General features: G+C 54.9%; 211 protein-coding genes, 3 tRNA genes, 1 other RNA gene and 1 pseudogene (2 of these 216 only partly in view). 92 read left to right on the top strand and 124 right to left on the bottom strand.

Annotation, left to right across the window (positions count from 1 at the left end; translation table 11 throughout):
• Both K7B04_RS06665 and K7B04_RS06660 read left to right on the top strand, forming a co-directional pair.
• Positions 1 to 109, top strand: partial view of a hypothetical protein gene (locus tag K7B04_RS06665; RefSeq protein WP_163446818.1) — the 3' portion only. It extends 311 nt beyond the left edge of the window; the window shows 109 of its 420 coding nt (coding positions 312–420); its start codon lies beyond the left edge, outside the window; its stop codon occupies positions 107 to 109.
• A 3-nt stretch (positions 110 to 112) separates the two neighbouring features.
• The gene (locus K7B04_RS06660; RefSeq protein WP_163446820.1) at positions 113 to 1,000 is read left to right on the top strand and encodes a bestrophin family ion channel; all 888 of its coding nucleotides are present in this window, start codon (positions 113 to 115) and stop codon (positions 998 to 1,000) included.
• 74 nt (positions 1,001 to 1,074) lie between these two features.
• Here K7B04_RS06660 and K7B04_RS06655 read toward each other — a convergent pair whose 3' ends face one another.
• Entirely contained in the window at positions 1,075 to 2,667 is a 1,593-nt protein-coding gene (locus tag K7B04_RS06655) for an STY4199 family HEPN domain-containing protein (protein WP_223803732.1), read from the bottom strand.
• Positions 2,668 to 2,803: 136 nt separating this feature from the next.
• Here K7B04_RS06655 and K7B04_RS06650 point away from each other — a divergent pair, with 136 nt between their 5' ends.
• Together K7B04_RS06650 and K7B04_RS06645 are read left to right on the top strand one after the other, a co-directional pair.
• Positions 2,804 to 3,349, top strand: coding sequence for a GNAT family protein (locus K7B04_RS06650; protein WP_223803731.1), 546 nt, complete (start codon positions 2,804 to 2,806; stop codon positions 3,347 to 3,349).
• A 53-nt stretch (positions 3,350 to 3,402) separates the two neighbouring features.
• Entirely contained in the window at positions 3,403 to 3,846 is a 444-nt protein-coding gene (locus tag K7B04_RS06645; RefSeq protein ID WP_223803730.1) for a lysozyme, read from the top strand.
• Here K7B04_RS06645 and K7B04_RS06640 read toward each other — a convergent pair.
• Together K7B04_RS06640 and K7B04_RS06635 are read right to left on the bottom strand one after the other, a co-directional pair.
• Positions 3,823 to 4,449 (bottom strand): response regulator transcription factor, encoded by a 627-nt coding sequence (locus tag K7B04_RS06640; RefSeq protein ID WP_163446828.1) that lies wholly within the window; start codon positions 4,447 to 4,449, stop codon positions 3,823 to 3,825. The two genes, K7B04_RS06645 and K7B04_RS06640, sit on opposite strands and share 24 nt — an antisense overlap.
• Positions 4,450 to 4,779: 330 nt before the next feature.
• Complete coding sequence (locus K7B04_RS06635) at positions 4,780 to 5,538, bottom strand: SDR family oxidoreductase (RefSeq protein WP_065356390.1); 759 nt, start codon at positions 5,536 to 5,538, stop codon at positions 4,780 to 4,782.
• A 119-nt stretch (positions 5,539 to 5,657) separates the two neighbouring features.
• On the opposite strand from K7B04_RS06635, the gene K7B04_RS06630 reads away from it, so the two are divergent.
• The 3 genes and pseudogenes from K7B04_RS06630 (at position 5,658) to K7B04_RS06620 (ending at position 9,191) form a co-directional block, all read left to right on the top strand.
• A complete protein-coding gene (locus K7B04_RS06630) occupies positions 5,658 to 6,557 on the top strand; it encodes a LysR family transcriptional regulator (RefSeq protein ID WP_065356389.1) in 900 nt (299 codons plus the stop codon).
• 124 nt (positions 6,558 to 6,681) lie between these two features.
• Positions 6,682 to 7,611: pseudogene (gene yhjD / locus K7B04_RS06625) on the top strand (inner membrane protein YhjD); the annotation flags it as partial.
• 263 nt (positions 7,612 to 7,874) lie between these two features.
• Entirely contained in the window at positions 7,875 to 9,191 is a 1,317-nt protein-coding gene (locus K7B04_RS06620; RefSeq protein WP_163446830.1) for an MFS transporter, read from the top strand.
• A gap of 50 nt (positions 9,192 to 9,241) precedes the next feature.
• Here the strand turns inward: K7B04_RS06620 and K7B04_RS06615 are convergent, their stop codons facing one another.
• Positions 9,242 to 11,302, bottom strand: coding sequence for an AsmA family protein (locus K7B04_RS06615; protein WP_163446832.1), 2,061 nt, complete (start codon positions 11,300 to 11,302; stop codon positions 9,242 to 9,244).
• Between the two features lie 76 nt (positions 11,303 to 11,378).
• Complete coding sequence (pdeH, locus tag K7B04_RS06610) at positions 11,379 to 12,149, bottom strand: cyclic-guanylate-specific phosphodiesterase (protein ID WP_223803728.1); 771 nt, start codon at positions 12,147 to 12,149, stop codon at positions 11,379 to 11,381.
• A 227-nt stretch (positions 12,150 to 12,376) separates the two neighbouring features.
• On the opposite strand from pdeH, the gene K7B04_RS06605 reads away from it, so the two are divergent.
• The gene (locus K7B04_RS06605; protein ID WP_223803727.1) at positions 12,377 to 13,306 is read left to right on the top strand and encodes a sugar kinase; all 930 of its coding nucleotides are present in this window, start codon (positions 12,377 to 12,379) and stop codon (positions 13,304 to 13,306) included.
• A 217-nt stretch (positions 13,307 to 13,523) separates the two neighbouring features.
• On the opposite strand, the gene K7B04_RS06600 is transcribed toward K7B04_RS06605, so the two are convergent.
• The 9 genes from K7B04_RS06600 to bcsR all read right to left on the bottom strand — a co-directional run bounded on the left by K7B04_RS06600 (position 13,524) and on the right by bcsR (position 29,115).
• Positions 13,524 to 15,014, bottom strand: coding sequence for a pitrilysin family protein (locus K7B04_RS06600; protein ID WP_163446838.1), 1,491 nt, complete (start codon positions 15,012 to 15,014; stop codon positions 13,524 to 13,526).
• A 228-nt stretch (positions 15,015 to 15,242) separates the two neighbouring features.
• Complete coding sequence (locus K7B04_RS06595; protein WP_163446840.1) at positions 15,243 to 16,529, bottom strand: dicarboxylate/amino acid:cation symporter; 1,287 nt, start codon at positions 16,527 to 16,529, stop codon at positions 15,243 to 15,245.
• Between the two features lie 151 nt (positions 16,530 to 16,680).
• A complete protein-coding gene (hmsP, locus tag K7B04_RS06590; RefSeq protein WP_223803726.1) occupies positions 16,681 to 18,690 on the bottom strand; it encodes a biofilm formation regulator HmsP in 2,010 nt (669 codons plus the stop codon).
• Between the two features lie 148 nt (positions 18,691 to 18,838).
• On the bottom strand, positions 18,839 to 22,135 hold the full coding sequence (gene bcsC, locus K7B04_RS06585) for a cellulose synthase complex outer membrane protein BcsC (RefSeq protein ID WP_223803725.1): 3,297 nt from the start codon (positions 22,133 to 22,135) through the stop codon (positions 18,839 to 18,841).
• Positions 22,117 to 23,214, bottom strand: a complete 1,098-nt coding sequence (gene bcsZ / locus K7B04_RS06580; RefSeq protein WP_223803724.1) for a cellulose synthase complex periplasmic endoglucanase BcsZ — start codon at positions 23,212 to 23,214, stop codon at positions 22,117 to 22,119. Before bcsZ ends, bcsC begins: the two co-directional genes overlap by 19 nt.
• Before the next feature lie 6 nt (positions 23,215 to 23,220).
• Positions 23,221 to 25,524 (bottom strand): cellulose biosynthesis cyclic di-GMP-binding regulatory protein BcsB, encoded by a 2,304-nt coding sequence (gene bcsB / locus K7B04_RS06575; protein ID WP_223803723.1) that lies wholly within the window; start codon positions 25,522 to 25,524, stop codon positions 23,221 to 23,223.
• A gap of 13 nt (positions 25,525 to 25,537) precedes the next feature.
• Complete coding sequence (bcsA, locus tag K7B04_RS06570) at positions 25,538 to 28,156, bottom strand: UDP-forming cellulose synthase catalytic subunit (RefSeq protein ID WP_163446849.1); 2,619 nt, start codon at positions 28,154 to 28,156, stop codon at positions 25,538 to 25,540.
• A complete protein-coding gene (bcsQ, locus tag K7B04_RS06565) occupies positions 28,153 to 28,905 on the bottom strand; it encodes a cellulose biosynthesis protein BcsQ (RefSeq protein WP_163446851.1) in 753 nt (250 codons plus the stop codon). The genes bcsA and bcsQ overlap by 4 nt, the downstream gene beginning before the upstream one ends.
• Positions 28,906 to 28,914: 9 nt before the next feature.
• A complete protein-coding gene (gene bcsR, locus K7B04_RS06560; protein ID WP_064541198.1) occupies positions 28,915 to 29,115 on the bottom strand; it encodes a cellulose biosynthesis protein BcsR in 201 nt (66 codons plus the stop codon).
• Positions 29,116 to 29,415: 300 nt separating this feature from the next.
• Here bcsR and bcsE point away from each other — a divergent pair, with 300 nt between their 5' ends.
• Genes bcsE through bcsG form a run of 3 tightly spaced genes read left to right on the top strand, consistent with a single transcriptional unit; the run spans position 29,416 to position 32,838 of the window.
• The gene (gene bcsE, locus K7B04_RS06555; RefSeq protein WP_167574857.1) at positions 29,416 to 30,975 is read left to right on the top strand and encodes a cellulose biosynthesis protein BcsE; all 1,560 of its coding nucleotides are present in this window, start codon (positions 29,416 to 29,418) and stop codon (positions 30,973 to 30,975) included.
• A complete protein-coding gene (gene bcsF, locus K7B04_RS06550; protein ID WP_163446853.1) occupies positions 30,972 to 31,169 on the top strand; it encodes a cellulose biosynthesis protein BcsF in 198 nt (65 codons plus the stop codon). The genes bcsE and bcsF overlap by 4 nt, the downstream gene beginning before the upstream one ends.
• Positions 31,162 to 32,838 (top strand): cellulose biosynthesis protein BcsG, encoded by a 1,677-nt coding sequence (gene bcsG / locus K7B04_RS06545; protein ID WP_223803722.1) that lies wholly within the window; start codon positions 31,162 to 31,164, stop codon positions 32,836 to 32,838. Before bcsF ends, bcsG begins: the two co-directional genes overlap by 8 nt.
• A 491-nt stretch (positions 32,839 to 33,329) precedes the next feature.
• On the opposite strand, the gene dppF is transcribed toward bcsG, so the two are convergent.
• The 7 genes from dppF to K7B04_RS06505 form a co-directional block, all read right to left on the bottom strand.
• Positions 33,330 to 34,340: a dipeptide ABC transporter ATP-binding subunit DppF gene (gene dppF, locus K7B04_RS06535; protein WP_163446857.1), complete on the bottom strand. Its 1,011-nt coding sequence runs from the start codon at positions 34,338 to 34,340 to the stop codon at positions 33,330 to 33,332.
• Positions 34,337 to 35,320 carry a dipeptide ABC transporter ATP-binding protein gene (gene dppD, locus K7B04_RS06530; RefSeq protein ID WP_167574856.1) on the bottom strand — a complete coding sequence of 328 codons (984 nt, stop codon included), beginning with the start codon at positions 35,318 to 35,320 and terminating at the stop codon, positions 34,337 to 34,339. Before dppD ends, dppF begins: the two co-directional genes overlap by 4 nt.
• A 10-nt stretch (positions 35,321 to 35,330) precedes the next feature.
• Entirely contained in the window at positions 35,331 to 36,224 is an 894-nt protein-coding gene (gene dppC / locus K7B04_RS06525; protein WP_064541183.1) for a dipeptide ABC transporter permease DppC, read from the bottom strand.
• Positions 36,225 to 36,233: 9 nt separating this feature from the next.
• Positions 36,234 to 37,253 (bottom strand): dipeptide ABC transporter permease DppB, encoded by a 1,020-nt coding sequence (gene dppB / locus K7B04_RS06520; protein ID WP_064541180.1) that lies wholly within the window; start codon positions 37,251 to 37,253, stop codon positions 36,234 to 36,236.
• A gap of 159 nt (positions 37,254 to 37,412) precedes the next feature.
• Complete coding sequence (gene dppA, locus K7B04_RS06515) at positions 37,413 to 39,020, bottom strand: dipeptide ABC transporter periplasmic-binding protein DppA (protein ID WP_163446861.1); 1,608 nt, start codon at positions 39,018 to 39,020, stop codon at positions 37,413 to 37,415.
• Between the two features lie 582 nt (positions 39,021 to 39,602).
• Positions 39,603 to 40,928 carry a uracil-xanthine permease family protein gene (locus K7B04_RS06510; protein WP_163446863.1) on the bottom strand — a complete coding sequence of 442 codons (1,326 nt, stop codon included), beginning with the start codon at positions 40,926 to 40,928 and terminating at the stop codon, positions 39,603 to 39,605.
• Between the two features lie 56 nt (positions 40,929 to 40,984).
• Positions 40,985 to 42,109 carry an aryl-sulfate sulfotransferase gene (locus tag K7B04_RS06505; RefSeq protein WP_223803721.1) on the bottom strand — a complete coding sequence of 375 codons (1,125 nt, stop codon included), beginning with the start codon at positions 42,107 to 42,109 and terminating at the stop codon, positions 40,985 to 40,987.
• A 162-nt stretch (positions 42,110 to 42,271) separates the two neighbouring features.
• Between K7B04_RS06505 and K7B04_RS06500 the strand changes: the two genes are divergently transcribed.
• Positions 42,272 to 43,279: a substrate-binding domain-containing protein gene (locus K7B04_RS06500; RefSeq protein ID WP_223803720.1), complete on the top strand. Its 1,008-nt coding sequence runs from the start codon at positions 42,272 to 42,274 to the stop codon at positions 43,277 to 43,279.
• A gap of 54 nt (positions 43,280 to 43,333) precedes the next feature.
• Here K7B04_RS06500 and K7B04_RS06495 read toward each other — a convergent pair.
• The 5 genes from K7B04_RS06495 to K7B04_RS06475 form a co-directional block, all read right to left on the bottom strand.
• Positions 43,334 to 43,467: non-coding RNA, RtT sRNA (locus tag K7B04_RS06495), on the bottom strand.
• Between the two features lie 35 nt (positions 43,468 to 43,502).
• Positions 43,503 to 43,579, bottom strand: a tRNA-Pro gene (locus K7B04_RS06490).
• A gap of 80 nt (positions 43,580 to 43,659) precedes the next feature.
• Entirely contained in the window at positions 43,660 to 45,351 is a 1,692-nt protein-coding gene (eptB, locus tag K7B04_RS06485) for a kdo(2)-lipid A phosphoethanolamine 7''-transferase (protein ID WP_167574854.1), read from the bottom strand.
• Between the two features lie 214 nt (positions 45,352 to 45,565).
• Positions 45,566 to 46,768: an MFS transporter gene (locus K7B04_RS06480; protein WP_167574853.1), complete on the bottom strand. Its 1,203-nt coding sequence runs from the start codon at positions 46,766 to 46,768 to the stop codon at positions 45,566 to 45,568.
• A gap of 162 nt (positions 46,769 to 46,930) precedes the next feature.
• Positions 46,931 to 47,638 carry an autotransporter domain-containing protein gene (locus K7B04_RS06475; RefSeq protein WP_167574852.1) on the bottom strand — a complete coding sequence of 236 codons (708 nt, stop codon included), beginning with the start codon at positions 47,636 to 47,638 and terminating at the stop codon, positions 46,931 to 46,933.
• Positions 47,639 to 47,783: 145 nt separating this feature from the next.
• On the opposite strand from K7B04_RS06475, the gene tag reads away from it, so the two are divergent.
• Complete coding sequence (gene tag, locus K7B04_RS06470; RefSeq protein ID WP_163446875.1) at positions 47,784 to 48,365, top strand: DNA-3-methyladenine glycosylase I; 582 nt, start codon at positions 47,784 to 47,786, stop codon at positions 48,363 to 48,365.
• Entirely contained in the window at positions 48,343 to 48,792 is a 450-nt protein-coding gene (locus K7B04_RS06465) for an N-acetyltransferase (RefSeq protein WP_163446876.1), read from the top strand. The genes tag and K7B04_RS06465 overlap by 23 nt, the downstream gene beginning before the upstream one ends.
• On the opposite strand, the gene K7B04_RS06460 is transcribed toward K7B04_RS06465, so the two are convergent.
• Positions 48,755 to 51,088, bottom strand: coding sequence for a molybdopterin guanine dinucleotide-containing S/N-oxide reductase (locus K7B04_RS06460; RefSeq protein WP_223803719.1), 2,334 nt, complete (start codon positions 51,086 to 51,088; stop codon positions 48,755 to 48,757). The genes K7B04_RS06465 and K7B04_RS06460 overlap by 38 nt on opposite strands.
• Positions 51,089 to 51,245: 157 nt before the next feature.
• On the opposite strand from K7B04_RS06460, the gene K7B04_RS06455 reads away from it, so the two are divergent.
• The 6 genes from K7B04_RS06455 (at position 51,246) to ghrB (ending at position 57,158) form a co-directional block, all read left to right on the top strand.
• Positions 51,246 to 51,908 carry an OmpA family lipoprotein gene (locus tag K7B04_RS06455; protein WP_064541153.1) on the top strand — a complete coding sequence of 221 codons (663 nt, stop codon included), beginning with the start codon at positions 51,246 to 51,248 and terminating at the stop codon, positions 51,906 to 51,908.
• Positions 51,909 to 52,002: 94 nt separating this feature from the next.
• Entirely contained in the window at positions 52,003 to 53,019 is a 1,017-nt protein-coding gene (locus K7B04_RS06450) for a LacI family DNA-binding transcriptional regulator (protein WP_223803718.1), read from the top strand.
• A gap of 100 nt (positions 53,020 to 53,119) precedes the next feature.
• Positions 53,120 to 53,869, top strand: a complete 750-nt coding sequence (locus K7B04_RS06445) for a sugar phosphate isomerase/epimerase (RefSeq protein WP_223803717.1) — start codon at positions 53,120 to 53,122, stop codon at positions 53,867 to 53,869.
• A gap of 3 nt (positions 53,870 to 53,872) precedes the next feature.
• Positions 53,873 to 54,811 carry a sugar kinase gene (locus K7B04_RS06440; protein WP_167574848.1) on the top strand — a complete coding sequence of 313 codons (939 nt, stop codon included), beginning with the start codon at positions 53,873 to 53,875 and terminating at the stop codon, positions 54,809 to 54,811.
• Positions 54,812 to 54,881: 70 nt separating this feature from the next.
• Positions 54,882 to 56,162: an MFS transporter gene (locus K7B04_RS06435; protein ID WP_163446880.1), complete on the top strand. Its 1,281-nt coding sequence runs from the start codon at positions 54,882 to 54,884 to the stop codon at positions 56,160 to 56,162.
• Between the two features lie 21 nt (positions 56,163 to 56,183).
• Entirely contained in the window at positions 56,184 to 57,158 is a 975-nt protein-coding gene (gene ghrB, locus K7B04_RS06430) for a glyoxylate/hydroxypyruvate reductase GhrB (RefSeq protein WP_163446881.1), read from the top strand.
• Positions 57,159 to 57,196: 38 nt separating this feature from the next.
• On the opposite strand, the gene K7B04_RS06425 is transcribed toward ghrB, so the two are convergent.
• Complete coding sequence (locus K7B04_RS06425) at positions 57,197 to 57,907, bottom strand: DUF3053 domain-containing protein (RefSeq protein ID WP_064541137.1); 711 nt, start codon at positions 57,905 to 57,907, stop codon at positions 57,197 to 57,199.
• Positions 57,908 to 58,324: 417 nt separating this feature from the next.
• Here K7B04_RS06425 and K7B04_RS06420 point away from each other — a divergent pair, with 417 nt between their 5' ends.
• Both K7B04_RS06420 and cspA read left to right on the top strand, forming a co-directional pair.
• On the top strand, positions 58,325 to 59,698 hold the full coding sequence (locus K7B04_RS06420; RefSeq protein ID WP_223803716.1) for an MFS transporter: 1,374 nt from the start codon (positions 58,325 to 58,327) through the stop codon (positions 59,696 to 59,698).
• A 341-nt stretch (positions 59,699 to 60,039) separates the two neighbouring features.
• A complete protein-coding gene (gene cspA, locus K7B04_RS06415; protein WP_035893107.1) occupies positions 60,040 to 60,252 on the top strand; it encodes an RNA chaperone/antiterminator CspA in 213 nt (70 codons plus the stop codon).
• 53 nt (positions 60,253 to 60,305) lie between these two features.
• On the opposite strand, the gene K7B04_RS06410 is transcribed toward cspA, so the two are convergent.
• From K7B04_RS06410 to K7B04_RS06390, 5 genes are all read right to left on the bottom strand, one after another.
• Positions 60,306 to 61,925: an ABC-F family ATP-binding cassette domain-containing protein gene (locus K7B04_RS06410; RefSeq protein WP_223803715.1), complete on the bottom strand. Its 1,620-nt coding sequence runs from the start codon at positions 61,923 to 61,925 to the stop codon at positions 60,306 to 60,308.
• Positions 61,926 to 62,226: 301 nt separating this feature from the next.
• Positions 62,227 to 62,379: a type I toxin-antitoxin system toxin HokA gene (gene hokA, locus K7B04_RS06405; RefSeq protein WP_122983161.1), complete on the bottom strand. Its 153-nt coding sequence runs from the start codon at positions 62,377 to 62,379 to the stop codon at positions 62,227 to 62,229.
• A 327-nt stretch (positions 62,380 to 62,706) separates the two neighbouring features.
• Entirely contained in the window at positions 62,707 to 64,776 is a 2,070-nt protein-coding gene (gene glyS, locus K7B04_RS06400) for a glycine--tRNA ligase subunit beta (protein ID WP_223803714.1), read from the bottom strand.
• A 9-nt stretch (positions 64,777 to 64,785) separates the two neighbouring features.
• Positions 64,786 to 65,697: a glycine--tRNA ligase subunit alpha gene (gene glyQ, locus K7B04_RS06395; protein WP_004106786.1), complete on the bottom strand. Its 912-nt coding sequence runs from the start codon at positions 65,695 to 65,697 to the stop codon at positions 64,786 to 64,788.
• 138 nt (positions 65,698 to 65,835) lie between these two features.
• Positions 65,836 to 66,141: a YsaB family lipoprotein gene (locus tag K7B04_RS06390; RefSeq protein WP_223803713.1), complete on the bottom strand. Its 306-nt coding sequence runs from the start codon at positions 66,139 to 66,141 to the stop codon at positions 65,836 to 65,838.
• Between the two features lie 170 nt (positions 66,142 to 66,311).
• Here K7B04_RS06390 and K7B04_RS06385 point away from each other — a divergent pair, with 170 nt between their 5' ends.
• Positions 66,312 to 67,307 (top strand): acyltransferase, encoded by a 996-nt coding sequence (locus K7B04_RS06385; protein ID WP_223803712.1) that lies wholly within the window; start codon positions 66,312 to 66,314, stop codon positions 67,305 to 67,307.
• Here K7B04_RS06385 and K7B04_RS06380 read toward each other — a convergent pair.
• From K7B04_RS06380 to xylA, 3 genes are all read right to left on the bottom strand, one after another.
• Positions 67,300 to 67,635 (bottom strand): hypothetical protein, encoded by a 336-nt coding sequence (locus K7B04_RS06380; protein WP_223803711.1) that lies wholly within the window; start codon positions 67,633 to 67,635, stop codon positions 67,300 to 67,302. The genes K7B04_RS06385 and K7B04_RS06380 overlap by 8 nt on opposite strands.
• Before the next feature lie 163 nt (positions 67,636 to 67,798).
• Positions 67,799 to 69,253: a xylulokinase gene (xylB, locus tag K7B04_RS06375; protein ID WP_163446894.1), complete on the bottom strand. Its 1,455-nt coding sequence runs from the start codon at positions 69,251 to 69,253 to the stop codon at positions 67,799 to 67,801.
• Between the two features lie 73 nt (positions 69,254 to 69,326).
• Positions 69,327 to 70,649, bottom strand: a complete 1,323-nt coding sequence (xylA, locus tag K7B04_RS06370) for a xylose isomerase (RefSeq protein ID WP_163446896.1) — start codon at positions 70,647 to 70,649, stop codon at positions 69,327 to 69,329.
• 359 nt (positions 70,650 to 71,008) lie between these two features.
• Here xylA and xylF point away from each other — a divergent pair, with 359 nt between their 5' ends.
• The 5 genes from xylF to K7B04_RS06345 all read left to right on the top strand — a co-directional run bounded on the left by xylF (position 71,009) and on the right by K7B04_RS06345 (position 77,047).
• Positions 71,009 to 72,001, top strand: a complete 993-nt coding sequence (gene xylF, locus K7B04_RS06365; RefSeq protein WP_065357200.1) for a D-xylose ABC transporter substrate-binding protein — start codon at positions 71,009 to 71,011, stop codon at positions 71,999 to 72,001.
• Between the two features lie 83 nt (positions 72,002 to 72,084).
• Entirely contained in the window at positions 72,085 to 73,626 is a 1,542-nt protein-coding gene (locus tag K7B04_RS06360) for a xylose ABC transporter ATP-binding protein (protein WP_167574836.1), read from the top strand.
• Complete coding sequence (gene xylH / locus K7B04_RS06355) at positions 73,604 to 74,785, top strand: xylose ABC transporter permease XylH (protein WP_163446900.1); 1,182 nt, start codon at positions 73,604 to 73,606, stop codon at positions 74,783 to 74,785. Before K7B04_RS06360 ends, xylH begins: the two co-directional genes overlap by 23 nt.
• A gap of 70 nt (positions 74,786 to 74,855) precedes the next feature.
• Positions 74,856 to 76,040 carry a D-xylose utilization transcriptional activator XylR gene (gene xylR, locus K7B04_RS06350; protein WP_064541101.1) on the top strand — a complete coding sequence of 395 codons (1,185 nt, stop codon included), beginning with the start codon at positions 74,856 to 74,858 and terminating at the stop codon, positions 76,038 to 76,040.
• A 227-nt stretch (positions 76,041 to 76,267) separates the two neighbouring features.
• On the top strand, positions 76,268 to 77,047 hold the full coding sequence (locus K7B04_RS06345) for a DNA/RNA non-specific endonuclease (protein ID WP_223803710.1): 780 nt from the start codon (positions 76,268 to 76,270) through the stop codon (positions 77,045 to 77,047).
• Between the two features lie 58 nt (positions 77,048 to 77,105).
• On the opposite strand, the gene K7B04_RS06340 is transcribed toward K7B04_RS06345, so the two are convergent.
• A complete protein-coding gene (locus K7B04_RS06340) occupies positions 77,106 to 77,927 on the bottom strand; it encodes a protein bax (RefSeq protein WP_223803709.1) in 822 nt (273 codons plus the stop codon).
• A 308-nt stretch (positions 77,928 to 78,235) separates the two neighbouring features.
• Here K7B04_RS06340 and K7B04_RS06335 point away from each other — a divergent pair, with 308 nt between their 5' ends.
• The 4 genes from K7B04_RS06335 to K7B04_RS06320 all read left to right on the top strand — a co-directional run bounded on the left by K7B04_RS06335 (position 78,236) and on the right by K7B04_RS06320 (position 85,045).
• Positions 78,236 to 80,272, top strand: a complete 2,037-nt coding sequence (locus K7B04_RS06335) for an alpha-amylase (protein ID WP_223803708.1) — start codon at positions 78,236 to 78,238, stop codon at positions 80,270 to 80,272.
• A gap of 173 nt (positions 80,273 to 80,445) precedes the next feature.
• Positions 80,446 to 81,699 carry a valine--pyruvate transaminase gene (gene avtA / locus K7B04_RS06330; protein ID WP_223803707.1) on the top strand — a complete coding sequence of 418 codons (1,254 nt, stop codon included), beginning with the start codon at positions 80,446 to 80,448 and terminating at the stop codon, positions 81,697 to 81,699.
• A gap of 362 nt (positions 81,700 to 82,061) precedes the next feature.
• Positions 82,062 to 83,225, top strand: coding sequence for a collagen-like triple helix repeat-containing protein (locus K7B04_RS06325; protein ID WP_223803706.1), 1,164 nt, complete (start codon positions 82,062 to 82,064; stop codon positions 83,223 to 83,225).
• Between the two features lie 104 nt (positions 83,226 to 83,329).
• Complete coding sequence (locus K7B04_RS06320) at positions 83,330 to 85,045, top strand: POTRA domain-containing protein (protein ID WP_223803705.1); 1,716 nt, start codon at positions 83,330 to 83,332, stop codon at positions 85,043 to 85,045.
• On the opposite strand, the gene K7B04_RS06315 is transcribed toward K7B04_RS06320, so the two are convergent.
• Positions 85,037 to 85,498: a 4Fe-4S binding protein gene (locus tag K7B04_RS06315; protein WP_163448387.1), complete on the bottom strand. Its 462-nt coding sequence runs from the start codon at positions 85,496 to 85,498 to the stop codon at positions 85,037 to 85,039. The two genes, K7B04_RS06320 and K7B04_RS06315, sit on opposite strands and share 9 nt — an antisense overlap.
• Before the next feature lie 121 nt (positions 85,499 to 85,619).
• A complete protein-coding gene (locus K7B04_RS06310) occupies positions 85,620 to 86,438 on the bottom strand; it encodes a helix-turn-helix domain-containing protein (protein WP_223803704.1) in 819 nt (272 codons plus the stop codon).
• Between the two features lie 238 nt (positions 86,439 to 86,676).
• On the opposite strand from K7B04_RS06310, the gene K7B04_RS06305 reads away from it, so the two are divergent.
• The 3 genes from K7B04_RS06305 (at position 86,677) to K7B04_RS06295 (ending at position 90,490) form a co-directional block, all read left to right on the top strand.
• Positions 86,677 to 88,077 (top strand): MFS transporter, encoded by a 1,401-nt coding sequence (locus K7B04_RS06305; protein ID WP_167574830.1) that lies wholly within the window; start codon positions 86,677 to 86,679, stop codon positions 88,075 to 88,077.
• A 10-nt stretch (positions 88,078 to 88,087) separates the two neighbouring features.
• Positions 88,088 to 90,046 carry a glycoside hydrolase family 127 protein gene (locus K7B04_RS06300; RefSeq protein ID WP_223803703.1) on the top strand — a complete coding sequence of 653 codons (1,959 nt, stop codon included), beginning with the start codon at positions 88,088 to 88,090 and terminating at the stop codon, positions 90,044 to 90,046.
• 111 nt (positions 90,047 to 90,157) lie between these two features.
• On the top strand, positions 90,158 to 90,490 hold the full coding sequence (locus K7B04_RS06295; protein WP_223803702.1) for a hypothetical protein: 333 nt from the start codon (positions 90,158 to 90,160) through the stop codon (positions 90,488 to 90,490).
• A gap of 52 nt (positions 90,491 to 90,542) precedes the next feature.
• On the opposite strand, the gene K7B04_RS06290 is transcribed toward K7B04_RS06295, so the two are convergent.
• From K7B04_RS06290 to K7B04_RS06255, 8 genes are all read right to left on the bottom strand, one after another.
• Positions 90,543 to 92,165 carry a family 43 glycosylhydrolase gene (locus K7B04_RS06290; protein WP_223803701.1) on the bottom strand — a complete coding sequence of 541 codons (1,623 nt, stop codon included), beginning with the start codon at positions 92,163 to 92,165 and terminating at the stop codon, positions 90,543 to 90,545.
• 167 nt (positions 92,166 to 92,332) lie between these two features.
• Positions 92,333 to 93,484 (bottom strand): L-threonine dehydrogenase, encoded by a 1,152-nt coding sequence (gene yiaY, locus K7B04_RS06285; protein WP_163448396.1) that lies wholly within the window; start codon positions 93,482 to 93,484, stop codon positions 92,333 to 92,335.
• A 184-nt stretch (positions 93,485 to 93,668) separates the two neighbouring features.
• Positions 93,669 to 95,519, bottom strand: a complete 1,851-nt coding sequence (gene selB, locus K7B04_RS06280) for a selenocysteine-specific translation elongation factor (protein ID WP_223803700.1) — start codon at positions 95,517 to 95,519, stop codon at positions 93,669 to 93,671.
• A complete protein-coding gene (gene selA, locus K7B04_RS06275) occupies positions 95,516 to 96,907 on the bottom strand; it encodes an L-seryl-tRNA(Sec) selenium transferase (protein WP_223803699.1) in 1,392 nt (463 codons plus the stop codon). The genes selB and selA overlap by 4 nt, the downstream gene beginning before the upstream one ends.
• 98 nt (positions 96,908 to 97,005) lie before the next feature.
• On the bottom strand, positions 97,006 to 97,614 hold the full coding sequence (locus tag K7B04_RS06270; RefSeq protein WP_065357210.1) for a glutathione S-transferase: 609 nt from the start codon (positions 97,612 to 97,614) through the stop codon (positions 97,006 to 97,008).
• A 74-nt stretch (positions 97,615 to 97,688) separates the two neighbouring features.
• On the bottom strand, positions 97,689 to 98,825 hold the full coding sequence (locus tag K7B04_RS06265; RefSeq protein ID WP_223803698.1) for an HlyD family secretion protein: 1,137 nt from the start codon (positions 98,823 to 98,825) through the stop codon (positions 97,689 to 97,691).
• Between the two features lie 2 nt (positions 98,826 to 98,827).
• On the bottom strand, positions 98,828 to 99,196 hold the full coding sequence (locus tag K7B04_RS06260) for a DUF3302 domain-containing protein (RefSeq protein WP_223804132.1): 369 nt from the start codon (positions 99,194 to 99,196) through the stop codon (positions 98,828 to 98,830).
• 216 nt (positions 99,197 to 99,412) lie between these two features.
• Complete coding sequence (locus K7B04_RS06255; RefSeq protein WP_065357211.1) at positions 99,413 to 99,622, bottom strand: hypothetical protein; 210 nt, start codon at positions 99,620 to 99,622, stop codon at positions 99,413 to 99,415.
• Positions 99,623 to 99,895: 273 nt separating this feature from the next.
• On the opposite strand from K7B04_RS06255, the gene K7B04_RS06250 reads away from it, so the two are divergent.
• The 5 genes from K7B04_RS06250 to trmL all read left to right on the top strand — a co-directional run bounded on the left by K7B04_RS06250 (position 99,896) and on the right by trmL (position 104,788).
• On the top strand, positions 99,896 to 100,258 hold the full coding sequence (locus K7B04_RS06250; protein WP_223803697.1) for a YibL family ribosome-associated protein: 363 nt from the start codon (positions 99,896 to 99,898) through the stop codon (positions 100,256 to 100,258).
• A gap of 272 nt (positions 100,259 to 100,530) precedes the next feature.
• Complete coding sequence (lldP, locus tag K7B04_RS06245) at positions 100,531 to 102,186, top strand: L-lactate permease (protein WP_223803696.1); 1,656 nt, start codon at positions 100,531 to 100,533, stop codon at positions 102,184 to 102,186.
• Positions 102,183 to 102,959, top strand: coding sequence for a transcriptional regulator LldR (gene lldR, locus K7B04_RS06240; RefSeq protein WP_064541052.1), 777 nt, complete (start codon positions 102,183 to 102,185; stop codon positions 102,957 to 102,959). The genes lldP and lldR overlap by 4 nt, the downstream gene beginning before the upstream one ends.
• On the top strand, positions 102,956 to 104,140 hold the full coding sequence (lldD, locus tag K7B04_RS06235) for an FMN-dependent L-lactate dehydrogenase LldD (RefSeq protein ID WP_167574819.1): 1,185 nt from the start codon (positions 102,956 to 102,958) through the stop codon (positions 104,138 to 104,140). The genes lldR and lldD overlap by 4 nt, the downstream gene beginning before the upstream one ends.
• A 174-nt stretch (positions 104,141 to 104,314) precedes the next feature.
• Entirely contained in the window at positions 104,315 to 104,788 is a 474-nt protein-coding gene (gene trmL / locus K7B04_RS06230) for a tRNA (uridine(34)/cytosine(34)/5-carboxymethylaminomethyluridine(34)-2'-O)-methyltransferase TrmL (protein WP_064541047.1), read from the top strand.
• 63 nt (positions 104,789 to 104,851) lie between these two features.
• Here the strand turns inward: trmL and cysE are convergent, their stop codons facing one another.
• The 5 genes from cysE to K7B04_RS06205 all read right to left on the bottom strand — a co-directional run bounded on the left by cysE (position 104,852) and on the right by K7B04_RS06205 (position 108,039).
• Positions 104,852 to 105,673, bottom strand: a complete 822-nt coding sequence (gene cysE, locus K7B04_RS06225) for a serine O-acetyltransferase (protein WP_035894708.1) — start codon at positions 105,671 to 105,673, stop codon at positions 104,852 to 104,854.
• Positions 105,674 to 105,750: 77 nt separating this feature from the next.
• Positions 105,751 to 106,770: an NAD(P)H-dependent glycerol-3-phosphate dehydrogenase gene (gene gpsA, locus K7B04_RS06220; protein WP_223803695.1), complete on the bottom strand. Its 1,020-nt coding sequence runs from the start codon at positions 106,768 to 106,770 to the stop codon at positions 105,751 to 105,753.
• Entirely contained in the window at positions 106,770 to 107,237 is a 468-nt protein-coding gene (secB, locus tag K7B04_RS06215) for a protein-export chaperone SecB (RefSeq protein WP_064541041.1), read from the bottom strand. Before secB ends, gpsA begins: the two co-directional genes overlap by 1 nt.
• 79 nt (positions 107,238 to 107,316) lie before the next feature.
• Positions 107,317 to 107,568, bottom strand: a complete 252-nt coding sequence (gene grxC, locus K7B04_RS06210) for a glutaredoxin 3 (RefSeq protein WP_163448417.1) — start codon at positions 107,566 to 107,568, stop codon at positions 107,317 to 107,319.
• Positions 107,569 to 107,607: 39 nt separating this feature from the next.
• Complete coding sequence (locus tag K7B04_RS06205; protein WP_163448418.1) at positions 107,608 to 108,039, bottom strand: rhodanese-like domain-containing protein; 432 nt, start codon at positions 108,037 to 108,039, stop codon at positions 107,608 to 107,610.
• A gap of 248 nt (positions 108,040 to 108,287) precedes the next feature.
• Here K7B04_RS06205 and gpmM point away from each other — a divergent pair, with 248 nt between their 5' ends.
• The 3 genes from gpmM to K7B04_RS06190 are packed head-to-tail and all read left to right on the top strand — an operon-like array spanning position 108,288 to position 112,058.
• A complete protein-coding gene (gene gpmM, locus K7B04_RS06200; RefSeq protein ID WP_167574817.1) occupies positions 108,288 to 109,835 on the top strand; it encodes a 2,3-bisphosphoglycerate-independent phosphoglycerate mutase in 1,548 nt (515 codons plus the stop codon).
• A gap of 9 nt (positions 109,836 to 109,844) precedes the next feature.
• Entirely contained in the window at positions 109,845 to 111,116 is a 1,272-nt protein-coding gene (envC, locus tag K7B04_RS06195) for a murein hydrolase activator EnvC (protein WP_163448422.1), read from the top strand.
• A 3-nt stretch (positions 111,117 to 111,119) separates the two neighbouring features.
• Positions 111,120 to 112,058, top strand: coding sequence for a divergent polysaccharide deacetylase family protein (locus K7B04_RS06190; protein ID WP_163448424.1), 939 nt, complete (start codon positions 111,120 to 111,122; stop codon positions 112,056 to 112,058).
• On the opposite strand, the gene K7B04_RS06185 is transcribed toward K7B04_RS06190, so the two are convergent.
• From K7B04_RS06185 to kbl, 3 genes are all read right to left on the bottom strand, one after another.
• Positions 112,059 to 113,009 carry a glycosyltransferase gene (locus tag K7B04_RS06185; RefSeq protein ID WP_163448425.1) on the bottom strand — a complete coding sequence of 317 codons (951 nt, stop codon included), beginning with the start codon at positions 113,007 to 113,009 and terminating at the stop codon, positions 112,059 to 112,061.
• Between the two features lie 93 nt (positions 113,010 to 113,102).
• The gene (gene tdh / locus K7B04_RS06180) at positions 113,103 to 114,128 is read right to left on the bottom strand and encodes an L-threonine 3-dehydrogenase (RefSeq protein WP_163448426.1); all 1,026 of its coding nucleotides are present in this window, start codon (positions 114,126 to 114,128) and stop codon (positions 113,103 to 113,105) included.
• A gap of 9 nt (positions 114,129 to 114,137) precedes the next feature.
• The gene (gene kbl / locus K7B04_RS06175) at positions 114,138 to 115,334 is read right to left on the bottom strand and encodes a glycine C-acetyltransferase (RefSeq protein ID WP_163448428.1); all 1,197 of its coding nucleotides are present in this window, start codon (positions 115,332 to 115,334) and stop codon (positions 114,138 to 114,140) included.
• A gap of 217 nt (positions 115,335 to 115,551) precedes the next feature.
• Between kbl and rfaD the strand changes: the two genes are divergently transcribed.
• The 3 genes from rfaD to rfaC are packed head-to-tail and all read left to right on the top strand — an operon-like array spanning position 115,552 to position 118,506.
• Positions 115,552 to 116,484, top strand: a complete 933-nt coding sequence (rfaD, locus tag K7B04_RS06170) for an ADP-glyceromanno-heptose 6-epimerase (protein WP_064541014.1) — start codon at positions 115,552 to 115,554, stop codon at positions 116,482 to 116,484.
• Positions 116,485 to 116,493: 9 nt separating this feature from the next.
• Positions 116,494 to 117,540 (top strand): ADP-heptose--LPS heptosyltransferase RfaF, encoded by a 1,047-nt coding sequence (rfaF, locus tag K7B04_RS06165; RefSeq protein ID WP_167574815.1) that lies wholly within the window; start codon positions 116,494 to 116,496, stop codon positions 117,538 to 117,540.
• A 3-nt stretch (positions 117,541 to 117,543) separates the two neighbouring features.
• Positions 117,544 to 118,506 (top strand): lipopolysaccharide heptosyltransferase RfaC, encoded by a 963-nt coding sequence (gene rfaC, locus K7B04_RS06160; RefSeq protein ID WP_223803694.1) that lies wholly within the window; start codon positions 117,544 to 117,546, stop codon positions 118,504 to 118,506.
• Between the two features lie 25 nt (positions 118,507 to 118,531).
• On the opposite strand, the gene K7B04_RS06155 is transcribed toward rfaC, so the two are convergent.
• The 7 genes from K7B04_RS06155 to K7B04_RS06125 all read right to left on the bottom strand — a co-directional run bounded on the left by K7B04_RS06155 (position 118,532) and on the right by K7B04_RS06125 (position 126,110).
• A complete protein-coding gene (locus tag K7B04_RS06155) occupies positions 118,532 to 119,491 on the bottom strand; it encodes a glycosyltransferase family 52 (RefSeq protein WP_223803693.1) in 960 nt (319 codons plus the stop codon).
• Positions 119,492 to 119,561: 70 nt separating this feature from the next.
• Positions 119,562 to 120,602: a glycosyltransferase family 9 protein gene (locus K7B04_RS06150; RefSeq protein WP_223803692.1), complete on the bottom strand. Its 1,041-nt coding sequence runs from the start codon at positions 120,600 to 120,602 to the stop codon at positions 119,562 to 119,564.
• A 23-nt stretch (positions 120,603 to 120,625) separates the two neighbouring features.
• Positions 120,626 to 121,642, bottom strand: coding sequence for a lipopolysaccharide 3-alpha-galactosyltransferase (gene waaO / locus K7B04_RS06145; RefSeq protein ID WP_167574811.1), 1,017 nt, complete (start codon positions 121,640 to 121,642; stop codon positions 120,626 to 120,628).
• 17 nt (positions 121,643 to 121,659) lie between these two features.
• Entirely contained in the window at positions 121,660 to 122,457 is a 798-nt protein-coding gene (gene rfaP / locus K7B04_RS06140; protein WP_223803691.1) for a lipopolysaccharide core heptose(I) kinase RfaP, read from the bottom strand.
• The gene (locus tag K7B04_RS06135; RefSeq protein ID WP_167574809.1) at positions 122,444 to 123,574 is read right to left on the bottom strand and encodes a glycosyltransferase family 4 protein; all 1,131 of its coding nucleotides are present in this window, start codon (positions 123,572 to 123,574) and stop codon (positions 122,444 to 122,446) included. Before K7B04_RS06135 ends, rfaP begins: the two co-directional genes overlap by 14 nt.
• On the bottom strand, positions 123,571 to 124,641 hold the full coding sequence (gene rfaQ, locus K7B04_RS06130; protein WP_167577231.1) for a lipopolysaccharide core heptosyltransferase RfaQ: 1,071 nt from the start codon (positions 124,639 to 124,641) through the stop codon (positions 123,571 to 123,573). Before rfaQ ends, K7B04_RS06135 begins: the two co-directional genes overlap by 4 nt.
• A gap of 182 nt (positions 124,642 to 124,823) precedes the next feature.
• The gene (locus K7B04_RS06125) at positions 124,824 to 126,110 is read right to left on the bottom strand and encodes an O-antigen ligase family protein (protein ID WP_163449248.1); all 1,287 of its coding nucleotides are present in this window, start codon (positions 126,108 to 126,110) and stop codon (positions 124,824 to 124,826) included.
• 136 nt (positions 126,111 to 126,246) lie between these two features.
• Here K7B04_RS06125 and K7B04_RS06120 point away from each other — a divergent pair, with 136 nt between their 5' ends.
• The 3 genes from K7B04_RS06120 to coaD all read left to right on the top strand — a co-directional run bounded on the left by K7B04_RS06120 (position 126,247) and on the right by coaD (position 129,166).
• Positions 126,247 to 127,233, top strand: coding sequence for a glycosyltransferase (locus tag K7B04_RS06120; RefSeq protein WP_163449247.1), 987 nt, complete (start codon positions 126,247 to 126,249; stop codon positions 127,231 to 127,233).
• Positions 127,234 to 127,400: 167 nt separating this feature from the next.
• Positions 127,401 to 128,678: a lipid IV(A) 3-deoxy-D-manno-octulosonic acid transferase gene (gene waaA / locus K7B04_RS06115; RefSeq protein WP_163449246.1), complete on the top strand. Its 1,278-nt coding sequence runs from the start codon at positions 127,401 to 127,403 to the stop codon at positions 128,676 to 128,678.
• A gap of 8 nt (positions 128,679 to 128,686) precedes the next feature.
• Entirely contained in the window at positions 128,687 to 129,166 is a 480-nt protein-coding gene (gene coaD, locus K7B04_RS06110) for a pantetheine-phosphate adenylyltransferase (protein WP_223803690.1), read from the top strand.
• Positions 129,167 to 129,206: 40 nt separating this feature from the next.
• Here the strand turns inward: coaD and mutM are convergent, their stop codons facing one another.
• From mutM to radC, 4 genes are all read right to left on the bottom strand, one after another.
• Complete coding sequence (gene mutM / locus K7B04_RS06105; RefSeq protein ID WP_223803689.1) at positions 129,207 to 130,016, bottom strand: bifunctional DNA-formamidopyrimidine glycosylase/DNA-(apurinic or apyrimidinic site) lyase; 810 nt, start codon at positions 130,014 to 130,016, stop codon at positions 129,207 to 129,209.
• Between the two features lie 98 nt (positions 130,017 to 130,114).
• Entirely contained in the window at positions 130,115 to 130,282 is a 168-nt protein-coding gene (gene rpmG, locus K7B04_RS06100) for a 50S ribosomal protein L33 (RefSeq protein ID WP_003024094.1), read from the bottom strand.
• Positions 130,283 to 130,302: 20 nt separating this feature from the next.
• Positions 130,303 to 130,539 carry a 50S ribosomal protein L28 gene (gene rpmB, locus K7B04_RS06095; RefSeq protein ID WP_106924954.1) on the bottom strand — a complete coding sequence of 79 codons (237 nt, stop codon included), beginning with the start codon at positions 130,537 to 130,539 and terminating at the stop codon, positions 130,303 to 130,305.
• 219 nt (positions 130,540 to 130,758) lie between these two features.
• On the bottom strand, positions 130,759 to 131,424 hold the full coding sequence (gene radC / locus K7B04_RS06090; protein ID WP_223803688.1) for a DNA repair protein RadC: 666 nt from the start codon (positions 131,422 to 131,424) through the stop codon (positions 130,759 to 130,761).
• Positions 131,425 to 131,598: 174 nt separating this feature from the next.
• Between radC and coaBC the strand changes: the two genes are divergently transcribed.
• The 3 genes from coaBC (at position 131,599) to slmA (ending at position 134,005) form a co-directional block, all read left to right on the top strand.
• Positions 131,599 to 132,819 (top strand): bifunctional phosphopantothenoylcysteine decarboxylase/phosphopantothenate--cysteine ligase CoaBC, encoded by a 1,221-nt coding sequence (gene coaBC, locus K7B04_RS06085; RefSeq protein WP_223804131.1) that lies wholly within the window; start codon positions 131,599 to 131,601, stop codon positions 132,817 to 132,819.
• A complete protein-coding gene (dut, locus tag K7B04_RS06080) occupies positions 132,797 to 133,255 on the top strand; it encodes a dUTP diphosphatase (RefSeq protein ID WP_035895829.1) in 459 nt (152 codons plus the stop codon). Before coaBC ends, dut begins: the two co-directional genes overlap by 23 nt.
• A 153-nt stretch (positions 133,256 to 133,408) precedes the next feature.
• On the top strand, positions 133,409 to 134,005 hold the full coding sequence (gene slmA / locus K7B04_RS06075) for a nucleoid occlusion factor SlmA (RefSeq protein WP_064540962.1): 597 nt from the start codon (positions 133,409 to 133,411) through the stop codon (positions 134,003 to 134,005).
• 35 nt (positions 134,006 to 134,040) lie between these two features.
• On the opposite strand, the gene pyrE is transcribed toward slmA, so the two are convergent.
• The gene (pyrE, locus tag K7B04_RS06070; RefSeq protein ID WP_223803687.1) at positions 134,041 to 134,682 is read right to left on the bottom strand and encodes an orotate phosphoribosyltransferase; all 642 of its coding nucleotides are present in this window, start codon (positions 134,680 to 134,682) and stop codon (positions 134,041 to 134,043) included.
• Between the two features lie 64 nt (positions 134,683 to 134,746).
• Positions 134,747 to 135,463: a ribonuclease PH gene (gene rph / locus K7B04_RS06065; RefSeq protein ID WP_163449241.1), complete on the bottom strand. Its 717-nt coding sequence runs from the start codon at positions 135,461 to 135,463 to the stop codon at positions 134,747 to 134,749.
• 250 nt (positions 135,464 to 135,713) lie between these two features.
• On the opposite strand from rph, the gene K7B04_RS06060 reads away from it, so the two are divergent.
• The 3 genes from K7B04_RS06060 (at position 135,714) to K7B04_RS06050 (ending at position 139,449) form a co-directional block, all read left to right on the top strand.
• Positions 135,714 to 136,577, top strand: coding sequence for a YicC/YloC family endoribonuclease (locus K7B04_RS06060; RefSeq protein ID WP_223803686.1), 864 nt, complete (start codon positions 135,714 to 135,716; stop codon positions 136,575 to 136,577).
• A gap of 285 nt (positions 136,578 to 136,862) precedes the next feature.
• Positions 136,863 to 138,596, top strand: a complete 1,734-nt coding sequence (locus K7B04_RS06055; RefSeq protein ID WP_223803685.1) for a phosphoethanolamine transferase CptA — start codon at positions 136,863 to 136,865, stop codon at positions 138,594 to 138,596.
• 235 nt (positions 138,597 to 138,831) lie between these two features.
• Positions 138,832 to 139,449, top strand: coding sequence for a trimeric intracellular cation channel family protein (locus K7B04_RS06050; protein WP_163446949.1), 618 nt, complete (start codon positions 138,832 to 138,834; stop codon positions 139,447 to 139,449).
• Here K7B04_RS06050 and ligB read toward each other — a convergent pair.
• On the bottom strand, positions 139,446 to 141,122 hold the full coding sequence (ligB, locus tag K7B04_RS06045; RefSeq protein ID WP_223803684.1) for an NAD-dependent DNA ligase LigB: 1,677 nt from the start codon (positions 141,120 to 141,122) through the stop codon (positions 139,446 to 139,448). The genes K7B04_RS06050 and ligB overlap by 4 nt on opposite strands.
• 257 nt (positions 141,123 to 141,379) lie before the next feature.
• Here ligB and gmk point away from each other — a divergent pair, with 257 nt between their 5' ends.
• From gmk to fpr, 7 genes are all read left to right on the top strand, one after another.
• Entirely contained in the window at positions 141,380 to 142,003 is a 624-nt protein-coding gene (gmk, locus tag K7B04_RS06040) for a guanylate kinase (RefSeq protein ID WP_163446945.1), read from the top strand.
• 53 nt (positions 142,004 to 142,056) lie between these two features.
• Complete coding sequence (gene rpoZ, locus K7B04_RS06035; RefSeq protein WP_000135058.1) at positions 142,057 to 142,332, top strand: DNA-directed RNA polymerase subunit omega; 276 nt, start codon at positions 142,057 to 142,059, stop codon at positions 142,330 to 142,332.
• 18 nt (positions 142,333 to 142,350) lie between these two features.
• On the top strand, positions 142,351 to 144,465 hold the full coding sequence (spoT, locus tag K7B04_RS06030; RefSeq protein ID WP_064540943.1) for a bifunctional GTP diphosphokinase/guanosine-3',5'-bis pyrophosphate 3'-pyrophosphohydrolase: 2,115 nt from the start codon (positions 142,351 to 142,353) through the stop codon (positions 144,463 to 144,465).
• Positions 144,466 to 144,469: 4 nt separating this feature from the next.
• Positions 144,470 to 145,159, top strand: a complete 690-nt coding sequence (gene trmH / locus K7B04_RS06025; RefSeq protein WP_167574793.1) for a tRNA (guanosine(18)-2'-O)-methyltransferase TrmH — start codon at positions 144,470 to 144,472, stop codon at positions 145,157 to 145,159.
• Between the two features lie 5 nt (positions 145,160 to 145,164).
• Positions 145,165 to 147,246 (top strand): ATP-dependent DNA helicase RecG, encoded by a 2,082-nt coding sequence (gene recG, locus K7B04_RS06020; protein WP_223803683.1) that lies wholly within the window; start codon positions 145,165 to 145,167, stop codon positions 147,244 to 147,246.
• Positions 147,247 to 147,314: 68 nt separating this feature from the next.
• A complete protein-coding gene (glpX, locus tag K7B04_RS06015; protein WP_163446939.1) occupies positions 147,315 to 148,325 on the top strand; it encodes a class II fructose-bisphosphatase in 1,011 nt (336 codons plus the stop codon).
• Positions 148,326 to 148,420: 95 nt separating this feature from the next.
• Positions 148,421 to 149,167 carry a ferredoxin--NADP(+) reductase gene (fpr, locus tag K7B04_RS06010; RefSeq protein WP_064540931.1) on the top strand — a complete coding sequence of 249 codons (747 nt, stop codon included), beginning with the start codon at positions 148,421 to 148,423 and terminating at the stop codon, positions 149,165 to 149,167.
• Here fpr and K7B04_RS06005 read toward each other — a convergent pair.
• Positions 149,158 to 149,589 (bottom strand): DUF805 domain-containing protein, encoded by a 432-nt coding sequence (locus K7B04_RS06005; RefSeq protein WP_106924941.1) that lies wholly within the window; start codon positions 149,587 to 149,589, stop codon positions 149,158 to 149,160. The two genes, fpr and K7B04_RS06005, sit on opposite strands and share 10 nt — an antisense overlap.
• A gap of 111 nt (positions 149,590 to 149,700) precedes the next feature.
• Here K7B04_RS06005 and K7B04_RS06000 point away from each other — a divergent pair, with 111 nt between their 5' ends.
• A complete protein-coding gene (locus tag K7B04_RS06000) occupies positions 149,701 to 150,297 on the top strand; it encodes a DUF1454 family protein (protein WP_163446937.1) in 597 nt (198 codons plus the stop codon).
• A 108-nt stretch (positions 150,298 to 150,405) separates the two neighbouring features.
• Positions 150,406 to 151,173, top strand: coding sequence for a triose-phosphate isomerase (gene tpiA, locus K7B04_RS05995; protein WP_064540923.1), 768 nt, complete (start codon positions 150,406 to 150,408; stop codon positions 151,171 to 151,173).
• A gap of 94 nt (positions 151,174 to 151,267) precedes the next feature.
• Here the strand turns inward: tpiA and K7B04_RS05990 are convergent, their stop codons facing one another.
• The 4 genes from K7B04_RS05990 to zapB all read right to left on the bottom strand — a co-directional run bounded on the left by K7B04_RS05990 (position 151,268) and on the right by zapB (position 154,935).
• Positions 151,268 to 152,572: an SLC13 family permease gene (locus K7B04_RS05990; RefSeq protein WP_223803682.1), complete on the bottom strand. Its 1,305-nt coding sequence runs from the start codon at positions 152,570 to 152,572 to the stop codon at positions 151,268 to 151,270.
• A gap of 73 nt (positions 152,573 to 152,645) precedes the next feature.
• Positions 152,646 to 153,401, bottom strand: coding sequence for a CDP-diacylglycerol diphosphatase (locus tag K7B04_RS05985; protein ID WP_163446933.1), 756 nt, complete (start codon positions 153,399 to 153,401; stop codon positions 152,646 to 152,648).
• A gap of 92 nt (positions 153,402 to 153,493) precedes the next feature.
• The gene (gene sbp, locus K7B04_RS05980) at positions 153,494 to 154,483 is read right to left on the bottom strand and encodes a sulfate/thiosulfate ABC transporter substrate-binding protein Sbp (RefSeq protein ID WP_064540914.1); all 990 of its coding nucleotides are present in this window, start codon (positions 154,481 to 154,483) and stop codon (positions 153,494 to 153,496) included.
• 206 nt (positions 154,484 to 154,689) lie between these two features.
• Positions 154,690 to 154,935, bottom strand: a complete 246-nt coding sequence (gene zapB, locus K7B04_RS05975; protein WP_100249963.1) for a septal ring assembly protein ZapB — start codon at positions 154,933 to 154,935, stop codon at positions 154,690 to 154,692.
• A 420-nt stretch (positions 154,936 to 155,355) separates the two neighbouring features.
• Between zapB and K7B04_RS05970 the strand changes: the two genes are divergently transcribed.
• Together K7B04_RS05970 and glpK are read left to right on the top strand one after the other, a co-directional pair.
• A complete protein-coding gene (locus K7B04_RS05970) occupies positions 155,356 to 156,204 on the top strand; it encodes an MIP/aquaporin family protein (protein ID WP_223803681.1) in 849 nt (282 codons plus the stop codon).
• A gap of 21 nt (positions 156,205 to 156,225) precedes the next feature.
• Positions 156,226 to 157,734, top strand: coding sequence for a glycerol kinase GlpK (glpK, locus tag K7B04_RS05965; protein ID WP_064540909.1), 1,509 nt, complete (start codon positions 156,226 to 156,228; stop codon positions 157,732 to 157,734).
• Positions 157,735 to 157,822: 88 nt separating this feature from the next.
• Here the strand turns inward: glpK and gltS are convergent, their stop codons facing one another.
• The gene (gltS, locus tag K7B04_RS05960; RefSeq protein WP_167574788.1) at positions 157,823 to 159,025 is read right to left on the bottom strand and encodes a sodium/glutamate symporter; all 1,203 of its coding nucleotides are present in this window, start codon (positions 159,023 to 159,025) and stop codon (positions 157,823 to 157,825) included.
• Positions 159,026 to 159,308: 283 nt separating this feature from the next.
• On the opposite strand from gltS, the gene K7B04_RS05950 reads away from it, so the two are divergent.
• Positions 159,309 to 160,700: a uracil-xanthine permease family protein gene (locus K7B04_RS05950; protein ID WP_167574787.1), complete on the top strand. Its 1,392-nt coding sequence runs from the start codon at positions 159,309 to 159,311 to the stop codon at positions 160,698 to 160,700.
• 123 nt (positions 160,701 to 160,823) lie between these two features.
• Positions 160,824 to 162,500, top strand: coding sequence for an AsmA family protein (locus K7B04_RS05945; RefSeq protein ID WP_223803679.1), 1,677 nt, complete (start codon positions 160,824 to 160,826; stop codon positions 162,498 to 162,500).
• A 178-nt stretch (positions 162,501 to 162,678) separates the two neighbouring features.
• On the opposite strand, the gene yicI is transcribed toward K7B04_RS05945, so the two are convergent.
• Entirely contained in the window at positions 162,679 to 164,997 is a 2,319-nt protein-coding gene (gene yicI / locus K7B04_RS05940) for an alpha-xylosidase (RefSeq protein WP_223803678.1), read from the bottom strand.
• 11 nt (positions 164,998 to 165,008) lie between these two features.
• Positions 165,009 to 166,403 (bottom strand): glycoside-pentoside-hexuronide family transporter, encoded by a 1,395-nt coding sequence (locus K7B04_RS05935; RefSeq protein WP_223803677.1) that lies wholly within the window; start codon positions 166,401 to 166,403, stop codon positions 165,009 to 165,011.
• A gap of 290 nt (positions 166,404 to 166,693) precedes the next feature.
• Here K7B04_RS05935 and K7B04_RS05930 point away from each other — a divergent pair.
• The 3 genes from K7B04_RS05930 to K7B04_RS05920 all read left to right on the top strand — a co-directional run bounded on the left by K7B04_RS05930 (position 166,694) and on the right by K7B04_RS05920 (position 167,613).
• Positions 166,694 to 166,787 (top strand) — tRNA-Sec (locus K7B04_RS05930).
• A 385-nt stretch (positions 166,788 to 167,172) separates the two neighbouring features.
• Positions 167,173 to 167,267: transfer RNA gene (locus K7B04_RS05925), tRNA-Sec, on the top strand.
• A 118-nt stretch (positions 167,268 to 167,385) separates the two neighbouring features.
• Positions 167,386 to 167,613, top strand: coding sequence for a hypothetical protein (locus K7B04_RS05920; protein WP_167574784.1), 228 nt, complete (start codon positions 167,386 to 167,388; stop codon positions 167,611 to 167,613).
• A gap of 23 nt (positions 167,614 to 167,636) precedes the next feature.
• On the opposite strand, the gene K7B04_RS05915 is transcribed toward K7B04_RS05920, so the two are convergent.
• Positions 167,637 to 167,828, bottom strand: coding sequence for a toxin-antitoxin system HicB family antitoxin (locus tag K7B04_RS05915; RefSeq protein WP_046888943.1), 192 nt, complete (start codon positions 167,826 to 167,828; stop codon positions 167,637 to 167,639).
• A 126-nt stretch (positions 167,829 to 167,954) separates the two neighbouring features.
• Here K7B04_RS05915 and K7B04_RS05910 point away from each other — a divergent pair, with 126 nt between their 5' ends.
• From K7B04_RS05910 to K7B04_RS05890, 5 genes are all read left to right on the top strand, one after another.
• Entirely contained in the window at positions 167,955 to 168,245 is a 291-nt protein-coding gene (locus K7B04_RS05910; protein WP_167574783.1) for a SymE family type I addiction module toxin, read from the top strand.
• A gap of 478 nt (positions 168,246 to 168,723) precedes the next feature.
• The gene (locus K7B04_RS05905) at positions 168,724 to 169,221 is read left to right on the top strand and encodes a spore coat protein U domain-containing protein (protein WP_167574782.1); all 498 of its coding nucleotides are present in this window, start codon (positions 168,724 to 168,726) and stop codon (positions 169,219 to 169,221) included.
• A 14-nt stretch (positions 169,222 to 169,235) separates the two neighbouring features.
• On the top strand, positions 169,236 to 169,922 hold the full coding sequence (locus K7B04_RS05900; RefSeq protein WP_167574781.1) for a molecular chaperone: 687 nt from the start codon (positions 169,236 to 169,238) through the stop codon (positions 169,920 to 169,922).
• A 70-nt stretch (positions 169,923 to 169,992) separates the two neighbouring features.
• Positions 169,993 to 172,266 (top strand): fimbria/pilus outer membrane usher protein, encoded by a 2,274-nt coding sequence (locus tag K7B04_RS05895; protein WP_223803676.1) that lies wholly within the window; start codon positions 169,993 to 169,995, stop codon positions 172,264 to 172,266.
• 11 nt (positions 172,267 to 172,277) lie between these two features.
• Positions 172,278 to 173,225 carry a spore coat protein U domain-containing protein gene (locus K7B04_RS05890; RefSeq protein WP_167574779.1) on the top strand — a complete coding sequence of 316 codons (948 nt, stop codon included), beginning with the start codon at positions 172,278 to 172,280 and terminating at the stop codon, positions 173,223 to 173,225.
• Positions 173,226 to 173,243: 18 nt separating this feature from the next.
• Here K7B04_RS05890 and K7B04_RS05885 read toward each other — a convergent pair whose 3' ends face one another.
• The 17 genes from K7B04_RS05885 to K7B04_RS05805 form a co-directional block, all read right to left on the bottom strand.
• On the bottom strand, positions 173,244 to 174,344 hold the full coding sequence (locus tag K7B04_RS05885; RefSeq protein ID WP_223803675.1) for an alkene reductase: 1,101 nt from the start codon (positions 174,342 to 174,344) through the stop codon (positions 173,244 to 173,246).
• Positions 174,345 to 174,359: 15 nt separating this feature from the next.
• The gene (locus K7B04_RS05880) at positions 174,360 to 174,572 is read right to left on the bottom strand and encodes a DUF1471 domain-containing protein (RefSeq protein ID WP_167574777.1); all 213 of its coding nucleotides are present in this window, start codon (positions 174,570 to 174,572) and stop codon (positions 174,360 to 174,362) included.
• 134 nt (positions 174,573 to 174,706) lie between these two features.
• Positions 174,707 to 175,222 carry a protein disulfide oxidoreductase gene (locus tag K7B04_RS05875; RefSeq protein WP_223803674.1) on the bottom strand — a complete coding sequence of 172 codons (516 nt, stop codon included), beginning with the start codon at positions 175,220 to 175,222 and terminating at the stop codon, positions 174,707 to 174,709.
• Between the two features lie 46 nt (positions 175,223 to 175,268).
• The gene (locus K7B04_RS05870) at positions 175,269 to 176,852 is read right to left on the bottom strand and encodes an EAL domain-containing protein (protein WP_223803673.1); all 1,584 of its coding nucleotides are present in this window, start codon (positions 176,850 to 176,852) and stop codon (positions 175,269 to 175,271) included.
• A gap of 30 nt (positions 176,853 to 176,882) precedes the next feature.
• Positions 176,883 to 177,674, bottom strand: coding sequence for an EAL domain-containing protein (locus K7B04_RS05865; protein WP_223803672.1), 792 nt, complete (start codon positions 177,672 to 177,674; stop codon positions 176,883 to 176,885).
• A gap of 70 nt (positions 177,675 to 177,744) precedes the next feature.
• On the bottom strand, positions 177,745 to 178,410 hold the full coding sequence (locus K7B04_RS05860) for a hypothetical protein (protein WP_223803671.1): 666 nt from the start codon (positions 178,408 to 178,410) through the stop codon (positions 177,745 to 177,747).
• Positions 178,403 to 179,437: a plasmid segregation protein ParM domain-containing protein gene (gene parM / locus K7B04_RS05855; protein ID WP_223804130.1), complete on the bottom strand. Its 1,035-nt coding sequence runs from the start codon at positions 179,435 to 179,437 to the stop codon at positions 178,403 to 178,405. Before parM ends, K7B04_RS05860 begins: the two co-directional genes overlap by 8 nt.
• A gap of 55 nt (positions 179,438 to 179,492) precedes the next feature.
• Complete coding sequence (locus tag K7B04_RS05850; RefSeq protein ID WP_223803670.1) at positions 179,493 to 180,287, bottom strand: C40 family peptidase; 795 nt, start codon at positions 180,285 to 180,287, stop codon at positions 179,493 to 179,495.
• A gap of 13 nt (positions 180,288 to 180,300) precedes the next feature.
• On the bottom strand, positions 180,301 to 181,230 hold the full coding sequence (gene lafU / locus K7B04_RS05845) for a putative lateral flagellar export/assembly protein LafU (protein WP_167574771.1): 930 nt from the start codon (positions 181,228 to 181,230) through the stop codon (positions 180,301 to 180,303).
• Positions 181,230 to 182,093: a flagellar motor stator protein MotA gene (motA, locus tag K7B04_RS05840; protein ID WP_167574770.1), complete on the bottom strand. Its 864-nt coding sequence runs from the start codon at positions 182,091 to 182,093 to the stop codon at positions 181,230 to 181,232. The genes lafU and motA overlap by 1 nt, the downstream gene beginning before the upstream one ends.
• 7 nt (positions 182,094 to 182,100) lie before the next feature.
• Complete coding sequence (locus K7B04_RS05835; RefSeq protein ID WP_191091017.1) at positions 182,101 to 182,802, bottom strand: FliA/WhiG family RNA polymerase sigma factor; 702 nt, start codon at positions 182,800 to 182,802, stop codon at positions 182,101 to 182,103.
• Between the two features lie 13 nt (positions 182,803 to 182,815).
• Positions 182,816 to 183,286 carry a flagellar basal body-associated FliL family protein gene (locus K7B04_RS05830; protein WP_167574768.1) on the bottom strand — a complete coding sequence of 157 codons (471 nt, stop codon included), beginning with the start codon at positions 183,284 to 183,286 and terminating at the stop codon, positions 182,816 to 182,818.
• A 13-nt stretch (positions 183,287 to 183,299) separates the two neighbouring features.
• Positions 183,300 to 184,352: a flagellar hook-length control protein FliK gene (locus K7B04_RS05825; protein WP_223803669.1), complete on the bottom strand. Its 1,053-nt coding sequence runs from the start codon at positions 184,350 to 184,352 to the stop codon at positions 183,300 to 183,302.
• Positions 184,352 to 184,657: a hypothetical protein gene (locus K7B04_RS05820; protein WP_223803668.1), complete on the bottom strand. Its 306-nt coding sequence runs from the start codon at positions 184,655 to 184,657 to the stop codon at positions 184,352 to 184,354. Before K7B04_RS05820 ends, K7B04_RS05825 begins: the two co-directional genes overlap by 1 nt.
• Complete coding sequence (gene fliS, locus K7B04_RS05815; RefSeq protein WP_167574765.1) at positions 184,654 to 185,046, bottom strand: flagellar export chaperone FliS; 393 nt, start codon at positions 185,044 to 185,046, stop codon at positions 184,654 to 184,656. Before fliS ends, K7B04_RS05820 begins: the two co-directional genes overlap by 4 nt.
• A gap of 23 nt (positions 185,047 to 185,069) precedes the next feature.
• Positions 185,070 to 186,398 (bottom strand): flagellar filament capping protein FliD, encoded by a 1,329-nt coding sequence (fliD, locus tag K7B04_RS05810; protein WP_167574764.1) that lies wholly within the window; start codon positions 186,396 to 186,398, stop codon positions 185,070 to 185,072.
• Between the two features lie 203 nt (positions 186,399 to 186,601).
• Complete coding sequence (locus K7B04_RS05805) at positions 186,602 to 187,435, bottom strand: flagellin (protein ID WP_223803667.1); 834 nt, start codon at positions 187,433 to 187,435, stop codon at positions 186,602 to 186,604.
• An 868-nt stretch (positions 187,436 to 188,303) separates the two neighbouring features.
• Here K7B04_RS05805 and K7B04_RS05800 point away from each other — a divergent pair.
• Both K7B04_RS05800 and K7B04_RS05795 read left to right on the top strand, forming a co-directional pair.
• Positions 188,304 to 189,242 (top strand): transcriptional regulator, encoded by a 939-nt coding sequence (locus tag K7B04_RS05800; RefSeq protein ID WP_223803666.1) that lies wholly within the window; start codon positions 188,304 to 188,306, stop codon positions 189,240 to 189,242.
• A complete protein-coding gene (locus K7B04_RS05795) occupies positions 189,214 to 189,687 on the top strand; it encodes a hypothetical protein (RefSeq protein WP_223803665.1) in 474 nt (157 codons plus the stop codon). The genes K7B04_RS05800 and K7B04_RS05795 overlap by 29 nt, the downstream gene beginning before the upstream one ends.
• 68 nt (positions 189,688 to 189,755) lie before the next feature.
• Here K7B04_RS05795 and K7B04_RS05790 read toward each other — a convergent pair whose 3' ends face one another.
• The 12 genes from K7B04_RS05790 to flgB are packed head-to-tail and all read right to left on the bottom strand — an operon-like array spanning position 189,756 to position 199,516.
• Entirely contained in the window at positions 189,756 to 190,766 is a 1,011-nt protein-coding gene (locus K7B04_RS05790; protein WP_223803664.1) for a hypothetical protein, read from the bottom strand.
• Between the two features lie 6 nt (positions 190,767 to 190,772).
• Positions 190,773 to 191,684, bottom strand: coding sequence for a flagellar hook-associated protein FlgL (gene flgL / locus K7B04_RS05785; RefSeq protein WP_167574759.1), 912 nt, complete (start codon positions 191,682 to 191,684; stop codon positions 190,773 to 190,775).
• Between the two features lie 22 nt (positions 191,685 to 191,706).
• Complete coding sequence (gene flgK / locus K7B04_RS05780; protein ID WP_223803663.1) at positions 191,707 to 193,074, bottom strand: flagellar hook-associated protein FlgK; 1,368 nt, start codon at positions 193,072 to 193,074, stop codon at positions 191,707 to 191,709.
• A complete protein-coding gene (locus K7B04_RS05775) occupies positions 193,061 to 193,468 on the bottom strand; it encodes a rod-binding protein (protein ID WP_167574757.1) in 408 nt (135 codons plus the stop codon). Before K7B04_RS05775 ends, flgK begins: the two co-directional genes overlap by 14 nt.
• On the bottom strand, positions 193,468 to 194,562 hold the full coding sequence (locus K7B04_RS05770; protein ID WP_191091016.1) for a flagellar basal body P-ring protein FlgI: 1,095 nt from the start codon (positions 194,560 to 194,562) through the stop codon (positions 193,468 to 193,470). Before K7B04_RS05770 ends, K7B04_RS05775 begins: the two co-directional genes overlap by 1 nt.
• 8 nt (positions 194,563 to 194,570) lie before the next feature.
• Positions 194,571 to 195,236 carry a flagellar basal body L-ring protein FlgH gene (flgH, locus tag K7B04_RS05765; protein ID WP_167574756.1) on the bottom strand — a complete coding sequence of 222 codons (666 nt, stop codon included), beginning with the start codon at positions 195,234 to 195,236 and terminating at the stop codon, positions 194,571 to 194,573.
• Between the two features lie 24 nt (positions 195,237 to 195,260).
• The gene (flgG, locus tag K7B04_RS05760; RefSeq protein WP_167574755.1) at positions 195,261 to 196,046 is read right to left on the bottom strand and encodes a flagellar basal-body rod protein FlgG; all 786 of its coding nucleotides are present in this window, start codon (positions 196,044 to 196,046) and stop codon (positions 195,261 to 195,263) included.
• Between the two features lie 21 nt (positions 196,047 to 196,067).
• Positions 196,068 to 196,799, bottom strand: coding sequence for a flagellar basal body rod protein FlgF (locus K7B04_RS05755; protein WP_167574754.1), 732 nt, complete (start codon positions 196,797 to 196,799; stop codon positions 196,068 to 196,070).
• Between the two features lie 3 nt (positions 196,800 to 196,802).
• Positions 196,803 to 198,005: a flagellar hook protein FlgE gene (gene flgE, locus K7B04_RS05750; RefSeq protein ID WP_223803662.1), complete on the bottom strand. Its 1,203-nt coding sequence runs from the start codon at positions 198,003 to 198,005 to the stop codon at positions 196,803 to 196,805.
• Between the two features lie 34 nt (positions 198,006 to 198,039).
• Positions 198,040 to 198,714: a flagellar hook assembly protein FlgD gene (gene flgD, locus K7B04_RS05745; RefSeq protein ID WP_167574752.1), complete on the bottom strand. Its 675-nt coding sequence runs from the start codon at positions 198,712 to 198,714 to the stop codon at positions 198,040 to 198,042.
• A 2-nt stretch (positions 198,715 to 198,716) separates the two neighbouring features.
• Entirely contained in the window at positions 198,717 to 199,142 is a 426-nt protein-coding gene (gene flgC / locus K7B04_RS05740; RefSeq protein WP_167574751.1) for a flagellar basal body rod protein FlgC, read from the bottom strand.
• Positions 199,143 to 199,165: 23 nt separating this feature from the next.
• Positions 199,166 to 199,516, bottom strand: a complete 351-nt coding sequence (gene flgB, locus K7B04_RS05735) for a flagellar basal body rod protein FlgB (protein ID WP_167574750.1) — start codon at positions 199,514 to 199,516, stop codon at positions 199,166 to 199,168.
• Between the two features lie 78 nt (positions 199,517 to 199,594).
• Here flgB and flgA point away from each other — a divergent pair, with 78 nt between their 5' ends.
• From flgA to K7B04_RS05720, 3 genes are read left to right on the top strand one after another with little or no spacing between them, the layout of a single operon-like run.
• On the top strand, positions 199,595 to 200,383 hold the full coding sequence (gene flgA, locus K7B04_RS05730) for a flagellar basal body P-ring formation chaperone FlgA (RefSeq protein WP_223803661.1): 789 nt from the start codon (positions 199,595 to 199,597) through the stop codon (positions 200,381 to 200,383).
• Between the two features lie 35 nt (positions 200,384 to 200,418).
• Positions 200,419 to 200,787: a flagellar biosynthesis anti-sigma factor FlgM gene (gene flgM / locus K7B04_RS05725; protein WP_317983360.1), complete on the top strand. Its 369-nt coding sequence runs from the start codon at positions 200,419 to 200,421 to the stop codon at positions 200,785 to 200,787.
• Between the two features lie 3 nt (positions 200,788 to 200,790).
• A complete protein-coding gene (locus K7B04_RS05720) occupies positions 200,791 to 201,228 on the top strand; it encodes a flagellar protein FlgN (RefSeq protein WP_223803660.1) in 438 nt (145 codons plus the stop codon).
• A 377-nt stretch (positions 201,229 to 201,605) separates the two neighbouring features.
• Here the strand turns inward: K7B04_RS05720 and K7B04_RS05715 are convergent, their stop codons facing one another.
• The 12 genes from K7B04_RS05715 to K7B04_RS05660 form a co-directional block, all read right to left on the bottom strand.
• Positions 201,606 to 202,055 carry a hypothetical protein gene (locus tag K7B04_RS05715; protein WP_223803659.1) on the bottom strand — a complete coding sequence of 150 codons (450 nt, stop codon included), beginning with the start codon at positions 202,053 to 202,055 and terminating at the stop codon, positions 201,606 to 201,608.
• Between the two features lie 4 nt (positions 202,056 to 202,059).
• Positions 202,060 to 203,439 carry a bifunctional cytidylyltransferase/SDR family oxidoreductase gene (locus tag K7B04_RS05710; protein ID WP_167574745.1) on the bottom strand — a complete coding sequence of 460 codons (1,380 nt, stop codon included), beginning with the start codon at positions 203,437 to 203,439 and terminating at the stop codon, positions 202,060 to 202,062.
• Between the two features lie 45 nt (positions 203,440 to 203,484).
• Positions 203,485 to 205,314, bottom strand: coding sequence for a glycosyltransferase family 25 protein (locus K7B04_RS05705; protein ID WP_167574744.1), 1,830 nt, complete (start codon positions 205,312 to 205,314; stop codon positions 203,485 to 203,487).
• A gap of 88 nt (positions 205,315 to 205,402) precedes the next feature.
• On the bottom strand, positions 205,403 to 206,344 hold the full coding sequence (locus K7B04_RS05700; RefSeq protein WP_223803658.1) for a hypothetical protein: 942 nt from the start codon (positions 206,342 to 206,344) through the stop codon (positions 205,403 to 205,405).
• Positions 206,331 to 207,770: a glycosyltransferase family 2 protein gene (locus tag K7B04_RS05695; RefSeq protein ID WP_223803657.1), complete on the bottom strand. Its 1,440-nt coding sequence runs from the start codon at positions 207,768 to 207,770 to the stop codon at positions 206,331 to 206,333. Before K7B04_RS05695 ends, K7B04_RS05700 begins: the two co-directional genes overlap by 14 nt.
• Positions 207,771 to 207,775: 5 nt before the next feature.
• Complete coding sequence (fliJ, locus tag K7B04_RS05690) at positions 207,776 to 208,222, bottom strand: flagellar export protein FliJ (protein WP_167574741.1); 447 nt, start codon at positions 208,220 to 208,222, stop codon at positions 207,776 to 207,778.
• 6 nt (positions 208,223 to 208,228) lie between these two features.
• Positions 208,229 to 209,548: a flagellar protein export ATPase FliI gene (gene fliI, locus K7B04_RS05685; protein WP_223803656.1), complete on the bottom strand. Its 1,320-nt coding sequence runs from the start codon at positions 209,546 to 209,548 to the stop codon at positions 208,229 to 208,231.
• Entirely contained in the window at positions 209,535 to 210,284 is a 750-nt protein-coding gene (gene fliH / locus K7B04_RS05680) for a flagellar assembly protein FliH (RefSeq protein WP_223803655.1), read from the bottom strand. Before fliH ends, fliI begins: the two co-directional genes overlap by 14 nt.
• Before the next feature lie 3 nt (positions 210,285 to 210,287).
• Positions 210,288 to 211,313, bottom strand: coding sequence for a flagellar motor switch protein FliG (locus K7B04_RS05675; protein ID WP_167574738.1), 1,026 nt, complete (start codon positions 211,311 to 211,313; stop codon positions 210,288 to 210,290).
• Complete coding sequence (gene fliF / locus K7B04_RS05670; RefSeq protein WP_167574737.1) at positions 211,285 to 212,970, bottom strand: flagellar basal-body MS-ring/collar protein FliF; 1,686 nt, start codon at positions 212,968 to 212,970, stop codon at positions 211,285 to 211,287. The genes K7B04_RS05675 and fliF overlap by 29 nt, the downstream gene beginning before the upstream one ends.
• Before the next feature lie 10 nt (positions 212,971 to 212,980).
• Entirely contained in the window at positions 212,981 to 213,349 is a 369-nt protein-coding gene (gene fliE / locus K7B04_RS05665) for a flagellar hook-basal body complex protein FliE (protein ID WP_167574736.1), read from the bottom strand.
• A gap of 19 nt (positions 213,350 to 213,368) precedes the next feature.
• Positions 213,369 to 214,400 (bottom strand): sigma-54 dependent transcriptional regulator, encoded by a 1,032-nt coding sequence (locus K7B04_RS05660; RefSeq protein WP_167574735.1) that lies wholly within the window; start codon positions 214,398 to 214,400, stop codon positions 213,369 to 213,371.
• Between the two features lie 517 nt (positions 214,401 to 214,917).
• Here K7B04_RS05660 and K7B04_RS05655 point away from each other — a divergent pair.
• From K7B04_RS05655 to K7B04_RS05625, 7 genes are read left to right on the top strand one after another with little or no spacing between them, the layout of a single operon-like run.
• Complete coding sequence (locus tag K7B04_RS05655; RefSeq protein ID WP_223803654.1) at positions 214,918 to 215,802, top strand: flagellar motor switch protein FliM; 885 nt, start codon at positions 214,918 to 214,920, stop codon at positions 215,800 to 215,802.
• On the top strand, positions 215,795 to 216,193 hold the full coding sequence (gene fliN, locus K7B04_RS05650) for a flagellar motor switch protein FliN (protein WP_167574733.1): 399 nt from the start codon (positions 215,795 to 215,797) through the stop codon (positions 216,191 to 216,193). Before K7B04_RS05655 ends, fliN begins: the two co-directional genes overlap by 8 nt.
• Entirely contained in the window at positions 216,190 to 216,945 is a 756-nt protein-coding gene (gene fliP / locus K7B04_RS05645) for a flagellar type III secretion system pore protein FliP (protein WP_223803653.1), read from the top strand. The genes fliN and fliP overlap by 4 nt, the downstream gene beginning before the upstream one ends.
• A 2-nt stretch (positions 216,946 to 216,947) precedes the next feature.
• Positions 216,948 to 217,220, top strand: coding sequence for a flagellar biosynthesis protein FliQ (gene fliQ / locus K7B04_RS05640; RefSeq protein WP_275957284.1), 273 nt, complete (start codon positions 216,948 to 216,950; stop codon positions 217,218 to 217,220).
• Positions 217,221 to 217,226: 6 nt separating this feature from the next.
• A complete protein-coding gene (fliR, locus tag K7B04_RS05635; RefSeq protein ID WP_223803652.1) occupies positions 217,227 to 218,000 on the top strand; it encodes a flagellar biosynthetic protein FliR in 774 nt (257 codons plus the stop codon).
• Complete coding sequence (gene flhB / locus K7B04_RS05630) at positions 218,000 to 219,133, top strand: flagellar biosynthesis protein FlhB (RefSeq protein ID WP_167574729.1); 1,134 nt, start codon at positions 218,000 to 218,002, stop codon at positions 219,131 to 219,133. Before fliR ends, flhB begins: the two co-directional genes overlap by 1 nt.
• Positions 219,120 to 221,216, top strand: coding sequence for a flagellar biosynthesis protein FlhA (locus K7B04_RS05625; protein WP_223803651.1), 2,097 nt, complete (start codon positions 219,120 to 219,122; stop codon positions 221,214 to 221,216). Before flhB ends, K7B04_RS05625 begins: the two co-directional genes overlap by 14 nt.
• 55 nt (positions 221,217 to 221,271) lie before the next feature.
• Here K7B04_RS05625 and K7B04_RS05620 read toward each other — a convergent pair whose 3' ends face one another.
• A complete protein-coding gene (locus tag K7B04_RS05620; protein ID WP_167574727.1) occupies positions 221,272 to 222,261 on the bottom strand; it encodes a hypothetical protein in 990 nt (329 codons plus the stop codon).
• Between the two features lie 167 nt (positions 222,262 to 222,428).
• Between K7B04_RS05620 and K7B04_RS05615 the strand changes: the two genes are divergently transcribed.
• Positions 222,429 to 222,686 carry a hypothetical protein gene (locus K7B04_RS05615; RefSeq protein WP_223803650.1) on the top strand — a complete coding sequence of 86 codons (258 nt, stop codon included), beginning with the start codon at positions 222,429 to 222,431 and terminating at the stop codon, positions 222,684 to 222,686.
• A 101-nt stretch (positions 222,687 to 222,787) separates the two neighbouring features.
• Here K7B04_RS05615 and K7B04_RS05610 read toward each other — a convergent pair whose 3' ends face one another.
• From K7B04_RS05610 to K7B04_RS05595, 4 genes are all read right to left on the bottom strand, one after another.
• Positions 222,788 to 223,750 carry a LacI family DNA-binding transcriptional regulator gene (locus K7B04_RS05610; protein WP_167574725.1) on the bottom strand — a complete coding sequence of 321 codons (963 nt, stop codon included), beginning with the start codon at positions 223,748 to 223,750 and terminating at the stop codon, positions 222,788 to 222,790.
• A 96-nt stretch (positions 223,751 to 223,846) separates the two neighbouring features.
• Complete coding sequence (chbA, locus tag K7B04_RS05605; protein ID WP_064540875.1) at positions 223,847 to 224,152, bottom strand: PTS N,N'-diacetylchitobiose transporter subunit IIA; 306 nt, start codon at positions 224,150 to 224,152, stop codon at positions 223,847 to 223,849.
• A 22-nt stretch (positions 224,153 to 224,174) separates the two neighbouring features.
• On the bottom strand, positions 224,175 to 225,500 hold the full coding sequence (locus K7B04_RS05600; protein ID WP_223803649.1) for a PTS sugar transporter subunit IIC: 1,326 nt from the start codon (positions 225,498 to 225,500) through the stop codon (positions 224,175 to 224,177).
• 10 nt (positions 225,501 to 225,510) lie between these two features.
• The gene (locus K7B04_RS05595) at positions 225,511 to 225,825 is read right to left on the bottom strand and encodes a PTS sugar transporter subunit IIB (RefSeq protein WP_167574723.1); all 315 of its coding nucleotides are present in this window, start codon (positions 225,823 to 225,825) and stop codon (positions 225,511 to 225,513) included.
• A gap of 176 nt (positions 225,826 to 226,001) precedes the next feature.
• Here K7B04_RS05595 and K7B04_RS05590 point away from each other — a divergent pair, with 176 nt between their 5' ends.
• The 3 genes from K7B04_RS05590 to K7B04_RS05580 all read left to right on the top strand — a co-directional run.
• On the top strand, positions 226,002 to 227,261 hold the full coding sequence (locus K7B04_RS05590; RefSeq protein ID WP_223804127.1) for a PTS transporter subunit EIIC: 1,260 nt from the start codon (positions 226,002 to 226,004) through the stop codon (positions 227,259 to 227,261).
• Positions 227,262 to 227,507: 246 nt separating this feature from the next.
• On the top strand, positions 227,508 to 228,842 hold the full coding sequence (locus tag K7B04_RS05585) for a carbohydrate porin (protein WP_223803648.1): 1,335 nt from the start codon (positions 227,508 to 227,510) through the stop codon (positions 228,840 to 228,842).
• Positions 228,843 to 228,853: 11 nt separating this feature from the next.
• Positions 228,854 to 229,060, top strand: the start of a protein-coding gene (locus tag K7B04_RS05580) for a CBM35 domain-containing protein (protein ID WP_223803647.1). 1,986 nt of this gene lie beyond the right edge of the window; the window shows 207 of its 2,193 coding nt (coding positions 1–207); it begins with the start codon at positions 228,854 to 228,856; the stop codon falls past the right edge of the window.

The raw sequence follows: 229,060 nt of genomic DNA, 5'->3' as shown, positions 1-229,060 counted from the left end.
TGATCGCTGCATTCCCGTTCAGGATAAAACCGGGGTCTTTACGCACTATCTCGAACGCCTGCAGGTGGTCTACGACACTCTTTTAGCGCTGTCAGCAGAAAAGGCGTAAACCATGATCGTCAGGCCAGAGCAAAGCTGGCTGCGTAAATTATTCTCATGGCGCGGCTCCATCATGCGAAAAATCTCGCCTCAGCTTTGCTTCTTTATCATGCTCAACATCGCCTATCTGTTTGTGCTGCCGCTATTGCATCTGCACGGCATTATTGCGAAGGAAAGCTCGTTCTATTTCATCGGCATCTCTATTTCGATTTCGGTGTTTCTCGGCTTTCGCAACAACACGGCGTGGCTTCGCTACTGGGAAGCTCGCAAGCTGTGGGGAGATTTGCTGATTGTCAGCCGCTCGTTAATGCGTGAAGTTATTAACACCACCAATACCAGCGCAGAAGAGAAAAAAGTGGTGCTGGATTTGATCGTCACCTACTGCACCACGCTGAAAGCCAAGCTGCGCCACGGACCGGTGCCGATTTCCCGGGCGCTGGACTACCAGCACCTTACTACGCCCTGCAACGCGCTGTTGCAAAACGTGGGGCAGTGGCTGTATCAGCATCGACCAAATGATTTTGTGTACCGCAATTTCAACCACTATCTGAATCAGATGAGTACCATTCAGGGCGGCTGCGAGCGCATCAGCAACACGCCAATCCCTTATGCCTATTCGCTGCTGCTGCATCGTACGGTAGGGATTTTTTGCGCCGTGTATCCGCTGCTGCTGATTCACGACTTTGGCGTTTTGACGCTGCTATTTTCCATTTTCACCACCTACGCGCTGCTGGCTCTCGACGCGATTGCCACTGAGCTGGAAGACCCTTTTGGTACGGAAGATAACGACTTGCCGCTCAATGCCATTTGCAACGCGATAGAGATAGATCTGCGGGAGATGGTCAAAGACAGCCTCATCCCGCCAAAACTGAAACCGGACGCGCACTATCGTCTGCTGTAATCGCATTGCGTGACGCGAGATGCGTGGAGGTTACGGGGTGTACCATCCGTCCCATCGCGCGTCACGCATCCTTCTTAACGAATCACCTCATAGATAGATCGCTGTATCAGCAGCCATTTTTTACTTTCCGCATTACCCGTAGCCTGATTGCGCCGCTGCGCGTTATCCACCGCCTGCCGCTGGCGGGCCACGACCGCCGGGGTCGTACAGAAGGTCTGAAGATAGGATTTCCGCACCGTATTAAGCGGCGCGCCCTGTGACATCTCGTGCGTAAGGGTATTGATAAACCGTCGGCAGGGCTTCGGCTCGTCCATCTGCAGGCGGTAGCGTAAGAGCAGATTGAGCACCGTTTGATGACCAGCGGACATCGCCAGATCGGTCCAGGCCAGTTGCCAGTTCATCCCGCCGCGTAAAAAGAGTTCGGCCACCTCAATATTATTGCTGTCGATCGCCGAACGCAGCGCATTACTGTCCCAAAGAATCCCGCGCCGAGCCAGAATTTCACGGGGCGAAGGCGTCGCACGCGCCTCCGCAGCGGTCGCCTGTTCTTCAATCGGCGAGACCGCAGACGGCACCACCTCTGGCGTCGCGGTGAGAAGCCAGATACCGCCCAGCGCCATCACCAGCACGGTTACGCCGACCGCGCCCCACAGCACGGCTGCAATAATGCGTTCTCGCGTATCGGCACGCTGTCGCGTTTTCTGCGACAGCCGCTCGATGCTGTCGGGAATGGGCCGACCATCCAGACCGTAGGCACGCGCATAGTCATGCACCCGCTCCCAGAACTGCTGGACCTCAGCGCCGTCTGCGGCCATCAGGCTGGCGGGATTAACGCGGGTGCGCCCCTGCTCATAGGCGCGCTGAACCGGCGCGGCAATCTGCTGCGCGTATAGGTCCAGCAGCAGGCACTCCATTTCCCCCAACGTCCGATGGGCCAGTACCGAATTTCGCATCCGCCGGATGTCATCAAGAAACAGATGCAGCGTTAAGCGCTGCTCAACCAGAAACGTCAGCGCGGTCGCATAGTTGAAGAACGAAGTAAAATGGCGGGAGAATGTTTTCTTATCGACAAGCAACAGCGCCATCTCGCTGAAGGTCATGCCGTCAAGCATCTCGCCCGACGGGCTTCGCGAGTGCCAACGGGTGCACGCTTGCGGCCCGAACTGCGACTTCAGAAAATGATGCAAATGCGGTTCATCAGGCCAGGCCTCGCCGATCAGGCCGCGGATAGTCAGCTCAACGGCCCGAAGCTGGCGCAGCGCTGGCTCCTGAAGCTGTTCGCCGTCACTGGCATAGCCGGTGTTGAACATGAGCAGAGGCTGCTGCTGTTTGATTTGTTCCAGCGTTACGACAAAGCGCAGCGCCGCAATCAACTGGTTCTCCGTCGCCCCTTGCCCGTGTTCATACGAGGGGATCCCCTGCTGAAGGTGGCGCAGTTGCAGCATAAATTCACTTAGCTGGCTGTCGTTGATGCCGAGGCGTTGGGCGACGGCGCCCCAGCCACCGAGATTCAGCCGGGCCTGATCCAACTGCTCCAGAAACCAGCGGGGATCTTTACCCTCCGTCACACGGAGCTTAAGCAGGGTGAGTATTTCAATGGAGGCCTGGCGAATAATGCTCAGGCAATGCTCAAAGTGCTGACCAACCTGACGCGACGACGTCGACATCTTCACGTTCCTTCACCAACAGCAAGGCCGTTTCGCCTTAGGGTTAATATGTTATTTTTCTGTTATTTTTGTCGTTACACCATAGACGAAATCAGGCAAATTAACAGTCCTGTGCCCCCACTCAGAATGTGAAATTATGATCGCGCTCACCACCGAACGTTTAGTCTGCACACAGCTTGTCGACCGCGACTGGCCCTTCTTTCTCGCCCTTCAGCAGCACCCGCAGGTGATGCGCTTTGTGGCGGACAAACGCAGTGAGAGCGAGATCCGCGCCGCCTTTGATTCCCGACTGCCTCACTGGTCGCCCGGTGAGGCGCACTGGCTCTGTTTGCTGGTTCGCGACAGGCAGAACGCGGCGCTTGGCATCACCGGCTATATTCATCGCGACCATGACTGTGCGGAAGTGGGATTTTTATTCGCCCCTGAGTCGCAGGGCAGAGGCTACGGCACTGAATCACTGCGTGCGGTGTGCGACTATGCCTTTAGCACCGGCGGTATTCGTCGGCTCACCGCGACGGTCACGGCGGGCAATATGGCCTCACGCCGCACCCTGGAAAAACTCGGATTCCGTCTTGAAGGCGAGCTGCGCGAGAGCTATTTCCTCGCCGGGCAGTGGCACAATGACTGGCTATTTGGCCTACTCAGCCACGAGTATGATAATTCACCGTCATCCGGCCAATAGGCGGGTGAGCCCCGCTCTTTTACACTTCTCGCGTTACCGGGAGAGAGAGCATCATGAGCACAGACATCACCATGCCGAGCCGACAGGGTTTGGCATTTATTAAGCGTTTTCAGGGACTTTCGCTGGAGAAATACCGCGATGCGGAGGGGTTTTGGGTGATTGGCTATGGGCATCTTATTCATGACCGGGAACGCTTTGATACGCTGTTAACCCACCCGCAGGCAGAGGCGCTGTTTGAACGGGACGTGGAATATTATCGGCAGGTGCTTCTTCAGTGCATCAACGTACCGCTGGAACAGCATCAGTTTGACGCGCTGCTGTCGCTGGCCTTTAGCCTCGGGCCTGAGGGCGTTCAGCTATCACCGATAACACAAGAGATTAACCGCCAGGATTTTAACGCCGCGCTGGCCGAGTGGCTTCGCGCAGGAGAGCAGGAGAGCAGCCTGGCGCGCCAACGCCAGGCTGAAGCCGCGTTATTCCAGACCGCCTGGCTGTAAATCCTGGCGATGATTAAGCAGCATCGCCGCCTGGGTACGATTCTTCACATCCAGGCGGCGATACAAAGACTCCAGGTGGGCTTTCACCGTTCCGGCGCTAATATTCAACGTCCGGCTAATCTCTTTATTGGTTTCTCCGTTCGCCAGCAGGGTTAATATTTCTCGCTGACGCTGGCTTAAGTTATCCAGCCCATGTCTCGTTTGCTCATACTCCATCCGCCAGTCGCCCGGCAGGCAAATTAGCCCACGCATCACGCTTTTGATGGTTTGTACAAATACCTCTACGCTGGCATCGCGCGGAATAATCGCCTGCACATTAAATGCCATCATATTGCTGAGCCAGGCCTGGTTATATTCATTGACGATGATGATACATTTAGACTCCGGAAACTGCTGAAACTTCTCCTGCAACAACCACTGGCAAAATCCGGGATCCATTCCCCCATCCAGAATGAGCAGCGCATCCGGATGCTGTAACAACTGCCGCCACAGGTCATCGGCCTGGTTGACGGCACAAACATCAATCCCTGGAATGTGTTCCTGTAAGCTAATTTTCATTCCATGAATAAATATTGACTGCCTGTCAAACATGACTACCTGCATAACGGTTTCCCCATTAAAAAAATAAACTGTTCTTAATGACCGGAAGAGTAATCCTCGCGGCATGAAATAAGAACTCGCCGTTTGGCCAGGGGCATTTTACGTAGATAATCGGCGATCTAAACATCATAATTATGAATAATTACAACCCTGAGAGTGCCATTACGCATTCACATAACTCATCACATCATGATTAAGGAAAAACTGAGAGGAAGGGCTAATGATAAATATTATTTGGCGAAATGTAGATTACCGAAGGAAAAATAGAAAGCGCAAAATGAAATAAGCCCGAATTCGGACTTATTTCAGCACAATATGAAAAGTGCGTAGCGATTACAGGAACATCCCACCCGAAACTTCAATACGCTGCGCGGTCATCCAGCGCAGATTGTCGCTGAGCAGGGCGGCGATAGCGTCGCCGATATCGTCCGGCAGGCCGACACGGCCTAGCGCGGTTTGCGAGGCCACGTATTTATTCAGCTCTTCGTTGTCACGCACGCGCCCACCGCCAAAGTCGGTTTCAATGGCCCCTGGCGCGATACTGTTGACGGAGATTCCCCGCGCGCCGAGTTCTTTTGCCTGGTAGCGCGTGAGGACCTCCATCGCCCCTTTCATGGACGCGTAAGCCGCGTAGCCCGGCAGTGCAAAGCGCGCCAGCCCGGTCGAAACGTTAAGAATGCGCCCACCGTCAGCCATCAATGGCAGAAGCTGCTGGGTGAGGAAGAACGGCCCCTTAAAATGAATGTTCATCAGCTCATCGAACAACGCTTCCGATGTCTCGGCAAACGGGGCATAAAGACCAATACCGGCGTTGTTCACTAAATAATCAAATGTCTCCCGACCCCACACCTGCTTAAGCTGCGTTTTCACCTGCCCGGCAAATGCGGTAAAGCTCGCAGTTTCGCTGACGTTCAGCTGCAATGCCACCGCTTTCGCCCCTGTTTGTTCCACTTCGGCGACAACCTGCAGGGCAGCATCACGTTGGCTGTTGTAGGTAAAAATAATATCCGTTCCCTGTGCGGCGAGCTTCAGCACTGCATTTTTTCCCAATCCACGGCTGCCGCCGGTCACAATCGCAATACGCTGGTTCATAGGAAACCTCATTTCAGGTGGTGTGTACGTTGAGAACAAGCTTATTAGGTGATAAAAGAACAATAAATACTGCTAATTACGCTTCACTGTCTCACTTACGACAACAATAGGTCATTCTGATGGATAAAATTCACGCAATGCAGCTATTCATCCGCGTGGCCGAACTGGAGAGTTTTTCCCGTGCGGCCGACACGCTGGGCCTTCCTAAAGGTAGCGTATCGCGACAGATTCAGGCGCTGGAGAATCACCTTGGCTGCCGCCTGCTGCACCGCACTACCCGCCGCGTGCTGCTGACGCAGGACGGGATGGTCTACTTTGAGCGTGCTAAAGATCTCCTGAGCAATCTTGATGAGCTGGACGGCATGTTCCAGAACGATCCCAGCAGCATCAGTGGTCGATTGCGGGTGGATATGCCGGTCGCTGTCGCCCGGAATGTGGTCATTCCCCGCCTGCCCGACTTTTTGCAACACTATCCCGGTATCGAACTGGAACTCAGCAGCAGCGATCGCCTGGTGGATGTGATTCGCGAAGGGTTTGACTGCGTGGTACGCGTCGGTACGCTGAAGGATTCGGGACTGATTGCACGCCCGCTCGGTAAGCTCACCATTATCAACTGCGCCAGCCCGGCGTATCTCGCCCGCTTCGGCTATCCGGAATCACTGGAAGATCTCAGCAGCCATGCGCTGGTACACTATGCGGTAAACCTCGGCGTGCGTCCGCAAGGCTTTGAAGTGGCAAGGGATACCGGAACGCAATGGGTGAAAACCGGCGGAGTGCTGACGGTGAACAGTACCGAAACCTACCATGCGGCCTGTCTGGCAGGGCTGGGCATCATTCAGGTTCCGCGAGTTGGCGTCCGCGATGCGCTCCGCGACGGCACCCTGGTGGAAATTCTGCCGCAGTATCGGGCGGAACCAATGCCGGTATCGCTGATTTATCCTCACCGCCGCAACCTGTCGCGCCGGGTGCATGTGTTGATGGAGTGGTTAACCGAGGTGCTGCGCGACTATGTCGATTGAATCTGGCACCGGGTCCGGTTGGGGCAAACAGCACCGACTCCGCAGAACCCTCTATACTTAAGTAAAAGCAATAAAAAGGAAATTTCCCCTGATGACGTCGGAAAACAACGACAAACGTCTACAGCAAAAGGCCAGCAAAGCGCTGGATACCGTCACCAGCACGGCGCAGAAGATTCAGCGCCGCCCGGTCATCGCCCACCTGATTCGCGCCGCCGAGCGCTTCAATGACCGAATGGGTAACCAGTTCGGTGCGGCGATTACCTACTTCTCATTTTTATCGATGATTCCGATCCTGATGGTGTCGTTTGCCGCCGCCGGTTTTATCCTCGCCTCACATCCCACGCTACTTCAGGATATTTTCAATAAAATCCTCAACAACGTCAGCGACCCGACGCTGGCCGCGACCTTAAAAAGCACCATTAATACCGCCGTCCAGCAGCGTACCACCGTCGGCCTGGTGGGTCTGGGGATTGCCCTCTACTCTGGCGTGAACTGGATGGGTAACCTGCGCGAAGCGATTCGCGCGCAGTCGCGTGACGTCTGGGAACGCACGCCGCAGGACCAGGAGGCCATCTGGGTAAAATACCTGCGTGACTTCGTGTCGCTGATTGGCCTGTTGGTTGCGCTGATTGTCACGCTGTCCATCACCTCGGTGGCCGGTTCCGCCCAGCAGATGATTATCTCCGCGCTGTACCTCGACAGCATCGAGTGGCTGAAACCCGCCTGGCGACTGATTGGCCTGGCGATCTCTATCTTCGCCAACTACCTGCTGTTCTTCTGGATTTTCTGGCGTCTGCCTCGCCATCGTCCGCGTAAGAAGGCATTGATTCGCGGCACCTTTATTGCCGCCATCGGTTTTGAAGTGATTAAAATTATCATGACCTGGACGCTGCCAACGCTGGTGAAATCGCCTTCCGGCGCGGCGTTTGGTTCAGTGCTTGGCCTGATGGCGTTCTTCTACTTCTTCGCCCGCCTGACCCTGTTCTGCGCCGCGTGGATCGCCACCGCAGAATACAAAGATGACCCGCGCATGCCGGGCAAAACCCACCGTTAAGCCTACCGCTGGGCTGAAAATTTCAGCCCAGACCATCGTTTCAGCATATAAATCCAGTCCGTAACTTTTATTTAACCAAAAACCAGTTTTATCCTCTAAGCTTTAAAAAATGTGAAGCATTTCATGGATGCCAATTTCCTGGTATAAAAATTATCCACTTTTTCACCTTCTTTGCCTCATTTTACAATCCTGTTACAGATTGAAATGTCGCTTTTGCTATGTCTAATATGGCCTTTCGTTCGCTATACATATTAGAAAACACTATGACCAGCACAACACTCGACAACGAACAGGCAACCGCTCCGGTTAACTCGCGTAACAAAGTCGTCGTGGCTTCGCTTATCGGCACCGCCATTGAGTTTTTCGACTTCTATATTTACGCCACCGCGGCGGTGATCGTCTTCCCGCACATCTTCTTCCCGCAGGGCGATCCGACGGCGGCCACGCTGCAATCGCTGGCAACCTTCGCCATTGCCTTCGTCGCCCGCCCTATCGGTTCCGCGCTATTTGGTCACTTCGGCGACCGCGTTGGCCGTAAGGTGACGCTGGTTGCTTCACTGCTTACCATGGGGATCTCCACCGTGGTGATCGGCCTGCTGCCGAGTTACGAATCCATTGGCATTCTGGCGCCGATGCTGCTGGCGCTGGCGCGCTTTGGCCAGGGTCTGGGGCTGGGCGGCGAATGGGGCGGCGCGGCGCTGCTGGCGACCGAGAACGCCCCGCCGCGTAAGCGTGCGCTGTACGGCTCGTTCCCGCAGCTGGGCGCGCCGATTGGCTTCTTCTTTGCGAACGGCACTTTCCTGCTGCTCTCCTGGCTGCTGACCGACGAGCAGTTCATGACCTGGGGCTGGCGCGTGCCGTTTATCTTCTCGGCAGTGCTGGTGATCATTGGCTTGTACGTTCGCGTGTCGCTGCATGAAACGCCGGTATTCGCCAAAGTGGCCGCCGCGAAGAAACAGGTGAAAGTGCCGATGGGCACGCTGCTCAGCAAACACGTGCGCGTGACGGTCCTCGGTACCTTTATCATGCTGGCAACCTATACGCTGTTCTATATCATGACCGTCTACTCGATGACCTACAGTACCGCCGCCGTGCCACACGGTCTGGGTTTGCCGCGTAACGAAGTGCTGTGGATGCTGATGCTGGCGGTGATTGGCTTTGGCGTAATGGTGCCAATCGCGGGCCTGCTGGCGGACCGTTTTGGTCGCCGCCCTAGCATGATCGTCATTACCAGCCTGATTATTATTTTCGCGCTGTTCTTCTTCCAGCCGCTGCTGGGCTCCGGGAACCCGGCGCTGATTATGCTGTATCTGTTGGTGGGCCTGAGCCTGATGGGCCTGACCTTTGGCCCGATGGGAGCGCTGCTGCCGGAGCTGTTCCCGACGGAAGTCCGTTATACCGGAGCCTCCTTCTCCTACAACGTGTCGTCGATTCTGGGCGCATCGGTCGCGCCGTATATCGCGGCATGGCTGCAGTCGAACTATGGGCTGGCCGCCGTTGGCATCTATCTGGCCTGCATGGCCGCGCTAACGCTGATTGCGCTGCTGTTAACTCATGAGACGCGCCATCAGTCGCTGTAATTGATTTGCCGGATAGCGGTGCCACAGCGCCCTATCCGGCCTGCTCCTTCTTACTTCTTCATCTGGGTCAGAATAGTCCGGCACTGGTTTGCCTCGCCTTCGGAGGGGGAAATCAGCGCCAGCAGCGCGGCGGCCGGCGTGACCAGCGTCGCCAGCGCCGCAGCGACTGCGCCGCGGGCGATAAGCGGCCCCGCTTTCACCCCAGCCTGCGGATTCTTAAAGGTGCCGCGCACGTACAGCGGCGAGCGCAAGGTAATAATGCGTATGCCTTTACTTTCCGGGTCGATGGTTAAATCCAGCTGCTCAGAGGCAAAGCTCGCCGTTCCGCTAATGCTGATGAGCGCGTTTTCAGTATCGAAGGCGAAAATCTGCGGGCGCGCCACGCCGTTGACGATGTCGAGATTGGCCGCCGCACAGTTCACCCGCACTTCATCGTCGCCAAAAATCTGCCCGACAATGTAGTTACCGACGTTCAGCCCGACGATCTCCATCAAGTTGCGGCTGATTAAGCCGTCGTTCATCAGCAGCTTCAGGTTGCCGTTGCTGTTGCCGAGCAACGCCGCCACAGAGTTACCGGTTCCCCGAAGCTCGGCATCGCCGTTCATCTCACCGAGCGTTTTCTGCATCAGTTCAACGTCCGGCATCAGTTCTTTCAGCTTCAGGCGGCGGGCCTGAATATCCGCCCGCCCCTGCATCGGCTTTTTATCCCCTTCCAGATGAACGTTGGCGTTGATGCTGCCGCCCGCCAGGCCAAGCTTCAGCGGCTGCAGACGCAGGTCGGCGTTCTTCAGCACAATATGGGTGGAGAGATCGCTAATCGGCAGGCTGCTGCCGTGCTCAATACGTCGGCCCTTGAAGCGCACGTCGGCATCCATCACGTTCCATTTGTCGGTTTCAAAGCGGTCATACGGCAGCACTTTGTCGGCGGGCTGAATGCTTTTCTCGCCCTTTTTCTGCTCCGCACGCTTCGACTGTTCCGCGCCTTTGCCGGAATCAACGCCAATCAGCGGGCCTAAATCCGCCAGCCGCAGCTGGCGCGACTCCAGATCGCCCTCCAGCTTCGGACGCGGCTTACCGGTGGTGTAGCTGAGCGAGCCGTGAATATCGCTATCACCAATCCGCCCGTTAAAGCCACGGTAATCAAAGACCGAAGACTTCTGCGTATCGATTTTCGCCACCAGCCGACCGTCGGTCTCAAACGGCGGCGTATCGGGCAACAGCACGCCGGTCAGGTCATACAGATCCGCCAGCGAATCGCCGGAAAATTTCAGCTGCAGGTCGACGCCGCCCATTTTCATCGGGTCATTCACTACCCCGGCAAACGCCACCCGGGTATTACCGGAACGGAAATCGGCCTGCACCGGGAACGAGGCATCCGCGCCGCGCAACGCCAGCATGCCGCCAATTTTCCCCGTGCCGCTCAGCGGTTCGCCGTTATAGCGCCCTTTCGCCTTCAGTCCAAAAACGTAATCTTCCACATTGGATTTTTCGTTTTTACCTTTAGTGCCCGTCACCTCACTAAACGGCAGCGGCTTGCCCAGCGGATCGACGAGGATCTCGATATCCGCCTTGCTAACCTTGTCATCAATCGCGATCCGCCCCTGGTCGAAGAGAATATTGTCGAGGCGGAAAGACCAACTGGAGGGCTGTGCGTTGGAATCCGGCTGTTTGTCCCCGGCGAGATTAAAGGTCCAGTTATTGTTTTTTTCTGACAGGCGAATCAGCCGCGCATCGGGTTTCACCAGTTTAACCCACGGCAGCCAGACGGTTTTGGTCAGCAGCGCCAGCGGCGCGAGGGTGGCTTCCACGCGGGGGAGATGGACCATCGTTTTATCGGGGATGTCTGGCGGATTGCCGAGCGTAATATCTTCCGCATGGACGTGCGGCCACGGTATCCAGCTTCGCCAGCCGGTTTCCTGTTTCTGGCGCTCCCACACCACGCCTAAATCACCGTGGATAGCGAACGGACGGTTAAGTTCTGTAGAGACTTTCTGGTTGATGGTCGGTTTGAGTCGGTTCCAGTCAAAGGTCGCTATCACCACGATGAGTACGACGATCAACAACAAGAAAGTCCCTGCTACTGTGGCGGTAATTTTGCCTGCTCTGGTCATATTCTGCTTCCTCGCTTCTTCCCTTGCCTGTCCTAAAGATAGACCAGACAGATGGAATTACCGGAAACAGCCTGATTCAAAGGGACAAAAACACGTCTTCAAGATGAGCAAAAGGTATTGGACGAGAAAGAAAATAGCCCTGCGCCGCATGTGCTGGCGACTGCTGCACTTCACGCCACTCTTCCAGCGTCTCCACGCCTTCCACGATCACCCCTTCACAGTAGCGGTTCATCAGCTCCAGAAGCAGGATGAACAGCTTGCGGCCTTCCGGGGTTTTGCGCAGCATGATGAACAGATCGCGCGCCACCTTGATGTAGTCATAGCGCACTTCGTTCAGCGCCGAGAAGTTGGCCATGCCGGTGCCAAAATCATCCAGCCACAGCGGGCCGAATTCACACAGCGAGGCCACCGAAGAGTCCTGCGGCAGCGGCATATGTTCTACCAGCTCGAAGCGCAGCCACGGCAGCGTTTCAATCATCGTTCTCAGTATCCGGTCCTGGCGCATTTCCAGCAGCGTCGGCGCATCGACGTTAACCGAAGCCAGCACCTTATTCTGTTCAAAAAATGATTTCTTTTTTGCCAGCATCGCCACCTGTTCTTTGATGACGTGGATCCGCTGACCGATAGAGACTGCGGCGAAGTAACGATCCGGGGCAATACGTTTTTGCGGTTGAGAGGGATGGGTCACTATCGTTAGCACTTCGATCGCCATCAAGCGGCCTTGCGTGGTGTAGATAGGCTGGTAGGTATAGACGCGCTCACACTCTTGCCAATAACGCAGCTGCTGTAGGCTTTCTGGCTCCGTATCAGGAACTCTCGCCCGCTGGCTCACCTGCTTTAACGTCATTTAAGCTTCCTGTGAATAGAGGGTCTGAGGGTCTGGTGTTTAGGTTATCGGCGTCGCCATTGAGAACTTTATGTCCATCGTGGGCATTTTATTTTTCCGTATTGCTGACAAATACGTCGTAACACGCGCTAGCTCAAAAAAAATAATGGAACGTTGTTTTAATATAGTTGACCATCGAATAGCCACAGCGCACACTACGAAAAATTTACCGAATCAGGTTGATGACTATGTCCAAAAAAATTGCCGTGATTGGCGAATGCATGATTGAACTGTCCGAGAAGGGCGCACAAGTTAACCGCGGCTTTGGCGGCGACACCTTAAATACGTCCGTCTATATCGCGCGTCAGGTCTCCCCTGCAGAACTCAGCGTCAACTACGTGACCGCGCTGGGTACCGACACATTCAGCCAGCAGATGATGGACGCCTGGCAGGCAGAGAACGTCAAAACTGACCTGATTCAACGCATGAGCGACCGCATGCCGGGCCTGTACTACATCGAAACCGATGATACCGGCGAGCGCACCTTCTACTACTGGCGTAACGAAGCTGCCGCTAAATTCTGGCTGGAGAGCGAGCAGTCTGCCGCCATCTGCGAACAGCTGGCGAGCTTTGACTATCTCTACCTGAGCGGCATCAGCCTGGCGATTTTAAGCCCGGCCAGCCGTGAAAAACTGCTGGCGCTGCTGAAGCAGTGTCGCGCGAACGGCGGTAAGGTCATCTTTGACAACAACTACCGTCCGCGCCTGTGGGCAAGCAAAGAAGAGACGCAGCAGGTTTACCAGCAGATGCTGCAATGCACCGATATCGCATTCCTCACGCTCGATGATGAAGACGCGCTGTGGGGCGAGAAGCCGGTTGAAGAAGTCATTGCCCGTACTCAGGCCGCTGGCGTGAACGAAGTGGTGGTGAAACGCGGCGCAGACTCCTGCCTGGTAGCCATCGCAGGTGAAGCGCTGGTAGACGTGCCGGCGGTTAAACTGCCGAAAGAGAAAGTGGTGGATACCACGGCGGCAGGTGACTCGTTCAGCGCAGGCTACCTGTCCGTGCGCCTGACCGGCGGCGATGCAACGGCGGCAGCAAAACGCGGCCACCTGACGGCGAGCACCGTGATTCAGCATCGTGGGGCGATTATTCCGCGCGACGCAATGCCTGCGTAAAGTTTCGGGTATGAAAAAACCTCTTCCGGTTGGGAGAGGTTTTTTTTCGTCTGGAGGATGGGAGAGGAAGTTTCCCCTCACCCCGGCCCTCTCCCCAAAGGGGCGAGGGAGAAAAGCAGAATGTGCGTGGGAGAAAATCGGACGTCAGCATTTGCACGATCGGTCCCCTCTCCCCGTTGGGGAGAGGGTTAGGGTGAGGGGGCATGCACCGGGCAAATTACTGCGCCGGTGGAATATCCGTCACATCCTGATGACTTTCATCCACTGCCGCCGCCGACTCCGTCTTCTCCGCCAGCATGATCTTGCCCCAGGTATCCTGGAGATCCTTCATATTGAACTCAGGCTCGCCGGTTGGCTGCTGTAAAATCAGCGCCATATCCTGCGAAAGCTGCTGACGCAGATCCTGATTCAGCATCTCCACCGTCAGCGAGTCGAGAAAACTCTGGCGCAGCTTCTGGTACTGCTCCGGCGCGATATCCACCACCTGATTTTGCAGCGAACGCATACGCTGGCTAATCAGCACGTCGGTATCCATGCGCGCGTAGGTCGCAAACAGCTTTTGCAGCTCCAGCTTTTTCTGCGCCACCAGCGCATCAAACTCATCCTGCGGCAGGCCATTATCACGAACGTTAGCCAACTCACGCGCCACCAGCCCCAGGTTGTTTTCCAGCTTTTCACCCGGTGAGTCCAGATTGATGCCGCACTGCGCGCGCAGGTACAACACGCGGCAGTCGAAGCCCAGCCCGATATCCTTGGTGTTGGTACGGCTCAGCTTCTGCTGAACATGCCAGAACAGCGCCTCACGGGAGAGATCGGCGCGCCAGTAGCGCAGGAGCGCTGCCGATTCACGGATTGGCGTCCACGGCGCGTCCCACATGATGGATAAACGATCCTGACGCACCGCGTTGGTCATAATGCTGACCGCTTCCGGACGCAGCGGCGACAGCGTCGGCAGCGCTGCTGGCGTTTCACGTTTGCCCTTCAGCTCGCCAAAGGCTTTGCTAATCTGTTCAATTGTTGCGCGACTGTCGACGTTGCCTACCACAATCAGCGTCATGGCGTCCGGGGTGTACCATTTCTGATAGAACTCGGCGACCTGCTTCGCATCCACCGGCATTTTCAGTGGTTCAGCCGGGTCGTGACCCAGCATCGTCGACCCCTTCAGGCGATAACGCCACCAACCTTCTTTGGTATCCTGCGGCCAGGTCGCGACCATATCCTGCACGCTCAGCGCGTAATTCACGCTTTCCTGGGTGATGTTTGGTTTGCCCAACGAGCTGGCCAGCCAGTTCAGCGCCTCTTTTTGCAGATCGCTGCGGTTGTTTGGCAGGCTCAGATTAAAGCGGGTGTAGTCATACGAGACGACCGCAGGAGGCTGCGGGCGTTTTGGGTCAATACCCTGCTGCCACATCGAGCGCGCCTGCATGGTTGGCAGACTGCCGCTTTGGGTCAGCGCAATACGAGGAATAAGGTGGCTAAAGCCGGTTTGCTGAGCGCTTTCATTCAGCGAACCAATATCAATAGAGAGCCGGATTTCTACACGGTCACTCGGGCGCTGCGGTGTGGCAAGCACCTGCCACTGGAAGCCATTAGACAACGTACCTTGTTGCCAGGCCGGGTCCGGCTGGAGCGCTTCTGCCTGCACATAGCTGGCCGCTGCCATCATCAGCAAACCACCGGCTAAAAGTCGAATTGTTGTGCCCTGCATGTGAACCCCTGATGAACGTTCCTGGTTACAAAGACAACCGCCATAGAGCGATTGCCTAAAATAATGAAGTAAATACGTCAGTTAGACCACACGATCGCAAAAACGTCACATGGCTCAGAAAAATAAAATGCACGACAGCCATAGGCTAGCACGGCCCATTCATGACGCCGCCTAATTATGCGCAGGAGCCCGCACTCCAGCAAGGGAGTACGGGCGTAAGTGGGAGGATTAAGAGGATAATTCGTGCGGTTTTTTCGCAGTCGGACGGTTATTGAGCACGTCGTCCATCTGCTGAGCGTCCAGCTGTTTCACACGTTTCGCGACCACGATAGTCGCCACGCCGTTACCAATCAGGTTGGTCAGCGCGCGCGCTTCGGACATAAAGCGGTCAATACCCAGAATTAAAGCCAGACCGGCTACCGGTAAATGACCCACCGCAGAGATAGTCGCCGCCAGCACGATAAAGCCGCTCCCGGTGACACCGGCCGCCCCTTTCGACGAAAGCAGCAACACCACCAGCAACGTCACCTGATGGAAAATATCCATATGGCTGTTGGTCGCCTGGGCGATAAAGACCGCCGCCATCGTCAGGTAAATCGAGGTGCCGTCGAGGTTAAATGAATAACCGGTAGGAATAACCAGCCCCACCACCGATTTACGGCAACCCAGTTTCTCCATTTTATCGAGCATACGCGGCAGCGCGGACTCCGATGAGGAGGTGCCCAGCACAATCAGCAGTTCTTCTTTGATATAGCGGATAAATTTGAAAATGCTGAAGCCGGTCGCGCGGGCGATAGAACCCAGCACCACCACCACAAACAGAATACAGGTGATATAGAAGCAGATGATGAGCTGGCCGAGCTGCACCAGCGTGCCTACGCCGTATTTACCAATGGTGAAGGCCATGGCACCGAAAGCGCCGATAGGCGCAAGGCGCATGATCATGTTGATGATGCCGAAGATGACCTGCGAGAAGCTTTCAATGACGTTGAAAATCAGCTGGCCCTTGTTACCCAGGCGGTGCAGCGCAAAGCCAAACATCACCGCAAACAGCAGCACCTGCAGGATGTTACCGCTCGCAAAGGCGCCAATGACGCTCGACGGAATAATATCCATCAGGAAGGGGATAATCCCTTGATCTTTCGCCTGTTCGGCATACATGGCGACCGCTTTGGCATCCAGCGTCGCCGGGTCAACGTTCATCCCGGCGCCGGGTTGAACCACGTTCACAATGATCAAGCCAATAATCAGGGCGAGAGTACTGACCACTTCAAAGTACAGCAACGCCACTGCGCCAGTGCGGCCAACCGCTTTCATGCTTTCCATGCCAGCGATCCCTGTTACTACGGTACAAAAGATAACCGGCGCGATAATCATTTTAATCAGTTTGACGAAGGCATCGCCGAGCGGTTTCATTTGCGCGCCCAATTCCGGGTAATAGTGACCGAGCAACACGCCGATCACTATCGCCGTTAACACCTGGAAATAGAGGCTTTTGAAGAAAGAGGTTTTCATAGGATGTCCTTAAGCTATAGCCACAGGAAAAGTAGGGTTTATTTTCACCTGTGAGCACAAAATAACATCCAAGAAACATAATCGAAATATTTGTACGTTGATTTGATATTTAATTGTTAAATCTTTGAGCTGACACGCACAATTGCTATGTTCAGTAACTCGGTAACAGCGATTTCTCCTGGCCAAGATAATCCTGCTCGAACACCTCCGGCGGTACCGCACGAGCGAACAGAAAGCCCTGCAACACATCCACACTCGCCGCACGCAGCCAGGCATATTGTTCTTCATTTTCAACGCCTTCAGCCACCATCTTCAGATTGAGGCTACGCCCCAGCTGGATGATGGCCGATACCATACTGGCGTCTTCCGGCAGCGTGTCGATAAAGATTTTATCAATCTTCAGGATGTCGACCGGTACCGACTTCATATGTTGCAACTGGCGCAGCCCGGCGTAGCCCATGCCGAAGTCATCCAGCGCAATCCTTACCCCGGCGTTACGCAACGGACGCAGGATCGCCACCGCGGCTTTCGGGTCGTCGATACGGCGGCTTTCGGTCACTTCCAGCACCAGCGTGCCGGGCGCGATGCGGTAGCGGTTAAGCAACGCCAGCATGTCGGAGACCATATCGTGGTGTAGCAACTGCAACGCGGAGATATTTACCGACAGCGGCAGCATAATGCCGCGCGATTGCCACACCGCCAGCTGGCGGCAGGCCTCTTCCAGCACCCAATGGCCGACGGTGACCATCAGGCCACAGGACTCAATGCTATCGATCAAATCGTTGGGTAACGCCCAGCTACCGTCCGGCTGACGCTGGCGCAGCAGCACCTCGGCGCTACACACCTTGCCGGTGGCAGTATCCACCTGCGGCTGAAGCCAGATAGAAAACTGTTGCGTATCGAGCGCCGTCAGGATATCGCTCTCTTCAGTCAGCCGTTTCTGCGCCTTGATCATCTGTTCAGGGTCAAAGAACTCGATCTGGTTTTTGCCCTTACGGCGTGCGGTAAAGGCGGCGGAGAGTGAACGTCGGTAGAGCTGCTCCGCCGTCAGACCATCGTTAGACATGGCGATACCAATGCTGGCGCTCGGGCGGAGCTGAATCCCCTGCAACGGTAAACGCTCATTCATGATAGTAAGTACTTGCTGACTTAATGTAATGGCGTGCCACGGCTCTTTAACGCCGTAAGCCAGAATAGCGAAGTCATAGCCGCTGACCTGCGCCAGCACCATACGCGGCGAGATCACCTGTTTAATCTTCTCGGCGAGCGTCAGCAGCAGCATTTCGCGCTGCGCCTCTTTCAGTACGCCTGCGGTGTCCTGCAGGGTTTCGCAGGCAATCGCCAGCAGCGCCACCGGCGTTTTGCGCGCCAGACTTTGCTCCAGTAGCCCCAGCAAGAACGCTTTGTTCGGCAGGTCAGAAACCGGGAATCGGGTCGATTGGCTGCTCAGTTCGTCGTACTGGCGTAACAGGGCCTGCTGGTTACGGTTATAGCTGCGGACCAACGTGCCAATTTCATCATCATGGTGCAGGCGCGGCAGCGTCAGCTGATGCCCGATGCGGTCCGCCCCCGGTAAGTCGTGAATCTCATAGGCGATACTGCGCAGCGGCCTGACGATAAGCCGGTTAATACACCAGGTCAGGGCAACGGTCAGAATCAACACCAGAAGAAAGTAAGCGGTCACTATCGTTGCCAGCGCGCTCATCACAAACTTATACATACGCCAGGAGTCGGCCTGGAGCACCAGATAGGCCAGCGGCTGCGGGTTTGCCGGCCGTTCAAGCGAATAGAGCGGCAGCGATATCTGCACCGGCAGTTCGAAAATACGGGTAATGCTCACCGGAACGGGGCGTTCCGGGATAAAGCTCATGCGCAGCGCCTGAAACTGGTTTGGCAATACCACGTCCGCCCGGCTAACAATACCTGACGGCTGAATACGTCCAAGAATGGACTCTGCTTCCGGGATATCGGCCTTAAGGATGGCGGCGGAAAGGGGTTGGCGCACCGAGCGCGCGATACTCTCTAATTGCGTAGCCGTGTTATAGCGATCCTGCTGCACAAAATGGAACAGCAAAATAAAGCAAAAGATGAACAAAAACAACATGGTAACAACAGCAACCATAGCCATTTGTTTTATAGTAAGTGAACGGCTGACGCGCAAAAGAGCTCTCCACAGGTACGAACGTATTGCTCAGGCATTGAGAATAACGAGGCTGGCGGCAAAGTCAAAACGGACTCTGGCGCGATAATTATAACCCGGCGTCAAGCCGGGTTATATAAGACGAATACCTATATCAGGATAGATGAGGTTACCAGTCAGCGTACGGCACCAGCGGCTGCGGCGGCATGTCGAGGTCACCCTGCCACCCGGCGGCGGAGTAACGCACGTACAACAGCGCATGGCTTGGGGTGTAATCTTTGGCCTGCTGAATATCCACACCCGCGCCGATAAACCAGTTGGACGTGACCCGACGTTCGACGAGGGCCCGCGCCGTGTAGCCGAAGCCCTGGCTACTGCCGCCGCCGTTGGTATCATCGCTCGCGTCCTGCTTCCATTGCGACGGAATCAGATTCATCAGCGGATAACGTGGCTCGGTTTTCGTACGTGAATGCGACCAGGAGACAGATCCCCCCAGTTCCCACGACCAGTTTTCCGTGCGTTGGCGCCAGTTCACCGGCACGGCGAAGGAAACGTACTCCTGCGGGCTGTAATAGCCGCCCTGACCTAACGTATAGCCGCTCAAATCCTTCTGGTAGTGCCAGATCATGTTGTTCAGCCCGACGGTTACCCGACGGTTGTTCTCGTTGATGACCTTGTAGTAGTAGCCGGTCATCCAGCGCACGCGCCAGTTGTCGGCGACGTTTTTGCCGGTCAACTGATCGCCGCTCAGCGAGGCCCATACGCCGTTGGCCTCACCTTTATCGTAACTCAGGCTCAGACCGCCGCCGTTAGCACGCACGCCACCCCAGGTCGTACCGGGATGTGCGCCGCTGCTATTGTCTTTCTGTCCGCCGAAGGCCAGCAGCGAACTGGAAATCGGTCGACGGTGCGCGTTGAGCGTGTAGCCCAGCGGGCCGAGATCGTTGCTGTAGCTCAGGCTACCGACCACATCGACAACGTTAAAGCCAATCGGCGTGGTACCGATATCGGCGTTCCAGGTATCATTTTTCCAGCCCACAGCCACGCTGGCACCGCTATCGCTCTGATTCGCAGAGCCATTACAACGGGCTAAATCACAGGTTCCCCACTGCTCTTTATGGTAGCCATTTTTGTCGGTGGAGAAACTCCCGGCATCCATATTGACCAGATCGGATCGGAAGAACATCCGCCCATCGGCGAGCGGCGCATCCACCTGTAACATGGTGGTGTGAGCTTTCAGATCCGAATAACCGCCCGTGCCGCTGGAACCCCAGAAATCATGCTCCAGCGTGACGTTCAAATCCTGCTGACGATACAGGTCGGCCGCATCGCTGCGCACGCCGCGCTTGAGCCAGTCATCTTTTTCATCGTTACGCGTGAGGCGGGTAAAGGTGTCATTATCCTGCGGCCGCGCCGGGGTAACCTGCGCCGCCACCATGGCATCTTTGTAGGTTTCCAGCGCCTGCTGTGGGTTGCCGTCCTGCGCCTGATAACGCGCCGCGTCACGCAGCACCATCGCGCTTTCCATTGATGGCGGCTGCGCTTTTGCCTGCGGCACCAGCGCGGTCAACATTTTCTGGGCCGCACCCGTGTCGCCCAGTTGCGCACTCACCAACGCAATACGGCGCTGGGTACCGAGCGAACGCTCACCTTCTGCCGGCAGTTCGGCCAGTTGCTGACGCGCCGCCAATGCGTTGCCGTCAGCCGCGTAGACCTCCGCTAACCCCAGGTGGGCATCCTCATCATGAGGGTCTTTCGCCAGCACCGCGTTGTATTCGGTCAACGCTGCGGCGCTGTCACCCCTCTGCTGGGCCCAGTCGGCAAGGGTTGAATGAATGCGTGCAGACTCCGGCTGCTGTTTCAGCAACGCGATGGCCTGCGCCTCTTGTCCACCGTCGCGCAGACGGTTTGCCTGAGCAATCAGTTGGTCGCTGCGCAGACGCTGATCCAGCTCGCGAATGTTGTCCGTCCACTGCGACGACGGCAGCGCGGCCAGATGCGTCAGCGCCGCCTGATCCTGACCGTTACCGGAGAGATACAGACCGTAGGCGTAAACCTGATCGGCGTCGGTCGGTTTCTTATGCGCCAGGTTGAGCATCAGACGGTCGGCTTCGCCGCGTTGCCCCGCGCTCACCAGGTCGCGGGAAAGGCGATAGGTGATCCACACATCGTCCGGCGACAGCGCCAGGCGCTGACGCTGAAGCGTCGCCGCCTGCGCCCACTCACCGCGGTTTTCCAGCGCTTCCGCCTGCTGTGAAAGCCGGTCGTTGGTCAGGCTGCGTTCGATATCATCAATACTGCGACGCTGGCTGGCCGAGAGACCATTAATAAACGCGGTCGCTTTTTCCGGCGACTCGGCGCGATAGATATTGGCCAGCCCGCGCACCGCGCCGCTGTTGCCACGGTCAAGGCGCAGCGCCTGTTGGTAATAGCGCTCAGCCGCAGCGGTATCTTTACGGGCTATCGCCACGTCGCCCAGGCCTTGTACCGCATAGCTGTCGGTGGCATCCAGCTTACGCGCCTGCTGGTAGAAGCTCTCCGCCTGCGCCAGATTATTGGCTTTCAGCGCCGCGTCGCCTTTGCGGATCAACGGCCAGTACAGTTCCCAGGTTTGCGGTTTGTTCGCTTCCGCTTCGGCCTCTTTGGCCTTCGCAAGGAACACCGGATCCGCCAGCTGTTTTTGCTGCTCGGCCAGCAGCGCACGGGCGCTGTCCGCCGATTCACCGCTGGTGAAAATTAACAGGTAACGCTGTAGCGCCTGCACGCTGGACGGGCTGGCAGGCTGGTTTTTAATGGCCTTAAACCAGAGATCGGCTGCCGGTCCGCGACCGCCCGCCGATTTCGCCATCTGTTCGAGTACCGCAAATGCCGCATCGCGCTGGTTGTCGGCCAGGAGCGTATTCGCCAGCGTCATTTGCAGGCCAACGTTGCCGGGGTTTTTCTGGTTCAGCGACTGCAGTTGTTTGAGCGCTTCATTGTGCCGGGCGGGCAGTTTCGCCACCGCTGTCCAGTACTCCACGGCGTAATCGCCGTCCGGCGGCGGGCCGTTAAACGCTTTTTCATATTCCGCCAGCGCTTCCGGCACATGGCCGGTGGTGGCGAGTAAACGCGCCTGCTGTAGCGACTGACGCCCGGCATCGGTGTTCAAACCAATTTCCGCGCGCGAGGCGTTGTACTCCGTGGAATTGGGCGCGACCTGCGCCAGTTTTTTCAACTGCGCCTGCGCACCCGCGGTATCCCCCTGACGCAGCATGTAGCGCAGGCGAGCCGCCAGCACCTTCGGGTTATTGGGGTTAATCAGTTCTAACCGATACAGCGATTGCTGCACCAGATCTTCACGTTTGCTGGCCTCGCCAAGACGCACCTGGTTGAGCAACTGCTCTTCCGCCGAGGTGTCCGCGAAGACCGGCTGTACCAACGACAGCCCCAGAGAGAGGGTGAGTAAACTTAGTGTGAACTTGCGCATTCCTGGCCCCAGTCAGGTAGTAATTCGCCGCGGGCGCTGAAGCGAAAACGGTGTTGATCCCAGCCCTGACCAAAGAGGGTCAGAACATAACTATAATAAGCATCCGCGCCGGGAAAATGGTCGGTAACACGCTGGCGCTGAACGGCCTGAGCATCACGATCCTGTAAGAACGGCAGCAGTGAAGCCGAAAAACCAACCGGGCCATCACCGGTCACTTTCCCCGTGGCGATCGCCACTTTCTCCGGGGGAAGCCCCTGCCGGGCGGTCTGCGCCGCCATTGGGTTGAAGCGTTTAAGCAGACGCGCTTTTTGCGGGTCTGCGTCGTTCATCATTCCCACCCACAAATAGACGCGAATCGCATCATAGCCGCCGATCACATTCGCCTCTTTTAGCTGCCAGCCCTTCGCTTTTTCGTAGCTCACCCAGTCCGGCGAAAAGCCTTTCGGGGCGGTATCAAGCAGCAGTTTGAGGTTGGTATCGCGCAGCGTAGTCCACGGTGCGCCGAAGCGGCTGAAATACTGCGCCACCTGCGGAGGGAAGTAGCTGGGGTTAAAGCGCCAGCGCATCTCTTCGGCAAAACCGACGCGTCCCGGCAGAAGCATTAGCCCCAGACCCGGTACATTCACCACTTCCTCGGCAGCAATCTTCGCCAGCAGCGCTTTGCCGGTGTCGGTATAGTCGTCGTTTTTCCACAGTCGACCGGCCTCCAGCAACGTCCAGGCAATCCAGATATCGGAGTCAGACGCGGAATTGCTGTCCAGCACCGTCCACGCCTCTTCGCTCTTTTTACCCCATAACCACGCCGGAAGATGCTCGCGCAGTGAACCTTGCGCCAGATTGTTCTGCGTCCAGTTAAACAGAGTGGCGAACATCTGACGATCGTTGGCCGCGAGGGCAAAGAACAACCCATAGCTTTGCCCCTCTGAGGTGGTGATTTTGCGAGAATCACTGGGATCGATCACCCGCCCTTCTGCACTCACGTAATCCTTTTTAAACTGCTCCCAGGCCGGCCAGTCACAGGCAGCCTGTACCTGACCTCCAAGGGCGCACAGCAGAACGATCCAGCTCAGCATCTTCATCGCGGGTTACTCGTCTTCCGGATCCAGACGACGACGGCTGATGATACGCAGCAGACGCCACAGTACCCAGGCCAGCAGCACGATGCTGATCGCCGCGAAGATAGCCAGCAGCACCGGATGGTTGGAAAGCGCAAACCAAACGCGTTCAAACCACGGCAGGTGGCCGACGTAGTAGATATCCCCTACCCGCAGGCTGCTGACGCCGGATTCACGAATCACCGATACCGAACCAAACATCGCCGCGCGTTTACCGCTGTCGTTCAGCGCGCCATTCAGCAAGTTATAGCCGCTGGCGCTGTCCGCCAACAGGGCGATCACGCTACGTTGTTTGTAATAAGGCGATTCAAAACCCACCACCGCGGCCATCGGCCCTGAGGAGGTAATACCGGTTTGCACGCTGGCCTGGCGGTCATCCTCATCCATATAGATGCTCGGCAGGTCGTGGTGGCGCACCGGCGTTTTCACCCAGCTTTGCGTCGCATTGACCAGCAGGTCGATATGCTTGTCGTCTTTGAGCTGCTGCGGAATAGAGCCAATCAGCAGCAGGTCGGCATCTTTATTCTTAATCTGGCTACCCTCATCGACAATGGTCATGCTGGTGCCTGCCAGACCGGTTTGTCCACCCACCACGCCCACGGTATTCAGCAGCGTGCTGACCTGTGCTTCAGACGGCGTCTTCGGCATCACGATGACCGTATCGGACAGGTCCGCCATACGGGTGAACGGGAAGCCCGCGTTAGCAAAGGTGCGCAGATCCGGCATCGGCAAGAAGTGGTAATAGTCGGAGAAGTCGATCGTCGAGTCATCGCCAATCACCACGTGGTTTTGTACCGGCTGGAAGGTAATACAGTTCTCCAGCGTACCGCCTGGCATCGGGTTCATATACTGGAAGTCAAAGCGCAGCTGGTTCATCGCCCCCAGGCGCAGCGCCGGGATGCTAATGTCATTCTTGCCATCGAGCAGGCCCTGCAGCACCGGCAGGCGCAGCATCAGCTTGTTAACGTCCTGAGTACTATCCAGGTTAAATGACTGCAGGAACTGGTTGTTGAGGCTGATGTCCATCCGCGAGCTGTCTTTGACGGGCGGCATGGTGTAGCGATATTTCAGGTCCATATCGATGCCGGTACTGCGCATCAAGTACAGATCCGGCGGCAGATTCAGCGACAGGTTGATGGAGGCAGGCTCCAACCCGGTAGACTGTAGCTGCTGTTCGTAGGTTTTCAGCTCGCCGAAGGTGACCGGGCGGTCGGTACGTACCCAGTTCGGCGCGTCGTACGGCACGCGTGGCCGCAGCGGCTTCACTTCATCAACGGTGACGCTATCACCACGGAACAGAATGTTGCCCGAGGCAATGCCCTGCGCCGCTTTCAGCAAATCTTTATCGTCACGGCCAAACACCACCAGCAGCTTCATATACGGGTTGCCCGGATGGTCGATCATCTCGATCGTCGGCGCGTTGACCGCAGGATGATCGCGCAGGAAGTCCGGACGACGATCGTTGGTGGCAAAGACGATCGCGTTACGCTCCGGCAGCGTGTTAAACAGCACCGGGAAACTCTGTCCACGCCAGCCCGCTTTCGCGCCAAACCACGAGGCGATAATGCCCGCCGCCTGCTGCTGTTGCAGATCGGGCGACGCGGCAAAGACCATCGGCAGCTCCAGCGCGCGGTTGTCGCGCGTGTCAAAGAACGGCACCGGGAAGTGGGAAAGATCGTTACGCACTTTCAGCGAGCGGTAGGTCAAATCCAACGAGCTATTACGCGCCACGTCCAGCCAGACGGTATTGTTGGCCGGGTTTTCGCACACATCGCGGTAGTGGCCGATAAACTCAAGGCGAACGCGGTTAAAATCGGTGATGTACAGCGGATCGACGGCGATCTGCGCGGTCACTTTTTTACCTAACTGCTCTTTGGTCACCGGCAGGACGTCCATCAGTTCATCGTTCAGATAAACCTTCAGCTGCGAGGTAATCGGCAGCAGGGACGGCGACGGGGTGTAGGTCAGGTTAAGCAGCGCCTTCGACACCACTTCGTCGCTGCGCATGCCAAACTCCACGCCACCGTCCGGATTCGAACCGCGCAGCACCATGCTGCCCGGCGGTGGCGCAATCTGGGCGAAAGAAAGCTTTACGTCACGGCTTGGCGCATCTTCCACCACCACCGGCGCGGCGTCAGGCGTAGGCGCCGTCGCGTCCTGCTGAACGGTGGGCGTCACCGACACCTCTGGCGTCGTTTCTGAATGCGTCGTGAGCGGCAGTAAACTGCCCATACCCACTGCCACTGCACAAATCCAGGAAAGGTTTCTTTTCATCGCATAATCATCATTATTGTTGAGCCAAAGCCGATAGCGGATGCTCGACCACCGCGTCACGTTCCGGACGACGCGGTACAAACGAGGCCACCCACGCCACCAACAAGGTGAGCGACCGGAAAATTTCCTTTGCCACCGGCGGCGCAAACTCGGCCAGGTGACGATAACCACGGAACCCTAACTTCAGAATATCGAACAGACTTTCCAGCGGTTTATCTTCCGGGAAGCTGTCCTGCCACAGCGCCCACGTATCCGCGCGCGCAAAGGTACACTGTACAAAGTCGATATGCTGACGCGTGCTCATCGGCAGCAGCTTGAGGCCGACTTCGCTGCCCAGCACGCGCACCACCTGCGTAGGGAAGACATATTCCTGCTGGCCGCGTTTTAGCAGCAAATTCACCTTCTGCTCTTCCAGCACCTGAGCGTCGCCGTTGATACGAATGCCGACGCCACCGTCGGAGAAGTCGTGTACCGTACAGGAGAACAGGTGACCGTCTTCACGGGAAATTGCCCCCGGCATTTTGATTTCGACACGATGCGAGCGGCGCACCTGCTTGCTCTCAACCGACACGGCAACCGCGCCGCCGAGAATAATCAGGTTATAGAACACCCAAATCAGACTGATCCATACGGTGAGAATTTCGTTCTCCGGGCCGTACATATAGCGCCAGATGCCGAACGCCACGCCAACCAGGTTTAACAGCACAAGGAAGATATACGGTCTTGAGATCACCCAATCGACGTACTCTTCCTCCACCAGGCCGCCCTTAGCGGTCACGTTGAATTTGCCTTTATGCGGGTTAAACAGCGCTACCATGGTCGGCGGCGCGATGTACCAGGCCAGCACCGTTTCATAGATTTCACTCCAGAAGGAGTGGCGATATTTACCCTGAATCTTCGAGTTGGTGAGGCTGGCGTGAATCATGTGCGGCAGCACGAACAGCGCAATCATCAACGCCGGGGCGTAGATGATGTAAGCGTGTAGCAACAGGAAAGCCAGCGGCGCGGTCAGAAAGATCAACCGCGGCACACCCGATAAGAAGTGGAACATGGCGTTGAGGTAGCAGAGCCGCTGCGGCAACTTCAACCCTTTGCCTAACAACGGGTTATCCATGCGGAAAATCTGCACCATCCCACGCGCCCAGCGAATACGCTGGCCGATGTGCGCCGACAGGCTTTCCGTCGCCAGCCCCGCCGCCTGCGGCAGACGCATATAGGCTGAGGTGTAGCCACGACGGTGCAAACGCAGCGAGGTGTGCGCATCTTCGGTTACCGTTTCCACGGCGATACCGCCAATTTCATCCAACGGCTTACGACGGATGACCGCACACGAGCCGCAGAAGAAGGTCGCGTCCCACATGTCGTTGCCATCCTGCACCAGGCCGTAGAACAGCGTGCCTTCGTTCGGTGTTTTACGAAAACGCCCCAGGTTACGTTCGAACGGGTCCGGAGAGAAGAAGTGGTGCGGCGTCTGCATCATCGCCAGCTTTTTATCCTTCAGGAACCAGCCCATGGTCATTTGCAGGAACGAGCGCGTCGGCACGTGGTCGCAGTCGAAGATGGAGACGAACTCGCCTTTCGCCAGCTTCAGCGCGTTGTTGATGTTCCCCGCTTTTGCATGTTCATGCGTGGTACGCGCGACATACTCAACGCCGACGTCTTTCGCAAACTGGCGAAATTCTTCACGGGCGCCGTCATCAAGGATCCACACTTTCACCTTGTCTTTCGGCCAGTCGATGCCGAGTGAGGCATAAACGGTATTTTTCACCACGTTCAGATCTTCGTTGTAAGTCGGCACAAAGATATCGACCGTCGGCCATTCGTTCATGTCTTTCGGCAGCGGCACCGGATGACGATTCAGCGGCCAGACGACCTGGAAGTAGCCCAGTACCAGCACTATCCAGGCATAGGTTTCTGCAAACAGCAGAATCAGCCCGCATACCAGGCTGACGGGGTCGTTCCAGTTCAACGTCGAGGTATAGCGCCACCAGATGTAGCGGCAGGAGACCGTCAGCGACAGAACGATCAGCATCAGCGCGGAGAAACGACCGGGAATACGGCGCACCAGCAGGGCCACGCCCCACAACAGCATCAGGAAAATAAACTGTGAAATCGGGTTAAACGGCTGCGTGATACAAACCAGCGCCAGCAGCAGCGATAGCACCACGGCAACGCCAAGCACAAACCGTCGCAGTTTTGGGTTCAGGTGCGCCAGCTCTTTTTTATGGTCGAGATGGCCGGTTTGCGCGTTCACACGGCCCGGCAGCGACTCCGCCCACTGGTTATAGCGTTCACGCAGGCGATCGACGCCGGCGAAAGGGCGCCAGGCCACGGCACGCCGGGTTTCCGGCGGTTTGCTGATGATGAGCCACAGTGCCTGCAGCAGGTAACGCAGCGGATCTAATGGCCGGGGACGCGCAAAACGAATATGCGGAAACAGCTCATCCTGACGTGCTTGCAGCGCCTGCCAGCGCGGGTTTTCTAGCGGCAAAAACATCCACGCCAGCCCGACCCACAGGCAAGCTAGCGTTGCGGCGAGCCAGGAAGAGCCAGCACGCCGATAGCCGATATAGCGCGCACGTAGCTGCGCATACACCGACGGGACGAATATCCAGCTGCTAAGGCGAATCATGATTCGCGCTCCTCCGCCGGGTGATGTCCGGCATAGTGCATCAGGCACCAGTTGGCGAGGGTGATCATCTCTTCAGCGGCCAGCGAATCATGACGATACTCGCCCAACGGCTGCTTGCTGGCCAGGCTTTCGGCCATCGCCTCATCGCGATGGACCACCACCGGCACCAGATGGCGCTGTGTTTGCAGCCAGACCTGATACAGGTCTTCCTGCAGCGGGCTGCTCATGCGCAGGCCGTTAAGCAGAATATGGGTATTGGCAGGCAGCGGCTGCTGGTGCAAACGAATGTGGCAGTTGGCGTCCGGCTTCACGATGGTCAATGTATAGTGGCAAGCCTCAATAAGCGCAGGCGTCCACGGATAGAAGCCGTGCGGCACGTCGATAAGTATCCACTGATAGCGTCCCTCACGCTCCAGCGTCTGGACAATTTCGGTGATGATCGACAGCGTGTCGCTGAGTACGGCCACATTTTGTCGATCGCCGGGTTGCAGTTTGCCGAACGGCAGCAGGTCAATTTGCGCGGTATAGCGGAGCGCGGTATCGCGCCAGTCATTACCGTCCCGCACTGCGCGCGCCCAGCCGCTTTCACGAGCGATATCATCGTTAAATGACAGGCGCAGCATATTGTCGGGGCTGGCATCGATAACCAATACCGACTCCCCGAGCAGTTGCAATGACCACGCGAGGGCCGCCGTGATTGACGTTGTGCCCACGCCACCGCGCACGCCCTGTAATCCCAGAATAGCCATTCGGCTTCCTTATTTTTGTTCGGCTTTTTGTTCTGCAAACTCTGATAGCAGCGGCCAGCGCTTAAACGCCGCAGCTAATTTTTCACGCTGGGAAATATCAGTGTAATCTATATTGGGTAGAGAGAAAGCTCGGCTCAATGCGAGAAAATCATTCTGGAAAGTGTAACCGAGTTGCGAATCAACTGATGTCATAGGTTCGTTATCTGGCATTTCTTTACTCCCTCTGAAATCAAAGTACGAATGCGCCACCTCTTTCGAATGGCAACCTTTCCATGAAATTCGTTTATACTCATCATACTTCAGATGGCAATGAGCACATCCACTTCTACTCATTCCAGCCACATAGTTATGCAATTTCCAGGGGATTTACACACTTATCGCCTGACGATAACTCGAATTATTTAGAGTATACATGCTAAATCTGATGCTATTTAATTTCAATATTAGGTTTATTCTGGCGATGACACTAGTAAACTTATACGCAGGATTTTCGTCGATAAGAGGGACCCGATGAACCCCATATTTTCGCTAGGTATTCAGTCGCTGTGGGATGAAGTGAGCCATATGCCCACAGGCGGCGTCTGGTGGATCAATACTGACCGCCATGAGGATGCCGTTAGCCTGCTGAATCAGACGCTTTCCGCGCAGCCAGATTCGGCCCATGTCGCCGTCGTCGGTATGGGAGGAAATCCCAATGACCTCATAGAGTTAAGGGATAATTCCGGGCCAAAAAAAATTGCGCTATTTACCATGCAGGATAGCCAGAATGGTCTACACTTTATGCGCCGCGATTTACTCTGCACGCTGGAGCCCAAAGATTATTTCGTTATCCTTTTATGTTCCCACAACGCCTGGGAAAATATATCGGGAAAAAAACTTCTCGATTGGGTAAACAAGTCTCAACAATGGGCGAAATACTACCATTGCACTCTTTTAGTTCTTAGCCCTGGCAACAATGCCGATGCCTTAACATCACATCTTCTGGGTGAATATCGTTCACTTTCCGGCCTCGCAAATTTACGTTACCAGGGTGATAGTCAACTCCTGGATATATCTTACTGGGCGAATGAAAAAGGCGTTAGCGCCCGTCAGCAGCTTTTAATTAAACAAAATGACAACGGCTGGCATTTAGCACAGGAAGAGGTTGCCAACGTGCAACCACGCAGTGATGAAAAAGAAGTTCTGAGTAATATCAATATTCTTGAAGGCGCACCGCCGCTGTCAGAACACTGGACGTTATTCGAAACCAACGACGCCGTATTTAATGCCGCGCGCACCGCCCAGGCCGCAACGGTCATATTCTCACTCAACCAGAACAGCCAGGTCGAACAACTGGCCCACTATATCCATACCTTGCGTCGCCAGCGCGGAAGCGCATTAAAAATCATCGTTCGCGAGACCACGGCAAGCCTGCGCGCCACCGATGAGCGCCTGCTGCTCAGCTGTGGCGCTAACCTGGTGATTTCGGCAAACGCGCCGCTGTCTCGCAGCCTGACGTTGATTGAAAGCGTGCAAACGCAGCAGTTCAATCGCCACGTACCGGAAGACCTGAGCACTCTGCTGGCCAACACGGAACCGTTGAAGCTGAAGGGTTATCAGAAGTGGGATGTATTCTGCGACTCGGTGCAAAAAGTGATCAACAACACCTTACTCCCCGCCGACAGCAAAGGGGTGATGGTCGCTTTGCGCCCGGCGCCGGGACTGCGCGTTGAGCAGGCGCTCACGCTATGTCGCCCTCACCGTATGGGCGACATCGTCACCATTGCCGACCAACGTCTGGTGTTGTTCCTGCCATTCTGCCGGGTCAATGACCTGGACAAAGCGCTGAACCATATTTTTCCGCTACCTACCGGCGATATTTTCTCTAACCGCATGATTTGGTTCGAAGATAAGCAAATTGCCTCCGAACTGCTGATCATGCGCGACGTGAAGCCAGAACTGTGGACCAAACCACTGCAGATGGCGCCAAAACCGACCAACGTCATCAACGCCACTTACGAGGGCAACGGCTGGCGTCGTTATCCCGAACCACTGCGTTTGTCCGCCGATACCGAAGAGAAATCGTCATGATGTCAATAAGCGATATTATTCAACTCGTGGTACTGTGCGCGTTTATTTTTTTCCCGTTGGGATATCTGACGCGCCACCATCAACGTCGGATTGAAAACGCCTTCCGCTTGATGTTTCTTAAACCCCGTTATGTTAAGCCAGTAGGCGTATTGCGCCGGGATCTGGCCGTCAGGGCAAAATCAAAAAATGACTAATTCGACGCAAAACGCCACCGCGACGCCTTCTTCCTCCTGGCATTACTGGCGGGGCCTATCCGGCTGGAACTTCTATTTTCTGGTCAAATTTGGCCTACTGTGGGCCGGATACCTGAATTTTCACGCCATGCAGAACCTGGTATTTATGGCCTTCCTGCTGTTCCCGTTGCCCAACAGCCGGCTGCACCGTTGGCGACACTGGATTGCGATACCTATCGGCTTTGCGCTGTTCTGGCACGATACCTGGCTGCCGGGACCGGAAAGCATTATGAGCCAGGGCTCGCAAATTGCAGGTTTTAGCGCCGATTACATTTGGGACCTGATCACGCGTTTCATCAACTGGCAGATGGTTGGCGTCTTCTTCGTACTGCTGGTCGCCTGGCTGTTCCTGAACCAATGGATTCGTATTACGGTATTTGTTGTCATCGCCATGGTGTGGATTAACCTGAACGCGCTCCTTGGTCCCTCCTTTAGCCTGTGGCCTACCGGGCAAAATGCGACGGCGACAACCGCCAACACGGCAGCGCCAACGGCAACAACAGGCACAAGTGCGGCTGCAAACAGCGATATTCCGGCACAAACCGCCGCGCCGACATCAGATAACCTGAACGCCTGGCTGAACAGCTTCTACACTGCGGAAAGTAAGCGCGTCACGACTTTCCCAGCGGAGTTGCCGGCTGACGCTCAGCCATTTGACCTGCTGGTTATCAACATCTGCTCGCTGGCAAATTCCGATCTCGAAGCTGCCGCGCTGATGCAACATCCGCTGTGGTCGCACTTTGATATTCGCTTTAGCAACTTCAACTCAGCCACCTCTTACAGTGGCCCGGCGGCGATTCGCCTGTTGCGCGCCAGTTGCGGTCAGCCATCACACACCAGCCTGTATCAGCCCGCGGGCAACCAATGCTATCTGTTCGATAATCTTTCAAAACTGGGCTTTAAGCAGAACCTGATGCTCGACCACAACGGTGTTTTCGGCGACTTCCTTAAAGAAGTACGTGAAAACGGCGGCATGCAGAGCCCGCTGATGGATCAGAGTAAACTGCCGGTCAACCTGCTGTCATTCGACGGTTCACCGGTGTATGACGACCTCGCCACGCTGAATCGCTGGATGCAGTCTCCGGATATTCCTGCGGGTGGCCGTTCGGCGACCTTCTACAATATTCTGCCGCTGCACGACGGTAACCATTATCCGGGTCAGAGTAAGACCGCAGACTATAAAGCCCGTGGACAGAAGCTATTCGATGAACTGGATGCCTTCTTTACCGAGCTGGAAAAATCAGGTCGTAAGGTGATGGTGGTGGTCGTTCCTGAGCATGGCGCGGCATTGCAAGGCGATAAGATGCAGGTTTCCGGCCTGCGCGATATCCCAAGCCCGTCGATTACCCACGTTCCGGCCGCCATCAAATTCTTTGGTATGAAGGCGCCGCATCAGGGTCCGGCAATCGACATCACCCAGCCAAGCAGCTATCTCGCCATTTCCGAGCTGGTTGCCCGCGCGGTGGACGGCAAGCTGTTCACCGAAGACAGCGTTGATTGGTCCGCGCTGACCAGCAACCTGCCGCAGACTGCCGCCGTGTCGGAAAACTCCAACGCTGTGGTAGTGCAATATCAGGGCAAACCATACGTTCGCCTGAACGGCGGTGCCTGGGTGCCGTATCCGCAATAACCGTTCATTGGGGTTAACGAAAAAGGCCGCAGAGCTTCCTCTGCGGCCCGGTTCGGGCGCATGTGCCATTGCGGCAGCCACAACGCCCCGTCAGCTTAGAACCTGAAGAAGTGACGTACCAGCGCGACCACCAATGGGCCGACGATGGAGGTCACAACCGCAAGCACTAATGCCTCGTTGAGCGTCATACAACCGCCTGTATTGCAATGGCAACGGTTCGCGGCTATCCTCTTGTTGTCTAGCAAGTGAATGGCCCTCGTTATGTTGCCGGTTGATACCAAACAACGTGCGGGGGCTTTCTCTTTTCAGCAACTCATGCCGCCGGGGATCAAGCCCCCGCAACATTGCGCCTCACCGGGAAACCCGGCTTGCCGTCAATAATACGGCAATCGACCTTTCAACTCGCCGGAAGAGACGCCTTTTCAGAATTGCGCCCGAAAACAAAAAGGCCGCAAAGTTTAACCTCTGCGGCCTTTAAGATAGTCAGTACGTTACACGCTCTTTTCTGGATTCTCATCCTGGTCAACGGCAAAGCATGCCACCAGCTGACCGCCATAATCTTTAAGCTGCGGCTGAAGCTGCGTGCACGGCCCGAAGCGTCGACGGCAACGCGCGTTGAAGGCGCAACCCGGCGGCGGATTCAGCGGGCTTGGCAGCTCACCAGTCAGTTTGATGCGCTCGCGGCGATCGTCCGGATTCAGACGCGGCGTTGCGGAGAGCAGCGCCTGGGTGTACGGGTGACGCGGGTTGTTGAAGATCTGGTCTTTCGTGCCCTTCTCCACGCAACGGCCTAAGTACATCACCATCACTTCGTCGGCGATGTGCTCCACCACCGACAGGTCGTGGGAGATAAAGACGTAAGACAGCCCCAACTCCTGCTGCAAATCCATCATCAGGTTCAGCACCTGCGCGCGAACGGAAACGTCGAGCGCGGAGACCGGTTCGTCGGCAATCACCACGTCCGGGTCGAGCATCAGACCACGAGCGATAGCGATACGCTGGCGCTGACCGCCAGAGAACATGTGCGGATAACGGTCGTAGTGCTCCGTTTTGAGACCCACTTTCGCCATCATCGCCAACGCTTTTTCACGGCGCTGCTCTTTGCTGAGCGAGGTGTTAATCAGCAGCGGCTCTTCCAGAATCTGCCCCACCTTCTTACGCGGGTTCAGAGAACCATACGGGTTCTGGAACACAATCTGGATTTTCTGCCGACGCAATTTTTGCGCGTGTGGATCGTGCTTGAGCAGATCCTGCCCCTGGTAGTACAGCTCGCCGCCGGTTGGCACTTCAATCATCGTCAGCAGGCGACCCAGGGTCGATTTGCCGCAGCCGGACTCGCCTACCACAGCAAGCGTTTTGCCGCGTTCAAGAGTAAAAGAAACGCCGTCCAGCGCCTTCACCAGGCGCTCAGGGGCAAACATCCCCTTCTTCACCGGGTAATGTTTTTTCAGGTCAATTGCCTGCAGCAGCGGCTGCTGCGAGGTGGCCTCGTGCGTACTCATAGTGTGGGCCTCCCGGCATCATCGAGTGGGTAGTGACATTTCGACTGGCGAGCACCGTCAACGGTATTTAGCTCAGGCTCTACGCTGCGGCATTTATCCGTCGCATAGGGGCAACGCGGGTTCAACAGACAGCCGTTCGGGCGGTCGTATTTACCCGGCACGACTCCCGGCAGCGAAGCCAGACGCGCTTTATCCTGAGCAAATTCGGGTAACGCGCGCAGCAGCGCCTGAGTATAGGGATGGCGCGGCGCGCGGAAAATGTCGCTGGCCGCCCCCGTCTCTACCACCTGACCGGCGTACATCACGATGATTTTGTGCGCGGCTTCAGCCACCAGCGCCAAATCGTGAGTAATCAGGATCAGCGCCATGTTCTCTTTCTGCTGTAATTCCAGCAGCAGCTCGATAATCTGCGCCTGAATGGTCACGTCGAGCGCGGTGGTCGGCTCATCGGCAATCAGCAGCTTCGGACGGCAGGCAATCGCCATGGCGATCATCACGCGCTGGCTCATCCCACCGGACAGCTGGTGCGGGTAAACATCCAGACGTGATGCCGGATCCGGAATCCCGACCTGATTCAACAGGTCGATTGCCCGCTGACGGCGCGTCTGTTTGTTGCCGCCCTGGTGCACTTTAATCGCTTCCATAATCTGGAAGCCGACGGTGTAGCACGGGTTCAGGCTGGTCATCGGATCCTGGAAGATCATCGCCACTTCTGCACCCACCAGATTGCGACGCTCTTTCTCGGAAATACGCTTCAGATCCTGACCGTTAAACATCAGGCTTTCAGCCATAACGCGGCCGGGATAATCAATCAGCCCCATGATCGCCAATGAGCTAACAGATTTACCCGAGCCGGACTCGCCGACAATACCAACGACTTCGCCCTGACTGACGCTATAGCTCACGCGGTCTACGGCTTTAAACGGTGTGCCTTCGTCGCCGAAGTGCACCGATAATTTATCTACATTTAATAACGCCATCTCGAACCTCTTACTGCTTCAGTTTGGGATCGAGCGCGTCACGCAGACCGTCACCCATCAGGTTAAATGCCAGCACCGTCAGCAGAATCGCCAGCCCCGGGAAGGTCACCACCCACCAGGCACTTTGGGCAAACTGCAGAACGTCAGAGAGCATGGTGCCCCATTCCGGCGTAGGCGGCTGTGCGCCCATCCCCAGGAAGCCGAGGGCAGCCATATCGAGAATGGCGTTAGAGAAACCGAGCGATGCCTGAACAATCAGCGGCGCAAGGCAGTTTGGGAAAATATTGACGAACATCTGGCGCATCGCCCCGGCGCCCGCGACGCGGGAAGCGGTTACGTAGTCGCGGTTGACCTCCACCAGCACGGCGGCACGGGTTAGGCGGACGTAGTGCGGCAAGGCGACAAAGGTTAATGCCAGCGCGGCGTTGCCGATCGACGGGCCGAAGATAGCCACCAGCACCAGCGCCAACAGCAGGCTAGGCAGTGCCAGCATAATATCGACGACACGCATGATGATGTTGTCGACGAGGCCGCCAAAGTAGCCCGCCACCAGGCCAAGGATGATCCCCAGCACCAGCGACAGCACTACCACCAGACAGCCAACCAGCAGCGACAGACGCGCACCGTACATCAGGCGCGACAGCACGTCACGACCAACGTCATCGGTGCCCAGCAGATGCGCCAGACTACCGCCGTCCTGCCACGCAGGCGGAGCCAGCAGCGAATCGCGGAACTGATCCGCCGGGTTATACGGTGCAATCCAGTTGGCGAAGATGGCAATAAACAGCACGATAACCACGTACACCAGGCCAACCACCGCGCCTTTATTGCGCTTAAAATAGTGCCAGAATTCCTGTAATGGGGTCATCGGCACCGGTGCTTTATTCTCAGTAACTTGTGACATGACGGCCCCTTACTTCTTATGACGAATGCGCGGGTTCACCACGCCGTACAGCAGGTCTACCAGCAGGTTGACGAGGATAATCATCGTCGCCACCAGCAGCACCCCACCCTGCACCACCGGATAGTCACGGCGTTGCAGCGCGTCAATCAACCAGCGCCCCAGCCCCGGCCAGGAGAAGATGGTTTCCGTCAGAATCGCACCAGCCAGCAGCGTACCAACCTGCAGGCCGATAACCGTCACCACCGGCAGCATCGCGTTACGCAGCGCGTGCACGATGATGACGCGCATGCGGGTTAACCCCTTGGCACGCGCGGTACGGATATAGTCTTCACCCAGCACTTCCAGCATGGATGAGCGGGTCATACGCACAATTACCGCCAGCGGAATGGTCCCCAGCACGATAGCCGGCAGAATCATATGCGCCAGCGCATCGATAAAGTTGCCTTCTTCGCCCCAGATAGCGGTATCAATCAGCATAAAGCCGGTAAGTGGGTTGGAGTCGTCAAGGAACACCATGTCGCTGACGCGCCCGGAAACGGGGGTCAGGTTCCAGTGCACCGACACCAGCATGATCAGCATCATGCCCCACCAGAAAATCGGCATGGAGTAGCCAGTCAGCGCGAGGCCAACGGCGGTGTGATCGAAGATAGAACCGCGCTTCACCGCGGCCAGCACGCCCACCGGAATCCCCACGGCGACGGCAAAAATCATGGCGCAGATACCGAGTTCCAGTGTCGCTTTAAAGCGCGGCACAAACTCATCCCACACCGGGAGACGACTCTTTAATGAAATCCCTAAGTCACCGTGCAGCACGCCCCAGATATAGTGGAGATACTGCTGCCACATTGGCTTATCCAGGCCGAGTTCAGCCAGCAGCTGGGCATGGCGCTCAGGGGAAATACCACGCTCGCCCGCCATAATCATTACCGGATCGCCGGGAATCATATGCACGAAGGCAAACGTGAGGAGGGTGATACCGATAAACGTCGGGATCACCAGACCCAACCGTTTGAGGATGAACTGCAACATAACCCTGATTCTCTCTAATGACGTCCCGCCTGGTCACAGGCCGTCTGTATTGCTCACAAATCTGCCGCCAGTTCTCAACACGAGAGGCGCAGATACGGCGCGGCTTCCCGCCCCAAAGGGGGCAGGAAGCATGCGCGGCCTGTTAAGGCGTCGTCTTTATTATTCGATCGATACGTTGTCGAAGTGGTGTTTGCCTAATGGGTCAACCACGTAGCCTTTGACTTCTTTACGCACTGGCTCGTATACGGTGGAGTGAGCGATGATCAGCGCCGGAGCCTGGTCATGCATCACTACCTGAGCCTGTTTGTACAGTTCAATACGCTTGTTGTGGTCGTCGGTCGCACGCGCCGGCTGAATCAGGTCTTCAAACGGCTTGTAGCACCAGCGAGAGTAGTTGGAGCCGTCTTTCGCCGCTGCGCAGCTGAACAGGGTCGCGAAGAAGTTATCCGGATCCCCGTTGTCGCCGGTCCAGCCCATCATCACGGCCTGGTGTTCGCCCGCTTTCGCACGCTTGAGGTACTCGCCCCATTCGTAGGTCACGATCTTGGCCTGTACGCCAATCTTCGCCCAGTCAGCCTGAATCATCTCAGCCATACGGCGAGCGTTCGGGTTGTACGGACGCTGTACCGGCATCGCCCACAGCTCAACGGTGAAGCCTTTATCCTGGCCCGCTTCTTTCAGCAGCGCCTTGGCTTTTTCCGGATCGTAGCTGTAGTCTTTGACGTCGTCGTTATAGCCCCACATGGTTGGCGGGATCAGGTTTTTCGCGGCTACGCCAGCGCCCTGATAAACGGCTTTGATGATCGCTTCTTTGTTAACTGCGTAGGTCAGCGCCTGGCGCACTTTCACGTCATCAAACGGTTTTTTCTCGGTGTTGAAGGAGAGATAGCCCACGTTCAGGCCAGCCTGTTCCATCAGGTTGATGCTCTTGTCTTCTTTCATGCGCGCGATGTCTGCCGGGTTCGGGTACGGCATCACCTGGCACTCGTTTTTCTGCAGCTTGGCATAACGCACGGAAGCGTCAGGCGTGATGGAGAAGACCAGACGGTCGATCTGCGGCTTGGTGCCCCAGTAGCCCGGGAAGGCTTTGTACAGAATACGGGAGTCTTTCTGGTACTGCACCAGCTGGAATGGACCGGTACCGATTGGGTTCAGGTCCACTTTCTCCGGCGTACCGGCTTTCAGCATGTTGTCAGCATATTCTTTAGACAGAATAGAGGCGAAGTCCATTGCCAGGTCGGCCAGGAACGGCGCTTCCGGGCGAGTCAGCACGAACTGTACGGTATGATCGTCGACTTTTTTCACTTCGCTAATCAGGTCTTGCAGGCCCATGCCTTCAAAGTATTCATAGCTGCCGCCAGAAACTTTGTGGTACGGGTTCTGTGGGTTCTTCTGACGGTCGAAGGAGAAGACGATATCGTCGGCATTCACGTCGCGAGTTGGTTTGAACTCTTTGTTATCCTGCCACTTCACACCCTGACGCAGGTGGAAGGTATAGGTTTTGCCGTCCGGGCTGATGTCCCATTTCTCGGCCAGACCCGGAATCACTTCCGTGGTGCCGGTTTTGAATTCAACCAGACGGTTATAGATAGGTACGGAGCTGGCATCATAGGTGGTACCAGACGTAAAGAGCTGTGGGTTAAAGCCTTCCGGCGAGCCTTCTGAACAATAAACCAGGGTTTTGGCCTGTACGCTGGCAGCAACGGTCATCGCGACCAGGCTGAGGCCCAGCTTCAGCATCCCTGACTTCTTCAAGGAAATACTCATTATTCTGCTCCAATGTGATATGTGTTGTTTTTACCCTTTGCATTGGGTTACACCGCCTGACCTTATTTTTTATTTAACCGGCTGGGTCGATGCATATAGAGGCGAGGGATTCCTTTCACTGGAACATCTGAGTTGCAGTGCGGATTCTCCATGAAATGCCCCTCATGCCGTACAATCTGTCAATAGAATGTGAAAACGTCAATACAGTTAACCGGGATTTGTACTGAAGGTGAGAATGGATGGGCAAAGATTAAAAAAACCCCGAAGCACTATTTTCAGCAGAGAAATTTATGCTATGGGCATGAAGGCAGAGTTATTCACTTAATACTTTGCAACATTCAGTGATTAACAATTAGTCATTATGTGAAAAATTTCTTTCGATATGCTGATTATCTGAGCGATTAATGCCGCGAACGTTAAAACGCACAGGTGAAAATGCTGAGGTTACCCATAAGTAGCGTGAAAAAAGATTCGTCTATGCATATAAAAATACAATGGAATATGTCACATAATTGTGAACAAACAGTGAGAAAATAGTTCTTTGGATGGATAAGAGCAGGCCAACGGCCCGCTCTCATAAACTTATGGTTTTACACGCGCCTGACTTCGCTTTTCACTCCAGTTAAACAACGAGTTGACCAGAATCGCCGTCAACGTCCCCGCCGCCATGCCGTTACCAAACACCATCTGCACGCCTGACGGGAAATTTTGATAAAGACCCGGCACCAGAATAGGCAGCATGCCCATCGCCAGCCCCATTGCCAGTGCGTAAGTTTTTCCCGGTGTGTGCAACGGTTCACGAGCGATCATATCGATACCAATCACCCCGATAATGCTGAACACAATCACCGCCGTACCACACACCACCGGCCCTGGCAGGCAAGTCGCAAGACGTACCAACGGTGAGAACAGCGCAATCAGAATCAACAGCAGCCCTGCTGCGGCGGTGACATAGCGTGATTTGACATTGGTGGTGCGCACCACACCGATATTTTCGCCGGAGGTAATAATTAGCGATGTCCCGAAAATCCCCCCCAGCAGCGACATAATGGCATCGCCGCGAATCGTACGCGGAATCGCTTCACGGACGTTCTGCGTAGAATTAACAATCTCCGCCGTCGCAATCGTTTGCCCAGTTGCTTCAGCCATAGAAATTACCGCGTAAATCAGCAACGGCAACGAAGCGGAAAGGTTGAAAATGGGCCAACCGAAGGGGAACAATTGCGGAACGCTGAACAGCGGGCCGTGGCTCACGCCGCTAAAGTCGGCACTGCCCAGCATCATGCCCAACAGCGTACCGGCAAGCAGACCAAACATCACAGCAAGCTGGCGCAGAATACCGGTAAAGACCAGCGCGAAAACCAGCGTAATCAGGATCGTTCCCAGCGATAAAATAATACTGGTCGGGTGAGCAAAATCCGTGCTTCCCGGCTGGCCAATAATCAATCCGCCGTAGAGACGAATCAGGTTTATCGACACCATCAGCAGCATAATGCCGATAATAAAGGGCGGGAAATGGTGCAGGCAGCGGCGGAAAATGGGCAGCGCCAGAAAGTAGAACAACGACGTTAAGATAACCGCGCCAACGGCCGTCTGGATATTAGTTTGCAGAGCGATAGCGACAAAAATCGCGATCGGCGCGCCGCCGGGCACCATGATAAACGGCAGGCGCGCGCCTACCCCTTTCACGCCCAGGCTTTGCAGAATCGCGCCCAGCCCGCACATCAGAAACGTGGCGCTCAGCACCGAAGCGGTCACCGCGTCGGTAAAGTGCAGCGCTTTGGCGATCAGAAAAACGGAAGTGATGGGGGTCGCGGCGACGACCAGCACATGCTGAAGCGCCAGAAGAAAGGTCGTTTGCCAGGGTAATGCATCGTTGTCCGGCGTGGTAAGGCCAGGTTGCGGCATGATTGCCTCCCGTTAAACATCAAAAAATGACCGCCAGCGCGAGCTGGCGGCAGAGATTATTTCAACCAGGCAATCGCGTCGGCGGCATAACGATGCGCGCGGAATGCACTGTTCTGTTTTCCGGGAATAATGCCTTTGCTCAGGTGCTCCGGATATTCATTGAAGAACGGAATGATATATTCCCAAACCGTTTCCCCTTCCGGCGTCACTTCAAACAGACGACCAAATGCGGATTCACAGATAAAGGTGTTGCCGTTCGCCAGACGCTGCGCGCTGCCCATATAGGGGGAGAAGAAGGCCGGCGGGAAGATATCGCGATATTGCCAGGTAATGGCGTGGGTTTGCGGATTGAACTCCAGCACCGTGGAATGCGGCGAGGTCACGCCCGGACGCAGGTTGCCATTGTCAAAAACAAGAATCGACCCGTTCTCCATTTCAACCGGCGTATGCTGCTGCGCCACCACTTCCGGCCCCGCGTGCCAGACAACTTTGCCGCTCTCTTTAGATACGGCAATCACGCCAGACGTCGTGCGCAGGCTCATCAGCACCAGGCCATCGCGAGTCACCGACAGGCCGTTAATCATTGGCCAGTGGCGACGGTCAAAGATCTCATGAATCGGGAAATCTTCCGGATTCAAATGCTCCCAGGCGCGCCATTCCCAGACCACTTCACCGTCGCGATTGACCTCTTTGACGACGTCGCTCTGAATCACGCCGTCCGGCGCATCACGTCGCGGGTCGCCGCCGGTCACACGGGCAGCGATATCGGCAGGCAGCGGCGACGCGGCGGTATACAGCAGATTACCGTTCGGCAACCACTGCGCATCATGGTGATGGAAGATGTCTTCATAGTGCCAGACAATTTCGTTATCCGGCGTCACTTCGTAGAAATCACCGCCATGCCAGAGATCCCACGCGGGATAGAGATTTGCGGAGGTACGGTGGCTACCGTTATATCCCAGGTTACCGTTAGGCAGCAGCACCGCATCGCGCCCTGCACGTACCGGCAGCTGCCACTGATGCGCGACCTCACCCTGTTCATCAACCAGATAAACCCGCCCTTCTGCGGTTTGCGGGGCAAAGAGGGTATACCCGCCAAAACTCTTCTCTTTGTCGATAAAGGTGAGCCCGGATAGACGGCGTCCAAGCGTAAAAGTCGGATCCTGAGTTAAGTGTGCCACGTAGCCTCCAGATGGATAAATTTGCGTAAAAATACCCCATTAAAACGTTTTAATGAAGAATTTTTTCTGAAAATGCTTATTCATCAGCTGGCATAGCAACGTAAAAGGTCAGCACAAAAAAGTGTGTTAATCTGTGCAAAAGATTTTGGAGGCTGCAAGCAAATGCCTGCTCAAGAAAAAAAACGCGCAAAGTTGATTGATGTCGCCCGCCATGCCGGCGTGTCGCCAGGGACGGTATCCAACGCGTTGCATAACACGCGCTTTGTTGAACCGGAGACCCGTCGGCGTATTGAAGAGGCGATTGTCGCGCTGAATTACACGCCCAATATCCGTGCCCGACAGCTGCGTACCGGCAAAACCAATACCATCGCACTGCTCTCATCGGTGCCGTTGACCATTGCCTCCGGCGCCTCCCGGCTGGGATTTATGATGGAGGTTGCGCTCACTTCCGCCATGATGGCGCTGGAAAAACAGCATGCCTTGATTCTGGTGCCACCGGGCGCAAATCCGCTGGATGCGGTCGGCTTCGATGCGGCGATTCTGATTGAGCCAGCGGAAAACGATCCCCAGCTACAGGCGCTGGCGCAGGCCGGCATTCCTTGTGTCACCATTGGCCGCACGCCGGGGACCGACACGCCTGTGCCGTGGGTTGAACTGCATTCAGCGGCAACGGCGCAAATTCTGCTCGCGCATCTGGAGTCCTCCGGCACACGTAAATGTGCGTTATTTGTCGGCAACATGCGGCGCACATCAATGCTGGAGAGCGAAGCGGCTTACCGGCGCTGGTGTGAAGGGCGGCAGTCCCCCGTCATCTACTCGCTCAATGAAAGCGACGGTGAAAATGCCGGCTACCGCGCGGCACATCAGCTATTACAGGAACATCCCGACGTTGATGGCGTGCTGGTGCTGATCGATACCTTTGCCAGCGGCTCGGTACGGGCTTTCCAGGAGCAAGATATCGCCATACCTGAACAAATGCGGGTGGTTACTCGCTATGACGGTATTCGCGCGCGCGAATCCACACCGCCACTGACGGCAGTGAATATGCATCTTGATGAAGTGGCGCGCCAGGCCATCACGCTATTGTTTGCCGCTATGGCGGGTGAGAAGGTCAGCTACAGCAAGGGTAAAACACCGGATCTGGTCGTGCGGGCGTCCACTTCGCGATAAGAGAGCTGAGCTACAGATGCAAAAAAGCCGCTCAGAGAGCGGCTTTTTTAAATTTGGTCGGTGATAGAGGATAACTCGCCACTACGTGGCTCGCCCTGCGGGCCGTTGCTAACGCAACGTTCTCTCGCTACGCTCGGGTCGAACCTCTTACCCCCGGAGGTTCTCATCCTCTTTGCGGGCTACAGACGCAAAAAAGCCGCTCAGAGAGCGGCTTTTTTTAATTTGGTCGGTGATAGAGGATTCGAACCTCCGACCCCTTCGTCCCGAACGAAGTGCGCTACCAGGCTGCGCCAATCACCGAATGCGGCGCATCTTACTGCTGTGCCCCGCCCTCGTCAATCCCTTATTTAACAAAAGCCCCTTGTTCGGCCAGAAAGCCATCACTGCGCCGATTTTTTCGCCTCGGGGATGTGGCACCAGTTGTTGTACTCGTTGATTCCACCGTCCGGAGAAGTGTAACCCAAACAGCCCATAATGGTGTCATAAAGCTCCACGTGGCGTTTCGGCTGCTTCATCGCCGCCTGCTGTTGCAGGTATGCGAATGACCTGGCGTGGTCCGGATTTTCCAGATACTTATCCGACATCCAGACCATCATCGGCACGCGGAACTGCTCCGGCGGCGCCATCTTGCGCGGCGTACCATGCAGACGTTCGTGATCGTTGATCGACTCGCCGTGGTCCGCGGCATAGAAGACGATGGCCTTCTTATCGCGTAACTGATCAAAGATGTTCACCAGGAAATGGTCAACGTAGGTGATCGAGTTATCGTACGAGTTAATCAGCTCCGCTTTGCTGCATTTATCATCCACGTTCACGCATTCCGGGGTCCACTTTGCAAAGCTGCGCGGGTAGCGCTGCGTGTAGTTAAAGTGCGAGCCTTTGGTGTGAATGATGATCAGGTGCTTACCGTCAACGCCGTTACGCGCCAACACGTTTTTCATTTCATCCGCCAGCAGCATATCGTCCACGCTCTTGCCGCGGTTACGCGGCTCGGCGCCAATCTGCTCGCGGTAGGCAATGTTGTTGGCCATGGTGTTGCTGTAGAACCACAGTTCGCTCTGCATCGCCAGCAGGTCACCGGTAAAGCCGAGCTGATGCAGCACCGCAAACACGTTTTGTTCTTTCAGCGTGCGCTGCGGGTTATCACTCGCCCCGCCCTGACGGACAAACATGCAGCGTAACGAAAGCTTGGTCGCGGTATCGCAGGAGTAGCCGCGGAACGCCACCAGATTTTTCTCCTTCTCCAGCTCCGGCGTGGTGTTACGCGCGTAGCCGAACAGGCCCATGTGATCCCAGCGGGTCGTTTCGCCAATGATAAACACCAGATAGGTATCATCAATATCTTTAGGCGCAACGTAGGTAAACTTCTTTGCCGGATCGATAAGATCGCTGGTATCCAGCGATTCATCAACCTGGGTCCAACCGTACAGACTTAGCGCAGAGACCCAGTTGCTCGGCAGGTAAGAGTTGGCCAGTACGCCGCCATAGCTTGGCAGATCGACCTGTGAAAGGCGCTCGCTGTCTTTCAGGTGGGCTTCCATCAAGCGAATAGGCCCCCACACCAACAGCGCACAGAGCAGCACAATGCCAATACCCCGTAGGCGCTGCCCTGACGTAAGCAGTTGATTAAGTAGCGTATCCCGCGCCTGGTTAAACCAGATAAAGACCAGCGGGATGATGCTGGTGAGGACCAGCCAGGAAATAAAGTGCCAGCCCACCACCTCTTTGGAGAGATCGACATCGGTCGTCATCACCGATGCAATAATCCCGTAGCCAATGACCACATTCAGATTGGTCATGTAGTAACTTGCGCCGGCGGAAATCAGCACGACAGCCGTCGCCAGCACTTTCCACAACCTACGTCCCCCCAGCGACAGCAGACGGAACAGGAAGAACGTCACCAGCAGCGAACTCACCAGCTCAATGCCGATAAACATCCCTTTCTCGACGCTGAAGTCCGATAAATACCCCCCGAACCGACGAACCAACACGGAATAATTCATAAACCAGCCGATGTATACCGCCAGCAAAAGACTGAGCTTTTGCTGGGACATCGCTTTGATGTATCTCATTCGAAAAACCCTGGAAAAAGGGAAAATAAAAAACAAGTCACAAATCAAATAATTAGTAGACTAGTTAATTTATGCGATTTGCCCAAAGGGCCGCATTTGCAAGCGCGGTAAGTAGACAACAAGAAAGGGGAAAAGTATTCGCTGCGGATGTGATCAGGCCAAATATTTACAAAAATATTTGGCCTGAATCATCTTATTGAAAGGAGTAATAATGTTAAGCGTGCGCTTCGTGCAGAATTTCCGTTTTCGGCTGGCGAATGGTGGTCGACAGCGCCAGCGAGATAATCAGCAGGGCAAAGATAACGCAGAAGGTGACGTAGAAGCCGCCAAACAGAGAGGCGATCAACGAACCGCAGATGCTGCCGATACCAAATCCTAAGTAAATCACGCCGTAGTTTTTCGCCAGATTGTTCAGGCCGAAGAATTCACTTACCAGCGATGGGAACACGGTGATGGTACCGCCGAAGTTAAAGGCTACACAGGCAATCGCCGCGAAGAAGGTCATTTCGTTCAGCGGTGCAAACAGCAGCGCGGCCATACCCACCAGCGAGATAATCTGACCAATGGTAATCACACGGATACGAGCGATTTTGTCAGACAGGATACCCAGCACCAGACGACCGCTCAGGTTGGCAATAGAGATAACGGTAACGGCGTTGGCTGCGGTGGCCAGATCCAGATGCACCATCCCCTGTGCGATGTCTTTAGCAACACCAATCACATACAGGCCGCTCATACAGGCGGTCAGGAACATCACCGCCAGCATCCAGTACTGCGGTTTACGCATCGATTCCGCCAGCGTGAAGTCGTTTTCCATCACGCCGTTATGTTTCTGGACTTCCTGATTCGGCGCGTCTTTCATCAGCATCGCGCCGAAGACGATCATCACCAGCACGATCGCGCCCCAAATCATAAAGGTTTTTTCCAGCCCGACGGTCGCCAGCAGCTGGCTGTCGATAAATTTGAAGCCGAGGCTACCTAAGCCGTAAGAACCGATGGCAAAGGCGGAAATCAGCCCCTTACGTTCCGGGAACCATTTCACACAGTTGGAGAGCGTCAGCAGATAGCCCGCGCCGTCTGCCAGGCCGACGATGATACCGGCGCTCAGCCACAGCATCATCAGGCTGTTCGCATGTGCCGTCAGCAGGAAGCCGAGCCCCAACAGCACGCCGGAAGCGATGGTGACGCGTTTCACGCCAAAGCGTTCCTGCAGTTTACCGGCCACGGAAGAGGAGAGCGCCAGACCCAGGCTGAGTAAACCAAAGGAGAACGCTACCTGGCTGACCGACGCGTCCAGTTTGCTGGACAGCGCGCTGTTGAACAGGCTCCAGGTATAGACAGAACCTAAGGCGAACTGGGTAATAATGGTGCCGAACAATGTCAGCCAGCGAGTGTGATTTTTAGTTGCAGCGTTCATGATGAAGATGCCTTCTTGAATTAACTGCTGCCAACGATAACGAAGTTAACATTTTCGCTGGTTCAAAAAGGCATGAAATGCATTCAGGACGGAATGAAATGCATCAGCGGCGGAATGAATGACATTGAAAAAAATGATTCCGCCACTGAATATATTGCGTGATTAAAAGCGCGCGCTGACGCCCATGGTATACAGATAGTTTGCACCCGCCGCCATATTATCCGCCTGCGAGAGCGCGGCATAGGCTGCCAGATGTGAATTCAGTAACATATCTGCCCCCACGGTCACATCCACCCAGTTGCCGTCCTGCGTCGTGGTCGGCATTCGGTTCAGGCCAGACTGCGCCTTCCACTGATTCTCGCCAAACTGCTGGTTATAGCTCACCTGCGCCCACGGGCGAATGCCCAGCCACGGGTGCGAATCCAGGCGCCAACCGAGGGTGCTTACGCTTGCGTGCCAGAGCGGGTCGGTCTGCGCACCGGCGCTGGCGGTATCGCCAAATTCATTCCACATAAAGCCCGGAGAGCCATCATAATGCCACGTCGCGACTGGCCCAGTGGTTATGCCCTCCGTCAGCGGGAAATTCCAGCCAACGCTCATCGTTTTGGTTGCATCAAGCGGCGTCGAGTCCGGCACATTCATATTCAGCCCCGAGCCAGTTTGCATGGCATCAATACGTTCCGCCAGAATGTCGTTGTACCGCGGTTGGTGATCGCTATCCCATGTATAGCGCTCGGCAGTATTACTTTGTGAGTCAGTCACGATATATTCCTGTTGCCAGGCATTCGCGTGTGGCGATACTAACATCCACACAAAAACCGACGCTGGCGCAGCACATCGCCAAAGGCCATTGCATTTCTTATTATTCATTAAGTGACTCCAGAAAGAGCCAATTTTGGCAGTTATTGTTATGTTTTCAGGGATAAAGTTCCCCTGTATTAACTATTGTCTCTTTATGACAGGCGTCAAGCGAAGTGCAGGGTTTTATTATTTCGACAAAAGCAGGGAGAAGAAAATGCAGCGCTGTGGTTGGGTAAGCCAGGATCCGCTTTACATCGAGTATCACGATACCGAATGGGGCGTACCCCAAAGAGATAACCAGAAACTGTTCGAGATGATCTGCCTGGAAGGCCAGCAGGCCGGACTTTCCTGGATAACCGTGCTGAAAAAGCGTGAAAACTATCGTCGTGCCTTCCACCATTTCGACCCGGCAAAGGTCGCCGCCATGACTGAAGAAGACGTCGAGCGGCTGGTGCTGGACGCCGGCATCATTCGCCACCGGGGTAAAATTCAGGCGATTATCGGCAACGCCCGCGCCTTCCTGGCGATGGAGGCCAGCGGTGAATCATTCAATGACTTCGTCTGGTCGTTTGTCGATAACACCCCGGTCGTCACTCAGGCCGCAACGCTGGGCGAAATCGCGACGTCGACGCCCGCCTCCGACGCGCTGTCAAAAGCGCTGAAAAAACGTGGTTTTAAATTCGTGGGCACCACCATCTGTTATTCCTTCATGCAAGCCTGCGGGCTGGTCAACGACCATGTGACCACCTGCTTCTGCCATCCTGGAGTTCAGCATGATCAGAAAATGGAACACTAAGCAGCTCGACCCTTTACTTGAGCTGTGGTTAGAAAGCACTACCTTTGCGCACCCGTTTATTAACGCCCAGTACTGGCAGGAGAGCTTAAGCATTGTGCGCGATACCTACCTTCCCGCCGCGGAAACCTGGGTGTGGGAAGATGAGCAACAGCGTTTACAGGGATTCATCAGCGTTATTGAATCGCGCTTTGTCGGCGCACTGTTTGTTGCCCCGGAAGCCATCCGTCAAGGCATCGGCCATGCGCTGCTCAACGTCGTTAAACAGCACTTTGCCGATCTCAGCCTGGAGGTCTATCAAAAAAACAGCCGGGCGGTAAATTTCTACCACGCGCAGGGTTTTCGTATTGAAGACAGCGCGTGGCAGGAGGAAACCCGGCATCCCACGTGGATTATGCGTTGGCAGGCGGATCAAACGCCGTTAGCGTAAGCGCCGGTCCATCATATTTCTCGACCCATGCCAGCGCCGTGTTGCCGGCGCAGCCATTCCCCAGCCGCGAGCTGGGGATATCTTTGGTCAGAACGTTGACCGCACCGTTTTTGCAAATTCCGCCTTCCTCGTGCGCGAAATCAGGCCACGCCCCTTCGTGCAGGCACATCACGCCGGGCTTAATACCGTCACTGATTACCGCGCCAGCCAGCACCTGTCCCCGGTGGTTCCAGACGCGGACCAGATCGCCATCGGCAATCTGCCGTATCTTCGCATCCTGCGGATGGAGGGTAATCGGCTCACGCCCCGCCACCGCATAACGTTCACGCAGAGATGTATGGTTAAGCTGGCTATGAAGACGGTGCGCCGGATGCGCCGACAGCAACTGCAGCTGCCCGGGATGCGCGTTGCCATGCCATTCGTCCGGCTCCAGCCACATCGGATGCGGCGGACAATCGGCATACTGGAAGCTGGCAATACGCTCGGAGTAAATTTCGATTTTACCGCTCGGCGTTTTCAACGGATTGGCCTGCGGATCGGCGCGAAAGGCAGCAAAGCGAACAAAATCCGCGTTCTGCTCGCTTTCCGGCATTTCAATCAGCGCGTTATCCTGCCAGAAACGCGCAAATGGCGGCAGCGTCACCTGCTGGCTCGCGCCGCGTTGAGCGGCGATTCGGTAGAAGGTCTCCAGCCACTCCAGCTCGCTTTTCCCTTCGGTAAAGCGCGCCCGACCGCCCGACTCCCAGAGCTCAGACAGGTCGGCAAACACCGTAAAGTCGTCACGGGCTTCATCGCGGGGCGGCACAACCTGCTTCATCGGCACCAGGTGCTGGTTGCTGTAGTCGCCGGTCATGGTCAGGTCGTTGCGCTCAAAGGAGGTGGTGGCGGGCAGGACGATATCCGCGTGCCGCGCCGCCGCCGTCCAGTTGCATTCAGAAATCACCACCAGTTCAGGCTTCTGCCAGGCGCGAATCAGCCGGTTGGTATCCTGATGATGGGTAAAGTTGGCGCCGCCCGCCCACCAGACAAAGCGAATATCCGGGAAGTGGCGGTCCATGCCGTTGTGCTGATACGGCGCGCCGGGGTTTTCCAGCGCTTCGACAATGCGTGCGACCGGGATTTTATCGACCGCATCGACGCCGCCCGGCACCGTGCCCTGCATTGAGCCCAGCACCGCCGCGCGCCGCGTCGGGTTGCCGCCGTTGGCGAAATGATACGACAGCCCAAAGCCGCCGCCCGGCGTACCAATCTGCCCTAGCATTGCCGCCAGCGTAACCAGCATCCAGTGCTTTTGCTCGCCGTACTGCTGGCGCTGCATTCCCCAGCCGGACATCAGCATGGTGGTATTTTTATGGAAAATTTCTGCGAGTTCGCGAATTTTATCTGCATGAACACCACAAATAGCGGCTGCCCACTCGGCGGTTTTGGCTTCGCCATCGCCTTCACCCAACAGATATTGAGCAAATATCGGGAAACCTGCGGTATAACGCGTTAAAAAGTCGCTATCGTGCCAGTTATTGATCAGTAGCGTGTGGGCAATGCCGAGCATCAACGCCACGTCGGTGCCCATGTGCGGAGCGATCCACTCCATCGACTCGCCAAAGAAGTCGACGGTTTCCGAACGCATCGGATCGATACAGATCAGTCTCTTACCGCTCTGGCGCAGTTGTTCAAAATAAGGCAACCCCTGCTCGTCGGAAGCATTCCAGGCGATTTTCAGCGTATTCAGCGGGTTAGCACTCCATAACACCACCACGTCGGTATGTTCCAGCACCATGGGCCAGCTGGTTTGCTGCTGATACACCTCATTACCGCCCACCACGTGCGGCATGATTGCCTGCGCGGCCCCGGTCGAGTAATCCCCCAGATGGCCGGTGTAGCCGCCCGCCAGGCTCATATAGCGCTGTAGCAGCGTCGCCGCCTTGTGCAATACGCCGTTAGAACGCCAGCCGTACGAGCCGGCAAAAATCGACGCCGGGCCATAGGTTTCACGAATACGGCGATGCTGGCTATCGATCAGCGCGAGCGCGTCATCCCAGCTTACCCGCACAAACTCGTCCTGCCCGCGTATACCTTGAGGGCTATCCGGCGAGGCCAGGAAGCCTTTTCGCACCATGGGATAACGCACACGGGTTTTACTGTGCACCTGATCGCGCACCACGCTTTGCAGCGAATTGGTAAACGACGTTTGTAGCGCCCCGCGTGAGGAGAACACCTGCTCGCCGTCTGTCTCGACAAGCATAGGGCCCCAGTGGGCTGCGGTTAAAACGGTATAGGGAGAAGATGACGTAGACAAATGGGCGCTCCTGCAGGTGGTGTCGGTTATGTTTTGCGCCATTCAATGTTACTTACAAATTTCAGAGAGTTCCCAAGAATTTTCAGCAATTTCGCCAGTCATAATGACGCGCCACCGTCGCTGTGGCGAAAAATAAGAATGTCATTAAGGAATTAAGATGAAAAAACGTGTATTTGCGATTGCTGCCATCGTGAGCGGCGCGCTGGCAATATCAGGCTGCACCACAAACCCTTACACCGGCGAGCGCGAAGTGGGTAAATCCGGTATCGGCGCGGGCATTGGCTCGTTGGTGGGCGCGGGCGTTGGCGCGCTCTCGTCTTCAAAGAAAGATCGCGGTAAAGGCGCGCTGATCGGCGCAGCCGCGGGGGCAGCGCTCGGCGGCGGCGTCGGTTACTACATGGATGTGCAGGAAGCGAAACTGCGCCAAAAAATGCAGGGAACCGGCGTCAGCGTCACCCGTAACGGTGACAATATCGTGCTGAATATGCCAAATAACGTCACTTTCGACAGCTCCTCCGCCACTCTGAAACCAGCAGGCGCCAACACCTTAACCGGCGTCGCTATGGTACTGAAAGAGTATGAAAAAACGGCGGTGAATGTTGTCGGCTATACCGACAGCACCGGTAGCCAGCAGCTCAACATGAAACTGTCTCAGCAGCGCGCCGACTCGGTGGCCAGCTCGCTGATCACCCAGGGCGTCGCCGCTGCACGCGTGCGTACCACCGGTATGGGGCCAGCGAATCCTATCGCCAGCAACAGCACCGAAGAAGGCAAAGCGCAGAACCGTCGCGTAGAAATTACCTTAAGCCCGATGCAGTAATCTCATCGCCGGGTGGCCTCTCCACCCGGCAAAATACTTGATTAGACAGATTTTCGCGCTAAGGTGTTGTCACTTTCAGGCGAGAGACCTTCCCATGGCAAAATCAGCGCGCCCCACCATCAGCGATGTGGCAAAAGCGGCGAAAACCGGCAAAACCAGCATTTCCCGTTACCTTAACGGCGAGAAGCATCTGCTCTCCGACGCGCTGCTGGCCCGCATTGAAGCCGCTATTGCCGAGCTCGACTATCGCCCAAGCCTGATGGCCCGCAGCCTGAAGCGCGGGCGCACCCGTCTGATAGGCCTGATCATTGCCGATATCACCAACCCTTACTCCGTCAATGTGCTCAGCGGCATTGAAGCCGCCTGCCGCGAAAAAGGCTTCACCCCGCTGGTGTGTAACACCAATAACGAGGTGGACCAGGAGCTGCACTATCTTGATCTGCTGCGCAGCTATCAGGTCGAAGGGATTGTCGTCAACGCCGTCGGCATGCGTGAAGAGGGGCTGCAACGTTTGCAGCAGTCCGCGCTACCGATGGTGCTAATCGACCGTAAAATTCCGGACTTCGCCTGCGACGTGGTCGGGCTGGATAACACTCAGGCCGCTACCACCGCCACTGAACACCTGATTGAGCAAGGATTTGAGGCGCTGCTGTTCCTCAGCGAACCGCTAGGCACCGTTAACACCCGGCGCGAACGCCTGAGCGCTTTCCGCGCCACGCTGGCCCGCTATCCCGGCGTCGTCGCCGAAAATGCCGAAGTGCCGCTGGCAGAGAACACTCAGCTTGATAACACGCTGCGTCAGTTCCACCAGCAACACCGCGGAATGCGTAAAGCGGTGATCTCCGCCAACGGCGCGCTGACCCTTCAGGTTGCACGTTCGCTCAAGCGCATCGGCCTGAACTGGGGCAGCGACATCGGCCTGCTGGGGTTTGACGAACTGGAATGGGCCGAACTGGCGGGCGTGGGCATTACCACCCTCAAGCAGCCGACCTGGCAGATTGGCTACGCCGCCGTAGAGCAGGTGGTGCGGCGCATTGAAGGGGCGGCGGATGCCATTCATGAGCAGGTCTTTTCCGGCGAGCTGATCGTGCGCGGTTCCACGGCCCGTTAATCTTCCTTCGTGATGGCGATCATAAATTCAACACAGTGAGATTTTCTTTGGAACCGATTCCATCTAGCGTATTAGACATAGCGTTAGATTCGGAGTCCCTATGCAAAGAAAAATTATGGTGGTCACCGCCGCTTATGGCCACGACGCGGTACGCAGCGCAGGCGGGCAAGCGGCCATGCTGCCCATCATCGCCGCAGCCGGAGCTGACGGCGTAGAAATCCGCCGCGAGATGTTTACCTCCGCAGAGCTTCAGACGCTGCCCGCGCTGGCATCGGCGATTCAATCATCCGGCCTGCAGGCCTGTTACTCCGCGCCCGAAGCGCTGTTTATGGCCGATGGTTCCCTTAATCCTCTGCTCCCCGCTCTGCTTCAGGAAGCCACCACGCTGCGTGCGCTATGGCTGAAAGTGTCGCTGGGCCACTTTCGCCATACCGAGTCGTTCAATACGCTACGCGACTGGCTGGCAAGCAGCGGCATGAAACTGGTGGTCGAGAACGATCAAACGTCCTGTGGACGCCTGCCGCCAATGCAACGTTTCAACGCCGCCTGCCATATGCAGAAACTTCCCGTACAGCTCACGTTCGATATGGGCAACTGGCTGTGGGTCGGCGATACGCCAGAAGCGGCGGCGGAGCAGCTGGCGCCGTCCGTTGGTTATATCCACGTCAAAGCCACCGTGCCACATCACGACAGCTACCGCGCGGTTCCGCCCGATGAGGCCGACGCCCGCTGGCTGGCGCTGCTAAACCAGCTCCCGATCGATGTGCCGCGTGGCATTGAGTTTCCGCTGGAAGGGGCCGACCTGGCTGCGGTTACCCGCCGCTATGTCGAACTATTACGTAAGGAGTAAGCGATGAAACATTCCCTGGATGTCATCACCATCGGCGAAGCGATGGCGATGTTTGTGGCGACGCAAACCGGCGACGTGGCCGACGTGGAGCATTTTATCAAGCGCGTGGCGGGAGCGGAGCTGAACGTGGCCACCGGTCTGGCGCGCCTGGGGCTGAAGGTGGGTTGGGTCAGTCGCGTGGGCAACGATAGCTTTGGACGCTTTGTCCTTAACTCGCTGAAAAAAGAAGGTATTGATGCTTGCGGCGTCACCATCGACCCGCAGCATGCAACCGGCTTTCAGTTAAAATCTAAAGTCGAAAATGGAACCGATCCCATTGTGGAGTACTTCCGCAAAGGCTCCGCTGCCAGCCATCTCTCCGTTGCCGATTATCACGATGAATACTTCGCCAGCGCCCGCCACCTGCACTTAAGCGGCGTGGCGGCGGCGCTCTCCGCCAGCTCTTATGCGCTGCTGGACCACACGGCCCGCACGATGAAAGCGCAGGGCAAAACCCTCTCCTTCGACCCGAACCTGCGTCCGGTGCTGTGGAAAAGCGAAGCGGAAATGGTGGAGAAACTCAACCAGCTTGCGTTCCAGGCTGACTGGGTTTTACCCGGTTTGAAAGAAGGCATGATTTTAACCGGACAGCAGACGCCGGAAGGCATCGCCGATTTCTATCTCAATCAGGGGGTGAAAGCGGTGGTGCTGAAAACGGGCGCTGACGGCGCCTGGTACAAAACAGCCTCCGGTGAACAAGGCAACGTTGCCCCGGTAAAAGTGGATAACGTGGTCGACACCGTCGGTGCCGGGGACGGTTTTGCCGTCGGCGTCATCAGCGCGCTGCTGGAAGGCCGCTCGCTGCATCAGGCCGTCACCCGAGGCAATAAAATTGGCGCGCTGGCCATTCAGGTTCAGGGCGACAGTGAAGGTTTACCCACGCGTGAAGCGTTAGGCGAATAACGTCACGTTACGATAGTGCCACCCTGTACCCTACATACAGCGGCGGCGAAGCGACAATAGAGGCAGGCCTATGAACAGCTCAACAAACGCAGCAAAACGTTGGTGGTACATCATGCCGATCGTGTTTATCACGTACAGCCTGGCGTACCTTGACCGCGCGAACTTTAGTTTCGCCTCCGCCGCCGGGATCACCGAAGATCTGGGCATTACCAAAGGGATCTCCTCCCTGCTGGGCGCCCTGTTCTTCCTCGGCTATTTCTTCTTCCAGATTCCCGGCGCCATCTACGCCGAACGCCGCAGCGTACGTAAGCTGATCTTTACCTGCCTGGTGCTGTGGGGCGTCTGTGCCTCACTGACCGGGATGGTCACCAATATTCCGGCGCTGGCGGCAATTCGCTTTATTCTCGGCGTCGTCGAGGCCGCCGTCATGCCTGCCATGCTGATTTACATCAGCAACTGGTTTACGAAGTCGGAACGCTCACGTGCCAACACGTTTCTCATCCTTGGCAACCCGGTCACGGTACTGTGGATGTCGGTGGTTTCTGGCTATCTGATTCAGGCGCTCGGCTGGCGCGAGATGTTTATTATCGAAGGCTTCCCGGCGGTCATCTGGGCCTTCTGTTGGTGGGTGCTGGTAAAAGATAAGCCATCACAGGTCGGCTGGTTGAACGAATCGGAAAAAGCCGCGCTTCAGGCGCAGCTGGAACGCGAACAGCAGGGAATTAAGGCCGTTCGCAACTACGGCGAAGCTTTCCGTTCACGGAATGTGATTCTGCTGTGCATGCAGTATTTTGCCTGGAGCATCGGGGTCTACGGTTTCGTACTGTGGCTGCCATCCATCATCCGCAGCGGCGGCGCGAACTTAGGGATGGTCGAAGTGGGCTGGCTCTCTTCCGTGCCGTATCTGGCCGCTACGGTGGCGATGATCGTGGTGTCCTGGGCCTCTGATAAATTGCAGAACCGCCGCCTGTTCGTCTGGCCGCTGCTGCTGCTTGCCGGTTTTGCCTTTATCGGCTCCTGGGCCGTCGGCGCCGATCACTTCTGGCTTTCTTATATTCTGCTGGTGATTGCCGGTGCCGCAATGTACGCCCCGTACGGCCCGTTCTTCGCCATCATTCCTGAGATGCTGCCGCGCAACGTCGCAGGCGGTGCAATGGCGCTGATTAACAGCATGGGCGCACTGGGTTCATTCTTCGGCTCTTGGTTCGTCGGCTATCTCAACGGCGCTACCGGCAGCCCGTCGGCATCTTACATTTTTATGGGGATAGCGCTTTTTGCCTCAGTATGGCTAACTTTGATTGTTAAGCCTGCTCATAATCAATCGCTACCCGTTGGCGCACGCCACGCTTAAATTTAACTCACGGAGATTCGCATGAAGCCGTCCATTATTCTCTACAAAGCGTTACCTGACGATTTGCTACGTCGCCTGGAAGAACATTTTTCCGTTACCCAGGTACCTAACCTACGCCCGGAGACGGTGGCGCAACACGCTCAGGCATTCGCCAACGCGGAAGGTCTGCTGGGCTCAAGCGAAACCGTCAATACCGCCCTGCTGGAGAAGATGCCGAAGCTTCGCGCGACGTCCACCATCTCCGTGGGCTACGATAATTTTGACGTCGAGGCGCTCAACGCCCGTCGCGTACTGCTGATGCACACGCCGACGGTACTGACCGAAACGGTCGCCGACACGGTGATGGCGCTGGTACTCAGCTCCGCCCGTCGAGTGGTCGAAGTGGCCGAGCGGGTGAAGGGCGGTGAGTGGACGAAGAGCATCGGGCCGGACTGGTTTGGTATCGATGTACACCATAAGACGCTGGGGATTGTCGGCATGGGCCGCATCGGGATGGCGCTGGCACAGCGTGCCCATTTCGGCTTCAATATGCCGATTCTCTACAACGCACGCCGTCGCCATGAGCAAGCAGAGGAGCGTTTCAACGCTCGCTACTGCGACCTCAACACGCTGCTGGATGAAGCCGATTTTGTCTGCCTGATCCTGCCGCTGACCGATGAAACATACCATCTGTTCGGCGCCGAGCAGTTTGCCCGCATGAAGTCCTCCGCCATCTTTATCAACGCGGGCCGTGGCCCAGTGGTTGATGAGAAAGCGCTGATCTCCGCGCTGCGTAACGGCGATATCCACGCCGCAGGGCTGGACGTCTTCGAGCAGGAACCGCTGCCGGCCAGCTCCCCGCTGTTGAAGATGCCCAACGTCGTCGCCCTGCCGCATATTGGCTCCGCAACGCACGAAACCCGCTACAACATGGCGGCCTGCGCGGTCGATAACCTGATTGATGCGCTGCAAGGGAAGGTAGAGAAGAACTGCGTGAACCCGCAGGTTGCGGGATAAAACGACACAGCCCGGCGGGTGCCGGGCTGTCATTATGCTTATTTAGTGGCGTTCACTGCCGCCGTCCACGCCTGGCTAAAGGCCTGGTGCTGTGCCGCAAGCGGGCCAATCAGCGCGTTATACTGGCTTGCCTGCTGTGACGTCGGGAACTGAATACCGTTTGCCACGAAGCTCACCTGCGTGCCCTGCTGAGCAACAAAGTCGCCAACCTGCACCAACTGCTGAGTGAAGACCTGCGCGGCAGGGATCAGCGGCTCCAGCGCCTGCGACGGGGCGGTAACCACTTTGCTATAAACCTGATCGAAGACCGGCTTCAGATCGTCCGCCTGCTTCAGCGCAGCGTGCGCGGCATCAGCCTGCATTTTGGCGTTTTGCAGCTGCTGGCTCAGTACGCCCAGCGAACCATTTGCCTGACGCAGCGGCTCACGCTGGGTCATGTAATCCTGCGGTACGCGAATAGCGTTCACGCTATCAACAACTGGACGCAGACCCGCGTCCATCGCCTGACTCACCTGCTGTGAATAGCCATAAATGACGGCGTAGTCGGACACAAACGGACCGAATTGTTTTTTCTGGTCAGCGGTCAGCGTTGGCAGGCGTTCACCGCCACGCATTACTGTATTCTGCAGGAAATCGACGAATGCTTTACGCTGATCGCCTTCCTTATCAAAACACCCACTCAGGCTAACAACCATCAACAACGCCGCAACAGGCGCAAACCAGCGAGAGCAGGACTTTCCTGTCGCCATTTTCTTACTCCTTCAGCCAAAAAAAGCGCAAACCGGCACACGCGTGCCTGACGGTGACAAGGATAGTCCAGAGCCGCGCCGCAAGATACCTTTTTCATGCGTTCCCCTGTCGTTCGGTAGAAATGTTAATAAGCTGTTGCATTCATCACATTTATGGCAATGAAATCAGATAAGAAAAAGCACTCTAATATATTGATATTCTATAACTTTTAGTTAAATCAGCGTTTCCTCGTGGGCACAGGGAACGATAATCGCACACTTCCGCCGGGCGGCACGTTGTGGGAAGGCCGGGTAAGTGATTTGATTAAATGAACGATTAACGACAATACGTTCGATAATCGCCCAAACACCTCATTACCCGTGAGAGAGACAAGAGGATAAACCCGCTCTCTGACAACGCTTAGCAGGAATTACCGCATGACAACACAGACAACAACGGATATTCAGGCTTTTATCAACCGCCATCCTTTCTCAAAGTACCAGTGGATGATACTGGTGCTGTGCTTTGTGACCGTCGCTATGGATGGATTTGATACCGCCATTATCGGCTTTATTGCCTCTGACCTGGTACAAGAATGGGGCGTGCAGAAGTCCGATCTCGGCCCTGTAATGAGCGCCGCGCTGGTTGGTCTCGCCGTGGGCGCATTAACCGCAGGCCCAATGGCTGACCGTATCGGCCGTAAAAAAGTGCTGGTCCTGTCCATTCTGGTCTTTGGCGGCTTCAGTTTGATTACCGCGTTCGCCACCTCGCTGACGCAACTGACCGCCCTGCGTTTCTTAACCGGCCTGGGGCTGGGGGCTGCAATGCCTAACGCCGCCACACTGATGAGCGAATACGCACCGGAGCGCCGCCGCGCGCTGCTGGTCAACCTGATGTTCGTCGGCTTCCCGATTGGCTCCTCAATGGGCGGTTTTATCTCCGCATGGCTGATCCCACACTATGGCTGGCAGAGCGTGCTGATTCTCGGTGGCGTGATGCCGCTGGCGCTGGCTGTAGCGCTCATCTTCTTGCTGCCGGAGTCCGCGCGTTATCTGGCGGTAAAAAATCAGCCTCAACAACAGATAGCCCGTATTTTGCGGCGTATCGCGCCGTTACCTGACAACACCCACTTTGTGTTGCAGGAGGCCGGCCAGGTGAAGGAACAATCCGCGCTGGGCGTGATTTTCTCCCCACGCTACCTTGTGGGCACCATCATGCTGTGCCTGACCTACTTCATGGGGCTGCTGATTTTCTATCTGCTGACCAGTTGGCTGCCGCTTCTCATCCGCGAAACCGGCGCGACCCTGAGCCAGGCTTCGGTGATTACCGCTCTGTTCCCACTGGGTGGCGGTATTGGCGTGCTGGTACTGGGCGCGCTGATGGACAAAATTAACCCGAATAAGGTGGTGGCAGTAGGATATCTGCTGACCGGCGTCTTTGTCTGCCTGGTAGGTTTCTCAACCAGCAGCCTGGTGCTGATGGGCGTGATGGTGTTTATCGCCGGCACCATCATGAACGGCGCGCAGTCTTCAATGCCCGCGCTGGCCGCTGGATTCTACCCAACGCAGGGGCGCGCCACCGGCGTCGCCTGGATGCTGGGGCTGGGTCGCTTCGGGGGGATTCTTGGCGCTTTCAGCGGCGCATTCCTGATGCAGGCCGAACTGTCCTTTAAAACCATTTTCGCTCTGCTGGCTATCCCGGCTGTGCTGTCCGCGATTGCGCTGATGATCAAACACGTGGCCAGTAAACGTCAGCAGAATCAAGGTGCCAGTGGCCCGGCATCGCTGCCGGAGTCGGCGCAAAAAGTCTAATTTTTACCCCGGCAGCCAGTCTGCCGGGGTTTCATGACGCTTTTTTACAAACGCCCATCTAAGCCTAAGTCTACCTATTTATCAGTATATTAGCGTGATTTTGATCGCCGAATGTTCCCGGTCCGTTGAAAAATATGGGCAGATAACGTTTGCTTTTAAGACCTGAAGTATGCGTTAATGCCTCCACGGTTTGACATACAGACCACAAAGCAGTTGAGTAAAGCAGTTCCCTTCAAGGTTATCCATTGGTACCCCTCGTAGCGACATTTCCTTTACGCTTTAAATTCTGTAAAGCATGCCATATCGCCGTAAGGCTCACTTAATTTTTAAAGGTAATTTCTATGTCCGGTAAAATGACTGGTATCGTAAAATGGTTCAACGCTGACAAAGGTTTCGGCTTCATCACTCCTGACGATGGTTCTAAAGACGTGTTCGTACACTTCTCTGCTATCCAGAACGATGGCTACAAATCTCTGGACGAAGGTCAGAAAGTTTCCTTCACCATCGAAAACGGCGCTAAAGGCCCGGCAGCTGGCAACGTAACTTCTCTGTAAGTTCACGCCGCTAAGAATTATAAATCCCTGCCTTATGGCGGGGATTTTTTTATTTATAACGCCGTAAAAATCCAGCCGCTCTCTTGCCACGTCAGGCTGTGTGTCAGCCGCAACCCCTGTAAAAACGCCTCATCGTGCGACGCCACAATCATCGCGCCGGGAAACCCCGCTAACGCCGCCTCAATCGCCTGCACCGATGCCAGATCGAGATGGTTGGTGGGCTCATCCAACAGCAAAAGCTGCGTCGATGCCCGACGCCACAACACACAAGCCAGCGCCGCCTTTAAGCGTTCGCCGCCGCTCAGCGCCGCCAGCGGCAGATTAACCTTATCAGCGCCCAGTTGAAGCTGTGCCAGCCGGGTCCGCAACGCGCCCTCCTCCAATGGCGTTTCTCCCGCCCGCAGATGCGCCATGACGGAGAGTGAAAGATCCAGTTGGGTAAGATGTTGATCCAGCCAGGCCGTATTCACCGATAGCTGACAACACCCGCTCAGCGGTGGCGCCAGTCCCATTAGCGTTTTCAGCAACGTCGTTTTTCCACAACCGTTGGGGCCGCGAAGCGCCACACGCATCGGGCCGTCCAGCCGCCAGTTGAGAGGCGGCGTCGACGAATGAGCCAATTGCAACGACTCCAGCACCAACACCTGCTTGCCCGCCGCCACCTGGCTTCCGGGTAGGGTAAACATGACCGGAGCGTCGTCTTCCACACGCTCTCGCGCCTGTGTCACCGCATCATTAAGCGCCACATGTTGCTGCCGATGCTGATTGAGCAACGTGCCAGGCCTCTCGCGTGCCGCGCCTTTGTACTTTACGCGTTCAAAAGAAGCGATATTCAGGCTATCTACGGTACGCAGGGTTTTCGCCGAACGCCGCTGGCAATCATCATGCTCCTTTTGCAAACGCGCCAGAACGCGACGGCGTTCGGTTCGGGCATGATCCAGCGCCGCACTCGCCGCCGCCTGTTCAGTATCACGCTGCTGCTGATAATCCGCATAGTTGCCGCCGTAGCTGCGTAGAGCCGAAGCCGTCAGTTCAAGGATACGCGGCATTCGTGCCAGAAGTTCGCGATCGTGGCTGGCGATAAGCGCACCGCCTCGCCACTCATCAAGCTGGCGGTAAAACCACTCGCGCCCGGAGCGATCGAGGTGGTTGGTCGGTTCATCGAGGAGTAAATAGTCCGCACCCGAGGTAAACGCCGCGCAGAGCAGCGCTTTCACCCGTTCGCCGCCGCTTAGCGAAATCGCAGGACGCATCGGGTCAAAGCCGCCCAGCCCCGCCGCCTGAAACGCGGTGTTCAGGCGTTCGGGCAGATCCCAATAGCCATCGAGTAGCTCAACATCTTCGGCCTGCCCGTTGCCGCTCGCCATACGTTGCAACGCGGCAAAGTGCATGTCATAGCCGAGCAGCATAGACAGCGTCGTCTCAGCGGTTATGGCATGTTGCTGCGCCACATATGCCCATGAAGAGAGTGACTCAATATGTCCCTCAGAAGGGAGATCTTTACCCGCTAGCAGGCGCAGTAAACGGGTTTTACCCACGCCGTTACGCCCGACCAAGCCGCACCGCGACCGCTCCAGCGACAGATTCAGCGGGCCAAAAAGAGTATCGCCCGTCGCAAACTGACAGGTGACTTGATGCAAAATAAAAGAAGGGGATTGCGCACAATGGGCCATAAGCACTCCTGAGTGAAATCAATAACTCCCCTGCCCGTGGCGTGTGCCCGGCAAGGATTCGAATTCAGCAGGTGTGTTTGTCCATTTTCAGTGTGCCTCAGTGAGACGAGGGATTCGTCGCGGCAAAGGATAAACGTATTGCCCGGTGGATTTCAAGACTATTTTTTATTCAGCATGCGATACGTAAAGAAAAAGCCTCCCGCATGCAGGAGGCTTTTATATTATTTAGCTCAATCTAATCGGGTGCATTGAGAATGCATCACACCGTCAGAATGGCGGGGATAATCCCCGCCATAAGCCCTTACTGTTTAATATCACAGGCTAAAGATGCCGCTAATTCAGTATGGCCTTGCTTAATATGCAATTCACATAATGAATCACGAACCATCCAGGTAAATAATAGAATAGTGAGACATATCACTATTAAACTATACAACATAGATTTTTGCGGCATCCCTCGCCCCCTGTATTGATTTTCAACAAGTAAGAGGCTACCCTTATGGTGTTCAGGCATAGAGGCGGCCTCATTCTGATTTAGAGTCAGGTGGGGCTTTTCTCTGTTTGCCTTTCGATGAATACCTGAGACAAACAGTCTCAAGCACCCACCGGCATTCTACCTTAAAATAAGCACAGACTTATTTTGATGTATTCCTAAAATTTTTCTCACTTATCAATGCAACAATATTTAATATAGCCCAGACAATTATTAATGGTTCACATAATAAAAAAATAGATATAAAAAAACCTGCCATCTGGCAGGTTTTTATTTAACGCTTTCGTGTTACTGGAGCAGCGAAATATCCGCTACACGCAGGAACAGTTCGCGCAGTTTTTCGAGCATAGAGAGACGGTTAATACGCAGGTCTTTATCCTCGACGTTTACCATCACTTTCTCAAAGAAGGCATCAACCGGCTCACGCAGTTCCGCCAGCTCTACCAGCGCTTCCTGGTAACGCCCTGCGGCGAAGACCGGCTCCAGCTTATCGCGCAGCACCACAACCTGCATCGCCAGCGCAATCTCTTCCGGCTCTTTCAACGTCGCAGCGTTCACGCGCTCGTTCAGCGTCTCGTCGGACTTCGCCAGGATGTTGGATACACGTTTGTTGGCTGCTGCCAGCGCTGATGCAGCCTCTAAAGTGCGGAAGTGAGACACCGCCTTCATACGCGCATCAAAGTCTGCCGGACGAGTCGGACGACGCGCCAGCACGGCCTGAATGGTGTCGACGGTGTAGCCCTGATCCTGATACCAGGCGCGGAAGCGGCCGAGCATGAAGTCGATAACATCATCAACAACTTTGCCGTTGGTCAGCTTGTCGCCATACAGACGCACCGCTTCTTCGGTGAGGGTCTGCAGATCCAGATTGAGGTTCTTCTCAACGATGATACGCAGCACGCCCAGCGCGGCACGACGCAGCGCAAACGGGTCTTTGTCGCCTTTCGGATGCTGGCCGATACCGAAGATACCCGCGAGGGTGTCCATCTTATCGGCGATCGCCAGCGCGCAGGCTACCGGGTTAGACGGCAGGTCATCACCGGCAAATCGCGGCTGATACTGCTCGTTAAGCGCCACAGCTACATCTTCCGCTTCACCATCGTGACGCGCGTAGTGCATCCCCATCACGCCCTGAGTGTCGGTGAACTCGAAGACCATGTTGGTCATCAGGTCACACTTAGACAGCAGGCCCGCACGAGTGGCGTGGTTCACGTCAGCGCCAATCTGGCCGGCAATCCAGCCTGCCAGCGCCTGAATGCGGTCAGTCTTGTCGCGCAGAGTGCCCAGCTGTTGCTGGAACAGCACGGTTTGCAGACGCGGCAGGTTATCTTCCAGACGCTTTTTACGGTCGGTATTGAAGAAGAACTCGGCATCCGCCAGACGCGGACGAACGACCTTCTCGTTACCGGAGATAATCTGGGTCGGATCTTTCGATTCGATGTTCGCGACGAAGATGAAGTTTGGCAGCAGCTTGCCCGCGTTGTCGTAAACCGGGAAATACTTCTGGTCGCCCTTCATGGTGTACACCAGCGCTTCCGCCGGTACCGCGAGGAATTTCTCTTCAAACTTCGCCGTCAGCACCACCGGCCATTCCACCAGCGAGGTGACTTCTTCCAGCAGGCTTTCACTCAGGTCAGCAACACCGCCAATCTTACGAGCCGCTTCTTCCGCGTCCGCTTTGATTTTGGCTTTACGCGCCTCGTAATCAGCCATCACCTTACCGCGTTCCAGCAGAATTTGCGGATACTGGTCAGCATTGTCGATAGTGAACTCAGGCTCGCCCATAAAGCGGTGGCCGCGAATAACGCGATCGGACTGAATGCCCAGGATAGTCGCCGGAATCACTTTATCGCCCAGCAGCAGGGTCACGGTGTGCACCGGACGCACGAAGTGTACGTCATTTGCGCCCCAGCGCATCAGCTTAGGAATGGGCAGCTTAGCCAGTGAGTTGGCAATCATGTTCGGCAGCAGCGCTTCGGTGCTTTCACCTTTAACGTGTGCGCGATACAGCAGCCATTCGCCTTTGTCAGTGGTCAGACGCTCGGCCTGATCGACGGTGATACCGCAGCCGCGCGCCCAACCTTCAGCCGCTTTGCTCGGTTTACCTTCGGCGTCGAACGCCTGGGCAATTGCCGGACCGCGTTTTTCGACTTCGCGATCCGCTTGCGCAGCCGCCAGATTTGCCACTTTCAGCGCCAGACGGCGCGGCGCAGCAAACCATTCAACTTTACCGTGCGCGAGGCCAGCGTTATCCAGCTCTGCGGTCACGTTTGCCGCAAAAGATTCCGCCAGGTTGCGCAGTGCTTTCGGTGGCAGCTCTTCAGTGCCGATTTCCACCAGAAAAGTATTCTCAGACATGGCCGCCTCTTATTTATTCTTGTTGCACATCGGGAAGCCAAGGGCTTCACGGGAAGCGTAGTAAGCTTCTGCCACTGCTTTGGTCAGGGTGCGAATGCGCAGGATATAGCGCTGACGCTCGGTGACGGAGATGGCTTTACGCGCATCCAGCAGGTTAAAGCTATGGGCAGCCTTCAGAATACGCTCGTAGGCAGGGAGCGGCAGCGGGTTTTCCAGCGCCAGCAGCTGCTGGGCTTCTTTCTCATACTGCTCAAAGCAGGAGAACAGGAAGTCGACGTCGGCGTATTCGAAGTTATAGGTGGATTGCTCCACTTCGTTCTGATGGAACACGTCGCCATAGGTAGTTTTACCCAGCGGGCCATCGCTCCAGACCAGATCGTAAACGCTGTCTACGCCCTGAATGTACATGGCCAGGCGTTCCAGACCGTAGGTGATTTCACCGGTCACCGGCTTACACTCCAGGCCGCCGACCTGCTGGAAGTAGGTGAACTGCGTCACTTCCATGCCGTTCAGCCACACTTCCCAACCCAGACCCCAGGCACCCAGCGTCGGGTTTTCCCAGTTGTCTTCCACGAAGCGAATGTCGTGGATGGTCGGATCCATACCCAGCTCTTTCAGCGATCCGAGGTACAGCTCCTGAATATTTTCCGGAGACGGCTTAATCACCACCTGGAACTGGTAGTAGTGCTGTAAGCGGTTCGGGTTTTCGCCATAGCGGCCATCGGTTGGACGACGGGACGGCTGCACGTAGGCAGTTGCCATCGGTTCTGGCCCCAACGCACGCAGGCAGGTCATGGGGTGAGAGGTGCCCGCGCCAACTTCCATGTCCAGTGGTTGAACAATGGTGCAGCCCTGACGAGCCCAGTAATCCTGTAAGGTCAGGATCAGGCCCTGGAAGGTCCTGGTATCAAACTTTTGCATATGATTTCGTGCTGGATACGTGTGGATTTAAAGGAAGGAGTCAGTATACCCGCTGGCTGCGAGATATACAGTATGAAACGGGGTTGTTTAGGGAAAATTGGGAAAAACAGGCCGGATTTTGCTGCTACCAGGCCTGTTTTAACGCATTGAGAGGTGTAAAAAGCCGCCGTCCGAGTCGAATGAACAGACAAAACTCTCATTACGTGCCGTATAGCCACGCAGCTCATAGCTGCCCTGGAAACGTTCAAATCCAGTCACGTCTATCTTTTGCGCCGCCGTATTATAACGTGCCGCCGCGTTGTCTTTGCAGAGCTGCTCCATGCTCAGCGAGCGCGCTGGATTGATTTTCGCGCTTTGCGTTTTTTGCGCCACCGGCGGTTCAGCCGACGAGCATCCCGCCAGCAGAATTAGCACCAACAAAGCAGAGAGAGACTTCATCATCATTATTTATCTTACCGGGCTGTTATTTTAGGCTGTACCCTTTCACACTTCCGCATTGTGCGAATCTCACCAAAACTCCACAAGCACAGAGTGCAAAACTCAGAATTATCCAGTGAAATAGCGGCTGCGGCAGTGTGGTCTGAATATATTTATAGCGGAGATTAGGGCATCTGATGCAAGAAAAAATTAGCTGGATTGATAACTTACGCGGTATTGCCTGCCTGATGGTGGTAATGATCCATACCACGACCTGGTTTGTGACTCACCCACACGACATCAGCCCGCTCAGCTGGAATCTGGCTAACGTTCTGAACTCTGCCTCGCGCGTTAGCGTACCGCTGTTTTTTATGATCTCCGGCTACCTGTTTTTTGGCCCGCGCAGCGCACAGCCGCGACATTTCCTGCGCATTGCGCTCTGCCTGGTGTTCTACAGCGCGCTCGCGCTACTCTTCATTGCCGCCTTTACCCATATCAACCTTGAGACATCGCTGAAGAACCTGCTGCAAAAGCCGGTTTTCTACCATCTGTGGTTTTTCTTCGCCATCATGGTGATTTATCTGGTTTCACCGCTGATTGAGGTCAAAGCCGTCAGCGGCAAAATGCTGTTAGCGCTGATGGTAGTCATCGGTATTGTCGCGAACCCAAACACGCCGCCACTCAAAACCGACGGCGCAACCTGGCTGCCGGTGAACCTGTACATCAACGGCGATACCTTTTACTACGTGCTTTATGGCCTGCTTGGCCGAGCGCTTGGCATGATGGAGACCAGCCGCAAGGGGCTGACGTGGATCTGCGGCCTGCTGTTTGCCGCCGGAGTCGGCATTATTTCACGCGGCACGCTGCATGAGTTGCAATGGCGCGGTAACTTTGGCGACACCTGGTACGTCTACTGCGGTCCCATGGTGTTTCTCTGTGCGACATCACTATTCATTGTGATTAAAAACACGCTCAATCAACGTGTTCTGCCGGGATTAGGCTTCATTTCTCGCCATTCTCTGGGCATCTATGGGTTTCACGCCTTTATCATTTACCTTCTGCGCAGCTGGAATATCGATCTCAAAAACTGGCCCGCGCTGGATATTCTATGGGTGTTTGCGATCACCCTGACGGGCAGCCTCTTACTCTCCATCGCGCTCCAGCGCGTGGATAAGCGTAAGCTGGTCAGCTAGCGCATGCCCGCGACGGCCACAGCGCCGCGCCGTACATACAGGCAAACCATGCCGCCACGACGAGGCATTCATAGGTCAACGCCAGCGGCATATTCCAGACGCCAACCAGCAGTAGACCAGATGCCAGCAGCAACACCAAACGACACAAGCCGGCAAACCGGGCATCCGCCGCCTGGCGATGGGCCGCAATAGCAAAAACGCCCATAACCAGCATCGCCAGAAAATAGGCTTTATCTTCTAACTGCGGACAGCCCAGCCAGATGCATAACAGATATAGCAGTATCCCCATGCTTAGGGCCAGACGCGGCAATGTGATGATGTTTTCCATAACGTAGCTCCTTTATCCATAGCACCACCATTATCACTGCTGATTTATTTTTAACATCAGAGCAACACAGCAAAAGCGCTAGTTTCGGAATATATAAAGAGGCGCGGCCAGTGGAAATCGAAGGGAAACACCCGCGCCGAAATGGCGCGGGAGGGGAGCACGATCAGGACATTAATGGCAGCAGATGCTGATAAATCTGGCGGAACGTCTCGCGCTGCGGCGCATAATGCGCAACGCGTTCAGTGTCCGGGTGATGTTCCTGCTCCAGCGCCAGCTGCGGCAGAAGGTCAGCATAAGGACGATCTTTATGGATGGCCAGCTGTGCCAGACGCGCTGCACCCAGCGCCGGACCGACGTCGCCACCGGTGCGATAATCCAGTTGCTTGCCGCAAATATCCGCCAGCATTTGCCGCCACCAGGCGCTACGCGCGCCACCGCCGATGAGCGTAATCCTTTTCGGCTCCACGCCGCAGGCGTGTACCACATCCATGCCGTCAGCCAGCGCAAAGCCTACGCCCTCCAGCACCGCACGAGCCAGCTCGGCCGGACCATGTTGATGGGTTAGCCCGAAGAACACGCCCTTTGCCTGCGGGTTATTGTGCGGCGTACGCTCGCCGGAGAGATAGGGCAGGAACCACACCGGCCCTGCGTTAACATCGGCCTTTTCCGCCGCCGCAATCAGCGCGGGAACTGTCCCCAGACCGGTTAACTTCGCCGCCCAGTCCAGACAAGATGCGGCACTAAGCATCACCGACATCAGGTGCCAGCGACCTGGCAGCGCATGGCAGAAACTGTGCACCGCGCTTTCCGGTTTACTCAGGAAACCTTCACTAACCGCGAAGTAAACGCCTGAAGTCCCTAATGAAAGCATCGCCTGGCCCGCATCCGCCATACCGACGCCCACGGCCCCAGCCGCATTATCGCCACCGCCAGCCACTACCGGCACAGCAGGCATATTCCACGCACTGGCGACTGACGCCAGCAAGTGCCCGGTCACGTCGCAGCCTTCAAACAGTGCGGGCATGTTATCGCGGGTTAATTGGCAAGCAGCGAGCATCTCATCGCTCCAGTCTCGCTTCGCCACGTCCATCCACATCGTACCCGCCGCATCCGACATATCGCTGGCGAAATCGCCGGTCATACGCAGACGCAGATAATCTTTCGGCAGCAGCACTTTATCTACCTGGCGGAAAATCTCCGCTTCGTGACGCTGAACCCACAGCAGCTTCGGCGCGGTGAAGCCAGGCATCATCAGGTTGCCGGTAATTTTACGTGAGGCTTTTACCTGCTCTTCCAGCAGTTGGCACTCCTGCGCGCAGCGGCCATCGTTCCACAAAATCGCCGGGCGCAATACGCGCTGTTGCTTATCCAGCAGCGTCGCGCCGTGCATCTGCCCGGCAATCCCGAGGGCTTTCACCCCTTGCAGGCTATGCTGCTGACCAAGCCCTTTCATTGCGCGATCCGTCGCCTGCCACCAGTGCTCCGGATCCTGCTCAGACCACAGTGGATGAGGACGGGAAACCGTCAGTTTTTCCGTTTGCGAGGCCAACACGGCACCCTGCTCATCAAGCAGAATTGCCTTAACGCCAGACGTGCCTAGATCTATGCCGATATACATCGCAACTGCTCCTTTAGGTGGTACGATGCCCGGAAGCTTGCGCCCCGGGCATGGTGTACGGCATTAACCGGAATTACTTGTCGAACAGGTAGTGATTGACCAGCCCTTCCAGCAGCTCCTGATGCCCACTCTGGTGCTGCGGCGCCAGCTGATTCTGCTCAGCATATTTCGCCAGATCCTGCAGCGACATTTGCCCTTTGAGAATCTGCTGACCCAGCTCGCCGTTCCAGCCGGCATAGCGTTTCGCGACGCGTTTATCCAGCTCGCCGCCTTCAATCATGCGTGCCGCGACTTTCAGCGACAGCGCCATGGTATCCATCGCGCCAATATGGCCATAGAACAGGTCATATTTGTCGGTGCTCTGACGACGGACTTTGGCGTCGAAGTTCAGACCGCCGGTGGTGAATCCACCCGCTTTCAGAATTTCATACATCACCAGCGCGTTTTCTTCCACGCTGTTCGGGAACTGGTCGGTATCCCAGCCCAGCTGCGGGTCGCCGCGGTTGGCATCGACAGAGCCAAACAGGCCCAGCGCGATAGCGGTGGCGATTTCGTGATGGAACGAGTGGCCCGCCAGCGTGGCGTGGTTCGCTTCGATGTTCAGCTTGATCTCTTTCTCCAGACCGAACTGTTTCAGGAAGCCATACACGGTTGACGCATCGTAATCGTACTGGTGCTTGGTCGGTTCCTGCGGTTTTGGCTCAATCAACAGCGTACCCTGGAAGCCGATTTTGTGTTTGTGCTCAACAACCATCTGCATAAAGCGACCAATCTGCTCGCGCTCCTGACGCAGGTCGGTATTCAGCAGGGTTTCATAGCCTTCACGGCCGCCCCACAGCACGTAGTTTTCGCCGCCCAGTTTATGCGTTGCGTTCATCGCGGTGAACACCTGCGTCGCCGCCCAGCTAAACACTTCCGGATCCGGGTTCGTCGCCGCGCCTGCGCCGTAGCGCGGGTTGGTAAAGCAGTTCGCGGTGCCCCACAGCAGCTTCACGCCGCTCTGCTGCTGTTTCTCCGCCAGCACATCGACCATCTGCGCAAAGTTGTTCAGATATTCTTTCAGGCTCGCGCCTTCCGGGGAGACGTCCACGTCATGGAAGCAGTAGTAAGGCACGTTCAGCTTGTGGAAGAATTCAAAAGCGACATCTGCCTTGCGTTTTGCAAGCTCGATGGCTTCGCCAGGTTGCTGCCATGGACGATTAAAGGAGCCGACACCAAACATGTCCGCGCCGTTCCAGCAGAAGGTATGCCAGTAGCAGGCGGCGAAGCGCAGGTGATCTTCCATACGTTTGCCCAGCACCAGTTCGTCCGGGTTGTAGTGGCGGAACGCCAGCGGGTTTTCGGTTTTTGGGCCTTCGAAACGAACGCGATCCAGTTGGTCGAAATATGCTTGCATAATGAACTCCATAATCTGACAGGCGGCGAGGAATAATTCGTCTGGTCATAGTGAATTCTGAATGGCGGTCGCTCAATTACGTTATTTCACACTGCTATTAAGAGAATCCACAAATGTGCGCTAGCTCGCAAAATAAAATGGAATCAACCTCATTTCATGTACGCAATTTTTTCAGTCTCTATTTTGAAAATCAGATCGCGGTCATAAATCAGCAATTAAACGAAATATCGTAATAGGAAGATAAAAATCTGTAATTGCCAGCCGCCGCCTCCATGTTAAAAAATTGCTGCGAGTTAAGTCATCTCTGTTTCTTTTATCGCCAATCTCATCACCTTATCCCTACAAAAGGCATTACGATTATGAAGATAAAGAACCTTTGCCTCACTCTCTGCGCCTCATTGCTGCTCACCAGCATGGCGAGCAGCGCCAAAGAAGTTAAGATCGGTATGGCCATTGATGACCTGCGCCTCGAACGCTGGCAAAAAGACCGCGATATTTTTGTTAACAAAGCCGAGCAGCTTGGCGCACAGGTTTTTGTGCAGTCAGCCAACGGCAATGAAGAAACGCAAATGTCGCAGATCGAAAATATGATCAACCGTGGCGTAGACGTCCTTGTTATTATTCCTTATAACGGCCAGGTACTTAGCAACGTCATTAAAGAAGCGAAACAGGAAGGCATTAAAGTATTAGCTTATGATCGTATGATAAATAATGCTGATATCGATTTTTATATTTCCTTCGATAACGAAAAAGTCGGCGAAATGCAGGCACAGAGCCTGGTCAACCAGGTGCCCCAGGGGAATTATTTCCTGATGGGCGGCTCGCCGGTTGATAATAATGCCAAGCTGTTCCGCGCCGGTCAGATGAAAGTATTAAAACCATATATTGATGATGGCAAAATTAAAGTCGTCGGCGATCAATGGGTTGACGGTTGGCTGCCGGAAAACGCCCTCAAGATTATGGAAAATGCCCTCACCGCCAATAACAACAAAATTGACGCGGTTGTCGCGTCTAACGATGCGACGGCAGGCGGCGCAATTCAGGCGTTAAGCGCGCAAGGCCTGGCGGGTAAGGTGGCCATTTCCGGCCAGGATGCGGACCTGGCGGGGGTGAAACGTATCCTCAATGGCACCCAGACCATGACCGTGTATAAACCCATTACCCTGCTGGCGAACAGTGCCGCTGAGATTGCCGTCGAGTTAGGTAATGGTCAGCAGCCCAAATCGGATGCCACGCTCAATAACGGGCTGAAAGATGTTCCGTCGCGCCTGTTAACCCCTATCGAAGTCAATAAAACCAACATTGACGATACCGTTGTGAAAGACGGTTTCCATAAAAAGAGTGAACTCTGAATAGTATGCCCCGGCCATCAGGCCGGGGCAGCGTAGCCACCGGATATATCCGGTAGCCAGGCTTACGTGGAGCACAAGTACTTATGTCGTATTTACTTGAAATGAAGAGCATTACCAAAACCTTCGGGGTGGTTAAGGCTATCGATAATGTCAGCCTGAGATTAAACCCAGGCGAAGTTGTTTCGCTGTGTGGCGAAAATGGCTCCGGCAAATCGACCTTAATGAAGGTACTTTGCGGTATTTATCCGCATGGTAGCTATGACGGGGAGATTATTTTCGCCGGCGAGACGCTACAGCCGACGCACATTCGCGACACCGAACGTAAAGGTATTGCCATTATTCACCAGGAACTGGCGCTGGTTAAACATCTGACCGTGCTGGAAAATATTTTTCTTGGTGCGGAAATCAGCCGCCATGGCGTGCTCGATTACGACACCATGACTCTGCGCTGCGAAAAGCTGCTGGCGCAGGTCAATCTCGCGATTTCGCCCGATACCCGCGTCGGTGATTTGGGCCTTGGACAGCAGCAGTTGGTCGAAATAGCCAAAGCGCTCAACAAACAGGTACGCCTGCTGATCCTCGATGAACCCACCGCTTCGCTGACCGAGCAGGAGACTGCCGTCCTGCTGGATATCATCCGCGATCTACAAAACCATGGCATCGCCTGTATCTATATTTCGCACAAGCTGAATGAAGTCAAAGCCATATCTGACACAATCTGCGTGATCCGCGACGGTCAGCATATCGGCACCCGCGACGCCAGCAACATGACGGAAGACGACATCATCACCATGATGGTTGGCCGCGAGCTGACGGCGCTCTACCCCAGCGAACCGCATACCGCGGGCGAGGAGATCCTGCGCGTCGAACACCTGACCGCATGGCATCCGGTTAACCGTCATATTAAACGGGTAAACGATATTTCCTTCAGCCTCAAACGCGGCGAGATCCTCGGCATTGCCGGGTTAGTCGGCGCAGGTCGCACCGAGGCGGTACAGTGTCTGTTTGGCGTCTGGCGGGGCCGCTGGGAGGGGCGTGTTTTTATCGACGGTAAGCAGGTTGATATCCGTAACTGCCAGCAGGCGATCGGCCACGGCATTGCGATGGTGCCGGAAGACCGCAAAAAAGACGGCATCGTGCCGGTCATGGCGGTAGGCAAGAATATCACGCTGGCCGCGCTCAACAACTTCAGCGGAGCATTGAGCAGCCTCGACGATGCCAAAGAACAGCAGTGTATCCTGCAATCAATACAACGGCTGAAGGTGAAAACCTCTTCGCCAGAGCTGGCCATTGGGCGCCTGAGCGGCGGCAACCAGCAGAAGGCGATACTGGCCCGCTGTCTGTTATTAAACCCACGCATCCTGATTCTTGATGAACCCACGCGCGGCATCGACATCGGCGCGAAATATGAAATCTACAAGCTTATCAATCAACTGGTGCAGCAAGGCATTGCCGTCATCGTTATCTCGTCGGAGCTACCGGAAGTGCTGGGGCTCAGCGACCGGGTGCTGGTCATGCACGAAGGGAAACTCAAAGCTAACCTGGTGAACCATAACCTGACTCAGGAAAATGTGATGGAAGCCGCCTTAAGGAGCGAACGCCATGTCGAAAAACAATCCGTCTGAAATGAAACTGGCCGCCCCAGCGACATCCCCGGCGCTGCGGCTAAAATCCCTGAACTTACAGGTTTTCGTCATGATCGCGGCCATTATTGTGATCATGCTGTTTTTCACCTGGACCACCGATGGCGCTTACCTGAGCGCGCGTAACGTCTCCAACCTGCTGCGCCAGACCGCCATTACCGGCATCCTGGCTGTGGGTATGGTATTTGTGATTATCTCGGCTGAAATAGACCTTTCCGTCGGCTCGATGATGGGTCTGTTGGGGGGAGCGGCGGCGATTTTCGACGTCTGGCTCGGCTGGCCGCTACCGCTCACCATTATCGTGACGCTGGCGATGGGGCTGGTACTTGGCGCATGGAACGGATGGTGGGTGGCCTATCGTAAGGTGCCCTCCTTTATCGTCACCCTCGCCGGGATGCTGGCGTTTCGTGGCATCTTGATTGGCATCACCAACGGCACCACCGTGTCGCCCACCAGCGCAGCGATGTCGCAAATTGGTCAGAGCTATCTACCAGACGGCATCGGTTTTACCTTTGGCGCCGTCGGGCTGATGGCGTTCATCGCCTGGCAATGGCGTGGCAGAGTGCGCCGCCAGTCGATGGGGCTGTCAACGCCTGCCTCCACCGGCGTGGTGGGTCGTCAGGCTCTGACGGCAGTGATCGTACTGGGGGCTATCTGGCTGTTGAATGATTATCGCGGCGTCCCGACACCGGTGCTGCTGCTGACGCTGCTGCTGCTCGGCGGCATGTTTATGGCTACCCGCACCGCCTTTGGTCGCCGTATCTACGCCATCGGCGGCAACATTGAAGCCGCACGCCTCTCCGGTATTAACGTTGAGCGTAACAAACTGGCAGTATTCGCCATTAATGGTCTGATGGTGGCCATTGCAGGTCTGATTCTGAGCTCACGTCTTGGCGCTGGCTCACCGTCGGCGGGGAACATCGCCGAGCTGGATGCCATCGCCGCCTGCGTGATCGGTGGAACCAGCCTGGCGGGCGGCGTGGGCAGCGTTGCCGGTGCAGTGATGGGGGCATTTATTATGGCGTCGCTCGACAACGGAATGAGCATGATGGACGTGCCCACTTTCTGGCAATATATCGTGAAAGGTGCGATTTTATTGCTTGCCGTATGGATGGACTCAGCGACCAAACGGCGTGCGTAATTGCCTGTCCGTGGTGTTGCCGAATCAGTAGCCGGCAACACCTCTCATGATTCGCGAGGAACCCTGAACCATGTTTGGAAAACGTCACCGCGTGACGCTGTTATTCAACGCCAACAAAGCCTTCGACCGTCAGGTGGTTGAAGGCGTCGGCGAATATTTGCAGGCGTCGCAGTCCGAGTGGGATATCTTCATTGAGGAAGATTTCCGCGCACGAATCGAAAACATCAAAGAGTGGCTGGGAGACGGCGTCATCGCCGACTATGACGACCCCACCATTGAAGCGCTGCTTACCGATGTGGACGTCCCCATCGTTGGCGTTGGCGGCTCCTATCACCGCCAGGAACAGTATCCACCCGTTCACTACATCGCGACCGACAACTACGCGCTGGTTGAAAGCGCTTTTTTGCATCTGAAAGAAAAAGGCGTCCACCGTTTCGCTTTCTACGGCCTGCCCACCGCCAGCGGCAAGCGCTGGGCCGAGGAGCGCGAATACGCGTTCAGCCAGATTGTCGCCAAAGAAAAATACCGCGGCGTTATCTATCAGGGCCAGGAAACCGCGCCGGAGAACTGGCAGCACGCACAAAATCGTTTGGCCGATTGGCTGCAAACCCTGCCGCCGCAAACCGGCATTATTGCCGTTACCGATGCCCGCGCCCGTCATGTTCTACAGGCTTGCGAGCATTTACATATTCCGGTGCCAGAAAAACTGTGCGTCATCGGTATTGATAACGAAGAATTAACCCGCTACCTCTCCCGCGTGGCGCTCTCGTCAGTCGCCCAAGGGGCAAGGCAGATGGGATACCAGGCTGCCAAACTCATGCAGCGACTGCTCGACAATGAAGTCCTGCCGCTACAGCGGGTGCTGGTGCCGCCAATGCGAGTGATGGAACGACGTTCAACCGACTACCGTTCACTGAACGATCCTGCCGTCATTCAGGCCATGCACTACATCCGTAATAACGCCTGCAAGGGGATTAAAGTTGAACAGGTGCTGGATGCCGTCGGCATCTCGCGATCGAATCTGGAGAAGCGCTTTAAAGAGGAAGTCGGTGAGACCATTCACGCCGTGATCCACAGCGAAAAGCTGGAAAAGGCGCGCAGCCTGCTGGTTTCTACATCATTGTCGATTAACGAAATTTCGCAGATGTGCGGCTATCCGTCGCTGCAGTATTTCTATTCGGTGTTCAAAAAAGAGTACGACACTACGCCTAAAGAGTATCGTGAGCAGCACAGCGAGGCGCTGATTCAAGCTTGAATCCTTCCCCATCAGAAGAGCTCACCGGTTCGCTCTGATGGGGTACCTGAATGGGTAACTCGTACGTCACCTCCCTCATTTTTACCGTCACAAAAGCCCATCTTATATCAGCGTTAATCACAGGTTGATACGCACCAGTACTGCCACTGCCAGTCTCTTCTTACGCTCTCATTTCATCTATTCGACCTCTCTGTCGGACACCTTTGATTTATCACGGTATAAATGAAATGAAGATCGCTGGATTCACCTGTTTTTTACTACTGACTGTGGCCGCCTGCGCGGCGGCGGCTGATCATTGCGGTGCCGGTTGCCCCGTCGGTGGCAGCGCGCAAACGCTGGAACGCGAGGCCTACACGCTGAATAATAATTGCCAGCGTAAATTCGCAAACTGGGTGGCGTATAAAATGACAAAGGCCAGCCAGGCCAGCAACCGCCCGCGTCACTGGCAGCGCGATCCGGCTTTAGCGGCAACGGAGACGCTGGCTCCTGCAGCATACAAAGGCGCAAGCCAAGCGTTGCAGGTGGATCGCGGACATCTGGCGCCGCTTGCCGGACTGGGGGGCCTGGCAGACTGGCGAACACTAAACTACCTTTCGAACATCACCCCCCAGGCATCCGGACTGAACCAGGGAGCATGGGCCAGGCTGGAGGATGGCGAGCGCGCGTTGGTCGAGCGCAAGGGCGTGGCGGCGGTCTATTCCGTCACCGGGCCGCTTTTCGAGCGCCATATTGCCACGCTGCCTGCGGCGCCTGACGTGGAAATTCCTAGCGGTTACTGGAAGATAATATTTATTGGCTCCAGACCCGATAAAGGCGAGTATGCCGCGTTTTTAATGGACCAGACGACGCCCAAAAACGCCCGTTTTTGCGATTACCAGGTCACGGTCGCCAACATTGAACGCCGAACCCATCCGCGGCTTTCCTTCTGGTCTGCCTTACCCGTGGATGTCGCCCAACGCGTAAAAACGCACAAAGGGACGCTGGCACGAGCCCTGGGTTGTTCTTAAGCCATAAAAAAAGCACCAACGAGAGAACTCGAGGTGCTTTTTCGACGACAATTACCGCTTACATATGTGCCGCAATCAGACGCTGGTTATCCTGATACATCGCGAACAGGTAATCGTTATAGCTCGAACCTTTGGTCGAATACCCTTTCAGCTTATGGATCATCGCGGTTGCGGTGACTTCCTGATCCGTTTTACGCAGTTGAGCGCGTGACTTCCGGAACGAGGCATAGGCTGGATGCGTATTCAGGTTGGTGGCATATGCCTGTACCGACTCTTTAACAGAGCCGAACTTGGTGTAGCCGTTAACGGAACCTGCGCCATTTTTACAGCCCCTGCCGCACTTCATGCCAAACAGGTTGTTATTGGCGCGGGCCAGCTTAGACGTACCCCAGCCGCTTTCGGCTGCGGCCATAGTAGCCACCATGCTGCCCGGGATAATATCGACACGCTCAAGCAGCGAATTCCACGGCACCTTACGGGTATTACCGTTCCAGCTGACTTTGTAGCGTGCGGCGATATCTTTCAGGCGCGCACGTTCAGACGGCGACCAACGGCCTTCGTACTGTTTGGAAATCAACCAGTTACGATCCGCCGTAATGGCAGCATTTTGACTTGTGATATAAGGCATTACCGTCCGGAGAAACGCTCTTTTCCTTGGGGTTCCGGAAGGGTATTTTCGCAAATCAGGAAGTGAACTACTCTTTACACTATTGCGAGAATACTCTTGTTTACTGCTGGCCTTATTAAAACTTGTCTTTGTTACCGAGGCTTTTTGATGCTTTGTTACCGTGTGTGTTTTTGCGAACACCCCACCTGAAAATGTGCAGACGAGTAACATTAGTATCGCGGCCCCATATCGTCGAATGGGAGTCGATATCATTAGGTCTCCTGGTCGGATGCAATCATTCCAACGCCTTCTTATTTCATAAAATTGAGAGCTTAATCTCAAATTATAGCAAAAATAGCCCGCCAACGCACGCTTAAGAAATAGTCCGATTCCTAAACGAGCAAACGGACGCGATTCAGCATAAGACAAATTGCGCAGACAAAATGCCGGGGATATCTCATTTTAGCTCATTTTTTGACCGTCATCACTCAGCCCTTTTTCTCCTCCTTCGCGAAGGATGAGTACAGCAGGGTAACCTGCTGGCACACTGGGGAAAACACGTTCTGGCACAGGATAAAACCATGAAGCTTGCCGCCCTTGTACCGCTACTGATTCCCGCTTTTGCCAGTGCCGCCAGCTGGACCGCGCAAGATTTTCCCACCTTTTCCGCCGATGGGACGGGGAAGTTTACCAGTCAAAAAACGCTCACAAAGGGTACCCGTCCTCTGAGGGTGAATCTTGATCAACAGTGCTGGCAGCCCTCTGGCGCCATTCGTCTTAACCAGATGCTGTCGCTCGAACCATGCCAGGGCGATGTGCCACAGTGGCGGCTGTTCCGCGACGGCAGCTATACGCTGGAGATTGATACCCGCTCCGGCACGCCCACGCTGACTATCTCCGTGCAAAGCGCGGCCGAAAGCCACAGTGCGCAAGTTAACGTTCGCCAGTGCCCACGCTGGGACGGTAAGCCGTTGACGCTGGATGTCAGTCAGACCTTTGCTGAAGGCAGTCGGGTGCGCGACTTTTATAGCGGGAAGACCGCCGTCGTCACGCAGGGCAAAATTACGCTACAGCCCGCAGAAAACAGCAATGGCCTGCTGCTGCTGGAAAGCGCCGACGTCATCGCCACGTCACCGTTCAGCTGGCATAACGCGACCGTTTACTTCGTGCTTACCGACCGCTTTGTCAACGGCGACCCCAGCAATGACAACAGCTATGGGCGCCATAAAGACGGCATGCAGGAGATCGGCACCTTCCACGGTGGCGATCTTAAGGGTCTGACCAGCAAGCTCGACTATCTGCAAAAGCTGGGCGTCAACGCGCTGTGGATTAGCTCACCGCTGGAACAAATTCACGGCTGGGTGGGCGGCGGCACCAAAGGGGATTTCCCGCACTACGCCTACCACGGCTACTACACTCAGGACTGGACACGGCTCGACGCCAATATGGGGACCGAAGATGACTTGCGCGCCCTGGTGGATGGCGCGCACCAGCGCGGCATCCGTATCCTCTTTGACGTGGTCATGAACCATACTGGCTATGCCACGCTGGCGGATATGCAGGAGTATCAGTTCGGGGCGCTATACCTGAAAGGCGATGAGATAACGAAAACGCTGGGCCAGCGCTGGACAGACTGGAAGCCCGGCGCGGGGCAAAGCTGGCACAGCTTTAACGACTACATCAACTTCAGCGACAAAGCCGCATGGGAGAAATGGTGGGGCAAGGCGTGGATCCGCACCGATATTGGCGACTACGACAACCCTGGTTTCGATGACTTGACCATGTCGCTGGCGTTTCTGCCCGATCTGAAAACGGAATCGACGACGCCGAGCGGGCTGCCAAATTTCTACCAACACAAAACGGATACCCACGCCCGTGCCGTCGACGGTTTTACACCGCGTGACTACCTCACCCACTGGCTCAGCCAATGGGTACGCGACTACGGCATTGACGGCTTCCGCGTCGATACCGCCAAGCACGTTGAGCTGGCGGCCTGGCAGCAGCTCAAATCGCAGTCGGTTGATGCACTGGCTGCCTGGAAAAAGGCTAATCCGCAAAAAGCGATGGACGATGCGCCATTCTGGATGACAGGTGAAGCCTGGGGCCATGGCGTGATGCAAAGTGATTACTACCGACACGGCTTTGACGCGATGATCAACTTTGATTATCAGGATCAGGCCGCAAAGGCCAGCGACTGCCTGGCCAACATCGACCCGATCTGGCAGCAAATGGCCGATAAGCTGCAAAGCTTTAACGTTCTGAGCTACCTTTCATCGCATGATACGCGCCTGTTCCGCGAGCAAGGCGACAACGCCGCCGAACTCCTGCTGCTCGCACCGGGCGCAGTGCAAATCTTTTACGGCGACGAGTCTAATCGCCCGTTTGGCCCAACGGGTTCTGACCCGCTGCAAGGCACGCGTTCAGCAATGAACTGGCAGGATGTCGCCGGAAAATCCGCCGCCACGCTGGCGCACTGGCAAAAACTGGGGCAGTTCCGCGCACGTCATCCGGCGATTGGTGAAGGAAAACAAGCCACGCTGTCGCTCTCTCAGGGCTACGGGTTTGTACGGGAACACGGCGAAGACAAAGTCATGGTGGTCTGGGCCGGTAAGCACTAATTTATACTCCTCCAGGCCCGCGGTTTAATTGCGGGCCCTGGCAGAATAAATAACTACTAATTACACTATTTTTCACTTTATCCACTAAAGCCCCTGCATTAGCGCCATTTGCACCACATCGTGAGTGGCGTTATCGTTACCCACTTCACAGAACAAGCAATAGAAATCCGGCTATGACATTTTCACTTTTCGGCGACAAATTCACCCGTCATTCAGGCATTACCCGCCTGATGGAAGACCTCAACGACGGTTTACGCACCCCTGGCGCCATCATGCTTGGCGGCGGTAATCCGGCTCAGATCCCAGAAATGAATGATTATTTTAATCATCTACTGGCGGAGATGCTGGAAAGCGGCAAAGTTTCAGAAGCGCTGTGCAATTACGACGGTCCGCAGGGGAAAAACGAACTGCTGGTCGCGTTAGCCGATATGCTGCGTAATGAATTAGGTTGGGATATTGGACCACAGAATATTGCACTAACAAATGGCAGCCAAAGCGCGTTTTTCTACTTGTTCAACCTGTTTGCTGGTCGTTGTGCCGACGGTACCACTCGTAAGGTCCTGTTCCCACTCACGCCGGAGTATATTGGCTATGCCGACTCGGGTTTAGAAGATGATCTTTTCGTCTCGACTCGCCCACACATTGAGCTGCTGCCAGAAGGTCAGTTTAAGTATCACGTCGATTTCGAAAATCTGCCCATTGGCAAAGATACCGGGATGATCTGCGTTTCACGCCCGACCAACCCGACGGGTAACGTCATCACCGATGATGAACTGAAACAGCTGGATGCGCTCGCACATCAGCACAGCGTGCCGCTGGTTATCGATAATGCTTACGGGGTACCTTTCCCGGGCATTATTTTCAGCGAAGCGACGCCGCTGTGGAACCCAAATATCGTGCTGTGTATGAGCCTGTCTAAACTTGGCCTGCCGGGTAGCCGCTGCGGCATCATCATCGCAGATGAAAAAATTATCACCGCCATCAGCAACATGAACGGCATTATCAGCCTCGCCCCCGGCGGGATTGGCCCAGCCATCATGTGCGAAATGATCAAACGCCACGATTTACTGCGTCTGTCGGATACGGTTATCAAGCCGTTTTACTATCAGCGCGTGCAGGAAACCATTACCACTATCCGCCGCTATTTGCCGGAAGAGCGTTGCCTGATCCACAAACCCGAAGGCGCGATTTTCCTGTGGCTATGGTTTAAAGACCTGCCGATTACCACCGAGACACTCTACCAGCGTCTGAAAAAACGCGGCGTATTGATGGTGCCTGGCGATTTCTTCTTCCCGGGTCTGGATAAACCCTGGGAACACACTCACCAGTGCATGCGAATGAACTACGTGCCGGCCCCAGATAAAATTGAAGCTGGTGTGAAAATTCTTGCGGAAGAAATTGAGTTAGCCTGGCGCGAACATCAATAATATACAATATATCGGCCTCAAATATCAGAGGCCGATATTTTCCGTGATCTCCGCTGTTATTTTAAAAACTCACACCAAAAAAGTCTCACGCACCTTTCCGCTCGGATTACTCCCAATTTATAGCGCCATTTCATTAGCGCTACACATTTAAAACCATTATTCATTCCGGCTTAATATGTTAAAAATGAAGTAACAGCATGTTTCCTATGCGCATATTAATTTACATAGCAGACTTTGTTTATCCTTAAATAAAATCAGATTTATTCAGCCTTTCGTATGAAAAGAAACGCAGCATGCAAGGCTTAATTTTCTACTTACACTGATTAATACGCACTCGGCGTTTTAACTGGTGGAGTATGGTTATGAACTCTAAAAACGTTAGCCATTTAAGCATTATTGCTATGGCGGTTCTTATTGCATTCTCACTCTCCGCCTGTAGCGGTAGCGGCGGGGGCTCTCATTCAACGGCTAAAAACGGCAGCACTCAGGGCAGCGGCTCTGGCGGCAGCGATGGTAGTGGTTCTGGTGGCAGTGGTTCCGACGGTAGTGGTTCCGGTGGCAGTGGTTCCGGTGGCAGCGGCTCTGGCGGTAGTGGTTCCGGAGGCAGCGGTTCTGGTGGCAATGGATCTGGCGGCGGCACTGGAACAACGGCCAATAATTCAGTGAGCAGTATCATCGGCGAAACCGGTAAAGCAGTTTCGGGGGTCGGTGATACGCTGGGTGGGCTGGGAAGCCAGTTAACCACCACCACTGGCAACAACCCAGTCACCTCGACCATCTCCACTACGGTAAGTGGCGTAGGTAACGCTGTCGATACACTCGGGACCGGCGTCACCAACGGGATTGGCAACTCGTCAAACACTAACGGCGTAGGAACCACTTTGCAGGGTACGACCAACACGGTCACCGTGCTGGGTAACACGGTATCCAGCGTAGGGACCGGGTTATCGAGCGGCACTTCCAGTACACCCGTCGCGGGGGTAACCGGCGTGGTCGGAAGCGTCGTTAACAGCACAGGCCAAATCGTCAGCGGGACAGGTACTGGATTGACCAGCACCCTGCAAAGCCCTGGCGTAACGGCGGCAACAACCGGCGTCACTTCCGTGGTTAATAATACCCTGTCCGGCGTACAGGGCGTCACTCAAGGCGTGGGGACCACGACAGGATTAGGCACCCCGGTTAACGGTCTGCTGACTCAGGTCGGGACTACAGTGAGCGGTGTGGGTAGCCAGGTTGGCACCACCTCTCCGGCGCTGAGTGGTGTAGGCCAGGTCGTCTCCAGCGTTGGCAACATCGTCACTGATGCTGGAGGCCTGGTGAAACCAACCGCTACCAGTACCGGAGGCTCTTCCGGCGGCACTACCGGAACCAGCGGCGGCCTGCTGGCTAACGTCACGGGAAGCCTGAACGTAAGCACAACTACCAATACCAGCACCAGCAGTACAGGAACAACCAGCGCAGGAACCAGCGGTGGCGCCTTAGGGGGTTTAAGCGGTCTACTCGGCGGGTTAACAACACAAAGATAAGCTATATATTTATTAATGCCTTCCGTGCCCCCGCAATGGGGGCACGTTTTTCAGCAGAATAACAATAATTATCCTTGCACAAGAAAACACACAAGGAACGCGCCATGAAAACGACCCTGGTTTATGCGCTATCGGGGGTTTTTCTGCTTAATATTGCCCGAGCAGACACATTACCCGCATTGATTGACCCTAATAACCCAGCCAAAGCAGAAAATAGTAACACACCACAAGCCCCTGCGGCGGCGGCCCCAAGTTTAAGCGTAAGCGTGCCCAAAAATAAACTAACACCCGAAACGTTGATTAAAGTAGACCATATTCAATTTATTGGTGGAACTGTATATCCATTAAAAGAGTTATTACGCCCTTTTGTTCCCTATGCGCATAAACAAGTGCCGCTAAAAACGCTGATTGGTCTGGTTAATGATATTACGTTGCGCTATCGCGCCGACGGTTATCCACTCTCTTATGCCTGGCTTCCGGATAACAACTTTCAGGATGGTATGCTGAAGATTGTTCTGGTGGAGGGCTATGTCGCGCACAGCGATATTAAAAGTAACAACCCCAATATTGCCGAACGCCTCAAGCGTCTGGCGGCAAAAATCATGGCGGAGAAACCGCTCACTCAGAACACCTTCGACCGCTATACCCAACTGATGACACGCACGCCCGGCGTGCGCGTTGATGCCAACGCGCAGCTGCCGCAGAATATCTACGGCGCCGCCGCGATGCAGGCCGTGGGTATGCAGCCGCATATCTGGGATATCTCTTCAACCATTGACACCCGTCGCAGCCAGAATATGGCGTTCGTCAATGGTTCACTCAGTAACTTAACCAGCTACGGCGATCAACTTGGGGTCGCCACATTGATCCCACTCGATAATTCGACGCGCAAATCTTACCTCGGGTTGAACTACCAGCAGTTCCTGACGGATGAAGGGCTGATGATGCAGCTCAAGGGCAGCTTTTATCGCGAGGATCCGCGCGACTATTCGCGTCTGCTGAACTTCCCCGGCGGGTATTTAGACTCACGCCAGAAAACCACCCAATACAACGGCGGCGCGATGTTCAGCTATCCGGTGATTTTAACCGGTAAGCGGCAGTTCAATATCAACGGTGGGATGGATTACACCGACCGCCGTAACGACAACCACATTCGCGCCATCGTTAATGAGCAGGAAGTCCTGGGCGTGACGCAAAAATCACATGTCCGCTACCCTGCCCTCGAACTCGGAATGAACGGCTTTCAGGCCTTCGACCGTGCCAGCATTAACGGTAAGCTGACGCTGCGTCAGGGGATTAACGCCTCTTCGCTGGCCGACGCCGCGCCGGTACAGGGCAACGATCTCTCGTTTACGCTGTGGAAAAGCAATATTGATGCGGCGTGGATGATCACGGATACCTGGCGTCTCTCTACCTCGCTGGAAGGGGATTGGTCAGATAACGATTTGCCCGAGCCAGAGCGTGTCAGCTTCGGCGCCCAGCGCTTTGGACGTGGCTACCAGGATGGCGAAGCCAGCGGTGACTACGGTTATGGAGGGCAGCTTGAGTTGCGCTATCTGCATCAGCGTAAAGAGAGCACGTGGATTGCCACGGTACAGCCTTACGTGCTGGCCGATACCGCGCAAACGTGGTTCAACACGCCGGGGTTACCGCATCAGCGGCTGGCATCGGTGGCAACCGGGGTGATGGTTGGCGACAACAAGCATTACAGCGTTACGGTCGAGGCAGCGCGCCCGGTCGGTGATATGCCAACCGACACGAACAGCCGTGAATGGCGCTATAGCCTGACCTTCAGTTGGAACTTCAATAATCTACATTAATCTTGATGCGGCAAGCTGGCCAACATCAATACAGGCCAGCGCCCCCGTCGGGCAGGCGGCCACACAGGCTGGCCCCGCTTCGCGATGGCGGCACAAATCGCACTTCATCGCCTGTGGCCGTGCCTGCTGGACGGCCACGGTCATTGCCCCAAACGGACACGCCAGCATACAGCTCTTGCAACCAATACAGCGCGCCTGATCGACACGAATCATATCCTTTTCACGGGTTATCGCTCCCGTTGGGCAAACATTACCGCACGGCGCATCTTCGCACTGATGACACGCCACCGCCGTTGAGAAAGCGTCGCCCTTCACCACGCGGATACGAGGAAAAAAGGCCTCACGCGAAACGGTCGCACAGGCCTGCTGTTCCTGATGCGCCACCACGCAGGCCACTTCGCAGGTCCGGCAGCCAATACACTTTAAGGAATCAGCGACAATAAACGGGTTCATACCCCTCTCCGTGACGGTTAGTAAACCCTAAGAGTGCCAGAGCGGCATACTGTTACGCTTTGATCAGACAAGGGAGATGTACCGTTTTTGTCATCTGCCCGAGGCAATTTAGCCGTTTGCCTCAGGCAGAATTAATGTGTTCCTTACAGTACCGCCGCTTCCAGGCCGCTGGAGTTAAGCCGGTGTGTTTGCGAAAAATTTGCCTGAAATACCCGACATCGGCAAACCCGCACTGTTCGGCAACCTCTTTCAATGAACGCGCATGGTTGCTCAATAGCTTTTCTGCCGCTCGCACGCGCTGACGGTGGATCGCTTCGGTAATGGTTAGATGGAAGACCCGGCGATATACGCGCCCCAGATAGTCGGCATTGCAGTGTAACTCTTTTGCCAATGCCGACGTGGAGAGCGGCAGGTGATAGCGGGTATGAATCACCTGCTGCGCCTTCCACGCCAGCGCCGTACCGCCTTCATCTTTTGGCTCTTCATTTTGCGCCGACAGCGAAATATGCTGCAAAATCAGCAGCAAAATAAACTCCAGCGAGGCATTGCGCTGAATTTTTTCCTGCTCGTTCAGGAACTGGCGGAACAGCGAAATCAGGTATTGCGGGTCGTGCGAAGTGGTCTGCTGCGGAATGGCCAACTGGGTTAATAGCGGATGCGGCTGCACGGGCATATTCACCTCAAAATGCAGCCAGTAAAATTTCAGATCGGCAGGAAAATCCTCAACACCGATATGGCGGCGGCCTGGCCATAATAAAAGGCTATCCCCCGCCGGGACGTGGAAAATATGCTCCTCTTCCTGAATCGTTAATGTCCCTTTCTCCACGAAGATCACTTCCCATGAGCGCAGTCTGCGCGCCGGATGGCGTCCCACACCACGCGAGATAAATAACCCGCCATTCTGGACTTTAATCGGAAGCGCTATGGATAGATTGAGCATAAATATTAAAAATTCCGCTTATTAACCGCAGGAAGATAGTCTTTCACTCTGATTATTAACAACTAAATGGATTAATGCCCGATCGCCTTCACACTTTTCTCACCAGGTCGGAATTACCCACTTTTTATACTTCTTTGTGAGCTTGTTGGTCCTCGCTTTCCAGGCAAAATTAAACGGGTCATGACATTACAACAATACCCCTACTGAAAAAGACCTCTCCACATTGCGAGGAGCATCCATGACCGCTACACCTATTTCTACCAGTGAGGTTGTGCCCGGTTCACAGGACGATAAATTATCTGTCCGCGAGAAAATCGGCTACGGTCTCGGCGATGCAGGCGGCACCGTCATTACCTGCCTGATCATGAATTTCCTGACCTTCTTTTACACCGATGTCTTTGGCCTGACGCCCGCGCTGGTCGGTACCCTATTCCTGGCGCTCCGCGTTTTTGACGCGATTTCCGATCCCATTATGGGCGTGCTGGCCGACCGCACGCAGAGCCGCTGGGGGCGTTTCCGTCCGTGGCAAATGTGGATTGCGCTCCCCATCGCCATTATCGGCGTACTCACCTTTACCGTCCCCGATGCCAGCATGGGCGTGAAGATCGCGTGGGCCTTTGGCACCTATCTGCTGCTGTCCATCAGCTATACCGCGATCAACGTGCCTTACTGTGCGCTGATCAACACGATGACCACGCGTCATAGCGAGGTCATCTCCTGTCAGGCCTGGCGTTTCGTACTGTGCGGCGTGGCGGGTTTTCTGGTCTCGGTAGGCCTGCCATGGCTGGTGAAAGTCCTTGGGCAGGGCAATACGGCGCAGGGATATCAATACGGCGTCGGCGCCCTGTGTGCACTCGCTGCCGTGATGTTCCTGTGCTGCTTCTTCTGGGTACGCGAGCGCGTGTCGTTGGACATGATGGGCAAATTCACCCTGCGTGAACACATTGCGGGGCTGCGTAAAAACGATCAGTTGCTGTTGATGCTGGTGATGTCGTTCCTGCTGATCAACGTTTTTAATATACGCGGCGGCGGCTATATGTATTTCATCACCTACGTACTGGGCGGCTCCACCGGCTACACCTCGCTGTTCTTCACCATGGTGACTTTCGCCTCTATTTTCGGTTCCGTGATAATTAACCTGCTGTCGCGCCGCTTCGATACCGTCAAGCTCTACTATTACACCAACCTGGTGCTGGCGGCGATCGCACTGGGAATGTGGTTCTTACCCACCGGCCCGGCCCACCAGACCCTATGGCTGGTCGTTATTCTCGGCAACGGCATCATTCTCGGCTTCACGCTGCCGCTGCACTTTTCGCTCATGGCGTTCTCCGACGACTACGGTGAATGGAAAACTGGCGTACGTTCTTCCGGTATGAATTTCGCCTTTAACCTGTTTTTCATCAAGCTGGCCTGGGCCTCCAGCGCGGGCATTATTAGCCTTGTCTTTATCTATGTGGCTTATCAGCCAGGGGCCGGAAACCAAACGGCATCATCGCTGGCGGGCATCACATCGATGGAAACCCTGCTGCCCGCCCTGTTCCACCTGCTGCTGGCGTTCTCTATCCGCGCCTGCAAGCTCAATAATCCAATGATGTCGCGCATCGCCACCGATCTTCGCGCCCGTCACATTCAGTCCTGAGGAGTTCGCCATGTCTGTTATGGAAGTCAATCTGCATACCTTGAAAGTTAATGACCCGTTTTTCGCCCAATACCAGCAGCTGGTTCGCGATGTGGTAATCCCTTATCAATGGGATGCATTAAACGATCGCATTGACGATGCCGAACCCAGCCACGCGATAGAGAACTTCCGCATTGCCGCCGGTCAGCAGGAAGGGGAGTTTTACGGCATGGTCTTTCAGGACAGCGACGTCGCAAAATGGCTGGAGGCTGTCGCCTGGTCGCTGTGCCAGAAGCCGGATGCCGAGCTGGAAAAAACCGCCGATGCGGTGATTGAACTGGTCGCCGCCGCCCAGTGCGACGACGGTTATCTGAACACCTATTTCACCGTTAAAGCCCCGGAAGAGCGCTGGACCAATCTCGCCGAGTGCCACGAGTTGTACTGCGCAGGGCATATGATTGAAGCGGGCGTCGCCTTCTTCCAGGCCACCGGCAAACGGCGCTTGCTGGAGGTAGTATGCCGCCTCGCCGACCATATCGATCGGGTTTTCGGCACCGGAGAAGACCAGATTCATGGCTACCCCGGCCACCCGGAAATTGAGCTGGCGCTGATGCGCCTGTATGAGGTCACAGGAGAACCGCGCTATATGGCGCTGGTGAATTACTTCGTCGAAGAACGCGGCAAACAGCCGCACTTCTACGACGACGAATACGAAAAACGCGGCAAAACCTCCTACTGGCACACCTATGGCCCGGCGTGGATGGTGAAAGACAAGCCATACAGCCAGGCGCATCAGTCGATTGCCGAGCAGCCTACGGCTATCGGCCACGCGGTGCGTTTTGTCTACCTGATGACCGGCGTGGCGCATCTCGCTCGTCTGAGCCAGGACGAAAGCAAGCGCCAGGACTGCCTGCGCTTGTGGAACAACATGGCGCAGCGCCAGCTGTACATCACCGGCGGCATTGGCTCACAAAGCAGCGGCGAAGCCTTCAGCAGCGACTACGATCTGCCGAACGACACCGTCTACGCCGAAAGCTGCGCCTCTATTGGCCTGATGATGTTTGCCCGCCGCATGCTGGAGATGGAGGCAGACAGCCAGTACGCCGATGTCATGGAGCGCGCGCTGTACAACACGGTGCTGGGCGGCATGGCGCTTGATGGCAAACACTTCTTCTACGTTAACCCGCTGGAAGTGCACCCGAAAACGCTGCAGTTCAACCACATCTACGACCACGTGAAGCCCGTTCGCCAGCGCTGGTTCGGCTGCGCCTGCTGCCCGCCGAATATCGCCCGCGTACTCACTTCAATCGGCCACTATATCTACACGCCGAGAGAAGATGCGCTGTATGTGAACCTGTATATCGGCAACAGCGTGGAGGTGCCGGTGGGCGAGCAAACGCTGCGCTTGCGCATCAGCGGTAACTATCCATGGCAGGATCAGGTCAAGATCGCCGTTGATTCTCCGGATCCGGTTAACCACACACTGGCGCTGCGCTTGCCGGACTGGTGCCGCGATCCTCAGGTGACGCTAAACGGTCACGATGTGGCGGGAACGCTGAAGAAAGGCTATCTGCATATCTCACGCACCTGGGTGGAAGGCGATACCTTAACGCTGACGTTACCAATGCCGGTGCGTCGAATCTACGGAAATCCGCTGGTCCGCCACGTCGCTGGCAAGGTCGCCGTGCAGCGCGGGCCGCTGGTTTACTGCCTCGAGCAGGCCGATAACGGTGAGGAGCTGCATAATCTGTGGCTGCCAGCAGACGCGCCGTTTACCGAGCTGGAAGGCAAAGGCATTTTCGCCCACAAGGTGCTGCTGCAGGCGCAGGGCGTTAAGCATACGGCAAGCCAGCCGGAGCAGCAGCCGCTGTGGCATTACGATACGCCGCCGGCACAGCGCCAGCCGCAGACGTTAACCTTTATTCCGTGGTTTAGCTGGGCCAACCGTGGCGAAGGCGAGATGCGGATCTGGGTTAACGAAGGCGAGTAACCTCCCCGCCGTCGCTGCGCCCGCCCGGGTCTGAAATCAGACCTGCCGAGCGTAGCGACGCCAAATCCCCTATAATCGCCTGACAATAAAATCCGCAAGTAACTCACCCCCATGGACGAATTTCACTCTCTGACGTTAAAGAAAATTAGCGCAGGCAGCCTCTATAGAATTCACCTGCTCGGCCTGCTGTGCTCACTGGTCCCCTTCGGCGTGTTCAACGGTATTCTCGGCGCGATAGATATTACGTTGATTACCATTCGCTGGAACGGAGAAATCGTTCATGGCTTCCCTGCGCTCATTTTCAGCCCGCTGCTGTTTCTACTGCTGGCATTAATTCTGACCGCCGTTATCGGCAGCCTGGGCTGGCTTGGGCTGTGGATTTATGGGCAGTTTCGCGAGCTAACGCTACGCGTTGTGCCCGGAAATAATAAGCCGCAAAAATGAAAAGACTGTACGCCAGCGTTCTGTCTTTTCATCACCGACGTAGCCGAAAAATTCACTCAGCCTCTGGCAGAGCCTGATAGCGAAAATCGCTAAACGTCACACTGCCTTCGCCCGCGCTATACAATGCCGGGCGCAGGCTGAGGAAATCATAGCCAACGTTCTGGTTGTAGCCTGATACCTCCATCTGCACCGAATACTTTATCCATTTCTCGCTACCGGCAGCACGCGTCCAGAAGGTCACAATGTTCTCGCGATTAATCATACGGAAATCGACGGTATTCACCTTCTGCAGATGCGCCGGGGCCTTCTCGTTTCGCTCCATGCCATAACGGTGCATCACCACGCCCTGCGCGTTAACCCCAAGCCCGACGTACAGCTTCTGGTTATAAAACAGCAGCAGTCCGGCCTGCGCCTGCGGGGTGAAATGGGCGGTTACCTCTACCTGATAAGCGCGATCGCCCGCAATCATCGTCAACGGCGAGGTATCTTTTGGCGACGAGCCTTTGGCCTGCAACACCAGCTCGCCGTTATTGAGCCGAACGCGCTGTAGCTCATTATTCTGTGCATGATAGAAATGCCAGCGTAGCGGAAACACATCGGCCGTAAAGCTATTGGACCACGCCATGCCGTGCACGACGGCCTCGCCGCCCTTCGGCATCGGCAGCGGTTTGCCGGTATCGCCCCCGGAGGCGGTGAACCAGCCGTCGTCTCCCCAGACGATAGGTTCCAGCATCGCCTGCCGCCCCAGCGTCATAAAGCCATTTTCATAGCCGTGATACACCATGTACCACTGCTTATCGGGTCCTTCAATCAGCGTCGCATGGCCGCGCGACCACCATTTTTCCTGCTTATTCTGGGTGCGGATAATCGGGTTATGCGGCGAGTTTTCCCACGGCCCGTTGATGGATCGCGATCTGGCCGCAATCACCATGTGCCCGGTTGGTGGCCCGGCCGTTCCGCCTTCTGCCAGCACCATGTAGTAATAATCGCCATGGTGCAGAATCTTCGGGCCTTCCTGGGAAAAGCTTTCGACCTCCCACTCTTCAGGATATTGCCAGCCGGTGTAAACTACGGACATCGGCCCTACCGTACTCAGCCCATCATCGCTAAGCTGCACACGGTTTCCGCCGGACATAAACAAATAGCGTTTTCCATCTTCACCCACCGCATGCCCCGGGTCACTGGCCGGATTTTGTAGCCCCATATCTTTCGGCGCACTCCACGGGCCGCGGATATCCTTCGCCGTTACCACGTACAGCGTTTTCTTTTTGGTGCCTTTTTCATCAATGATGCGGTTAGTGGTGAAGTAGATATAGTACTGGTCACCGTATTTCACTAAGTCTGGTGCCCACACCGCATCAGTTGGCTGCGCCAGAGCGGGCCCAACCGGCTGCCAGTTCACCAGATCGCGGGAGTGCCAGATAATCAGGCCTGGAGAATCTTCAAATGACGAGAAGGTCATGTAGTAATCCTGACCATCTTTAATAATGGAAGGATCGGGGTGATCACCAGAGAGAATGGGATTCAGGTAGCAGCCATTGCCCAGATCGGCCTGCCGCTGGCCCTCAACGCCCGCCTTCCAGCGATCGCCGGGCAGCTTCTGGCAATCTATCGCCGCGAGCGATACTGCGGGTAGAGCGGAGAGCATGACAATTAATGAATATATCTTCCGCATGCATTATTCCTTTTTATGTTAAACGAATAAAAATGAAACAATGTTTTATAGAGTTATTTGCCGGAAGATAATGTGTTCAGCATCACCGAACAGGGGTTACAGTGCAAAACAGCAGCCATAAAAAAGCAGAACGTGAACGTTCTGCTTTTTTGTTACTTTGCGCGCAATTACATGGCTGCGCGGAAGATCGCCATAATCTCTTCGTGCGTTGCCTGGATAGGGTTGGTGAAACCGCACGCGTCCTTCAGCGCATTAGTCGCCAGAACCGGGATATCCTCTTCTTTCACATTCAGGTCGCGCAGACCCGCCGGAATATTGACCTGACGCGCCAGTTTACGAATCGCGTCGATACACGCCTTCGCACCCTGCTCGTCGCTCATCGCGCTCACGTCAATATGCATAGCCTGGGCACAGTCGCGCAGACGTGCCGCGGCAACCTTGCTGTTAAACTCCTGCACGTGCGGCAGCAGCACCGCGTTACACACGCCGTGCGGCAGATCGTAGAAACCGCCCAGCTGGTGCGCCATCGCGTGGACATATCCCAGTGAAGCGTTGTTGAACGCCATACCCGCCAGGAACTGAGCGTAGGCCATTGCTTCACGCGCTTCGCTGTTGCTGCCGTTTTCAACCGCCGTCGGCAGGTTGTCGATAATCATGGTGATCGCTTTTAGCGCACAAGCGTCGGTAATCGGTGTGGCCGCAATAGACACATAGGCTTCAATCGCGTGGGTCAGCGCATCCATACCGGTGGCGGCGGTCAGCCCTTTCGGCATGCCTTCCATCAGGGAAGAGTCGTTGACGGAGAGAACCGGCGTCACGTGCTTGTCGACGATCGCCATTTTAATATGACGCGTAACGTCGGTGATGATGCAGAAACGGGTCATTTCAGACGCCGTGCCCGCGGTGGTGTTGATCGCGATCATCGGCAGCTGCGGCTTAGCAGAACGGTCAACGCCTTCATAATCACGAATATCGCCGCCGTTAGAAGCGACCAGCGCAATCCCTTTCGCGCAGTCGTGCGGGGAGCCGCCGCCCAGAGAAATAACGCAGTCGCAATCATTGGCGCGCAGCATTTCCAGGCCTTCTTCCACGTTAACGGTCGTCGGGTTCGGATGCGTACCGTCGAATACCACGCTCAGAATGTCATATTCCTGCAGGCGTTTCTGGATATCCGCCGCCACGCCCAGCTTGTTCAGAACTGCATCAGTGACAATCAGAGCACGGCGATAGCCGTAGTCTTTCATGGTATTCATCGCGTCTTTTAAGGCGCCGTTACCGATGACGTTCACTGAAGGGATGAAGAAAGTTGATGCAGTCATGATAGTTCCTTTATTTAATAAGCAGGCTCCCGAGGCTATAGCATTACCCACCCTTAAAACTCGATCTGGCTAGCACTTTTCTCTGCATGAAAAATAAAAATCGCGTCATTTTGTTGTCAATGTCGCGATTTATAGTGATAAATATATTCAAATGTTGGATTTAATAAGTTTTCTCAATCAATTGTTAATTTTTGTTGTCAGGAAACAGCAACGCATCGCGCAATAAGTGGTCATTGCCGCGACGACGCGTGAAGCCTATGCGATTGAAATACTCCAGAATTTGAATCGCCAGCTTGCGGCCAACGTTCAATTTATCGCGGAAATCGGCCGCACAGGTGGAACCTTTTTCCAGATCGAGTTCGCGGATCATGCTGGCAAACGCCACGATGCGGTCATTGCGATAATAGCGGTCCTTCACAATCGCGGTGATCATCCCCTGCTGCGCCGCCAGCCGTAAAACGCCGCGCATCATGTTCTCATCCGTCCCGGTTTGCGTCGCCAGATCGCGCACCCACCACGGTTCATCACCAAACAACGGCGCGACCTTCTGCCAAATGGCCTGCTGTTCGTCGGTGAACCCGGCTTTGTGCTCTGGCAGATGCAGCCAGCCGTGATGGCTGGCGATAACGCCGCTTTCACGCATTTGCTCAATTAAGGTGAGCACCAGCGCTTCATCTTCCATTGGCAGCGCAATACGACGCAGGCGTTCACGCCCCGGTCCAGGCTCATCTTTATGTTGCTCGTGATAAAGCGCCAGCGCGTCGAGCAGCTTACGCTGCCAGCGGGCCGCAAGAGGCGCATCCAGCAGGCAGTCGCCAGCGAGGATAAAGCCCGGTTGGGCAATCAGCTGCTCCAGCCCCTGTGTGCTCAGTTGACGCGCCCAAGCAAAGTCTCGTAGCTTCACCGCATCGCGGGAGAGGTGTACCGCCAACGCCTGAGCATCCGCTTTCGCCAGCGCCAGCGCGGCAATCCACGCCAGATACTCCGGCTTACGCTTACCGCGACGCGGCGAGTTCAGCGTCACCACGCGCGCGCCGGCCAGAGTGATTTTCGCCGAGATATCGCGCAGCACCAGCCGATCGTTATCCGCCAGCCACAGCGGCGTGTCGAGCACCAGTTCCGCAAGATTATTTTCCAGCAACGATACGCGGCCAGTGATATGGCTGGCAGCATGGTGTATATGCAACGGCTGCCACTGGGTGAGCGGAATATGGCTATGCAGCTCAACAATAACTCGTTCAACGGCCTCCGGCGGCGCTTCCGTCAGCAGCCAGTCGCCGCGGCTGATATCGCCCTTTTCCGCTGCGCCAACGATATTTAACGCAATACGCTGCCCGCCGTGCGCATGCTCAACCGGCTGATTCTGCGCATGCAATCCACGCACGCGCATGGGTGTGCCCATCCCCGTCAACCACAGGGTATCGCCCACCCGCACGTCGCCCGACAGCGCCGTTCCGGTCACCACCAGGCCCGCGCCCTTGACGGTAAAGGCGCGGTCGATAGCCAGACGAAAGCGCTGATGCTCCGGATGCTCGCGAGCGGCAAGCTGACGTAAATGGTCGCGCAGCGCTTCAATGCCGATATTCGCCGTCGCCGCCGTTTCGAATAATGTGGCCTGTTCAAAACCGTATTCACGCAGAACCTGCGTGATTTCGCGGCGAACGTCGTCGATTCGCGCCCCATCGACGCGATCGGTTTTGGTTAATGCCACCGTCAGCGTTGGGTTACCCGTTAACTGAAGAATCGCCAGATGCTCGCGGGTCTGCGCCATCACGCCATCATCGCACGCCACCACCAGCAGCGCATGGTCGATGCCACCGATGCCCGCCAGCATATTGGAGAGGAATTTTTCATGCCCCGGCACGTCGATAAAGCCCAGTACGCGGCCATCCGGCTGCGGCCAGTAGGCGTAGCCAAGATCGATAGTCATGCCGCGGGATTTCTCTTCCGGCAGGCGGTCGGCATTGATGCCGGTAATCGCCTGTAGCAGCGTGGTTTTGCCGTGGTCAACGTGACCGGCGGTGGCAATAATCATTTCAGCAACATCTCCAGGAAACGGGATTCATCTTCAAGGCAGCGCAGATCGAGCCACAAACGCCCATCATAAATTCGGCCAATGACCGGTACGGGCAGGCTGCGCCAGCGATTAGCCAGCGCATCAAGTCGGCTGCCGCGACCATCGAGCGGCGTGAGCGCAATGGCCGCGCTGGGCAGGCTTTCCGAAGGCAGCGACCCGCTGCCGATTTGCGATGCGCATGGCATGACCTGAACAGCAAACTCGTCGCCGTAGCGCGCGGCCAGCGGTTCGCGCAGACGCAGCGCCTGCTGGTTAATGTCTTGCGCGCTGCGGCTCAGCAGGCGCAGTGTGGGCAGCTCTGCCGCCAATTTTTCCGGGTGCAGATACAGCCGCAGCGTTGCTTCCAACGCCGCCAGCGTCATTTTATCGGCGCGCAGCGCGCGCTTCAGCGGATGCTGCTGCAGCTGGGCGATTAGCGCTTTCGTACCGACAATGATCCCGGCCTGCGGGCCGCCCAGCAGCTTATCGCCGGAGAAGCTCACCAGGCTAACGCCCGCGGCGATCATCTCCTGCGGCATCGGCTCTTTCGGCAGGCCGTAGCGGCTGAGATCCACCAGCGAGCCGCTGCCGAGATCCGCCACCACCGGTACACCCAGCTCGCGGCCAATTTCCGCCAGCTCGGCTTCCTCTACCGATTTGGTAAACCCTTCAATACTGTAATTGCTGGTGTGCACCTTCATCAGCAGCGCGGTATTGTCGTTCACCGCCTGACGATAGTCTTTGGCATGCGTACGGTTGGTGGTGCCGACTTCATGCAGCACGCAGCCCGCCTGTCGCATCACGTCGGGAATGCGGAAGGCGCCGCCAATCTCCACCAGCTCGCCCCGCGATACCACCACTTCTTTGCCCGCCGCCGTCGCCGCCAGCATCAGCAGCACCGCCGCAGCATTGTTATTCACGATACAGGCGTCTTCCGCGCCGGTTAAGCGACACAGCAGGTCGGCCAGCGCCCGGTCACGATGACCTCGCCCGGCACCATCCAGATCGTATTCCAGCGTCACCGGGTCGCGCATCGCCTGGCTCACCGCGTCAATCGCCGACTGCGCCTGCTGCGCGCGTCCGAGGTTGGTATGCAGCACGGTACCCGTCAGGTTAATCACCGGGCGCAGCGCGCTCTGCGCATCATGACTCAGGCGTCGCGCCGTCTCCTGTGCCCAGTTTTCACTCCAGGCAGGTAGCGCCTGCCGATCACGAATATTCAGCCGCGCCTCATCCTGCATTTGGCGGAGCTGTTCCACCACCTGCGAGTGGCCATGGGCATCAAGTAAACGGGCAAAAGCAGGATCGCGAAGCAGGCGGTCGGTTGCGGGTAGCTGGCTGTAGAGCGAACGGGTATCGGTAGTCATGAATAGGCCTGACGGTTAAATGTTACCCCTCCCGACGGGAGAGGGAGTCATAAGGAGGGATTGTACAATGGACTGCGCCCCAGCGTTATAGCGTTCAATCAAGCCTTTGGCGGTTCGGTACGGGCAAAACTTTCGCGCAGGAACAACGTTTCGGCCAGTTTCACCAGCTGCGGACGATCAACGCACCAGCCCGGCGCAATACGGCGGAAGTTCAGGTAGCCGATAGCGCAGGCGATGGCGATAGTCGCCAGGTTGAGTTCATCCGTCTTCAGCGTACCGTCGTTGAGGTAGCCTTCCAGCGCGTCGAGACTGCGGCTGATTTTTTCACGCTGACGCAGCACTTCCTCTTCCGACTGCTGCGCCGCCGGACGCGCCTGTTCACGCACCGAAGCCAGCCCGGCGTCCATAATGCCGTCGGCCAGCGCTTCCAGCTGACGGATTCTCAACGCCTGCTGCGGGTCGGACGGCACCATCTGCGGCGCAACGCCCAGCAGCTCAATGTACTGCGCGATAATCGGCGAGTCGTACCAGCATTCGCCGTCATCGGTGACCAGCGCCGGTACTTTCCCCAACGGCGTGTACTGCGCCACGCCGGTGTCGGCGCTATAAGGCTGCTCGTTGATAAAGTCGAAGGCGATCCCCTTTTCCAGTAACAGGACCGATATCTTGCGGACAAATGGGCTCGTGTAGCTGCCGACCAGTTTCATTCTCATCTCCTTTACGCCAACAAAACTATCAGTATGGCTCAGGCAGCGGCATTCGCCTTCTGGATTTTGTCATCCTAGTGATCCAGATAGAGATAATGCATCCAGCTGGTCATCCGCAGCAGCACTTTACGCATCACCGACACGTGAGCGAAATGGTCGGAATAGACCGCCACCTGGGCATAAATACCGTCGGGCAGGGAATCCACATCAGCGTTCGGGTCCAGGTCAATCAACGCCATGACGCCGTCGGTTCCCGGCACCACACTCAGCGACTGTAGCGCGCCCTGCGCCTGATATGAGCCGCCGGGCACTACGGGTAAAATGCTCGCCAGCTTGCCGTGGAACACCTGCCCCGGCAGTGCGTTAAATACCACTTCCGCGTCATCGCCCGCCTCCAGGCGCAGCAGCGAGTTCTGGCGGAACTGGGCAACAATCTGCCGTTTCTGTTCCGGAATAAACACCATCACCGGACGCAGCGGCAGCGCGGCAGCGTACGTGCCAGGGCGAATGAGCACCTGCGTGGCGTATCCGTCGCTTGGCGCGCGGATGATGGTCTGATCGAGGTTATATTTGGCTTCCGACAGCTGTGCGCGCAGGCTGACAATCTGCGACTGTTCGCCGTTAACCATGCTGTCTAACTGACTTTGAATCTGCGACTGTTCGGCAATCGACCCTTTGACCATCGCGTCCTGCGCGAGGTAGTTCTGTCTGGCGTTATCGATATCGCTCTCTGAGAATGGGTTTACCCGCGCCTGGCTGCCTTTCAGATAGCGCTGATAATCTTTGTACAAGCGATCGCGCTCGGCGGAAACGCGGGTGGTGTTCGCCTGCGCTTCGGACAGCTGAGCTTTCAGCGTCTGGACGCTATGTGTGGCAGTCACCAGGTCGGCCTGTAATCGGTCGACTCGCGCCTGATAACGCGTCGGGTCAATCTTAAACAGCACCTCACCTTTTTTAATCAGTTGGTTATTTTTATCCGTCACCTCACTGACTATGCCGGTGACCTGTGGCGTAATCGGAATAGAGATCACCGCTTTTTGCGCGGTATAGGTATACGGGTGGTTATAGTTCATTAATAAAATAAGCCCGCTAACCAAAAATATACCGCCCAGCGCGGCGGTGGCTAACGTCCATTGGTTAACAGGAATACGGAATATTTTAAATACCGCCCACGCAAGCGCCACATAAGTTAATACGATCAGCAGATCCATAATTATTGCTCCGGCGTTGTCGCGTCGGCTGAAGGGGGTATTTCCGCCAACTTTTGCTCCAGCTCAGCCACGCGGCGGGAAAGCTGTGCAAGTGCGTCATCCGCTGCTGGTACGGGTTCTGAAGGTTTTATATGTGACTGCATGCCCCAGCCGCGTTCAGGCTGGTAGAGGGTGGCCCAGATCCATAAAAACGGCCAGATAACATGCAGCGTAAACAGACTGACCCAGCCGGCAGTATGAATAGCATCGGCGTGGGGATGATTACGCTTTTTCGCAATGGTATAAGGAATATCATGAATCATGATGATCCCGTAAAACAGGACCAGGAAAACGAAGATCAGCACGCCCAACGCAAAATAGTTTAGAAACATATCTGCCCCAGATTTACGCTTATTTGGTTTTTTTAATTGCAGGCAGCCGAGATGCTGATGGCTGATAATATGAAAATAATGCGCAATGACCGTTTTCGCCATTCCGCGGCGGGGAATTTTTACCAGAAGAGACGGACAGCAAAAAACGCTGGTTGTACACAATGTGTCACCAGCAGGAGAAGTCATTAAATCGGCGCCAATACGCCGATTTTTATGCTACTTTTTTGGCGTTTCCACAGGGCGATAAAGGTTACGATAATGGGCTAATCGCACCAGGAACATCTCGGCTTTGTCCTCGGGAATATCGGCGGGAACCCGGTCTGAATACGGACGTTTTTGCAGATACTCCATAAACGCCTGGCTGGAGGCCATAAAGTCTACCGCCTTATCAATGATTTGCGGTACGTTCTCTCCCATTTTGCTCATCGTCGCACTCCCTCTTTAAGACCGTTCCCTAAGCATGGATAATCCTGGCGCGAAGGGTTGAGGAAAATGTGCGGTTCTTCGCCACTCATTTTCAAAAAAGCGATCAACTTAACTATTTTATGAAATAACAATATTATTCATACTGTTACATTAATAAACGGCTTATTATCGCCCGAAGAAACTCCCTTATTTTGTATAATTAACTACCAGAAATGAGCGGCAACGCGCATACTAAGCGCTATTACGTCTATTTTGTTATCAGATATCAGCAAGATGAAAGAAATCGAGAAAAATGAAATCAAACGTCTGAGCGATCTGCTCGACGCCATCCGCCACCAGCAGGCAGGTCTGTCTCTGGTTGAGAGCGCAGAAAAATATGCCGAGCTGGAAGAAGAAAAAACCAAGCTCGAAACCGAAATCGCTCGCCTGCGTGAAGTGCATACGCAGAAGCTGAGCAAAGAGGCCCAGAAACTGACCAAAATGGGCTTCAGCCGTCCAATCACCAAAAAAGAACAGGCCGACATGGGCAAGCTGAAGAAAAGCGTCCGTGGCCTGGTGGTGGTTCACCCGATGACTGCGCTTGGCCGTGAAATGGGCCTGCAGGTGATGACCGGGTTCGCGAAGAGCGAGTTCTGATTCCTCCTTGAACCTTCTCCCGCCCGGGGGAAGGTTTTTTTATTCTCTCCCCCTCAAATTGGCCCAACCAATTTCACAACCAAATCTCTGGTAATTCACAATTCCACCATTTGACGTCACAAACACATTGCCACATAGCAACATTTGATTAACCATTCATTGTCATTATCCCTACACCACCCTATTGGCAGGGCCAATTTTACACAAACTGTGACGCAGAGATGAGCACAGACTCACCGCCGACCGGTACGTGTGGCCCCCTGGAGACCTGCATGAGCCTCTGGCAACAAAACTATGATCCGGCCGGGAATATCTGGCTTTCAAGCCTGATTGCCTCACTCCCTATCCTGTTCTTCTTCTTCGCGCTGATTAAGCTCAAGTTGAAGGGCTACGTCGCAGCCAGTTGGACGGTATTCATCGCCCTTGCCGTCGCGTTGCTGTTCTACAAAATGCCGGTCGACCGCGCGCTGGCGTCGGTGGTGTACGGCTTCTTCTACGGTCTGTGGCCCATTGCCTGGATTATTATCGCCGCCGTTTTTGTCTACAAAATTTCGGTGAAGACCGGGCAATTCGACATTATTCGTTCGTCGATTCTTTCCATTACGCCGGACCAACGTTTGCAGATGCTGATCGTCGGCTTCTCCTTCGGTGCCTTCCTCGAAGGCGCGGCAGGCTTCGGCGCGCCGGTAGCGATTACCGCCGCGCTGCTGGTTGGCCTGGGCTTTAACCCTCTGTATGCAGCGGGTCTTTGTCTGATCGTCAATACCGCGCCGGTGGCGTTTGGCGCGATGGGGATTCCGATTCTGGTCGCCGGACAGGTGACCGGGCTGGACAGCTTTGAAATCGGCCAGATGGTAGGCCGTCAGTTGCCCTTCCTGACCATCATCGTGCTGTTCTGGATCATGGCGATTATGGACGGCTGGCGCGGTATCAAGGAGACCTGGCCCGCGGTGATGGTAGCAGGCGGCTCATTTGCTATCGCCCAGTACCTCAGCTCTAACTTCCTGGGGCCGGAACTGCCGGACATCATCTCTTCGCTGGTTTCTCTGGTGTGTCTGACGCTGTTCCTCAAGCGCTGGCAGCCGGTACGTATTTTCCGCTTTGCCGATATGGGCGCCTCCCAGGTCGATATGAACCTGGCGCGCACCGGCTACACCGCCGGGCAGATCGTTCGCGCCTGGTCGCCGTTCCTGTTCCTGACCGCCACGGTGACGCTGTGGAGTATCCCGCCGTTTAAAGCGTTGTTCGCTCCAGGCGGCGCGCTGTACGATCTGGTGATTAACGTTTCGGTTCCGTATCTCGACAAACTGGTTGCCCGTATGCCACCGGTCGTGAGTCAGGCCACGGCCTACGCGGCGGTCTATAAGTTCGACTGGTTGTCGGCAACCGGCACCGCGATTCTGTTTGCCGCCCTGCTCTCTATCGTCTGGCTGCGCATGAAGCCGAAAGATGCCATCAACACCTTCGGCTCTACGCTGAAAGAGCTGGCGTTACCGATTTACTCTATCGGCATGGTGCTGGCTTTCGCCTTTATCTCGAACTATTCAGGTCTGTCATCAACGCTGGCACTGGCGCTGGCGCATACCGGCCACGCCTTTACCTTCTTCTCGCCGTTCCTTGGTTGGCTTGGCGTATTCCTGACCGGTTCGGACACCTCTTCCAACGCGCTGTTCGCCGCGCTTCAGGCTACTGCTGCACAGCAGATTGGCGTGTCGGACGTGCTGCTGGTTGCGGCTAACACCACCGGCGGCGTCACCGGCAAGATGATTTCGCCGCAGTCCATCGCCATTGCCTGCGCGGCGGTTGGCCTGGTAGGTAAAGAGTCCGACCTGTTCCGCTTTACCGTGAGACATAGCCTGATTTTCACCTGCATGGTGGGCGTAATCACCACGCTGCAGGCTTACGTCTTAACCTGGATGATTCCGTGATAACACTGCCCAAACGTCTGTCAGACGATGTCGCCTGCCGCGTGCGGGCACTGATTGAAGAACAACAACTGGAGGCGGGCATGCGTTTGCCCGCCGAAAGAAAGCTGGCAGCCCAGCTTGGCGTCTCGCGCAACTCGCTGCGCGAAGCGCTGGCGAAGCTGGTGAGCGAAGGGTTGCTGCTCAGCCGTCGCGGCGGCGGCACCTTCGTGCGCTGGCAGCATGAAGGCTGGTCTGAGCAAAATATTGTGCAGCCGCTGAAAACGCTGCTGGCCGACGATCCGGACTACAGCTTTGATATCCTCGAAGCGCGCCACGCCATTGAAGCCAGCACCGCCTGGTATGCCGCGATGCGCGCGACCGATGCCGATAAAGAAAAAATCCGCCTTTGCTTTGAAGCCACCCAGAGCGACGACCCGGACCTCGCCTCTCAGGCCGACGTTCGCTTCCATCTCGCCATTGCCGAGGCATCCCACAACGTGGTGCTGCTGCAAACCATGCGCGGTTTTTTTGACCTGTTGCAATCGTCGGTGATCCAAAGCCGCGAACGTATGTATCTGGTGCCGCCGGTGTTTGCGAAGCTGACCGAGCAGCATCTGGCCATTCTCAATGCCATTACCGCCGGTGATGCCGAAGGCGCGCGTCAGGCGATGATGGCGCACCTCGGTTTCGTCCACACCACCATTAAACGTTTTGATGAAGACCTGGCTCGCCAGGCGCGGATCACCCGACTGCCCGACGACCACACTGATATTTCCAGGGAGAAAAAAGCATGATTATTTCCGCTGCGAGTGACTATCGCGCTGCCGCCCAGCGCATTCTGCCGCCGTTCCTGTTCCACTATATTGACGGTGGCGCGTATGCGGAACACACCCTGCGCCGCAATGTGGAAGATCTCTCCGACGTCGCACTGCGCCAGCGTGTGCTGAAAAATATGTCCGACCTGAGCCTGGAAACCACGCTGTTTAAAGAGCAGCTTTCTATGCCGGTCGCGCTGGCGCCGGTTGGTCTGTGCGGCATGTACGCCCGTCGCGGCGAAGTGCAGGCCGCCGCCGCCGCGGATGCCAAAGGCATCCCGTTTACCCTCTCCACCGTGTCGGTCTGCCCGATAGAAGAGGTCGCCCCGACCATCAAGCGCCCGATGTGGTTCCAGCTGTACGTGCTGCGCGATCGCGGCTTTATGCGCAACGCGCTGGAGCGCGCTAAAGCGGCAGGCTGTTCAACGCTGGTCTTTACCGTCGATATGCCAACCCCTGGCGCGCGCTACCGCGATGCCCACTCCGGCATGAGCGGTCCCAACGCCGCCCTGCGCCGCTACTGGCAGGCGGTGACTCATCCGCAATGGTCCTGGGACGTTGGCCTCAACGGGCGTCCGCACGACCTGGGCAATATCTCGACCTATCTCGGCAAACCCACCGGGCTGGAAGATTACATCGGCTGGCTGGCGAATAACTTCGATCCGTCTATCTCGTGGAAAGACCTCGAGTGGATCCGCGAATTCTGGGACGGCCCGATGGTGATCAAAGGGATCCTCGACCCGGAAGATGCCCGCGACGCGGTGCGCTTCGGCGCGGATGGTATCGTGGTTTCTAACCACGGCGGCCGCCAACTCGACGGTGTACTCTCCTCCGCCCGCGCGCTGCCGGCGATTGCCGATGCGGTAAAAGGGGATATCACGATTCTGGCTGATAGCGGCATCCGTAACGGTCTCGACGTGGTGCGCATGATTGCGCTGGGCGCGGACAGCGTGCTGTTAGGCCGCGCGTACCTCTACGCGCTGGCAACACACGGGCAGGCGGGGGTGGCTAACCTGCTGAATCTGGTTGAGAAAGAGATGAAGGTGGCGATGACGCTGACCGGGGCGAAATCGATTAAAGAGATTAGCCGCGATTCGCTGGTGCAGAGTGCGGAAGTGGCGCAGGTGTTTAATGCCATTAAGCAGGGGAATGCGGCGTAGTTTTGTGCCGTTTGTTCCCCTCACCCTGGCCTTCTCCCCAGAGGGGCGAGGGGACTGCTCAGTTTCGTTTGCTCACCCGCAGATCCGCTCTGCTCCCTCTCCCTTTCAGGGAGAGGGCCGGGGTGAGGGTTTCCGCAAATTCTGCTATCCTGCCCCGCAATCCAAGGGGGCAGTATGCTTAACATCGTTTTATTCGAACCTGAAATCCCGCCCAATACCGGGAACATCATCCGTCTGTGCGCCAACACCGGCTTCCGTCTGCATATCATCGAACCGATGGGCTTTGCCTGGGACGATAAACGCCTGCGCCGCGCCGGGCTGGACTACCACGAGTTCACCGCCGTCACGCGCCATGCCAATTATGCCGCCTTTGTTGAGAGCGAAAACCCGCAGCGCCTGTTTGCCCTGACCACCAAAGGTACGCCCGCCCACAGCGCGGTGAGCTATCAGGACGGCGACTATCTGATGTTTGGCCCGGAAACCCGTGGGCTGCCCGCGACCATTCTGGACGCGCTGCCGCCTGAGCAAAAAATTCGGATTCCGATGATGCCGGACAGCCGCAGCATGAACCTGTCGAACGCGGTGTCGGTGGTGGTGTATGAGGCATGGCGCCAGCTGGGGTATCCGGGCGCCGTATTGCGTAGCTGATATTGGCCGGATGACGGCTACGGTTTGGTAGGCCCGGTAAGCGCTGCGCCACCGGGCAAGGTCTTAAATCCCGTCGCCGTACTCAAACCCGTGATTAATGCCGTTGAAGTGCTGATCCATATCCATCGCCGGTTTATCCGACTCCGGCTTGCCGACGATACGCGCCGGGACGCCTGCGGCGGTAGTGTGCGGCGGCACCGGCTGCAAGACCACTGAGCCCGCGCCGATTTTCGCACCGCGACCCACTTCGATATTGCCGAGGATCTTCGCCCCGGCACCAATCATCACGCCTTCGCGAATTTTCGGGTGACGGTCGCCGCTGGTTTTCCCGGTACCGCCAAGGGTGACGGACTGGAGGATCGAGACGTCGTTTTCAATCACCGCCGTTTCCCCAACCACTATGCCGGTCGCGTGGTCGAGCATGATGCCGCGGCCAATTTTAGCCGCCGGGTGAATATCCACCTGGAAAGATACGGAGACCTGATTTTGCAGGAAAATCGCCAATGCGCGACGCCCCTGCCCCCACAGCCAGTGGCCAATGCGATAAGCCTGCAGAGCGTGGAAACCCTTCAGATACAGCAGCGGGGTAGAATATTTGTCGACCGCCGGGTCACGCGTACGCACGGCCTGAATATCGCAGGCGGCGGAGGCGATCATCTCCGGGTCGGCGGCGTAGGCCTCTTCCACCACTTCGCGAATCGCGATAGCAGGCATAATCGGAGAAGCCAGCTTGTTGGCAAGCATGTAGCTTAAGGCACTGCCGAGGTTTTCGTGTTTGAGTAAGGTCGCATGATAAAAACTGGCGAGCATAGGCTCACAGTCCGCCAGAGCCCTGGCTTCCGCTTTAATATTGTTCCAGACAATTTCCAGTTCTTCACACGACATTGCTTACTCCAGACATATTGGAACGATCGGCAAGTCTGCGCTTGCCGGATCGTCGGGATGACAAAGGTTTCCTGCGATTAATTGCCGCTATGCTCATCCTTGCGTGCACGACCTAATAAAGTCAATGCTGCCTCGCGCGCGTTTTTTCCGCAATATAATACCTGATAAATTTCCTCGGTTATTGGCATTTCGACACCTACACGGTGCGCCAACTCGCGGACTTCTTTGGTATTACGGTAACCTTCGACCACCTGGCCAATACTGTCCTGCGCTTCCTGAACCTGCGCCCCTTTGCCCAGCGCCATGCCGAAACGACGGTTTCGCGACTGGTTGTCGGTACAGGTCAGCACTAAATCGCCGAGCCCCGCCATGCCCATAAAGGTCACCGGGTCTGCGCCCAGCGCCACGCCCAGACGCGACATTTCGGTCAGGCCACGGGTGATCAGCGCCGTACGCGCGTTGGCGCCAAAGCCAATGCCGTCGGAGATGCCCGCGCCAATCGCAATCACGTTTTTCACCGCACCGCCCAGCTGGACGCCGATGAAGTCCGGGTTGCTGTAGACGCGGAAGCTTTTGCCGCAGTGCAACAACTGCTGCAAATCGTCGGCAAAGACCGGGTCCGTCGCCGCCAGCGAAATCGCCGTCGGCAAACCCGCCGCCAGCTCTTTGGCAAAGGTTGGGCCAGAAATCACCGCCAGCGGGATCTCGTCACCCAGCGCTTCACGCGCCACATCCTGCAACAGACGACCGGTTTCCGCTTCCAGGCCTTTCGTCGCCCATAAAAGGCGCGCATCGGGACGCAGCAGCGGTTTCATCTGACGCAGTACGTCGCCGAATACGTGGCTTGGCACCACCACCAGAATATCGCGGCTGGTGGCCAGAGCGGTCGCTAAGTCGCTTTCCAGGTGGAGCGTCTCGGGAAACGGAACGTCGGGAAGGAATGCCGCGTTGCAGCGATCGTGCTGTAGCGTCGCGACATGTTTGGGATCGTGGCCCCAGAGTACGACCTGGTGGCCATTTCTTGCCACGGTGATGGCAAGAGCGGTGCCGTAAGATCCGGCACCGATCACAGTCATTGAAGCATTAAGTGCGTTCATCAGGCATCCTGATGTTGTTCTGCACCTTCGCCAGCCTGCTGCTGCAGATAGTTCATGAACAGCGCATCAAAGTTAACCGGCGCAAGGTTCAGCTGTGGGAAAGTCCCACGGGAAACCAGGCTGGTGATGCATTCACGCGCATACGGGAACAGGATGTTCGGGCAGTATGCACCCAGGCAATGAGCCATTTGAGTCCCTTCGATACCTTCGATGGAGAAGATACCCGCCTGCTGAGTTTCGCACAGGAATGCGGTTTCTTCGCCCAGCGTCGCCGTTACGGTGACACGCAGCACCACTTCATACACGCCTTCAGCCAGCTGGTTGGAAGCGGTATCCAGATCAAGTTTAACCTCTGGTTGCCAATCTTTCTGGAAAACATGCGGTGCATTCGGCGCTTCAAAGGAAACGTCTTTGGTGTAGATGCGCTGAATCTGGAAAGCCATTTCTGCGTTGTTTTGTTCTGACATGTGTAAAAAACCCTTTCGTGTTGTCCTTAAAAAAAGCGGTACGCCTCACGCCTGCTTCTGCAGGCGCGAACGCGAAGCATTAGCGCAGCAGGGGATCAAGTCCACCACGCGCATCAAGCGCATACAAGTCGTCGCAGCCGCCAATGTGCTGTGCATCAATAAAAATCTGCGGAACCGTCGTGCGGCCGCTGCGCTGAATCATCTCTTCGCGCTTTTCAGCGTTACCGTCGATAGGCAGTTCCTCAAAGGTGACGCCTTTTTCAGACAGCAGCGCTTTTGCTCGGTGGCAATAAGGGCATGTTGCTTTGGTATAGATTTCAATCTTCGCCATGACAGCTCTCCTGACTTCACCCGATGAACGAGCAGGGAATTATTTGCCGCGAACCAGAGGCAGGTTTTCACCGCTCCAGCCAGCAATACCTTCTTTCAGTACGAATACTTTTTCAAAACCGGCTTTCAGCAGTGCGGTAGCGGACTCAGTTGCCTGCATACCCGTGCCGTCGGTCACGATCACCGGTTTGTCTTTGTGTTTTTCCAGCTCGCCGACGTTGTTGGCTTTGATTTCGTTCGGCAGCAGGTTCAGGGAACCGGCAATGTGGCCCTTACGGAAATCATCACGCTGGCGCAGGTCAACGACAATCGCGTCTTCTTTGTTGATCAGGCGCGTCGCTTCGCCGCGGTTGATGACCTTAACTTTAGACATCAGCCCTTTAAAAGTGGTGAACAGCACGGCCGCCAGCAGCGCGATCCACGCGATGCTCAGGACAGGGTGACGACCTACAAATTGCATAATTTCTTGCATGGGGGGTAACAGCTCCCGACGTGTAATGTTTAAAAACCAGGGAAGGAGTATACCTGCGGCGTGGCGCAAATACAGCCAGCGCGCGCGATGTAATGCGTTTTCTGCGGAGTGCTACGGAAAAAAGGGGGAAAATGTGCGTTTTTCCTCGTGCATCTCCCCGCTTTCTTTGATCTCTCATTGTTATTTTATCGATTCAGCTGTAGTAAAATTACGCAAATTTTCTGTCTTTAGAGCATGAGGTTGTCGCAATGTCGGTTTCTAAAAAACCTATGGTACTGGTGATTCTGGATGGCTACGGCTACCGCGAAGAGCATCAGGATAACGCTATTTACAGCGCAAAAACGCCAGTAATGGACGCGCTGTGGGCCAAACGTCCGCATACCCTGATCCACGCTTCCGGCCTGGAAGTGGGTCTGCCAGACGGTCAGATGGGTAACTCTGAAGTCGGTCACGTGAACCTGGGCGCAGGCCGTATCGTCTATCAGGATCTGACCCGTCTTGACGTTGAAATCAAAGATCGCCAGTTCTTCGCTAACCCGGTGCTGTGCGGCGCGGTAGACAAAGCGGTTGCCGCCGGTAAAGCGGTACACATCATGGGCCTGCTGTCCGCCGGTGGCGTACACAGCCATGAAGACCACATTATGGCGATGGTAGAGCTGGCCGCTGAACGTGGCGCAGAAAAAATCTACCTGCACGCCTTCCTCGACGGTCGTGATACCCCGCCACGCAGCGCTAACGGCTCCCTGCAGAAGTTTGAAGAGAAATTTGCCGCACTGGGCAAAGGCCGCGTCGCCTCCATCATCGGTCGTTACTACGCGATGGACCGTGACAACCGTTGGGATCGCGTTGAACAAGCTTACAACCTGCTGGTTGAAGCCAAGGGCGAATTCCAGGCTGACACCGCGGTTGCCGCGCTGGAAGCCGCTTACGCTCGCGACGAAAACGACGAATTCGTGAAAGCAACCGTCATCCGTGCAGCCGGCCAAGCCGATGCCGCAATGGAAGATGGCGATGCGCTGGTCTTCATGAACTTCCGTGCTGACCGCGCGCGTGAAATCACCCGTGCTTTTGTTAACGCTGACTTCGACGGCTTCAAGCGCCACAAAGAAGTGAAGCTGGGCGATTTCATCATGCTGACTGAATATGCGGCAGACATCAAAGCACCGTGCGCCTACCCACCAGCGTCTCTGGAAAATACCTTTGGCGAGTGGATGGCGAAGCATGACAAAACCCAGCTGCGCATCTCCGAAACCGAGAAATACGCGCACGTGACTTTCTTCTTCAACGGCGGCGTTGAAGAGCCGTTCAAAGGCGAAGATCGCATCCTGATCAACTCCCCGAAAGTGGCCACCTACGACCTGCAGCCGGAAATGAGCTCTGCCGAGCTGACCGAGAAGCTGGTTGCGGCCATCGAAAGCGGCAAGTACGACACCATCATCTGTAACTACCCGAACGGCGATATGGTTGGCCATACCGGCGTCATGGAAGCCGCAGTGAAGGCCGTTGAAGCGCTGGATCACTGCCTGGATGAAGTCACTCATGCGGTCGAGAAAGTGGGCGGCCAACTGCTGGTCACCGCTGACCACGGCAACGCCGAGCAGATGCGTGATCCGGCTACCGGCCAGGCGCACACTGCCCACACCAGCCTGCCGGTTCCGCTGATTTATGTTGGCGACAAAACCGTCAAAGCGGTGGAAGGCGGCAAGCTCTCCGACATCGCGCCGACCATGCTGGCGCTGATGGGGATGGAAATCCCGCAACAGATGACTGGTAAGCCGCTGTTCATCGTGGAATAATCCTTCCCCATGAGGGGAAAGGCGATCTATTCCATTAAATGGGCCGAAGCGACGCTTCGGTCTACGTTTTACGCCAGCGTGCTCAGCGCTGGCGTATTGCTGTGCGCCACGCCCGCCCACGCGGACGACCGCTCACAGCTCCAGTCTATTCAGGCCGATATCGCCGCCAAAGAGCGCGCGGTACGCCAACAACAGCAACAACGCGCCACCCTTCTCGCCCAGCTTAAAGCGCAGGAACAGGCCATCGCCGCCGCCGCGCGTCAGCTACGTGAAACGCAAAACTCGCTGGCGCAGCTCAATGCGCAAATCGCCGAGATGAACGCCAACATTGCGAAGCTGGAAAAACAGCGCGCGATGCAGGAGCGCAACCTCGCCGCACAGCTTGATGCCGCGTTCCGTCAGGGCGAACATACCGGTATTCAGCTGATTCTCAGCGGTGAAGAGAGCCAGCGTGGGCAGCGTCTACAGGCCTATTTCGGCTACCTGAACCAGGCGCGGCAGGAAACCATCGCCGAGCTCAAGCAAACCCGCGAAGACGTGGCGGCGCAAAAAACCGAGCTGGAAGAGAAACAGAGCGAACAGCAAACGCTGCTGTACGAACAGAAGGCCCAGCAGGCCAAACTCGAAGCGGCGCGTAACGAGCGCCAGAAAACGATTTCCGGGCTGGAATCCTCCATTCAGCAGGGCCAGCAACAGCTTGGCGAGCTACGGGCGAACGAATCCCGCCTGCGCAATAGCATTGCGCGTGCCGAAGCGGCAGCAAAAGCTCGCGCCGAGCGCGAAGCCAAAGAGGCCGAGGCGGTGCGTAACCGTCAGCAAGAGGCCACCCGCAAAGGCACTACCTACAAACCTTCCGAAAGTGAACGCTCACTTATGGCACGAACCGGCGGTCTGGGCGCCCCTCGCGGTCAGGCTTACTGGCCGGTTCGCGGCACGACGCTGCATCGCTATGGCGAACAGCTACAAGGTGAGCTACGTTGGAAGGGGATGGTCATCAGCGCATCGGAAGGCACCGAAGTCAAAGCCATTGCCGATGGGCGCGTCATCCTTGCCGACTGGCTACAGGGCTATGGCCTTGTTGTGGTGGTCGAGCACGGTAAAGGCGATATGAGCCTCTACGGGTATAACCAGAGCGCGCTGGTCAGCGTTGGCACACAGGTCCGCGCCGGGCAGCCGATCGCCCTGGTGGGCAACAGCGGCGGACAGGGTCGACCGTCGCTCTATTTCGAAATTCGCCGCCAGGGTCAGGCGGTCAATCCACTGCCGTGGTTGGGAAGATAAGTTTTGCTTCAATTTCGTCGAGTCGTACTTCTTAGTGCGCTGGCATTCGCCGCGCCGAGCTATGCCGGTAAGCTCTCTATCGTTATCGATGACTTTGGTTATCGTCCGCAGCAGGAAAATCAGGTGCTGGCGATGCCGTCCACCATTTCCGTTGCGGTACTCCCTAACGCCCCTCATGCGCGTGAAATGGCCACTAAAGCCCATAACGCCGGGCATGAAGTGTTGATTCACCTGCCGATGGCGCCGCTCAGTAAGCAGCCGCTGGAAAAAGACACCCTGCGCCCGGACATGAGCAGCGATGAGATCGAACGGATTATTCGCGAAGCGGTCGATAAAGTGCCGTATGCCGTAGGCCTGAACAACCATATGGGCAGCGCTATGACCTCCAGCCTGTTTGGCATGCAAAAAGTGATGCAGGCGCTCAGCCGCTACAATCTTTACTTCCTCGACAGCATGACCATCGGCAATAGCCAGGCCATGCGCGCCGCTAACGGTACCGGGGTGAAGGTGATTAAGCGCAGAGTGTTCCTCGACGACACCCAGAACGAAGCGGATATTCGTCGCCAGTTTAACCGGGCAGTCGACCTCGCGCGCCGCAACGGTTCGGCGATCGCTATTGGTCACCCGCATCCAACGACCGTGCGCGTATTGCAGCAAATGGTCTATAACCTGCCGTCAGATATCACCCTGGTGCGCCCGAGCAGCCTGCTCAACGAGCCGCAGGTTGACACCTCGACGCCGAATCGCGGTTTGCCGCCGTCCGTTCAACCGTCACAGCCACGCAACCCGTTCCATGGCGTGAAGCTTTGCAAGCCGAAGAAACCGCTGGAGCCGGTCTACGCCAGCCGCTTCTTCAACGTATTGAGCGAAAGCATCACCCACAGCACGCTGGTGCAGTATATGCAGCTGCAATGGCAGGGCTGGAGCAGCAGCGGGGCTTAATTAACCGCGCATCTTTGACCACAGGCGAATGAGGAACCATACGCTGTGTATGTCGGTAAGCCCTTTCGCCAGGTCGGAGAGTGCGATCTGCTCGTTGAATTTTTGTCGTACGGCCGTTTTGTCTTTTATCTTACGGCGATAGAGCCCCAGAAAATGCCCGCTTTCTTTTAACGCGTGAATCAGCAGCGAACGGCGAACGGCTGCATATTCCGGACGTTTCGCGTAGGCGATCAGTTTGCTGATAATATCAATGTAGCTATAGGCTCGTGGATCGTAGTAGCGAGTGTGATTAGTGATCGACTCAGTATTCTTGACGTAGTAGTAATCCGGCGTCTCTGAGAGATAAAACACACCATTGGCCAGCGCCAGTTCCGTCGTCCACAGAATATCTTTATGGCTGCTGCCAATATGAAAATCGATATTATTTTTTTTGATGTACTCTGAACGGATAATTTGCAGCCAGATATAATGCGGCCATTCCCGCACTTTCACCGCATGGTTAATCCATGCAAAACCACTCTGCGTTTGGTTATAAATCTGTCGGGAGTGAACAGCGTGCCCATGCTGATGGCCACGTGCCGAAGTGAACATACCGTTGGAAATTAGCACATCGCAATTATTTTTCTCGGCCAGTTGCAGCCGTGAATAAATCATATCCGGATGAATATCATCATCGGCATCAAGTAAAATCAGCCATTTGCCCCGGTGGGCTGCCAGCCCTGCGTTTCGCGCAACGTAGACGCCGCTGTTAGGTTGAGAAATGATTTTCAGACGGCTGTCAGAAATCGACGAAAGAATATTCAGCGTATTATCCGTTGAACCATCGTCAATAACGATAAGCTCCAGCGATACCCTTTGTTCAGCCAGAACGTCTTCAACGATCTGCTGGATACTCTTTTCACCGTTATAAACCGGAATAATAACGCTAACATCGATTGTCTGGCTGGTCATACTCGCTCTTTACTATGAAGTGAAACTGGCGCTAGCGTACTAGAGATGAAGCCGAAAATAAAAGGCCAGGAGAGCGATCCTGGCCTTTTATGATTAATCCCAGCTCAGCACAACTTTACCGGACTGACCGGAACGCATCGCGTCAAAGCCTTTCTGGAAGTCATCAATGCCGAAGCGGTGGGTGATGATCGGCGACAGATCGAGGCCAGACTGGATAAGCGCCGCCATCTTGTACCAGGTTTCGAACATTTCACGGCCATAGATACCTTTAATAAACAGCCCCTTAAAGATAACTTTGGTCCAGTCGATGGACATATCGGACGGTGGAATACCCAGCATCGCAATGCGTCCGCCGTGGTTCATGGTGTCCAGCATGGAGCGGAACGCCGGCGGCGCGCCGGACATTTCCAGACCGACATCAAAACCTTCAGTCATGCCCAGCTCAGCCATGACGTCGTTGAGGTTCTCTTTGGCGACGTTGACCGCGCGGGTCACGCCCATTTTGCGCGCCAGCTCCAGGCGGTATTCGTTCACGTCAGTAATCACCACGTTACGCGCGCCAACGTGTTTAGCGACCGCAGCCGCCATCACGCCAATCGGGCCCGCGCCGGAGACCAGCACATCTTCACCCACCAGGTCGAAAGAGAGCGCGGTGTGGACCGCGTTGCCGAACGGGTCAAAAATTGAGGCCAGGTCGTCGGAGATATTGTCCGGAATTTTGAAGGCGTTAAACGCCGGGATCACCAGATATTCCGCAAAACAGCCCGGACGGTTAACGCCAACGCCAATGGTGTTGCGGCACAGGTGCGTACGTCCAGCGCGGCAGTTACGGCAGTGACCACAGGTGATATGGCCTTCACCGGAGACGCGGTCGCCGATTTTAAAGCCGCGCACTTCCTGGCCGATACCGACCACTTCGCCCACGTATTCATGCCCCACAACCATCGGTACCGGGATCGTCTTCTGCGACCATTCATCCCAGTTGTAGATATGCACGTCGGTGCCACAAATCGCGGTTTTGCGAATTTTAATCAGCAGGTCATTGTGGCCGAGTTCCGGTTCCGGAACGTCGGTCATCCAGATCCCTTCTTCCGCTTTCAGTTTAGATAACGCTTTCATCTGACACCCTCAGGCAATCACGCCCAGTTGTTTACCGATGCGGGTAAAGGCTTCCACCGCACGTTCAATTTGTGCCGTCGTATGCGCCGCTGACATCTGGGTGCGGATACGCGCCTGGCCTTTTGGTACCACCGGGAAGAAGAATCCGGTGACGTAAATTCCTTCTTTTTGCAGCTCACGCGCGAAATTCTGCGCCACCACCGCATCACCCAGCATTACCGGGATAATCGCGTGGTCCGCGCCCGCAAGCGTAAAGCCAGCGGCGGTCATTTTTTCGCGGAACAGACGGGCATTGGCCCACAGCTGGTCGCGCAGCTCAGCGCCATTCTCCACCATCTCCAGCACTTTAATCGATGCGGCAACGATAGCCGGCGCCAGCGAGTTGGAGAACAGATACGGACGCGAACGCTGGCGCAGCCACTCCACCACTTCCTTACGCGCTGCGGTATAGCCGCCGGACGCGCCGCCAAGCGCTTTGCCCAGCGTGCCGGTGATGATGTCGACACGGCCCATCACATCACAGTATTCATGCGAACCACGGCCATTTTCGCCGACGAAGCCAACCGCGTGGGAATCATCGACCATCACCAGCGCATCGTATTTGTCCGCCAGGTCGCAGACGCCTTTCAGGTTGGCAATCACACCGTCCATCGAGAACACGCCGTCGGTGGCAATCAGCACGTGGCGTGCACCGGCTGCACGCGCTTCCTTCAGGCGCTCTTCCAGCTCAACCATATCGTTGTTGGCATAGCGGAAACGCTTCGCTTTACACAGGCGCACGCCGTCGATGATCGAGGCGTGGTTCAGGGCGTCGGAGATAATGGCGTCTTCTGCGCCCAGCAGCGTTTCAAACAGGCCGCCGTTGGCATCAAAGCAGGAGGAATACAGAATGGCGTCTTCCATACCGAGGAAGCTTGCCAGCTTCTGCTCCAGCGCTTTGTGGCTGTCCTGGGTGCCGCAAATGAAACGCACCGAGGCCATACCGAAACCATGGCTGTCCATACCGGCTTTGGCGGCGTTGATCAGCTCAGGGTGGTTGGCCAGGCCAAGGTAGTTGTTGGCGCAGAAGTTAATGACGTGGCTGCCGTCGCCCACGGTGATATCCGCTTGCTGAGCGGAGGTGATAATACGTTCTTCTTTAAACAACCCTTCCGCACGGGCGGTATCGAGGTCCTGAGTTAACTGTTTGTAAAAATCACCACGCATTGCAACTCTCCAGATTCGGTAAAATTTGGCACATATTACCCAAAGCTATACGCTGATACGAGATGATGCATGTCTGAATGAATTATTTGCAGCATAAATCACGCGTCCCACATCCAGCCGAACGGTGAAAGGCTGAAGGCGGGCTAATGTGATGGTATGATTAGAAGCATTCGTGCCTGGGATACGCCCTGGCCCACCAATATCAAAGGTTACAGTTATGATTATCGTTACCGGCGGCGCTGGCTTCATTGGCAGCAACATCGTGAAAGCGCTGAATGACAAAGGCATTACCGACATCCTGGTAGTGGACAACCTGAAGGACGGCACCAAGTTCGTAAACCTGGTGGACCTGGATATCACCGACTACATGGATAAAGAAGATTTTCTGATCCAGATTATGGCCGGTGAAGAATTCGGCGACATCGAAGCCGTATTCCACGAAGGCGCTTGCTCTTCCACCACCGAGTGGGACGGTAAGTACGTGATGGATAACAACTATCAGTACTCCAAAGAGCTGCTGCACTACTGCCTCGAGCGTGAAATTCCGTTCCTGTACGCCTCTTCCGCAGCCACCTACGGCGGCCGCACCAGCGACTTTATCGAGTCCCGCGAATTTGAAAAACCGCTGAACGTGTACGGTTACTCTAAATTCCTGTTCGACGAGTACGTACGCCGCATCATGCCGGAAGCGAATTCGCCGATCGTGGGCTTCCGCTACTTTAACGTCTACGGGCCGCGTGAAGGCCACAAAGGCAGCATGGCGAGCGTCGCGTTCCACCTGAATACCCAATTGAACAACGGCGAAAGCCCGAAACTGTTCGAAGGCAGCGATGGCTTCAAACGTGACTTCGTTTACGTCGGCGACGTGGCGGCGGTAAACCTGTGGTTCTGGGAAAACGGTAAATCCGGCATCTTCAACCTCGGTACCGGCCGCGCGGAATCCTTCCAGGCCGTGGCTGACGCCACCCTGGCGTTCCACAAAAAAGGCAGCATTGAATACATTCCGTTCCCGGACAAACTGAAAGGCCGCTATCAGGCGTTCACGCAGGCCGATCTGACCAACCTGCGCGCTGCTGGCTACGATAAGCCGTTCAAGACCGTCGCCGAAGGCGTAACGGAATACATGGCCTGGTTGAACCGCGACGCGTAAGAAGTCAGCATGAAAATACTGGTGATCGGCCCGTCATGGGTGGGCGACATGATGATGTCGCAAAGTCTCTATCGCACGCTCAAGGCGCGCTATCCCCAGGCGATAATCGACGTGATGGCACCCGCGTGGTGCCGTCCGCTGTTATCGCGGATGCCGGAAGTCAATGAAGCGATCGCCATGCCTTTAGGGCACGGCGCGCTGGAAATTGGCGAACGGCGCAAGCTCGGCCATAGCCTGCGCGAGCGGCGCTATGATCGCGCTTATGTCCTGCCTAATTCCTTTAAATCTGCGTTGGTGCCCTTCTTTGCCGGTATCCCACTGCGCACCGGCTGGCGCGGCGAGATGCGCTACGGCCTGCTGAACGATGCGCGAGTGCTGGATAAAGAGGCCTGGCCGCTGATGGTCGAGCGCTACGTGGCGCTGGCCTACGACAAAGGCGTGATGCGCTGCGCGAAAGATCTGCCGCAGCCGCTGCTGTGGCCGCAGTTGCAGGTGAACGAAGGCGAGAAATCGCTGGCCTGTAACGCGTTTTCGCTCTCCAGCGACCGCCCAATGATTGGCTTTTGCCCCGGTGCGGAGTTTGGTCCGGCAAAACGCTGGCCGCACTACCACTACGCCGCACTCGCGAAGCAGCTGATCGACCAGGGTAATCAGATTGTTCTTTTCGGTTCCGCGAAGGACAACGAGGCAGGTAATGAAATTATCGCCGCACTCAGCGACGAGCAAAAAGGCTGGTGCCGTAATCTGGCTGGCGAGACCCAGTTGGAGCAGGCAGTGGTGCTGATTGCCGCTTGTAAGGCTATCGTCACCAACGATTCCGGCCTGATGCACGTGGCTGCCGCGCTAAACCGCCCGCTGGTTGCACTCTACGGGCCAAGCAGCCCAGACTTCACGCCGCCGCTGTCAAACAAAGCGCGGGTGATTCGGCTGATTACCGGTTACCACAAGGTCCGCAAAGGCGACTCTGCGCAGGGCTATCATCAGAGCCTGATCGATATCACCCCAGCGCGCGTCCAGGAAGAGCTCAACGCGCTGCTGTCGAGCGAGGAAGCCTGACGCATGCGAGTGTTGATCGTCAAAACCTCCTCCATGGGCGACGTCCTGCACACGCTGCCGGCATTAACCGATGCGATGCGTGCCATCCCCGATATTCGCTTTGACTGGGTCGTGGAAGAGGGTTTCGCGCAAATTCCTTCATGGCATGAAGCGGTAGACCGCGTGATTCCGGTGGCCATCCGCCGCTGGCGTAAAGCGTGGTTCTCCGCCCCCATCAAAGCCGAACGCAAAGCCTTTCGCGATGCCATTCAGGCGGTAAAATATGATGCGATCATCGATGCACAGGGGCTGGTAAAAAGCGCCGCGCTGGTCACCCGACTGGCACACGGCATCAAGCATGGCATGGACTGGAATAGCGCCCGCGAGCCGCTGGCCAGCCTATTCTATAACCGCCGCCATCATATTGCCAAACAGCAGCATGCCGTAGAGCGCACCCGCGAGCTGTTTGCGAAGAGCCTCGGCTACACCAAACCTGAAACGCAGGGCGACTACGCCATAGCGCAACATTTTGTGGGGGCGCTTACGCCTGCAGAAGCCCCCTACTGCGTCTTTCTGCATGCCACGACGCGCGATGATAAGCATTGGCCGGAAGAAAACTGGCGTGAGCTGATTCGCCTGCTGGGCGAGCGCGGTCTACGCATCAAATTACCATGGGGTGCGCCGCATGAAGAAGCCCGCGCGAAGCGCCTGGCTGAAGGGTTTGATTACGTGGAAGTTCTGCCGCGTCTGAGCCTCGGGAAGGTGGCGCACGTGCTGGCAGGTGCGGAATTTGTCGTTTCAGTGGATACCGGATTGAGCCACTTAACCGCGGCTCTGGATCGCCCCAATATCACGCTGTATGGCCCGACCGACCCTGGATTGATTGGGGGATATGGGAAGAATCAGGTCGCGTGCAACGCTGATTTGGCAAGCCTGAATAACTTACAGGCGGATAAAGTTTTAGAGCTAATTAACTCATTAAAATAATAAAATGCCCTTTTAGGGCATTTTATTACGCATCAAGATCGTAAATTGACACGACTTCTTTCTTGTTAAACAGTGAGAAAGAATCAAGAATATCATTTCTGATAAGATTAGTTTTTAGTAAGATAATTCTAACATTTGGTAGATTCATTGTATTTAACTGGCACGTACTCGCGAAACCAATCACATTTACAATAACCCCTTTTCTTACAAGATCATAGATATAATCTTCAGAAATTGACTCCACATTAACTTCATTCATTGAGAACACTTCACTCGACATCTCTCGTGGGTGCCGTAAATATAAAATGTTATCAAAACTCTGATGGAGTTGGCGAATTTTATGGATAAGAGCATCTAATTGTTGCTCCCCCTTATTAGCCAGTATATCTTTAAATTTCGAACCGACAAAGACATTGACTATTTCAACATCAGCGGATTTGTCGTTATCTATTATAATTTCATTGCATTCTAATATATTAAGCTTAACGATATCCGTCTTAACATTAAGCGTCCTATTTTTATCAAGAATAGTAAAGTGCAATGAGCTGTTCTCAATAATCTTTCTAATACTCATTGTGTTTTTATAACAAAGACGAGTAAGAAGATATCTTAACTTTTTCTTTTCCTTTATTTTATGATTAATATCAGAAATAGTATTTATGTTTAAGATACCATCATCAAATGTTCTCAACTTCATCGTTGATGGAATCTGCGACAGGATATATTGAACAGTAAGATCGTTGGCATTAGCAATATAGGCATACCCCTCATCACCTACATTTTCCTTTAAGTATGAAACAATCCGATAAATATTAAAAAAAGCATAATCCATATCAGCAATATGATATGTATTAAAATCACATTTTAATGATTTTCTGACATATTCTTTTAAGCCAGATTTGGTCTGAAGATAAATGATATGGAAAATGTCACCATCATAATTTTTTTGATGGCAAGTGCGACCCTTAACTGTAAAGGAGAGCAAACAATAAAAAGATGATTATTCACAGTGGGCCACCATCATTACGTTACCAAATTGATACAGGTAAATATGTTCAATCATTTTTCAGGTTATTTAATGAATGAACAACCTCATCATAAATGTATTGCGAAGGTATCAATGAAATCCCCTTCTTCTCTATAATTTGTTTAGCTTTCGGATAGTTTGGCCCGCAAAGGTTATCGGTATTATAACCATCATTGTACACTGAACTATAAAACACTAGTGCAGGCTTGTTTCCACTGTTCGCGACATGAACAAATGAGGTATCAACCGAGACAACAAAGTCACACTGACAGAGCACAGCAGCTGCGCTCATAAAATCTGGCGCATCGAAGAAATACGAATTATCATGAAGTGAAATAGAAGACAATTTACTTTTCTCCATCAGGAGAACAATAGAGATATCTTCCCTTGCGCTCAAAAGTGCTAACGTTTCATTGATTTGCCTGTCACTGAAACTTCGCTTCGGAGTGGATGCGAAAGGACAAATTGCCACTTTAACTGTATGGTCAGGCAACGAGGCTATAAAACTTTCCGCAGAAGACTGTGCAACGACAGAAAAGGGTAAAATATAATTACTCGGCAATACACAAGAATCAGAAATGAACTGATTTACAACATGTTTATAATAGTCTGTTATATGAATAACTTTATCACCCGGAATATAATTATCATTATATTTGCTGCCTAAGTTAACATCAAAACCAGAAAGTACCTTATACTTCATAAGTGATAGTAATTTCAGATACTTATAGGTTGCATACCAACTACAATGGCTGTAAGGATCAATCACTAAATCATAATACTTTTTCTGACAGGCGGTTGTATCACCAAGTGAAATCACATTGCTGATATCGTGATTATCAGAAAATAAAGGTATCGTTTTCTTCGCTACAATAAGATCAACTTCAATTCCTGACTCTTTCAGGAATCGAATGAATGATGTTGCCATAATTGCATCACCCAGCCCAATATTGATGAGGATGATGCAAACATTTTTTATCGTTAATGAACCATCTTCAATACGAGGCTTTGACAATCTCATTGAAGCTAATAATGATTTTACTTTATAGATAAGGCCATTTATTTGCATATGCTATTTTTTATATTTTGAAACTAACCCATTAGTTTCAGATAAAAATAAGATAGATAGGCCTTAATGCCTCCTATCACTCGCCCCTGTTTAAAATAGTGCTTAGCACAGTAACGTGCATAATTAGCATTAGTTGCCTGTATTAACTCTGAGTTTTTCCAGGGTGACTGTTCCTTCGCTAAAATAAAGGCCTGAGCTCGCGGATATTGAGCCCATGCATGCCAGGGTTTTGTTGGTCCAATATAATGAATAAATATAGTGTTATCATTTATTGAACTCACAACATTATCTTTTAATTCATAATTCAAACTAAACTGAGTGTTGTACTTGATATCAAGAAACTCAACTTTACCTGCTAAAATGATATTCAAGATATCCTGATCTAAGTAAGATAATTTCTTAACCATAAGATCATCTGACAATATGGCTAACGCTTTAGCTGATACGTTTTCCTTGGCCCAGGCAGAAATATTTAACAATAAAAAACCAGCGTTAAAATAACCTTTTTCAAGTGCGCTGCAACCTAAGCTATCCGCCCGTTTTTTCCACCACGTGGTATCTCTCTCAGGAACAACAGCGGCAACCTTATCATCAATATTCAGGGAGAAGAGTTCACGGATACTCCCCTGGCACATGATATCCGCATCCATATAGATAATGCGTTCTTCACGGCCAATGAAGGAATCGCCAATAATAAAACGAAAATAAGTTGCGATAGACCAATTTTTTGTTGTTGGAAATGATAATAATCTATCACAATTAATAGTATGGATCTCAATACGTGAATAATAGCGCTCAGCCAATTCACGAATTTTTACTATCTGCTCATCATTTATTACGTCGATATAAATATGGAAAACAAAGTTTGAGTCAGTGTTATTTAGCAAAATTGAGGCGATAGAAATACCGCAACCAAAGAGAAAATTCTGATCAATGCCATAACAAATATGCAAGGGTTTTTCAGCATATCGGGCGTCAGAGAAATCAAAAGCTACTGTTTTAGTAATAAAATCAGTAGCTTTCAGAAATTGAGCATCCATATAAATAACCTTTAAAATTACAGAGATTTACGAATTGTTCTTTCTTTTATTTTTTCAGCCTTTTCTTGAGCATGTGCGATTAATGCTTGTTCATCTTTCAGGATTTTCTTTAGTGGCTTATTGAAATAAATATTTAAGAACCTATAAATATCTCGTTGAGTCAGCCCAATATCTAATGAGGAAAAATAAAGGCCAATGAGATCTTTATCTCTCCAACGTAATGGTACGCGGTTGCGGATTTGTGCACGATGTAAATCAATAACAGATAATTTTAAATTGTTCTCTTTACCATCAAATGGGAGATGCAGAAGAAAATGGCAAATATAGCAATCACGGTGATTAATCCCTCCCTGATGCATCTTTCTAACCATCGTTGCTACGCGTGCAATAAGCATACGTTTAACCTTTGGCTCCGGTGCATTGACCGCCCAATCAGCACAATAGTCTTCCAGACTTACTGTAGGAGTGAGATCTTCGGTGATAATAAACGAGACTCGCGTTAACGGATTAAAACCTTTTTCACCAAAACCAATGCCCTGCATCGTATCCACCCCGAGTTCCCGGAGCCGGTGAATCGCATTCCATTCGCGATCCGCACCCAAAACAGGCATACGGAATGAGAAAAGATTTTTGACTATCTCTTTTAGAGATGTGCCACGATGCCATTTGAGGAAGAAACTTTTTCCAGAAAGTTCGAAACGCAGAGTTCGGCGAGTTTCAAGTTCTCTGAATACTTCGCCTTGTAAGGTTTTCACTTCTTCAAATGCATCTTTACCGCGCCATGCCGTAGCTAGCGGTTCTCTAAGTTCGACCATCTAAACCACCTATAATGATATCGGCTGCTTTCTCAGGCAGGCTGTATAAATCTTGAGTATCGGCATAATACCTTGCATTTTCGGACCATGCTTCACGTAATGAGGGATGCTGTAATGCATTACGTAAGCATGCATTCAAGTCTGCCTGACGGTAAGGTTCCGCGATAACCTCACCGCAGTTTGCTTCAGCAATATAGTGCGCATATCCGCAAATGGCAGTGGTTAATACCGGTAAGCCTGCCGTGATGGCTTCCAACAACACAATCCCCGCGGCTTCCTGATAAGCAGGATGTAGCAATAGATCCGCAGAGGCCATCAATTCAGCAACATCGTTACGCCCCGAGAAAAATCGAACATTATCTTGTACGCCCAACTTCTCCGCTAACGCCTCAAACTTACGAGATTTATCCTGTCCGACGACAAACAGCAAAGTTTGGCTGCGTAACTCATCCGGTAACGTAGAAAGCGCAGTAATGGTTCGATCAACCCCTTTTCGCGTAAAGTCAGAACCAATCTGAAGCAATAAGAACTGGTTATCTGTAATGCCATTATTCTGCCGAAAACGTTGTCTGCTGCCTGCTGGTTGCGCGCTGTACTTACGCTCCGGATAAATTCCAGGAGGAAGGATATGGAATCGTTCAGCCTCGGTATGGTAATGCTTTTGAAAATCAGCAATCTGCTTATTCGTTAACATGAGTAGTTGTGTCGCCTTACCCTGCTCGAATGTAGCGCGCTCAAAAGCAGAATAATGGCGATATCGTGATGTCAGGCGATACAAAAAGCCCTTTTCTTGTGCAACCTTTTCGGCATAACAAACATCGGCTGCATAGTAGACATCTAACCCCGGCATCTTATTAAAACCAACAATGCGGTCGGCTGGACTATCGCGTAGATGATTTTGCACCCAGGAATAGTATTCCGCGTTACGCCCATGGTTTGTGTGACTTTTTACAGGTACCAGAATAAGCTCAAAGGCAGCAGGACATTCGCCTTCCCAGGATTGGGTATAAACCCGTACATGGTGTCCACGCTGTGCGACCGTCTGCGCGATACGCATGAAGTCACGTTGCAAACCACCAAACGGAAAATATTTATACAAACAAAAGGCAACTATCATTTCTCTACGCCTGTAGTCGATAAGCCATTATTCTTAAGGAGCATCGTGTCAACCGCAGCAATCACATCTTCAGCAGGAATGACTGAGAGGTACATTTTACCACGATCCAACTTATCGCGCGAAGGCATAGCCTGGTAGTCGCCAGCCCAAAACTGGATCATATTGTTCGACCATGGTCGCCAGAAAATGTGGTTTGTTGCGCCAAAAAGACAGATCATCGGCGTGTTTAGCGCAGCAGCAATATGCCCTGGCGCGGAATCAACCCCTAAAAAGAGTACTGCATGATCTATTAATGCAGCGAGCTCCGGGAATGTCATTTTTCCTGCCAATGCGGTAACAGGAGGAACCTGGCATCTTTGAGCAATAGCGGCAATGCAGGCCAGGTCATCCCGACCCGGACCAGATGTTAAAACGACATCGAGTCCTCTCTCGTGTAGCGCATCGATAACTTGTGAGAATTTATCATTCTCCCAGCATTTAAATAGCTGCCGAGCCGTAGGCTGGATAACAACAAATCGCTCTCCTACGTGAGCCTCATCCAACATTGTCCGCACTTTTTCCCAACTGGATTGCGGATAACTCATGGTCGTTTTAGAGACATAGGAGTCCAGGCTAAGAGGCTTGAGTATTGAAAGGTTACTTTCAACAACATTATTGCCCTCTGGCGGCACCAGATGGGTGAAGCTTTTTCGCCAGAAGCGATTCTGACGATGCCCGAAATCGTGGGAGATGCAAACCGGCACCTTCAACATTCTCACCAACAGAGCAACGATCCATTGATCGGCCATGTTGATAACGAGATCATAATGATTAGCTCGTAACGCTTTGATTACTGATGCGAAATTTTTAATTTTCTCACACGACGTGCTTTTCTTGTTTTTTAAGCCATAAAGTCTGTGGATTTCAGGATTCTCGGAGAGGATAGGGATCGTATCCTCATAAAGTAGAACATCAATTAAAGCATCCGGATAATGATGCTTTAATGTGCTAATCACCGGGGTGGTCAGCAACATGTCTCCATGAAAACGCATTTTGATAACAAGAATTCTTCTAAATGGCTTTTCCACAAGCAGCCCTTCGTTAAGATAACTCAGTGAGAAGTGAACCAAAAGCACGCTACCGCCCCAGGCTTTACAGCTACCCGAATGCTGAGCCACATACTCTGCATAATTACTCCCACGGAGTATATCACTTACCATCACATCATTCGATATGCAAAATTTACCTTAAAAAACAATAAATAAGGTTATTATCGTTTACATTCAGACTTATTATTAGCAAGATAAAACGCTAACAAAGTGTAGATAAGGTATATTTCCATAAACATTTTCTCGAACATGCAATACACCAGGAAATACCCAACAAAAGACGCAAAAATAGATACACTAAATACATCTTTGTTAATCTTAATAGATCTTATCTGCGCTTGTATGTTGACAAATATTGATGCAATGAAAAGAATCAACCCACCGAAACCTACATTATATAAAACGGTAATAAACAATGGCTCATCAAGATTATATTTATTGGTTTCGCTGTTAAAAACCCCATCTTCTCTTGGCGCGTTGTGATCCCAAAGATATTGATCATAGGTTGAATTACCGTACCCAATACCAAATAGGTTGTTTTTCACACTATCCATTACTAAAGGGTAGCGTTGCGTCAAGATTTTATCTCGGCTACTTGTAACATTAGTAAGCTTCGTTGTTTGTTCAATCTTCCCTTTTACTTGAGGGAATATATTGTAGGCAGCAGCTAATCCAACACCAGCGATTACAGCAATCACGAACATTGAAAATATAAATTTCTTTATATCTTTAGAGAGGATGAGCATAACAATAATTGTTTCAATAATTAATGAAACAATCCCTCCTCGACTACCGGTATACAACAAAAAGACAAAGGACAGGAACGCAACCGCAAGTAGTGGTATCTTCAGATATCGCTGTTTTAGTATTACGGCACTCGTCAATACAAATGGAAACAACATCACGACATAAAATGCAAAACCGTAACGTAATTGAAGATAGAGTTCCTGAGGATTGTTTTTTAAAAAGCGAATGATAGGTACTGCTAAAACTATATAGGACAATGTCAGGATTGCACTGAACACATATGTTTTTTTGATCATATGCAAGTGCTCTTTAAAGGCAATCAACATTAACCACATAACGAGTGGATATCGCCAATCTTTAAATAATAATTCTAATGCTGCAAGATATTCATTTTCGTATGTAAAAAAAGCGATACTAAATAAACACCATAGTGAAAAAAATAACAGGCTTTTTCTTTCTTTTAAGAATTCACCTATAGAAGATAAGGGATTCACCTTTTCTTTACAGAACAAATATACTGATAGCAACAACGCCAATGCAGTGCTAATATTCAATATTGCTCGATTGTCAATCGTAAATAACCCAAATACCATTAAGAATAGAAGCATGTTCATTAATGACAGTCGATTCACACACCCAGGATTAATCTTGATTATCATACTTTTCGCACACCCGCCTTCTGTATTATCTTGGAGACGCATTGACAAATACATTCATTTAAATTATAATAAAAGATGATTTTAGAGCATTACAATAATAAATAACAACCTTTTTTTATATGGCTTACCTATTTAAGCAAAAAACAATGACATTTTTGTATTGCACAAGGGTTTCAAATTGAAAAGAAACATCATTCAGCACGTAAAAAATGCTCATATCGATGGTGATAGCGGAACCGAGCAATGTGTTAATATTACCTACGGCGCTGATAATGATTTTTTATACGGAACAGGCGTATCTATTACTTCTGTGTTATTGAATAATGAGGATTTGAAGTTTCATTTTCATATATTCTCAAATAACGTTTCTATAGAGAATCATCGTCTTTTCGAAGAACTTGCTCGCCAGTACAATACAAAAATTACATTCTATTTATTAAATGATGACTTATTAAAAAGTTTACCTACTGCGTCAAAGTCCTGGAACCATTCAATCTATTTCCGCCTTATTGCTATCGATTACTTTGCGGATAAACTGGATTCAATAATTTATCTTGATTCAGATATAATATGTAAAAAAAGCATTCACTCATTGCTAGATGAATCATTTGACGGGAAAAAGCTTATTGCTGTTCACGATAAGTTTGTCGATACATCAAATATAAAAAATATTCATCCAGAACACTATTTCAACTCAGGTTTTTTATATTTCAATCTAGACAAAAACCAGAGTGAAAGCCTCACAGACAAAGTAATATCCATTGTTAAAAATGGTAAATTCACACATCCAGATCAAGATGCATTAAATATCATATTCAATGATGATGTTAAAATCATAGAGCATTGCTTTAATTCTTTCTTTAACATTGATAGCCTAATACGAAATAAAAAAAGAAAATTTGAAATAACATCAGAAACTATTTTCATTCACTATGTTGGTGTATCAAAACCCTGGCATGACTGGACTCAGTATTATACGGATGTTAACTACTTCAAAGTGGCAAGAGATAACTCCCCATGGAGAAATCGCCCATTACTGTGCCCATCTACATATAAACAGCTGGCGAGAAAAAGTGCGCACTTAAAAAACAATGGAAAATACCTCAGTGCAGCTGTCTATTACATGAAGTATATTTCAAAAAAATTCCTCTCGCGGATCGTATGATCATAAAACTCATCGTTCTGAATACTGGCAGTTTGCATTTAGCCAATCGATACGCAAAAATGGCATCGCCCCTAAGCCAGATAACGAAACCAGAACTGCAAAAGTAATGGTAATATCATAGATAAATACATAGAATCCCCAGCACATCCATTAGCCAGCTAACGCCCATGCTTGAGTTGCTTTACACCACATTGCTATACCTTATCCAGCCCCTGATCTGGATACGGCTTTGGGTGCGCGGACGTAAGGCTCCAGCCTACCGAAAACGCTGGGGTGAACGTTACGGTTTTTATCGCCAGCCGCTGAAGCCCGGCGGGATTATGCTGCACTCGGTGTCCGTTGGCGAAACGCTGGCGGCGATCCCGTTAGTTCGCGCACTGCGTCACCGCTACCCCGATTTGCCGATTACTGTCACCACGATGACCCCAACCGGGTCCGAGCGCGTGCAGTCGGCGTTTGGCAAAGACGTTCAGCACGTCTATCTGCCGTATGATTTACCCGATGCCCTTAACCGCTTCCTCGATAAAATCGACCCGAAACTGGTGTTGATTATGGAAACAGAGCTGTGGCCAAACCTGATTGCCGCGTTGCATCGTCGCCATATTCCGCTGGTGATTGCCAACGCACGCTTGTCTGAGCGTTCAGCCGCCGGATACGCCAAACTGGGCTCATTTGTTCGCACGCTACTCCAGCGTATTACGTTGATTGCCGCGCAGAATGAAGAAGACGGTCAACGTTTTGTCGCCTTAGGGGCTAAAAATAATCAGGTGACCATTACCGGCAGCCTGAAATTCGATATTTCTGTTACGCCGCAGCTGGCAGCCAAAGCGGTCACGCTTCGTCGCCAATGGGCACCACGCCGCCCGGTATGGATAGCCACCAGTACCCACGAGGGCGAAGAGAGTATCGTGATTGCCGCCCACAAGGCGCTGCTGCAGCACTACCCGGATTTACTGCTGATACTGGTGCCGCGTCACCCGGAACGTTTCCCGGACGCCATCAACCTCACGCGTCAGGCTGGTTTGAGCTTTATCACACGTTCCTCCGGTGAAGTCCCCTCCGCGACAACGCAGGTGGTCATTGGCGACACCATGGGTGAGCTGATGCTGCTGTATGGCATTGCCGACCTGGCGTTTGTTGGCGGCTCATTGGTTGAACGTGGTGGCCATAACCCGCTGGAAGCCGCAGCGCATGCCATTCCCGTGTTGATGGGCCCGCATACCTTTAACTTCAAGGATATCTGCGCCCGTCTGGAACAGGCGAGTGGGCTTATCACCGTGACCGATGCCGCCAGTCTCGAAAAAGAGGTATCCTCACTGTTAGGCGATGCCGATTACCGTAGTTTCTACGGTCGTCACGCCGTTGAGGTCTTGTACCAGAACCAGGGCGCGCTACAACGCCTGTTACAACTCCTGGAACCGTACCTGCCACCGAAAACGCATTGAGGATTATTATGCAAAAACGGGCGATTTATCCGGGCACTTTCGATCCCATCACCAACGGTCACCTTGATATCGTGACCCGCGCGGCCTGCATGTTCGATCAGGTTATCCTCGCTATTGCGGCCAGCCCAAGCAAAAAACCGATGTTTGACCTTAGCGAGCGCGTGGCGCTGGCCCAGCAGGCAACGGCACACCTTGGTAACGTGGAAGTGATGGGTTTTAGCGATCTGATGGCTAACTTTGCCCGCACCCAGCAGGCCAATATTCTGATTCGTGGCCTGCGCGCGGTGGCGGATTTCGAGTATGAAATGCAGTTGGCGCACATGAATCGCCACCTGATGCCGGAGCTGGAAAGCGTCTTTCTGATGCCGTCGAAAGAGTGGTCGTTTATTTCGTCATCGCTGGTGAAAGAGGTGGCGCGTCACGATGGCGATGTGACCCATTTCCTGCCGACGAATGTACATCAGGCGCTGATGGAGAAGCTGAAGTAGGCTTCAGTGCATTTCCCGGCGGTTCGTCGCCGGGCAATCCTTACTTTTGGCACTGCCGGCAGTAAAACGTCGCCCGCTGCGCATGTTTGCTGGCGATAATCGGCGTCCCGCATACCCGACAGGCCTCCCCTTTTCGCCCGTATACCTGTAGCTCTTGTGCAAAGTAGCCTGGCTTGCCGTCGCTTTGCAGGAAGTCTTTTAGCGTCGTACCACCCTGCTCAATCGATCGTTGCAGTACTGCTTTGATCGCCGCCACCAGCCGTTCGCACTCTTCTGCCGATAACGATGATGCCAGCCGATCCGGATGGATCCGCGCGGAAAACAGCGATTCACTGGCGTAGATATTACCGACGCCCACCACCAGCTTGTTATCCATCAGCCAGGGTTTAATCGCCGTTTTCTTCTTTGCACATTTTGCCTGCAGATACTCCGCGCTAAATTCCGCGCTGAGCGGCTCAGGGCCGAGATGAGCGAGCACGCTGTGCCCTTCCAGCACCGGCGTCCACAGCCAGGCGCCAAAGCGCCGTGGGTCGGTGTAGCGCAGCACTTTACCGTTACTCATCACCAGATCGACGTGATCGTGTTTTTCCGCCGGCAGTTCTTCCGCAAGAATGCGTAAACTTCCCGACATCCCCAGATGAATGATGATCCAGCCGTCTGGTAGTTCAAGCAGCAGGTATTTAGCGCGGCGCTGAACGCTGATAACCGGTTTATCGCTCAGGCGGTAGATTTCATCAGAGACGGGCCAGCGCAGGCGTCCGTTGCGAATCACGGCGTACTGGATGGTTGCGCCAACCAGATGGGGTTCAATACCGCGGCGGCTGGTCTCAACTTCGGGTAATTCAGGCATAACGTCTCCGGCTCGAATACAGATGTCTCTATTATGGGGACGCGCAGAAAACAAAAAACCCCGCCGAGGCGAGGTTTTTTGTGACATCGAAACTAAAATTATTTGATTTTAGCTTCTTTGTACAGAACGTGCTGACGGACAACTGGATCGAACTTTTTCAGTTCCAGTTTTTCCGGCTTAGTACGTTTGTTCTTCGTGGTGGTATAGAAGTGACCAGTACCAGCAGAAGAAACCAGCTTGATTTTCTCACGAATACCTTTAGCCATGATTTATTTCCTCTAAGTACTTAGTACTTTTCGCCACGGGCACGCAGTTCAGCCAGAACTGAATCGATGCCTTTCTTATCGATTACACGCATACCTTTAGCAGATACGCGCAGGGTGACAAAACGCTTCTCGCTCTCAACCCAGAAACGGTGAGAGTGCAGGTTCGGCAGGAAACGGCGTTTAGTCGCGTTCAGTGCGTGGGAACGGTTGTTACCGGTCACCGGACGCTTGCCAGTAACTTGGCAGACTCGGGACATGTCTATTCTCCAAAAATCAAATTAGCTCGAGCTTCGTATGGGGTATCGGCGCCTCGTCAGGCTTTACAGCCCGGTCATCGCATAGTTCTAAGTGAACTCTCGATTGCCAGGCCCAAATGCCAAACCCGAGATTCTCAAAGGTGGCGTAGTATACGCTGACCCGGCGTTATGCTCAAGTCCCGAACAGACAAAGATCCCGGTGGATCGCGTAATAAACCGCTAAATCCAGCCTCGTTCGGCAAAAGAAACGTACTCACCGCGGCCAATAACCAGATGATCAAGCACCCGTATATCCATGAATTGGCAACACTTTACCACCCTTTCAGTAATAAGTCTGTCTGATTTACTCGGCTCCGCATGACCCGATGGATGATTATGTGCCAGGATCACCGCAGCGGCGTTAACTTTGATGGCTTCTCGTACAATTTCGCTCGGATGCACTTCAACGTGACTCAGGGTGCCGGAAAAAAGGCGGCTATGTTTGAGCACCCGGTGTTGATTATCGAGAAAAATCACCACAAAGATTTCCCGCTCTTCGTCGGCGAGCTGGCTTTGCAGAAACTCACGCGTCATCTCTGGGCTTAGCAGAGAATCCTCGGAAAGCACCCGCAGGCTAAAGTAGCGGCGCGCCAGCTCGGCAATCCCTTTGAGCTGGGCATATTTAGCAATGCCCATACCGTCGATCTGCGTTATCGCTTTCTCGGTAGCCGAAAGCAGGCCGTACAGCGAGCCGAAATGGCGCAGCAGGTCCTGAGAGTAACGTAGAACGTTTTTTTCCCGCGTACCGGTGCGCAAAAATAGCGCCAGCAGCTCAACATCCGTGAGCGATTCAATTCCGTACCGCTGCATCTTCTCGCGCGGCAGGAGGGCTTCTGTACTCTCCATGACGGCCTCCTCTTATGGCTGCCGCCAAAATGCCACAGTACACGCCCTCCTGCACGGTGTGGATTTCGCTCTTGCGTAGCGGCTCGCAAAGTGTCTCTGTCGTAAGCACACGACCCCGCCAGGATTGTGATAAAATGCGCGAATTCTGGTGTCCCCCTAACAGGAAAAATCATGATGAGCCTGGCCGGTAAGAAAATTGTTCTTGGCGTCAGCGGCGGTATCGCTGCCTACAAAACGCCGGAGCTGGTGCGTCGCCTGCGTGAGCGCGGCGCGGACGTGCGCGTCGCGATGACCGACGCAGCAAAAGCCTTCATCACCCCGCTGAGCCTGCAAGCCGTATCCGGTTATCCGGTCTCCGACAGCCTGCTCGATACCGCCGCCGAAGCCGCGATGGGCCACATTGAGCTGGGCAAATGGGCTGACCTCGTTATCCTTGCGCCGGCCACCGCCGACTTAATTGCCCGCGTGGCCGCCGGGATGGCAAACGACCTGGTGTCGACCATCTGCCTCGCAACCCCATCGCCGGTCGCCGTTGTCCCCGCCATGAACCAACAGATGTATCGTGCCGCCGCCACGCAGCACAACCTGGAAGTACTGGCTTCACGCAATATGCTGATCTGGGGCCCGGACAGCGGCAGCCAGGCCTGTGGCGACGTTGGCCCGGGTCGGATGCTTGATCCATTGGTGATTGTCGACATGGCCGCAGCGCACTTTTCCGCCGTCAACGATCTGCAACATCTGCACATCATGATTACCGCAGGCCCGACCCGTGAACCGCTGGACCCGGTGCGTTACATTACCAACCACAGCTCAGGCAAAATGGGCTTTGCGATTGCCGAAGCCGCCGCGCGTCGTGGGGCAAACGTCACGCTGGTTAGCGGCCCGGTGTCGCTGCCAACGCCCGCCTTTGTGCAACGCATTGATGTCACCACCGCTGAAGAGATGAACGCCGCGGTTCAGGCCGGCATCGCACAACAGCAGATTTTTATCGGCTGCGCCGCAGTTGCCGACTATCGCGCCGCGGTTATCGCTGAAGAAAAAATTAAGAAGCAGGACACCCAGGGTGATGAATTCACAATAAAAATGGTGAAAAACCCGGATATCGTCGCTGGCGTTGCCGCACTGAAAGAGCATCGTCCCTACGTCGTAGGGTTTGCCGCCGAAACGAATAATGTGGAAGAATATGCGCGGCAAAAGCGTAGCCGCAAGAACCTTGATCTGATTTGTGCCAATGATGTATCGCAATCAAATCAAGGCTTTAACAGCGATAACAATGCCTTGCATCTTTTCTGGCAGGACGGCGAGAAGCGTTTACCGCTCGCCAGTAAGTCACTCCTGGGCCAACTATTATTGGACGAGATCGTTACCCGTTATGATGAAAAAAATCGACGTTAAGATTCTGGACTCGCGTATTGGCCAGCAGTTTCCGCTGCCGACCTATGCCACCGCTGGCTCTGCAGGCCTTGACCTGCGCGCCTGTCTTGATGACGCCGTAGAACTGGCGCCAGGTGAAACCACCTTACTGCCGACCGGCCTGGCGATTCACATTGCCGATCCGTCTCTGGCGGCGGTGATGCTGCCGCGCTCTGGCCTCGGCCACAAGCACGGTATCGTGCTGGGTAACCTGGTGGGGCTTATCGACTCTGACTATCAGGGTCAACTGATGGTCTCCATCTGGAACCGCGGGCAAACCACCTTCACTATCGAGCCAGGCGAACGCGTCGCGCAGATGGTGTTTGTTCCTGTCGTACAGGCCGAGTTTAATCTGGTCGAATCGTTTGAAGCCACCGATCGTGGCGAAGGTGGCTTCGGCCACTCCGGGCGTCAATAACTCGCCCTCAGGCACATCATGCAGGATGTGATGTGCCCGTTTTTTACGCATCTCACGGCGTCATAATGCAAAAAGATCACTGCAATTTATGGTTGCGGTCACCGTGTGGATGCTCGCCTGACAAGTGTTTTATTTTCAGGGGTATTTTAGAACATGGCAGAAAAGCAAACTGCGAAAAGGAATCGTCGCGAGGAAATACTTCAATCCCTGGCGTTGATGCTTGAATCCAGCGATGGCAGCCAGCGGATCACGACGGCAAAGCTAGCCGCGTCCGTTGGTGTGTCCGAAGCGGCGCTGTACCGGCATTTCCCAAGCAAGACCCGCATGTTCGATAGCCTTATCGAGTTTATCGAAGATAGCCTGATTACCCGTATCAACCTGATTCTGAAAGACGAAAAAGATACGACCGCACGTTTGCGTCTGATTGTGCTGCTGATTCTGGGCTTTGGCGAGCGCAATCCGGGCCTGACCCGTATCCTCACCGGTCATGCGCTGATGTTTGAGCAAGACCGTCTGCAGGGCCGCATTAACCAGCTGTTTGAGCGCATTGAGGCTCAACTGCGACAGGTGCTGCGCGAGCGCAAAATGCGTGAAGGGGAAGGCTACGAAACCGATGAGACGTTACTGGCAAGCCAGCTGCTGGCGTTCTGCGAAGGGATGCTCTCGCGCTTTGTCCGCAGCGAATTCAAGTATCGCCCGACAGACGATTTCGACGCTCGCTGGCCGCTGATCGTCGCTCAACTGCAATAATCGTCAAACAGCCCGGCCTGTGCCGGGCTGTTTTCTTAGACGCCGTACGCTTCGCGATACGCGCGAACCGAGGCCAGATGCTCAGCCATCTCCGGTTTTTCTTCCAGATAAGTGATCAACTCTTTCAGGGTAATGATCGAGATAACTTCACAGCCATAATCACGTTCCACTTCCTGAATGGCCGAGATTTCACCGCGACCACGCTCCTGACGATCTAAAGAGATCAGCACGCCAGCCAGCTGCGCGCCGTTGGCCTGGATGATCTCCATCGATTCACGAATCGCCGTTCCCGCAGTGATAACGTCATCCACCAGCATCACGCGCCCGGTCAGCGCGCTGCCAACCAGATTACCGCCCTCGCCGTGATCTTTGGCTTCTTTACGGTTGAAGCAGTACGGGTAGTCTTTGTCGTGATGTTCCGCCAGCGCCACCGCGGTGGTGGTCGCAATTGGAATACCTTTGTACGCAGGGCCAAACAGCAGATCGAACTCGATGCCGGAATCCACCAGCGCTTCGGCATAAAAACGGCCTAACAGTGCCAGATCGCGCCCGGTATTAAACAGGCCGGCGTTGAAGAAATAGGGGCTTTTGCGCCCGGATTTCAGCGTAAACTCGCCAAACTTAAGTACCTGCTTGTTAAGCGCAAACTCAATAAACTGGCGCTGATACGGTTTCATGGATTCGCTCCTCATCTCACTTTATTACGGACAAAAAAAAGGGCGACCACGTCGCCCTTAAAAATCAATTTTCTAACGCCGCCTTCTGCGCCGCTACAATGGATTCGATTCCCCCTCGGGCTAGCGCCAGTAGGGTGAGTAACTCTTCGTGGGTGAACGGTTCGCCTTCCGCCGTCCCCTGGACCTCAATGATGCGGCCATCTTCGGTCATCACCACGTTCATGTCGGTTTCCGCCGCGGAGTCTTCAACATATTCCAGGTCACACAGCGCTTCACCGTTCACAATACCAACGGAAACCGCGGCAACCATCCCTTTCATCGGGTTGGTTTTCAGTTTGCCAGCAGCAACCAGTTTGCCCAGCGCATCAGCCAGCGCCACGCAGGCACCGGTAATGGACGCGGTACGCGTGCCGCCATCAGCCTGGATAACGTCACAGTCCAGCGTGATAGTGAACTCGCCGAGCGCTTTCAGATCGACCGCGGCACGCAGCGCGCGGGCAATCAGACGCTGAATCTCCATGGTGCGGCCGCCCTGTTTGCCCTTCGCCGCTTCACGCGCGTTACGGGTATGGGTAGCGCGCGGCAGCATGCCGTACTCGGCGGTGATCCAGCCCTGGCCCTGACCTTTCAGAAAACGCGGCACGCCTTCATCAATAGAGGCGGTGCACAGCACTTTAGTATCGCCAAATTCGACCAGCACGGAGCCTTCTGCGTGTTTTGTATAATTACGGGTCAGGGTGACGGGACGCACCTGGTTGGCACTACGACCTGCTGGACGCATGATAGAAATCTCCGGCTTGAAACGAATGTGGCTGCGCATTATACACAAAATCATTCGAGCTGTATCAAGGCGGCAAAGGAGCGCATCCCCAGGAGCGTACATAAGTACGTGACTGGGGTAAGCGACGGCAGCCAACGCAGAGACAGCTTGAAGGATGAAGTGTTATACGGATTAACGGTGCTTATTCCTATCCTCATAAGCCCCCGAGGGCTATAATCCCCCCATCTCTCCTTTAAAAACAGGAACGTCTATGATCCGCAGCATGACCGCCTATGCCCGCCGCGAAATTAAGGGCACTTGGGGCAGCGCCGCCTGGGAACTGCGCTCTGTTAACCAGCGTTATCTCGAAACCTATTTCCGTCTGCCGGAGCAGTTCCGCAGCCTCGAACCCGTTGTTCGTGAACGTCTGCGTACCCGCTTAACGCGCGGGAAAGTAGAGTGCACTCTGCGTTTTGAGCCAGATGCCAGTGCGCAAGGCGAACTTATTCTCAATGAAAACCTGGCAAAGCAGCTGGTTAACGCGGCCAACTGGGTCAAAATGCAGAGCGACGAAGGGGAAATTAACCCGGTCGATATTCTGCGCTGGCCGGGCGTTATGGCCGCACAAGAGCAGGATCTGGACGCTATCGCCGCCGAGATCCTGAATGCGCTGGACGGTACGCTGGACGACTTCATCGTCGCTCGCGAAACCGAAGGCCAAGCGCTGAAAGCGCTGATTGAACAACGCCTGGAAGGTGTTAGCGGCGAAGTGGCCAAAGTACGTGCTCATATGCCGGAAATTCTGCAGTGGCAGCGCGATCGCCTGGTGGCGAAGCTGGAAGATGCGGAAGTGCAGTTGGAAAACAACCGCCTGGAGCAGGAACTGGTGTTGATGGCCCAGCGTATTGACGTGGCCGAAGAGCTGGATCGCCTGGAAGCCCACGTCAAAGAGACCTATAGCATCCTGAAGAAAAAAGAGGCCGTTGGCCGTCGCCTGGACTTCATGATGCAGGAATTCAACCGTGAGTCGAATACGCTGGCCTCGAAGTCAATTAATGCCGATGTCACAAATTCAGCTATCGAGCTGAAAGTGCTGATCGAGCAAATGCGCGAGCAGATCCAGAACATAGAATAACCCGCCAAAGTATACAAAACATCAATGCCCGCAATATTGTGGGCATTTTCATTTCAGGTAGTTTCTTTTTTTTGTACACCGCTGCATGATGAGCCACCCCTTCATGAAAGGGTGATTATGGAAGAGATACGGTATTTCAGAACGTGATTACTCAGATAATTCACGCCACCTCTTTATCCCTTCAGATAATAGGCCTATCTGTTTTTACGCCCTGATATCGATCTAATTATATCTTAAGCATTGGTGGCTAGACTGGCCGCCTTCACCGTAAATAAAGTTAATCATATGCAATTCACGACTACTCAGAGTACGCCAGCCTTCAGCTGGAAAGCCCTTGGCTGGGCCGTATTGTATTTTTGCTTCTTTTCAACAGCATTGCAGATTGTCATCTACGCCACAGGTTATAGCGGCTCGACTGGCCTAAGGGATTCCATTCTCTTTAGCTTGTTATGGCTGGTGCCTGTATTCCTCTTTCCCCGAAAAACCCGCATTATCGGCGCCCTGATTGGCATCATTCTCTGGGCTGCCTCGCTGGCGGCAATTAGCTATTACGTTATTTACGGGCAAGAGTTCTCGCAAAGCGTTCTATTCGTGATGTTCGAAACCAACACCAACGAAGCGGGCGAATTCTTAAGCCAGTACTTTAGCCTCAAAATTGTGTTGGTCGCGTTGGTCTATACGGCGATCGCTATCTTCCTGTGGACACGTCTACGTCCGGTTTACATCCCAACGCCATGGCGCTGGCTGGTATCGTTCGCCCTGCTGTACGGGCTGATCCTCCATCCGCTCGTGACTGGGGTCGTGATGAAGGACAAACCGGTTGCCGATGTGCTGGATGGCGTATCAACCCGCCTTGCTCCTGCCGCACCATGGCAGTTCATTACCGGTTACTACCAGTATCGCCATCAGCTCAATAGCCTGACGCGACTGCTCAACGACAACCACGCCCTGCCGCCGCTGGCGAACTTAAAAGACAGCACCGGCGATGCGCCGCGTACGCTGGTGCTGGTGATCGGCGAGTCAACGCAGCGTGGGCATATGAGCCTGTACGGCTATCCACGTGAAACCACGCCGGAACTGGACGCGCTACGTAAGTCCGATCCCAACTTTACCGTGTTCAACGATGTGGTCACATCTCGTCCCTACACAATTGAGATTCTGCAACAGGCGCTGACCTTCGCGAATGAGCAGAACCCGGACCTGTATCTGACCAAACCCTCGCTGATGAACCTGATGAAGCAGGCGGGTTATAAAACCTTCTGGATAACCAACCAGCAGACGATGACGTCGCGCAACACCATGTTGACGGTGTTCTCGAAACAGACCGACCAGCAGTTCTATATGAACCAGCAGCGCACCCAAAGCGCCCGCGAATACGATGCCAACGTGCTGGCGCCGTTTAAGCAGGTGCTGGCCGACCCGGCGCCGAAAAAGTTCATTATCGTTCACCTGCTGGGTACGCATATTAACTACGAGTACCGCTACCCTGAAAACTGGAACAAATTCTCCGGTAAAACCGACACTATGCCGGCTGGTTTAAGCCAGAATCAGCAGGACACGTACAACAACTATGACAACGCCAACCTGTATAACGACTATATCGTTTCCACGCTGATTAAAGACTACAAGGCGACGGATCCTAATGGCTTCTTGCTGTACTTCTCTGACCATGGGGAAGAGGTCTATGACACGCCGCCGCATCAGACTCAGGGGCGTAATGAGAAAGAACCGACCCGCCACATGTACACCATTCCGTTCCTGCTGTGGACATCGGAGAAGTGGCATGAGGCGCATCCGCGTGATTTCTCGCAGGACGTGAACCGCAAATACAGCAGCTCCGAGCTCATCCACACCTGGTCAGATTTGGCAGGCCTGAGCTATGACGGTTTCGACCCAACGCGTGCGCTAACCAACCCTCAGTTTGAGGAAAGTACGCGCTGGATTGGCAACCCGTACGACAAAAAATCACTGAAAGATTACGATACTCTGCCGTACGGCGAGCTAACGGGTAATCAGTAAACGATCTTCCGGCCACTTCATCATGAAGTGGCCGTTTTCGGTTGACAGCACAAGTTTTTAATTAGATTTTTTAATGCATTAATTCATCATAAAAATCGACATATCCCAACACCACTGCGATAAGCTCAGCAATTAAAATTAGTTTTAGTAATTAAAATTCACTCTCCTTAGAAAATCTCAATCGTGATCTCACGCACAAATCGCTACCCTTCTGCCATTCATTTCGGGAGCAAACATGTTACTGCACATCCTCTACCTGATTGGTATCACCGCTGAAGCCATGACTGGCGCGCTGGCCGCCGGACGTCGCCGTATGGACACCTTTGGTGTGATTATTATCGCCACCGCCACCGCGCTGGGCGGCGGTTCCGTACGCGATATGTTGCTGGGTCACTATCCGCTAGGCTGGGTGCAGCATCCGGAATACATCATCACCGTCGCCGTTGCGGCTGTGCTGACGACCATTGTCGCGCCGGTGATGCCGCACCTGCGTCGCCTGTTTCTGGTGCTGGATGCCGTGGGGCTTATCGTTTTCTCTATCATCGGTGCCCAAATCGCCCTGGATATGGGTGAAGGCCCGATTATCGCCGTGATTGCCGCAGTCATTACCGGTGTCTTTGGCGGCGTGTTGCGCGACATGTTCTGTAAACGCATTCCGCTGGTATTCCAGAAAGAACTTTATGCAGGCATCTCCTTTGCCGCCGCCGTGCTTTACGTCGCGCTACAGCACTATGTCAGCAATCACGATGTGGTGGTGATTTCAACGCTGCTGTTCGGCTTTACCGCCCGCATGCTGGCGCTGAGATTGCGGCTCGGTCTGCCGGTATTCCACTACCGCCACGAAACTCACTAATCAAATCCCACCACGCCCAGCGTATGTAGCTTGTCGGCAAGCGCAACGATCGTGGGGTGGTGGAAAAAGGTCACCAGGCGGCGGGCCCTCTCTCGCCCAATGCCCGGTAGCTTTTGCCAGGCCAGCTCATCGCGCGCTGAAATTTGCCGCCACGAAGTATCGCCGGATGCCTGCAGCGCCGTCTCGGGCAATGGCGTGCCCAACGCCTTGACCCACAGTCGAAAAGGCTGACGCCGCGTCATATCAAAACGGTGCCATAGCTGTTCGGCGCGTTCTGGCGCTATCCCCGGTATCGCTTTTAGTTGGGCCGCCTGCCATTCAAGCCAGGAAAAAAGATGGTCGAACGGTAACGCCATCATCAGCCTGTTCCAGCCAGCGTCTCCCAAACCTTCCAGATTAAAAACCTGTGGTGAAGACAACCAGTTCAGGCGAGCCAGAAACTGTGCCCGACAGCCATCCGTGAGGAAATAACAGGTTAGCGAATGGTATTCCCCCTGCGGAGGATTAGGTTTTGTTCGATCCTGCCCACGCCAGACCACACTATCCAGCCGGGGAATCCCCTGACCTGCCAGGCTCACCAGCAGTTGATCGCCCACGGTGAAATCCAAACGTCGCCAGCGTGCAACGGAGCCCACATTCACCCGCCTCACCAGCTTGTCATCCAGCTTTACCGGTTCAAGCTCTGCGACAACTGAGACCTTGCCGCTACGCCCTATCGAAAAGTGAATACCGTTCACCTGCGCGACCTGCGCCACCGGCTCGTATTTCCATGCTGCCACCCAGGTTCCCTGCGTGGGCTGCCAGTACGCGCCCGCGGGTTCTTTAGCCTGCCGGATCACAATGCCATCAGTCGCAAAGGGTAACGGCGTGGTTAACCAATGTTCGCGCCAGTTCGCCACCTCCTGAACACGAGAAACACGATGAGAGTAGCGCTGGGCAAGTTCAAATCCAGACGCAGACAGCTGCGCCAGCCGTTCAGACATCGCCGCCGGACCATCCGGCCATGCCCAGATAAACAGCGATAATGCCGACAGTGGCTCACGTTTGCCTTGTCGCATTAACATACCCGCCACCTTAGCACGGGCGTTCATGCCGCCCATTTTGCGCTGCACATGCCCCCCGGCGCGTAAAAAGATCTCGCCTTGTAAAACGCTATTTGCCAGAGCCCCCTGAACCGTTTTCGGCAACGACGGTATCTGCCTGACCTTATCCGTCCAGTCTTCCCCCACCAGACCATCACCCCGACTAATCGCCTGGTAAAGCTGCCCATGGCGATAAACCAGCGTTACCGCAACGCCATCAACTTTTGGCTGCACCCACAGTTCACCTTTGCCTTGCATCCACTGCTCTACGGCCCGCGCATCCGCCAGTTTTCGTACTCCGGTATGGGCGACAGGATGCTTAAGCGCGTCGTGTAATGGCGGCAAACTCGTGCTCTCTACGGGTTTCGCACCAAAGCAATGCTGCCACTGTGCGAGCCGAGCAGTAAGCTGGTCATAGACGCCGTCGCTCACCCCGCTGACGCCTTGCCGCCAGTAATCGGCGTTCCACTTTGCTATTTGCCCCTGTAGCTGCGCAATCTCTTGCTCGGCCCGCGCGGCAGACCAGACTGGACAGCTGGCTTGCACCTGCATAACCAGCAGCCACCCCAGGCCCATCATCCATGCCTTCATATGCTTTCCCCGTCAGTACGCTGGCTCTGTTTGTAATGCATCCGTTTTCTGGACGCGAGTGCGAGCGTATCGTTTCCCGAGCAGGCTTCAAGGAAAATGCATTCGTTGCAGCAACATGGGGATAATTCAGGAAAACGACTCGCAAAATGAAAGAAACTGGCGCAAAAAGTGTGACAAAGGCTACGTCGCGCAGCGCCGCCGTGTATAATAGGCTCGTATGTAAGTTCTCTTTCGATCATCACATACAAAAGACACTCATGGCTCAAGGCACGCTTTATATTGTTTCCGCCCCTAGCGGCGCGGGTAAATCCAGCCTGATTCAGGCTTTATTAAAAACCCAACCGTTGTATGACTCCCAGGTCTCTGTTTCACATACCACGCGCTCGCCGCGTCCGGGTGAAGTGCACGGTGAACACTATTTCTTCGTGAATCACGACGAATTCCGTTCGATGATTGGCGAAGGTGCGTTTCTGGAACACGCAGAAGTCTTTGGCAACTATTACGGCACCTCGCGTCAGGCTATCGAGCAGGTCCTGGCGACCGGCGTTGATGTCTTCCTGGATATCGACTGGCAAGGCGCACAGCAAATCCGTAAAAGCATGCCGGGCGCGCGCAGCATCTTCATTCTGCCGCCGTCTAAAATTGAACTGGACCGCCGCCTGCGTGGCCGTGGCCAGGACAGCGAGGAAGTCATCGCAAAACGAATGGCTCAGGCAGTTGCAGAAATGAGTCATTACGCGGAATATGATTACCTCATCGTCAATGATGATTTCGATACCGCGCTGAGTGATTTAAAGACCATCCTCCGCGCTGAACGTCTGCGTATGAGCCGCCAAAAGCAGCGACATGACGCTTTAATCAGCAAATTATTGGCAGACTGAACCCACTTTCAGTATCATGCCCAGTCATTTCTTCACCTGTGGAGCATTAAAGTATGGCACGCGTAACTGTTCAGGACGCTGTAGAGAAAATTGGTAACCGTTTTGACCTGGTACTGGTCGCCGCGCGTCGCGCTCGTCAGATGCAGGTAGGCGGCAAGGATCCGCTGGTACCGGAAGAAAACGATAAAACCACCGTGATCGCACTGCGCGAAATCGAAGAAGGTCTGATCAACAACCAGATCCTCGACGTGCGCGAGCGCCAGGAACAGCAAGAGCAGGAAGCCGCTGAATTACAAGCTGTTACCGCTATTGCTGAAGGTCGTCGTTAATTAGATAGCGGGTCGCCCTTGTATCTGTTTGAGAGCCTGAATCAGCTGATTCAAAATTACCTGCCGGAAGACCAGATTAAACGTCTTCGGCAGGCCTATCTCGTTGCACGTGACGCTCACGAGGGGCAAACACGTTCAAGCGGTGAACCCTATATCACGCACCCGGTAGCGGTAGCCTGCATTCTGGCCGAGATGAAACTCGACTATGAAACGCTCATGGCCGCCCTGCTGCACGACGTGATTGAAGATACCCCTGCCACCTACCAGGACATGGAGCAGCTGTTTGGCAAAAGCGTTGCTGAACTGGTAGAGGGGGTCTCTAAACTTGATAAACTCAAGTTCCGCGATAAGAAAGAGGCGCAGGCTGAAAACTTTCGCAAAATGATTATGGCGATGGTGCAGGATATCCGCGTCATCCTCATCAAACTTGCCGACCGTACCCATAACATGCGCACGCTGGGCTCATTACGCCCGGACAAACGTCGCCGCATCGCCCGTGAAACCCTCGAAATTTACAGCCCGCTGGCACACCGTTTAGGTATCCATCACATCAAGACCGAGCTCGAAGAGCTGGGCTTTGAAGCGCTGTATCCCAACCGTTATCGCGTCATTAAAGAGGTGGTGAAAGCCGCGCGCGGTAACCGTAAAGAGATGATTCAGAAGATCCTTTCTGAAATTGAAGGGCGTTTGCAGGAAGCGGGAATTCCGTGTCGCGTTAGCGGTCGCGAGAAGCATCTGTACTCTATCTACTGCAAAATGGTGCTGAAAGAGCAGCGTTTTCACTCGATCATGGATATCTACGCCTTCCGCGTGATCGTCCACGATCTGGATACCTGCTATCGCGTACTGGGCCAGATGCACAGCCTGTACAAGCCGCGCCCGGGTCGCGTAAAAGACTACATCGCGATTCCAAAGGCCAACGGATATCAGTCCCTGCACACCTCGATGATTGGGCCGCACGGTGTCCCGGTCGAAGTCCAGATCCGTACCGAAGACATGGATCAAATGGCAGAAATGGGTGTTGCCGCGCACTGGGCTTATAAAGAGCACGGTGGCGAAAGCAGTACTACCGCACAAATCCGCGCCCAGCGCTGGATGCAAAGCCTGCTGGAACTGCAGCAGAGCGCCGGTAGCTCGTTTGAATTTATCGAGAGCGTTAAATCCGATCTCTTCCCGGATGAGATTTACGTTTTCACCCCGGAAGGCCGCATCGTCGAACTGCCCGCTGGCGCGACGCCGGTGGACTTCGCCTACGCCGTGCATACCGATATCGGTCATGCCTGCGTGGGCGCGCGCGTCGACAGGCAGCCTTACCCGCTGTCGCAGCCGCTCTCCAGCGGCCAGACGGTCGAAATCATCACCGCGCCGGGCGCACGTCCGAATGCGGCATGGCTCAACTTTGTCGTCAGCTCGAAAGCGCGCGCCAAAATTCGCCAGATGCTGAAAAACCTCAAGCGCGACGACTCCGTCAGCCTGGGTCGCCGTCTGCTGAACCACGCGCTGGGCGGTAGCCGCAAGCTCGCGGAAATCCCGCCGGATCATGTTCAGCGTGAACTTGACCGTATGCGTCTTGCCACTCTTGACGATCTGCTGGCCGAAATTGGCCTTGGCAACGCCATGAGCGTAGTGGTGGCGAAAAACCTCCAGCAGGGTGAAGCTATCCCGTCTGCACCAGGTGCCTCCGGGCATACCCATCTGCCGATTAAAGGCGCAGACGGTGTGCTGATCACCTTCGCGAAATGCTGTCGTCCGATCCCTGGCGACCCGATCATCGCCCACGTCAGCCCGGGTAAAGGGCTGGTTATTCACCATGAATCCTGTCGCAACATTCGCGGCTATCAGAAAGAACCTGAGAAATTCATGGCGGTTGAGTGGGACAAAGAGACGGCGCAGGAATTTATCACCGAGATTAAGGTTGATATGTTCAACCATCAGGGGGCGCTGGCCAACCTGACGGCAGCCATCAATACCGCGACGTCCAACATTCAAAGCCTGAATACGGAAGAGAAAGACGGCCGCGTATACAGCGCCTTTATCCGCCTGACCGCCCGCGACCGCGTGCATCTGGCGAATATCATGCGCAAAATCCGCGTGATGCCGGACGTCATCAAAGTCACCCGTAACCGAAACTAGCTTTATGAACTTACAGCGTTATGCGCGTATCCGTGAGATGCTCGCCAGGCGTCAGCCTGACCTGACGGTCTGCATGGAGGAGGTCCACAAACCTCATAATGTCTCGGCGATCGTTCGCACCGCCGATGCTGTAGGCGTTCACGAAGTTCACGCCGTTTGGCCGGGTAACCGCATGCGCACGATGGCCTCGGCAGCAGCGGGCAGCAACAGTTGGGTGCAAGTAAAGACCCATCGCACCATTGGCGATGCGGTGGGGCATTTGAAAAGCCAGGGCATGCAGATTCTGGCGACACATCTGTCCGATAAAGCGGTCGACTTCCGTGAAATCGATTATACCCGCCCGACCTGTATTCTGATGGGTCAGGAAAAAACCGGTATCACCCAGGAAGCATTAGCCCTCGCAGATCGGGACATCATCATCCCGATGATCGGCATGGTGCAGTCGCTCAACGTCTCCGTCGCTTCAGCCTTGATTCTCTACGAAGCGCAGCGCCAGCGGCAGAACGCCGGCATGTACCGCCGGGAAAATAGTATGCTACCGGACGAAGAACAGCAGCGCCTGTTGTTTGAAGGCGGCTACCCGGTGCTGGCAAACGTCGCTAAACGCAAAGGACTCCCTTATCCCCACGTCAACGAGCAAGGCGAAATTGAAGCCGACGCCACGTGGTGGTCCACTATGCAGGCCTCGGAGTAACTGTTATGCAAAGCCGTCTGCTGGATGCCGTTCCGCTCAACACGTTGACCGGCGTTGGCGCCGCGCAGAGCAGCCGGCTGGCAAAAATTGGTCTGCACACGGTGCAGGATCTGCTCCTGCACCTGCCGCTGCGCTACGAAGACCGCACCCAACTTTATCCTATCGGTGAACTGCTTCCCGGCATCTATGTAACCGTGGAAGGCGAAGTCCTGAACTGCAATATCACCTTCGGCGGCCGCCGGATGATGACCTGCCAGATTAGCGACGGCACCGGCATCCTGACCATGCGCTTTTTCAACTTCAACGCGGCGATGAAAAACAGCCTCGCCACCGGGCGGCGGGTGCTAGCCTACGGTGAAGCCAAACGCGGCAAGTACGGCGCGGAGATGATCCACCCGGAATACCGCGTACAGGGTGACCTCAGCACACCGGATTTGCAGGAGACCTTAACGCCGGTCTACCCCACGACCGAAGGCATCAAGCAGGCGACGCTGCGTAAACTCACCGACCAGGCGCTGGATCTGCTGGATACCTGCGCCATCAGCGAACTGCTGCCGCCGGAACTGGCACAGGGCATGATGAGCCTGCCGGAAGCGCTGCGTACGCTGCATCGCCCACCGCCGACGCTCCAGCTTGCTGATTTAGAAACCGGTAAACACCCGGCGCAGCAACGCCTAATCCTCGAAGAGCTACTGGCGCACAACCTGAGTATGCTGGCCTTACGCGCGGGCGCGCAGCGTTTCCACGCTCAGCCCCTCAGCGCCAACGACACATTGAAGGATAAACTGCTGGCGGCGCTGCCATTTAAGCCCACGGGTGCCCAGGCGCGCGTCACCGCGGAAATTGAACACGACATGGCGCTGGATGTGCCGATGATGCGCCTGGTACAGGGCGACGTCGGCTCCGGGAAAACGCTGGTTGCCGCACTGGCCGCGCTACGCGCCATCGCCCACGGCAAGCAGGTAGCGCTGATGGCGCCGACCGAACTGCTCGCCGAACAGCACGCCAACAACTTCCGCAGCTGGTTTGCGCCGCTGGGCGTTGAAGTGGGCTGGCTGGCGGGTAAACAGAAAGGTAAAGCGCGTCAGGCACAGCAAGAGGCCATTGCCAGCGGTCAGGTGCAGATGATTGTCGGCACCCACGCCATCTTCCAGGAACAGGTGCAGTTTAACGGGCTGGCGCTGGTGATCATCGATGAACAGCACCGCTTTGGCGTCCACCAGCGTCTGGCGCTGTGGGAAAAAGGCCAACAGCAGGGCTTTCACCCGCATCAGCTGATCATGACCGCAACCCCTATTCCCCGCACTCTGGCGATGACCGCCTATGCCGATCTGGATACCTCGGTGATTGACGAACTGCCGCCGGGACGCACGCCGGTCACCACCGTCGCGATCCCCGACACTCGCCGCCACGATATTATCGACCGAGTGCGCAACGCCTGCACCACCGAAGGCCGTCAGGCCTACTGGGTGTGCACGCTGATTGAAGAGTCTGACCTGCTGGAGGCCCAGGCGGCGGAAGCCACCTGCGAAGAGCTGAAGCTGGCGCTGCCGGAGTTGAATATCGGCCTCGTCCACGGGCGAATGAAACCCGCCGAGAAGCAGGCCGTCATGCAGGCGTTCAAACAGGGCGAATTGAATTTGCTGATTGCCACCACGGTGATTGAAGTCGGCGTCGATGTGCCCAATGCCAGCCTGATGATTATTGAAAACCCGGAGCGTCTGGGGCTGGCGCAGTTGCATCAGCTCCGAGGCCGCGTAGGCCGTGGCGCGGTGGCCTCCCACTGCGTGCTGCTCTACAAAGCGCCGCTGTCAAAAACCGCGCAGATGCGCCTGCAGGTACTGCGCGACAGCAACGACGGCTTCGTGATTGCGCAGAAAGATCTCGAGATTCGCGGCCCCGGCGAACTGCTCGGCACCCGCCAGACCGGCAACGCCGAATTTAAGGTTGCCGACCTGCTGCGCGATCAGGCCATGATCCCCGAAGTTCAGCGCCTGGCACGGCATATTCATGACCGTTATCCGCAGCAGGCCAATGCGCTGATTGAGCGCTGGATGCCGGAAACCGAACGTTATTCCAACGCGTAGCCATACCCACAGCCCGAAAAGGGCTGTGCTAAACTTCGCACAATTTTACTTCCCTGGACGAGTTTGTAATGAGACGAGAACTGGCAATCGAATTTTCGCGCGTCACCGAAGCGGCGGCGCTGGCAGGCTACAAATGGCTGGGCCGTGGCGACAAGAACACCGCCGACGGCGCAGCGGTCAATGCCATGCGTATTATGCTCAACAAGGTCAACATTGACGGCACCATCGTCATTGGCGAAGGCGAAATCGATGAAGCGCCAATGCTCTACATCGGTGAGTCCGTCGGCACCGGCAACGGCGACGCGGTGGATATCGCCGTCGATCCGATTGAAGGCACCCGCATGACGGCGATGGGCCAGGCCAACGCCCTGGCAGTGCTGGCCGTTGGCGATAAAGGCTGCTTCCTCAACGCCCCTGACATGTACATGGAAAAGCTGATTGTCGGCCCTGGCGCAAAAGGCGCCATCGATCTGAACAAACCGCTGGAAGAAAACCTGCGCAACGTCGCCCGTGCGCTGGACAAGCCGCTTTCCGAGTTAACCGTTACCATTCTTGCCAAGCCGCGTCACGACCAGGTGATTGTCGAGCTGCAAAAGTTGGGTGTGCGCGTATTCGCGATCCCCGACGGCGACGTTGCCGCCTCTATCCTGACCTGCATGCCGGATAGCGAAGTCGACGTGATGTACGGCATCGGCGGCGCGCCGGAAGGGGTGGTCTCCGCAGCGGTGATTCGCGCGCTGGATGGCGATATGCATGGCCGCCTGTTGGCCCGTCATCACGTGAAGGGCGATAGCGAAGAGAACCGTCGTATCGGTGAAAATGAGCTGGAACGCTGCAAGGCGATGGGCATTGAAGCGGGTGTCGTGCTGACGCTCGACGACATGGCGCGCAGCGATAACGTTATCTTCTCCGCTACCGGCATCACCAAGGGCGATCTGCTCGACGGCATTACCCGCAAGGGCAATATCGCCACCACCGAGACGCTGCTGATCCGCGGTAAATCGCGCACCATTCGTCGCATTCAGTCTATTCACTATCTCGATCGCAAAGACGCTGAAATCCAGCGTCACATTCTTTAAATCATTTGATCAATCGAGCTTTCCAGCCCTTTCGGGCTGGAAATCTTTTCTCGTCGCGGTGAAGATAAGATAACGCGAATGAGAGGAGATACGCCATGGCAGACTGGGTTACAGGCAAAGTCGTTAAAGTGCAGAACTGGACCGATGCACTGTTTAGCCTTACCGTCCACGCGCCGGTTCATCCGTTTACCGCCGGGCAGTTCGCCAAGCTGGGGCTGGATATCGACGGCGAGCGAGTACAGCGCGCCTACTCTTACGTTAACGCCCCCAGCAATCCCGACCTCGAGTTCTATCTGGTCACCGTTCCGGAGGGCAAACTCAGCCCACGGCTCGCGGCGCTAAAACCGGGTGATGATGTGCAAATCGTCAGCGAGGCAGCCGGCTTCTTTGTGCTGGATGAAATCCCTGACTGCGAGACGTTGTGGATGGTGGCGACCGGCACGGCGATTGGTCCGTACCTGTCGATTCTGGAAGAAGGCAAAGATCTCGATCGCTTTAAAAATCTGGTGCTGGTGCATGCTGCGCGTTACGCCGCCGATTTAAGCTATCTGCCGCAAATGCAGTCATTAGCCGCGCGTTATAACGGCAAACTGCGTATTCAGACCGTTGTCAGCCGGGAAAACGTGCCGGGGATGCTGAATGGGCGCATTCCGCCACTGATTGAAGGCGGCGCGCTGGAAGCCTCGGTAGGGTTACCGCTCAACGCGGAAACCAGCCATATCATGCTGTGCGGCAACCCGCAGATGGTGCGCGATACCCAACAGTTGCTGAAAGAGACCCGGCAGATGACCAAACACCTGCGCCGTCGTCCGGGCCACATGACCGCCGAACACTACTGGTGATCGGCGCGATATTTCACGGCCTGGGTATCTTTACCGTATTTATTTTCGCCCTGGGTGCCGACAAACGCGCCCAGATCGATCAGCATCATGACGATAATCAGCGTCGGAATAAAGCGCCCAACGCCCCACTGCCATACGCCGGGCAGCATGGACCAGTTGCCCGCCAGCAGCATCCATGCCAGCACCATCAGCAGCGCCCAGAGACCTGATTTCCCCCGGTCATGCAGACGTTTGATGGTCACTGCCGCCGTTGGCCATAGCAGACACACCAACATAAACGCCGCGGTTTGTAAGTCGACGAGCCCGCCGCCCGCAAGGCTGAACAGCGCGACCATCGTCACGGCCCAGATGGCAATCCAGATCCAGAAGTCACGGCGTCCAATACGCCCTTTAATGGAAAATAACCATTGCTGTAGAGTCATGTACTCTTTCCTTTGTCGTTGTGCCGCGTAGTTTACCCTGAAGTGGGCACATTTTGACAACCGGGGCCGTTCCCGTTTTAATCGTCATCTGAAAAGAGGAGGACGATTGGTATGAAACAATGGATAACGCTCTGTCTGGCAGGGCTCATCTCGCTGAGTTTTAGTCAGACCGTACTGTCAGCGGAAACGCCTGCAGCCGTTGCCCCATACCTGCTCACTGGCGCCCCGGCGTTTGATCTCTCCATCAGCCAGTTTAGGGAAAAGTTCAATACTGAAAATCCCAGCCTGCCGCTCGGCGAGTTCCGCTCGATTACCTCCAGCCGCGATCAGCTCACCATTACCCGTGCCGCCAGCAAGATAAATGAAAACCTCTACGCCTCGACGGCGCTGGAGCGCGGCACGCTGAAGATTAAGTCGATTCAAATTACCTGGCTGCCGATTCAAGGGCCGGAGCAGAAAGCGGCAAAAGCCAAGGCGCAGGAGTACATGAGCGCCCTGATGCGCGCGGTAATTCCCACGCTGACCAAACCGCAAAGCCAGCAGAAATTACAAAAGCTGCTGACACAAGGAAAAGGCAAACATTACTTCGCCAGTACCGAAGGCGCGGTGCGCTATGTTGTCGCAGATAACGGCGAAAAAGGGCTGACCTTCGCCGTTGAACCGATTAAGCTGGCGCTATCTGAAAATCTTGAAGGGGAGAATAAATGATAAAAAGCAAAGCCTTCATGCCTTTCAATCTCTATACTGTTTCACAGACCATGCTGCCCTGACGGGTGGCCATATTCCTTAATTCGCTGACAAGCGTGGAGAATCGAAATGCGACATCCTTTAGTGATGGGTAACTGGAAACTGAACGGCAGCCGCCACATGGTAAACGAGCTGATTGCTAACCTGCGTAAAGAGCTGGCTGGCGTGGCAGGCTGCGGCGTGGCTATCGCTCCGCCGGAAATGTATATCGATATGGCTAAACACGCCGCGGCGGGCAGCCACATCCACCTGGGCGCGCAGAACGTTGACCTGAACCTGTCTGGCGCGTTCACCGGTGAAACCTCCGCTGAAATGCTGAAAGATGTTGGCGCAACCTACATCATCATCGGCCACTCCGAGCGTCGTACCTACCACAAAGAATCTGACGAGCTGATCGCCAAGAAATTCGCCGTGCTGAAAGAGCAGGGTCTGATTCCGGTTCTGTGCATCGGTGAAACCGAAGCAGAAAACGAAGCGGGCAAAACTGAAGAAGTGTGCGCACGTCAGATCGACGCCGTTCTGAAAACTCAGGGCGCGGCAGCCTTCGAAGGCGCGGTTATCGCTTACGAACCAGTATGGGCGATCGGTACCGGTAAATCTGCAACTCCTGCTCAGGCTCAGGCGGTTCACAAATTCATCCGTGACCACATTGCTAAAGCTGACGCGAAAATCGCTGAACAGGTTATCATCCAGTACGGCGGTTCCGTAAACGCAGGCAACGCAGCAGAGCTGTTCACCCAGCCGGACATCGACGGCGCGCTGGTTGGCGGCGCATCCCTGAAAGCTGACGCTTTCGCGGTAATCGTTAAAGCAGCAGAAGCAGCTAAAAACGCGTAAGACATTGAACCTGGCCATCGTGCCAGGTTTTCGCCGAATGACGGCGTACGTGTGATAACCGGCCCTATGGCCGGTTTGTTGTTTTAGAGACAACTCATAATTTCCCCAGCACCTGATACCACGCATAGTCTAACGGCAACAGCAGCAGATAGCTCACCGCCGCCAGCGCCAGACACAGCAGCATCCCCGCGCGCGCAGGCACCTTCCCTAACGCCATCGCCACCACGATCGGCGAGGCCTGATAGGGCAGCAGCGGCGTGGAATAGCCCAGCACCTGAATCATAATCACGCTCAGCAGTGGGAAACCGGTCGCATCGGAGAAGCTCTGGGCAAAAGTGGTGTACAGCGCCGGAACGCCGTTGGCGGTCATAATGAAGTTCAACGCGCTGGTAATGCCGGTTAAGGCGAGGAAGCTGGTAAACGGCGCATCTTCATTCAGCGGCATGATGTGCAACAGCGCGTTGCCCACCACCGCGCCTATGCCCGTCTGAGTGACGGTAATCGCCAGCCCGAGAATTCCGGCAACGTAGATACAGGTGCGAATATTCACCCCGCTGGCAAACTCTTCACCGGTAATAAACCCAACGCGCGGCAGCAGCGTGACGACCGCGGCGACCAGCCCCGTCCAGGCCGGCCCTATACCGTGCCAGCTCTCGGTCACCCACAGCGTGAGCACTACCGCCAGCAGCCACGCCAGGCGCTTCTCATCACTGCTCATCGGCGGCAATGGCTCAAGTTCGCGCGGCGGATGCGGTTTGCCAGGGAACAGCCAGCAGATAAGCACAATCAGCGCTGCGCCCTTCAGCCAACCCAGCACCGGTGTGTGCAGCAGCAGATACGGGACATAATTCAGATGAATGCCGTAAGCCCCTTCCGCTGCCCCGCTCATCACCAGATTGGGCACGTTGGCGGGCAAAATGGTGGCAGAAAGCTGGAAGGTGCCAAAACCCACCGCCAGTGCCAGCCCGAACCATCCGCGGGTGCCGTCCTCAATGCCCGCGCGTTTCGCCATTGCCGCCACAATCGGCATCAGCAACGCAATACGCCCCATGTTCGAGGGCATCACGAACGCCAGTGCATAGCTCAGTAGCACCACGCTGGCGACCATCAACGGCCAGGAGTCCGTCAGCCTTGCCGACAGCGCTCGCGCGGCACGATCGGCCAGCCCTGTCTTGCGAATAGCAACCCCGAGCACAAAACCGCTGAATACCAGCCAGAACGCCGAGGAGGCAAAACCACCGAAAATAACATCCGGCGGCGCGATTTTCGCCGTCATCGCCGCCGCAAAGAACAGCAGCGCGGTAATGAACTCCGGTAGCAACGAGGTGGCCCATAGCAGGATAGTGACGCCAACAATGAGTGAGGGAAGGAACAGAGGATGAGAAAACCAGAGCGACATACCTGTCTCCTGTCGTTTTTTTCAGCAAGAATACGACGACAGGCCAGACAGGTAAACGCCAGATTAGGTAGGGTTATTGCAGAATCTCGCAGCGATGATCCTGAATTTCCTCGGCAGAAGCTCGGTTCAGCGTCAGCAGGTTTCGCTCGGTCGCCAGCAGCAACAGCGAGTCATCACTTTGCTTCACCAGCGCCAGCGCAAAGCGCCCCATATGCTCGCGCGCTTCCGGCACTTCTTCCGCCAGCATCAGGAACGGGCTACGCTGCGCCAGCTCATTTTCAGTGACGCGACGCGCCAGATATTCATGTCCCATCAACCCACCAGGCAGCGGTAGCCAGCGGCTGCTAATCGCCGCAAGATCGCCATCCAGTTGCGCGCGTACATCTTTGCGCAGGCAGGAAATATGGATATGGAAGTGATTCTGTGTCCGCCCGGTACGGGAGTTGATGGTCAGGGAGATGGCGCTATCCGGCACCTCTGAACCCCGTTTGTCGCTCATGATCATGCGACGCTGCCACGCCTGCCAGAAGAAGTTTGGCGTCAGTGGGTCTAACAACAGCGGGCTTTCAGTCCCATTGATACGGTAGGTTGGCATCAGCAGGTATTGCAATGGGCCGTTGCGGTCCTTAAACAGCACATAGCCGCCTTTCGGGTTCACGTCTGCGCACGGCGCAGGGGTCCGATGCTGCAATTGGTTCGGCACACACTGCTGTAACACAATCTGACGCAGCGCATTCGAGTTGCCGGAATGCAGCCAGTACCAACCGCCAGCACCTGCTGCTATCACCATCACCAGCAGCGCGATCAGCAGGTATTTTAACCTTTTCATGTTGTCTCCCCAGAAAAAACCAGGGGGAAGAGTAGCGTACTTTGATGACTAAAAGAAAACGCCCGACAAATTTGCCGGGCGTCAGAGGGAGATTAACGCTTACTAATCTGGTCGAACGTACCACCGTTAGAGAAGTGTTCTTTCTGGGCTTTTGTCCAGCCGCCGAACTCATCATCAATAGTGAACAGCTTCAGTTTCGGGAACGCATTTTCATACTTCTTCGCTACATCCGGGTCACGCGGGCGATAGAAGTTCTTCGCCGCGATTTCCTGGCCTTCCGGCGAGTAGAGGTACTTCAGGTAGGCTTCCGCTACCGCGGTGGTGCCTTTTTTCTCAGCCACTTTGTCAACCACGGAGACGGTCGGCTCGGCGAGAATAGATTCGCTCGGGGTGACGATTTCAAACTTGTCTTTCCCCAGTTCGTTCGCCGCCAGCAGCGCTTCGTTTTCCCACGCAATCAGCACATCGCCGATACCGCGTTCTACGAAGGTGTTAGTGGAGCCACGGGCGCCGGAGTCCAGAACTTCGACGTTTTTATACAGCGCTTTCACGAAATCTTGCGCTTTGGCCTGATCGTTGTTGTTGTGGTGCAGCGCGTAGCCCCAGGCTGCCAGGTAGTTCCAGCGTGCGCCGCCGGAGCTTTTCGGGTTCGGGGTAATGACGGAAACGCCCGGTTTCACCAGATCGTTCCAGTCTTTAATCTGTTTCGGGTTGCCTTTGCGGACCAGGAACACGATGGTGGAAGTGTACGGCGCGGAGTTATCCGGCAGGCGTTTAATCCAGTTTTTGTCGATGCGGCCACGCTCGGCAATCGCATCCACGTCGTAGGCCAGCGCCAGGGTCACGACGTCAGCTTCAATACCGTTGATCACGGAAGTGGCCTGTTTGCCAGAGCCGCCGTGAGACTGACGAATCACCACGTTATCACCGGTCTCTTTTTTCCAGTGCGCGCTGAACGCCTTGTTGTATTGTTCGTACAGTTCACGCGTCGGATCGTAAGACACGTTCAGTAATTGGATATCCTTAGCCAGTACGCTGGTGGAAGCCAGCAAAAGAGTTAACCCTACGCCCCACTTGTTCATCGCCCGCTCTCTTATCTGTTGTGTTGTAATGAGGCTAGCCTGCCAGAAATCGAAACGATGATTAAAGAATAAAAAAAGATTGATTATGCCGTTTTGAAATATACGAAAACGGACAATGCGCGGATGCGCGAATTCACTCAGCAGGGAAAATCAGCAGGGAGGGAAAACTTCCCCAGGCGATAATGATTGCCCGGGGAGAGGTGGAATCAGACTTCTTCCATGCGGCCCAGCAGCGCCTGCAGACGATCCTGCCAGCCGCTCTGCTGTTCTTTCAGCTGGTTGTTTTCACGCTCCAGCTCTTCACGGCTCTGCTGTGCAGACTGTACATCCTGCGCCAGCGTGTTGTTCTTTTCTTTCAGCTCTTCGATTTCCATCTGCAACAGCGTGATGGTATCAATCGCCTGCTGAACTTTCGCTTCCAGTTTCTCAAACACTTCTAATGACATCGTCATACCTCTCCTGATCTTGCAAGGCGTTGATATCGTCCCGGAACCCCGGTGACGCCTTAACGTAAATAAGCGCACGGCTTGTGGTCGATTGTATGAAGCCCCGCCGCCCCTGTCCAGCGCCAGAGCCTGTAGATTGCGGTTCTCCGCAATTTTCGGCATAGACCTGGAGCGTTAGCGTCAATATGCAATAAATTGTTAACGCTTTAGCGTGCGGAATGTTTCTCTCCTCACATTTTTTGCGGCGAAATCGTTCGCTTTTTGGCGCGAAAACGCTCATTCCTTGACGAGCCACACACATTTTGATTTCGATATTTCTCGTTTACGCTCGTTAACGATAAATTAACACTATACCTACAAGGTAACATGAGCGTCGCGAATGCTCATGAACACAATAATCATCAATTAGTCTTCAGGATTCCGATTATGAGCCAGTCATCAACGTTAAAAGGCCAGTGCATCGCAGAGTTTCTCGGTACCGGGTTGTTGATATTTTTCGGCGTGGGGTGTGTTGCGGCGCTGAAAGTCGCGGGTGCGAGCTTCGGCCAGTGGGAAATCAGCATCATCTGGGGTCTGGGGGTGGCGATGGCCATCTATCTGACCGCCGGGGTTTCCGGCGCGCACCTAAACCCGGCAGTCACCATCGCGCTGTGGCTGTTTGCCTGCTTTGATGGCCGTAAGGTCATCCCGTTCATCGTTGCGCAGTTTGCCGGGGCGTTCTGCGCCGCCGCGCTGGTCTACGGACTTTACTACAACCTGTTCATCGACTTCGAACACACGCACAATATGGTGCGCGGCAGCGTCGAAAGTCTTGAACTGGCGGGTATTTTCTCAACTTATCCTAACCCGCATATCAATTTTGTGCAGGCATTCGCGGTAGAAATGGTGATTACCGCTATCCTGATGGGCGTGATTCTGGCGCTGACCGACGATGGTAACGGCATTCCGCGCGGGCCGCTGGCGCCGTTGCTGATTGGCCTGCTGATCGCCGTTATCGGCGCCTCAATGGGCCCGCTGACCGGGTTTGCGATGAACCCGGCGCGTGATATCGGCCCGAAAGCCTTCGCCTGGCTGGCAGGCTGGGGCGACGTGGCCTTCACCGGCGGCAAAGATATCCCGTATTTCCTGGTGCCGCTGTGCGCGCCAATCGTCGGTGCAGCACTGGGTGCGTTCAGCTACCGCAAGCTGATCGGTCGCCATCTGCCCTGCGACACCTGCGAGGTTGAAGAGCCGAAAACGGTCTCCAGCCAAAATCAACACAATGCTTCGCTGTAATCTGACTACGGAACGTTCATTATGACTGACAAAAAATACATCGTTGCGCTCGACCAGGGCACTACCAGCTCCCGCGCCGTCGTTATGGATCATGACGCCAACATCATCAGCGTGTCGCAGCGTGAGTTTGAACAAATTTATCCGAAGCCAGGCTGGGTAGAGCACGACCCAATGGAAATTTGGGCGACCCAAAGCTCCACGCTGGTAGAAGTGCTGGCGAAGGCCGACATTAACTCCGATCAGATTGCCGCTATCGGTATCACCAACCAGCGCGAAACCACCGTGGTGTGGGAGCGTGAAACCGGTAAACCGATTTATAACGCCATCGTCTGGCAGTGTCGTCGTACGGCGGATATCTGCGAGCAGCTCAAGCGCGACGGGATGGAAGAGTACGTGCGCAAAGCCACCGGTCTGGTGGTCGACCCGTACTTCTCCGGCACCAAGGTGAAGTGGATCCTCGACCACGTGGAAGGCTCCCGCGAGCGTGCGAAGCGCGGCGAACTGCTGTTCGGTACCGTAGACACCTGGCTTATCTGGAAAATGACCCAGGGTCGCGTGCACGTCACCGACTACACCAACGCCTCGCGCACCATGCTATTCAACATCAACACCCTGGAATGGGATGACAAGATGCTGGATGCGCTGGATATCCCGCGCGCCATGCTGCCGGAAGTGCGTAAGTCTTCCGAAGTCTACGGCCAGACCAACATTGGCGGCAAAGGCGGCACCCGTATTCCTATCGCCGGTATCGCCGGCGACCAGCAGGCAGCGCTGTTCGGCCAACTGTGCGTGAAGGAAGGGATGGCGAAAAACACCTACGGTACCGGCTGCTTTATGCTGATGAACACCGGGGAAAAAGCGGTGGCTTCGAGCCACGGGCTGCTGACCACCATCGCCTGCGGCCCGCGCGGCGAGGTGAACTACGCGCTGGAAGGCGCGGTGTTTATGGCTGGCGCATCCATTCAGTGGCTGCGTGACGAAATGAAGCTGATTAGCGACGCGTTCGACTCCGAATACTTCGCCACCAAGGTGAAAGACACCAACGGCGTGTACGTGGTGCCCGCCTTTACCGGCCTGGGCGCGCCGTACTGGGATCCGTATGCGCGCGGCGCGATTTTTGGCCTGACGCGCGGTGTGAACTCGAACCACATTATTCGCGCCACCCTGGAATCCATCGCCTACCAGACCCGTGATGTACTGGAAGCGATGCAGGCCGACTCCGGCATTCGTCTGCACGCCCTGCGCGTAGACGGCGGCGCGGTGGCCAACAACTTCCTGATGCAGTTCCAGTCCGACATTCTTGGCACTCGCGTAGAGCGCCCGGAAGTACGCGAAGTGACGGCGCTCGGCGCGGCCTACCTCGCCGGTCTGGCGGTTGGCTTCTGGCAGAACCTGGATGAGCTGCAGGAGAAAGCGGTCATTGAGCGCGAGTTCCGTCCGGGGATTGAGACCACCGAGCGTAACTTCCGCTACAGCGGCTGGAAGAAAGCGGTGAAACGCGCGTTGGCGTGGGAAGAGCACGACGAGTAAGCACCGAGCGGAGACGCCGTTTGTAGGCCTGATAAGCGTAGCGCCATCAGGCAAAAAAATGCCGGAGATAAGCTCCGGCATTTTTATTTCAACCAAACATCGGTAACAGCAGAAACAGCTTAATCACCAGCGCGTTGACGATATCAATAAAGAACGCCCCCACCATCGGCACCACCAGGAACGCCATATGCGATGGCCCGAAACGCTCGGTAATCGCCTGCATGTTGGCAATCGCCGTCGGCGTCGCGCCGAGACCAAAACCGCAGTGACCCGCCGCCAGCACCGCCGCGTCGTAATTTTTCCCCATCAGACGGTAGGTGACGAAAATCGCATACAGCGCCATCGCCACGGTTTGTACAACCAGAATCGCGATCATCGGCAGCGCCAGGTCCGCAAGCTCCCAGAGTTTCAGGCTCATCAACGCCATCGCCAGGAATAACGATAAGCACACGTTACCCAATACCGACACCGCGCGGTCGAATACCCGGTAAAAACCAAGCAGCGCCATACCGTTACTGAGAATAACGCCAACGAACAGCACGCAAACAAACGTTGGCAGCTCCAGTACCGTTCCCGCCAACAGTTGCGCAATCACTTTGCCCACCGTCAGACAGATAGCGATCATGGCGATGGTTTCAATCAGCACCAGCGACGTGATCATGCGCCCAACATCCGGCTTTTCAAACGCGGTAGGCACTTCCTGATCGTCCGGCGTACCGTTCGGCGACGATGAATGCTTCACCAGATAGCGCGCGACCGGCCCGCCAATCAGGCCGCCGAGCACAAGGCCAAAGGTTGCGCAGGCCATGGCAACTTCCGTTGCGTGGGTAAAGCCATAGCGTTCGATAAACAGCTTGCTCCACGCCGCGCCGGTACCGTGGCCGCCCGACAGCGTGATCGACCCGGCCAGCAGCCCCATAATCGGGTCAAGCCCCAGCAGCTTCGCCATCCCAATGCCCAGCGAGTTTTGCAGCAGCAGCAGGCCGACCACCACAATCAGGAATGTGCCCACCACTTTTCCGCCCGCGCGCAGGCTGGCAATATTCGCGTTCAAACCAATGGTCGCGAAGAAGGCCAGCATCAGCGGGTCTTTCAGGCTCATATCAAAGTCGATTTCCCAGCCCAGGCTTTTTTTCAGCACCAGCAGCGCAAGTGCCACCAGCAGACCGCCCGCAACGGGCTCGGGAATGGTGTATTTCTTGAGAAGGGAAACGCTCTGGACCAGCTTTCGTCCCAGCAGCAATACGAGCGTTGCGGCAACGAGCGTCGATAAGGTATCGAGATGAAACATAATTACAGCTCCTGACTAAACGCATGATCCATTCACACGCGACAATTTTCCGATGTCGAGATCGCCTCTTCGTGAGGCATCGGCCCAAAGTGTAATCATGAAAAGCGCTAAAGTGATAGAAAAAGGTATTATTTGTCAGCATTTTCGTTAACGCACGCGGTTAAACACATGCATTTCACAGGGGTATTTTCCGCAATAATTTACCGCCTACGAAAGCAACCGTTTGCTTTTACCAACCAGTCCGCTAAAATCGCCACTTTTCCACCACGGGATTGCCTCTGAGATGTCCTCTAACACACTCGAACAAGCCAATGCGCAACCGATTGCGCATAAGCAAACCAGCGAATTGATTTACCGCCTGGAAGACCGTCCGCCACTTCCGCAGACCCTCTTCGCCGCACTCCAGCACCTGCTGGCGATGTTTGTCGCGGTGATCACCCCCGCGCTGCTGATCTGCCAGGCCCTTGGCCTGCCGGCTGAGGATACTCAGCACATTATCAGCATGTCGTTATTCGCTTCCGGTGTGGCATCGATCATTCAGATTAAAGCCTGGGGCCCGGTAGGCTCTGGCCTGCTGTCGATTCAGGGCACCAGCTTCAACTTCGTGGCGCCGCTGATTATGGGCGGCACGGCGTTGAAAACCGGCGGCGCGGACGTGCCGACGATGATGGCGGCGCTGTTTGGCACCCTGATGCTGGCAAGCTGCACCGAGATGGTCTTATCTCGCGTGCTGCACCTGGCGCGCCGCGTGATTACGCCGCTGGTCTCCGGTGTGGTGGTGATGATTATCGGCCTGTCGCTGATTCAGGTCGGCCTGACCTCCATCGGCGGCGGCTACGCGGCCATGGCCGACAATACCTTCGGCGCGCCGAAAAACCTGCTGCTGGCGGGCGTGGTGCTGGCCATTATTATTCTGCTTAACCGTCAGCGTAACCCGTACCTGCGCATTGCGTCGCTGGTGATCGCCATGGCGGCGGGTTACCTGATTGCCTGGTTCCTCGGCATGCTGCCGGAAAACACGGCACCGACCAACAGCAGCCTGATTATGATCCCCACGCCGCTGTACTACGGCCTCGGTATCGACTGGAATCTGCTGCTGCCGCTGATGCTGGTGTTTATGATCACCTCGCTGGAAACCATCGGCGACATTACCGCCACTTCTGACGTTTCCGAGCAGCCGGTCTCCGGCCCGGTGTATATGAAGCGCCTGAAGGGCGGCGTGCTGGCAAACGGCCTCAACTCCTGCGTTTCCGCGGTGTTCAACACCTTCCCGAACTCCTGCTTTGGCCAGAACAACGGCGTTATTCAGCTGACCGGCGTCGCCAGCCGCTACGTTGGCTTTGTGGTGGCGCTGATGCTGATCGTGCTGGGCCTGTTCCCGGCGGTCAGCGGTTTCGTGCAGCACATTCCGGAACCGGTCCTCGGCGGCGCAACGCTGGTGATGTTCGGCACCATCGCCGCCTCCGGCGTGCGCATCGTTTCCCGCGAACCGCTGAACCGCCGCGCTATTCTGATTATCGCGCTGTCGCTGGCCGTTGGCCTGGGCGTTTCCCAGCAGCCGCAGATTCTGCAATTCGCGCCGGACTGGCTGAAAAATCTGCTCTCTTCCGGCATCGCCGCAGGTGGCATCACCGCCATCATTCTGAACCTGGTTTTCCCGCCAGAGAAAGAGTAATTCACTTCGCGGCGGTGGCACCTTAGCCACTGCCGCCGACATCGAATAATACGATTCCTGCCTTGAGGATTGCCCATAAATCATGCATAACAGGTTTATGTGCCCTTCTCAGGACGGAAGATCATGAAATTTCTTGGAAAGCTCATTATCTGGCTGCTGATCGCCCTGCTACTGGTGATTCTGGCCTTTTACTTTCTACTGCAAACACGCTGGGGCGCGCGCCACATCAGCCAGTGGCTAAGCGACAACACCAGCTGGCAGGTGAAGTTCGATGCGATGGATCACCGTTTCTCGTCCCCGTCGCATATCCTGCTGCAAAACGTCACCTTTGGCCGCGATGGCAAGCCCGCGACGCTGGTCGCGAAAACGGTGGATATTGGTCTAAGCTCGCGACAAATTACCGATCCGCTGCATGTTGATACCATCCTTTTACAGGACGGAACCCTCAACCTGTCGCCGTCCACCGCGCCGCTGCCGTTTGTCGCCGACCGCCTACAGCTGAGCAATATGGCGCTCAACAGCCCGGAAACCGGCTGGGAACTGAGCGCGCAGCGTGTCTCCGGCGGCGTGATGCCGTGGGCGCCGGAAGCCGGTAACGTGCTGGGCAAAAAAGCGCGAATTCAAATGAGCGCAGGCTCGCTGGCGCTGAACGGCGTACCGGCCACCAACGTGCTGATTGAAGGCGATATCAACAACGATGAAGTCACCCTGACCACCGTCGGCGCGGATATGGCGCGTGGCTCGCTGACGGGCAATGCCCGCCGCAACGCGGACGGCAGTTGGGTGGTTGATAATCTGCGCCTCAACGATATCCGCATGCAAAGCGATAAATCGCTGCTCGACTTCCTTGCCCCGCTGACCACCGTACCGTCGTTGCAGATTGGCCGGCTCGACGTGACCGATGCGCGTTTGCAGGGGCCGGACTGGGCGGTCACCGATCTGGACCTGAACTTGCGCAACCTGACGCTCAGCCAGGGCGGCTGGCAGAGCAGCGACGGGAAACTGTCGCTCAACGCCAGCGAGTTTATCTACGGCTCGCTGCATTTGCTCGACCCGATTCTCAACGCGGAATTCTCGCCGCAGGGCATTGCGCTACGCCAGTTCACCTCGCGCTGGGAAGGGGGGATGGTGCGCAGCTCCGGCAACTGGTTGCGCGACACTAACGCCCTGGTGCTGGACGACGCGGTCTTCGCCGGGCTGGAGTATACGCTGCCGGAAAACTGGAAAACGCTGTGGATGGAGCAACTGCCGCCATGGCTACAAAGCGTCACGCTGAAGAAATTCGGCGCCAGCCGTAACCTGATTATCGATATCGACCCGGCCTTCCCATGGCAGATCACCGCGCTGGACGGTTACGGCGCCAACCTGCAACTGGTCAAAAATCGCCAGTGGGGCGTATGGGGTGGCAGCGCCACGCTGAACGGCGCGGCGGCGACCTTTAACCGCGTCGACGTTCGTCGCCCCTCCATGACGCTGAATGCAGACGCTTCTCAGGTCAACATCAGCGAACTGAGCGCCTTTACCGAAAAAGGGATTCTGGAAGCCACCGCTACCGTGTCGCAGCAGCCGCAGCGCCAGACCAACGTCACGCTTAATGGCCGCGGCGTGCCGCTGAACGTGCTTCAGCAGTGGGGCTGGCCGGCATTGCCGATTACTGGCGACGGGAATATTCAGCTTACAGCAAGCGGAAATGTACAAGCAGAGGCACCGCTAAAACCGACGGTGAATGGACAGTTGCATGCGGTGAATATGGAGAAACAGGAAGTGACCCAGCAGATGCTGGGGGGCGAGATAAGGTAGTCGCGCGGGTTTCCCCCCTCACCCCGGCCCTCTCCCCAAAGGGGCGAGGGGGAAAATCCAAAGTGCTCGCTGTATGACCAGCGCCTCCCTGGTAAGGGGAAAACCAAACGCACAACCTGCACTATCGGTCCCCTCTCCCCCGCGGGGAGAGGGTTAGGGTGAGGGAGTATCCTCAATACTAAAGTGTAATCACCAGCTCATTACCCTGCGCCGTTACCACCACGCCGAGCTCGCTTCCCGCCTGCGCCCCGCCCTGCACGCCAGCAATCTGCTGGATATTGCGCAGGCACAGCGTCCAGCCGCTGGCTTTGCCGTTGCCCGTCACGGTAATCACGTTGCCCTGGCGTTTCGCGGTCAGCGTATAGATAACGGAGCCATCCTGCGCCGGCACTTCGCAGACTGCCTGACGGCCATCTTCCAGATGGAACAGCTGGAACGCGGTGCCTTCATGCCAGGCGTAGTTCGGCAGCTGGTTGTTGTTGCCCAGCGCCAGCAGGGTGTTGTCGCGCACGTACACCGGCAGGCTCATAAAGTCGTGCTGCTGCTTATGCCAGCGGCTGCCCTGCACCTCGTCGTTGTGCCAGAGATGCGTCCAGCGACCTTCCGGCAGGTAGAACTGCACATCGCCCGCTTCGGTGAACACCGGCGCCACCGCCAGGGAATCGCCAAGCATGTACTGACGGTCGAGGTAGTCGCACGCCGGGTCGTCCGGGAACTCCAGCATCATGGCGCGCAGCATCGGCGTACCCTGCTCGTTCGCCAGCGCCGCCTGACGATACAGGTACGGCATCATGCGGCACTTCATTTCGGTGAAGTAGCGCACCACGTCGCAGGACTCTTCGTCATACGCCCATGGCACACGATAGGATTTGCTGCCATGCAGGCGGCTGTGGCTGGAGAACAAGCCAAAGGCGCACCAGCGCTTGTAGACATCCGCCGGCGCGGTGTTTTCAAAGCCGCCGATATCGTGGCTCCAGAAGCCAAATCCGGACAGACCAATCGACAGGCCGCCGCGCAGGCTTTCCGCCATCGATTCATAGTTGGCGTAGCAGTCGCCGCCCCAGTGCACCGGGAACTGTTGCGCACCCACGGAGGCGGAACGGGCAAACAGCACCGCTTCTTCAACGCCGACGGTCTCTTTCAGCACGTTCCACACCAGCTCGTTATAGATATAGGCGTAGTGGTTGTGCATTTTCTGCGGGTCGGCATCGTCGAACCAGCGCACGTCGGTCGGGATACGCTCGCCGAAGTCGGTTTTGAAGCAGTCGACGCCCATCTCTACCAGGCCTTTCAGCTTGTCGGCGTACCACTGGCAGGCTTCCGGGTTGGTGAAGTCGTAAATCGCCAGCCCCGGCTGCCATTTATCCCACTGCCAGACAGAACCGTCCGGGCGCTTCAGCAGGTAACCTTTCTCTTTCAGCTCTTTGAAAACAGGCGATTTCTGACCGATGTACGGGTTAATCCACACGCAGACTTTCAACCCTTTGTCTTTCAGGCGCTGGATCATGCCTTTCGGGTCCGGGAAGGTCACCGGATCCCACTCGAAGTCGCACCACTGGAAGGCCTTCATCCAGAAGCAGTCGAAGTGGAAAACGTGCAGCGGCAGATTGCGCTCGGCCATACCGTCGATAAAGCTGTTAACGGTCGCTTCGTCATAGTTGGTGGTGAACGAAGTGGTCAGCCACAGGCCGAAGGACCAGGCAGGCGGCAGCGCCGGGCGCCCGGTGAACTGGGTATAGCGGTTCAGCACCTCTTTCGGGGTTGGGCCGTCGATAACAAAATATTCCAGATGCTCGCCTTCAACGCTGAACTGCACCTTAGAGACTTTCTCCGAGCCAATCTCGAAGGAGACGTTTTGCGGGTGATTGACCAGCACGCCGTAGCCGCGGTTGGTCAGATAGAACGGGATGTTTTTATAAGACTGCTCGGTGCTGGTGCCGCCGTCGCGGTTCCAGGTCTCGACGTTCTGGCCGTTGCGCACCAGCGCGGTAAAGCGCTCGCCCAGGCCGTACACGGTTTCACCCACGCCGAGGTCCAGGCGCTCAAACATATAGTTGCGGTTGTCGTTGCTGTCCTGCACGTAGCCGTTGTTTTTCAACTGGCTACCGGTAATGCGTACGCCGTTGCGCAGGAAGTCCAGCGACCAGAATTCGCCTTTGGTGACGCGCACGCTCAGGTTGCCGCTTTTCAGCTCGGCAAACTCGGCGGTGTTCTGGATGTGGACCTTCACGTCTTTCAGCACGTTCAGCGGGTAGTGCGGGCCTTTCTCCAGCGCGCCCTGGAAGTGCTCAATACGCACGCCGACCACGCCTTCCTGAGGAGAGAAAAAGCGAATAGTGAACATCGGCGTGTCCAGCTGCCACGTACGTTCCCGTACATCGCGCGGTGCCACGTACACCACTAGCTCATTCCCATGCTGTTCAACATCAAACACCTGGACAGGATGAATTAAGTTGAGACCCGGTTGGGTCATCCAGTTTCCATCACTGATCTTCATAGCTCGTCCTTTTAATTCTCAAGAGATTGTTTCATAGATACGTTTTCAAAATCCTGCTGAGTGCGGTGCGCGCCGCTCGCCAGTTCGGCCATCATCTTGACCAGGAACGGTGTTTTCAGGGTGTAGAAGCGCTTCGCCACAATGGCGCTCAACAGGTAGCAAATCGCCGGCACGATAGTGAACAGGGCAATAATGATGCTGATGGTGGTGGGGTTCTGCACTTTCGCCGCGGCGTCATAACCGCCGCCGGCCAGCATCCAGCCAATCATCGCGCCGCCCAACGCCAAGCCGAGCTTCAGCACGAACAGCGTACCCGCGAAGCTGATGCCGGTGAGACGTTTACCGTTACGCCATTCGCCGTAATCCACGGTGTCGGACATCATGACCCACTGAATCGGGGTTACCAGCTGGTGCAGCACGCCAATCACGAAGATAAAGGCGAACATCACGACGCTGGCGTTCATCGGCACGAAGAACATCGCCAGGCTCAGCACCGCCAGAATGGCGTTGGTCCACCAGAAGACGCTCACTTTGCATTTCCAGTCGGTCAGAGGTTTAGCCAGCGCCGAGCCAATCAGGTTGCCCACACAGTAGGTGGTGAGGAAGGCGGTAAACAGCGCCGGAGACCCCATGATCCAGGTGACGTAGTACATCATCGCGCCGCCGCGAACGCAGACCGCCATAATGTTGAGAATGGTCAGCAGGCCGACGATGCGCCACTGGTCGTTTTGCCAGATGTCGCGCAGGTCTTCACGCATTGATGTTTGCGTTGGCGGCGCTTCCACGCGCTCTTTGGTGGTAAAGAAACAGAACGCCAGCATCAGGAACGCCACCACCGAGAGCACGGCGATACCGCCCTGGAAGCCCAGCGCTTTGTTGTCGCCGCCAATCAGATTCACCAGCGGCATCATCAGCACGGTAGAGAGCATGCCGCCCGCCGTCGCCAGCACGAAGCGCCAGGACTGCAACGAGATGCGCTGCGTCGGGTCGTTGGTGATCACCCCGCCCAGCGCGCAGTAAGGAATATTGACCACCGTGTAGAACAGGGTCAGCAGCGTGTAGGTGATCGCCGCATAAATCAGTTTGCCGTTATGGCTGAAGTCCGGGGTGCTGTAGGCCAGCACGCAGACCACGCCGAACGGCAGCGCGCCGAAGAGCACCCACGGGCGGAATTTACCCCAGCGGCTGCGGGTACGGTCCGCCAGCAGCCCCATGCACGGGTCAGAGATGGCATCCAGCGCGCGCGCCAGAAGGAACATGGTGCCAACAAAACCTGCGGGTATACCGAAGATATCGGTATAGAAGAACATCATGTACAGCATGACGTTATCGAAAATGATATGGCTGGCAGCATCACCCATGCCATAACCAATCTTCTCTTTGACAGACAATACTTCACTCTTCATCTTTCAAACCCTTTTCGCACCGAAGCCGAAGTGGTACCGGTTACATGATTTGTAAACCATTAGGCTGATAAGGTGTATTGCGATATCTCGTTATCAAATTACGTTTCTTGATTTATGTGATCTGGATTGGCGAGCAGAGTGTGACTAAGTGTAAATGACGGATTTTTAATACATTTCCACTCATGCCGTGCGAAGGAAGTAAAAAAAGTGCTGAAAAATGTAAGTAAAGATGTGGCAACGGATTGAAAGTGGCTATAATGCGCCCCGCCTCCATGTAGCAATGCAGGCGCGGAAGATCGTCGTCTCCGGTGAGACGATTGGACTTCATTTCCAGTGGCAGCCGCCTGCGGCTCCCGGCAGGTTCGACTCCTGCGATCTCCGCCAAAATCCGCTCACTTTTTCCGCTAAAGCCATTCCCTGTTTTTCCCGTACTTCCCTTAGTAGCGCTTGCGATTGCCCTGATACTGTCCCGGTTCGTTTACGCCGTACGCCCGGGCGGCCAAAGATGCATAAACGCGAGGCTAACTGGCCGGAAAACGGCCAACTCTTCGCGTACACCGCTGGTTTTTGCGCCATTCATCACGCAAGAAGTGCGGTAAATAATATGCGGCGTGAGAGATGGAAAATGTAACCCTAAGAAAAAGCAGGGTTTTATCTGAGGAGCCCGAAAATGCCGGGGCGACGGGGCGAAAAATGTGCCCAGGGGGGATGTGGTAAATGATTGAAAGTAGCTATAATGCGCCCCGCCTCCATGTAGCAATGTTGGCGCGGAAGATCGTCGTCTCCGGTGAGGCGGCTGGACTTCAAATCCAGTTGGGGCCGCCAGCGGTCCCGGGCAGGTTCGACTCCTGTGATCTTCCGCCAAAATTACATTCATCCCACCTATAAATATCTGGCCTTTTTACCGAATTAACATGCTCATACCTTACGCTCATAATAAAGCCTCCAATTAATTAGTTTATTAATAAGATAGAGGTAAAGAATGACTGTTTATCAAAATAGAGGTCATGATTCAGGAATCACACAATTCGAGACAGGCACAAACTCAATTACTGTTTATTTTTCAGATGGTTCCGCATATTTATATAATGCAAGTGCACCTGGTGTACAAATGGTCGCAGAAATGACACAACTTGCTCACTCAGGTGAAGGTTTAAATAGCTATATTAACCGTTACGTCCGTGCTAATTACGCAGCAAAAATAAGATAACGTACCCAACAGTAGAAAATAATTTATCCTTTTGGCTCCTGGCCCTTTCTCCTCAATGCCTCTCTCGCCAACTCCTTCAACCAACTGGCGAGACTCACCCCTTCCTCCGCCGCAACAGCATCCAACTGCTCCTTCAATGCCGGATCAATACGCATTTTAAACTGCGGTGATTGCCCACCACCCTTTGGTTTTTTTTCGCGCGATATGATTGACATGGGGCCACCTATCCATCTACTCTTACACATATAGGAGGCCACCTAAACCTCCTCAGTTAGACAACGCTCCGCTGTGCGGGAACACAAACGGAGCGTCTAACCTCACCAACTATCAAGGAGTTGATTATGGCTAACCCGCATTCTACCCCAGACTTACCCGCAGCAAAAACCGAGCGCACGTTAATTGTGGGATATCGCCCGCAGGGTGCAAACAAAAACACGCCTAGCCTTACCCTTTCCGGGAAGTGGCTGCGCGAGGCCGGGTTCGAAACCGGGCAACAGGTTAGCGTAAAGGTGATGGACGGCTGCATAGTCCTAATGGCCTATGGCGAACAGGAGCAGAAGCTGCTGGCGGAGTTGAAGGAGACGCAGCTGAAGCTGAAAGGAATTGAAGCGGCGGTATCAGCGGTGCATTAAGGCTCTCAGGAATATCCGCACCGTGCTCATGACGGGCATTGCCCGATGGCGTTACGCTTATCGGGCCTACGGGCACGGCGCCCGTCGTAGGCCGGGTAAGCAACGCGCCACCCGGCAATAGAGCGGTACATGAGCCCTACTATTTTTGGGGAAAGATCCGAAAAATTGCGGGTTGAATTCAGCATTATATTTAATTAATACTAAACATAATTTCATTTTCAATAAATAAAAGTCGTCTTATCTTCTGCGTTAATATCTTTTATTCCATTTCCAATAATCACTTAACTTTTAAATATATCATATATATTACATTCCTATTTTTCGCCGAATAAGGTGATGCGAGATCTATTTTTAATAAAATAGTCTTAAGGCAAATTGGCAGAATTTTGCTACCTATCCTACAGTTATATCAGGGATTAAATCTTCATACGTTATTGTTTTACCAGGGAAAAATAATACCTGCATAGAGATCAATACTATGAACACGCCAATTAAGTTCATTTTATTCAGTCTGGTATCGGCATTTATTTCTGGCGCGCATGCGGATACCGCCACTAGTACTTTTCAGGTACAGATTACGATTACTAAATCGTGCAGCGTGACCTCCGGTTCGCCCATTAACTTTGGATCGGTGGCGGCCAGTTCACCCAGCGTGACGAGGAATACCACGATTTCCGTTAACTGTTCGCAGTTAACGCCGTATACCGTCGGCCTTGCGCCGTCGAACAGCAACACGCTCGGCTCGGGGCTGATGTCCGGTACCGCTAGCGGTAATACCGACAAAGTGCCGTATCAGCTGGCGAAAGATACTGCGGGCGCCATCTGGGGCAACGTCACCAGCGGCGGGACCAGCAACGTGGTATCGGGATCGGGAAACGGTGCCGCTCAGCCGTTCACGGTTTACGCGATTGTCTCTAACGCTAACTTTACGCCGGATGTGTATAGCGACACGGTCACCGTGACCGTCACCTATTAATTCAAGGATGACGTATGAACTGGAAACAATGCGCCCTCGCCTGTCTTTTTTTCAGCGGTTACGCTGCGGCCAGCGGATTGCAGGTTACGCCAATTACCCTGACGCTCGAACAGAGCCAGCGTGCGGAAGGCATCTGGCTAAGTAACTCGGGCGATAGCCCAATCAACGCCCAGGTTCGCGTGTTCCGCTGGAGCCAGAGCGGCTACAGCGATCAGCTTGCCGCCTCGCAGGGGCTGGTGATCAGCCCGCCAATGCTCACCATTCCGCCCGGCGGCAAGCAGCTTATACGCGTGATCCGCACCGGCTCGCCCACGAAGACAGAGGATGCGTATCGGCTGTCGATCAACGAGCTGCCGCAGACGACGGCGAAAAAAAATAACCTGCAGTTTGTACTCCACTACTCCGTGCCGGTCTTTATCCAGCCGCCTGGCGTCGATGAAACCTACGCCAGGCTGCAATGGCAAATCCAGCATAGCGATGGCCGGACGTGGCTGGAGGTGAATAACCAGGGTGATGGCCACGCCCAGCTGTCGGAAGTGAGCCTGATTACGGCAACGGGCAGCCGCAAAAATATTACCCCTGGGCTATTAGGTTATGTCTTACCCGGGGCCACCATGCGCTGGCCGCTGCCTGCGGGGGCGAGTCAGGGAGAAAAGCTAGAAGTCATGGTCAATGGCAAAAAAACGGTACAAACGCTATAGCGTGCCACTCCGTGTATTAATTTTAATATTTTTCAATGTGTTATTTATAGCAAGGGGTGCCTCTGCGGAAATGAAAGACCCCAATGCCCCGCAGGATGACGTCATTGCCGATGATAAGCCGCTGGCCGGGATCGAACTGTATCTGGATGTCACCCTAAACCAGAATCCGATTGGCCTGGCACGCTTTGGCTATGACCACAATAAGCTCTATGCCAGCGCCGATAGCCTGCGCAGAATCGGCATTCGCCTGCCGCCGCAAACACCGGATCCGGTCAGCCTGAGCGATATCCCACAGCTGGAGGTTCACTACAACGCCGCGCTGCAAAGCCTGACACTGACGGCACCGCTCGCGCTGCTGGATAGGGGCACCACCCAGCTTAACCAGCAAAGCGCCACCAACCCAACAGCGAGCACCGCGCGCGGGCTGCTGCTGAACTACGATCTTTATGCCTCACAGGAGTCAAACAACAACGCCAGCGCCTATACCGAACTGCGTGCCTTCAGCGCGCTGGGCGTACTCAGCTCCACGCAAATTGCGCGCTATATCAGCGATAACAGCGGCTATAGCCTGAATAATGGAATCACCCGGCTGGATACCAGCTGGCGTTCATCGTTTCCGGAAAACGTGCTGGCAGTAACCGTTGGCGATACGCTGACCAGCTCGCTGAACTGGTCGCGCCCAACCCGCATCGCCGGGCTCCAGATTGGCACCGATTACAACCTCCAGCCCTACACGCCAACCACGCCGCTGCCGTCTTTTTTTGGCTCCGCGACGCTGCCTTCCAGCGTTGAGCTGTATATGAACGGCGTGAAGTACTACAACGGGGAGGTGCCGTCGGGCAACTTTGAGATCAACACCCTGCCGACCATCAACGGCGCGGGCAACGCGCAGGTCACGATGACCGACGCGCTGGGCAAAACCACGGTGCAGAGCTTCTCGTTTTATAACGATCAGTCGCTGCTGCGTAGCGGGTTGACCGAATGGTCGGCGGAAGTGGGCGTGGTACGCAACAATTACGGCTATACCTCGTTTGACTACGCCAGCACCCCGGCGTTTAGCGGCACCTGGCGGCGCGGCTTTAGCAATAGCTTTACCGCTGGCGCGCATGGCGAAGCCACGGAAAGCCTGGTCAACGTCGGCTTCAGCAGCGACTGGATCCCCGGTGGCCGCGGCGGCACGCTTTCCACCGCGCTGGCGGTCAGCGCCGACGCAGGAAAGCAGGGGTTTCTCTACAGCATCGGCTATCGCTGGAACAACGAACGTTTCAGCTTCAGCACCGCCACCATCGCGACGGTAAATGACTATCACGACGTCGCCACCCGCTACGGCGAAGCGCCGCCTTCGCTGAACCAGAGCACCGTGGTGGGCTATAACACCGATATGCTGGGTAACTTTAGTCTCGGCTATTTGCAGTTCCGCTCACCCGGCGAATCAACCCAGCGCTACACCAATGCTAACTGGTATAAGTCATTGACGGAACGGGTTTATCTTAACGCTGGGCTCAATCAGAATATTGATAACAGCCGCGATCGCAGCCTGTATCTGATGCTCAGCGTGTCGTTTGAAAACAACATCAGCGCCAGCAGCACCGTCCAGCGCAGCAACGACCAGATGAGCTATACGCTCAACGCCAGCCAGACCCAGCCATCTGATGGCGGCTGGGGCTGGAACCTGGCACTTAACCGGCTGGATTCCCAGCAAAATGCGCAGGGCGAGCTGGGCTATCTGGGACGTTATGGCAACGTTTATGGCGGCTACAGTCGGTTGTCCGGTCAGCAATCCGCGTATGCCGGTGCCGACGGCTCGCTCGTGCTGATGGGCGGCGGGTTGTTTGCCGCACAGACCATCAACAATGGCTTCGCGGTGGTCTCCACCGACGGCATCCCGGATGTGCCGATTATTCTGCAAAACAACCCTATCGGTACCAGCGACAGCCACGGCAGGCTGCTGGTGACCAACCTCAATAGCTATCAGAAAAATGAGATCAGCATTAATCCGCTGGATCTGCCCGCCAACATGCGGGTCGATCCGGTCAACGCCGTGGCGATCCCCGCCGATCGTTCCGGCACGCTGGTGAACTTTACCGTTAAACCCGTTCGCTCGGCGCTTATCGTGCTGAAAGACAGCCAGGGAAGCGTGATCCCGGAGGGGTCATCGGCGGTACTGAACGGCAACCGCAGGCAGAACGCGATAGTGGGCTTTGATGGCATGGTCTATTTCGAGACGTTGGAAGAACACAATACGCTGCGCGTTTCTACCCACGCAGGCGCGTGCGAGGCCCAATTCGATTACCCGCAAGCGGCGCGGGATATCCCGCAAATCGGGCCCATCACCTGCCGATAAGGAGCGAAACCATGTGGTTAAAAGTGATGATACTGCTTGCCGGGCTGTGTCTTTTCCCGATGAAAAGCCATGCGCTGAGCTGCACGGCGACGGTCACCACCGTGGCGTTCGGTACGGTCGACCCCTTTGCCAGCGCCAGCACCACCAGCGGCACGCTGCGCTTTACCTGCACCAAGGGCCTGACGGAGGTACTCAACGCCGCCACCGTCTGCTTTAACCTTTATCCCACCAGTTCGGGGGCCCCCGTCGATGCCCGTAAAATGGCCTCAGGAAGCAACCAGCTCAGCTACCAGCTGTATACGGACGCTGGACGGACAAACGTATGGGGCAATCAGGGCGTCTCGAGCAATTCGGTGCTGAAGTACTCGTTGGGGTTGCTTGATCTCGGCGTGGCACATACGATTCCGTTCTACGCCGCTGTTCCCGCAGGGCAGGCGACAACGGCACCCGGCAGCTATCTGGATGCTTTCACCACGACGAACACCACCATTACGGCGAAATCCGATCCGCTCGTTACGGACTCTTCCTGTGGCACAACGGTGGTCGGCAACATGGCATTCAACGTCACGGCCAGCGTGAATAAACAGTGCAAAATCAACGCCACCAATAATATTACGCTCGATTCGGTACCCCACACGCGAACCAATATCACCGGCAATAATTTCTTTACGATGACCTGCACCAACACCACGCCATACACCGTAGGGCTTTCGCCGTCCAACGGCAACAGCGCCGGCAGCGGCGTGATGAAAAGCGCCACCAGCCCCGATCAGGTGCCATACCAGCTAAATTCAACCGTGGGAGTGAGCGGCACGCCGTGGGGGAGTTTAGCCCCCAATACGGTGGCGGGCACCGGTACCGGTCAGGCGGTCGACCGGTACGTCTATGTCGTCGTTCCCAGCGCGAATTACCGTCCTGCGACGTATAACGACACGGTCACGATCAACGTGACCTACTGATACCTGAAGCCGTTCGGGTCACCCCGCCGTCGGATAATCCACATACCCCGCCTTACCGCCGCCAAAGAACTGCTCTTTCACCGGCGCATTCAGCGGCAAATCATGTTCCAGACGATGCGGCAGATCCGGGTTAGCGATAAACGGACGGCCAAAACCAATCAAATCCGCCCAGCCTTTAGTCAGCGCCTCTTCCGCACGCGCTTTGGTGTATTTACCGGAGTAAATCAGCGTGCCGTGGAAGATAATACGCAGCGCTTCTTTAAAGGCCGCAGGCATCACCGGCGCATCTTCCCAGTCGGCTTCAGCGATATGGATATAGGCGATACCCAGTTCATTCAGCACGCTGGCCGCCGCCAGATAGGTGGCTTCCGGCGTGTCATCACGCGAACCCATCAGCGTGGTCAGCGGCGCCAGACGAATCCCGACACGCTCTTTCCCAATCGCCTCAGACACCGCAGTCACCACCTCTTTCATAAAGCGCAGGCGATTTTGCAGCGATCCGCCGTATTCGTCGTCGCGCAGGTTGGCCTGTGAATCAATAAACTGGTTGATCAGATAGCCGTTGGCGCCGTGCAGCTCAATGCCGTCGAAACCGGCGGCAATGGCGTTGCGCGCGGCCTGGGCATAGTCGTTAACGATAGCCGGGATCTCATCGGTGCGCAGCGCGCGCGGCATATCATGCTGCACCATCGCGCCAACGCCGCTCTCCGGGCCGCGGCCTTCGACGTCCACAAACACCTTCACGCCTTCGGCCTGAATGGCGGAAGAGGAGACCGGCTGCGCGCCGTTCGGCTGCAATACCGTGTGGGAAACGCGGCCCACGTGCCACAGCTGGGCGAAAATTTTACCGCCCGCCTGATGCACCGCGGAGGTCACTTTTTTCCAGCCCGCAATCTGCGCCTCGGAATACATGCCTGGCGTCCAGGCGTAACCTTGCCCCTGCAGGCTGATCTGGGTGCCTTCGCTGATGATAAGCCCGGCGCTGGCGCGCTGTGCATAGTACTCAGCCATCATATCGGTCGCGACGTCACCGGCACCGGCGCGAGAGCGGGTCATCGGCGGCATCACGATACGGTTAGCCAGCGGCAGCGTATTCAGCGCATATTTATCGAATAACATACTGTTTTCCCCCTCTTATTTGTACAGTTCGGCGCTCATGGTCACGGTGTTGCCCATGCGTGCGCTGGTGATTTTGTAGTCAGAGGCGTTCATCTCTTTGGCCTTCTGGGCAATCGCCGCTTCGGCGGTGTCCAGCGTCGAGCCGGTCGCCGTCACGCTTTGCGCCGTGGCGCTAAAGGCAGCAACAGAGAGAAGGGAAGCAGCAAAAATCGCGGTAAGGTTTTTCATGGTCGTATCCTGTTCGGTTTAAGGCGTTACGCTCGGTAACGTGATGTGAAGAAGGATACGACCGCAGACTCATTACATAAATGGTATAAATCGCAATAGACTATTATCAATAAAGCAATAATACCCGGACTCGTTTATCGGCTTGCCCACAGGCGCGCTTTCATGCCCCAGTAGCTGGTCCAGCCGGTGGTGACCGAGACCGGCTGCCCTTGAGAGACGATAACGATCGTCGGCGTGACGCTCACCTGCCAGCGCTGCGCCAGCTCGCCGCGCGCGTCGTTGACCACCGGCATGGTGAGCTGCTTTTTCTGCATCCACTGCGCCAGCCGGGTATCGTCGCCGGAACGCAGCGCGATGCTCACCACGTTTTCCCCCTGCGCCGCCAGTTTCTCTACCGATGGCGTGGTGTAACGGCACACGCTGCACCAGGTCGCCCAGACGTAGATCAGCAATGGCCGCGTGTCGCTAAGCGCGGCCAGGTCGATGTTTTGTCCATCCAGGGTCTGTACGGCCATGCCGGAAAAGGAGTCCGGAAGCGTCGGGCTGCGAAAGCGGTCAACGCCCCACATCAGTACCGCGGCCAGCACCAGCAGGACGACTATCTCGCGTAGCCAGCGGTACACGCGGCGGCGTTGGAAAAATTCGCTCATGATCACCTCGTAAGAATACGCGGTTTATCTTAGCGGGACGCCTGGACTAGTGCTGTAAAGAAGTGTCTTTCGGCAACGGCGGCATTTTCAGGTGCTGCGTCATGACATCGTGACGAAAATAGTCGACAAATGCACTAAAAGTGAGGGGTTTTGAATAGAAGTAACCTTGAAAATAGTCAATTTCGTTTTCCTGTAGCCAGGCCACCTGATAGTCGTGTTCTACCCCCTCGGCAACCGTCTGAATACCCATCTGCCTCGCCATGTCGATGACGCAGTTAATGAGCGGCGTGGAGGCATCAGGGGAAATCTGATTGATAAACATACGATCAATCTTAATGCTGTCCGGGCTCAGGCTGGCTATCCACGACAGGTTGGAGAAGCCGGTGCCAAAATCATCCAACGAAATAGCGATGCCGCTATCACGAACCACCTTGATTTTATTGAGAATATCATCATTGAAGTTGATCTGTTCGTTCTCGGTAAATTCAAAGGTCAGATGCAGATGCAGCCGTTTAAAACGGGCGGCGAATTCGCTGGTAAAAGCGTTGAAATCTTCCGCAACCAGGTGCGCGTGGCTGATATTGACGTTAAAGGTGAAACCGTCCGGTAACACACAATCCGGGCGCTGGCAGTCGGCAAGCACGCGTTTGAGCAGGTTCTCCGTCATCAGGCCGATCGTGTTCGTTTTCTCCGCCACCGGGATAAAAATATCCGGCGGTACGAAACCAATCTCCGGATGTTCCCAGCGGGCGAGAATTTCCGCGCCGATCACCCGGTTGCTGTGGGCGCAAATAATCGGCTGATAGTAGGGCGTAATACGGTCCTGATGCACCGCATTCACCAGATGTTGATAGAGCGAACGACGACGCGTCAGCAATGACCAGGCCAGCGTCGTCAGCAGCAGCGGCGGGACAAGGATAACCAGGATATAGAGCCAGGAGCCCAGAATCTCCTGCCAGATATCAGCGGTATCCGGCGAGCGCCAGGCCAGCGTATACAGTCCACCAGGCTGGCGTTGCGGGTAGTCTTGCGCGCCAAGTTTCGCATGCTCACCGACCAGAATACCGTTCTGTGTCAGCAGTTTGTTATTCACCAGCAGCGCGAAACGTTCATCGCGGTTGCTGTTGCCCATAATGCCCCACAGGTAGCGCAGGTCAGCCGACACCACGATGCCGCCGTTAGCCAGGCGCTGGTAGAGAGAAAAGACCGGAATGCCCGCTGACGCCACGGAATCATCAATTTTCACGCCCTGCGCGCTAAAGCCGCTCAGATCGACCCGCGCGCCCTGGTTAGCCAGCAGTGAGGAACAGGTGATGCGATCGCCATCCAGCAGGTTAATGACCAGCATGCGCATTTCGCGCGTCGGCAACGCGTTCAGGCGGCTTTCCAACTGGCGGTTACAGGTTTTGCCCACCCACCCCTGCGCTTCGCGTGCGACGCGCCGCGTCTCTTCCAGCAGGTTGTCCACCGCATTGCGAATGGGTATCGCCTGATGAGCCAGCTGAACATTCAGCTGTCGCTGCGCGATGTAAAACGTGAGCCAGAGCGCCAGCACGACCGAACCTAAAAAAACCAGACCGACCAGCGCATAGTTTTTGCGATCGGCTTTACTGGCGTATTTTTTGTACATTGCTCATTCATTCCATCTGGCAGGGCGCACTTACCGATGCGCGTAAGACGCTCGCGTTTGCGCCTGTTGGTGCTGCATGTATTCACGCTGGAAACTCTCTTTGCTGATCGGTCGGGAAAACAGATAGCCCTGCCCGAACTTCACGCCCTGTTTCAGCATGTTGGAAGTTTGCGTATAGTTTTCAACACCTTCAATGATGACATCGATGTCGTGCTGGGCAATCAGCTGGAGGATCTGCTCGGTTTCGTCCTGCTGGCCGCACGCGAGACAGCTGCGATCGAGCTTGATGTAATCCGGAATCCAGTAGGCCAGCCGCTCCTGTAGCGCCGCCAGCGTGCCGATACCATCCCAGGCGATATTGATGCCGTCATCCTGTAACGTCTGGAGGTTCTGCCGAGCGACTTCAGTGAGCGCAACCTGTCCGGAGGTAATTTCAAATACCAACTGCGCCGTCCGCAGATGCCGCGTCTCCACAATCCCCAGCGCATGGTAGGCAAACTCCGGATCGTTCAGCTGCACGGCGGAAATATTCAGCGTGTACATGAATTCTTCCTGGTCATCGGCCCGCTTTTGCGCAATAAACGACAGCGATTTTTCCATCACGTAGTAGCCCATATCCACGATGGTGCCATTCTCTTCAAGGTGCTGGATAAACTCGACCGGCGGGACAACGTTACGCCGATGGGTGCCTCGCACCAGCACTTCACCGCCAATACAGGCAAAACGGGATAAATCGAAGATAGGCTGAATAACGAAATCGATACCTACATCGAATTTAGCGTTCTCTACGCAACGAACAACATAATGCGCACTTTTGTCCATACCAGCCTCATCTCTCATTATTGTGCGGAAAAAGCGACGTGCAGCGGCGGCAACTTAAACCGCCCGTCACTTAAAAAATGCCTTTCTGGCGAATCTGCTTCATTTTTTGCGCGGGTGCGCCAAGGGTGTTCAGGTCGACCTCTTCCGCCGCACCGTTTTTACTGCCTTCGGCAGCAGGCGAAGCAGCGCGGCCAGACAGCCTTAATTGTTGCAGCAGCAGGTTTTGCTGATTAAGCAAGGTTTTCAACTGCGCGACTTCGCTGCGCAGCTGGCTCAGTTCCTCGCGCGCACCGTCGTCCGGCGCGGCGGGCGCGGGTTGGCGCTGGAGCGCTTCGGACATCAGCGCGCGCATCTGGCGCAACTGTTGCTTGCTAAAATCCGCGCTTGGCGCAACTTGCTCGGCCGCAGGCGCCGCCGTCGGGCTGGCTGACACGGGCAGCAGCGAAGCCGCAGATAGCTCGCTGCACAGCGCATCCAGCGTCAGCTTTTCCCGGCCCATTGACTCGGCAACATGGCTACACAACTGCGGGTTCAGCAACTGAAGTTGCAGCCCGGCCAGGTAAACGTTGCGGTGGAAGCGGCGCATTTCCATATTGGCATCGCCAGAGTTGCTGCCCGCCTGGCTCAGCTCCTGATGCCACTTCTTAAGTTGCAGCATCGCGCGCAGGTCCGCGCGCGAGTGTTCCGGCGACAAATGCAGCGAGAGATTAACGCGGCGAATGTGCCTGTTACTCATCGTCACCCACCTCGGCCATATGCGGTGCGGCGACGGTTTCGACGCTGGAGTCCGCATGGTACAGGCAGATTTCGCGCGACAGCGCGCTCTGTGGGTTATCGATGGTGATCACGCGGTCGCCCAGCGTGGCGTAGGTTTCACGTACCGCTTTCTCAATCAGGTGTGCGCCGCCGCCAACCAGGTAAACGCGGTTGGGGTTTTTGGCGAATTTCTTCGCTTCGTAGGCCACCTGGTCACCGAGTTCCTGAATTTTAATCTCAATACGTTCAAGGATTTCCGCAATGCGCGATTCGTCATTAATGACGCTTTTCACAAACTCCATATCGTGACGGCGCTTGATAAGCTCGTTCGCCACCAGGTAGCTGGAGTCGCTGTCAGCCGCCGCCAGCAGCTTACGGGTGGCGTCAGTGACCATCGCCACGCCGATTTCGTTGTTGCCATAAATCGCGGAGACATCATCAAATTCACCGACGATCACCCCCATGTCCAGCGTGGTACCGCCGCAGTCGACCACCAGCGATTTGGTGAACTCGGTGACGTTGGAGTTCAGCAGATGAGACAGCGCCGCCGGCAGGCTTTCCGGCATCACCTGAACGTCCACAATACGGAACAGCTCGCCCTTGTTGAGGGTGATATCGCGCATCAGATTGCGGCGCTTCGCTTCGATACGACTTTCATTACGCTGGCAGTCGTCCGGATTGTAGTACTGGGTGATTGGCAGCGTCACGATCACTTCAACATCGCACGGCGTCATGCCGGTCTGCAGCAGCGCGTGATGCACCGCCAACAGGTTGAGATCGTCATACTGATAGTCGATGTGCGTGGTGGATAACGCTTTGTCTGACGTCGCATCGTAGGTGTATTTGGTGGTGCCGATGGTGTAGTTGTACACCGACTGTCCGCGCAGCAGCGCCGCGCTTTTCCAGTCCTTACGGAAGGAGTTCGGCGAGACCACGGTCTTCAGCGTGCCGTTCGCAATCCAGCTAATTTTTACGTTGGTCGAGCCATCATCAATGGCGAATTTCATACGGGTCATGGTCACGTTCTCAATACTAAAGGTGTTTTAACAGCGTCACGCCGCCCTACAGGACGCGGCGTGCGCCAAGGTAATGTGATTGCCAGAAATCATCGGATAACCGGCTGATACGAATCTTTAACCCGGTACGCGGGGCTTCAATAAAGCGCCCATCGCCCAGATATACGCCAACGTGATCCGCGCCGGGACGCTGGTTAATGTTGAAAAAGACCAGGTCGCCCTGCTTCAGGCTGTTCTGGCGAATCGACTTCAGGCCGTTATCCCGATACATGCCGTTGGCGGTGCGCGGTAGCTTGCGGTCCAGCACATGATTGAAGGCGTAGAACACCAGCCCGCTACAGTCGAAGCCGTCGGTCGGGCTGTTGCCACCCCACAGGTAAGGCTTCCCGAGTTGGCTTTCCAGCCGATGGATCACCGTACGCAGCTTCGCGGTGTTCTTCGGTGCCCGACGTTTCGCCGCGACCGCCCCGTCCTGGACTTCATCCCACAGCGCTTCTGAACCGCCCAGCGTTCCAGGCTGCCAGCGGGTGTGCATCGCCAGAATTTCACGGTTTTTCGCCCGTTCGGCCTGCTGATTCGCCAGTTCGCGGCGTTTTTGCTCCGGCGTGGGCGGAACCACAACGGCGCGTTTCTTCGCTTTCGCCATCAGGCGGGCGCGGTTCTGTTTGCGCTTTTGCGCTTCACTGTCGCTTTTGGCCGCTGGCGCTTTTACCGGCTGCGGCTTTGCGCTGACGAACCCTGCGGACATCAGCAGCATCAAAAAGAGGAAAAAAAAGAGTACCTGACGGGCAAAGGCGGCCCGAACAGGTACAAAAGGGATGGTAAAAATAAAACTCTTCACAACGTTAATCAGGCTATGGGTTTTGAGTGAGCTTGTCGGCTAACGGCTTGATCACCTTCTCGCCGTGCTGGCCAAAGAACTGATACAGCGATTCACTGGCCGAGTGCGTCAGCACCATGATTTCGATGCGGCGGTTAGCCGAACTGAGCGGATGTTCCGGGTCCAGCAGCATCTGGTCGGCCATGCCGCTTACCTGCAAAATTTTGCCGGGTTCAAGGCCGCTGCGGGTCAGTACCGATCGCGCCTGCATCGCACGTTCGCCGGAGAGGTTCCAGTTGTTGTAGAGCACCTGGTCGCGGAAACGGGTGGCGTCGGTATGCCCGGTAATAATGATTTTGTTATCTATCTTGTTCAGCTCGGGGGCAAATTCGGTCAACAGCCGCTTAAAGAACGGCGTCAGGATGGCGCTGCTGCGCTGGAACATTTCGCGCTTCTGATCGTCAGTCACCAGGATGCGCAGCCCCTGCGGCACAATCTCCATTTTCAGGTTGGCCTGCGCGTCGTAGGCCGAGGTGATTTTCATAATGATGCGCGCGAGATCTTCAATCTCATTTTTGGAACGCGCATTCACGTCACCGAGGCTTTCAGTGCCCTTAAGCTGCTTCGCCAACTCGGCGTCTTTCTTCGCCTGCTCTTTGAGCAGCTCTTTTTGCTTCGCGTGACGGCTATCGAGCAGCGCGATCTGTCCGCCGTTACCCTCTTTTTGCGTCACCGGCGTGATATTGTTGCCCTCAAAAATGGACTCGCCGTTGAGCAGCGAGACGATCTCTTTACGCTCCTCTTCCGTCACCGCGCCCATAATCCACAGCACCATAAACAGCGCCATCATCGCCAGCGTAAAGTCGGCGAATGCGACCTTCCACGCGCCGCCATGAAAGGCATCATGGCTTTTGCGCGAGGAGCGTTTAATGATGGTGGTATGTTCTTTGTTGCGCCCGCGCATCAGGCTTCACCAATCATCTGGTTAACCCAACCGTCGAGCGTGGCGAAGGTCGGCTTGGTGTCCATCGGCAGCATCTTACGGCCCGCATCCACCGCCAGCAGCGTCGGCTTACCGGCAACGTGGTTGACCAGCACCGTACGTACGCACTCCAGCACCGCCAGCTGTTTTTTGGTGCGCTGTTCCATGGCGTTCGCCACCGGATCCATTAAGCAGTAACAGAAGAAAACGCCGAGGAAGGTACCGACCAGCGCGGCGGCAACCTTCACGCCGATCACCGCGATAGAGCCGTCGATCGACTGCATAGTGATGATGATCCCCAGTACCGCCGCACAGATCCCGAAGCCCGGCATCGCTTCTGCGGTACGCTGCAACGAACGTGACGGCTGCAGCAGGTTCTCTTCCATCGCCACCAGCTCCTGCTCGAGGATGCCTTCCAGCTCGTGTTCGTTGATCTTACCCATCGCCATCAGGCGGAAGTTATCGGAGATAAACGTCACCAGCGCTTTGTCACGCAGCATCAGCGGGTACTTCTGGAACAGCGGGCTGTTTTCCGGCGCTTCAATGTGCTCATCCAGCACCTTCAGACCGCCGTCCTGCACCAGTTCCAGCAGTTCGTACAGCAGCATCAGCAGCTGGCGTTGATACTCGTTGGTGTATTCGTTTTTGCGCATAATGCCGCGGAACTGGCGGTACATTTCAGACAGTACGGCGCGAGGGTTAGCGAGGACCATAGCCCCCATACCGGCACCCAGAATGATGATAATTTCACCCGGTTGCCAGAACGACGCGAGGTGACCGCCGGACATAAGAAAGCCGCCAACCACGCATCCCATGATGATTACGATACCGAAGAATTTCTGCATAAACCTTTCACTTCTGGAAAAAAGACTGAATTTTTTGGGCGATTTTTTTATTGAGCTGGCAGACCCTGGCCTCGGTTAAATCAAGGACGAGGGCAATCTCTTTCAGACTCATTTCATGCTGGTAATAAAGCGTCAGGATCAGCTGTTCACGCTCATCAAGCGCTGCCAGCGCGCTGCGTAGCGTCCGGCTGACGACGACTTCGTCTTCCAGCGGTCGGCTATCCAGCGCCCCGGCGTGAACGTCATTCCCTAACAGCTCATCCAGGCTCTCTATCGTTTTGGCGCAATCCAGCAATAAATATTCCTGGTACTCTTCAGCCGTGATCGACAGGTGGCGGTTAATATCCTCGAAGCTGGGCGTCCGCCCGAGTTGGCGCGCAATTTCGCGGATACCGTCATTCAGTTTGTGGGTCTTCTGCCGCAGGCGGCGAGGACGCCAGTCCAGCAGGCGCAGTTCGTCCAGCACCGCGCCGCGAATACGCTGCACGGCGTAGGCGGCAAACTGCTCGTCCGGGTGCCCGTAGCGGCGCAGCGAGGTGAGCAGACCCATCAGGGCAATCTGCTCCATATCTTCGCGGTCGATGACGCTGCTGGTCTGGTATGAGAGCTGTTTAACCACCCGATTCACCAGCGGCAGATACGCGCTGACATAGCGCGCCTCGTCTGCCGGCGTCAGGGTGTCACTCGCAATAAAGTCCATCATTTCCATTGCGGCGTATCTATCACTGGAAGACCATTTTGCTGATGATGACGTCGTCAAACGGCACGTCCATCTTCAGGCTGCTAAAGCGCGCCGCGTAAGCGGCCTGCAGCTTGTCGTGCAGGACGTTAACGCTCATGCCGCGCACTTCGTCATAGTCCAGATCGGAGAGCAGGCTGACCGTCGCACCGCGCACCGCCGGGATCATGTCCTGCGCTTTACGGGTATTTTCCGGGCCGTTGGTCGCCAGGTTCAGCTCCAGCAGCAGATAGCGCTCGGATTGCCCTTTGCCTTTCAGGGTGATCACCACGTTTTTAATTTCCACGAACTCCACGGACCCTTTATCAGAGCTGGAGAACATGCCCGACAGGAAGCTACTGCCAGTGGCTTCATCCATGCGCAGCAGATGCGTGCCAACTACCGTCATGCCTGCCGCCAGCATGGCGGTGACGAGCGCGATAATGAGACCGAAAGAGAGAGTTTTTGCGTTCATATTTTTCTTTGTCTTAAACCGTCATGAGTACCGAGTCATCGCTGCGGGAATCCTGGGTAGCCGATACGTTGGCTGCCAGCTCCGCGCCCGCCTGAATGGCGTTGTGCTGCTCGGCGAAATGTTGACCTCTGCCCTGCTGCTGTCCCCCGGATTGGGAAGACACCTGCACGTTCACCTGCACGAAGTTTTGCTCTGTCAGGCTCTGGCGAAGGTCGTTACTGGTCTGCTGTAGCGCACGATAAACTTCGGCGTGGCTGGCGTTGATCTGTACCTGTACGCGGCCATTGTCGACCTGCATCGAGATATCGATTTTGCCCATATCCGGCGGATCGAGACGGATAGTGGCGTGCTGGATCTGCTGCTTCACCTGCACCTGCAAACGATCGCCAAGTGCGCTTTGCAACTGCTCGCTCCAGCGAGAAGGCTCAGGATCCATCTTCAGCGTGGTGGTGACCGGCGAAGCGGTGGAGGCGGTTGCCGGAGAAATGCTGTTGCTGCTGTCTAACGGTTGCCCAGGCATCGCGGCGACCGGCGTCATCGCCGTCATCAGCATCGGGGAAACCGGCTGAGCGCCCGGCAGGACGCTACTCGCCGTCTCCGTAGCGGCAAGATTCGGCGCAGTCATCGTCTGCTGTTGCAGCGATGGCGCAAGGCCCATCGTCAACGCCTGCGGCGCCATCAATGTCTGCGCATTCGCCATCAGCGCATCATCGACGGGCTGTGCCACGTTGACATAGCTGGCGGTCTGCACCGGCATCTGACTGGTCATCAGCAGCGTTTCGAGCAGTTGCTGCTGAGAGTCGTCTTTCAACAACGCGCCGCTCAACTGCTGCGGATCAGCATCGTCGTCTTTGTCATCGACGGAGACCGGATGCGCGCTCACGGCCAGCGAGCTCGGGAGCGTTTGCCCGGTCATCATCGAGTCAATGACGTTAAGCAATGCGTCGCTGAAAGCGGTTGGTGTTTGCGCGGCACCGTTTTGCCCCATCTGCCCGGCGATAGATTCGGCCTGCATCGGCAGGCCGGATCCGCTCAGCGCGCCCTGTGAAAGGTTCAGAATATCCATCAGTGCATCCCCTCATCGTCCATAAACTGGGCGTAAGCCGTTGCGCCTTCGCGGTTACGCGCCACCAGGCTCATTTTGGCGGCCAGCATATCGCTCTGGCCCTGGCAGTAATCGCGCGCCTGCTGGTGCACCTTCTTTAACGCATCCAACGCCTGGCGTTCCGCAGCATCCAGATTTTTGCCCTGGATGGCCGCCAGCAGTTCGGCGATTTTGGCGTCGACGTTAACGACGGAAGGCCAGTTGTGGTCTTCCGTCGCCTGACGTAGCGCCTGAGTCAGCGTCTGAATCGCGTGTTGCATACTCATGCCGCCTGACCCATTTTTTCCCAGCCGTCCTGCAGGTTGCCGAGGATCGCTTCCACTTCTTCGATCTGCTCGATGGAGAGGTTATTGCTGGCGTCGTACAGACGATAAACGCAGTAGTCGTAAAGATTCGCCAGGCTCAGCGCCAACTCGCCGCCTTTGTCAAAATCAAGCGAGCTGGTCAGCGCATTAAGGATATCGATGCACTTGTTGATGCTCTGCGCCTTACGCTCATAGCGACGCGCCGCAATGTGGCTTTTGGCGCGTACCAGCTCATCCATCATGCCGCGGAACAGCATCAGCACCAGCTGGTGCGGGTTGGCTGCCGCCGCCTGAATCGCCAGATCGGATTGTTGATACAGGCCGTAGCCTTCCTGCTCATTACCGTACATTGAGGATGGGTTCCCTTAGAAAATTAGCTAAACAAACTCGTGGTGTTATTCATCTGCGTCATGAGCGACTGCAACTGCGTAAACTGCTTGAGGTAGCGGTTGTACGAAGACTCATAGCGCGTTTCCATTTTTGCGGTTTTGTTGTCGATATCAGTCTGCTGACGGTCGAGGGTATCCTGACGCCCTTTCAGCAAGCCGGTAGTGGAGCTGAGGTATTTATCCAGCGTTTTATCCATCGCTTTAATCAGGCCGTCATTGCCGTTAAAGAACTGCGCCACGGTCTGCGGGTCGTTTTTCAGCTGCTCTTCCAGCTTGTCGGCATCGAAGGAGAATTTGCCGTCTTTGTCGGCGGTGATGCCGAACTTGCTCATGTTCTGATCGCCAAAGGTGCCGCGCAGCATGCTGCTGAGTTCGGTGCCTAACGTCGAAATACTGGCATCGCCGGCAAAAGCGCCGCGGTCAGTGCTGGAACTGCCGGTCGCGGTCAGGCCAGAAATGGTGTCGCGCAGGGTGTTGTAGGCATCGAGGAACGCCTGGACCTGGTTCTTGGTTTCGGTGACGTCGGTATCAATAGAGATAACCAGTGGCTTACCCGTTTCGGTGGTGCTGGTCAGTTTGATGGAGACGCCGTCGACCAGGTCATCGAGGGTGTTGGAGCTGCTGTAGTATTTTTTATCGGAGTCACCCAGAGTAAAGATGGCATCTTTGCCGTCGGTAATAATTTCCGGCTTGTCGAACATCTCCGCACCGCTGGTCATCCCGCTGGTATCCATTTGAATGTCGTACTTCGCGCCGCTCTGATCGCTGTTAAAAATCAGCGTCACTTCCCCGTTGACGCGCATCAGCGAGGCGGTAATACCGTTCTGGCCGGTGGTGGCGGTGGTGGAGCTGGACGCGCTGGGGAAATCAGCCTTGTTCACCGCTGCGGCGAAATCAGAGAGGCTGTTGAGGCCATCCATGTCGATCTCGATCTCTTCGCCATCCAGGGTGATTTTGAGCGTACCGGTAGCGTCTTTAACGGACTGGTCTGTCATTCCCTCAAACGTCTTCTGCTGGGCGGTCGCCAGCTGGGTGACGTTCAGGCTGTAGGTCCCTTTACGCGCGCTGGCGCTGGCGGTGATGGTGGCGATACCTTCCTGGTTCATGGTCGCGACATTCTTCAACACGCTGGCGGAACTGGAGTTCAACGCCGTGATGGAGGTGCGGAAGGTGGTTAGCGCCGTGCGCAGCGAATCCAGCGCTTTAGTCTGCGCCTGTAACGTAGTGGTCTGCTTGGTGATCGAGTTTTGCAGCGCAAGAATGTCATAGCCTGCCAGCTGGGTGGCCAGTGTATTCGGGTCAAAATCAGACATAGTAGGTTCTCCAGGCACGCAAGCCACGATCGATATGCAATTGATTTAGCAACTATCGTGCCAACTTTTAAGTTGTTATTTATCAATGAATTAAATAATGGCAGGAACAGGTATTTCCGCATTTTCCGGCAGGGGAAAGGAGGGGTCGGATACAAAAACACCGCCATACAGCGGTGTTTTTTCCTGCAATAATCCGTGAAGGATTAACCCAGCAGAGAGGTCACCATGCTGGACATGCTGTTGGAGGTTTTCAGCATGGACATACTGGTCTGTACCAGCAGCTGGTTACGGGTCATGGTAGACGCTTCGGTCGCGTAGTCAGCATCCTGGATGTTGCTCAGCGCCAGGTCGGTGTTGTCCTTCATGTTCGCCAGGTTAGCCGCAGTGTGGCCCAGACGGTTGATGTTCGCACCCAGAGCGGAACGCATGGAACCGACGTTAGCGATAGCCGCTTCCAGACCAGAGATGGTTGCCTGGGACTTATCGAAATCACTTACGTCGATTGACAGACCGCCAGATACGTCGATTTTAGCCAGCTGGCCGGAAACGTCGACCGCCAGTTTCTCATCGGTGGAAGAACCGATCTGGAAGTTCATGGTGTCAGCCAGTTTGCCGCTTGCACCAAACAGGTTGTCACCCGCATATTTGGTGTTGTTCATAATGTTATTGAGTTCGCTTTTCAGCTCGGTCATTTCCGCACCGATCGCCGTACGATCGTCAGCGCTGTTGGTGTCGTTCGCTGCCTGGGTTGCCAGGTCTTTCATGCGGTACATAATGTTGCTTACTTCATCAAACGCGCCTTCCGCAGTCTGCAGCATCGCAGTCGCGTCAGAGATGTTACGCTGTGCAACGGTCATACCGTTGGTCTGGCCCTGCAGACGGGTAGCAATCTGCAGACCAGCCGCATCGTCAGCCGCGGAGTTAATGCGTTTACCGGTGCCCAGACGTTCCATCGCGGTGGACAGCAGGTTGTTGGATTTGTTCAGAGCATTGGTGGATGCCATGGAAGAAGCGCTAGTAAAGATAGAAAGAGACATAATGATTCCTTTTTTCGTCCTGGTGATTCAGATGTTGTAATAACTCAAGACGACACGGCGGGAACAAAGATTAAATCGACAAATATCAATCGCTCACATTTTCACCAAAACAAATCATAACCAATTGATTTCATAGACATTAAAAAATCCACAAAATGAGATAACTCTTCCATTCATCCCTTATCTGTTGCGCAACTACCAGACTAAACCCCTATTCAAGTTCGTTTTTTGCGCACCTGTAGCCTATTTTTGGAAATATCCCAATTTTATTTTCAGCCCTGACTTTTCTTTACACTCACCATATTTAATTAGTAACATTAATTCCTGGCATATTATATCTAAACCATCATTCGTATTTCCGCCATATAAAAACAAATCTGGTTTAAAGCGACACAATAAAATAAAAAATTAAATCCATTTTTTCTCCTTCCACCTCACATCCCGCAAATAATACTCACCAGCATTTAGATCACACCAATAACACATTTAATTCACCAAGAGATCACTTAATTAACATAAGTTTTATTTAACGATGGATGTTAACTTTCAGCAAAATCAGCCCCCTTTTAGCCGCCACTATTGCTAAAAAGCCTGTTGCGCATCACACTTTTATCGCGTAAAAAGGGCGCAGGAAAAAATGATTCCTTCCTGTTGAGGTGTATTACAGACAAAAACGTTTCCGTTGTTTCAACAAACTCACGCCTCTCACAGAAGAACATAACGTCCGCTTTTTAATTTCCCGCAGGCACGCGGCATTCATTAAGAATTCTAAATGGAGTTATCAACTCAATCAGATAATCGCTGAGATTTTCGGGTATCCGCGCGGTTGTCACGATATTACTGGGGTGGTTGAATCCATAACGCATAAATGAATAAACGCTATTGCTCCGTAAACAACTGGCTGGTTGACGTCACCTCAGGATCCATTCTCCATCTCACCACCGGGGAACGAAAACGCCTCGGGGAGTATCAGCTCAAGCTGCTGGATATCCTGGTGCAGGACGCGGGAAAAATCTTCACCCGCGAAGAGTTGACTAACCTGGTGTGGGAACGCCGGGTGATCGGCAATAACAGCCTGCCAAACGCTATCCACGCGCTGCGTACCGCGCTGGAAGATGATGGCAAAAACCAGAGAATTATTAAAACCATCCCGCGCAAAGGCTATCTGCTGGAGGCCGAATACTGCTGCGTGGTGGAAAAAGATGAGGATGAGGTCAGCGACCCGGAAGAAGATCGTGACGTCCAGGAGGACTATCTGCTCTCACAGCAGCCAGAGCCTGACGCCATCGCTGAAGTGGCCGAAAAAGCGGCCGATATTCAACCCGTAGCGGAAGCTGCGGTGGTCGCCGCGCCAAAACAGCGCCGATCGAGCATGCTCGCGTTTATGCTGGTCATCTTATTGACCGCCACCGCCACTGCAGGTGTCTGCTGGTATTTATTCGGCGGGCGCGCAGAGCATCTGGTGGCGCGTGAGGTCCAGCCCGGCGTCTACAGCAATATCCGCCTCTACACGGTAGAAGCGATGGGGGATCCGGCGTATATGTCCGCCAATCTTTACGGCAAGTTAAAAGACTCGCTGTATGCGCTGAACCAGCAGATCAAAATGCAATCTGCCACGATGAACGTGTACTTCCACACCAACAACTCGTCGTTGAACTACAGCTTTATGCTGAGCAACCAGTGCGACAAGAAGCAGCTGGCGATGGCAATTTACCACTGGCGTACCGATACGGTGCAGCTGAATAACGTAATCCTGCGAGAGACCCGGAGAAAGCTCAATGAACTGGCGACATGCAAAGCCAATTAATCTGCTGATCGCGCTGGTCGTCATACTGGCGCTGTTGGGCGGGCTGCTGGCGGCGAAGCTGATGCCGTCAGCGTCGGCATTGCCAACTGGCCCGGTGACGGGCGGCTTTCAGATGGGTTTTTACGATCTGATGTCGCAGCGTAAAGAGATTTACAACGTCAACCTGCACACCGTGCGCAACGTTCTGATGGCAAACATCACCAACCCTGACGACAACCGCTTTGTGCTGAAAGGGAAGTTTACCCCTACGCAGAAAAAGCAGGGACGGATTTACTTTAACCTGACGCCCATCTACTACAGCTCAGAGCAAAGAGGGTTGATGATTGAAGGGCTTGTGGATCAGTTGATGTACTCCAACTACTGGATGGAGCCAATCTCATTGAGCAACCAATCGCTGGTTGTCGGGCAGAATGGTTCGATTTTCCTGTATCCAATGCCGAAATAGCGCCATCTGCCTGATGGCGCTGCGCTTATCAGGCCTACAATCGTAATGAACGTAGGCCTTTGCATTCATTAGCCCAGCAGGTTTTTCACCGTGCTCGGATGCACATTGGCCTGGGTCCCCAGCGCCTGTGAGAGCGCGCTATAGCTGCTGCCGCTGCGTGCCAGCGCTTCGCTCAAACCGCGCGAAGTCTCCAGCGCCTGCTGTGGACTATAGACTGTCGCCATATCGTTGATACGCGAACTGACTCGCTCCTGCTGCTGACGCAGCCTGCTGCGCTGGCTGGTGATGTGATCGAGAGTGGTTTGCAGCTTCATCTGCCCTTCTCGTTCCCGACGCGTCGACAGCGCCAGCACTTCATCACTGCTGGCGCTTTCCGCCTGCGGTGCCAGTAGCGTGAAAGCGTCAGCGGGGTAATGCTGACCTTCACCGCGTACGGTAAGCTGTTGGCTCACACGATCCCAGCGGCTTTCGTCGACGCTAAAGATCAGCTTTCCACCGCCCGCCTGCGCGGCGTGAATCCCTAAACGCCCTAAGCCGACGTTCAGCTTGAGCAGCGTCTGACGCGGCGTCGCCTCTTCCGGTAACACCACGGCCGCCATCTCGCGCTGACGACCGCCGAGCGAGAAGACCAGCGTTTCGCCTCCCGGATGGCTCAGCAATTTCTCGCTGCCCGGCAGGGTAAAATTCACCGTACTTTTTTGTTCCAGCGACGCCGTCAGATGACGATCGACCGTCCCGCCGGAGAGCTGCGTGCGGCGCGCGAGATGCTTTTGCAGCGCCTGAGTTTGGGCGCTGGCATCACCGCCGCGAGTGGCGGACTGACGCAGCTGCAACAGCTGCGTTTCCGTCTTCGCCAGGTAGCTGTCGGCCTGCTGCACCGCGGTCAGCTGCTGATTGAGCTGCACGTTATAGCGCATCGGGCGCCGCGAAAGCAGCGCCGCTTCCGGAAACGCGCTGCGGTTGGTGACCGTATCAGGGGCGTTAACGCGCCCCACGGTCTGAGGAGCGCCAATGGTACCGCGCCCGGCGTTTGCCGGGGCGGAGGTGGTCAGAGAGCCTGTTTTTAAACCAACTTGCATAACCAATTACAACATACTGAAGAGATTGAGCTGACTGACCATACTGTAGGCCTTATTGGTGATCTGCATTGAGGTCATGTACAGCTGTAAATTGATGGTGGTGGTCGCGGAGTCTGCCGAGTTGAGGTCGGTTTCGACCAGCGAGTTCGACAGGCTCACGTCAGTGTGCGCATCGTCAATCAGCGTCAGGCGGTTCTGACGGCCACCGAGATCGGTAAACAGTGCGCCCAGGCTATCACTGGTGGTCTGGGTCATGTCGATCATCGCGGAGATGTCGTCCTGATAATCCGCATAGCTCAGATTCGGATCCTGCATCTTCTCGCTGAGTTCTTTCAGCTTGTTCAGCATATCAAGATCGTTGCCCGAACCAGAGAACGCCTGCGCGACATTGGTGTTTTCGGTAATCGACACGCCGTTGGCTACGATGGTTTCACGCGAGTTATCGTTACCGCCATACACGTACTGACCGTCCACCAGCTCGACCGCTTTGGTGTTAGTCTTAGTGCCAGAGAACAGATAGCTGCCGCTCTCGTTCTTACTGTTCATCGAGGCGACCAGCGAGTCCAGCATCGACCCCAGTTCCGCGCCGTAGCTCGCCAAATCTTTCTGGCTCAGGGTGCTGTTGTTGGCCAGCTTAAGCTTATCGCTCACCGCCAGCACCTGGTTGCTCATCGCCGTAATATGCGATTCCTGCACCGACAGCTTACCGCTCAGGCTGGTGATGTTGCTTTGGTACTGTTTAATTGCCGACTGTTCACGGTTCAGCTGTACCAGGCGGCTGGCCGTTACCGGATCGTCCGACGGCACGTTAACACGCTTTTGCGTCGACAGCTGTTCCATCAGCTTGGAAACGCGGCTGCTGTTGGCGCCAAGCTGCGCCAGCATCGCGTTTGAGTTATGAAGACCACTAATACGCATAGCTTAATACTCCTGATGACGCTTAAAAAATGCCCAGCAAATCGCTGAAGACCTGGTTTCCAGCAGCAATCACTTTCATGTTCGCCTGATAGGACTGCATGTAAATTTGCAGGTTAATCGCCTCTTCGTCCTGGTTAACCGCGCTCAGGTTATCCCGCTGCTCTTGCGCCTGCTCGCTGACGGACACCGCCGCGTCCATTTCGGTTTTACTCTGTTTACTGGCAATACCAATCGTGGAGATAATCGCCGCCGCGCCTTCGTTGAGGCTCATGTTGCCGAGGCCAGGGATATTGGTTTTCTGGTTTTTCAGCTCGATCAGCAGGTTCAGGTTATCGCCGTTGCCCGGTTCGTCGGGATCGCTGGACAGGGCCAGCTCTTCCGGCTCGAGATCGTTAACCTGCAATATGCCCGCCGGGTTGGACGGATCGAAGGTGAACAGCGGTTTTCCCGCATCGCCGTTCAGGTCATAGCCTTTCGCCAGCTGATCGTTGAACATGTCCGCCACCGCCTGCGCCATGCCCTGAATAGCGTCGCCCATCTGCTTGAGCGTCCCCACTTCATAATCGTACAGCGCGCCCAGCTGACCGCCGGCGGACGGGTTGAGCGAAAACTCACTGGTGGAGAACTTCAGTGTTAACGTCGAGTTGCCGTTGCCGTCCGTACCCACGCTCAGCTGCCCGGCGGTTTTACCGCTGACTAGCGGCTGGCCGTTGCTCAGCGAAACGGTATAGCCGCTGCTGTCATCGCTAACCTTGACCTCCGCCAGCGAACTGAGCTGCTTTACCAGCTCGTCGCGCGCGTCGCGGAGCGTGCTGCTGTTGCCACCGGTGGCGTCCATCTCAACAATTTTCTTGTTGTAGTCGGCAATGCCGCCGCTCAGGGTGTTGATCTGATCAACCATCGCCCCGCGCTGAGTCGTAATGGACTCTTTCTGGCTGGTGACAAAGTTGTTCATGCTATTGAAGCGGGTAGCCAGCGTGTTGGCCTGGTTCAGCAACTGCTGACGCCGCGCCTGCGATTCTGGCTCCTGGGTCAGCTCGCTCAGGGCGCTGACAAAATCATCAAGCCCGGTACCGATGCTGGTTGAGTCGGTGCCGATCACCTTCTCCAGTGCGCTGATGTACTGGTTGCCCATGCTGTAGTAGTTGGACTTGGTGTTGGTCTGCCACACCTGATTCACCAGATACTGACTGGAGATACGGCGGATGCTATCCACCTGCACGCCGCTGCCCGGCGTAATCCCGGCTTCGCCCATCGGGCCGATAGCGCTCTGGATGATCCCCTGACGGCTGTAGCCGGAGGTCAGGTAGTTGGCCGTATTCATCGACGTGACATTCATGCCCAGCTGGGCTGCCTGCAGACCACTGAAGGCGATATTAATCATACTCATGGCTTACTCCTGCCCTTCGGGTTACGGGAACGACGGGCGTTTTAAGTTCTTGCGGTTGTCCATGTAAAGCGGCCGCTTCCGCCCCATTCTTAAGCGATGCCGTCGTCTGAGGCGACAGCTGGTTGATGATCATCTGCGCGATGCCGGTGCTGCGCTGTGAAGCCAGCTCGGACGCCATCTTGTCATCATAAAAATCACGCATCATTCGCTGCTGCTTGCTGTTGAACGGGTTATCTTCCCCCAGCACATCCGACGCTTTGCGCATCTGCGACAGCATCGATTTCAGCATCAGCGCTTCAAACTGCTCGGCAGCCTGTTCCAGATTCTGCGGCTTGACCTGCCCGGTCATATCGCCGGGCAGAATCGCGGTTTGTCGGTTAATCGCATCCAGCATTACATCACCACCAGTTCAGCATCCAGCGCGCCTGCTTCGTGCAGCGCCTGAAGAATGGCCATGGTATCGTCCGGCGCGGCGCCCAGACTGTTCAGGGTGTTCACGATGCTGCGCAGGCTGGTGCCCGCGGCGATCGTCACCATCTGGCCGCGACCGCGGTTCACGCTGACGTCGCTCTCCGGCGTCACTACCGTCTGGCCGCGACCAAAGGCGTTTGGCTGGCTGACGTTGGACGACTCGCGGATAGTCACGGTCAGATTGCCGTGGGAGACCGCCGCGGCGCGCACAATCACGCCGTCGCCAATCACTACGGTGCCGGTGCGCGCGTTAAACACCACGCGCGGCGGCTGCTTGCCGGCGTTAATCTGCACGTCTTCCAGCGCCGACATAAAGGCCACGCGCGCGCCGGCGCCCATTGGCGCACGCACCGCCACGTTGGTGGCGCTCTGCGCAGTCGCCGTCCCCGCGCCAAAAGCGTTGTTCAGCGCCACGGCGACGGTGTTGGCGGTTTTAAAGCTTGGCCGTTTGAGGTTAAGCATCACCATCGGTTCCTGCTGGAAGTCGCTGGCGATCTCGCGTTCAACGGAGCCGCCGTTCGGCACACGACCCACGGTCGGCGTGTTGATGGTCACGCTTGAGCCGCTGTTGCCTTCGGCCTTAACGCCGCCAACCACTACGTTGCCCTGCGCCAGCGCATAGACTTCACCGTCAGCACCGCGCAGCTGGGTCAGCAGCAGCGTGCCGCCACGCAGGCTTTTGGCATCGCCAATGGACGAAACGGTGACATCAATGCTCTGACCCAGCGAGTAGCCCGGCGGCAGCGTGGCGCTGATCGCCACCGCCGCCACGTTTTTAACCTTCGGGTCGATTTTGGCCGGCAGCTGCACGCCAAACTGGCGCAGCATATTGGTGACCGATTGGCTGGTGAACTTCACCTGGTTTTTATCGCCGGTGCCGTCAAGGCCGACCACCAGGCTGTAGCCAATCAGTTGGTTACCACGCACCCCCTGAATATCCACCACGTCACGCAGCGGCTGGGCCACGGCAGACACGCTGAAGAGGCACAGGAAAAACAGTATCCGTTTAAGCATCATGGCCTCCATCACATCGGGAACAGCGGGTGGTTAAAGAAGCGAACCAGCCAGCCCGCGGCGTTCGAATCGCTGAGCGCGCCGCGCCCGGCGTAAGAGATGCGGGCGTTGGCAATACGCTGTGACGATACGGAGTTATCGCGCTCGATATCATCGGCACGCACCAGCCCGGTCACGCGCATATACTCATCGCCCTGGTTGAGGGTGAGCCATTTCTCGCCGCGAATCGCCAGCACGCCGTTGGGCAGCACCTTAAATACCGCGACGGTGATTGCCCCGCGCAGGCTGTTTTGCTGTTGCGACGTGGCGCTGCCGTTAAAGTTACGGCTGCCGTCAACCGAGCCGGACAGCTTATCGACCGAGTGGCCAAAGGCTTCGGGGATGCCCAGCGAGACATCGTTCTTCTTGCCGAAATTGGTCCGCGCCTGCTTGCTGGCCTGCGTGGATTCATCCAGCTTAACGGTCAGAATATCGCCCACGCGGTAGGCGCGACGGTCCTGAATCAGCGACCAGTTATAGCCGCTGTTGTACACTCCACCGCCGCGTACCGGGGTTTCCGGCATGGCGAAATCTTCCGGCGGCGCATACGCCGCGTCGTCTTTTTGCACCAGCAGCGCCGGGCTTTCACAGCCCGACAGCATCAGCGCCAGCAAAACGACTGCTACCTGCTTTTTCATCTCTTTCACTTCACTGCCCTACCGTTACATCGACTGCGTGACAAACTTCAGCATGTCGTCGGCGGCAGAGACCATTTTGGCGTTCATTTCATAGGCGCGCTGAACGGTGATCATATCGACCATCTCCTCAACGACCTGTACGTTAGAGCCTTCGAGCGACCCTTGTTCCAGCTGGCCAAACGCCTCTTCACCCGGTACGCCTTCTACCGCCTGGCCGCTGGCCGCGGTTTCGAGGTACAGGTTGCCGCCGATGGCTTCCAGACCGGCCGGATTGACGAAGTTCACCAGCGTCAACTGACCCAGCTCAACCGGATCGGCCTCGCCCGCCACGGTGGCGGTAATCGTGCCGTCTTTACCAATCTGCAGGTCTTTGACGTTGTCCGGCAGCTCAATCTGCGGGATCAGCGGCAGGCCCTGGGCATTGGTCAGCACGCCTTCCGGCGTTTTCTGCAGGTTGCCGGCACGGGTGTAGGCGATATCGCCATTGGCGGTTTCGACCTGGAAGAAACCCTGGCCGGAGATCGCCACATCAAGGCTCTGCCCGGTGTTTTGAATGCTGCCGACGGTGAACTCTTTCTGCGTTCCAACGACCTTAACGCCGGTCCCGTACTGGATGCCGGTCGGAGATACGTTGTTCTGATCCAGCTGGCCGCCCGGCGTGCGCTGATTCTGATAGAACAGATCGGCAAACATCGCGCGGTCGCGTTTAAAACTGGTGGTGTTAACGTTCGCCAGGTTGTTCGAAATGGTGGTCATGCGGGCGTCTTGCGCCGCTAACCCCGTTTTGCTGATCCATAAAGCAGGATTCATTGGTATTCCTTAATCGTATTCTTAAGTGCCGCGAATCAGGCGGTTGCCTGCGGTGGCGAGATCTTCTGCGGCTTTCATCATCTTGATCTGCGCTTCAAACTGACGGTTGAGCGCAATACTGGAGACCATTTCGCCGATGGCCGACACGTTGGCCGCTTCCAGATGCCCGGCGGCCACCGTCACGTCTTCATCGCGTGGGGTAAACGCTGCGTTGCTTACCAGGAAACCCGCGTCGTTTTTGCTCAGCGCACTGGCAGGAATGTTCACCAGTTTCACGCGGTCGATATCCATCGGCGCGGCAATGTCGCCGTCATCCGGCACGATGGTGATCACCCCATCTTCAGCGATGGAGACCGACGAGTACGGCGGCAGCACGATAGGGCCGTTATCGCCTTCCAGCGGCAGCCCGTTGATCGACAGCTCCCCTTCGGCATTGATATCAATCTGGCCGTTGCGGGTATAGACCTCACGGTTGCCGCTGCGCAGCGCAATCAACCCATCGCCTTTTACGGCGATGTCCAGATCGCGGCCGGTTTCCCGTACCGCGCCTGGCGCTAAATCGACGCCGCCCTGAGTGGGCTGCGCCAGGTAGCGGGTGGCATAGCCCTCGCCGCTCACCTGTTGTGTCAACGCGTTGTCGAGATCGCTGCGGAAACCCTGAGTGTTGACGTTGGCCAGGTTGTTCGCGTGGATCTCCTGCTGCGACAGGCTGCGCGACGCGCCGCTCACCGCGGTGAAAAGTAAGCGATCCATCGATTACACCGCCTGGAACAGCGCGCTCATCATGCTGTCGTTGGTGCTGATGACTTTGGTGTTCGCCTGGTAGTTACGCTGCGCGGTCATCAGGCCCACCAGCTCGGAGGTCAGATCGACGTTGGACGACTCCAGCGCACCGGAAACGATAGAACCCAGCAGGCCGGAACCCGGCGTACCGGTCAGCGGCGCGCCGGAGCTGGCGGTTTGCGCCCAGGTGGTGCCGTCCTGCGACTGCAGACCGTTCGGGTTGGTGAAGTTCGCCAGTACCAGCTGGCCCTGCAGCAGGCGTTCACCGTTGGAGAAGGTGGCGTACACGCTGCCGTCTTCATCGATCGCCTGGCCGGTACGTTCACCGGAGGCATAGCCGTCGCCTTTGTTTTTGCTGACGGAGAAATCGGAGCCGTACTGGGAGGTGCCGTTGTAGCTCATGTCGATAGTGATGGATTCAGCGCCCGCGATGTCGGCAGTCAGCGGAACGGAACCACTTGGATTGGTGAGGATGCCCTGGCTATTGAAGGTCAGGTTCTGCACCTGATCGACGCCGCCATTGGTCACCGGCTTATCGTCCATGTAGTAATGCACTTCCCACTCATTTTCACCGGTCTTCACAAAATACTGGTTCAGCGTGTGTTCGCGGCCCAGAGAGTCATAAACCTGAGTCGTGTAGGAGTTGTTGTAAGAGGTGTTGTCTTTCGGGTCGAACGGCGAGGTCGCCGGGACTTCCGCGCGCGCATCCAGGTTCGCGGTAAAGTCGATGCTTTCGGTCGCTTTCGCCGGAATAGAACCGCTGCTGATGGTCAGGTTGCTGATGGTCCCCACCTGTAGCGTACCATTGGCATCAACCGGATACCCTTGCAGGTACATACCCAGATTGTTCACCAGATTGCCGTGGCTATCGGTGCCGAAGTAGCCCGCACGGGTATAGGCGGTGGTGCCGGCGCTATCGCGAACCATAAAGAAACCGTTGCCGTTAATCGCCAGATCCAGCGCGGTGCCGGTGGAAGAGATGCTTCCCCCTTTGGTAATGCTCTGGGTTACCGCTGAAACGCCGACGCCCAGCGGCTGGCTTTCCGCATACAGCGCGGAGAACTCAGCGCGGCCAGACTTGAAGCCCACGGTGCCGGAGTTGGCAATGTTGTTCGAGATAGCGTTCAGCTGTTCGGTAACGGCATTCAGACCGGAAGTTGCAATACTAAAGCTCATAATCGTTCCTGTTTAATTAACTGCCTGATTCACTTCAGGCTTTGTTCTTAGAGGTGTTACCAAACTGGGTAATATTGTTGTAGGCGATTTCACCCAGACCGTTGATGTTCAGTACGGTCGAGCTGCCGTCGAGCGGGATACGCACGTTGTTCACCACGCCGCCGATTTCAACCGGCACGTTCTCTTCGCCGGTATCGGTCACCACGCTCAGGGTATATTTCCCTTCGCTCAGGCCGAGTTCTTCCGGATCGATGTTGAAATCCACCTGTCCGGCTTCCTGTTTGCCCAGCTCGATTTTGTGCTCGACGCCAGCGGAATCTTTGACAATCACCGTCACCACGTTGGCCGCGTGCTCCAGCGTCAGACGACCATCGAGCACGGTTTCACCGTCGCTCTCGATCGAACTGGTCTGTACCATCACATGCTGCCCGACCAGGTTGCCAGTGGTGAGGGTTTGCAGGTTGTCCATCAGCACAGAGCTGTTGGCCATCAGCTGCGACATGGTTTCCATCGACTGCACCTGGGTCAGCTGCGCCAGCTGGCTGACGTACTCGGTCCCGTCGGTCGGGTTGAGCGGATCCTGGTTCTGGATCTGCGCCACCAACAGCTGCATAAACATGGTGTTCATGCCGGAGGCGGTGCTGTTGCTGGTAATACCATCCGTGGAGCTGGAAGCCCGGCTATTGGCGTAAGAGTTATCAACGTTCATGCTTATACTTCCCCAAGTCGCAGCAGGCTTTGCTGCATGCTTTTTACGCTGTTAAGTACGTCGACGTTGGTTTCAAACCCACGTGACGCTGACATCATGTCCGCCATCTCTTCCACCACGTTGACGTCCGGGTAGTAGACGTAGCCGTCGTCGCTTGCCATCGGGTTGTGCGGCTCATAGCGCTGCACCGCGTTGCCGGTTTCAATGACGTCCATCACCTGCACGCGCGCGCCGGTGAGCGCGCGGCTGTGCATCAACTCATCGTTTTGATAAACCGCAGCAAACACCGGACGACGCGCTTTATAGGTGCCGTCTTCGGTGGCGGAGGCGGTTTCCGCGTTGGCGAGGTTACTGGCGATGGTGTTAAGACGAACGGTTTGCGCCGTCATCGCCGACCCCGAAACGCGATAGATATCCGAAAAAGCCATATTGCGTGGTTACCTGCGTTGGATTACTTGCCTTCAATGGCCTGCTTGAGACCAGTGAACTTCATGTTTAAAAAGGCCAGGCTCATTTGGTAGTCCTGGGTGTTTTTCGCAAACTCGGCCTGCTCAACGTTCAACGAGACGGTGTTGCCGTCTGAAGAGGGTTGATAGGGCACGCGATACATCTCCTGCGCTGACGTCTGCGTGGAAAAACTCGACCGTGAGCGTTGCATCTCGGAGGCAAAATCAATATCTTTAGCCTGGAAGTTGGGGGTATCAACGTTTGCCAGATTGGCTGAAAGCAGCTCTGCTCGGGAAAGTCGAAGTGCTACAGCCTGTGGATGAACGCCCAATGCTTTGTCAAAAGTAATACTCACAATTCACACCCTCGTGATGCTAAAACCTGCATGATCTGCTCACTCGTATAGCAATATTCATGCCAAGGTTTTAATTACATGATTTATAATGTTTTTGTTCATTTTTTTCGCGTCAGTGTGAAACGGGATTTCCGCTTCCTCACCGGTCTTTTCCTGCTCGCTATCTCCGCCGCGATTCCCGCGTCCGCCGCTGAACGCCCGACCAGCGCCCGTAAGCAAATCTATGTCGCCGTCCAGCTCCACGCGGCTGATATTGTTCGCCAGGAAGCGAAACGCCGCCGGTGGCCGGAATATCAGGCGAAAATGAACCTGTTTATTCCCTCCGAAGCCTCGCAGTACGCGACCTGCAGCCAGGAACCTGCCGTGTCGATCCCCGGCGGCGACCGTCTCGATCTCAACCGTCTGCGTTTTGATGTGCGCTGTGCGGATGCCAACGGCTGGGATATCGCGGTCACCGTCAAACCGGATATCTATCTGCCAGTCGTCGTGGCCGACAGCACCCTCGAACGCGGCCAGCAGATTTCCGCCGACAACCTCACCATTAAAAAACTCAACATCAGCAACACGCGTGGCGACTACCTGACCGATCCGGCAGAGGTTATCGGCCTGACCGTGAAGCGCCGCGTGCGCGACCGCCAGCCGATTACACTCAACCAACTAGAGTCACCGCTGCTGGTTGAACGTGGCCAGCGAGTGCTGATGGTGGCTGAACAAAATGGCGTCGAGGCCCGTACCATGGGCGAAGCCATGAAAAAGGGGCGTAAGGGCGAGATTATTAAGGTGAAAAACGAGAGTAGCGGTCGCGTGGTCAGCGCCATTGTCGCCGACATCGGCGTGGTAAACATGGTGTACGCCAGCGGGAATTAAAAAACTTCCCGCAACGTTTAAGTTATCTTCCTTAACTGCCGCTCTTTACTGACAACGGCACAGGAAGTCCGACTTCCGCAGGGCAAGGTTCATACGCCACCACCATAAACAATGAGAACGAGGGCGCAGCGATGAAAGTAACCGCACCACAGTACAACCTGACCACCGCAATCAATAAAGCCAGCAGCGCGGAGCAGACCCGCACCGTGGCTCAGGAAGGCACCAGCGTGACGCGCAGCGCCGCGATTGATCCGGTTCTTGGCGATGCGCAAACGCAGCTGAGCACGCTGCCAGAAGTCGACATGGCGCGCGTCGCCGAAATGAAAGAAGCCATCAGCAGCGGCAAAATCAGCGTCAATATTGATTCGCTGACCGATGCGATGCAGAAGTATTTCCAGAGGTAATTTATGACTAACGCAGCCCAACGCGTTAAAGCACTGATTCAGGACATGACCGAAGACCGTAAACGCTATCATGCCCTGACCACACTACTTGAAAAGCAGCGCCACCACATTGTTGCCCGAGACGCCGCGTCGCTCGACGTCATCAACGAGCAGATTATGGCGCTGTACCAGCAGCTGTCGCAAAGCAGCCAGCAGCGCTACCAGATTCTCGGCCAGTTAGGGATTGACCCGAGCACCGAAGGCCTGAAAACGCTGATCGCCCGCCTACCTGCCGCCCATCAGCCTTCTGTTTCCGCCCTCTGGCAAAGTCTTCAGCAGCAGGCTGCTGATTGCCGGATCGCCAACGACTACAACGGGGCGTTGATGAGTATGCAGCAAGATATTCTGGGTAATTTGCTGAATACCAGTGAGCCGGAGAATTGGTTGTATCAGCAGGGGTAGGGTTAACAAACATTTCATCCTGGCAAATAACTTGCCAGGTATAATATTTTCATGATTAACTCCAAGCTTCACCATTATGTATAATACCCCATAGCGGTGCAATGCCATGTTCAAATTGGTATATTAATGACAATATTAACTTTATGTTATAATTGGCAACTTCATTATGCTGAGTAATCATTTTTGATTTACTTAAAATGAAATTAAAGTTCTTATAATCTTTAAACCCATCTAAATTTGGGAGTATTTCAACCGGATACTGATGGTCGTCAGGGGATGAAAATAAGTATATATTCCCATCCTTTTTTTGGCACTGCGAATTATTCCAGACAATTTATTGTTAAGAATGTCAATGTGTTCATTACGGAATTCCCCCATCATGACTTTACCAATATCCTCCCAATAACCCCCTCACAAACATAGCTCCCAATGTTAAATTGGGGCACTATAGAAATAATATTATTAATATTATGCTTAATGCCGTAATACATCGCCATACTACCGCCTTTTGAAGCACCAATAATCGACGAGCTTGTGCATTTAAGAAAATCTATCACCCCTAAAATCAGACTACTAACGTTCTCCTCAATATCAAAGGACATATTATTACAAAGATAGTAAGCAGGTAACTTATCAAAATCATCTTTAATCCATAAAATATGAGAATCGCAATGTAATAATACATTTTCAAAGTCATAGACTGTCGGATCCGGTACATTGAATCCCGACATAACGATTAATAAATGCTTACAATCCCGTTCTGCCGTTTTAAAGCGATAATGCACCGGAAAATTATCGTTTGGTAGAAAAATGCGATCATGAATCATGAAATTAACCTTTCAAGCCATCTTTTTTGATATCAATAACCACACCTGTGCTTTGCATTGCTAAAACAGCAAGACTTTTTGAGGCGACATCTCTTGGTGTCAATAGTGTATCAATTGGCTCCAGGCCAAAATTTGATTTCCGCATTGGAGTTGCGGTGCGCTCTGGATTTATACAATTGACACGTACACTCTCCTGAATCCATTCTTCCGATAATGCTTGCGTTAAATTCACGACAGCTGCTTTTGCTGAGGAATATAAAGCGTAAAAAGCTCTTCCACGCGTATATGAACTAGAAGCAAAATTAAGTAACATACCATTTTTACGAGCAAGCGTGTCTTTTGCCGCTATTGCGACATTAACAACACCGAGGTAATTAACATTAACTAATAGGGAAACTTCTTCCATTGTTAATTTATCAAGCGGTTTTTTAATGAGCACACCGGAAGTATTGATAACATAATCAATATCACCATGCTCATCTACGATATCTTTCAAATAACTTTTTACACAACTTAAGTTAGTCACATCAACATTATTATGAGAGCGACTTGCAATATAAACTTTAGCTCCATATAAAGTTGCGATGTTCATCATTTCTTGACCAATGCCACTCGAACCACCGAAGATCACAATATTCTTATGCCGTAAAAAACTGAGATCTGTCGGAGAACTGGCAGAGGACTGACTTCTTTCCTGTAATAATTTTTCTGCTAGAAACAAATCAATAGGGTGTGTGATTTTTATATTGTCTTCATGCCCATCAACAGTCATTACACGTATCGCAGGAAGCATTGCACGAAGCACGCTACAATCGCAGGTAAAATTAACTTTACCTGATATCATGGCTTTCTCATAAGCCTGACGTATCGTTGCCAGATGAAATGCCTGTGGTGTTTGCCCTCGACGCATTACGGAACGATTAGGAATGTTAGAAATGCAACCGTCATCCTGTACTTCGACAAGAGTGTCGGCAGAATTAATAACCACATCAACAGCCTTAAAATTATTTAATGCCTGTATGCATTTCTGAATAATAGACTCATCAACCAACGGTCTAACTGCATCATGAAATAATACCTTACATTCCTCATCATAATCTATAATTGATTGCAAAGCAGAGTATGAAGAATAAAATCTTTCATTTCCCCCATGCACAACTTTGCTAACTTTCTGCCAATTGTTTTTCCGGACGTAATTCCAGATCAGTTCGCTATAGTCACTTTGTGAAACAACGATAATTTCATGAATATGTGACGATTTTTCAAAGCAATCAATCGTATATTCGATAATCGCTTTTCCAGCCAACTTAGAAAACTGTTTCGGTTGAATTTGACCGAAACGGGTACCGACACCACCAGAAAGAATTATGGCAATATTTTTCATTAAATGAGACCTTCCATTATTATAATCATCCTGAAACCACAATATTCATACACTTCCTTCACCACGTAATGAATTATGAATAATATTGGCAATTTTTTCTCCCGCTGTTGTATCATCAATACAAAGCTCTTCACGTAAAATAACCTCACGTGCTGATTTCATCGGATCCAGGTTATTGACCACATTATTTACAAAACGATGGATATCTTCTTCCTGCCATGCAACATCATAGTTTTTATATATAAAATCAGCCGTTTTATTCAAACCGTGACAATTTTCGTGAGTTAAATAAAGTATCGGTTTTTTCGACGGGAGATATTCAAGTAAAAAGGAACCCGCATCTGCAATAAGTGCATCCGATTTAGCAAACGATTCCTGATAAGTTGGGCTAAAGTCCCAAGTTACATTATTTCTGGTCGCAGAAATTCTGACCAATCGCTCGTAATTGTCGCGAGCAATCTGACTGGCTTCATGAATCCACTGTTTGAATAAAGGATGTGGTCGAATAATGAGATGAATATCATCCCGCATCATCAACTCAATAAAAACATTACAATAGATATTAAATGTAGTATACATTTTAACATCACCAGGCAGGACAAAATGAGTTGTCCACAGAAAAGTTTTCACCTGATTTTTTTCTCCCATGCGCGCAACTGACTGATAACGACTCTCGTAATAGTCAAATTTAGGGTGGCCTGTAACATAAACGTGTTTATTACCAGCCTGACATTGAACGGCGAACTCATCTTTATGGCGCTGAGAGCGAGCAAATACCCAAGTTGCAATATTTTGGCATAAGAGATTGTACTGATAGATCATACTTTCTTCGCCAATACCAGTATCTAGTGCATAGGGAATATAAGCAATTTTCACCCCACGCCGATAAAGATAATCACTTCGGAAGGCTTCAGGACGGGCTTCATCGTATGGATTCTGAAGAAAAACGACATCAGGTCTGCGGTTTTCTAATAAGTAATCTTCAAAACCAACATACTTTATACACCTATCTTTGAGTATCTTTCGTTGAATATCACCATTGATATCTGTCGCATGCCAATTAAGATAAGGAACAACAATTACCTGACAATCAAATGCTGGATTATTAAGCATAGCCTGAATGACTGACTCAAAATTAGTCCAACCCGATGGCCACTGGAAATAAAAATCAACTTTTATAGGCCCGGTCGTCGGGTTATTGAATTGTTCTGGAGTTGTTATCTGATGGAGCGGTTTATTAAACAGCGATTGATAATCAACCTCAACCTCTTCAATATCACTTTTATCAGGTAACTGGTAACCACTATTAGGAAATATACCTAACCATAAATCTTCTTGCATGCAGGAATGCCAGTTCACATCAAGAGCGTATTCTTGCTTACTTCCACCCTGTAGTAATGCGAAAACGCCTGAACGATAATTATGAATCAACTTGTCATAATAAGAAGCGTTGACAATATAAGCACATGCACACCAGGCTTTATCCACTCTAACAAGATAATCTACACTCTTTAATGGTGTCACCTGTTGATAATTAGCAGCTAAAAAAGCCACATGCCAACTAATATTATTAAGTGTTTTAAAATAACGATTCACATTTTCGAAATTTTCCTCCGTCTCAGAGAAGGAGAAGTCATCTTCAAGAATTAGCACTCTTTGCCATTTGTTTTGCTGTGCCATTTCTAAAGCGGCAATGTGCGAAAGTGAGCAACCAATATATCCAGGGCTATGCTCAACCGCATCTAATCGGAAAACCTTATCCTTAGGCACACCTATTTTTTTGAGATGTTTTACAATTCGTACCCGACGATCTTTCCGCCTGTCTAGATTGATAAAAATAACTTTATCAATGATATTCCAATCAATAGTGGTCATAGTATTTTATGAAAAATAATAATCAAAAAAACAGGATGAAAAAATACCGCTGATATAAGCGGTATCTTCAGGTCAGCTGCATTCACAATTACAGCAGCGACAGCCCGCACAGCAAACTATAATCCGCCGTATTCCCCGCTTCGGCGACAAACGGATTTTTCTGCTGCCAGCCGCGCAGGGCGCTTACCAGCAGCGCGACATCGTCCTGAGTCAGTTCCTTCTGCTCGGCGCGAATGACGCACAGCATTTTGATGTGGAAAAACTGCCGCGCGAGGCCGAGCAGCGCTTCGCCGTAATTGGTGCAGCCTACGCCGGGGAAAATATCGCTATACAGCTGATAAATGAGGATATTGCGCAGCGTATGCGGCTGTTCGTCAAACAGCGCGATCGTGGGCCATGCCGAATCCAGCGCCTGCTGACGCTCTGCCAGACGTGCGGGCTGCATAATCGCCAGTTCGCTCAGCTTCAGCGACATTCCCATTTTCTCCACCATCGGCAGATTCAGGTTCAGGCGCATCGCCCCCATCTCTTTAAGCTCCGCCGCACGGTTCTCGATGATGGGCGGCAACATAGCAAACTGCTGCGCCAGTACACCCTGTTCCGCCAGCGTGGCCAACTGCGCCCCCATGTCGACCAGTAGCGCCGGATCGCTTTCGCCGTTATCCAGATGCTGCTGTGCTTTGCTAAGCAGTATGCCGATGGCATACAAGCTCTCTTCCAGCGTCAGCGCCGGATGCACCGCCAGGTTGATACACTGCTGGTTAAGCGCTTCGCTCCACGCCGAAAGTAACTCTTCACTCTGCGGTGCGGCCTTTGCGGTATGCAGCACGAAGGCCTCCGGGTTGAACAGCATCTCTTTTGCCGCCGTTTCACAGCCAATATCCAGCGTTTCACGCTGCTGGTTTTTCAGCTTTACGCTGATGTGCGGCCACGCCTGTTCGGCATTCTGGCACGCCGGACAGGCACACGACGTCTCCCGCGCATCGAAGCGTGCAACGAATTCAGGTTGGTAATGTTCAATCAGTTCCATGTGTGTTCTCTTTGGTCGTCTCGGCTTCACGATGTTTACGGAAAAACCAGTGCGTACAGTCGATCAGCTCACCCGTTTTCGGGTCTGGATGATGCTGCAAGAAAGCAAAGCTCGGGCTAAAGCCCAGCCACAGCGGCGTCTGCTGCTGCAGATTTTGCCAACAGTGATCCAGACTGAGCGCTTGCTGGTAGGTCTCCAGCAACGTGTCGTAATAGTTGGCATTCACCGCGTAGGCGCACGCGCAGCCCGCTTTGTAAATTCGCGCCACGCCCTGCATGGTCCGCGTGGGCACGAAGCGTTCATAGCGCCCGCCCAGCAGCAGCACCTGCCAATCCAGCAGTTCCAGGCCGTTGAGCAGTTTGTTGATGTTGTTCACCGCGTTTTCTTTTTTCACAAACCGCAGTTCGGCATCCAGCAGCACCACGTTCTTCCAGCCCTGCTGTTTAGCGTGCGCCACAATCTGGTAGTGGGTCTGCCGCGCGGCGGCATCGCTCGACTCGGCCTTCACTTTCGCCACCGGCCAGATTTGATCGGCCTGGACGCCAAGCGCCAGCAGCGCCTCACAGCGTTCGGGAAGCATCTCCTCCTGCTGCGGTTCGTAAATCACGGCAACCTTCTCAAACACCGACCAGTTCACCAGCGTGTTGAGCGGCGCGGTGCTCAGGCGACGGTAATGCGCCAGCAGGTTGGGGTCGTGGACGAAATCTTCAAGCGTCAGATCCACCGCTGTGGAGCTGTCCATGATGTAGTCTTTATCGAAGGTATTACTGCTGTGCGAAATGCAAAGAATGCTCTGCTTCGGGTCAATCTGCTGCACCGGCGTCGTAAAACGGTTCAGGAAGGCATACTCTTCTGCCCGGGTAGCATCATCGTCATAACGGTTTTTCTTCAGCAGATTACGGTGATAGCCAAAAGTACCGTTCAGCGCATGGTGCGCGCCGAAAGGGTGCGTCAGGTAGATTTTGTCCAGGTGGCTGTACCAGATGTAGATCTGATCGCAACCGGAAAACAGCGCGTGATGACTCTGCATCTGCGTCACCTGATGGGAAATTTTATTCGGCGGATAGTAGTCGTCATCATCAAAGCAGATGATGTATTCCCCTTTCGCCAGCGCGTTAAGCCGATTACGTTTATGGCCCAGCACCAATCGCTCCGGGCTATGGATATAGCGTACGTTCGGCGTCGCCGGGTCGCTCATCATCTCGATGAGATCGGCGTTACTGGTCGGAGAATCGTCGAGAATAATCAGCTCGCGCTTGTCCGCCGGGTAGTCCTGGTACTGCCAGATATAAAGCAGATAGGGCAGAAACTCGCGGCGGTTATAGGTCGGGCAGACGACACTGACAAATGGCGTTGTTTGCGGCTGCGGGCGCTGCTGGCGAGCCAGCAACGCGGACATCAGGTTTGGTTTATTGGCGGTCTTCATCACAATTATCGTTGGCGCGCGGCGGCCAGCTGCTGACGCAGCCAGCACTGGGTAGAAACAGAATCAGTCATTTTTTGCTCCCGACGGCTCATTTCCATGCGTTGGTCGCTGCGTTTGGCGTCCAGTACCAGCTCGAGGCTCTTTTCGCGCTTCGCCTCGGCCAGCAGATTGCCCTGAATTTTTTGCGCTTCGAGGTTAGCCAGCGCCTGCTCTTGTTTCTGCCAGTCGATAACACGTTGAATATTGTGCTTATATTTCGACTGGTTAATCATCATCACGGCGCTATTGACGCTCTGCTCCGCCAGCCCGGAGGCCAGCGAGGTCAGCGCATCAATATTCTTCTCAAAGCGCTGGCAGACCTGCTTTTGCGAGGCCAGCTTCGAACTGAGATCATCAACCGCGCGCGTGCGCATCAGATGAAGCTGTTCCAGCGTAGAAATCAGTTTATTCATCGTGCATTACCCTGCTTGCGCCAGCGTACGCAGATCGTTAACGGTCGAATCCATTAACGCCGCGTCCTGAACTTCCTGTTGTAAGAACTGCGTGATGGCCGGAGAGAGACGGACGGCTCTATCAGCCAGCGGGTCTGCGCCAGCAACGTACCCCCCCAGCGGAATCAACGGTTTAATACTCTGGTATTCGGCGTATAGCTGCTTAAGCGCGCGCGCGGCGAGCTGATGTTCGCGGGCGGTGACCTGGCTCATGCAACGGCTGATCGACTGGCCGATATCGATAGCCGGATAGTGTCCTGCTTCCGCCAGATGGCGCGACAGCACGATATGGCCGTCGAGCACCGCACGCGCGCAGTCGACGATCGGATCCTGCTGATCGTCGCCCTCCGCCAGAACGGTGTAGATCGCGGTCATCGATCCGCAGCTTTCGCTGTTGCCGGCGCTCTCCACCAGACGGGGGATCATACTGAACGCCGACGGCGGATAGCCTTTGGTGGCGGGAGGTTCGCCGAGTGATAGCGCAATCTCACGCTGCGCCATGGCGTAGCGGGTCAGCGAGTCGACCAGCAGCAGCACGTCTTTGCCTTTATCGCGGTAATAGCTGGCGATGGTGTGACACAGCTCGGTGGCTTTGATGCGCATCAGCGGCGATTCGTCCGCCGGTGCGGCGACAATCACCGACTTCGCCAGCCCTTCGGCCTGTAGCGAGTTCTCGATAAACTCTTTCACTTCACGGCCGCGCTCGCCGATCAGCCCCACCACCACCACTTCGGCCTGGGTGTAGCGGGTAATCATGCCGAGCAGCACGCTTTTGCCCACGCCGCTGCCCGCCATCAGCCCCACGCGCTGGCCTTTGCCGATGGTCAGCAGGCCGTTAATGGCGCGGACGCCAACGTCCAGCGGCGCTTCCACCGGCTGGCGTTTCAGCGGGTGAACTTGCGGTAGCTGCTGCGGCAGCAGCGTGTCGCCGCCGAGTTTGCCTTTGTCATCCAGCGGTTCGCCAAGGCCGTTAACCACCCGCCCCAGCCACTGGTCGCCAATCATCACGCCTTCGCTTTTTCCGGCGGGAAACACGCGCGCGCCGGCAATCAGGCCGGAAGGCTGCTTGAACGGCATCAGGTAGGTGACTTCGCGGTCAAAGCCCACCACCTGCGCTTCCATCATCTCGTGCTCGATGCTTTCGACGTGGCACAGCTGGCCAATCGCCAGACGACAGCCAACACACTCCAGCAAAATACCGTTGACGCGGACCAGACGTCCGGCGACGCGCGCCAGATCGATCTGTTCAATGGAGCGCAGCGCCTGTTCGAAATCAAGGCTGCTCATGCGCGGCTTCCGGCAACAGGTTGTCCTTCAGCACCGACACGCACTGGTCGAGGCGGTGCTGACAGCCAACGTCCATCTCGGTGGTATCGGTAATCACGCGGCATTCGCCCAGCTCAAGCGCCGGATCGGCAACCAGCCCCCACTCGCGGGTCTTTTCCGGCTCCGCTTCGCTGATGCGGCGGAATTCTTCAGCATTGAGCATCACGCGAATTTGCTCCGGCGGCTGCGGCAGGCTGGTCACCGCCTCTTCCACCAGCGCCAGCAGCTGCGTCGGGTGCAATGCCAGCTCGCAGCGAATCACCTGACGGGTGACTTTCTCCACCAGCTGTAACAGCTCTTCGCGACGACGCTGTTCATAACCGTCGAGGAAACGCTGGACGTCGGCGGTGATGCGCTCAAACGGCGACGCCGCATCCAGGAACTGCTGGCGAGCCTGCTGTTTACCTTCGGCAAGCCCTTTACGCATCCCGTCATCAAAGCCCAGACGCATGCCTTCCTGATAGCCTTCCTCTTTGCCTTCTGCCATTCCCTGCGCGAAGCCCTGATTCACGCCCTCGCGGAAGCCTTCCTCCAACTGCTGCTGATACGCCGCCGGATCCGGCGCGGCAACCGTCTGGTCGTCCATCGGCGCGTCAGGCGTCGCCCAGCGTTTACGCAACGGCGGGAATTTATGCAGCTGCGGTTTCGCGGTGGCATGGCGGTTGGCGCTCAGCGATAAGCTGCGTTTTTTGAACATGGCTTATTCCACCGTCTGTTCTGCGAATAGCTGTACCTGAATCTCACCCTCTTCCACCAGCTGGCGCAGGGTCTGCATAATCTCTTTACGCACCTGCTCGATACGGCTGACCGGCACCGGCCCCAGGCGCGTGGTGGTGCTTTGCAGCAGGGTCACCTGGCGCTTCGGCATGACGTTGAAGATCGCCTGACGCAGCACCGGCTCGGTGCCCTTCAGCGCCACGGCCCATTCATCGATCGGCACTTCATCCATCAGGCGTTGCAGGGTCATCGGGGTCTGGCGGCTGAGGATGTAGAACTCATACATCTCATCCTGCAGATCGTCGACCACGCTCTCGTCACGTTCGCGCAGCTGCTCCAGTAGTTCCTGCTGGTTGCTGGGGATACGGTTGACGATATTCGCGGCGTGCTTGATACCGGCGACCTTCGAGCCGTGCTCGGAGAGCACCGCGATGCCACGGTCAATCAGGCGATCCAGCTCGTCGATCACGTCGCGGTTAACGTCATCCAGACGCGCAATGCGGTAGATGATTTCGTCCTGACGTTCACTCGGCAGCACGCTCAGTACGCTGGCTGCAATATCCGGCGGCAGGAAGGCGAGGAACACCGCCTGCAATTGCAGGTGCTCTTGCTCAATCAGCGCCGCCAGCTGCGGAATATCCACCCATTGCAGGCGCGCCATGCGATAGCGAATCTCATCACCGTAGATGCCGTTAATCACGCTGCGGGCAATTTCGCCGCCCAGCGCTTTTTCCAGAATGCTCCGCAGGTAATAACGCGATGCGCCGTTGATACCACTCTGCTCACGGTAGTCGGAGAAGAAGTTGTTCATCGCCTGACGCGCGTGGTTAACCTTCACATCATGCAGACGCGCCATGGTTTCACTTAGCAGCACAACCTCTTCGCGGTTCAACTTCTGCATCACCTGCGCCGCGGCTTCTTCTCCCACGCTCATCAGCAGGATGGCCGCCTGTTCCAGACGGCTGCGGCTACCTGAATTACTATTCCGATTTGCTGTTGCTTCGGTCATTGCTGTTAATCCACTGTTTCAGTACTTCCGCTACGCGCTCCGTCTCGCTCTGGGCCAGAACCTGGAGATACTCCACCTTGGTTTCCAGGCCGGAACTTTGCGGCGGCAGCAGATCGTCGTTGTTGTTAAAAGCGGTGCTCGGCAGCGCGGTGAGATTGTCATCCTGAGCTTCGGACTCATCGGTCAACAGGCCGCGTTCGTTCTGTTCAACCTCGTTCACCAGACGCTCTCGACGTCCCAGACGCTGGGCCAGCGGACGGACGCCAAACAGCAGCGTGAGCAAGGCCAGCAGGCCAATCCCGCCGTTTTGTCCCCAGTACTGCATATCCGGGTCTTTCCACCACTTCTGGTTCAGCATGCTGTCGGTTGCCGGCGCGGTGAAGGCAAGCACGTCCAGCGTCAGCGCGTCGCCACGTTCTTTATCAATACCGGCGGCGCTCTCCACCAGACGGGTGATCGACGTCAGCTGCGTGGGGGTAATATTGGCCAGCGCAGGCGCGGACTGGTTCAACGCCACGGCGACGCTCAATTTCTCCAGCTTGTAGCCGGGATGGCGGATATGGCGGATGTCGCGATCGAACGCGTATTTACGCTGCTCCTGGCTACGGCTGGAGAGGGAACGCGGGTCGCTGGTGTTGTTAGCCGCGGTGTTAGCCGCCGGAGCCGCATCGCCCGCCGCCTGTGCGGCAGCAGCCTGCGGGTTCTGGTTCACCGGGCGGTTGCTTAGCGAGCCGGGAATCCCGAACGCCATTTCGTTGGTGGTGTTCTCCTGGCTTAGCTGCTCATCGCTGACGCGCGGATCTTTGCCCAGACGTTCCTGAGTCTCTTCCACACGGCTTAAGTCCACGGTGGGGGCGACGCTGATGCGGTAATTGCCCGCGCCAACCAGCGAGGTCAGCAGGCTGGCGATATTCTTGCTGGTATCTTCGCGGATACGCTGCATGACATCGTCGCCCAGGCGTTTACCGGCGATGCTGCCGTCCGGCCCGGCCACGCCATCAGACAGCAGATTGCCCGCCTGATCGACCACGCGTACGCTCTCGGCGGACATACCCGGTACGGAACCGGACACCAGTTGCACAATCGAGGCCACCTGCTGTTCATCCAGCTGTCGGCCATAACGCAGTTGCACCACAACCGAGGCGCTGCTGTTCGGCTTATTGGTCAGCACAAACGAACTGGACTCGCTCAGCCCAAGATGAACGCGCGCGGTTTCTACCGGGTCCAGCGCCATGATGCTTTTCGCCAGCTCGCCTTCCAGGCTGCGCTTGTAGCGCACGTTCTGGATAAACTGGCTGCTACCGAGCATCTCTTCTTTATCCATCAGCTCATAGCCGTCCGGCGTTGCCGCGCTGATGCCTTTGGCCGCCAGCGCCATACGCGCCTGGGACAGTTTGTTTTCGGTCACCAGCACCTGGCCGTTATCCGGATTAATGCGGTAGGCAATGTTTTCCGCGCCCAGTACGTCCACGACCTGCGCGACCGGCACCTGTTCCTGCGCGCCGTACAGCGCGACGTAGCCCTGATTGTGATTCCACAGCGACGCAATGATGGCGATCGCCAGCACCACGCCACCGGCAATCACCAGCAGTTTCGGATTGTTGATGCCAGCGGGGAGGGAGACGGCAGGGAGACGATCTTTGATTTTGTTTAACACGGTACAGACCTTACAGCGAAATATTCATCACTTCGTCGAGCGCGCTGTTGAGCTTGTTGCGCACCTGCATCATCGCCGAGAAGGCCACGCTGGCTTTCTGGCTCTCAATCATCGCGCCGGCTAAGTCGTCGCTCTGACCCATATCAATTGCGGTCTGTTTGGCGCTGGCGCTGTGCTGTAGCGCGTCCACGTTGTCGATGGCGTTATTTAACACGCGGGAAAAAGAGACCGAGTCGGTGCTGGCAAACGCGCTGTTCGCCGGGGCAATCGTCTGTGCGGTGTTGACCGAGCCGGCGGAAGCCAGCATGGCCGTTTGCTGCATACGGTCCAGCAGCGCCTGGTGCGCGGTGTTAATACCTGCGGCGGCAATCTTGTCCATTATTTCTTCCTTCCTGGCCTCAGGAATAACATTCAATATCAATGCCTTCGTCGCGCATTGACGCAAGGCGGTAACGCAGAGCGCGTGGGGTAATGCCTAAAAACTCCGCGGTCTTGGATTTATTGCCTTTATGGCGTTTGAGCAGATCGATAATGTACTGGTACTCCGCCAGACGTCCGTGCAGCTTCACGTCGCGGATGGCAGAACTGCCGGTATCCTGCTCGCGGTAAGCAGGCATGACGCCCACCGATGGGGTTTCCGGCAGCGGCACGCGCGCCACCAGACCAAAGTCGGCGGCTTTAATTTCATCGCCGTTGCCCAGAATCATGCCGCGCTGGATAACGTTCTCCAGCTCACGCACATTGCCCGGCCAGTCATAGCCGAGCAGCGCGTTGCGCGCATCGTCGCTCAGGCGCACGTCGCCTTTGTGGAAGGCGCGGTATTTGGCAATAAAGCGCTGCACCAGCGGCAGGATGTCCTGCTTGCGCTCGCGCAGCGGTGTGATGTGAATAGGCACCACGGAAATACGGTAAAACAGATCCTGACGGAAACGGCCTTCGGCAATTTCCTGCTGTAAGTCTTTATTGGTAGAGGCAATCAGTCGAATATCCAGCGGAATACGTTTATGGCTACCCAGGCGTTCAACTTCCTGCTCCTGTAATACCCGTAATAACTTCGCCTGTAATGACAGCGGCATATCGCCAATTTCATCCAGCAGTAGCGTACCGCCGTTTGCCTGCTCAAATTTACCGGCTACACTCGCCACCGCGCCGGTAAATGCACCTTTCTCATAACCAAATAAAATCGCTTCCAGCATACTTTCTGGAATAGCGGCGCAGTTAACCCCGACGTACGGGGCTTCACTGCCGCAGGCATGCTCGTGGATATATTTAGCGACACACTCCTTGCCCGTTCCTGTCTCACCAGTCACCAGGACTGATACATTATATTTAGCAACGCGGCGAGCTAATGAGATTACGCCCACGCTGGCAGGAGAAACGGCAACAAAACCTTCTCCGTGACGGTCTTCACGTTCAATGATAATGCTCATTTTGGATTACCAGTAAAAAAGAACAAATAAGGATAATGCGCTAAACCTTTATTAAACGCGCGCTGCAATCACCTTGCTACATAGAAGATTAAAAGCGTTTTTATAATGTTAATAAAGATTAAAGACTGCGGTATTTTCATGGGGAAAGAATCCTTCCGTGAAAATATGCTGCCTAGTATACGCATGGTGTAGGAATTGTCTTATTTTTAATGAATATTAAAACATTAATCTATTTTTTTCATGCACTTACAGAAGTTATTAATCAAGCAACATGCGGAAAAATAATGGATTAATAACCGCTATCCACTTGCAATAAATGATTCAGAAAGGTCTAATTTGCACCCTGAATAAAAGGCAGTTGAGTCATCGTCTGACGACGAACCTTCGATGTTGACCTAAAGCGTCACAACATCTTAAAAACTCAAATGCTTCCAGGAAAAATTTTCGCGACCGTTATCGATAATCGTTAACGGCGCCTTATTGTCTCACCAGGACACGTTATCAAACCGGAATAATCATGTACCCTGCTTCACAGCGAATCAGAATCCATCAGCAGGATAATCTTCCTGAGCTGGTAAAACTGGATGTCAGCAAACTCGGTCGCCCATGGCATAAGCTACCTAAGGTAATGAACGATAGCTTTGACATTCTTGACGCGCGCCTGAGTATTTATTTTCTGAAGAAGCTTCGGGTTAATGCCGCGTTAGAATCAATGACTTTCGCGATCGACCAGAATTATAAAAATGCGCAAATATTCTCAACACCTTATGGGAATATTGCATTTGTGATCGATCGTATATTATTACTAAACATCCTCCATGATTATTACGGGCTGAGTAAAGACAGCAGCCATATTGAACCGGATGAGTCACTCCCGATCACCAAAACGGAAGAACGCCTCAAAAGCAAACTGGGTCAGGAACTGACCTCGCTGGTTATTTGCAAAGAGACATTTGGCGAAGACCTGGAAATTAAAGTCGATTATTCCACGGTCATTAACCAGTGGGCCTGGTGCATCACTTTCACCCTGGAAGGTTACAGCCACGGTAGCTTTACCATCCTGCTGGACAATCCACACATTGACCAGATGCTGGCGGCGCTGCGCTCTCCAGATAACAGCACCAGCGGCGTGGAAAAGAGCGTCAGCCTGAGCCCCGCGCAGATCGAACGCCTGTTCGATAGTCTGCCGCTGAAGCTGGATGGCCGTCTGGCCAGCCTGAACCTGACCGTCGCGCAAATCGCTGACATCAAACCAGGCGACATCATCCCAATCGCGATCAATGACCCTTTGCCGGTGTTTATCGGTAAAGAACAGATTTTTGAAGCCACTATTGCCGAAGATCGCAGCAAGCTTTTCTTATGCGATATCCACGACAAGACAACCGAGAAGCCTTATGAGTGATTTACAACAAGAGCTGAGCCAGTCTCTGGATCTGGACGACCTGAACCTCAGCGACATGACCCATGATGAAACCATTGAGGGGAATATCCGCCTCGATTTACAGCCGGAGACGCGTAATGCGCCACTGACCGACGTGCGCCGCATGGCGCTGTTCAGCCGCATTCCGGTGACCCTGACGCTGGAAGTGTCCTCGGTGAACATCTCGCTGGCTGAACTGATGGCTGTGAACTGCGACTCGGTGATTGAGCTGGACAAAATGGCGGGTGAACCGCTGGATATTAAGGTCAATGGTATCGCGTTCGGCAAGGCCGAAGTCGTGGTGCTTAATGATAAATATGGCCTGCGCATCATCGAATTTAATGCCAAAGAACTGGGTGAGCTGACCCGATGAACCGCGCGTTTTACCGTGGCTGCGTCCCGCTGCTGCTACTCATTGGTTTGCTGTTCGCCCAGCCCGTTCTGGCGGCGAACGGCGACATCACGCTCTTTAGCACGACCCCTAACGGCGCGGGTCAGGATTACAACGTCAAAATTGAAATTCTGATCCTGATGACCCTGCTCGGCCTGCTGCCGATCATGGTGCTGATGATGACCTGCTTTACCCGCTTTATCATCGTGCTGGCGATTCTGCGCCAGGCGCTTGGGTTACAGCAGAGTCCGCCAAACAAAATCCTCACCGGCATCGCGCTGGCGCTCACTCTGCTGGTGATGCGACCGGTATGGACCACCGTGTATAACGACGCGATTGAGCCCTTCCAGAACGACCAGATCACCCTCAAGCAGGCGCTGGTGAATGCTGAAGCGCCGCTGAAAAAATACATGCTGGCGCAGACCAACAATAAAGCGATGGCGCAAATCATGACCATCGCCGGCATTGAAGGCGACGCCCGCGAGCAGGATCTGACCATCGTCACCCCGGCGTATCTGCTGAGCGAGCTGAAAACCGCCTTCCAGATAGGCTTTATGATTTACATCCCATTCCTGGTCATCGACCTGATTGTCGCCAGTATTCTGATGGCAATGGGGATGATGATGCTGTCGCCGCTGATCGTCTCGCTGCCGTTTAAGCTCATGCTGTTCGTGCTGTGCGACGGCTGGACGCTGATTGTCGGCACTCTAACCGCCAGCGTGCAAGGACTGTAGCGATGATGAACATGGACACCACCGGTGACATCATGGCCTCCGGCATTCACCTCGTCCTGCTGATTTCCGCCGTGGCGATTGTCCCCAGCCTGCTGGTCGGCCTGTGCGTGAGTATTTTCCAGGCCACCACCCAGATTAACGAACAGACCCTCAGCTTCCTGCCGCGTCTGGTCGTCACGCTCGGGGTACTGATTTTCGCCGGGAAGTGGATGCTGACGCAGCTGGTCGATTTTACCGTCCAGATTTTCCATCAGGCGGCGGCGCTGGTGGGTTAAACCATTATGGGAATCGATATTCAGGCGCTGTGGACGCCAATCATGGCCCTGGTGCTGCCCTTCTTTCGCATCCTCGCCTTTTTACAGTTCGCTCCGGTGATCGATAACCGCGTCTTCTCACGGCGCATCAAAATCGGCACCGCGCTGGCGTTGACCATCATCATCACCCCGATGCTGCCCAACAACGTGGTGCTTCACGAACTGGTTTCACTGCGCGCCATCCTGCTGATTGGCGAACAGCTGCTGTGGGGATTCTTCTTCGCCATGGCGCTGCAGCTGGTGTTTGTCGCGCTACAAACGGCGGGGCATATTCTGTCGATGAATATGGGGCTGGGGATGGCGATGATGAACGACCCGGTTAACGGCAGCTCTACCACGGTAATTTCGCAGATTATCTACGTTTTCTGCGCCCTGCTGTTTTTCATTATGGACGGCCATTTGCTGCTGGTGACCATCCTGTTTAAAGGCTTTAGCTACTGGCCCATCGGTCAGGCCATCAACCAGCCGACGCTGATGCTTATTGCTCAGGGGTTGGGCTGGATTATGGCCTCGGCGACGCTGATTGCGCTTCCGACAACCTTCGTCATGCTGATTGTGCAGGGCGGCTTCGGCCTGCTCAACCGCGTTTCGCCGACGCTAAACCTGTTTTCGCTTGGCTTCCCCATCAGCATGCTGTTTGGCCTGCTGTGTATTTCGATGCTGGTCACCAACATTCCTGACCACTATCTCAACCTGACTAACGAAATTCTGGCGAAACTCGACGCCATAAGGGTGCAGTAATGGCCTCCAGCGGAGATAAAAGCGAAAAACCCACAGCCGGGAAGCTGCGCAAGGCGCGGCAAAAAGGGGATATTCCCCGTTCAAAAGATTTAACCATGGCGGTAGGCCTGCTGGCCTCGTTCTTCACCCTGGCGACCTTCCTGCCGTACTACCGGTTGTTGATCGGCGAGTCGTTTGCCGCCGTCGGCACCATGGCGAAGGACCTCGATAACCCGAACGTCCTCAACCAGTTTCTGCTGCTGAATCTGTGGGTGCTGCTGCGTTTTATCGCCACGCTGATCCCCATCCCACTGGCCTGCATCATCGCCAGCCTGGTGCCGGGCGGCTGGATTTTTACCCCGTCGAAGCTCAAACCCGATTTTAAAAAGCTCAGCCCCATCAGCGGCGTTAAACGTATGTTTTCCGCCAGCCACTACACGGAAGTGGGCAAGATGATGCTGAAATGCGCGACGATACTCGCCGTTGTCTACACCATGGTGCATGACCAGATGGATAGCCTGCTGCATCTCCAGCGGCTGTATCTGTATCAGGCCATCGGTCAGGGTTTTGGCATTTTTCATCACGTTGTCAGCTATTTCATCGCCGTTATCGTGATTTTTGCCCTGCTTGATGTGCCGTTGAGCAAATTCATGTTCACCAAAAAGATGCGCATGACCAAGCAGGAAGTGAAGGAAGAGTACAAAAACAACGACGGTAACCCGCAGATCAAAGGCCGCATCCGCCAGCTGCAGCGCCAGATGGCGATGGGGCAAATCTCGCGCACCGTGCCCGAAGCGGACGTGATTATCACTAACCCAACCCACTACGCCGTGGCGCTGAAATACGACCCGCAGAAAGCGGAAGCGCCGTACATCGTCGCCAAAGGCATTGACGACGTGGCGCTGTGGATACGTGAAGTGGGTGCCACTCATAAGGTTGAAGTGGTGGAGTTTCCACCGCTGGCGCGCGCGGTGTACTACACCACTCGCGTTAACCAACAGATTCCGGCGCAGCTGTTCCGCGCCATCGCTCACGTGCTGACCTATGTGATGCAGCTGAAGTCCTGGCGCGAAGGTCGTGCTGAGCAAAAACCCCGCCTGAACAGGCACATAGACATTCCTCAAGAGGTATTAAAAGCCAATGGCGAACAGTAAGATGCAAAACATGTTCGGCATGCTCCGCAAGGCGCAGATTGCCGTGCCTATCCTGCTTCTCTGCGTACTGGCGATGGTCATCCTACCGCTGTCACCGCTGATGCTGGATATCCTGTTTACATTCAACATTGTGCTGGCGGTCATCGTACTGCTGGTCGCGGTGAATATGCAGCGTCCGCTGGACTTTGCCATCTTCCCAACGCTGTTGTTAATCACCACGTTGATGCGTCTGACGCTGAACGTGGCGTCGACCCGCGTGGTGTTGCTGAATGGCCATCAGGGGGAAGGCGCAGCCGGTAAGGTGATTGAAGCCTTTGGCCAGGTGGTGATTGGCGGTGACTTCGTCGTCGGCTTCGTGGTGTTCATCATCCTGATGATCATCAACTTTGTGGTGGTCACCAAGGGTGCCGAGCGTATCTCCGAGGTTTCCGCACGCTTTACGCTGGATGCGCTGCCGGGTAAACAGATGGCGATCGACGCCGACCTGAATGCCGGGCTTATCAACCAGCAGCAGGCGCGAAGCCGCCGTCAGGAAGTGGCGAAAGAAGCCGACTTCTATGGCGCGATGGACGGGGCGTCCAAGTTTGTCCGCGGCGATGCCGTTGCCGGGATTATGGTACTGATCATCAACGTGATCGGCGGTATCTGTATCGGTATCTTCAAATACGATCTTGATGCCAGCCATGCGTTCCGTCAGTACGTTCTGCTGACCATCGGTGACGGTCTGGTCGCCCAGATTCCGTCCCTGCTGCTGGCGACCGCCGCGGCGATCATCGTGACCCGCGTCAGCGAAGGTAACGACGTCAGCGACGAAATCAAAACACAGCTGCTCTCCAAGCCAAAGGTGCTGTACACCGCGGCATTCGTGATGTTCATTCTGGCCGTTGTGCCGGGTATGCCGCACATCGCCTTCCTGAGCTTTACCGCCCTGCTGGTGTTCGCCGCCTGGCGGCAGAGCAAGGTGGTGCAGCCCGCACCGCAAGAGACGGACATGGAGGCCATCAGTGAAGCGTTGGCCCCCGATACCAACCCGGCGATTACCTGGGACAGCATTCCGCTGGTCGAGCCGATTGGCCTGAACCTTGGCTACAAGCTGGTCACCATGGTGGACGAAGCGAAAGGCAGCCCGCTGTCGCTCCGCGTGCGTGGGGTGCGGCAGGTGATCTCTGAACTATGCGGCGTGCTGCTGCCGGAAATTCGCATTCGAGAGAACTTCCGCCTCAAGCCCGCGCAGTACGCGATTCACATCAACGGCATCCGCACCGCGCTGGGCGAAGTGAACGCCGAGAAGCTGATGGCCATACCCGGCACCGAACTGTACGGCGAAATCGACGGCGTGCTGGATACCGACCCGGCCTACGGCATGGCGATCGTGTGGATTGACCCGGAACAGAAAGCCAAAGCTTTGAACCTCGGCTATCAGGTCGTCGACTGCGCCAGCGTGGTGGCGACGCACGTCAACAAAGTCGCCCGCGAGCATCTGCCGGAGCTGTTTAACTACGATGATATCACCCATCTGCACGCCCGTCTGGCGCAGCAGGCGCCGAAACTGGCGGAGGATTTAAACGCCGCGCTCAACTACAGCCAGCTGCTGCGCATTTATCGCCAGCTGTTGCTGGAACAGGTGTCGCTGAAAGATATCGTCACCATCGCTTCAACGCTGCTCGAAAGCGCGGCGGTGACCAAAGATCCGGTGCTGCTCACCGCGGATGTACGCTACGCCCTGCGCCGCGCCATCGTGCATAACATTAACGGCGATCGCCCGCAGCTGGCAGCCTACACCATGGATAATCAGCTGGAGAATATGCTGCTCGGGGCGCTGAATCAGGCACAGCAGGCCGGCAAGGTGGCGCTGGACAGCTTCCCGGTTGACCCGAACATTCTGACCCAGCTGCAAAATACGATGCCGATGATTTACGAGCAGATGAAAGCGAAGAGTTTGCCGCCGCTGCTTTTGGTCACGCCGCAGTTGCGCCCGGTGATTTCACGTTATGGCCGCCTGTTTGCCAGCGGGCTGCACGTGCTGTCGTACAATGAAGTGCCGGACGACGCCGACCTGAACGTGGTGGGAACGCTGGCGTAACCTGCCGCCTGAGATGCCCCTCTCCCTTTTCACGGGAGAGGGAACGGGCCGAAACTTACTGATCGAGGTAGCGCAGCTTCCATTCCGCTATCGTGCGCGGCATTTTGGCCAGATTGTTACCCTGGGTGCTGAAGTACGAGAACGCCAGCTTCCCTTTATCATCCGGCTCAACCCGCGCCGCCCAAATATTGCTGGCCGTGTACATGATAATAGCCGTACGGGTATTGGCCGCACCGCGCACCCACATCGACACTGCTGTAGCGCCGATATTATCTATATCTTCATGATAGATATAGATATTCGCTGTATCGACGAACTTTTGATAGTCGTCGCCAACCAACGTGCGGAAGCGTTCATCCATTTTAGGATCGGTGAAAATCTCCAGCGAAAGCAGCGTCGCCTTTGGCCGCGGATCCTGCTCTGACTTCAGGTAGCGCCCATCGATAAACGCGCCGTTAGGCATTGACAGGCGGCAGCCCCAGTCGGCATTGCTGTAGGCCTGAATCGCCCCGCTTTTACGCGGGATAAACAATACTTTGCACTTTTTGCTGTCGACCATATCGTCGATCAGCACCATGCCGTTAATCTTGCGGGCTTCAGCGGTAAACTCATCCTTATTCTGTCCGGCCCAGATACGAATATCGGCGGTAATTGACCAGTCCGCGCTGTGGCTGAATTGGATCACCCCGCCGCTCATATTCGCCGCGCTGGTGTTCCACCAACGGCCTTCCCATGCAAAGCCCGGCTGCGCTTCGGCAATTTTGCTGATCCCGGAATAGTAAGCGCGCTCAATACAGCTGTCCGATGCACAGCTTTCCAGAGATTTCTCCCAGGCCTCATACTCCTGATGCACCTGACGCGCATCACGATACACCAGCATCGCGCGGTAAACGCTCGACATCGTGTTATCCAGCCAGCTCAGGTTATCGTTATTACAGATGGTATTTTCCAGCGGCGTTGAGGCGCGCTGGCAGTTCACCGCAAAAGCGCTGGAGGCGGAACATGCCGTAATAAGAATGAGTAAATTAATCAGGCGCTTAATCATTTAGGATACTTTTTAACCAGAGAGAGCGCTTATTCTGGCGAAAACAAACTTTTATTGCAATAAAACAGCATGAATTATTCACCGTTCAAATAATTAATCCATGCTTAAGTTGTAGCAATAAGCTGTCGCTTGTTTATTACGTGTGTTCTTTTTTGGATTATCACGTTATGAAGATAGACAGTAGTAATTACACGCTCTCGGTACTTTCTTCTTACTCTTCAACGGAAAACACCGAACGCAAACCGCTGGGTATCCTGCGTCACAGCGGCCAGTACTCTCCACAAGCAGGCAACTGGAAACTTTCCGCCCCCACGCTTTCCGCCGTCGTCAGCCTACGTAGAGGCGATGTTATGCCCTATTACCAGGGTAAATCGGTAGCATGGGCATTAATTGAATATGATGTAACGGAACTGATGGAGAACTAATATTTAACTAACGTTTCACTTATTAGATATTTTAGCTTTATTTCTGTAACTCAATATTCTTTACGCGGTGAAAATAAGCCCTTCACCGCGTATCGATCATATTAACTAATATCGGCAACCGAGGACCGTGCCACCAGACGCCCGGTGAATACACGCCCTTCGGGCATAAACAGGGAATGGCCATCAATTAACGCGCGAATACGCTGCACGCAATGATCCAACAGTTGTTCGACGGGATAGGAAATGCAGGTCAGCGGCGGATAGACCAGCGATGCCAGCGGAGAGTCTTCCAGGCTAACCAGCGACACTTCCTGCGGGATCGCAATATTGAATTCACGCAACAGGCGCATCGCTTCAGCGGCGTAGCAATCACGCTTGGCGATGATCGCCGTGTATTTCGTGAAGCTATTGATCAGCGTCAGCAGCGCCTGTTCAATATTATTATTGGCCATCACCAGCAATTGCCGATTAAACGGCAGGGAGAAATTTTGCAGCACGCTACGGTAGCCGTCGAGCATCTGCTTACTGGCAACGTCGTTTTCATTGTCTAACAACAGCGCAATATTACGGTGCCCTTTGCCCAGCACGTAGCGACAGGCGCTTTCGGTGGCAAACGCGTAGTTATAGCCCTGGCTGGCGCTGCCTTTTGCGGAGAACTCATCAAATGCGATGACATTGCTGGCCACATCACCGCTGTTACGGCCCAACGTTACCACGGCAACACACTGATGTTGCAGGCTTTCTACCGCAGCCTGCTGTTCAGCAGCGTCGTTGACGTACTGAATCATTAGCGATTTATTCAGCGATTTAACCGCCTGCGACAGCTGCGGTAATAGCGTCGCGCTAAACTCCGCTTCATACGCGGGCAGCACCATACCGACGTAGCTGGAGGTGTTGCTCGCCAGATTCTGCGCCGCAAAGCTTGGGCGGTAGTTTAGCTCTTCTACCGCACGTAATACGGCCTCACGGCTCTCTTCACGAACGCCACGCGTCCCCGTCAACACGCGCGAAACGGTGGCACGGGAAACGTTGGCTAACTTTGAAACATCATCAATAGTAGGCATGGTGTCGTCTGTATTACGGTTTTCTCCCTATAGTAACATAAATACGTACAGGTATTCGCCAACTCCCCGCCGCCCAGGCGCCGGGGAGTATGGGGATTAGTGGCGAGTGCGATAAAGCTCAATCAACTCACCCACCAGCTCTTTCGCAAGGATTGAGGTCATTAGATGATCCTGGGCGTGCACCATCACCAGCGTCATTTTGGTCTTCCCTTCGCCTTCATCGGCTTCAATCAGCTGAGTCTGCACCCGATGTGCTTCACGCGCATAATGCTGCGCCTGCTCCATCTTCTCATCGGCGTCGGCGAAATCGCCGGTTTTGGCGCTGTTCAACGCTTCGTAGCACAGGCTACGCGATTGACCGGCGTTGATAATAATCCCCATCACTTGTTCTTCTAAATCCATAACATCCTCTCAATACAACACATTACGCGGTCTCAGATTGCCCAACGCGGCTTTCGGCCCCGGCGTCGCCGGTTTCCTGCGACAGCAGCTGTTTCTCGTACGCCTTCAGGAACGGGTAGTACATGACGGCGGCAGTCACCATACAGATCAGGCACATAATGATCGGGCTGAATGACCAGTTTGCCGCCCACGATGCGCCGATAGGCGCTGGCGTGGTCCATGGCGTCATCGACACCACTCGGGAAACGAGGCCGAAGTCGAGGGCAAAGTAAGCCAGCGTGGCATTGACCATCGGTATCAGCACAAACGGAATAAAGAACAGCGGATTCATAATGATTGGCGCACCGAACAGGATCGGTTCGTTGATATTAAACAGCCCTGGCACTACGCCCATACGACCAATCGTCCGCAGGTGTACCGCCTTGCTGCGCATCAGCAAAATCGCCAGCGGAAGCGTGGAACCCACCCCGCCAATCAACAAATAGTGGTCCCAGAATCCCTGAACGTAGATGTGGGGAATCGCAGTGCCGGCAGCCATTGCGGCCTGGTTAACCGACAGGTTTGCCATCCAGAACGGGTTCATAATGCCGGTCACAATCAGCGCACCGTGAATCCCGGCAAACCACAGAATCTGGCACACCATGACTGACAGCAAAATGGCTGGCAACGTATCAGATGCTGCAACCAGCGGTTTAACCAGCGACATGATCGCTTCCGGAATAATCATCCCCAGTTGCGCTTCAATAAGCAGATTCAGCGGATGCAGCGTCAGCGCTACCGCCAGAACGGGGATCAGGATTTCAAACGAACGCGCCACGCCGGTTGGGACTTCCGGTGGCAGACGAATGGTGATGTTGTGACGGCGCAGGAAGGCGTACAGCTCGGTGGTGTAAATCGCCACCAGCAGCGCGGTAAAAATACCCTGACCGGAGAAGTAAGCGACAGATATCTGCCCATCCTTCAGCGGCGCGGCCACCAACAAAAAGCCCATCAGCGACAGCATGCCGGACGTCAGCGGGTCCAGTTCATGATGACGCGCCAGGCTTGCCGCCACCCCGACGGAGATAAACAACGTCATGATGCCCATACTGAAGTTAAACGGCAGCATCAGGCTTTCGCGGTGGTCCAGGGAGAACTGCAGCCATGCTCGCGCAAAGCTCCAACTGGTATCCGGCGAAAACGGTGGAAAGATAAACACCAGCATGAAGGAGCCGACGATCATAAATGGCAGCGCGAGGATAAAACCGTCGCGAATAGAAGTAACGTATTTTTGCTGGCCAATTGCTCCAGCCATTGGCGTGATTTTCTGTTCTATCACGCTGATTAATTTAGCGTACAGAGAGCTCATGCTTTATCCCTTAGTTATTGTTATCAATTAAGGACAGGGCAAAATCCAACACCGCGCCGCCTTTTTGCATGCCGTAATCCATCATATTGATCGGCTCGACCTTGATGCCGTAAGCACTGGCTTTCTGCTGCAAATCTTTCTGCATGTATTTCACCTGCGGCCCCAACAGCACCACCTGATAGTGGCCCACCTGCTGTTCAAATTCGGCTACGCCAAACGCTTTGATATCAACCTCCAGACCGCGCTTTTGCGCCTCTTCCACCATCTTTTTCACCAGCAGACTGGTGGACATCCCAGCGGAACAACACAGCATAATTTTCTTCATGGAACACTCCTGACTGAGTAGTAACGATGAGCGGACTATAATCAGGAGGAAACAAAACGGAAAGCGCTTTCCGAATGTGAATCCGTTAAATGTGAGCACGATCACCGGTTGCAGGCTTTCACTTTGTTGGGATGTAGGCGATGATCCAGGCTCCTCCGTCCGATATAAGGTTCGCCATGAACATTCAGTTTATGAATGTTGCTGTGACGCTGATTGAGCAGCGCGTTACGCCTTTTGCTAATCTTCTGACCCGCAGCCAGCACATCACCGCCATGCGCGACAGTTTTGCGTTGGCCATGCCGTTCGTCATCGTTGGCAGCCTGATGGTGCCGTTCATTTTTCCGCCGTTTACCATCAACGGCGCGTGGTATCAGGCAATTCGCCCTATGCTGCTACCGACCTTTGAGCTGACGATCGGCCTCATCGCACTGATCATCTCCTTCGGCGCCAGCGCCAGCTTAGGTAAGCAGTATCAGCTACCCGAACGTCTTTCCGGGCTGACGGGGTGCCTGGCCTTTCTGGTGTTTATTGGCTTCAAGGAAAACGGAGGAAGCAATCTTTTCCTTGGCGGGATGGGGATATTTAGTGCTTTAGTTTCAAGCTTTTATTCTGTTGAAATCATCCGAATTTTTTACCGAAAAGGCTGGTGTATTCGTCTACCCGACGAAGTACCGATCATGACCCGTAACGGCTTTCAGCTGCTGGCGCCGCTGCTGGTGATTATGCTTTCGATAACGGTCGTCAATGCCGGATTGAAGCTACACACCGGGATGATCCTGCCTGAATTAATCAGCGAAGCGCTGCGGCCGCTTATCATTGCTTCCGATACGCTAACGGCCTTACTGATATCCCTGCTTATCTGCAATTTGCTTTGGTTTATTGGCATTCATGGCGCGCTGATTATTACCGGCATCATGAATCCATTCTGGATGACCTATCTCTTTGAAAATCAGCAGGCATTAGCAAACAACATCACGCCACTGCCCCATATTTACCTGCAAGGATTCTGGGATTTCTACCTGCTGATCGGAGGGATTGGTTCTACGCTCCCGTTGGTTTTTATGGCGCTGCGTAGCCGGTCCCGGCAGCTAAAAAGTGTGGGCAAAATTGGCCTGATCCCCTCACTCTTTAACATCAACGAACCGATACTCTTTGGTTTCCCAATTATACTTAACCCATTATTCTTAATACCTTTTATTGCCGTTCCCATGATTAACGCCTGCATTGCATGGTATCTCACACACCTCGGCGTGCTTGACCGCGCCGTGGCGATGCTCCCCTGGTCTATGCCTGCGCCACTGGGTGCTGCATGGACGGCAAACGGAAGCTGGAAAAACATGTTCATGTGCCTGTTCGCCTTCTTCAATGCCTGGATGATCTATCGCCCATTCTTCAAAGTCTACGAGCGGCAATTAGCGGAATCTGAAGCCCGCTAATCGATTCCCTTCACAGTTTTTTTCTTGCCAGCGCCATACCGGCGCTGGTTTTTTTATCTCCTTCGAATAAAAAGTCGATCTACATCACGCTTTCAAGTGAACAATCTCCGGATCTGTGATTTGATCCGGCAATTATGGAAAGCGCTTTCCGTATATGGATGTACTTTTCCATTTTTGATCCGTAAATTTCCCATCGCATTAACAAAAGCGCTATTGCGTACAAAAAATAAAAGGGAAAAGTGAAAGATGAAACAACTTAACCGATTGATACCTCTGGCTATACTTATCAGCGCTGCCACAAGCGGCCTGGCCCACGCCGAAAAATATGACTTCCAGCTCCATGGCTACATGCGCTCAGGGATCCTGGCGAACTCGGACGGCAACCGCGTAGATTCCGTCGGGTTGATGCCAGACGGTAAATGGCGCCTGGGCAACGAAGAAGACACCAAAATCGAGCTTATTCCTACCGTCACACTGAAATCCGATTCCGGCGCTGTGGCGAAAGTTCAGGCCAACATCACCCACCAAAGCAAATGTACCTCGGACTGGAACTGTCAAGATGATGACGGGCACGACGTACAGTTCCGCGAGGCCTACGCCGAACTCACCAATCTCGACTTTGCCCCAGAGATGACCTTCTGGGGCGGTAAGCGTTACAGCAGTTCCAACACCTCCAGCCACCAGTTTGACTGGGAGTACATTCAGTACAACGGCACCGGCGGTGGCTTCGATAACATGGATCTGGGCTTCGCCCGCTTTGACGCAGGGGTTTACGCCTTCTCCCCCACTGATGAAACCAAAGCCTATCCGGTCGACAAAGGCGATCAGGGCTACCCGGATGACTACTCGCTTAACCTGTGGTTGAAAAAGATCGCCGGTACCGGGCTGGATCTGGAACTGATCGGCCATCGCATGAACCGCAACGAAAACCACCCCACCTCCGCAGAGAAAGGCTACGGTGTGACCGGTGTATATAATTTTGACGGCTTTTGGGGCCTGACGGGCGGCTATTCCAAACTGGTCATGCAGTATGGCCGCGGCCTTGCGGCTGGCGATTCGCTGGGTAAAAACGGCTGGGGCTGGGCAAACCTTGAGGATACTCAGTCCTGGCGCATCGTGCTCGACAGCATGGCCTCAATGGGCGATATCGACATTTCGACCTTCGCCTACTTCCAGAAAGACAAAAACTACCGTTGGTGGAGCAGCGACGATAAGGGCTGGGGCCGCACCAGCTGGGTTGCGGGTATCCGTCCTTATCATCAGATCACCAAAAACTTCGCCATGCAGTATGAGCTGGGCTACGAATACCTCGATGACGATAACTACAAAGGGGTTAATGGCAAAGGCAAGGGCGGGCTGACGAAAGTCACCGTAGCACCGACGCTGACCTTCGACTCTGGCTTCTGGAGCCGCCCGCAACTGCGCTTCTTCGTCACTTACGCCAAATGGGATAAAGGCGTCTCTGATGCCCTCGACGGCAACTACAACTGGGGCACCAACACCATCGACGCCGGTGGCTACAGCCGCAGCGGTGACACCGATACGGTCAACTTTGGCGTACAGGCAGAAGTCTGGTTCTAAGGAGAGAAGCCATGAAACGAGTCGCAAAAAAATCCCTGTTCCTCGCCGTACTGGCAGCACTGACCAGCGCTGGTGCGCTCGCGGCGGAACCTTCTCACTTCGATAACTTCATTACCCGCCAGGGCGCACAGCTGATGGACGGTAACCAGGAATTTCGCTTCGCTGGGATCCACGCCCCTGAACTGCATCGGATTGAAAACGATGCGCGCGGCGTCTGT

It is taken from the genome of Kluyvera sp. CRP (assembly GCF_019930565.1).
GTDB lineage: Bacteria > Pseudomonadota > Gammaproteobacteria > Enterobacterales > Enterobacteriaceae > Kluyvera > Kluyvera georgiana_A.
Note: the sequence above shows the minus strand (reverse complement) of the source record. Positions and strands in the feature narration are given on the sequence as shown.

What these genes read in the sequence shown, in the direction of transcription:
- K7B04_RS06270 (WP_065357210.1), bottom strand. Translation starts at nt 97,614, where the DNA reads ATGAAACTGGTCGGCAGCTACACGAGCCCATTTGTCCGCAAGATATCG.
- K7B04_RS05985 (WP_163446933.1), bottom strand. Translation starts at nt 153,401, where the DNA reads ATGAAAAGGTTAAAATACCTGCTGATCGCGCTGCTGGTGATGGTGATA.
- glpX (WP_163446939.1), top strand. Translation starts at nt 147,315, where the DNA reads ATGAGACGAGAACTGGCAATCGAATTTTCGCGCGTCACCGAAGCGGCG.
- dppF (WP_163446857.1), bottom strand. Translation starts at nt 34,340, where the DNA reads ATGAGTACGCACGAGGCCACCTCGCAGCAGCCGCTGCTGCAGGCAATT.
- rpmB (WP_106924954.1), bottom strand. Translation starts at nt 130,539, where the DNA reads ATGTCCCGAGTCTGCCAAGTTACTGGCAAGCGTCCGGTGACCGGTAAC.
- fliN (WP_167574733.1), top strand. Translation starts at nt 215,795, where the DNA reads ATGAGTGATTTACAACAAGAGCTGAGCCAGTCTCTGGATCTGGACGAC.
- parM (WP_223804130.1), bottom strand. Translation starts at nt 179,437, where the DNA reads ATGAAATTCGCCATTGATGATGGCTCGACCAACGTAAAAATTAGCTGG.
- K7B04_RS05615 (WP_223803650.1), top strand. Translation starts at nt 222,429, where the DNA reads ATGAAGATAGACAGTAGTAATTACACGCTCTCGGTACTTTCTTCTTAC.
- K7B04_RS05660 (WP_167574735.1), bottom strand. Translation starts at nt 214,400, where the DNA reads ATGAGCATTATCATTGAACGTGAAGACCGTCACGGAGAAGGTTTTGTT.
- pyrE (WP_223803687.1), bottom strand. Translation starts at nt 134,682, where the DNA reads ATGAAACCGTATCAGCGCCAGTTTATTGAGTTTGCGCTTAACAAGCAG.
- K7B04_RS06305 (WP_167574830.1), top strand. Translation starts at nt 86,677, where the DNA reads ATGACCGCTACACCTATTTCTACCAGTGAGGTTGTGCCCGGTTCACAG.
- K7B04_RS06205 (WP_163448418.1), bottom strand. Translation starts at nt 108,039, where the DNA reads ATGCAAGAAATTATGCAATTTGTAGGTCGTCACCCTGTCCTGAGCATC.
- K7B04_RS05655 (WP_223803654.1), top strand. Translation starts at nt 214,918, where the DNA reads ATGTACCCTGCTTCACAGCGAATCAGAATCCATCAGCAGGATAATCTT.
- flgE (WP_223803662.1), bottom strand. Translation starts at nt 198,005, where the DNA reads ATGAGCTTTAGTATTGCAACTTCCGGTCTGAATGCCGTTACCGAACAG.
- K7B04_RS05915 (WP_046888943.1), bottom strand. Translation starts at nt 167,828, where the DNA reads ATGTCAATCATATCGCGCGAAAAAAAACCAAAGGGTGGTGGGCAATCA.
- glpK (WP_064540909.1), top strand. Translation starts at nt 156,226, where the DNA reads ATGACTGACAAAAAATACATCGTTGCGCTCGACCAGGGCACTACCAGC.
- K7B04_RS06255 (WP_065357211.1), bottom strand. Translation starts at nt 99,622, where the DNA reads ATGAGCAAAATGGGAGAGAACGTACCGCAAATCATTGATAAGGCGGTA.
- K7B04_RS06500 (WP_223803720.1), top strand. Translation starts at nt 42,272, where the DNA reads ATGCCTGCTCAAGAAAAAAAACGCGCAAAGTTGATTGATGTCGCCCGC.
- K7B04_RS06320 (WP_223803705.1), top strand. Translation starts at nt 83,330, where the DNA reads ATGAAAACGACCCTGGTTTATGCGCTATCGGGGGTTTTTCTGCTTAAT.
- bcsB (WP_223803723.1), bottom strand. Translation starts at nt 25,524, where the DNA reads ATGAAAAGAAACCTTTCCTGGATTTGTGCAGTGGCAGTGGGTATGGGC.
- K7B04_RS06050 (WP_163446949.1), top strand. Translation starts at nt 138,832, where the DNA reads ATGTTACTGCACATCCTCTACCTGATTGGTATCACCGCTGAAGCCATG.
- K7B04_RS06450 (WP_223803718.1), top strand. Translation starts at nt 52,003, where the DNA reads ATGGCAAAATCAGCGCGCCCCACCATCAGCGATGTGGCAAAAGCGGCG.
- K7B04_RS05885 (WP_223803675.1), bottom strand. Translation starts at nt 174,344, where the DNA reads ATGTTATTCGATAAATATGCGCTGAATACGCTGCCGCTGGCTAACCGT.
- recG (WP_223803683.1), top strand. Translation starts at nt 145,165, where the DNA reads ATGCAAAGCCGTCTGCTGGATGCCGTTCCGCTCAACACGTTGACCGGC.
- K7B04_RS05920 (WP_167574784.1), top strand. Translation starts at nt 167,386, where the DNA reads ATGACTGTTTATCAAAATAGAGGTCATGATTCAGGAATCACACAATTC.
- K7B04_RS05620 (WP_167574727.1), bottom strand. Translation starts at nt 222,261, where the DNA reads ATGATTAAGCGCCTGATTAATTTACTCATTCTTATTACGGCATGTTCC.
- coaD (WP_223803690.1), top strand. Translation starts at nt 128,687, where the DNA reads ATGCAAAAACGGGCGATTTATCCGGGCACTTTCGATCCCATCACCAAC.
- bcsA (WP_163446849.1), bottom strand. Translation starts at nt 28,156, where the DNA reads ATGATTCGCCTTAGCAGCTGGATATTCGTCCCGTCGGTGTATGCGCAG.
- K7B04_RS06340 (WP_223803709.1), bottom strand. Translation starts at nt 77,927, where the DNA reads ATGATATCGACTCCCATTCGACGATATGGGGCCGCGATACTAATGTTA.
- dppC (WP_064541183.1), bottom strand. Translation starts at nt 36,224, where the DNA reads ATGTCACAAGTTACTGAGAATAAAGCACCGGTGCCGATGACCCCATTA.
- flgC (WP_167574751.1), bottom strand. Translation starts at nt 199,142, where the DNA reads ATGGCTTTTTCGGATATCTATCGCGTTTCGGGGTCGGCGATGACGGCG.
- K7B04_RS05905 (WP_167574782.1), top strand. Translation starts at nt 168,724, where the DNA reads ATGAACACGCCAATTAAGTTCATTTTATTCAGTCTGGTATCGGCATTT.
- gltS (WP_167574788.1), bottom strand. Translation starts at nt 159,025, where the DNA reads ATGTTTCATCTCGATACCTTATCGACGCTCGTTGCCGCAACGCTCGTA.
- K7B04_RS06135 (WP_167574809.1), bottom strand. Translation starts at nt 123,574, where the DNA reads ATGATAGTTGCCTTTTGTTTGTATAAATATTTTCCGTTTGGTGGTTTG.
- K7B04_RS06420 (WP_223803716.1), top strand. Translation starts at nt 58,325, where the DNA reads ATGACAACACAGACAACAACGGATATTCAGGCTTTTATCAACCGCCAT.
- dppD (WP_167574856.1), bottom strand. Translation starts at nt 35,320, where the DNA reads ATGGCGTTATTAAATGTAGATAAATTATCGGTGCACTTCGGCGACGAA.
- K7B04_RS05625 (WP_223803651.1), top strand. Translation starts at nt 219,120, where the DNA reads ATGGCGAACAGTAAGATGCAAAACATGTTCGGCATGCTCCGCAAGGCG.
- K7B04_RS06425 (WP_064541137.1), bottom strand. Translation starts at nt 57,907, where the DNA reads ATGGCGACAGGAAAGTCCTGCTCTCGCTGGTTTGCGCCTGTTGCGGCG.
- bcsQ (WP_163446851.1), bottom strand. Translation starts at nt 28,905, where the DNA reads ATGGCTATTCTGGGATTACAGGGCGTGCGCGGTGGCGTGGGCACAACG.
- fliQ (WP_275957284.1), top strand. Translation starts at nt 216,948, where the DNA reads ATGATGAACATGGACACCACCGGTGACATCATGGCCTCCGGCATTCAC.
- K7B04_RS06335 (WP_223803708.1), top strand. Translation starts at nt 78,236, where the DNA reads ATGAAGCTTGCCGCCCTTGTACCGCTACTGATTCCCGCTTTTGCCAGT.
- K7B04_RS06595 (WP_163446840.1), bottom strand. Translation starts at nt 16,529, where the DNA reads ATGAAAACCTCTTTCTTCAAAAGCCTCTATTTCCAGGTGTTAACGGCG.
- K7B04_RS06600 (WP_163446838.1), bottom strand. Translation starts at nt 15,014, where the DNA reads ATGCAGGGCACAACAATTCGACTTTTAGCCGGTGGTTTGCTGATGATG.
- dut (WP_035895829.1), top strand. Translation starts at nt 132,797, where the DNA reads ATGATGAAAAAAATCGACGTTAAGATTCTGGACTCGCGTATTGGCCAG.
- rpmG (WP_003024094.1), bottom strand. Translation starts at nt 130,282, where the DNA reads ATGGCTAAAGGTATTCGTGAGAAAATCAAGCTGGTTTCTTCTGCTGGT.
- K7B04_RS05835 (WP_191091017.1), bottom strand. Translation starts at nt 182,802, where the DNA reads ATGGAAATGATGGACTTTATTGCGAGTGACACCCTGACGCCGGCAGAC.
- tag (WP_163446875.1), top strand. Translation starts at nt 47,784, where the DNA reads ATGCAGCGCTGTGGTTGGGTAAGCCAGGATCCGCTTTACATCGAGTAT.
- fliJ (WP_167574741.1), bottom strand. Translation starts at nt 208,222, where the DNA reads ATGAATAAACTGATTTCTACGCTGGAACAGCTTCATCTGATGCGCACG.
- K7B04_RS05870 (WP_223803673.1), bottom strand. Translation starts at nt 176,852, where the DNA reads ATGTACAAAAAATACGCCAGTAAAGCCGATCGCAAAAACTATGCGCTG.
- K7B04_RS05990 (WP_223803682.1), bottom strand. Translation starts at nt 152,572, where the DNA reads ATGTCGCTCTGGTTTTCTCATCCTCTGTTCCTTCCCTCACTCATTGTT.
- gmk (WP_163446945.1), top strand. Translation starts at nt 141,380, where the DNA reads ATGGCTCAAGGCACGCTTTATATTGTTTCCGCCCCTAGCGGCGCGGGT.
- K7B04_RS06185 (WP_163448425.1), bottom strand. Translation starts at nt 113,009, where the DNA reads ATGACCAGCCAGACAATCGATGTTAGCGTTATTATTCCGGTTTATAAC.
- K7B04_RS05595 (WP_167574723.1), bottom strand. Translation starts at nt 225,825, where the DNA reads ATGAAGAAAATTATGCTGTGTTGTTCCGCTGGGATGTCCACCAGTCTG.
- K7B04_RS05945 (WP_223803679.1), top strand. Translation starts at nt 160,824, where the DNA reads ATGAAATTTCTTGGAAAGCTCATTATCTGGCTGCTGATCGCCCTGCTA.
- K7B04_RS06645 (WP_223803730.1), top strand. Translation starts at nt 3,403, where the DNA reads ATGAGCACAGACATCACCATGCCGAGCCGACAGGGTTTGGCATTTATT.
- flgH (WP_167574756.1), bottom strand. Translation starts at nt 195,236, where the DNA reads ATGAAAAAGCAGGTAGCAGTCGTTTTGCTGGCGCTGATGCTGTCGGGC.
- K7B04_RS05705 (WP_167574744.1), bottom strand. Translation starts at nt 205,314, where the DNA reads ATGACCACTATTGATTGGAATATCATTGATAAAGTTATTTTTATCAAT.
- K7B04_RS05600 (WP_223803649.1), bottom strand. Translation starts at nt 225,500, where the DNA reads ATGAGCTCTCTGTACGCTAAATTAATCAGCGTGATAGAACAGAAAATC.
- K7B04_RS06620 (WP_163446830.1), top strand. Translation starts at nt 7,875, where the DNA reads ATGACCAGCACAACACTCGACAACGAACAGGCAACCGCTCCGGTTAAC.
- K7B04_RS05755 (WP_167574754.1), bottom strand. Translation starts at nt 196,799, where the DNA reads ATGGATCGCTTACTTTTCACCGCGGTGAGCGGCGCGTCGCGCAGCCTG.
- K7B04_RS05880 (WP_167574777.1), bottom strand. Translation starts at nt 174,572, where the DNA reads ATGAAAAACCTTACCGCGATTTTTGCTGCTTCCCTTCTCTCTGTTGCT.
- K7B04_RS06265 (WP_223803698.1), bottom strand. Translation starts at nt 98,825, where the DNA reads ATGGATCTGCTGATCGTATTAACTTATGTGGCGCTTGCGTGGGCGGTA.
- rfaC (WP_223803694.1), top strand. Translation starts at nt 117,544, where the DNA reads ATGCGAGTGTTGATCGTCAAAACCTCCTCCATGGGCGACGTCCTGCAC.
- K7B04_RS06635 (WP_065356390.1), bottom strand. Translation starts at nt 5,538, where the DNA reads ATGAACCAGCGTATTGCGATTGTGACCGGCGGCAGCCGTGGATTGGGA.
- K7B04_RS06300 (WP_223803703.1), top strand. Translation starts at nt 88,088, where the DNA reads ATGTCTGTTATGGAAGTCAATCTGCATACCTTGAAAGTTAATGACCCG.
- motA (WP_167574770.1), bottom strand. Translation starts at nt 182,093, where the DNA reads ATGCAGAAATTCTTCGGTATCGTAATCATCATGGGATGCGTGGTTGGC.
- rfaF (WP_167574815.1), top strand. Translation starts at nt 116,494, where the DNA reads ATGAAAATACTGGTGATCGGCCCGTCATGGGTGGGCGACATGATGATG.
- slmA (WP_064540962.1), top strand. Translation starts at nt 133,409, where the DNA reads ATGGCAGAAAAGCAAACTGCGAAAAGGAATCGTCGCGAGGAAATACTT.
- K7B04_RS06630 (WP_065356389.1), top strand. Translation starts at nt 5,658, where the DNA reads ATGGATAAAATTCACGCAATGCAGCTATTCATCCGCGTGGCCGAACTG.
- xylA (WP_163446896.1), bottom strand. Translation starts at nt 70,649, where the DNA reads ATGCAAGCATATTTCGACCAACTGGATCGCGTTCGTTTCGAAGGCCCA.
- fliR (WP_223803652.1), top strand. Translation starts at nt 217,227, where the DNA reads ATGGGAATCGATATTCAGGCGCTGTGGACGCCAATCATGGCCCTGGTG.
- mutM (WP_223803689.1), bottom strand. Translation starts at nt 130,016, where the DNA reads ATGCCTGAATTACCCGAAGTTGAGACCAGCCGCCGCGGTATTGAACCC.
- bcsR (WP_064541198.1), bottom strand. Translation starts at nt 29,115, where the DNA reads ATGCCAGATAACGAACCTATGACATCAGTTGATTCGCAACTCGGTTAC.
- trmH (WP_167574793.1), top strand. Translation starts at nt 144,470, where the DNA reads ATGAACTTACAGCGTTATGCGCGTATCCGTGAGATGCTCGCCAGGCGT.
- xylF (WP_065357200.1), top strand. Translation starts at nt 71,009, where the DNA reads ATGAAGATAAAGAACCTTTGCCTCACTCTCTGCGCCTCATTGCTGCTC.
- K7B04_RS05790 (WP_223803664.1), bottom strand. Translation starts at nt 190,766, where the DNA reads ATGCAAGTTGGTTTAAAAACAGGCTCTCTGACCACCTCCGCCCCGGCA.
- tdh (WP_163448426.1), bottom strand. Translation starts at nt 114,128, where the DNA reads ATGAAAGCGTTATCTAAACTGAAAGCGGAAGAAGGGATCTGGATGACC.
- K7B04_RS05830 (WP_167574768.1), bottom strand. Translation starts at nt 183,286, where the DNA reads ATGAACGCAAAAACTCTCTCTTTCGGTCTCATTATCGCGCTCGTCACC.
- K7B04_RS06660 (WP_163446820.1), top strand. Translation starts at nt 113, where the DNA reads ATGATCGTCAGGCCAGAGCAAAGCTGGCTGCGTAAATTATTCTCATGG.
- K7B04_RS06455 (WP_064541153.1), top strand. Translation starts at nt 51,246, where the DNA reads ATGAAAAAACGTGTATTTGCGATTGCTGCCATCGTGAGCGGCGCGCTG.
- selA (WP_223803699.1), bottom strand. Translation starts at nt 96,907, where the DNA reads ATGACTACCGATACCCGTTCGCTCTACAGCCAGCTACCCGCAACCGAC.
- cysE (WP_035894708.1), bottom strand. Translation starts at nt 105,673, where the DNA reads ATGTCGTGTGAAGAACTGGAAATTGTCTGGAACAATATTAAAGCGGAA.
- K7B04_RS06510 (WP_163446863.1), bottom strand. Translation starts at nt 40,928, where the DNA reads ATGCCGCAACCTGGCCTTACCACGCCGGACAACGATGCATTACCCTGG.
- flgK (WP_223803663.1), bottom strand. Translation starts at nt 193,074, where the DNA reads ATGAGTATGATTAATATCGCCTTCAGTGGTCTGCAGGCAGCCCAGCTG.
- rfaD (WP_064541014.1), top strand. Translation starts at nt 115,552, where the DNA reads ATGATTATCGTTACCGGCGGCGCTGGCTTCATTGGCAGCAACATCGTG.
- K7B04_RS06310 (WP_223803704.1), bottom strand. Translation starts at nt 86,438, where the DNA reads ATGCTCAATCTATCCATAGCGCTTCCGATTAAAGTCCAGAATGGCGGG.
- xylB (WP_163446894.1), bottom strand. Translation starts at nt 69,253, where the DNA reads ATGTATATCGGCATAGATCTAGGCACGTCTGGCGTTAAGGCAATTCTG.
- flhB (WP_167574729.1), top strand. Translation starts at nt 218,000, where the DNA reads ATGGCCTCCAGCGGAGATAAAAGCGAAAAACCCACAGCCGGGAAGCTG.
- fliH (WP_223803655.1), bottom strand. Translation starts at nt 210,284, where the DNA reads ATGTTCAAAAAACGCAGCTTATCGCTGAGCGCCAACCGCCATGCCACC.
- lafU (WP_167574771.1), bottom strand. Translation starts at nt 181,230, where the DNA reads ATGCGCGGGCGCAACAAAGAACATACCACCATCATTAAACGCTCCTCG.
- K7B04_RS06005 (WP_106924941.1), bottom strand. Translation starts at nt 149,589, where the DNA reads ATGACTCTACAGCAATGGTTATTTTCCATTAAAGGGCGTATTGGACGC.
- grxC (WP_163448417.1), bottom strand. Translation starts at nt 107,568, where the DNA reads ATGGCGAAGATTGAAATCTATACCAAAGCAACATGCCCTTATTGCCAC.
- rpoZ (WP_000135058.1), top strand. Translation starts at nt 142,057, where the DNA reads ATGGCACGCGTAACTGTTCAGGACGCTGTAGAGAAAATTGGTAACCGT.
- xylR (WP_064541101.1), top strand. Translation starts at nt 74,856, where the DNA reads ATGTTTGGAAAACGTCACCGCGTGACGCTGTTATTCAACGCCAACAAA.
- K7B04_RS06345 (WP_223803710.1), top strand. Translation starts at nt 76,268, where the DNA reads ATGAAGATCGCTGGATTCACCTGTTTTTTACTACTGACTGTGGCCGCC.
- ligB (WP_223803684.1), bottom strand. Translation starts at nt 141,122, where the DNA reads ATGAAGGCATGGATGATGGGCCTGGGGTGGCTGCTGGTTATGCAGGTG.
- K7B04_RS06385 (WP_223803712.1), top strand. Translation starts at nt 66,312, where the DNA reads ATGCAAGAAAAAATTAGCTGGATTGATAACTTACGCGGTATTGCCTGC.
- K7B04_RS05710 (WP_167574745.1), bottom strand. Translation starts at nt 203,439, where the DNA reads ATGAAAAATATTGCCATAATTCTTTCTGGTGGTGTCGGTACCCGTTTC.
- K7B04_RS06605 (WP_223803727.1), top strand. Translation starts at nt 12,377, where the DNA reads ATGTCCAAAAAAATTGCCGTGATTGGCGAATGCATGATTGAACTGTCC.
- glyQ (WP_004106786.1), bottom strand. Translation starts at nt 65,697, where the DNA reads ATGCAAAAGTTTGATACCAGGACCTTCCAGGGCCTGATCCTGACCTTA.
- rfaP (WP_223803691.1), bottom strand. Translation starts at nt 122,457, where the DNA reads ATGGTCGAACTTAGAGAACCGCTAGCTACGGCATGGCGCGGTAAAGAT.
- K7B04_RS05720 (WP_223803660.1), top strand. Translation starts at nt 200,791, where the DNA reads ATGACTAACGCAGCCCAACGCGTTAAAGCACTGATTCAGGACATGACC.
- K7B04_RS06615 (WP_163446832.1), bottom strand. Translation starts at nt 11,302, where the DNA reads ATGACCAGAGCAGGCAAAATTACCGCCACAGTAGCAGGGACTTTCTTG.
- waaA (WP_163449246.1), top strand. Translation starts at nt 127,401, where the DNA reads ATGCTTGAGTTGCTTTACACCACATTGCTATACCTTATCCAGCCCCTG.
- fpr (WP_064540931.1), top strand. Translation starts at nt 148,421, where the DNA reads ATGGCAGACTGGGTTACAGGCAAAGTCGTTAAAGTGCAGAACTGGACC.
- K7B04_RS05770 (WP_191091016.1), bottom strand. Translation starts at nt 194,562, where the DNA reads ATGATGCTTAAACGGATACTGTTTTTCCTGTGCCTCTTCAGCGTGTCT.
- K7B04_RS06325 (WP_223803706.1), top strand. Translation starts at nt 82,062, where the DNA reads ATGAACTCTAAAAACGTTAGCCATTTAAGCATTATTGCTATGGCGGTT.
- lldP (WP_223803696.1), top strand. Translation starts at nt 100,531, where the DNA reads ATGAGCCTCTGGCAACAAAACTATGATCCGGCCGGGAATATCTGGCTT.
- K7B04_RS06000 (WP_163446937.1), top strand. Translation starts at nt 149,701, where the DNA reads ATGAAACAATGGATAACGCTCTGTCTGGCAGGGCTCATCTCGCTGAGT.
- K7B04_RS05700 (WP_223803658.1), bottom strand. Translation starts at nt 206,344, where the DNA reads ATGGAACTGATTGAACATTACCAACCTGAATTCGTTGCACGCTTCGAT.
- flgA (WP_223803661.1), top strand. Translation starts at nt 199,595, where the DNA reads ATGATTTATAATGTTTTTGTTCATTTTTTTCGCGTCAGTGTGAAACGG.
- rph (WP_163449241.1), bottom strand. Translation starts at nt 135,463, where the DNA reads ATGCGTCCAGCAGGTCGTAGTGCCAACCAGGTGCGTCCCGTCACCCTG.
- K7B04_RS05715 (WP_223803659.1), bottom strand. Translation starts at nt 202,055, where the DNA reads ATGATTCATGATCGCATTTTTCTACCAAACGATAATTTTCCGGTGCAT.
- K7B04_RS06290 (WP_223803701.1), bottom strand. Translation starts at nt 92,165, where the DNA reads ATGCGGAAGATATATTCATTAATTGTCATGCTCTCCGCTCTACCCGCA.
- K7B04_RS06125 (WP_163449248.1), bottom strand. Translation starts at nt 126,110, where the DNA reads ATGCGTCTCCAAGATAATACAGAAGGCGGGTGTGCGAAAAGTATGATA.
- zapB (WP_100249963.1), bottom strand. Translation starts at nt 154,935, where the DNA reads ATGACGATGTCATTAGAAGTGTTTGAGAAACTGGAAGCGAAAGTTCAG.
- K7B04_RS05890 (WP_167574779.1), top strand. Translation starts at nt 172,278, where the DNA reads ATGTGGTTAAAAGTGATGATACTGCTTGCCGGGCTGTGTCTTTTCCCG.
- K7B04_RS06380 (WP_223803711.1), bottom strand. Translation starts at nt 67,635, where the DNA reads ATGGAAAACATCATCACATTGCCGCGTCTGGCCCTAAGCATGGGGATA.
- K7B04_RS05970 (WP_223803681.1), top strand. Translation starts at nt 155,356, where the DNA reads ATGAGCCAGTCATCAACGTTAAAAGGCCAGTGCATCGCAGAGTTTCTC.
- fliI (WP_223803656.1), bottom strand. Translation starts at nt 209,548, where the DNA reads ATGAGCAGCCTTGATTTCGAACAGGCGCTGCGCTCCATTGAACAGATC.
- K7B04_RS06640 (WP_163446828.1), bottom strand. Translation starts at nt 4,449, where the DNA reads ATGCAGGTAGTCATGTTTGACAGGCAGTCAATATTTATTCATGGAATG.
- secB (WP_064541041.1), bottom strand. Translation starts at nt 107,237, where the DNA reads ATGTCAGAACAAAACAACGCAGAAATGGCTTTCCAGATTCAGCGCATC.
- K7B04_RS05800 (WP_223803666.1), top strand. Translation starts at nt 188,304, where the DNA reads ATGAATAAACGCTATTGCTCCGTAAACAACTGGCTGGTTGACGTCACC.
- K7B04_RS06250 (WP_223803697.1), top strand. Translation starts at nt 99,896, where the DNA reads ATGAAAGAAATCGAGAAAAATGAAATCAAACGTCTGAGCGATCTGCTC.
- K7B04_RS05950 (WP_167574787.1), top strand. Translation starts at nt 159,309, where the DNA reads ATGTCCTCTAACACACTCGAACAAGCCAATGCGCAACCGATTGCGCAT.
- glyS (WP_223803714.1), bottom strand. Translation starts at nt 64,776, where the DNA reads ATGTCTGAGAATACTTTTCTGGTGGAAATCGGCACTGAAGAGCTGCCA.
- K7B04_RS06315 (WP_163448387.1), bottom strand. Translation starts at nt 85,498, where the DNA reads ATGAACCCGTTTATTGTCGCTGATTCCTTAAAGTGTATTGGCTGCCGG.
- fliD (WP_167574764.1), bottom strand. Translation starts at nt 186,398, where the DNA reads ATGTCTGATTTTGACCCGAATACACTGGCCACCCAGCTGGCAGGCTAT.
- tpiA (WP_064540923.1), top strand. Translation starts at nt 150,406, where the DNA reads ATGCGACATCCTTTAGTGATGGGTAACTGGAAACTGAACGGCAGCCGC.
- envC (WP_163448422.1), top strand. Translation starts at nt 109,845, where the DNA reads ATGAGGGGAAAGGCGATCTATTCCATTAAATGGGCCGAAGCGACGCTT.
- K7B04_RS06465 (WP_163446876.1), top strand. Translation starts at nt 48,343, where the DNA reads ATGATCAGAAAATGGAACACTAAGCAGCTCGACCCTTTACTTGAGCTG.
- pdeH (WP_223803728.1), bottom strand. Translation starts at nt 12,149, where the DNA reads ATGACGTTAAAGCAGGTGAGCCAGCGGGCGAGAGTTCCTGATACGGAG.
- coaBC (WP_223804131.1), top strand. Translation starts at nt 131,599, where the DNA reads ATGAGCCTGGCCGGTAAGAAAATTGTTCTTGGCGTCAGCGGCGGTATC.
- K7B04_RS06055 (WP_223803685.1), top strand. Translation starts at nt 136,863, where the DNA reads ATGCAATTCACGACTACTCAGAGTACGCCAGCCTTCAGCTGGAAAGCC.
- K7B04_RS05910 (WP_167574783.1), top strand. Translation starts at nt 167,955, where the DNA reads ATGGCTAACCCGCATTCTACCCCAGACTTACCCGCAGCAAAAACCGAG.
- dppA (WP_163446861.1), bottom strand. Translation starts at nt 39,020, where the DNA reads ATGAGTATTTCCTTGAAGAAGTCAGGGATGCTGAAGCTGGGCCTCAGC.
- yicI (WP_223803678.1), bottom strand. Translation starts at nt 164,997, where the DNA reads ATGAAGATCAGTGATGGAAACTGGATGACCCAACCGGGTCTCAACTTA.
- sbp (WP_064540914.1), bottom strand. Translation starts at nt 154,483, where the DNA reads ATGAACAAGTGGGGCGTAGGGTTAACTCTTTTGCTGGCTTCCACCAGC.
- gpsA (WP_223803695.1), bottom strand. Translation starts at nt 106,770, where the DNA reads ATGAACGCACTTAATGCTTCAATGACTGTGATCGGTGCCGGATCTTAC.
- bcsE (WP_167574857.1), top strand. Translation starts at nt 29,416, where the DNA reads ATGAACCCCATATTTTCGCTAGGTATTCAGTCGCTGTGGGATGAAGTG.
- K7B04_RS05895 (WP_223803676.1), top strand. Translation starts at nt 169,993, where the DNA reads ATGAAAGACCCCAATGCCCCGCAGGATGACGTCATTGCCGATGATAAG.
- hokA (WP_122983161.1), bottom strand. Translation starts at nt 62,379, where the DNA reads ATGCCGCAAAAATCTATGTTGTATAGTTTAATAGTGATATGTCTCACT.
- trmL (WP_064541047.1), top strand. Translation starts at nt 104,315, where the DNA reads ATGCTTAACATCGTTTTATTCGAACCTGAAATCCCGCCCAATACCGGG.
- ghrB (WP_163446881.1), top strand. Translation starts at nt 56,184, where the DNA reads ATGAAGCCGTCCATTATTCTCTACAAAGCGTTACCTGACGATTTGCTA.
- K7B04_RS06440 (WP_167574848.1), top strand. Translation starts at nt 53,873, where the DNA reads ATGAAACATTCCCTGGATGTCATCACCATCGGCGAAGCGATGGCGATG.
- K7B04_RS06650 (WP_223803731.1), top strand. Translation starts at nt 2,804, where the DNA reads ATGATCGCGCTCACCACCGAACGTTTAGTCTGCACACAGCTTGTCGAC.
- kbl (WP_163448428.1), bottom strand. Translation starts at nt 115,334, where the DNA reads ATGCGTGGTGATTTTTACAAACAGTTAACTCAGGACCTCGATACCGCC.
- K7B04_RS06435 (WP_163446880.1), top strand. Translation starts at nt 54,882, where the DNA reads ATGAACAGCTCAACAAACGCAGCAAAACGTTGGTGGTACATCATGCCG.
- K7B04_RS06445 (WP_223803717.1), top strand. Translation starts at nt 53,120, where the DNA reads ATGCAAAGAAAAATTATGGTGGTCACCGCCGCTTATGGCCACGACGCG.
- K7B04_RS05820 (WP_223803668.1), bottom strand. Translation starts at nt 184,657, where the DNA reads ATGAGTATGCAACACGCGATTCAGACGCTGACTCAGGCGCTACGTCAG.
- K7B04_RS06260 (WP_223804132.1), bottom strand. Translation starts at nt 99,196, where the DNA reads ATGTTTCTAAACTATTTTGCGTTGGGCGTGCTGATCTTCGTTTTCCTG.
- K7B04_RS06060 (WP_223803686.1), top strand. Translation starts at nt 135,714, where the DNA reads ATGATCCGCAGCATGACCGCCTATGCCCGCCGCGAAATTAAGGGCACT.
- fliP (WP_223803653.1), top strand. Translation starts at nt 216,190, where the DNA reads ATGAACCGCGCGTTTTACCGTGGCTGCGTCCCGCTGCTGCTACTCATT.
- bcsC (WP_223803725.1), bottom strand. Translation starts at nt 22,135, where the DNA reads ATGCGCAAGTTCACACTAAGTTTACTCACCCTCTCTCTGGGGCTGTCG.
- chbA (WP_064540875.1), bottom strand. Translation starts at nt 224,152, where the DNA reads ATGGATTTAGAAGAACAAGTGATGGGGATTATTATCAACGCCGGTCAA.
- waaO (WP_167574811.1), bottom strand. Translation starts at nt 121,642, where the DNA reads ATGGATGCTCAATTTCTGAAAGCTACTGATTTTATTACTAAAACAGTA.
- K7B04_RS05935 (WP_223803677.1), bottom strand. Translation starts at nt 166,403, where the DNA reads ATGAAGAGTGAAGTATTGTCTGTCAAAGAGAAGATTGGTTATGGCATG.
- selB (WP_223803700.1), bottom strand. Translation starts at nt 95,519, where the DNA reads ATGATTATTGCCACCGCCGGTCACGTTGACCACGGCAAAACCACGCTG.
- bcsF (WP_163446853.1), top strand. Translation starts at nt 30,972, where the DNA reads ATGATGTCAATAAGCGATATTATTCAACTCGTGGTACTGTGCGCGTTT.
- bcsZ (WP_223803724.1), bottom strand. Translation starts at nt 23,214, where the DNA reads ATGAAGATGCTGAGCTGGATCGTTCTGCTGTGCGCCCTTGGAGGTCAG.
- fliE (WP_167574736.1), bottom strand. Translation starts at nt 213,349, where the DNA reads ATGGACAAGATTGCCGCCGCAGGTATTAACACCGCGCACCAGGCGCTG.
- K7B04_RS06360 (WP_167574836.1), top strand. Translation starts at nt 72,085, where the DNA reads ATGTCGTATTTACTTGAAATGAAGAGCATTACCAAAACCTTCGGGGTG.
- xylH (WP_163446900.1), top strand. Translation starts at nt 73,604, where the DNA reads ATGTCGAAAAACAATCCGTCTGAAATGAAACTGGCCGCCCCAGCGACA.
- K7B04_RS05805 (WP_223803667.1), bottom strand. Translation starts at nt 187,435, where the DNA reads ATGTCTCTTTCTATCTTTACTAGCGCTTCTTCCATGGCATCCACCAAT.
- K7B04_RS06480 (WP_167574853.1), bottom strand. Translation starts at nt 46,768, where the DNA reads ATGAACGCTGCAACTAAAAATCACACTCGCTGGCTGACATTGTTCGGC.
- avtA (WP_223803707.1), top strand. Translation starts at nt 80,446, where the DNA reads ATGACATTTTCACTTTTCGGCGACAAATTCACCCGTCATTCAGGCATT.
- K7B04_RS05585 (WP_223803648.1), top strand. Translation starts at nt 227,508, where the DNA reads ATGAAACAACTTAACCGATTGATACCTCTGGCTATACTTATCAGCGCT.
- K7B04_RS05860 (WP_223803671.1), bottom strand. Translation starts at nt 178,410, where the DNA reads ATGAGTAACAGGCACATTCGCCGCGTTAATCTCTCGCTGCATTTGTCG.
- K7B04_RS05675 (WP_167574738.1), bottom strand. Translation starts at nt 211,313, where the DNA reads ATGACCGAAGCAACAGCAAATCGGAATAGTAATTCAGGTAGCCGCAGC.
- K7B04_RS05695 (WP_223803657.1), bottom strand. Translation starts at nt 207,770, where the DNA reads ATGAAGACCGCCAATAAACCAAACCTGATGTCCGCGTTGCTGGCTCGC.
- K7B04_RS06410 (WP_223803715.1), bottom strand. Translation starts at nt 61,925, where the DNA reads ATGGCCCATTGTGCGCAATCCCCTTCTTTTATTTTGCATCAAGTCACC.
- K7B04_RS06150 (WP_223803692.1), bottom strand. Translation starts at nt 120,602, where the DNA reads ATGCAAATAAATGGCCTTATCTATAAAGTAAAATCATTATTAGCTTCA.
- flgL (WP_167574759.1), bottom strand. Translation starts at nt 191,684, where the DNA reads ATGCGTATTAGTGGTCTTCATAACTCAAACGCGATGCTGGCGCAGCTT.
- eptB (WP_167574854.1), bottom strand. Translation starts at nt 45,351, where the DNA reads ATGAGATACATCAAAGCGATGTCCCAGCAAAAGCTCAGTCTTTTGCTG.
- K7B04_RS05825 (WP_223803669.1), bottom strand. Translation starts at nt 184,352, where the DNA reads ATGGATATTCTGAACCTTTCACAGGGCGCGCTGAGCGGATCCGGCCTG.
- K7B04_RS06655 (WP_223803732.1), bottom strand. Translation starts at nt 2,667, where the DNA reads ATGTCGACGTCGTCGCGTCAGGTTGGTCAGCACTTTGAGCATTGCCTG.
- flgD (WP_167574752.1), bottom strand. Translation starts at nt 198,714, where the DNA reads ATGAACGTTGATAACTCTTACGCCAATAGCCGGGCTTCCAGCTCCACG.
- K7B04_RS05775 (WP_167574757.1), bottom strand. Translation starts at nt 193,468, where the DNA reads ATGCTGGATGCGATTAACCGACAAACCGCGATTCTGCCCGGCGATATG.
- K7B04_RS05900 (WP_167574781.1), top strand. Translation starts at nt 169,236, where the DNA reads ATGAACTGGAAACAATGCGCCCTCGCCTGTCTTTTTTTCAGCGGTTAC.
- dppB (WP_064541180.1), bottom strand. Translation starts at nt 37,253, where the DNA reads ATGTTGCAGTTCATCCTCAAACGGTTGGGTCTGGTGATCCCGACGTTT.
- lldD (WP_167574819.1), top strand. Translation starts at nt 102,956, where the DNA reads ATGATTATTTCCGCTGCGAGTGACTATCGCGCTGCCGCCCAGCGCATT.
- K7B04_RS05610 (WP_167574725.1), bottom strand. Translation starts at nt 223,750, where the DNA reads ATGCCTACTATTGATGATGTTTCAAAGTTAGCCAACGTTTCCCGTGCC.
- K7B04_RS05590 (WP_223804127.1), top strand. Translation starts at nt 226,002, where the DNA reads ATGAACATTCAGTTTATGAATGTTGCTGTGACGCTGATTGAGCAGCGC.
- bcsG (WP_223803722.1), top strand. Translation starts at nt 31,162, where the DNA reads ATGACTAATTCGACGCAAAACGCCACCGCGACGCCTTCTTCCTCCTGG.
- K7B04_RS06475 (WP_167574852.1), bottom strand. Translation starts at nt 47,638, where the DNA reads ATGAATAATAAGAAATGCAATGGCCTTTGGCGATGTGCTGCGCCAGCG.
- K7B04_RS05875 (WP_223803674.1), bottom strand. Translation starts at nt 175,222, where the DNA reads ATGAGCGAATTTTTCCAACGCCGCCGCGTGTACCGCTGGCTACGCGAG.
- fliS (WP_167574765.1), bottom strand. Translation starts at nt 185,046, where the DNA reads ATGTACGGTAATGAGCAGGAAGGCTACGGCCTGTATCAACAATCCGAT.
- radC (WP_223803688.1), bottom strand. Translation starts at nt 131,424, where the DNA reads ATGGAGAGTACAGAAGCCCTCCTGCCGCGCGAGAAGATGCAGCGGTAC.
- K7B04_RS05795 (WP_223803665.1), top strand. Translation starts at nt 189,214, where the DNA reads ATGAACTGGCGACATGCAAAGCCAATTAATCTGCTGATCGCGCTGGTC.
- K7B04_RS06390 (WP_223803713.1), bottom strand. Translation starts at nt 66,141, where the DNA reads ATGATGATGAAGTCTCTCTCTGCTTTGTTGGTGCTAATTCTGCTGGCG.
- gpmM (WP_167574817.1), top strand. Translation starts at nt 108,288, where the DNA reads ATGTCGGTTTCTAAAAAACCTATGGTACTGGTGATTCTGGATGGCTAC.
- cspA (WP_035893107.1), top strand. Translation starts at nt 60,040, where the DNA reads ATGTCCGGTAAAATGACTGGTATCGTAAAATGGTTCAACGCTGACAAA.
- K7B04_RS06295 (WP_223803702.1), top strand. Translation starts at nt 90,158, where the DNA reads ATGGACGAATTTCACTCTCTGACGTTAAAGAAAATTAGCGCAGGCAGC.
- flgG (WP_167574755.1), bottom strand. Translation starts at nt 196,046, where the DNA reads ATGAATCCTGCTTTATGGATCAGCAAAACGGGGTTAGCGGCGCAAGAC.
- yiaY (WP_163448396.1), bottom strand. Translation starts at nt 93,484, where the DNA reads ATGACTGCATCAACTTTCTTCATCCCTTCAGTGAACGTCATCGGTAAC.
- K7B04_RS05865 (WP_223803672.1), bottom strand. Translation starts at nt 177,674, where the DNA reads ATGGACAAAAGTGCGCATTATGTTGTTCGTTGCGTAGAGAACGCTAAA.